The sequence below is a fragment of the Chromobacterium sp. W521 genome (genome assembly GCF_052805975.1).
Genome location: NZ_JBRBAF010000001.1, coordinates 277,570 through 504,670 on the forward strand (window position 1 = coordinate 277,570; position 227,101 = coordinate 504,670).

Here is a 227,101-nt window from a genome sequence, read left to right on the forward strand (position 1 = left end):
GCACCAAGCGCCACGGCACCCGGACCCGCTTCAGATAAGAGCGCGCGGCGGACAGCGTGCCCATCGCCGCGGCCAGCTTATTGGTGCCGAACACCGTGGCCGGCGCCAGATTGGGCAAGGCGCTGAACAAGGTCGGAATCTGGATCAGCCCGCCGCCGCCCACCGCCGCGTCCACCAGGCCGGCGGCAAAGGAAATCACACACAGAAAACTCAAGGTCAACAGCATTCACTTCTCCCGGCTCCGTGCCGCTTACAGTTAGGACAAGATTCTATGCCTTGCCAGCGGCCCGTGCTTGCAATACCGTATTGCGAAAATCGCAATCAAGATGACCGAGGTCGGGATGAAATCGCTGTGGGAATTGCGCGTATTCTGCGCGGTGGTGGAAAGAAAAAGCTTTGTCGCCGCCGCGCGCCAGCTGGGCACCTCGCCCAGTAGTGTCACCCGCGCGGTACAGGCGCTGGAAGAAGCGCTGGGCGGCAGCTTGCTGGCTCGCTCGCAAAAACAGGTCAACCTGACCTTGGCTGGCGAAAGCTATTACGTCTCCGCGCGCAAGATGCTGGACCTGCAGGAAGAAGCCGAAGACGAGCTGGCCGCCTTGAGCGAGGCCCCGCGCGGCCTGCTGCGTTTTTCCGCGCCGGAGGCGATGAGCCACGCGCTGCTGCCGCCGGTGCTGGCGCGCATGGCCGACGCCAACCCGGAACTGCGCTTCGACGTGCTGTACAGCGACACCATCTTGGACCCGATCCGCGAAAAGCTGGACTTCAGCATCCGCGGCGCCTTCCCCGCCTCCAGCGAGCTGATCGGCTACCCGCTGTGGGATTATCAGCGCCACCTCTACGCCAGCCCGGACTATGTCGCCCGCCATGGCGCTCCGCAAACGCCGGAACAATTGCCGGAACACCGGGTGGTGATCCACTCCGCGCCGCGCGTGCTGAAAGCCTGGAACTTTATCTCCGCCGGCCATCAGCTCAGCCTCAATCTCACGCCCTGGCACCGCGTCAGCTCCGGCAGCGCCGTGCTCAACGCCGTGCTGGCCGGCCTGGGCGTCGCCCGCCTGGGAGACTGGCTGGCCGAGCCGCTGGTCCGCTCCGGCCAACTACTGCGGCTGTGCCCGGACTACCGCATCGTCTCCAGCCACGGCGACAACCCGCAAATGCACGCTGTCTTCGCCAACCGCCGCATCCCGCGCAAAGCCCGGCTGCTGCTGGAAGCCGTGCGCGCGGCCGCCCGCGACGCCGGCCACGGGCTTAAGGCGCGCTGAAACCAAAAAAAACGGAAGCCAAAGCTTCCGTTCGCATATAACGCCAGGCGGGGCCGGACAAACGGCCCGCCGTGAGCTTGCCGCTCAGCCCACCCAGCGGCGAGCGGTGGCGAACATCCGATACCAGCCGCCGTTCTCGCCCCAGTCCGCCGGATGCCAGCTGTTCTGCACCGTGCGGAACACCCGCTCCGGATGCGGCATCATGATGGTGAAGCGGCCATCGGCCGTGGTCACCCCGGTAATGCCGGCCGGCGAACCGTTGGGGTTCAGCGGATAGGTTTGAGTGGCGCGGCCGTCAAAATCGACGTAGCGCAACGCCGTCAGCGCCTGCTCCTGCTCGCCAGGCGCGAATACCGCGCGGCCTTCGCCGTGGCTGACCACCACCGGTAGCTGGCTGCCCGCCATGTCGGACAAGAAGATGGACGGCGAGGCCGTCACTTCCACCATGGCGAAGCGCGCCTCGAACTGCTCGGAAGCGTTGCGATGGAACTTCGGCCAGTGCTCCGCGCCCGGAATGATGGACGACAGATTGGACATCATCTGGCAGCCGTTGCACACGCCCAGCGCGAAAGTGTCGGCGCGGCCGAAGAAGGCCTCGAACTGCTCGCGCGCGCGCGGATTGAACAGAATGCTCTTGGCCCAACCCTCGCCGGCGCCCAGCACGTCGCCGTAGCTGAAGCCGCCGCAGGCGGCCAAGCCCTTGAAGTCCGCCAGTGACACGCGACCGCTGATGATGTCGCTCATGTGCACGTCCACGGTGTCGAAACCGGCTCGGTCGAAAGCCGCCGCCATCTCCAACTGACCGTTGACGCCCTGCTCGCGCAGCACCGCCAGGCGCGGACGCGCGCCGCTGGCGATGAAAGGCGCCGCCGGATCGGCGTGCACGTCAAAGCTCAACTTGGCGCTCAGGCCCGGCGCTTTCGGGCTGGAGCGCAGCAGATGCTCGCTGTCGGCGCACGCCGGATTGTCGCGCAGGCGCTGCATGCGGGCGCTGGTCTCGGACCACTCGCGATGCAGATCGGAACGGCTCTCGTTGAACAACTCCACGCCGCGGTGCTTGATGACCAGGCGATCCTTGTTGTTGACGCGGCCGATCACAAACAGCTCGCGGCCGATGCCGGCCTTCATGAAGCGCGAGATCACCTCCGGCGTGTCGGATTTCTTCACCTGCAACACCGCGCCCAGCTCTTCATTGAACAGCACCCGCATCAGGCGGCCATGGGTGGCGGCTTCCTGAGTGGGCTGAACGAAGTCGTCGATAATGCGCTGGGTGTTCTTGCGCTCGATCACCAGTTCCTGCAGATCGATGGTGACGCCGATATGGCCGGCGAACATCATTTCCGACAAGGTCACGAACAGGCCGCCGTCGGAACGGTCGTGGTAGGCCAGCAACATATCGTCGCGCAACAGCGTCTGCACGGTGTTGAAGAAGGCCGCCAACTGGTGCGGGCTCTCCACATCCGGCGCCTTGCCCTCCATCGCTTTCCACACCTGGCCGTAAATGGAGCCGCCCAAACGGCAACGGCCGTAGCCCAGATCGATCAGGATCAGGTCGGTGTCCTTGTCCTCTTTCAGCTCCGGCGTGGCGGTTTTGCGCACGTCTTCCACCGGGGAAAAAGCGGAAATGATCAGCGACAGCGGCGCGGTCACGGCCTTCTTCTCGCCGGCCTCTTCCCACACCGTCTTCATCGACAAGGAATCCTTGCCCACAGGGATGCTGATGCCCAGATCCTGGCTCAGCTTGGACACCGCTTCCACCGTGCGGTACAGACGCGCTTCCTCGCCCGGGTGGCCAGCGGCGGCCATCCAATTGGCGGACAGTTTGACGTTGCCCAGGTGGCCGACGAAGGACGCGGCGATATTGGTCAACGCCTCGCCTATCGCCATGCGGCCGGAGGCCGGCGCGTCGAACAAGGCGGTGGGCGTGCGTTCGCCCATTGCCATCGCTTCGCCGCGATAGGTGTTGAAACCCATGGTGGTGACGGCGACATCCGCCACCGGCACCTGCCAGCGCCCCACCATTTGATCCCGCGCGGTCATGCCGCCCACGGTGCGGTCGCCGATGGTGATCAGGAAGGACTTGTCCGCCACCGTCGGGTTGCGCAGCACGCGCAACGCGGTTTCCTTCAGTTCAAAGCGCGAAGCATCGAAGATGCTCAAATCGCGCTCGCGGGTGGTCACGTCGCGGGTCATGCGCGGCGGCTTGCCCAACAGCACCTCCAGCGGCATGTCCACCGGATTGTTGTCGAAGTGATCGTCGCGCACTTGCAGATGACCGTCGTCGGTGGCCACGCCCAGCACCGCGAACGGGCAACGCTCGCGTTCGCACAGCGCGCTGAAGCGCTCCAGGTCCTGCGGCAGCACCGCCATCACATAGCGCTCCTGCGACTCGTTGGACCAGATCTGCATCGGCGTCATGCCCTTTTCTTCCAGATGCACTTTGCGCAAATGGAAGACGGCGCCGCGGCCGGCGTCGTTCACCAGCTCCGGAAAGGCGTTGGACAGGCCTCCGGCGCCCACGTCGTGAATGGACACGATGGGGTTGGCCTCGCCCATCTGCCAGCAGCGGTCGATCACTTCCTGACAGCGACGTTCGATTTCCGGGTTGCCGCGCTGCACGGAGTCAAAGTCCAAGTCCGCGCTGTTGGCGCCGGTGTCCATCGACGAAGCCGCGCCGCCGCCCAGGCCGATCAGCAAGCTGGGGCCGCCCAGTTGAATCAGCAGCGCGCCTTCCGGAATCTCGTTCTTGTGAATTTGCTGCTGCTGGATGTTGCCCAAGCCGCCGGCGATCATGATCGGCTTGTGATAGCCGCGCATCTCGCCTTCCACCTCTTCTTCGAAGGTGCGGAAATAGCCGGTCAGATTGGGGCGGCCGAATTCATTGTTAAACGCCGCGCCGCCGATCGGGCCTTCCAGCATGATCTGCAAGGCGGAGGCGATGCGCTCCGGCTTGCCATACTGCGCCGCCGTGTCGCTGTAACGCTCCCACGGCTGCACAAAGCCCGGAATGTTCAGGTTGGACACGGTGAAGCCGGTCATGCCGGCCTTGGGACGCGAGCCGCGGCCGGTGGCGCCCTCGTCGCGGATCTCGCCGCCGTTGCCGGTGGATGCGCCGGCGAACGGTGAAATCGCCGTCGGGTGGTTGTGCGTCTCCACCTTCATCAGGATATCGGTGGGTTCGCTGTGGTAAGCGTAAGCGTGGCCTTCCGGCTGCGGATAGAAGCGCTCGATGAAAGCGCCTTCGATCACCGAGGCGTTGTCCTTGTACGCCACCAGCGTGCCTTGCGGATTGGCGTCGTGGGTGTCCCGGATCATGCGGAACAGCGACTTTTCCTGCTCTTCGCCGTCAATGATGAATTTGGCGTTGAAGATCTTGTGACGGCAGTGCTCGGAGTTGGCCTGCGCAAACATCATCAATTCCACATCGGTGGGGTTGCGCCGCATCTTGGTGAAGTTTTCCACCAGGTAATCCACTTCGTCCTCGGACAGGGCCAGGCCCAGATCTGCGTTGGCCGCCTCCAGCGCCGCGCGGCCGCCGGCGAGGATGTCCACCGACGTCATCGGCTGCGGATCTTGATGGACAAACAGGCGCGCGGCGTCGTCCAGCGACGGCAGCACCGTTTCCGTCATCCTATCGTGCAAGAGGCCCGTCAAAATATGACGAGCCTCTTCATTTAAAGATGATTGTGCGGACTTAACCCAGAAGGCGGTGCCGCGTTCGATGCGGAGAATCCCTCCCAGCCCGCAGTGCTGGGCGATATCGGTGGCCTTGGAGGCCCAGGGCGACAAAGTGCCCAATCGCGGCGTCACCAGAAACAGTTCGCCATCCGGCTGGCCGGCCAACGGCGCTTCGCCGTAGCTCAGCAACTTGCCCAAGGTGGCCTGCTCTTCCAACGTCAGTTCGGTTTCGCTTTCGGCGAAATGCCAGAATTCGGCACTGATGCTGAGATCCGGCAACCCGGCTTCGGCGGCTGCGGCAAGCAGTTTTTCAAGACGGAACGGCGACAGCGCAACGCCGCCACGGAGCTTGGTAAGGTAAGACATTAGACACCCGCGACAAGTATCAGGAAAGCGCGTCATAATACAGCAATTCACTGTTTGTTTTAAGCGGCTAATTGCCCGGATGCCCGCCGCTTAATAAAATAACCCTCATCCGAATAGCATTTCATCTCATCAGCAAGGAGCTTCCAGCATGAAAAAGGTTGAAGCCGTGATCAAGCCGTTCAAACTGGACGAGGTGCGCGAAGCCTTGTCCGAACTGGGCATCAACGGCCTGACCGTTACCGAGGTCAAGGGCTTTGGCCGCCAAAAGGGCCATACCGAGCTCTACCGCGGCGCCGAATACGTGGTGGACTTTTTACCCAAGGTGAAAGTGGAAGTGATTCTGCCGGACGACCTGGTGGAACGCGCCATCGAAACCATCGTCGCCACCGCCCGCACCGGCAAGATAGGCGACGGCAAGATCTTCGTCACCCCGGTAGAGCAAGTGGTGCGCATCCGCACCGGCGAAACCAACGAGCAGGCGATCTAAGTCCACCGGCAAGCGCTGGAACCCGCGCTCCAAGGCCCCGTTTCCGCGGGGCCTTGTCATTTAATCCAAAGGCCCGAACAGGCAAGTATGCACCTTGCCGTGCCTCTCCTGACCCGCTGCCACCACCTTGCCATCACCGGACATGACGATATGGCTGCTGCTCCGCTCCTCGCCCGGGCAGAACAGGCGCTGTGTCTTCGGCGCGCCAAAACGCCAGCGTAAAGTGGCGTAGCCGCCCTGCTCCGGCTGGGTGGAGGTACCCGCCACCACGCGGCCGTCCTGACTAAAAGCGGTCAACGTCAGATCACCGATCACCGGCGAGAACGGCGCCAGCTTGCCGTTTTCCAAGCGCAGCGGGAACGTCCCGTCTGCCGTGAACGAGTTCAGCCATAAGTAGCGGCCATCCTCGGAGACCGAGCGCAAGAACATCCCCAGGCTCTCCTTGCGGGTTTCCGCGCGCACCACAGCCTCCAGATCCGCCTCGCCCTCCGGCGAGACTTGCACGAAGGCGCGGCGATGGTCGCCCTCCCTGTCAAAGGACACAAAAACCGTGCGCCCATCAGCGGACAAGCCTTCCAACACGGACTTGGCGCGGATCACGCTGACTCCCTCGCCCGCACGCCAACGCACGGCGTCGCTTTCCGTGAAGATATTGGCATCCTCGCCGCTCATGCCGGCCCAGGCCAGCACTTGCGCGTCGCGTTGCGCGTCACCCACCTTGCCTTCCGCCGAGGCCGGCCACGGCAAGGGCTCGCGCCGGCTTGGCTTGCCCTCGTCCGGATTCCAGACAAAGCCGTGCCAAACGCCGGTGTCGGCATGCTTGAAGTAGCCGGCCACATCCCCGCGCCCCGGATGGACGCCGGAAACTTGCAGCTTAGTCACCTCGCCATCACTCATCAGCGGGCTTTCGTTCATGAAATCTTGCATCCGCCGCATCCGCCGCAGCATGTCCAGATTGCCGCGCAAGGCAAGACCGGCCGTTACCGCCCCATCCGCGCTCAGCGCCAGCGGCAGGCTCATGGGTTCCGGCAACAAGCTGAACCCCTTGCCCTCCACCCATTGGAAGCCACGCAGCATCGCTTTTTCGTCGCTCAGCAGCCAGCCAATCACCGTGCGGCCGTCGGCGCTGATATCTGTGACGCCGGACAGCCAGGCTTGGCCCGCAGGCACCAGCGTCTCCAGCGCGCCGCCGCGCCGCCAGCGCACAGCCTCCAGTTTGCCGTCCCGGCCAGTGCCAAAAGCCAAGGTCAGGCCGTCTCGCGACATCGCCACATAGCTGGTGGTGAAATAACTGCCCTTGGGCAAAGGCAAGGCCGCCTCCGTTCGCCCCTGACGCAAGGTCAAGCCGTTGGCCGAACGCAACGCCCACAGCTCATGCCAAGGGAAACGCAGCTTGAGCGCATCAATCAAGCCCATGACGGAATCGTTCAGTTCGCCGTCGCCGGCGCTCAGCAGTTGCGCCGAGCCGTCGTAGGACAGCTTTTCCGGGTAACGCTCTTTCAGTAGGACGAGGTCTGGCTTTGCGGCGGCGGCAACCGGCGCGCACAAGGCGGCCAGCACCAACAGGGAAGCGAAGGTTTTGGACATGACTAATTATGATTATCGGCTTAAAGCTTGAGATCCTATCATCCCAAAAGCATTACCCTCAAACCATGGCCCCGCGCAACTTGCCCGGCATCAAAGAAAAAGCCCCCGGAATCCGGGGGCTTTCAAACCATTCAAGGCCAGCTTACTTCCACAGTTTCCACCACGGCATGTCCTCAATGGACCAGCCCTCTTTCAGGTATTCGCTGTTGGGGTAGTTCAGCGCCAGCACGCGCTTGGCGTCGTCGCGCAGTTGCGGCATGGACAGCTTGTCGTAAGCCGCCACCATGATGCCCAGCGCCTCTTCCGGGTACTTGGTGTTGGCGTAGTTCTTCACCACGCCCTGGGCGCGGTTGGCGGCGGCCAGGTAAGCGCCGCGCTTCATGTAATAGCGGGCTACGTGCATCTCGTTGCCGCCCAGCGCGTCCAGCAGCCGCTCCATCTTCTTGGAGGCGTCTTCCTTGTAAATGCTGTTGGGGAAGCGCGTCACCAGTTCGCGGAAGGCGGTGAAGGCCTCGCGCGCGGCGCGCGGATCGCGCTCGCTCATGTCCTGGCCGGCCCATTTGGCCAGCAAGCCGGAATCATCGTTGTAAAACACCAAGCCTTTCAGATAATAGAGGTAGTCCAGGTTTGGATGGGTGGGATGAAGCTTGATGAAACGGTCGGCGGAGGCGATGGCCTGCTCCGGCTCGTTATCCTTGTAATGGGTATAAGCCAGGTCCATCTGCGCCTGCTGAGCGTAACGCCCGTAAGGGAAACGCGCTTCCAGCGTTTCGTAGAGCTTGACAGCGCGGGTATAATTGCCGCTGTTCAACTCATCATGCGCTTCCGAATACAGCTTTTCCACGGTCCAGCCGCGAGTCTCATCGTAGGTTTCCGTGGTTGCACAACCGGCAAGCCCCATCACCAACATTGCAGCGACAACGTATCTTTTCATGACTGATCCTTACTTTGACCCGGACGATTATAGCGACATCTCGGAAAACGAGATATCCGCTACACAACAACTTGATGTTCCGCTGTCGCTGGGCGGCGAACGGCTGGATGCCGCGCTGGCGAAATTGATGCCGGAATACTCGCGCAGCCGCCTTACGCAATGGATCAAAGATGGCCACGTGCTGCTGGACGGCAAAACCGCCGCGCCCAAGACCAAGGTGCTGGGGGGCGAGAAGCTGGATGTCACTCTGATGCGCAGCAACGAAGAGATGGCCTTCCAGCCGGAAGCCATGGACTTGCCCATCATTTTTGAAGACGACCACATCCTGGTGATCAACAAGCCGGCCGGCCTGGTGGTGCACCCCGCCTCCGGCAACTGGAGCGGCACCCTGCTCAACGGCCTGCTGCACCACTGCCCGGCGCTGGCCCAAGTGCCGCGCGCCGGCATTGTGCACCGGCTGGACAAGGACACGAGCGGCTTGATGGTGGTGGCCAAGACGCTGCCGGCCCAGACCGAACTGGTCCGCCAATTGCAGGCGCGCACCGTCAAGCGCATCTATCGCGCCATCGCCGACGGCAACGTGCCGTTTGACGGCACCATCGAAACCCAGATGGGCCGCGACCCGCACAACCGCCTGAAAATGGCGGTGCTGAAGTTTGGCGGCAAACAGGCCATCACCCATGTGCGGGTGCTGGAGCGCTTCGCCAGCCACTCCTATATCGAGTGCAAGCTGGAAACCGGCCGCACCCACCAGATCCGCGTGCACATGCGCGAAGCCAACCACCCGCTGGCCGGCGACCCGATCTACGGCAACCTGCGGCACAAGATGGACGAAGACATCGCCGCAGCGGTCAAGGCGCTGGGCCGCCAAGCGCTGCACGCTTACTCGCTGACCCTGGTGCACCCGGCCAGCGGCGAGGAGCGCAACTGGAAAGCGCCGCTGCCGGACGACCTGCGCCACCTGCTGGACGTGCTGCGCGGAGACGGCGACACCGCCGACGCCGCACCGATGCCGCAGTTGCTGGACGAGGCGGAAGACGAAGAATGGGACGATGAGGACGAAGAAGATGACGGCGACGTGGAGGTAATCTATGTCCGCTGAGCTGTCCGCCAAGCAAGCGCCGGACTGGCTGGAGGCCGACTGGCCGGCGCCGCCCAATGTGCGCACCCTGATCACCACCCGCAACGGCGGCGTCAGCGCCGCGCCCTTTCACAGCCTGAACCTGGGCCTGCACGTGGGCGACGATCCGGCCGCCGTGGCCGCCAACCGCACGCTGCTGCGCCAACAACTGCCGGCGGAGCCGGCCTGGCTGAATCAGGTGCACGGCGTGACAGTGCTGAACGCGACCGAGGTGGGCGCCCAGCCCCCGGACGCCGACGCCAGCTTCAGCCGCCAGCCCGGCACGGTGTGCGCGGTGATGACCGCGGACTGCCTGCCGCTCTTGCTGTGCAATAGCGAAGGCACCGTAGTGGCCGCCGCCCACGCAGGCTGGCGCGGGCTGTGCGACGGCGTAATAGAAGCCGCCGTGGCCGCCTGCAACGAGCGCCCGGCGCGGCTGATGGCCTGGCTGGGCCCCGCCATCGGCCCGGATGCCTTTGAAGTGGGCGCGGAAGTGCGCGCCGCCTTCATGGAACGCAACCCGGCCGCCGCGGCCGCCTTCAGCGACATTGGCGACGGCAAATACCTGGCCGACATCTACGCGCTGGCGCGCCAGCGCCTGAACGCCGCCGGCGTGGAACAGATCTACGGCGGCGAGGAATGCACGGTGATAGACCGAGCTCGCTTCTTCTCCTACCGCCGCGACGGCCAGACCGGCCGCATGGCCAGCCTGATCTGGCTGGAGTAAGAATCTGTTTACGATCTGCTGTGCGTCGGCGATACAGCGTTGAAACCGGCTTCGAAATGCTCATGTACCACACGTACATTCCGCTTTCTCAGCCGTTTTCGCCTTGTCTTGCCTTAGCTCGCGAGATCGTGAACAGGTTCCAAGACATCCTCCCCAAGGCCCCGCCGCGCGCGGGGCTTTTCATTGATTGCGCGGTCAGACAGGCCAAAAACCCAACACACCAATTACGCACCACTTTCCTCCAACTCAGCACTGCCCGAGCCATGATGCAAATCCACAACATCTAGTGGCCCGCGCCGCTCACTGCGCTGCGGCTTGTTTCAACAAGGTTTCTTGGCTACAGAATGAAATGTGTCGGCCGGCCAAAAAAAATCTCACGCCCCGCAAAGCCAGCAACCACGGGCTTTCGCCCCCCATCCTCTCCAAAACAGCCATTAAATCTTCCGCTGTCAAGACTTGTACTGCCCCATACTCAACACTAGAATTTGGGTGTTCCGCGAGCTACAAACAATACATATTGTGTTTACCCACAGCTCGCGCACAGCTTTTCAACAGATTTGTCCACAGCCGGCCTGCCCCATGGGAAACGCAGTAACGGAAGGACGCAACCACCCACCTTATCGAGGGCTACATGCAATTGACCACCTTTGAAGGGCAGACCGCCGCAGAACTCGGCCGCGCAGCCGCGCCCAAAGCCGATTTCAGCCAGTACAAAACCATCCGTCGCAACGGTGCGGTGGTGCCGTTCGAACCCGTCAAGATCTCCATCGCCATGACCAAAGCCTTCCTGGCGGTCATGGGCCACCAGGGCGCCACCTCCGCCAGCCTGCGCGAAAAAGTCGCCCAGCTGAGCGAACAAGTGGCCAGCGCCCTGATGCGCCGCAAGCCGGAAGGCGGAGCCATCCACATTGAAGACATCCAGGACCAGGTGGAACTGTCTCTGATGCGCTTTGGCGAGCATGATGTAGCCCGCGCCTACGTGCTGTACCGCGAACAGCGCTCCCAAGAGCGCGCCGCCCGCGGCGAAGCCCTGACCCAGGTGCAGATCAACGTGGTGCGCAAAGACGGCCGCAAGCTGCCGCTGGACGTGGCCCGCCTGCGCGCCACCATCGAATCCGCCAGCCAAAACCTGGCAGGCATCGATATCGACGCCATCCTCAGCGAAACCCTGAAGAACATTTACGATGGCGTCAGCGAAGACGAAGTCAACAAATCCGCCATCCTGGCCGCCCGCTCCATGATTGAGCAGGACCCGGCTTACGATTACGTGACCGCCCGCCTGCTGCTGAACAACATCCGCCTGGAAATCCTGGGCGAAGCCGTCAGCCAGGAAGAAATGGCCAAGCAGTACGCGCTGTACTTCCCCACCTTCATCAAGAAAGGCATCGACGCCGAACTGCTGGATGAAAAACTGGGCGAATACGACCTGAAAAAAATGGGCGCCGCGCTGGACGCCAACCGCGACCTGAAGTTTGGCTACCTGGGCCTGCAAACCCTGTTCGACCGCTACTTCCTGCACGTGGACGGCGCCCGCATCGAAATGCCGCAGGCCTTCTACATGCGCGTGGCCATGGGCCTGGCGTTGAACGAAGTGAACCGCGAAGAGCGCGCCATCGAGTTCTACAACGTGCTCTCCAGCTTCGACTTCATGTCGTCCACCCCCACCCTGTTCAACTCCGGCACCCGCCGCAGCCAGCTGTCCAGCTGCTACCTCACCACCATTGCCGACGACCTGGACGGCATCTACGAAGGCATCAAGGAAAACGCCCTGCTGTCCAAGTTTGCCGGCGGCCTGGGCAATGACTGGACCTCCGTGCGCGCCATGGGCTCCCACATCAAGGGCACCAACGGCAAATCCCAGGGCGTGGTGCCGTTCCTGAAAGTGGTCAACGACACCGCCGTGGCGGTGAACCAGGGCGGCAAGCGCAAAGGCGCCGTCTGCGCCTATCTGGAAACCTGGCACGCGGACATCGAAGAATTCCTGGAGCTGCGCAAGAACACCGGCGACGACCGCCGCCGCACCCACGACATGAACACCGCCAACTGGATTCCGGACCTGTTCATGAAGCGCGTGATGGAAGGCGCGGACTGGGCCCTGCTGTCCCCGTCCGAAGCCCCGGACCTGCACGACCTGTACGGCGCGGCCTTCGAGAAGCGCTACAAGGAATACGAAGCCATGGGCGAGCGCGGCGAGCTCAAGGTGTACAAGCGCATCCCGGCGCTGTCCCTGTGGCGCAAAATGCTGACCATGCTGTTTGAAACCGGCCACCCTTGGATGACCTTCAAGGACCCGTGCAACATCCGCAGCCCGCAGCAGCACATGGGCGTGGTGCACAGCTCCAACCTTTGCACCGAGATCACCCTCAACACCAATGAGGACGAAATCGCGGTCTGCAACCTGGGTTCCGTCAACCTGTCCGCCCACCTGAAGGCAGACGGCAGCCTGGACTCCGAAAAACTGCAGCGCACCATCCGCATCGCCCTGCGCATGCTGGACAACGTGATCGACATCAACTTCTACCCGGTGAAGAAGGCGCGCAACTCCAACCTGAAACACCGTCCGGTGGGCATGGGCATCATGGGCTTCCAGGACTGCCTGCACCAGAAGCGCGTGCCCTACGGCTCCGACGCCGCGGTGGAGTTTGCCGACGAATCCATGGAAATGGTGGCCTACTACGCTTACTGGGCTTCCACCGAACTGGCGGAAGAACGCGGCCGCTACCCGTCCTACAAGGGCAGCCTGTGGGACCGCGGCATCCTGCCGCACGACAGCATCAACCTGCTGGCGGCCGAACGCGGCGGCTTCCTGGAAGTGGACCGCAGCGAACGCATGGACTGGAACGCGCTGCGTGAACGCGTGAAGACCCACGGCATGCGCAACAGCAACTGCCTGGCCATCGCGCCCACCGCCACCATCGCCAACATCATCGGCGTGTCGGCGAGCATCGAACCGACCTACCAGAACCTGTTCGTCAAATCCAACCTGTCCGGCGAATTCACCGTCACCAACGAATACCTGGTGCGCGACCTGAAAGCCGCCGGCCTGTGGGACGAAGTGATGGTGGCCGACCTCAAATACTTTGACGGCAGCCTGGGCCAGATCGACCGCGTGCCGGCCGAACTGAAAGCCATCTACGCCACCGCATTCGAGCTGGACCCGCGCTGGCTGGTGGAAGCGGCCTCCCGCCGTCAAAAGTGGATCGACCAGGCTCAGTCCCTGAACCTGTACATGGCGGGCGCTTCCGGCAAGAAACTGGACGAGCTGTACAAGCACGCCTGGTTGCGCGGCCTGAAAACCACCTACTACCTGCGCACCCTGGCCGCCACCAGCGCCGAGAAATCCACCGGTCGCGGCGGCGAACTGAACGCGGTGTCCAACAGCCACAGCCAACCGGCCGCGGCTCCGGAAGCCGTGGTGGACAACACCCCGGCCACCGACGCCAAGTTCTGCAGCATTGACAACCCGGATTGCGAGAGCTGCCAATAAGGCGGAAGCAGCCATCCTGGCTTGAACGGCCGGCCCCTCGGGGCTGGTCTAGCCTGGCCCCGGCCAGGCTCCATCTCACAGCCCTCTGCCCGCAGCAGGCTGTGAAATGGCCCCACAATCCGGCCGCCCCACCCATTGGCCAGCCGCCTGCCCGCTCAGACGGCTGGCCAATGGGGAACGCAGCAACAAACCGCGCCAGACCGTAACGGCAGCGGACGCAGCACACATGCAAAACCAGGGGAAACCGGATGAATATAGAAGAATTTTTCAACAGCTACGCAGTGGGCTACAGCCAGCTGGACGTGCCCCAAGTGACCGCGCACTTCACCGTGCCCTTCACTGCCATCCATCAGGGAGACCTGAGCAGCTGGGACGACATGACATCGCTGCGCGACACCACCACCGCCTTGCTGGAGTGGTACCGCAGCCAGGGCTTCATCAGCGCCAGTCATCAACTGGACAGCGTGCTGAACTTTGGCGAAGACGCCGCCAGCGCCCGCGTGCGCTGGACCGTACAGCGCCAGGACCAGCCGGCCTGGGAATACTGCACCGGCTACCACCTGAAACGGGTGGACGGCCAGTGGAAGATTTACGGCCTGGTGCAGTACCAGGACGCGCCACAGCAGTAAACGGCAACCCCAGCCTCAAGCCGCTTGCCCTCAGGCGGCTTCGGGATGGAAACGCCGACCGGCCCGCGATGCGGACGGACGAAGCAGCTCAAGACCAAGCAAGCGAGCGCGGCGGGTGTTGAGCGGGTTCCAGGAAGACGAGGCCCACGGCCCCGCCGCCACCAGCAAGGCTTCAGCAGGAGGTCAGATGCAAGCGTTTGAAAATATCCGGATCAACGGGTTTTGCGAACAAAGAACCCACAACCCCGACAAGCAGTTTGTGCTGTTCAATATGTACCTGACGCTGAACCAGGCCCCGCCCTGCGAATGGAAGGACCTGTTCAACGAAGCCCGCCGCCTGCCGCGCCAGAAAGTGTGGCGCAAAGCCTGGGTGGAAGCGGACGCGCTGGTGGTGTACTGCCAGCCGGAAGAACTGCAGCAGCAAATAGAGCTGCTCAAGCAAGACATAGAACAAGCCAACCGGCAATATCGCCAGCTGCTGAAGCTGCGGCAGCCGCGCGGCAGCCAGGTGGAGCAGGAGGAAAGCAGCGAACGCCAGCTAATCCACCGCCTCAGCCAACAGCTGCGCTTCTGAAAGGACGCCGCTCATGAGCGCTACCGCATTCTGTATCGCCCGCCATGGCGAACATGGCAAAGACGCAGGCTACCGAAAACTGGGCAGCCTGCACGTGGACCTGGACCCGGTGCCGGCACTTGTCGCCGCGCCGCGCCAGATACAAATACTGCGCAAAAGCAGCCTGCCGCTCAGCCCCAGCCTGGCTGGCGACAAGCAGCCGCTGCCGCCCCAAATCACCGCGCCGGACGCGGAATAAATCCAAACAGGAGCCCTTAATGCTGAACTTTGACGACACCATCGAAACCAAACCGGCCGCCCCCTCCGCGGGCGCCAACGCCGCCGGCCGCGTCAACGTGGTGGACAAAAAAGTGATCAACGGCACCACCGACGTCAACCAACTCGTGCCCTTCAAACACAAATGGGCATGGGAAAAATACCTGGCCCAATGCGCCAACCACTGGATGCCGCAAGAAGTGAACATGCAGCGCGACATCGAACAGTGGAAAACCGGCCAGCTGACCGAAGACGAAATGCGCATCGTCAAGCGCAACCTCGGCTTCTTCGTGACCGCGGACTCCCTGGCCGCCAACAACATCGTGCTGGGCACCTACCGCCAGATCACCAGCCCGGAATGCCGCCAGTTCCTGCTGCGCCAGGCCTTTGACGAAGCCATCCACACCCACGCCTACCAATACATCGTGGAAAGCCTGGGCCTGGACGAAGGCGAAGTTTTCAACGCCTACAACGAAATCAAATCTATCCGCGACAAAGATGAATTCCTGATTCCCTTCATCGACGTACTGTGCGACCCGGCCTTCAAGACCGGCACGCTGGAAAACGACCAGAAGCTGCTCAAATCCCTGATCGTGTTTGCCTGCATCATGGAAGGCCTGTTCTTCTACGTGGGCTTTGTGCAAATCCTGGCGCTGGGCCGCCAGAACAAGATGACCGGCGCCGCGGAACAGTACCAATACATCCTGCGCGACGAGTCCATGCACTGCAACTTTGGCATCGACCTGATCAACACCATCAAGCTGGAACAGCCGGAAATCTGGACCGAAAGCTTCAAAGCCGAGATCACCGAACTGTTCAAGCACGCGGTGGAACTGGAATACGCTTACGCCGAAGACACCATGCCGCGCGGCGTGCTGGGCCTGAACGCCAGCATGTTCAAGGAATACCTGCGCTTCATCGCCAACCGCCGCATGCAGCAGATTGGCCTGGACCAGCTCTATCCCGGCGTGAACAACCCCTTCCCGTGGATGAGCGAGATGATTGACTTGAAGAAAGAGAAGAACTTCTTTGAGACGCGAGTTACGGAATACCAGACTGGCGGGGCGCTGAGCTGGGATTGATCCTGTAAAACCAAGGGCCATCACTGGCCCTTTTTTAGGAATCAAAAAATGACAAACGAAAAAATTAACGAAAAATCCGATTCTATATGCAACAAAATAACTGAAATAGAATCAAGTCTCAATGACATAACCACCCCTATTCCAATTAATCTAATTTCAAACAAAGGAAAAATATTAAAAATCCTCAACAACGCCGACGAATCGGAATACATATCCATAAAGAACTCAACATTAACCATTTCATTTAAAGAGCCAATATATTGCAGAAAATTATCTATACAAGTAAAAAATCTACAAGGTCTGAAGGGGGTTAAAGTATCTGCGAGAAACCCAGTTTTCGGAAAAGAAATTCGTTACTCTACAGATACAACGAACAATCACGACCATATCGCATACCCCATTAACTCATTTGTCACAGAAGTTAGCATAACCCCGCCCGAGACATACATATTATCAAAAAGCATTACCCAAATTTCACTCACAGGAATTACTGCACTTGATTTTTTGGAGCTAGAAGCATCATTCAAATCGTTTCTTCATGAGTCAGCATGGATAAAAGAAAAAAAAGAAGATTTGATTTCTGAAATTCGCTCGGCCGTTGAAGATTTAGAAAACAAGAAGCAAGACTCCACAAACAACCTATCCGACATAAAAAATCAAACAATAGAATCAGAGGAAATATTAGAAAAAAACAAAATAGAAATTAAGCAATTAGAAAAAGAAATAAAAGATCTAGAGTTGCAAAAAACAGATACAATAAAATCAATAGAAGGGTCGCAAGCAGAATTAAAGTCCGCCGAAGCGAGACATGAGGCAATAAATTCTGCAAGGGAGCGAGTTCAAAGCGAGCTATCCATTCTAAACACAACCATCGTAGAAAAAGAGGCAAAATTAAAAGAGCTCAATGAAAATGTAAATCTATTCACTGAAGATTTTGCCGCATATATAGCCCAAACAAAAAAACAAGAATTAGTTTACTTACTCGTAATCTCCCTCCCTATTATTATCACATGTGCAATTGCATATCAGCTTTTAAGTGGCGCAGTAGATTTAACATTCAGATTCCAAAGAGAGCAAATAGACTTAATTGCCTTATTCTCATCCAGAATCCCTTATGTAATTACAGCAACAGCAATAATTACAGCCTGCGCAAAAATAATTCAAATATTTAGCAGAGAAATTATTAACCTTCACGAAGGAAGAAGGAATTTAGCTCAAATAAGTATTATTGCCAAAGATATATCGGATTCCGAATCAGACAATATTGGAATGACCAAAGAAGAAGTTTACGAAAATCGCATTCGCTTAAAAATGGACCTACTGAAATCACACATCTCTGGCATGATGCACAAATACAGATTTAAATCAAAATCAATTACTTCAAGCCTCCTAGCAAAGCCTCCTGTTGCACCAAAAGAAAGCCCTGATGAAAGTCAATCAAACTAGACCGCAGCTATTACCATCAATGTAAATAGAGACAGAAAATTACACTCCCGAGAAAAAAATAAATTCATCACAATTGTTGCCACTAGTACCCATGCACTCGTGATGATGTTTTACATGCAGGTTCCGCCCGGCAAATGGGAAAGGGAATTGCACGGCCAATCCCCTTGCAACCCCAGGCCGCCCCTACAGCGCTGCGAAACCACGTCTTTCAAACCAGCCTCGGGGAGCTGCCGGAACTAGCGGGGCACTACCGCCGCCCCTCATCGAACAACCGGCAGCTTAAAACCTCAAGTCTGATTCGAAAGTCGGCTTGCGCTAAAGGGGATATAGGCACGTTGATTCGGCTCTAACTTTAATGCAATAAATAGTCACGCTACATCCCGTTACATCTATTTTAGACACCCCCCATTACCCATCAATTTAATATCCATCTGAGCTCAAAACGAGCTCCCACACTCTCTGCCACTATTCAAACCTAGTAAAAATACCTAGACTTCATTTATTTCTGGAATTATCCATTCCCGCATCTAAAATTCACAAAAATCAACTAGTGAAAACACAAACAAGGTACTGATAAGATGCCAAAACAAAACCCATTCTCATTGTATGATTTTCTAGGATACCTTATCCCAGGCTATGCCTCGCTACTACTTTGTCAACTCTGCCTCTCAATTTTCCTACCTATCGATCAAATACCATCACTAAACATAAACAATGCCAATGCATCTGAACTGGCCAACATTGCCATCACCTCATACGTCGCAGGCCATCTTTTCAACTATCTATCCTCCATAACAATCGAGCATTACTCGATACGAACAATTGGATATCCAACAGAGTATTTACTTGGAAATGTTAAGTTCAGAAATTATTTAGATATTGAGGAAGAAGAATTAAAATCTGAGAGAAAAAAACTCAGAGGATTGATTGCACTGACAATATTACCAATATACATCACAGATATTGCGCTGGACAAAAAACTAAGCATAAGAAGTTTGTATGCTAAAAAATTGGATGTTTTTTTAGCAAGTACGATAAAAATCAAGATCGATCAAATGTTAAAACTGGAAGGAATAGAAAACTATACCGCAGGAAAAGATAGTGACATTCACCGTCTAATCTATCATTACATAACTGAACATTCAGCAAATCACTTTGGAAAAACTCAAAATTATGTAGCAATATATGGATTACTTCGTTCATTTTCACTACTGGCAAGTCTACTAACACTTGTCCTTCCCATGAAAAATATTAAGATTTTTTTGCTAAGTGACATAAAAATCCTACATTTCTCAATGCTAAATCTTATATGTATACTATCCTCATTCATAGCATCCTATTTATTTTATCTGGCTTTCGTAAAATTCTACAGACGGTTCACACTTGAGTCACTAATGGCATTAACAGCAATAATGTCCACCAAATCAAGAGCAGAAACTGCAGCGCTTATCAAATCAAAAATGGAATCTGAAAAATTAGCTGATGATTGACTTCTAAACCACCAATTTCCTCATACTGGGTTTTCAGATACGCAATTAGCTGTTACATTTTCATACGGTGCTCAACACACCTCCGTTAGCGGTGGCCCACGCCCGAAAGCCGTGGTTGTTCAATACGCCCATGCATTGCATCTCAACGCGCCCTTGCGCTCGCAATGCTTGGTCGGGCAAAGCCGTTTGGAGACATCGCTATGGATGCTCGTCTTATCGTTTCCCCTCCCCTTATTTACTCTCCCCGCCATCTATCTCATGCCTGCTTGCGCCTGCGCGCCGCGTATCGTCGTGCGTTTTTGGTAGCGCGGCTTGCGCGCCCCACTGGGGAGGCTCGGCCATGAATGCGGCTATCGATCAGCAAGTGAACACGCCGCTGCGGCTGGATTTCGCCAAGGATTTGGCCATGCGGGTGCTGCGACGGCCGGAGGGGTTCTGGTTTGTCGCGGCGGAGGTGGCTGCGTCCATGAAGCTGGAGGTGAAGGATTTGCAGCAGGCCTTGGGCGAGCCGCTGGGACAATCCTTTCGCTTGGCGGGTGAGGCGGAGCCGGTGTTATGCCTGTCCGAAGGCGAGCTGGACGAGGTGTTCCGCCGCATCAAGAAACAGGGCGCACTGCGGCTGCGGCGCTGGTGGCAGGAGGAAACCCGCCCGGCCTTGCTGCATCAGGCCGCCGCGGCTGGCACAGCGGAAGCCCTGCACCTGGCGCTCGCCCTCGCCGCGGAGGCCGCGCAACAGGTCAGCCGCGCTGTGCTGGAAACCGTGCTGCGCGAACCCGGCCCGTGGCTGCATTCACGATGGGTGCTGACGCTGGATCACGCGCCCAACAACCAGCAGCGCTGGCCGCACGGCAGACTGATCGGCTTGAACAGCAGCGTCTCCACGCTTAGCGGCATGGCGGAGCTGATCGCCCCGCCCGGCAAAATACCGGCCACCAAGGCGGAACTGGTGAAGCTAGCCACCGCCTGCCAGCTGCGTTTGGCGGAGCGCATAGGCAGTTAGACAGCTAGTCGCGCAGCGTAATAAGAACACCGCTTCAATGTTGCGAAGCGGTGTTTTCATTCCGACGCCCCCCCGTTTTCAGTAGCAGAGGGTTTAGTCTGTTCCAGCTTTTCAATCGACTCCTCTTTGGGCTGAGCAATGTTAACCTAGTGATTTTCCTATCCCAACGAGGCCTGCTTGGCTCCCCAAAAATGCCATTCCTTTGGCATGTTTTAACTCGCTCCTCAAAACTCTATAAATAGGACCGGAACCAGTCCCTACGGGCGCGCACACCTAGCATGATTCTCTGGATTTTTACCTTCATCATTGCCCGCCAAAACGGAATTTCTTAACTCCAAAAAATCTACTTTCCCCCCTTCGTCTGTTACCCATGATTCCTCATTATCCCAACGCCCTGCACAAAGGTTAATACTCCCCGAATAAAGAACACACCCACTTTTTCGCTCGACAAAAATACAACTCGCCACATCATGATAGCTTTTTCCATTATTTGGATCATCAAGTATGCCATATGTCGAAACGGTAAGGTTTAGAATTTTGCTTTTCTCTCCTGATACATCTTCCAAATTGTAAGGCTCGCCAAGGAATTTTAGTATATCCTCTTTTTTTTGCCCTTTCTTTATGAAAAGCTTATTATCAAAATTGCGATGCGCCAGCTTTGCAAGTAACTTATCTGATATCTTTAATTTACCTATAAATAAGGGGCTGTCCGGTATCGCCTCTGCCCTTGCAATAGCATTAAAGCCAGTCAGAAGTGCAGCAAATAATATTACTTTCCTCATACCTTCCCCTTTAGCTTTATGAACCTTTTAGGCATATCCGTCCCCCGTCTAGCATTGCCATAAATTTCCAAAACACCAGATTCTATTTTTGTGTGATTACCACCCCATGCAGCAGGGTCTGGATTCACATTAGGATGTTTTGCTATGTAAGCATGAACTGCAGATTTTATATCCGCCTCCACATAACCAGGCCGGTTTACGTGCTGATCAAGTACGACCGCCCTACCAAAATCAGATTTAAAATAATCAGAAACCTTGCCAACAATTTTCCCATCGGTAATTTTTAAGTTCACTACCAACCTAAGTCGTTTTATAAAATCCCGAACTTGATGCTCCAAAAAGCACTCGTGTTTAATTGCTTTTATAATTGCTGCCAGCGGGCGGAATTCTTGATTTTCTTTTTTTGAATAAGTTTTTTTGTTAAACTTCCCTGAGTCACGCAACAGCTTTTTTAGCTCCTCACCTGTTAACTTGGCACCCCCAGTTAATTCATTATCACTATAATACATCTTACGGGTGGCTGGACCATTTCCCTCTATCGTCCAACCACAATTTTCAAAGAGGGACTTATATAGATCCGGATGCTTCTCTTTAAAGTCAGCAACCTGCGCAGGAAACTCACCAGAGCCTTTTGGATTTATTGTTTTCTGCATTGCTCCTGCTGTTAATGTTTCACTATCATAAGCCTGAACCGTATCTAAATTCCCTTCGTTGGCAGACATTATAAAAATTATTCGTTTTTCTGACTCGGTAACTTCGCCATCCTTCACCATGCCTGCCCAGCCTGGGAACTGATCGATTGGCATTTCTCCGTCATAAACAGGCCCGTATGTCGATCCATACCTGGTGCATCTTATAATTTCACCGTAATCACAGCCACAGTCATGACACACAGGCACAACAACAGTTGATTTAGTGAGGTCTGTTTTATTTGTCTTGATATTCTCTTTAGCTAGAGCAACAGTTGCCATAATATTCAATCCCGAACAATAGCTTTAATGATCTTTAACGGCCTGGCTGTGTTAATCCGCTCCGTCTTGCCCTCAGCATCTGTAACCCCCTTGAATATCCATCCATTTTCCATATGGACTTCGTAGGGCTTGCCCGTTAAGGGCTTCTTGGTCACTTCATCAACAAAAGTCAGGCTTTCGTCATGCTCGGGAAAGATAGGCAAACCAACAGGGGTTGTAAGCCTAGCGGGACCACTAAACTCATGGCGCGCGCCCTTGACGCTGATCGTACCCGGCGCATGCACTTCGATGCTCCCTCCCTTGAGACGGATATAAGCGCCGCCACTGGTAAGCAAGACCTCTTGATCAGCCGCAACATGAACGAAACCCTTGGCAGCGGTTATGGTCACGTCCTTGTCCGCAGAGATCTCCATCGCATCGCTCTGTGCCTGCACCTGCACCTTGCCCTTGGCGGCAATCAGCTTCACTGCAATTGTCTCTTGAACCCCAGCCACAAATAGACTAATGCTCTTGCCAACGTTATGAATCCAACGTCTGCCCGTGGAGTGATTAGCATCTCGCTGGGCAACCAAGTTGAGATTCTGCTCGGCGCTCAGAGTTTGGCTTTGCCCAGCGACGCTGGCGATGCCTGCCTCACCAGACAGAATCAGCAGCGGCTGTTGGCCCTCTTGCTCTTTGGCGGTTTTGCCGTCTTTGTCCGTATTACTACCCGCATCCCAAGCCATCATGGCATCCAGCTGATGCAGGATATGACCCTTTTCCTTCTTCCCACTTTTAGCGTTGTCGTCGCCAATCTCATCCGGCCCGGTTTCCATGGTGTCGGCCAGTTGGCCGGTAGCGGTTTCGGCCAGCGCTTGGCTCAATGCGACGGCGGACTGCAGTTGGCTTTGCGCATGCTCGCGCGCCAGTTGTTTGCCGCCGGCGCCGTTCTGCGCTTCGGTGGACAGCAACAGGCCGTGGGCGGCGCGGATGGCGCCGTGGTTGTCGGTGCGCAGCTCGAAGCCTTCGCCGCGCGGCTGGGCTTTGCCGTTGCTGCGCGGGTGGGTGAGGAAGCCCTGGTTCAGCTGGGTCTTGCCGGATTCGGAGCTAAGCTTGGCGCGCACTTCGCCGGGCGTGTCGTCAAATAGCAGCTCGTTGTAGCCCTCACCCCTGTGTTCTTTCGATTTAATGCCGGATAGGGTCTTGTTAGCCGGCAGACTGCCTGCGCCGCTGAAGTCCGGCGTCGGGTGGCTGCCGTTGTAGAACACACCGGTCACCAGCGGGCGGTCGATGTCGCCTTCGATGAAGCTGACCAGCACTTCCTGCCCAATGCGCGGGATGAACTGGTGGCCAAAACTGGCGCCGGCGCTGGGCATGGCCATGCGCAGCCAGCAGCTGGATTTGTCGTCGAGGTTGGCTCCGAATTGAGCGTGTTCCTCTGGCCGTTGCCAGTGGAATTGCACCTTGATGCGACCTTGGTCATCGGTGTAGATTTCGTCGGTGACTTGGTCGGCTGGTTCGACTGGGCCGACTACGGTAGCAGTTTGTACACCGCGCGATTTGGGCCTTGCCAGCTCGGTATCAGCATAGGCCGGCGTCAGCGGGATGCCGCGCCGCTGGGCCTGGATGGAAGTGATAAACGGCGCAGCCTCGCTTATGGCTCCGACATGTTGGGTCAGATCCTGTGGTAGGTTGTTGCGTACCTGGAAACTCTGGCTGGTGATCACAAATTCACGGTCTTGCGGACTATCGGTTTCATGTGCTGGATGATCGTCCAACCTGAACCACTCACCCGGCTGCAGGCCACGCATCGTGCCACTACCGCTGAACTGCTTAGCCTGAAGATCATTGGCCTGCTGGCGCAGTTGGGCAAAGTGGCCAAGCTGTTCTTCGTCGCCAGCATAGTAAAGGCCCGGCGCATCGTAATAGGTTAGGCTACTTTGCAGCGATTGGCCGCTCTGGCCCTGTTCGATACGGCTGCCGTCTTCGCTGTGCTGGGTGGAAACCGGTTTGTAGTCGTAACTGGCCAGCGCCACGCTGCTAGGCACGATCTGACAGGTGGCTTGCCATTCGGTCAGACCGTCTTCGTCTTCGGTGGCGTCGGCGCGGTGAAAGCGCACGCGGCTCAATGTGGCGGCCGGCAGGCTATATGGGTCGTCAAACACCACCAGTTGCACCTGCGGGCCATCGTCGTCTTGATGCAGGAAGCGCCAGGCGTAGCCTTCCTCGTGCATCAGTCGCACGATGAATTCGTAATCGCTCTCACGATATTGCAGGCAGTAGCTGCGCGGCTGAGCCGGCTGCACCTGGATGGCCAGGGTCTGCACGCGGGCGAAGGCCGGGTTGCTCTGCTGATGTTCGGAAAGGATCTGCTGGATGATGTCCGGCACTGTCAGGTCCTGGAACACCCGCGAAGTGCGGCGGTGGCGCAGCAGCGCGAACGGCGGCTCAATGGTCAGTTCGTACTTGGCGAAGCCGCCATCGGCCCCCACAAACCGGGCCTCGCTCACCACACCACAGCGGATGGACTCGCCGCCGTCTGCATTCTCAATGCCAATGCGCGCTGGCTGGCCCAGCAACGACTTCAGTTCGATGTGGGTATCCGGCGACAGACAGGTCAGCATGTAGCGGTACGGTTGGGAAAGTCCCTCTTCGACATGCAAGCTCAGCGGCAGCAGTTGCTCAGCAGCGATTTGCCCCGTTCCCAGTTGCAAGGTCAATACCCGTCGATCTTGGCCAAAGACGGAAGCAAAACTAGCCAGCAGCGCATCCATATCCATCAGACTCCCAAATAAAAACACCCTCGAGAGAGGGCATGCCATTGAACTTAACAAGGGCGGGAAGCTTATGATGTTATGCAAGCCTCAACAAGCTAGCTTGGTCTTACGTCCGGAAAACCTAGACCAAAGTACAGGACCATCTTTAATATTGGTTTGGCTTTACACATCCCAAACCTGGACAAATTGCATTTTGCGCAACGATCTTCAGCTTGGTTGAGCATACGCTTTCGTGCCGTAACGAGGATATAACCATGGCTCAAGGACCAGGCCTCTGTAGTGAAAGATTATTTTTCGCCTGATGAAAAGATGGAATGCAACGCAGCAGCCATGCGTTCCACCTCGTCAGCATCGGCAGCTTGCGCGCTACGCATAATCTGACTTCGCATCTCCTCCACGGAGGGGCGGCCGTCGAAATCGAAGAAATCCTTCAGTTCCAGCTTCATAGCGTTGGCCAAACGCTCTAGCGTCTCAATGGCGGGGTAATGCGCGCCACGCTCTATGCGGCTCAGCGACTTGGCGTCAATGCCCACCATCTCAGCCAAAGCATCTTGGGACAGACCTTTGCGCTTTCGCAAAATCTGAACTTGCCTACCAATCTTGATTTTCGTGTCCACTTTTCTACTCTGCGTGTACTTTCCCCCCATTTAATCAACGCACACTGTTTACAATAACTACGTGCAAGGTAGAATTCATAAAAAAGTAAACTCAAAACTCACAAAGAGGCATGCAATGACTCCCTTCCGCAGTCCTGCCCCCCAGCCCCCTCCATCCCAAACCCTGGCCGCCTGTGCCCTGGCCTTGAACTGCCTAGCCACCCTGCGTCACGTGCTTGACGCTTTCCAGTCCCACGCCACACAAACACAGCAGCCCCGTTTGCAGCATCTGGCCTGCGCCGCCACCGCGGTGCTGGACGATTGCACCAGCCAGTTGCAAAACCTTTGCCCCGACGCCGTTCCCTGCCTGCCGGACGGCAGGTTTCCAACGCTGACTTGGAGGCCGCAATGACGCCTTCGCACTTTTTCGCTACTGCTGCAAAACCGCCTCCAGCGGCCCCTCCTGCCGGGCATCTGCCCCCGGCTGTTTCGAAGCGATATATTTTTAACAAATTAAGTTGTATGTTTTATCCCTCTATGGTTTCATCCGCTGACGACGCATCGGGTCAAAGCCGTGGCTTTGCTCCCGCATCGTCAAAGCAGATGTTTGTGCTCAAGGATTGTTACTGCGCAAGCAGGCAAAACCTGATGACTTGGCTGAGGCCAAGCCGTCAGGTTTTTTTGTTTTCAGGGTGCGCGCTATGAGAATCAGCAAAGTCTTGAACAACAATGCCGCCCTCGTGTTGGATGAACACCAGCATGAGCTGGTGGCCATGGGCTGCGGCCTGGGGTTTCAAAAGCGGCCGGGCGACGCGCTGGACCCGGCGCAGATCGAAAAACTCTTCGCCCTGCAAAACCATGAGCGGATGTCCCGCTTGAGCGAAGTCTTGAGCGGCATCCCCGCCGAGGTGATGGCGGTTTGCACCGACATCCTCAGCCTGGCGAAAAATCAATTGGGCAGGCTGCCCGAAGAGGTTTACCTGGCTTTGCTGGATCACTGCCATTTCGCGCTTGAGCGCCATCGTCAGGGCATTGCCCTCCACAACGCGCTGCAATGGGAAATGCGCAGGCTTTACCCGAAAGAATTCGCCATTGGCCTGCAAGCGCTGGCGCTGATAGAACAGCGATTGGGGCTGACCCTGCCGGAGGATGAGGCCGGTTTCATCGCCTGGCATTTGGCCAACGCCCAAATGAATAGCGAGGCCCCGGAAATGCAAGCTATTACCCAGCTGATGCAGCAGGTGCTGCGGATCGTCACCTACCAGCAAGGGCATGAGCTTGACCAGCAAGCGCTGAGCTACCACCGCTTCATTGCCCACCTGAAGTTTTTTGCGCAACGCGTGTTGTCCCAGCAGTCATTGCCTGCTGGAGACACCTGTTTGCATGCGGTGGTGAAGGCAAGCTACCCGCAGGCATGGCGCAGCGCGGAAAGCATTGGCGGCTTTATTTGGGAGCAGTACCGGAAGGAGCTTGAGTTGGACGAGATGATGTTCCTCGCCATTCACATCAGCCGTCTATAAGAGCCTGTTCAAAGTCTCGCGAGCAAGGGCGAGACAAGGCGAAAACGAGCGAAAAAGCGGAATGTACAAGTGGTACATGAGCATTTTGAGCTGGTTTTCAACGCCGTATCGCTGAAGCGCAGCAGACTTTGAACAGGTTCTAAGCCTGATCTTTACTCACCGGCTGGTTTGACCAGCCGAGACATCAACAGGGTTGTTACTGTCTAGAACAGGCAAAACCTGGCCACGCCTCCCCCATTGAGGGTGGGCGCGGTCAGGTTTTTTTTGAGCGTTTGCTCGCCATAGGGAGGAGAACCATGGACACACTTGCCAAGCAAATCGTCGCGGGAGTGGGCGGCAAGGACAATATTCTGAGCCTGGTGCATTGCGCCACCCGGCTGCGCTTCAAATTGCGCGATTCCGGGCGGGCCCAGGCGGAAACCTTGAACCGTCTGCCCGATATTCTGATGGTGCTGGAGAGCGGCGGGCAATTCCAGGTGGTGATTGGCAACCGGGTGGCTGAGGCCTATCAGGCCATTTGCCAAGTCATTGAACTGGACGATGAGGCTCCGCCAGCGGGCGAGACCAAGAGAGAGGGGCTGCTAAGCCGTTTCATTGACGTGGTCTCCGCTATTTTTACGCCCACCCTCGGCATCCTGGCCGCCTCCGGCATCTTGAAAGGATTGTTGTCGCTGGCTCTGGTGAATGAATGGATGAGCGAGACCAGCGGCACCTATTTACTGTTGTTTGTGGCCAGCGATGCTTTGTTTTATTTCTTCCCCTTGGCCTTGGGGTATACCGCCGGCAAAAAGTTTGGCGGCAACCCTTTCACGGCAATGGCCATGGGCGGCACGCTCACTCACCCGCTGTCCATCGCGGCGTTTAATGCCGCTCAGCAGACTGGCGCGGCGTCCTTGGACTTTGCCGGCATTCCCATTGTGTTCATCAATTACAGTTCCTCGGTGATCCCCATCATTCTTGCCGCTTGGGCCAGCAGCCATCTTGAAGCCCGCTGCAACCGGATACTGCCCGCTTCCATCAAAAACTTTCTGACCCCGCTGCTGTGCTTGAGTCTGATCGTGCCCATGACTTTCCTGCTGATCGGACCAGCCGCCACCGGGCTAGGCCGCTTGCTGGCCAATGGTTTTCAAATCCTCTATGACTTGGCTCCGATGTTGGCCGGCGCGGCGCTAGGCGGCTTGTGGCAGGTGCTGGTGATCTTTGGCCTGCATTGGGGCCTAGTGCCGCTGATGTACAACAATTTGAGCCTGCTGGGCTATGACACCATGGGCGCGCTGTTGCTGCCGGCGGTAATGGGACAAGTGGGCGCTACGCTGGGGGTTTTCTTGCGCACCCGCGATGCGCGCCTGAAGTCATTGGCAGGCTCCGCGGTGAGTTCTGGGCTATTCGGCATTACCGAACCCGCCATCTATGGGGTGACGCTGCCGGCAAAACGCCCCTTCCTTTTTGGCTGCATCAGCGGCGCCTTGGGAGGCTTGATCCTGGGCTACGCGCACAGCAGCGTCTACTCGCCAAACCTGCCCAGCATTTTTACCTTCCCCCAAGTCATCCCTCCCAGTGGCGTCGATTTCTCCGTCTGGGGCGCGATTGCCGGCAGCCTGCTGGCAGCCGGCCTCGCCGCCCTGCTCACCTTCTTTTTTGGCCTGTCCAAAACCGAGCCAGCCACAGCCGCCACGGCGGCGGATGAAAAACCGGCCACAACTGAAGACTCCTCGTCTTATCAAATCCCTTCACCCATCCACGGTCAGGTCCAGCCGCTCAGCACGGTGCCGGACCCCGCCTTTGCCAGCGGCATTCTGGGCCAAGGCGTGGCCATCCTGCCGCACAGCGGCCGGGTGGTGGCGCCCTTCGGTGGCCAGGTCAAATCCCTGTTCCACGCTTGCCACGCGCTGGCACTTGTCGCCGACGACGGCACCGAAGTGCTGATCCATGTCGGCATCAATACCGTCAAGCTCGATGGCCGCCATTTCCGCGCCCATGTTCGGACGGGCGACTCAATCGCAGCGGGCGATCTGCTGTTGGAATTTGACCGCGCCGCGATTGCAGAGGCCGGCTTCGATATGACCAGCCTAGTGCTGATCTGCAACCCCGGCTGCACCCAAGTGCAGCCCATTCCCACGGCCGAGGTGGAGGAGTTGGCCCCCCTGCTAACCGTCAGCCGTTAACCTCAGTATCAGGAGATGAGAAATGACATTGTTTCCCGCTGATTTTTTATGGGGCGGCGCCTTGGCCGCCAATCAGGTTGAAGGCGCTTACCTGGCCGATGGCAAAGGCCTGTCCACCTCGGACCTGCTGCCGCAGGGGATTTTTGGCCCTATCGCCCAGCGCGTGGCCGGCGACAGCTGCCTCAAGGACCAAGCCATCGATTTTTACCACCGCTATCCGGAAGACATTGCCCTGTTCGCGGAGATGGGCTTTAGCTGCCTGCGCGTGTCCATCGCCTGGAGCCGCATTTTCCCGCAAGGCGACGAGGACGCGCCCAACGAGGCCGGACTGGCGTTTTATGATCGCCTGTTCGACGAGATAGCCAAGCACGGCATTAGGCCGCTGGTCACCTTGTCTCATTATGAAATGCCTTATGCGCTGACTCAGCGTTACAGCGGCTGGGCAAGCCGCCAGACCATCGGTTTTTTCGAGCATTACGCCCGCACGGTGTTTGCCCGCTATTGCGGCAAGGTCAAATACTGGCTGACCTTCAATGAGATCAATATGGCGCTGCACGCGCCGTTTACCGGCGTCGGCCTGCCGCCGGACAGCGGCAAGCAAGCGATTTACCAAGCCATCCACCACCAACTGGTGGCCAGCGCGCGGGCAGTCAAAGCCTGCCATGAACTGGTCCCGGACGGCCAGATCGGCAATATGCTGCTGGGCGATATCGTCTACCCGCTAAGCTGCCGGCCGGAAGACCTGCTGGCTTGCCAGCAACGCAACCGCGACTGGCTGTTTTTTGGCGATGTGCAGGTTCGTGGCGCTTACCCAGCCTATATGCGGCGCTTCTTCCGCGAGGAAGCCATTGAGTTGGACATCCGCGCTTCCGACCTTGAAGACCTGCACGCCACCGTGGATTTCATCTCTTTCAGCTACTACATGTCCGGCTGCGCCAGTACCGATCCAAGCTTGGCGGAACAAGCCGGTGGCACACTGGGCATGGTTCCCAACCCTCACCTGCCCAGTTCGGAATGGGGCTGGCAGATCGACCCGCAAGGCCTGCGCTACCTGCTCAATCTGCTCTACGACCGCTACCAAAAACCGCTGTTCATCGTGGAGAACGGCCTGGCGCGCGCGACGAGATAACGCCGGACGGCCGCATCCATGACCCCTACCGCATCCAATACCTCAACGATCATCTGATCCAAGTGGCCGAGGCCCTGGACGACGGCGTCAACCTCCTCGGCTACACCAGTTGGGGGCCGATTGATCTCGTCAGCGCCTCCAAGGCCGAAATGTCCAAGCGCTACGGCTTCATTCACGTCGATCTGGACGACCAGGGCCATGGCAGCCTGGAACGACGGCGCAAGGACAGCTTTTACTGGTATCGCGATGTGATCCGCAGCCGGGGGCAAACGCTGAAGCCGGCCGGTTAAACCCCGCAGCGAAAATCCCGAGGCCTGTCAGCGGCAGGCCACACCCACAACAGGCGCTGCCATAGGCCAGGGGCTGGTTTTGCCTGCGCCTATGCCGCCGCCTGAAGTCTCAGGAGACAAACATGCCTACCCTGTTCTCTACCAACCCGCGTCCCATCCCGCTGGCCTTGGGCCTGACCATGGGCGTTTTGCTAAGCCCGGCCATCGCGCAAGCCGAGAGCGGCCGCGATGACACCCCCGCATGGAATGGCACGGTGCTAGGCTTCGAACCGCAGGCCGGCGACTTGCTCAGCCGCCGCCTTGGACTGCGCCAGGCATTGCAAGCTTTTGGCTTTGAGTACCAATTGGCCCATATCAGCCAAACCGCCTACAACGCCAAAGGCGGTTACAACACGGACAAGAAAGCCGAATACATCGACCAGTTTTCGCTGACCTTCACCCAAAACCTGGAAGCGCTGACCGGCATTCCCAATGCCGCGATCGAGGGCAATATCGTCAACCGCAACCATGACAACAACCTGACTAGCACGCGGCTGCAAGATACCCGCGTCGGCTTCAACGACCTGGCGCAGGAAAGCTGGGGCGGCCAATCCATTACCCGGCTGGGCTGGCTGAATTTCAGGAGAAGCTTTCTCGACGGCAAGTTGCAGTGGCGGATAGGACTGATGAACAAGGTACAGGACTTCGACCAGATCATTCCCTGCGACTTCCAGATGCTCAGCCTGTGCGGCGGCAAGTCGGCGGACTCCGGCACCTGGCACAACTGGAACGTGCATTACTGGGGCAGCACCTTGCAGTACCGACTCACCCCGGAACTGACCCTCTTGACCGGCTTGCTGGAGCAAAACCCGCAAGCGCCGTCGCGCAGCCACGCCTGGAGCGTGTCCACCGACGGCAGCCGCGGCATTCTGCTGCCGCTGGAAGCCGAGTGGCGCACCCGGCGTTTCGGGCTGCCGGGCATTTACAGCCTGGGTCTGCTGTACACCAATGCCAAGCAAAGCGACCTCTATCTTGGTCAGTCCGGCGGCCCCGGCGCCGTTGATCCAGCGGGCTATCGCCAGTACCGCAACACTTGGTTCCTGTATACCGGCTTCAACCAGCAACTGACTCGCCACGCCGATAACGCCAACCGAGGCTTGAGCCTGGCCTGGAGCCTGGGTTTGGCGGACCAGCGCAGCAATAAGTCGCGTTACTCCACTGCTCTGGCCCTGCGTTATCGTGGCCCTTTCGACACTCGGCCAAACGACTGGCTGGCGCTAGGCGTAGCCAAAATGCAAGGCAGCTCCAATTTTCGCCGTAGCCAGAACTTCCTGAACCAGCAAAGCGGAGTCGAAGACTATAGCGATCCGCGTTATGCGCCGTTGCCGGAGTCTTCCGTGAATGCCGAGCTGTACTACCGTTTCAAGGTGACCCCATGGCTGGAGTTACAACCCTTGATCCAGTATTGGGGACGCCCTGGCGGCATTGCCCAAACTTCCGACGCCTGGGTAGTGGGCCTAAAAACCGCTATCAACTTCTAATTCAAGTTGGTCAAGCCAAGGGAATACCGCGATGAATACTGCCTTGCCCGCCATGGAGCAATTAAAGCTGTTGAACCAGAAGCTGTTCGACACCCAGGATCAGACCACATTGCCACACTTGGGCCAGCAATTGGCCCAACAATGCGAAGAGATGGACGCCAGCCTGATGCAAGGCTTGATCGACATCCGCGCAGCCCATATCAGTCTGCAAGCCATCCTGACCTTGCTGCAACGCCGCGACGAACCCTTGCTGTTGAGCAGCGAGGAAGCCGCGGCGCTGTTGGAGCCGGTGCAGCAACGCCTGTGTCAGGGCTTAAGCTGCATTAACCGCTTGGTGTAGGCTGAGGCCCCAAGAAGCGCCCGTGCTCCTTTGGGCGCTGTACGTCAAGAACCGGCGCTGCGCAAACGCGGCCGCCTTAACGACTGCCGGCCTTTTTAAGCCCTTCGGCAATCATTCCCGGTTCATAAATGGACTTCACCGCTTTCATGAAGGGCATGCCCCACGCATTGGCATGCGCGGCGCCATTGAATGGCTGCGCAAACACATGCTCCTCTTGCATCATCACATTCCACACAATCCCGCCAAACCATGCGCAGTTATGAATCGGCGTATAGACACCATGCTTCAAGAGTTCGATTGAGCCGCCCCGGCTCCAGCGGACATCCCTTCAAAACACACCAGCAGCATGTGCTTGATAATGTCTTCATCCTGGTATTTCCCGTACACGCGCAGGTACTCCACCGCTGGGTCACAGGTTCGAGAGTAGTAGCTGAAAAGGATGACATCCGTTGGCATCTCCGCCTTCAATTCACCTTGTTTCTTGGCCTGCTCAACGATGCCTTGCAAGGTCTTGTGCAATTTAATGACCCGACCAACGTAAGTCATGCTGCGCGTCAACATGCTGCGCACTTGCGGGCTGGCTGACGGCAAGAAGGGCAGCCCCCCTGCCAGCCGCACCCTTAGCGCCCAGTCCAAGAGGTCTCGCAGGCGGGCCAGTGGGCTCAACCTTGAGTCTTGTCGCGCCAAATAGCGCAGGGCATCGTCCAGCAAACGGATCATCACCTCGGTGGCCAGCTCATCTTTGGATTTGAAATGCTTGTACAGGCTGGGTTTGGAAATACCCGCTTCGTTCGCCACATCGTCCATGGTCATGAGATCGAAGCCCTTGCTCGCCAGCATGCGCGTCGTCGCGTCCAGCACCGCCTGTTCACGCAGCTTGAAAGCCTGATCTTTAAAGCTGAGCCTGCCCAAAATACCCATTGGTAACACCTTTTACTGATTGGTAGCATTTTTTCCAAACCGGTTATATCCTGAATATAAAGCACCGCCCAGCGGCTGCCAAGTTATCCCGCTCAACCCATACGCCCACAGGACGCATCGGTGAATACTCAGCAGCGACAACACATCGCCGTCATTGGCGCCGGCATCTCCGGTTTGGCCTGCGCGCACTTTTTGGCCCGCGGTCACAACATTACCCTATTCGAAGACGCCGATTACCTGGGCGGCCACGCCCATACCGTCGACATCACGATTGACGGCGTACGCTTTGCCGTGGACACCGGCTTTCTGGTGTACAACGATCGCACCTACCCTAACCTGATCGCGCTATTTGCCGAGCTGGGCATCGTCAGCCACCCCAGCGACATGTCATTCAGCGTTTCACTGGACCAGGGCCAGCTGGAATGGGCGGGCAGTAATCTGGACACGGTGTTCGCCCAACGCCGCAATCTGTTGTCGCCGGGATTTTGGGGCATGCTGACCGACATTATCCGTTTCAACCGCGCGGCGCCCCGCAACCTGAAACGGGCCGTCGAATCACCGCTCACGCTAGGCCAGTTGCTTGAAGCGGACCGCTATGGCGCACGCTTCCGCGATCACTATCTGCTGCCGATGGCCGCGGCCATCTGGTCCAGCCCCTGCCGCGATATCCTGTCCTTCCCCGCGGAAACCTTTCTGCGTTTCAGCCTCAACCACGGCCTCTTGCAGTTGAGCAACCGGCCGCAGTGGCGGACGGTGCGGGATGGCGCGCGCCAGTATGTGGAAAAAATAGCGGACGGGCTGGATGATATAAGGCTGTCCACCCCGGTACTGCGCGTCTGTCGGGAGGATGGCCAAGTGCGCGTGCAGACCGCGCATGGCGAGGAATGCTTCGACAGCGTGGTATTCGCCACCCACGCCCCTCAAACGCTGGCGCTGCTGGCCGATGCCGACGAGCGCGAACGGTCGCTGCTATCCGCGGTGCGCTACCAAGCCAATGAGGCCGTGCTGCACTCCGATGTCTCCTTGCTGCCGCGCAGCCCTCGCGCCTGGGCGGCCTGGAACTTCTTGGCCGAAGGGAAAGACGATGGACGCGCCGTGGGCGTGAGCTATCTGTTGAACCGATTACAGCCGCTGCCGGTGGAAACCCCGGTGATGGTCACGCTTAATCCAACACAAGAGCCGGATCCGGCCAAAGTGCTGGGCCGCTACCATTACGAACACCCGCTGTTGGACAACGCCGCCATCGCCGCGCAAAAAGCGCTATCCAAAATCCAGGGTGGACGCGGCTGCTGGTTCACCGGCGCCTGGACTGGCTACGGCTTCCATGAGGATGGCCTGAAATCGGCTTTGCGCGTGGCACAGGATTTTGGCCTGGCACCCGCCTGGGCGAGGCTGTAAACATGAGCACAGCCTATCTGTTGACCGGACACGTGATGCACCATCGCCTACGCCCGGCCGCCAATCGCTTCGTCTACCCTGTGTTTTGCTTGCGGCTCAAGCTATCCGCGCTGGAAAACATGCGCGGGCCATGGTTTGGCGTGGACTGCCGCCGGCCGCTGTCGCTGCGCACGCGCGACTACGGCCCGCGCGACGGCTCGCCGCTATTGCCCTGGATACGCGCGCGCCTGGACGAAGCCGGCCTTCCCTGCGACGGCGAGGTCTGGCTGCAAACCTTCCCGCGCGTGTTCGGCTACGTTTTCAATCCGGTTAATTTCTGGCACTGCCACAACGCCTCTGGCCAGTTGATCGCCGTGCTGGCCGAGGTGAACAACACCTTTGGCGAAAGACATAGCTACCTGCTCAGCCAAACCGACGGGGGGCCCATTAGCGCTTCCAGCCAGTTGGTCTGCCGCAAACTGCTGCATGTCTCCCCGTTTTGCCAAGTGGAAGGCCATTATCGATTCCGCTTCGTGGAACAAGCGGGCCGCGCGCTGACACGGATCGATTATCACGATGCCAACGGCGCTCTGCTCCACACCTCGATATCCGGCCGCTTGCGCGCCTTAAGCTCGGCCACAGCGGCGGCCGCCTTGCTGCGCCAGCCTCTGCTCACCCTGGGCGTCATCGCCCGCATTCACTGGCAGGCGCTGAAGCTTTGGCTAAAACGCGTACCCTTTTCCCGCAAACCCCATCCCCCCGCCACCGCCCTCAGCCGTGGCCAGGAGCTGAAACCATGAGCGCGAGCCAACCCCTCTCCTTGTCCCACCCCAAGTTTCCGGCGGCGGGGCGCGCGCTGCTCGCCATACTGGCTCAATTGCGCCACGGCAGCCTTAAAGTGGTCACGCCAGATGGCGAGACCTTATGGTTTGGCGCGGCCCAAACGCACGTCAGCGCGGAGTTGACGCTGCGGGACTGGCGCGCCTGCGCCCGCATCCTGTCCGGCGGCGACATCGGCTTTGCCGAGGCCTACCGCGACGGCTGGTTGGACTGCCCGGACCTGACAGGGCTGCTGCAACTGATGCTGCGCAATGAGGACGCCTTGCAATTGGGGGCACTGGGCCGTTGGGCCGCGCGTTTGTGGCACAGGCTGCGCCATCTCCTGCGCGTCAACAGCCGCCGCGGCAGCCGCCGCAACATCCATGCCCATTACGATATTGGCAACGATTTTTACAAACTGTGGCTGGACCCCAGCTGGACTTACTCCAGCGCATGGTTCGACGGCGACTACAGCCAGCCCTTGGCCCAAGCGCAGGCGCGCAAGTACCAACGCATCTGCGAGCAGTTGCAGCTACGCCCCGGCATGCGGGTGCTGGAAATCGGCTGCGGCTGGGGAGGGTTCGCCGAACACGCCGCCGGTCTCGGCGTCTCCGTGCACGGCATCACCATTTCGGATGCGCAACTGAGCTTCGCCCGCCGCCGCCTGGCCAAGGAGCCGCTGGTCACACTGGAACACCGCGACTACCGCGACCTGAGCGACCAATACGACGCCATCGTGTCGATCGAAATGTTCGAGGCGGTGGGCGAGCGTTACTGGCCCGGCTATTTCGACACCCTACGCCGCTGCCTCAAGCCGGGCGGCCAAGCGCTGGCGCAAAGCATCACCATTGATGAATCCCGTTTCGAGGCCTACCGCGCCAGCACCGATTTCATCCAGGCCTTTATCTTCCCCGGCGGCATGCTTCCCAGCCGCGAGCGTTTTGAACGCGCGGCGCATCAAAGCGGGCTGACCTGCCGCAAGCGCCTGGATTTCGGCGCGGACTACGCGGAAACGCTGCGCCGCTGGCGCGAGGCTTTCGAAACCCAACTGGACGCCGTTCGCGGCCAAGGTTTCGACGAGGCCTTCATTCGGCTGTGGCGGCTTTACCTGTGCTACTGCGAAGCGGGTTTCGATGCGGGACGCATCGGCGTGTCGCAGTTTCTGCTGCAAAGGGCGTAACCATGCGCGCCCCCATCTGGCTCGCCGCCATGCTCCTGCTGGCTGGCTGCGCCGCTCCAACGGTTGGAGATTACGCCGCCAACCGCCCGCCGCTGGACCCCGGCCGGTTTTTCCTTGGCCAAACCAAGGCCTGGGGCATATACCAGGACCGGCAAGGCCGCCTGCTCAAGCGCTTCACCGTCGACATGGACGGCGAACGCCACGGCGACGAGTTGGTGTTGACCGAGCGCTTTATTTACAGCGACGGCAGCCGACAACAACGCGTCTGGCGGCTCAAGCCCCTCGGCCAGGGCCGCTGGCGCGGCCTGGCCGACGACGTGGAGGGAGAAGCCATTGGCGAGACGGCCGGCAACGCGCTGCGCTGGCGCTACACGCTGAAGTTGCCGGTGGAGGGCGAGGAATACCTGGTCCAGTTCGATGACTGGATGTTCCTGCAAGACGAGCGCAGCCTGCTCAACCGCGCGGTCATGAGCAAGTTTGGTTTCCGCTTGGGCGAGGTCACGCTGTTTTTCCACAAACCGGAGTCAGGATCATGACACTCCGCCTTAACCCTCGCATCGCCGATTGGCGCGCGCGCCGGGTATGGGTGATAGGCGCGTCCAGCGGCATCGGCGCGGCATTGGCCGACGAGCTGCTATCGGCCGGCGCCCAAGTCATCCTCTCCGCCCGACGCGCCGAGCCGATGCGCATGCTGGCGGCAGAGCGCCCAGGCGCGCAAGTGGAAACGCTGGACGTGACCGATCCGGCCGCCTGGCGGGCCGCTTGGTCGCGCCTGGAAGCCGCCGGCGCGCTGCCCGACCTCGTGGTGTTCTGCGCGGCGGACTACCGTCCGCAAACCTGCCTGGATCTGCACGCCGATGAAACCCGCGGCCTGCTCGACACCAACCTGCTGGGCGTCTACCACGGCCTGGAAGTGGTGTTGCCGGCGCTGGCGGGGCAAGGCCGCGGCGGCGTGGCGCTGATCGCCAGCGTGGCGGGTTATGTCGGCCTGCCGGGCGCCGCGGTGTACGGCCCGGGCAAGGCGGCGCTGATCAATCTGGCGGAAATCCTCTACGCGGAACTCAAGCCGCATGGCGTGGCGGTTTATCTGATCAACCCCGGCTTCGTGGCCACACCGCTCACCGCCAAGAACGATTTTTCCATGCCGGCCCTGCTCACGCCGCGTCAGGCGGCTCGCGACATCATGCGCGGGCTGGCCCGCGGCGCGTTTGAAATTCACTTTCCGTGGCGCTTCACCTTATGGCTCAAACTACTGCGGCTGCTGCCTTACCGGCTGCGGCTGCCTTTGCTCGCGAGGTTGGCTCGACCATGAAACGCATCCCCACTCAAGCCGATTGGCAAGCTTTGCTCGACTGGTATCAAACGCTGACACCGCAAACCTTGCCGGACATCGCTCGCTTTTACACTGAAAACGCGCGCTTCAAAGACCCCTTCAACGACGTGCGCGGCGTGGCCAAAATCCAGGCGGTGTTTCACCACATGTTCAAGACGCTGGAACAGCCCCGCTTCACTGTCATCCACGCGCTACGGGATGGCGACCAGGCATTCATCACCTGGGATTTCGATTTTGCCTATGCCGGACGCAAGGTCAGCATTCACGGCGGCAGCCATTTCCAGTTTGATGCCGACGGCAAAATCACGCTGCACCGCGATTACTGGGACGCCGCCGAAGAATTGTTCGAGAAAATCCCCCTGCTTGGACTGCCGGTGGCCTGGCTGCGCAAAAAGCTGAAGGTAGCGTGATGGCGCGGATATTCAAGGGCAATAAGGCGGCACTGCCATCCAAACGCTGCGCCGCCTGCGGCCACCCCATGAGCTGGCGCAAAAAATGGCGCAATAATTGGGATGCCGTCCAATACTGCTCAGAACGCTGCCGCCGTCAGAAGGACATGGCCCAATGACCCTCTTGCGGCTGATTCTGGGCGACCAGCTCAACCCCAACCATAGTTGGTTCACCGCCCCCGACCCCGAGGTGGTGCATGTGATGATGGAAATCCGCCAAGAGACGGATTACGTACGCCACCACGCGCAGAAAATCCTGGCCATCTTCGCCGCGATGCGTGATTTTGCAAGCCAACTGAAGGCCTTGGGGCATCGAGTGCGCTACATTGCCATCGACGACGGAAGCAACCGCCAATCGTTAATCGGCAATTTGGATGCGCTGATCCGCCACTACGGCGCGACGAGGGTGGAATACCAGGCTCCGGACGAATGGCGGCTGGACCATCAACTCGCCCGCTGGGGCGCGGATTTATCCATTCCATGCCACATGGCGGACAGCGAGCACTTCTACACCGCTCGCGGCGATGCCGCCGCGTTCTTCGGAGCGCGGCGGCAATGGAGGCAGGAGACCCTATATCGTCACCTGCGGCGCAAGCACGGCATTTTGGTGGACGAGAACGGCGAACCCGCCGACGGGCGCTGGAATTTCGATGCCGAGAACCGTCAGCGCTGGTCCGGCAGCCCGCCGGAACCCAATGACCCTCGACCTGAGCATGACCACCGCGGGCTGTGGCAAACCATAAACGACGCCGGCGTGAACAGTTTCGGTCAGCCTCAGGCCGAAGCGCTGCGCTGGCCGCTCAAACGCGCCGAGGCGCAGGCCCTGCTGTGCGACTTCATCGAGCGGACGCTGCCGCACTTTGGCGCTTATCAGGACGCAATGAGCCGGCATGCGCGGCGCTTGTTTCACTCCCAGCTTTCCTTCGCCCTCAATGTAAAAATGCTCAATCCGCGCGAGGTGGTGGACGCCGCCATCGCCGCCTGGCGCGCAGGCCGCGCGCCACTGGCCGCGGTAGAGGGCTTTGTGCGGCAGATACTGGGCTGGCGCGAATACGTGCGAGGCGTCTATTGGGCCAAGATGCCCGGCTACCGCGACAATAACGCTCTGTCGCACAATCTGCCGCTGCCGCGCTGGTTTTGGGACGGCGAAACGGGCATGCGGTGTCTTGCTCACGCCATCGGCCAATCGCTGGAAGACGCCTACGCCCACCACATCCAGCGGCTGATGGTGATCGGTAATTTCGGACTGATAGCCGGACTGTCGCCGCAGGCGCTGCATGAATGGTATTTGGGCGTCTACATCGACGCCTTCGAATGGGTGGAGTTGCCCAACACTCTGGGCATGAGCCAGTTCGCCGACGGCGGGCTGCTCGGCAGCAAGCCCTACGCCGGCAGCGCCGCTTATATCGGCCGCATGAGCGATTACTGCGCCGGCTGCCGCTACCAGCCCAAACTGCGCATTGGCCGGGACGCCTGTCCCTTCAATGCCCTGTACTGGAACTTTTTCCAGCGCCACCGCGCGCGGCTGGCGGCCAATCCGCGACTCAGCCTGGTCTATCGCCAGCTGGACAAGCTGCCGGATGCCGAACAAGCCGCTATCGCCGCTCACGCGGCGACGCTGCAAACCAATCTCGACACATTGTGAGCCTGATATGTTGAAAAAACCTTTGGTCCTGTTGGCTATTACCCTATTGCCGCTCACCGGCTGCAACACTCTGCCGCCGCCGGACGTCACCCCAGTGCAAGGCTTCCAACTGGAACGCTATCAGGGGCGATGGTATGAAATCGCCCGTCTGGACCACCGTTTCGAACGGGGCCTGCAAGCGGTGAGCGCCGACTATAGCCGCAATACCGACGGCAGCATCCGCGTGGTCAACCGCGGCTTTGACACCGCCGCCGCCAGCTGGCGCGAAGCCGTGGGCAAGGCCTGGTTCAACGGCCCCGCCGACGTCGCCTCGCTGAAAGTGTCCTTCTTTGGCCCGTTCTACGGCGGCTACCACGTGGCGGAGCTGGACCCCGACTATCGCTGGGCGGTGGTGGTGGGACCCGACAAGAACTACTTGTGGCTGCTGTCGCGCGACAAGCAGCCCGCCCCGGAGGCCAAGACCGCTCTGCTGGCGGTGGCGGCCAAGCTGGGCATACCCGCGGAGAAGTTGATTTGGGTGAGTCAGGACCGTGGCGACAACTAGGCGGCTCAATCCGGAAAAATTGCTGCTGAGCAAGTGGACCGCCGCCGTGCCGCGCGACAAGGAAAAACACTTCCTGGTGGTAGCGCTGGGACGGCCCGCGCCCGACAGCCCTGTAGACACGGTGACGCTGGAGGTGGTGTATACCCGCCGCCAGCAAACTGTGCCGTGGCAGGTTCTGCGCGACGACAAGCAATGGCGGCAAGGATGGAAATAAACGCCTAGCCGTAATCACCAGGTTGACGCTTGCCTCATGCCGGCAATCTTTTTATCTTTAGAGTGGCTAACAAAACGCAGTTTCACGCGTGAGCACCTGTTTACGATCTCGCGAGACAAGGCGAAAACCGATGCTAGCTTGTTCAAGGTCTGCTGCGCTTTGGCGATACGGCGTTGAAAACGAGCTCAAAATGCTCATGCACCGTGTCACGTCTCACAACGCCCAGCGGATCGTAAACAGGTTCTCAGCCGCTCTTGATGCCTATCTTCGCGTCCATTGTCATGGAGTGTTGCCGTGGAGTTATTCGATACCTTGTCCGCTCAAATCCGCCATATGCGCCTGCCGCTATTCGCGGTCAGTCTCAGCGCGGTGCCCTTTCCCGATACCCCCTTGCTGTTGATGCTGCACTGGCATGGTTTCCGCCGCCCTGAGCCCGACCGCGGCCAAAATGGCGAGCCCTTGCTTCGGCAAGTGCCGGCATCGGCCTTGCAACTGACGCGCAGATGGGACGCCCTCTCCCTGATAGAAGAAGACATTCTGGACGCGGCCTGGCAGCTGGGCGCCTGGAACCTGCTGCGCGACGAGCGGCGCGGCTGCAACACCATAGGCGCGGCCGCGGGGGAAGAGCTGGCCTGCCGCCAGGCTTTCGGCGATCTGCCACCTATCGCTGGAGAGGAAAGTGTCTTGATGGAAGCGCCCGACGGCCCGGACCTGATGCGGCTGGCCTCCCGCCGAGGCTATGTTTCCTGGCAGTTCCGCCCTGTACACGGCGGGCTATGGCGCGACCTGGCCGAAGACGACACCCTGGGCGAGGAAGGCCTGCGCAAACCACCCTGCCCCCTTAGGCCGCGCGTCTGCCATGGAGGCAAGGCAAGCAGAACTGAGTACCGTTTTGGCCGTGTCGAGCGCATCATTTTGTAGTCTCGTTTTTTCTGCAAAAAACCTCTTGAAAAGTTTTTGGCCCGCCCTTACTTCGTCTTTGGTCAGCCGTACCGGCTGACTTTGACCGGTAAGCGTGGGCCATTTCGCGCCTGCCGCTCGGTCTTACCAACCGTTTCCAATGATCTGAATCGCACAGGAGATTGATATGCAAATCCGTCCTCTGCACGACCGGATTATCGTCAAGCGGATCGAGAAAGTCCGCCAGACTGCTTCCGGCATCGTCATTCCCGATAGCGCCGCTGAAAAACCGGAACAAGGCGAAGTTCTCGCCGTGGGCCCTGGCAAGCGTCTGCAAGACGGCACATTGTTGCCGATGCAGGTGCAAGTGGGCGACCTGGTTCTGTTCGGCAAGTACGGCGGCCAGACCGTCAAGCTAAACGACCAGGAATACTTGGTGCTTCGCGAAGAAGATGTCTTCGGGGTCGTTGAAGACGCCCCTCAATCCGGCCGCAAGGCTGCCTGATTTCCTACAATCATCACAGGAGTTAAACCATGGCTGCGAAAGAAGTCCGCTTCCACGACAACGCCCGTGAGCGCATCGTCAACGGCGTCAATGTGCTGGCTAATGCCGTCAAAGTCACCCTGGGCCCGAAAGGCCGCAACGTACTGTTGGCGCGCAGTTTCGGCGCGCCGCACATCACCAAGGATGGCGTGTCGGTTGCCAAGGAAATCGAACTGAAGGACCCATTCGAGAACATGGGCGCCCAGATGGTAAAAGAAGTGGCGTCCAAGACCGCCGACGTGGCGGGCGACGGCACCACCACCGCCACTGTGCTGGCCCAAGCCATCGTGCAGGAAGGCATGAAGTATGTCGCTTCCGGCATGAATCCGATGGACCTGAAGCGCGGCATTGATAAAGCCGTCCAGGCCGTAGTGAAAGAGCTGCAAACCCTGTCCAAGCCGGTGACCAACAGCAAGGAAACCGCCCAAGTCGCCGCGCTGTCCGCCAACTCCGACGAGTCCATCGGCAAGATCATCGCGGATGCCATGGAGAAAGTGGGCAAGGAAGGCGTGATCACTGTGGAGGACGGCAAATCCTTGGACAACGAGTTGGCCGTCGTCGAGGGCATGCAGTTCGACCGCGGCTATCTGTCGCCCTACTTCATCACCAACCCGGAAAAACAGACCGCCGTTCTGGAAGACCCGCTGGTGCTGCTCTACGACAAGAAAATCAGCAATATCCGCGATTTGCTGCCGGTGCTGGAGCAAGTGGCCAAGGCCGGCAAGCCGCTGCTGATTGTGGCCGAAGACGTGGAAGGCGAAGCGCTGGCCACCCTGGTGGTGAACAGCATGCGCGGCATCCTGAAGGTGGCCGCCGTGAAGGCGCCTGGCTTTGGCGATCGCCGCAAGGCCATGCTGGAAGACATCGCCATCCTCACCGGCGGCACTGTCATTTCCGAGGAAACCGGGCTCACGCTGGAAAAAGCCGGCCTGCCGGAGTTGGGCAGCGCCAAACGCGTGGAAATCGGCAAGGAGAACACCACCATCATCGACGGCGCGGGAGACAAGGCCAAGATCGATGCTCGTGTTCAGACCATACGCGCCCAGATCGATGCGGCCACTAGCGACTATGACCGCGAGAAACTGCAGGAGCGCGTGGCCAAGCTATCTGGCGGCGTGGCGGTCATCCGCATTGGCGCGGCCACCGAAGTGGAAATGAAAGAGAAGAAAGACCGCGTGGACGACGCACTGCACGCCACCCGCGCCGCAGTGGAAGAAGGCATCGTTGCCGGCGGCGGCGTCTCCCTGCTGCGCGCTCGAGCCCACATCAGCGGCTTGAAGGGCGACAACGCCGACCAAGATGCAGGCATCCAGATCGTGCTGCGCGCGCTGGAAGCGCCTCTGCGCGCTATCGCCGCCAATGCCGGCGACGAGCCCTCGGTGATCGTCAACAAGGTTCTGGAGGGCAAGGGCAGCCATGGCTACAACGCTGCCAGCGGCCAGTTTGGCGACTTGGTGGAAATGGGCGTGATCGACCCCACCAAGGTGACTCGCACCGCGTTACAAAACGCCGCTTCCATCGCCAGCCTGATCCTGACCACTGACGCCACCGTGGCCGAAGCGCCGAAGGACAGCAAGGAGAAAGTGCCGACCGAGTTGGATTATTGATCCGCTGACCTGGTCCTCTTCCATCATTTGCCCGCGCTCACGCGCGGGCTTTTTTATTCCCAAAATCTCAGTGCTATCGTGGGGTCTGATCGATATCTGCGCAGCTCGTATCGGCCAGCATGCCATCCCGCCCCTGCTGCCGCGCCTGTGTCAGGACTTAAGCCACATCAACAGTCTGCTTTAGAGCTGTATAACCATGCAGGGCATTAGTGCTATGTTGCCGCATGATCCTGGCCGCGCGGTATTTACCCCACTTCTCACCACTCCCACGCAAACCACCCAACTCCCGGCAAAAGCCAGACACCTCGCCGCTGGCCCGCCATGAGTCGCGAATGAATACCAACAACCCGACATCATCTGCAGTGCTTCACCCGGCCCCCTGGCAAAGTCGCGTCCGAGTTAAGCCAAACCCTGCCCCACTGGTACGGCTGTAGCCGCCCCCCTCGTCGCGCGGAAACCTCAGCTACAGAGTCCGGGCTCTCGATGATCTGTTTGACGGCTGCTTCTTTGAATTCAGAGAGGAACGCCGTGTGCTCCTGAACCTCCACTCATGCCCATAGAGCAGGAATGCCTACAGAATCGGAAGAATCCACCTATGTTCACAAGCAGCGCAGAACACGGCGAGGCGCATCTTTTTAGGATAATTCCTATGTAGAAGCAAACAGCCCATTTCTACCATAGGGACTTTTATCGACGAGTCCCCCAATGAAAATTCCTTCATCATTTATGGGCATATTTGCTGTAGACAAATCAATACAGGATCGGCCCAGCCACGCAGTCTCATTCATCAGTGGACATTCTGTAGTCAACGACATCATGCCCCCGAGAAACTTATCGCTCCCTCTGTTCTTCATCCTGTATTTCACGATGAATGCCATATGAGATTTTGGATAAACACACCAGGCATACCTGCCGCATCACAATAATCGCCCACCTCAAAAATGACAATGCAGTGCCAAATAATGGCATGAAAATCATAATCATTATCATTCACCGTTCGCAAACAAGGATTGGCAGATTGTGAGATGGGGTGACTTTTTACATTACGGTCTACCCACGCCACAAACCCAATAAAAACGTGCGAAAACCACCAACCCAATAACTCCAGCAACCAAAAAGAAAACGATATGAATAATATAAATGTAATGATAGTAGATGATCACCCATTGGAAAGCGCGCATGTTTGCCGCATTTTTCAGGACTGCGGCATTAACCAGACATTCAACGTCAACCACATATCAGATGCAATTAATATTATTAAGCGAGAGAATGTAGATTTATTGATATGCGATATTCTGATGCCCAATGGCGGCGGCGCAAAATTAATCTCACAGCTGCACAACCTATTGAAGCAACAAACCATATCTTCATTACCCATTCTTGTTTGGCTGAGTTCAATGAATAAAGTGCTACTGCACTCGCACACCCAATTGGCGTATGAGGCCAATTTTCGACACGTCAATTCAATAAGCAAGCCATTCAACAAGCAAAATTGCATGCACATTCTCTCGCATGTCAAAAATGTATTCAGCCTATCGTCCTGCTCTCCATCTGCACCAACAGCCTATGGCTTTAAGGAGCAGGAAATCATAGAGGCACTATTTTCTAAAAACAGCATTTCAATTGCCCTACAGCCTCAGGTTCGCCTCGCCGATCGAAAGATCGTTGGAGCGGAAGCTTTAGCACGCTGCCGGCATCCTATACTGGGCAATATCGCACCGGATGTATTTTTGCCCATCATTAACAAACTGGGGCTAGATCTACTTCTATTTTTCCACGTACTTAGTCGCATCATCGCCACTCAACAGGTGCTGGCGCGAAACGGAGTTTTTCTACCTATCGCAATCAACGCCTCCGCCAGTACCCTAATTTCTCCCAGCTTGACGGAAGAAATCATTAAACGCTGGGATCTGACAGGACTACCCAGATCACTGCTGGTAATTGAGTTGACCGAGAATGTTGAACTTGAACACGGCTTGGACCTGATGGTGGCTCTTAATCAGCTGCGCGCCAATGGCTTCGCCATTGCCTGTGATGACTACGGAATTGGCATATCAACCCTAAAGATTGTTTCCCGTATGCCATTCACCGAATTGAAACTTGACCGGGAATTTGTCGCAGCCATGCCACGCAGTGCCAAACACCGGGAAATAGTGCGCTCATCGATTTTATTGGGAAAAAAATTAAAACTAAAAATCATCGCGGAAGGCATTGAAGACGAGGCCTGCGCCGACTCTCTACTGAAAATGGGCTGTGAAATCGGCCAGGGCTTTGGCTTGCACTTTCCAATGCCACCAGAGAAATATTTAGAACACATCCTACATCAGCACGAGAAGCTAGAGGAAGTGGCAGAAGAATGTACAGAACTGGTGCATATCATGCACAGAATCGAATTTAAGAGCACCTGATTCAGATTTGTACCATATTGAAAGCACGAGGCGCAGCGAAATGCTTCTCGAGTCAGTCACTTTATGGCAATGTAATTTAAATTGACAAAAGCATGCAGAAAAAAATAAGTATAATCATACTAGATGATCATGATTTGATCCGGATTGGGTTAGAAGTAAAGTTAATGGCATACCCAGATCTGAAAATTACGGGAAGCTATGCGAGCAGCCAACAGCTACTGGCCGCATTGCGGGAATCTATACCAGATGTATTGTTGATGGATTTTACGCTGAGCGACAACGAGATAGATGGCTTGAATCTAATTCAATCCATCAGAGTGCGCTATCCCAGTTGCAAAATCCTCGTCCTCTCCGCCAGTGATCTACCCGGCACCATCAACATTATGCTAAAGGCTGGCGCACGAGGTTTTTTCAGCAAATCCCAACCCGTGGAAGCTTTGGCTGCCGCCATTCGCACCGTCAATGCCGGTCGCATCTATCTAACTCCACAGGTCATGAGCGAACTCAACATTCTGCTCTCCGACACCATCTTTAAAAAAGATGTTTCCACGCTAGTTAAAAAAGATGTTTCCGCTCTAGACCCTTTTGCCAAACTATCCCCTCGCGAACGTGAGGTAGTAAGGTGCTGTCTGGACGGAATGGGCACTAAACAGATTGCGGAGAAGTTTTCACGCAGCATTAAAACCATCAGTACGCAAAAGCATGCTGCATTTCAAAAGCTGGGAATCCAAACTGATCAGGAGTTGTTTGTCCTGAATGCGAAGCTGAGGTGATGGTGCAAAAATACTACCGGGGTCTGTGCTTTATTCTACTGACTCAATTACAAGCCTGCGGAATAGATGGACTGCATACCAACCTCAATCAAGAAGAAAAAGACTGGATAGCCCAGCATAGGGAGGTCGAGGTTTACCTGCTCCGCACCACTCCGGTTCTCCGCAACAAAAGCGGAGAAGTACGTTTCCGCGGCATTGAATACTATTACCTGAAACACATCGAGCGTCAAACTGGGCTACGTTTCAAATTCACCCTCCAACCTTCAGCCAAGGAGTGGGTAACGACGCTTGCCAGCAGCAAGCCCCCCATGCTTGCCAGTGTCAATCAAGACACAATAAGCCAGCTTAGCCTGAATAAGAACTACTATTTCACTCAACCCTACTCCACGCAGTCATTGATGGTGATAAGCCGACGCAATCAAAAGCCCATCTATAATGCCAACGATCTACAAGGTCTGACTCTGGCTTTTATCTTCAACGACAACTCGCGCTCATGGATGGCACGCGATGGCCTAAATGTGAGTTTCTATCCCGTTGATACTTCGACCATGGCTCTTCGCTCATTGGTTGACATGAAAGCAGATATTGCCCTAGTTCCAGAAACCTATGCACGCTTCATGCTCAATCACCGCTTCCCCGAACTCAAAAGCTCGGGGTCAATGCCTGGCTATTATGCAATCTATAGCTTTGGTATCAGTAAAAGTCAGCCGCTGCTGTACCGTATTATCCAGAAAACCATGGATAACATGACCGCGGATGACGTGGATGATGTTCGCACCGACTGGGAAAACGAAATTGCGACACGACCTACCGCTTACACAGTGATACGTACTTACGCTGGAGAGGGCGCCATACTACTACTCGCCTTTTTCTTGCTATTGTGGACCGTGCGTCGCGCCAATATTTTGATGCGCAAAGCACAAATGGGAGAAGAGGCAAAAAGCGAATTTCTTGCCGTGATTAGCCACGAAATCCGCACGCCAATGAATGCCATCATCGCTGCGGGTGAATTGCTACATGCCATGCCAATGGGCGAGAAACAGCACCAGCTGGTTGTACAATCCAACTTGGCCGCAAATAGTCTACTGCAACTATTGAATAATATTTTGAGCACCTCACGGCTAGACGCCGGACAGGAAACGCTGGAATTGTCCTTTGTGGATGCTGGCAATATCCTAAATGGTCTCTCAACCTTGTATCGTCTGGCAGCCGAGACCAAGGGGCTGCAGATGCACTACGCAACCGAGTTGCCCTCCTGTACGCTGCTACTGGATCCTTCTCATCTTCAGCGTGTACTGCACAACCTTCTGTCCAACGCGATCAAATTCACAAAGCAAGGCAGCATTACTTTGCAAGCGTGTTTCCGCATGGATAGCGCGAAGCCAACGCACGGAATGCTCATCTGCCGGGTTAGCGACACCGGTATTGGCATTAAGGAGGAGGCTCAAAAAGCGGTATTTTCCCCATTTGTACAGGCGGACCCCAGCATCAATCGCCAGTTTGGCGGAAGCGGTTTGGGGCTGGCCATCAGCAAGCGCCTAGTCGAACTGATGAAGGGGCGGATTAGTCTATACAGCGACGGGCACTCCCGCACAACGTTCACCATTGAAATTCCAACGGAAATCGGTGGGCCTTTGAACAAGGAGCCTATCGTTCCCCTTGGTGAATTAAGTGGACCAGAGATCGGCCACAACCAACGAGTGTTGGTAATAGAGGACCATCCAGCCAATCAGCAGCTGATACGTGATCAACTGTTAGAGCTAGGCTGCGAGGTCTCCATTGCCAGCAACGGCATGAGCGGATTGTCAATCCTGCGTGAGCTATCGGACGTCAAGCTGATCCTGCTGGACTGCCACCTACCTGATGTGAATGGCTACGAGGTAGCGCAACGGATTCGAGCAGAAGAAAAAGCGGAGAACTTACCGCTGACTCCTATCATTGCCATTTCCGCTACCAATGATTATCAGCATCAGGAAAAATGCATGGCCAGCGGTATGAATGGCCTGCTGGTGAAACCGCTAAGGCTGGCTGATCTGCAAAAAATTCTTTCCATGTGGTTAACGGATGTTTCGGTAGAAAAAATAGCCAAACCGCCCTCCTCTTATGATGCCAACCTGTGGAATCTGTTCATCGAGTACAACGAGGCAGACTTTGCAGGTGTGGACTCCGCCATCAAACAACAGCAATGGGACGTTGCCCGCCAACACGCTCATCGAATTTACGGCTTGGCACTCAGCATGGACGTTCCTGAATTAGTCACTGTCGCCGGCAAGCTGGAACAGCACCTAGTGGAACACCAAGTGGATGCGTTGGCTCCCGCCTTAGCTCAACTACGCGCCGCACTGGATGTCATTGCCAAGAACATCTCGGAGGGTGAAAGCTAGCCTTTCATTTCCTTGCCGGTGAAAGGCCTGCCAAATCATCGTTCACGCCTACCGATAGTTAATCAGAAAAGTTGCCGTAGCATTGATCTGCCCCGGTGTCACCACCGGTTTGGTCTGACGCATGCGCGCATGAAAAGACAGCACGGTCTGCTTGGCATTCGACCTGATACCGGTATCCAGCCAGTTCGTGGTCAAATCATTCGCACGCAACAGCGCCTGTCTAGTATTGGCATCACTTTGCAACAGCTCCACAGCCACGCCGCTGGCGTTCCCTGCACCCGCTAAATTACCGATCAGATCTAGACTGGAGGAGTCGGCATAGTCGGTTGAGAAACCATAGTACACCCGGCCCGTGGTTGGCATTGACGGGCAATTGATGCTCACCGTAAACGGCACGCTGGGCATGACCGTATTCACCCCGGTGAAACGCTTCAGCGGGTATGACCCCAGATCCAGAACAGGTCGAGAAATGGAGACAGGATCGCATGGCGCGATCACAGAGCGTGTCGCGGACAAACGAAACAGCCCCAACAGCTGGCTGCCAGTAGAAGTGGCCCCCCAATTGGTATGCTGCATTCGCATGCTGACACGATCGTAACCACCAAAATTGGCGGCGCTACCTGTATTCGCGTTCTTTTCCAGTTCCACTGTCACCACCATCGGCGTCAACGCTTTCAGCTTGTTGATGGTGACACTGTAAGTTCCTGGCGCCCCCACCGTGTTAGGGGCGCTGGGATTCAACGCTTCTCCCTGATCCCCCACTGTCACCGCATTGGGAATCAGGATCGTATTGCCGGGACTTTTCACCGACATCCACATTGCGCTATTACTGGTGTCATACCCGTAAACAAAGCGGACATTAACCGCATTGGATAGCGTTTCTATGAATCCCGACGAACCGCGTGGATTCGGAGCTGTCCGATCTGCCATTACCTGCAACTGCAGGTCCCCCGGTTTTCGGCATAGCAAGATCACTTTGTCGCCATCAGTCATGCCGGTGGGAGCGGGCGCCGACCACTGCGCGGTTTGGAAGATACTGTACAGCGGCAAGCTATAAGGGATAGACACGGTGGATGGCATCTGCACCACATTGGTGGTATTGGAACCCTTCCAGGAACACTCCGCGAGGGCCGCGTGACAGCTACTTGAAACCAGCAGCAATAGTGCGCCGGCAAGTTGATATCGGCCTATGCCTTTGTGTTGCGAACTATTCATCAATTCACCTTCTCTGGGGCGCAAATCGCTGAGGCAAGTGCTAATGCCCCACGGTTTTCGGCATGCGCCAAGTCATAATCAAGTACACAGCGCTGAGCGAGTTGCTCACCCCATTTGATCGTCAGCCGGCCATGGTCTGCGCTCGCCCGGAAATACGCGCGACTACCCTGCCCCACCACTCCGATAATCGCACCACCCTCATCTAAAACATCTGAGCCGATGGGCAGCGGGTTGCCCGAGGCCTGTTGAAGTTCCAGCAATACACTGCGACCACTCTGGGTTTCAAACTTAACGTGGACCACCGCGCCTCCCAAGGGGACCGCCATTTTGCTGGTCTGTTTCAGTTCAATCTCACTGCCCATGCCTTCCGGCGACAAGGCAACCTCATTCATCCGAAATGGAGTCAAATAGGGCACGATAGCGAATCCCCTGCTATCCACCTGCACATTGCGCGTATTCAGCACGCCGGCACCCGCGGCACCCGGCGCCTCGACAATGGCGAATGATTCACCCAGTGATTGCCCGAAAGAGAGCCCGCCGCGATGCGCCACCACGCTGCCAGCCGCACCTGCCGAGTACTGCTTATAGCTACCGGACTGAGAGAGTGAGCCCTGTAAATTGACGCTACTGAACTGCTTCTGCGCATTCGCTCCCCAGTTGGACTGTCGACCTTGGCTGTCGTAGCCGGCGTAAGCCCCGAGCGTCACGCTATCGTCTTGCGGCAGGTTGCCATTCAAAGCGGTCTGTAGCGTAAAGTCCCCCCCATTGCTGCTTACGCTGCTGACACTGTTCAGCTTGGAGCCGGACGAATGGTCGAATGGAATCGTCACCCCAACGAATAATTGATTAGCCGCTTGATTGGCATCATTTAATGTTCGCCCAATACTGGCTGTAAAATTGTAGTGTTTATACGAACCCGAGTAGCCAAGCTGGTACTGTGTGCTCCTTCCAGAACCCGCCCACTGGGTTTGCGTGCTGCCTGAAAGGTAAAGCTGTCCGTTGCTACCCAAGGCCTGACTCATAGTGATATCAAAACGATTTTTCTGGCGGGGAAATTGCAAAGCCATATCTCTATTGGCGATAGAATCGTTGGCGTAAGCGAAGTCGCGCAAGGACAAATACCGTTCAGTGGAGTAACGGTATGCCGCCAGGGAAAAACTGGTGTCCGTCGCCGTGAGACGATAGCTGTGACTCAATTTAAAACTCATGCCACTGTAGGCTTCGCCATTCCATAACCGCGCTTGTGAACTAGTCACATCAGCCGAAATCGCCCCCAGAAAGGTATTCCAGCCCACCCCAAGCAAACCGGAGGCATAATTTTGGGCTAGTTGACCTGCCCCATAAGCGGTGACAAAGCTGTTCACTCCAACGCTATATGACAACTGAGCGAAATAGGGTTGGCTCCGTATGGAAGGGTCGCGCAACTGGCCTGCTGTCAGGCTGTAGCGACTCACCCCCTCACGCAACATATCTGGAACCGCTGAATATGGAATGGAGTAGACGCGCACCTTGCCGTCCGCCTCAGTGATTTCCACTTGCAAATCCCCGCCGTAACCAGTCGGGTACAAATCATCAAACTCAAACGGCCCAGGCGGCACCGAGGTCTCGAAGAGAAGATAGCTGCCCTGGCGAACAGCCACTTTCGCCTGGGTCATCGCAACTCCTCTCACCACCGGCGCGTAGCCCCGCTCCGAATCCGGCACCATGCGCTCGTCTCGGCTCAACTCCACGCCAGTAAACCCCACAGCATCAAAATATCGGCCGCTGGTGAAGGCTTGCCCAACAACATAGCGGCTCTGCCAATTTGGCAAACTACCTTGCAGATACGAGCGCACACTCTGCCAACGATGGTCGCCGTTCGAACGTCCCGTATAGCTCGCCTCAGAACGAAACTGCACTCCCGCCAGATTGATGCCACCGGTCAGATTAAGATAATCACTGCGTGAGCTGCCGCCACCTTGCAGTTCGGAATAGTAGGTATTCGCGCGGTAGTTGGCGAAGGCGACATTCAGACCAGTATCCCATTGCGACGGGTCCACATAGCCACGGCTCCGCCTGGACAGCGCCATCTGTGGCAAGCTAAGGTTAAGCCTTTGCTGCGCGCTGTCATATTCGCTGCTAGCGTCAGGCCACAGCGAATTAATGGCTACACAGTCATCGGCTTTGCTGAACAGAGCCTTTTGATCCGCGTTGAATTTTTCTACCGCCACACCCAATGCCTGCAAAGTGCTTTGCGAAAAACAGGGATAGGCATTGCTCTGTCCAGGCTGCTTGACGAAAAGAATATCTCGAGTCTGCATGCCGACGTTGTTTACATAGAGTTCAACACGATGCAGGCCCGGTTCAATCGGTGTTTCCGTGGCGAACCGGCTGACGTCCACTTTATCGCTGCCAAACAGGAAAACATCATTAAATATGACGGCCTCTTGTTTATTTTCAGCCTGAGGCGGGGAATTCCGCGCGGAGGCATCACCACAAGCGAACACAATAAGACAGGCGGATATTTTACGGTGAGCAGGCTTCATCTTCCGGTCTTTCAATTCTTATTTTTATCCTGCAGCGTAAATATACTGAAAGCGTTCGCCCCAATATCGTTTATCAGGTTAAATTCCACTTTCTCCATATCCACGTTTCCAGGCACCTGCGAGGTGAAACGAAAGATACGAGTTTCTCCTGGACCCAACATATTGGTTTCCAAGCTGTGCCGCTTGCCCTTTGCCTGAACACTCGCATTCGCAAAAGACGCATAAAAGCCAGTAGGGTTAAGCACCTCCAAGGCGGTAGCCCCATTTTCTTTGACCAGCCGCCACTTCAGCTTGCCGCCCAAATCTTTAGGCCCTTCGGCCAAGGCTATTGGACGAAAGAATACTTTCACGCGACTGCGCAATGCCAGTTGCAAGGTATTCTGTCCATTATCAATTTTTGGCTTGGGAGGTATTTCCAAAACATTCAAATAGAAAACCGATTCACGATCTTCCGGCAAGGCCTCTCCCGTATATTGCATACGTAAAACTTGCCCCTGCCGTGCAGACATGCGAAATACCGGCGGCGTAAGAATGAATGGCACCTTCTGCTCCGCAACTGCCTTTTCCACCCCATCATCCAGCCAAGCCTGAATCAATAAAGGGCTGTCGCTTTCATTGCTCAAGCGGACTAGTTGCTCCCGCTTTCCCGCATCATAAATGACACGGGTGCCATACAGCATGACGGCTGCCGTGGCAGAATTTGCGTGCAGAAAAAGCAGAATCAACCAGACGGCACCACTAAGAACTTTCATTTTCAAACCTCTCCGGACCTCACAAGCGCATTCCGCGCATACCTATTCCTTCCAACACAGATGTGTGGCGATCAATACCAATGTCAGCGAAAAGGCTGCCCAGCCTAATAGCGCGTGATGGCAGCCTCGGCTTGCGCCGTGAAGCATCCGTTTAGATCATGGAAGCGCCTTATTCATACGCCAAGGTATAAGTCGCCGCAGCATTGGCAGTGCCCACCGAGGCCACTCCGGTGGCAACGTACCACGCGCTATAGCGCAGGGTGGCGCTGCCGCCGATGATGTCCTGATAAGAAGAGGTTGGCGGCGCTTGGCCAAACTTGTTCTCCGCGTCAGCCATATCGTAGATGGCGATCTGTACGTTCTTCGCCTGATTAGCATCAGCGGTTAGCCCTAGTCTGCCCGTGCTCAAATCCGCGGTTCCTGATTCAAACTTGGCGGCAACCTTAGCCACGCCTTCCGTACACCCCGTCAGCGCAATCTCAAACCGTGTCTGGCCTGCACGCGCGCCCGGAGTTGCCAGCGCACTGGCAGGTACGTCGCCCATGTCGATAGTCAGATCAGGAGAGTTAATCACGCAGGTATTGGCTGTCACATTGCCGGTAAAGCTCATGTTCCCATCCGCGGCCAAGGCCAGACCGGGAACCATTGCGCCAGAAATCAATGCGCGAGCTACTGCCTTTTTCATATCGTTACCTTAAAAGTGTTGAACTCAATGCCAACCTGAACTCAGGAGGCAACAGACCAGACGCAATCGCTACCGGTTCTGCATAGGCGGATACTATCCAGACCCTTACTTTGGCCACATAGGATTAATCCTAAAAACAGCCCATGCCACAGAGCCCGTTTGGGGCTGTCTTCGCCCCGGATATTCGCTCTGCGCTTGGTTTTCATAGGGTTTTTCCCATCAATTCCAATGGTATATACGGAGACTGCTTCTCTACACGAGAGGTGCACGAACCACTGGAAGTCGCTGGCTGTTGACGCCACTTGGCCGTGGCGCTGGATTTGTTCGCTCGTCGGGTGACGAGCAGGGAGAGGGGTGGTCGGATACAGACTTCATCCACGCGCTTGAGCATGCGCATAGATAGCTTGGCGGTCCCAAGCCCGTGTTGCTTCATTTCGACCAAGGCGGCCAATACGGCAGCAAGAAACTCGACCAGCTATTTTGGCGTTATCAGATGAACCAGAGACCACCGCGCAATGGGATAACGACGACTATTTGATGAGCGGATACAACTAGCGACGGCCCCTCCGTCGCAATGCCGGTTTGCCGCCGGCAGTCTAATCACCACCGGGATCTCGCTACAGCTCTTTTGCACCTAGATAACCGCCGCGCCTAACTTATAAGCCACAGAACCGGCTTCTTCAGTAAATTGGCTATTGCGAGGAGAACGACTGATATGGTCCGATAGCATTCCACCATACCGCCATGTCATGACCTTCTTCCTTGACCGATTTGCACGCCTAGACTGCTCCGTTGATAACGGATGAAGCGACCACTCAAATAGCTAGCCTGCGGAGGGCTTGATCGGCCGCGTGGAAGCACCGAAGAGAAAGAGCACGACCTAGAGCCGGAGTCGGGCGCGCGCGGGACGCTGCGGGCGGCTCTCCTGCCTGCGCCCGATAAGCATTGCCCCCAGATACCACGCTGTCTTTATTGCGTACGGTGACCATCCCGAAAGGACGGTACGAAAGCTCCGTACATCGAATTATGAACAAAGGGTCCAAACAGCATGAAGCTCCTCGATCTGACGCGTTTCGATCTCAACCTTCTGGTTGTCCTTGAGGCGCTGTGGGCCGAAAGGCACGTCGGCCGTGCTGCCGCAAGGTTGCATTTGTCTCAATCTGCAACCAGTCACGCCTTATCGAGGTTGCGTACTGCCTTTGATGATCCGCTTTTCACTCGTAACCCACGTGGGATCGTGCCGACGCCTCTGACTATAGAGCTAATGCCAAGAGTGGCGGCGGCACTCGAGTCGGTCAGGCTCGTTGCCAGCCCACGCGGCCCGTTCGACCCAGGCCGTTTGCAAGCGACGCTCTCCGTAGCGGCTACCGATCATGCCATCTTGACCGTCATCGCCCCTGTTCTCGCCATGATCCAGACCGCGGCGCCGGACGTCGTACTGAAGCTCAGGCCGGCCGATCGCGAATCTGCCTTGCGCATGTTGGACGCCGGTGAACTCGATATCGTACTGGGGTCGGGCTCTTTTGCTCAGATCCCGCAGCGCTTTGATTGCCAGCTTGTTCATAAGGAGCGTTTTATCGGCATCGCACGCAAGGGTCATCCCGCTCTGATCAAGCGAGGCAAGACGCTGCACATGGATCTGGATGACTTCGCTCGCTTGCCTCACCTTCTGGTCTCGCCGCGCGGTGATACACGGGGCGCTGTCGACGATGCTTTGGAGCGTCTCGGTCGTACCCGCAAGGTAAGCACCGTCTGCACGAGCTTTCTGGCTGTTCCGTTCATGGTAGGCGCTTCGGAATCGATTGCCGTTGTTGCCGAGCGGGTCGCAATACGGATGCAGGAGACCGCCCAGCTTAGCCTTTTTGAGCTGCCCTTGGCGCTACCAACTTGGGAGGTGCTCGTTATTCGAGCCCGCGGGCGAGCCAACGAGCCCTCCATTGAGTGGATTACAAACATGATGATCGCCGGCTAAGCATCGGCGGGGGCTTGCTGCGGCCGGTGCCGCGCCATGAATCTCGTGCATCGACATGATGCGTAGATGCCATTGGATCGAATGCCGTAGTCCTCCTAGAGTTGGGTCGTCGTTTATTCAACTCGCCAGAACACCCCATGAAAACTGAGCCCACCTTGGTCATGATCCCTTGCTTCGCAGGGGCCCCGTGGCAGCTTAACCAACTGACCTGCTTGCGGGGTCGCGCCATGCGCACCCTGCGCTTGCCGGACGATGTCTACGAACTGGAAACATTGGCCGATTTCATTATTGACCAGGTGAAGGACTTGGAGAGCTATGTCTTAGTTGGCGACTCCTACGGCGCAGTCTCCTCAATCGCGGTGGCGACGCAACAGCCGAAGGGCCTTAAGGGTCTGGTGATCTCTGGCGGTTTTGCAAAGAGTCCGATCACGTCGCCCTTGCTCAAGACGCTGGCAGCGCTTGCTCCATTCTTCCCCGGACCGTTTTACCGACTGATAACCCTTCGGGTTCACGCAGCGCAGCTGGCTTCATCGTTTGACAAGGAGGGGGAGATTCCCTGGTCTACCGGGAAGACTCGCGCCTTCTTTGCCAAGGAAACGCCCCACAAAGCCTACGTCAATCGCATACGCTCAATCGAAAAGGCGGACTATACGGCACGGCTGAAGAAGATCAAGGTCCCCACGCTGATCCTGACGCCCGGGGAAGACAAGCTGATCGGCGAAGAGGCCGCGAAGATCCTCCTCAACGGCATAAAGGGCTCGCAGGAAGTCATCATGCCGCACACCGGCCACATGTTCAGGTTCTCGCATCCTGGCGCCTACTCTCTCGAGATCAGGAAATTTCTGGAACGGGCTTCGCTTTAAAGCGTATGTGCATCCCGCGTTCCTAGGACTCAGTTCTGGTATGGATGATGGACTCGAAGCGCCGGGCTCCAAACGGGAAGCCTTCCAACACTATGGCGCCTGGAAAGAGCGTATCCAGGCGGCAAACGCCTCCGCCGGCATTGGCGAGGCGATGAAGAACCCCTGCGCATAATCACAGCCCATTTCGCGCAGGCTCTGCCAATCCGCAGCGGATTCCACGCCCTCCGCTACCACCAGCCGCCCCAGATCGTGCACAAGTTCGATGGTGGATTTCACGATCATGGCTGAGTCTTTGTCCTGGGACATGTTCATCACAAAGGACTGATCAATCTTGATGTAGTCCACCGGCAATTTTTGTAAATAGCTTAACGACGAGTAACCTGTGCCAAAATCGTCCACATACAGTGCGGCGCCGGCGCATCGCAGCTCTTGCAGCAAGGCCAGCGCCAACTCCGGATCCAGCATCATGGAGCTTTCCGTGATTTCCAGCTCCAACAAACCGGTGCGAATCGAACGCTGCTCCTGCCAAAGTCGCAGCTTGTCCGGCAAGGTGTCATCCTGCAGATTGCGCACCGATAGGTTCACCGCAATGGGCAGCATTAGCTGCTGCCGCTGCCAAACTTGGAGCAAATCCAGCGCCGCGGTCACGACCCACTCGGTCAACGGGTGGATTAAGCCGGATCGTTCGGCGATATCGATGAAGGCGCTGGGCGCCAACAAGCCGTGCCGCGGATGCTGCCAGCGCACCAGCGCCTCGGCGCCACAGACCTGGCCGTCGGCCAGGCTGACCTTGGGCTGCAGATAGAGTCGCAGTTCGCCCTGCGCTATGGCGTGGCGTAGCTCTCTGGCCAACACCAGCCGCTCGGCTTGCGTCTCGGCCTTGCCCGGTTCGTACAAGTAATAAGCCACGCCTCGCTGCTTGGCCTGCTGTGTCGCCTTATCCAGGTGGCGCAGCAAATCGTGTACATTCCTCCCATGTTGAGGGAACAGCACCATTCCCACTCTTACGGCAACATCCAGCGTCAGCCCCGCCACTTCAAAAGCGGTAGTCATCGCCCAGTTGACCGCAGTGACCAGCACCAGTGCCTCCTGTCCATCCGCGCCGGGAAGCAATACCGCAAATTCGTCGCCTCGCACGCGCGCGGCCAACGCGGCAGCCGGCAGGCAGGCCGTCAGGCAGGCCGTCAGGCGCGCGCCGAACTCACGCAAGATTTGATCTCCCTGAGCAAAACCAAGCACCTCATTGATTTCTCCCAGACGTTCGATATTGAATTGCAGCACGGCCAGCGTGCGGTCCTCCTGGCTTGCGTGCACAAGCTCCAACGTCAGCGCCTCTTCAAACTGCAGCATATTGGGCAAGCCCGTCAGTTGATCATGGCGCAGCATTTGCTGCATGGCGATGCGGGCCTGCTCTCGTTCCCTCTGCGCCCGCAAGGAGCCGATGCCGAATGCCAGGTCGGCACTGGCCTCGATCAGCAAGTCGATCTCGTCGTCGTCAAAGGTATCCGCCTGCCTGTCGTAAATGGTCAATGCGCCGATAACGCGGCCATCCACCTGCAACGGGCAAGCCAAGCCGGATGCCGCCCCATGCAGCAAGGCCCGCAGCGCCTCATACCGGCTATCGCTTTGCATGTCGCGCGCCAGTTGAACCTTACCGGTGCGCACCGCAGTGGGCGTGATGCTGATGCCGCCAGCGGCGTCCGCCCTGCCCAGAACGATGCCCGCCAGCTCAGTCAGCTCGCCGGCAAAACCGCATTGAGCCATCGGCTGTATGCCTTGCGCATCCGCGTCGCCATACCAGATCACCGCCGTGCTATAACCGCCGGCCTCAACGATGGCCCTGCAACTGCTATCCAGCAATTGCTGCTCATCCTTGGCCCTCAACATGGCGCGATTCCCCGCGCTCAGGGTGCGCAGGGCGCGGGAGACATGCTCTAGCTCATGCACTTGCCGCGATAGCTCGCTGTTCAGCTGCTGGATATGTTCCTCTGCTACCTTGCGCTCGGTCACATCGATACCCAGCACATAATAACCAACGACCTCCTCCCGCTCGTTGCGCTTGGGCACATAGCGGATGTTCTGCCAAATCCCTGGAAAAGGCTGCCAATCATAGTTAAGCGGCTCACCGGCCAGCACTTTGTCAATGCATGGACAGGCTATGGCATAACGTTCCGCCCCTAGAATCTCGCTTACTGCGTAGCCGGTGATGTCCGCATGCTGGGGGGCAAAGCGCAGCCGATACTGCTCATTGACATACACATAAAGACGATCGACATTGACATAGGCGATCAGCACCGGCACGGCGCTGAGGATGGCGTCCAAATGCGCTTCGCTTTCGCGCAAGCGCAAGGATCGGTCCTGGACCCGCTCGGCAAGCAAGGCATTATGCGCAAGGATGGTCCGCCGGACATCCCGCTCCGCAGTGCAGTCGCGGAATACAACCACCACGCCGTTCACCAGGCCGCTGCTGGCCATAATCGGCGCTACGGTGTAGCTGATCGGACGCTGCTGGCCATCGCGCGCCACCAGTTCCCCATTCCAGGACTCCGGTATGTGCTGGGCCTGCGCCACCATTCTTGTCCCGCATGCGAACAAGTCGATAGACCGTTCGTCTTTATCCCGGCATACGGTTAATACGTGCGACAGCGGCAAGCCGGCAGCCTCGGCGGCAGGCCAGCCTGTGAGGAATTCGGCTACCCGGTTGCAATGGGTCACCAAGCCACTGGCATTAACGGAGATTACCGCATCTCCAATCGAATGCAGCGTGGCGGCCAGGTTTTCCTCGCTGGAGGCAAGCGCTCTTCGGCTAATGCTGAGGGCCCGCCATTGCCGCCGCACCATGAAATAAGTCCCGCCCAACAACAAAAAGAGCGTGATGCCGCTCAGACTGTTCCACCATATTTGCCACTGCTGTGAATGCTCGTAATCAACCAGCCGCCCCTCTAGCACGCGGTGCTCTTCATTGTCCATTTCGTCCAGTAAGCTATATACCTGCATGCGGGTGGAGCGTAGCGGCGCGCTCGTAGCGTAGGCGTTGGCGGCGGTTCCACCGTACTGACGGTACAAACGCTCCACCTCACGAGAGATCGCCACCCGCTGAGTGACAACCCTGCGCAGCGCCATCCACCGATCAAGCTGCCTGGGGTTGTCGCCGATTAGGGTGCGAATCTGCGTCAGCAACCGTTCGCGCGCCTCAATTGCCCTATCGCGCTCTTTTAGATTGGACTCATCACCTGTCAGGCGAAAATTCTGGGTGCTGATTTCCGCATGCACGGTAAAGCCGCGGATGTGCGCCAGCTTGTCCGCGACCATCACGCTGTTCGTCAGCCAGTGCGCTGCTTGCTTAGCGCTATCCACAACCTTCCAGATAGAAAACGATAACGCGGCTACAAACAACATGGAGACGGTAATGGCTACCCGCAGCTTGGCTTCAAATCGGTCTGGCAAGATATCCACTCCGGCATGCATACCTCTATCGATATCTTCTATAGATAGTAAAGTTCACCCCGCTAAAACAAGACTCCGGGTAGAGGTTTTGGACGGCTCAGGCTCCCGTGGGCACCCCGGGTATCAGCCTTGGAGACATTCACTCTCCACGGGCAAAATCTAGTCGCTGTAGTTGCCAAAGCAGCGCTAGATTCCCGCATTGCGCGGGGTGGCGGATGGAATAACCTTCCTGCACAACGCCGGTGCGACAATGCCTGCATTGTCTATACCGGAGAAAAGCCCCTGCGGCTCATTGGCACAGCGTGAAGAAGCTATTGAAAATGGGGAGGTCATGCTCAGCTCGTTTTTCATTGACGCTTACCAGTCCTATTTGTTTTTGCCAACCAGATACAACTTGTGGCTGGTGGCGCTCTCCTTACTGGTGGCCATATTTACCTCCTGCTTGGCGCTGCAGATAGCCGGCCTGGCTCGCGAAGCCAGCGAGCGCTGGCTGCGCTGGGTCGCTCTGGCCACCGGCTCTTGCGCGATGGGCGGCGGCATATGGGCCATGCATTTTGTCGGCATGCTGGCCTTCAGCGTTTGCAGCACAATCCAGTACGCGCTGCTTCCCACTCTCTTGTCCATGCTGCCCGCCGTCGCCGCCTCGCTCATTGCCCTGCACTTGCTGTCTCAGCCCAAAATCAACGGAAAACAGCTGTTGATCAGCGGAGTGCTGGTGGGAAGCGGCATCGGCACCATGCACTACTCCGGCATGGCGGCCATACGCATGACGCCGCTGCTGCGTTACGATCCCTTCTGGTTCGCCGTTTCCATCTTGCTCGCCGTGCTACTAAGCACCTTGTCGCTATGGATACGTTTTGGCCTGGACAATAAGAAAATCGGCAAGGGAGGGATGACGCTGCTCAGCGGCGGGGTCATGGGGGGCGCCATTGCGGGCATGCATTATTTCGGCATGGAGGCGGCCCGCTTCATCGGCACGCGGGACCCGGCTTTCCGCAGCCCCTTTGAAGACAATGCGGGCTTGGCGGTCGCCATCGCCATCACCGTGCTCATGCTTGGCAATATCGTCTTCGTGTGCAATGTGTTGTTGCGGTACCGCCCCTTGTATCAAAGAACGCTGAGCAACGAACTGAAGCTGCAAGCCACGTTCAACACCTCGCTGGACGGCATCATCACCTTCGACGAGAAAGGCGGCATCTTGAGCGCCAACCCCGCAGTGGAGCGGCTGTTTGGCTGGAAGGTGGAAGAGTTGCTGGGCAAAAACATCAATTTGTTGATGCCGGAGCCGTACCACTCCAAACATGATCGCTTTCTTGCCGATTACATGGAAACCCAAATCGCGAAATTGATTGGCCAGGAACGCGAGGAGATGGCGCTCAAAAAGGACGGCAGCCAGTTCCCCATCCGCTTATCGATAGGCAAGGTATTGCTGCCCGAGCAGGTGATTTACGTCGGCTTCATCAGCGACATCAGCGCGCGTCACCGCATCCAGCAGGAGCTGGAAGAACGTGAAAGTCAGTTTCGCACCTTGATCGACAACATCCCCGGCGTCGCCTTTCGCAGCCACTTCCAGGAGCCGTGGAAAACCATATTCATCAACGAGAACATAGAAAAACTATGCGGCTGGCCAGCAAAATCCTTCTTGGACGGCCGCATTCAGTTACTGGACATCGTTCACCCGGATGACAAGGAAAGGGTGCGCGAAACCATTCGCTACGCTTTGGAGCAGCATCAGCTTTATGTCGTCGAATACCGCCTGCTCGGCCTGAATCAAGAAGAATGCTGGGTATTGGAAAGCGCCCGCGGCGTATACGACGACGACGGCGCGCTGCTGTTGATTGACGGGGTGATACTGGATATTTCGGAGAAAAAAGCGGCGGAGTTCGCTTTGATTGAAGCCAAAAACCGCGCGCTTTCGGCCGTTAAATCCAAAAGCGCCTTCCTGGCCAATATGAGCCATGAAATCAGGACGCCGATGAACGCCATCATCGGTTACACCGATTTATTGCAAGACACGGAGTTGGACGACAAGCAGAAAGGCATGCTCAAAACCGTCAACCACTCCGCCAAAAGCTTGCTGGGCCTGCTCAACGATGTTCTCGACACGGCAAAGCTGGAGCAAAACGCGCTGGAGTTGGAAGAAGCGCCCTTCTCTTTGCGCGAAGTGGCGGAACAGGTGATCGATATTCTGCAACTAAGCGCCAGCAAAAAGGGCATCTCCCTGCAGCTGAAATACCCGGACATTATCCAGCAGACCTTTATCGGCGACGCTTTCCGGGTGCGGCAGATCTTGATGAACCTGGTGGGCAACGCCATCAAGTTCACCGTTCAGGGCGGGGTCTGGCTGACGGTGTTGTCCACGGAAGAGAACGTGGTGGTCATTATCCGGGACAGCGGCATTGGCATGAGCCAGGACACCCTTGCCAAGTTGTTCGAACCCTTTTCCCAAGCGGACGCCTCAACCACCCGCCGCTTTGGCGGCACCGGCCTGGGCACCACCATCGCCTTGCAGTTGACCCAGAAAATGGGCGGCCGGATAGAGGTGCAAAGCGCCCTCAACAAAGGCTCGGTCTTTCAGGTTTACCTTCCCCTGCGCCCGGCGCCGCTTGACGCCTTGCCCTGCCTGGAGCCGCAGGATGCGAAGCCCATGCCCGCCCCTCCGTCTCCCTTGAACATCCTGGTGGCCGATGACGATTTAATCAATTTGGACATCGTCACCATCCTGCTCAAAAAACACGGGCACCGGATCTACACCGCATCCAATGGGAAAGAAGTGATCAACGCGTGGCAGCACCATGATATAGACCTCATTCTGATGGACGTTCAAATGCCGGTGATGGACGGCATCACCGCCTGCAAGTTCATCCGTCAGGTGCACGCCGACAGCGACAAGCGCGCCACGCCCATCATCGCGTTGACGGCCGGGGCGTTTCAGGAGGACCGCGAAGCGGCCATGGCCGCCGGCATGGACGGGTTCATGACCAAGCCCATAGACGTTGTCCGGCTGCAGGATGAAATCGAACGCGTGATGAAGCGCATGGCGGGCTAGCCGCCGGCATTCCGCCGCCACTGCGCGGTCTCCCCGCCTGGCACCGGCTCACAAACCGCCCAGCGAGCCGTCGCGCAGGCTCTTGGCCATGGTTTTGGAAGTATGCAGAAAAGCCGCCACCGCCGGGCTGACGTGCTTCCGGCTGGGCACCGCCAGACCCACCGCGCGCTTGACCTTCGGCGCCAGCGGCTTTTTCACCACTCCGGGACACAACGCCAGCAAGGGCGCTGGCACCGCGAGATCGGCGACGATGGACACACCCGCCCCGTTTTCCACCATTTTGACGATGGTGATGATCTGGGCATAGCGATGCTTGACCATGGGCCGCAAGCCGGCGTTTTCAAACAGTCTCTCAATCAGCGTGGTATTGCCCGCCAAGGTCATGATGAAAGGCATGTCGCACAAATCCGCCAGCTCCACCGCCGGCTGGCCGGCCAGCGGATGGTCTGCCGGAATCAGGGCCACGAACTGGTCCTCCACCAGCGGCAAGGTGTCGAAGCGCTCGTCCGGCAGCACCACGAAGCCCACGTCCACCCGGCGCTCGCTAACCCACTGCGCCACTTCGTCGTCCTCGCCCTCTTCCACGAACACGTCGATTTCCGGATAGGCGGCGCGGAACTGTTCGAGAATGCGCGGCAACAACAACAGCGACGATGTCGTGCCGAAGGAGCCGATGCGCAGCACGCCGCGGTTCAAGCCGCGCGCCGCCGACGCTTCCTGGCGGATCGCCTCGGCCACGCCCAGCAGCTCGCGCACGCGCAACAACAGGCTGTTTCCGGCCTCGGTGGCTTCTATGCCGGCCTGGCCGCGCGTCAGCAGCGTCAGCCCCCATTCCTTCTCCAACTGCTTGATCGCGTGCGATACCGCCGATTGGCTAATGCCCAATTTGTCCGCCGCCGCGGTAAAGCCGCCCAGCTCCGCCACCAGCGCAAAAATTTCCAACTGCGTAAAGGTCATGACCGTCTCGCCCACCCATGAGCAAAAGCTCATTTTTCCATGAATTGAAACAATCAATAGTATATACGCACCCACATAGCATCAGGAGGCCGGACGTCTTGCCCGGCGCCCACCATGACCCACCCAAGCTCTATCGCCATCGCCGCTCAGCCGGCGCGTGGGCACGTCGCTCTCAGACCGGCCCTGACTTTCAAACTGGCGCTGACCGCGCTGTTCTGGGGCGGCACCTTCATCGCCGGCAGAGTGCTGGCGCAGTCCATGCCCTTGATGACCGCCGCCTTCGGCCGCTTCTTGGTGGCCGCTCTGCTGCTGGTACTGGTGGCTTACAGGCTGGAAGGCGGGCTGCCGTGGCTCAATCGCTCTCAGATCGCCGTCACCGCGTTTCTGGGCTTCACCGGCATTTTTCTCTACAACGCCTGTTTCTTCGGCGCGCTGGCGCGCATACCCGCCGGCCGCACCGCCTTGTTCGTCAGCCTCAATCCCATCATGACCGCGCTGGCCGCCAGCCTGATTTTCCGGGAGCGTCTGGGTCTGCGCCGCTGGGCCGGCATCGGCGTGGCCTTGCTTGGCGCCATGGTGGTCATCACCCGCGGCGATCTTGCCGGCACAGTCCACGATTTCAGCCAGTCCTTCGGCGCCGGGGAGGCCCTGATGAGCCTGGCGGTGCTGAGCTGGGCGGCTTACACGCTGGGTTCGCGCAAAGCGATGGAAACCCTGAGCCCGATAGCGGCCACCACCTACGCCACCCTGTGGGGGCTGGCCTTCCTGTCCCTGGGCGCGGCCGGCGAAATCGGCTCCGTTCCGTGGGCTTCCTTTGGATGGCGGATCTGGCTGTCCATGCTCTACTTGGGCGCCATAGGCACCGTGGTGGGTTTCATCTGGTATTACCAGGGCATCCGGGAAATCGGCCCGTCGCGCGCCGCCGTGTTCACTAATCTGGTACCCGCCTTCGGTGTGATCTTGTCCGCGGGGCTGCTGGGGGAACCCATCTTGGCGTCCATGCTGGCGGGCGGCGCGCTGGCGGCGGCGGGCGTGTCCTTGACCAATCGAAAATGAGCGCCCGGCCGCCTCCGTTCGCGTCGGGCGCGGCCACCGGGCAAATCCTTAGTACGAATACCTAAGCCAAGGCATTTGACTTGCAAAACGAATAAAATCACATTGACAGTCAAAGTCGCGCTGCTAGGCTTCAATTCCCAAACCCCTTAGGGAGAAGCCCATGGCCAGCCCGCTCACTCTGTTGATGCCGGTCGTCCCCGGCACCAGCTTGCAAGCCATCGCCGCCACCTTGGCGGAATACCAGCCTAAATTGCATGAGGCGCTGACCTCCATCGGCACAGTCCATTACGCGCGCACCCTGCTGCTGGACCGCTCCGCCGCCAATTTGCAGCCCACCGGCCAAGCCGGCGACAACTACGTCATCGCGGTGATCACCGAATACGACGGCAACTTCGACGCCTACATCAACGACTTCGTCGCTCAGGTGGGCACCGTCTTCGACGCCTTGCTGCAATTCGTGGTGGGCGGCAAAGCGCTGACTCCGGTGGCCAATAATGTGGCGGCCTTCCAGGCCTTCGTCACCAAGAACGACGCCTCCCAGCAACCGCCCAACAATGGCGACGGCACTCAGAACGACAACGGTTTGTACCAGGCCTACCCGTACACCGTGCAGACCATACTCGCCGCGCTCGGATAACCCACCTTCGCCAGGCGCAGGCGGCCCCCGCTTGCGCCGCGCGCGGCCCGGTCCACGCCCGCCCTTGCTGAAAGGCCCGCCATGAACAGCCCCGTTCTCCAATACGACGATATCCAAGGCACGATTTTGCGCGGCTACCGCGTGGACCTGGCACGGCACTTCGTCCTGAGCATTCGCGATCCGGCCGCCGCCGGCCGCTTCATCCGCAAACTCGTGACCGGACAGGACGGCCTGCCGCGCGTCACCACCGCGGAACGCTGGCTGAAAAAACCCGGCTGCTTTCTGAACATCGGCTTCACCTGTCCCGGGCTGGCCGCGCTGGGCGTCGACGCGGAACAGTTGGCCAGCTTCGATCCGGCCTTCCAGTTGGGCGCCACCAGCGCGGCCTCCGCCAGCGCCGTCGGCGACGTGGGCGACAGCGCGCCGGCACAGTGGATAGGAGGCCTGGCCGATGGCGGCCGGGTGCATGTTTTGCTAAGCCTGTGGGTGGCCAAGGACCCGGCGCTGCTGGAAAGCCTCAGCGCGCGCCTGCGCCAGAGCTTCGCCGACGGTTTCAGCGAGCTATCCGCCCACGACGCGCAAGCGCTGCCGGACAACCAGGTGCACTTCGGCTATCGCGACAGCATTGCCCAGCCCACCATCGCCGGCGCGCCGGCGCGCAAACGCCAAGCGCCGGATGATCAGGAGGTCGTCGCCACCGGGGAGTTTCTGCTGGGCTACCTCAACCAAAGCGGCGGCGTGTACTCGGTCAAGCCCGAACAGCTCAGCCGCAACGGCAGCTACGCCGCCTTCCGCATCCTGGAACAGGACGTGGCCGGCTTCGACGCGTTTCTGAACGAGTACGCGGCCAAGGCGGGCATAGACCCCGAGCTGCTGGCGGCCAAGGTCTGCGGACGCTGGCGCAACGGCAACCCGCTGACGCTGCGGCCGGACGAGGCCGGCGCCACCTTGCCCGCCGACCAATTAAACGACTTCAACTACGTCAACAGCCAACCGTCCCAGGACGACACCCTGGGCCTTAAATGCCCGATTGGCTCGCATATCCGCCGAAACAACCCTCGCAACGGCGCGGTGGTGGGCACAGACAGCGCGCATCACCGCATCGTGCGTAGGGCCATGCCTTACGGCCCGGCTTACGACCCGCTCCGCCCCACCCAGGCGGCGCGCGGGCTGATCGGCTACTTCATCAACGCCAGCCTGAGGAATCAGTTCGAATTTCTCAGCAGCCAGTGGAATCTGCTCAGCGACTTCGTCAAATCCGCAACCGAACCGGGCAACCCTGACGCCGGCAACGCGGTGTTCAATATCAGCGGGGAAGATGTGTTCCTAGGCGTCAACAACACTGCGGACAGCAGCTTCACGCTGGCCGCGCCTGGCCGCATGGGCAAGAACAACACCGTGCTGAAGGGCTTCTCGCGGATGGTCACCACTCGCGGCGGCGCATATTGCTTCTTCCCCGGCATCGGCGGCTTGCGCTATTTAGCGGACCTGGCCGCGCCCTGAAGCTTGGCCGGCCTGCCGTATTGCTCGCGGATAAAGTCCGTCATATACGCGGCCAGGATCTGGTGCACCTCCTGGCTGGGGTGCACCTCGTCGTGGAACAGGTGGCGGTGCGAGCTGTCCAGCGGCCGTGTGTCCCCGGCAAAACCGAACACGCGCGGCAGGTCGATATAGCCCTCGTGCTTATTGTGCATTGTGTCGTACTCCACCTGTTCCGCCAGCTCCATCAGGTCATTCAGTTTGGCGCTGATGTCGAAGAAACGGATGGTCACCCCGTCACTTTTGCTGCTTGCCTGTAGCGTGTCCACCGCCTTGCCCAGCAGCCGGTTGTGCTCCTGCGACAATAACTTCAACTTGGCGGCCTCCTCTGGCGGCTGCTTGCGCGCGTTCACGGTTTTCGACAAGTCCGGCGCGCCCACCACCAGAATGTCCTTCACCCCCTTGGCCAGCAGCTTGTCCACTTGCTGCTTATACGTCCGGATCACCTTGCCCACATCGGTCTTGCCGAAGGTCATATAGTCGTTGGAGCCCAACGCCAGCACCGCCATATCGCCCTGCTGGAAGTCATGCTTGTTGATCTGGCGCTCCATATGGGAAATGAACATGAAAACGGGGTTCCACTTGGAGTATTTGCCGGCTACCGCGCCGCCTTCGGCGTAGTTCACCAGCGGTTTGCCCAGGTAGGCCTTGGAGGCCAGGAAGTCCGGCCAGGCGAAGCCATTGGTGAAACGCCCTTCGTAATACTGACGCGATGAGGGCATCACCCCCAGGCTCTTGCTGAGCATGCGGCCTTCGGAATCAGACAGGCTGTCGCCTATCACCACCAGCCGCTGGATATGATCCAGGTGCTTGCCTTCTCCGGCTGCGCTCACCGGCGTCTTGCCCGACACCGCCTTGTTCTGTTCCAGCTGACTCTTCAGCGCCAACGCGAACAAGGCCTTCTTGTCGACACCGCCCGAATCCACCGAATCCACCCGTGACAGCGGGGCGGCATCATGCCGCCATTGCCGCAGCTGCTTGATCAAGTTGGAGGCCTCGGCAAGCCTTAGCTCTTCACGCTGGGCGCAGTTTCTGGGCACTAGCAATTTACCGGGGGGAGCGACTCTCATGGCGTGTGATTTCCTGTGCGTGATTCAGTGACGCACAGAGTGCCAAACATCAATGGCATGATCTTGCGCAAAACGATCATGCCAAAGGCTTTAGCGCCATGAAACACGCCGTTCAACGGCCCTTGCCATGCTGAAACGCCAGTAGCTCGCGGACATAGCGCCGCTGTTCCAGCAGAAAAATCTGTATTCCCTGCCGCATCGCCACCGCCATCTCCGGGCGCTGCTGCGGCTTGCAGATATAGGTCCACAGGAAATCTTCCTGCGTATCGGGCTGGATATCCTCCATCTGCGCCTCCTCGAACACCTGCTCGCTTGAGGCGCCGTCCACGTCGAACCGCACCGTCAGCGGCATCGCCAGCAAGCGCTGCTTGCAATGCACCTCGTACAGCGACTGCCGATAAGCGTAAGCCTCCACCGGCTTGCCGCGCTCGAAACGAGGCGCGCACAAAGCCCAGAACTTGACCGTGCCTTCGGGCGTTTCGGCAATGCTGTCGCTGTCGATGAACAAAGCGCCCTGATCGGGATTGAAATAAGTGAAATCCCAGCTTGAGGCATGGGCAGAGGAAACGAACAAGGCCAAAACAAACGCAATAACTCTCAACATTTTGATTCCCAATATTTTTCCAGCCGGCACGACTAAAGCCCCAGCGGCCCGGATCATACCAGTTCCTGTTTTTTCTTGGGAAATGCCGGACGCGGCCGCCCCTGCCGCTGGCGGGGCGGAGGGGAAAGCCTTCACACCTGTTCACGATCTGCTGCGCGTCGGCGATGTCGCGTTGAAAACGGCTTCGAAATGCTCATGTACCACGCGGACATTCCGCTGACGCGGACGCTGCGCGTCGCCGATCTACAGCCGCAATCCTTCAATGCCCGTTGGAAAAACCTGGGCAGGCTGGGCGCATATTCCAGCAGGGGATTCATCCTGAAGACGGGCCGACAGGCCACAATGGACAAGCTGCTGGCCCTGCTCGAAAGCGCGGCCCCACTGCACAACGCCGGCTCCGGCCACGATATCCACGGCGAAAGCCTGGCCCTGGATGGGCAAGGGCGGCCGGATGCGCCGGTGTTCAGAAGCGTCATCGGCGCCACCCGCACCATGCGGGAACTGCAAATCAAACTGGACCCGGAACTGAAACGCGCCGTCGCCTCCTGCTCGCTGCAAGGCAAGGCCTCGCCGGCCTTGATCAGCGCCTCTCCCTCTCTGGGCGAGCGGATGGAGAACAGGCTCTCAACGCCAATACACCCGCTTGGGCTTCTCCCACGCGCTCTTGGTCCACACCTTGACGCCGAAGCGGCGGGCCAGCTCCAAGGCATGTTGCTTGTCCGCCGCAGCCAGCCGATGGTAGCGCACCGGAATATCCTTGGAGCCGCAGCGCAATAACGTCATCCAGTGCGCTTTCCACAAATGACGCACCACCACCGCGCTGGGCGCCTGCCGGGTCAATACCCACTCGTCGCCCAATAGCATCACCCCGTCCACCTGCTCCACCGGCATCGAATGCCAGGCCTCGGCCACCGCCCGCCAGCCCACCAACAACAAGATGCCGGCGGCCATCACATAACCGGGAGTCTCCCTGCCGTCGCTTTCGCCACTGGCGATGAACAACAGAAAAAAACCCATCAATAACAGCGGGCTGTTCTTCAGCAACAAACCCGGCAGCAAGGTGCTCACATCCACCGCCGGGCGCACCAGCAAACGCGCGCCGGCGGCCTCCCGGCCTTGGTCCCGCTCATTATCGTCTTGCAGACCATCCCCCTGTTCTGAAGCGCGCCCCTGTCCGAGCCCCGATGCGGAAAGCCGGCATTCTACGATCAGCCCATACTCAGCAAGGCAAACAGCGACAGCGCCGTCAACATCACCGCGGCTCCGCCTCTGGCGCGGCTTGCTGGTCCAACCAATCGTCCAGATGGCAGGACTCGCCAGAACGGATCGCCTCGATTTCCTCCACCCTCAAGGCCGGCTTGCCGTCCCGTTCCTCAAACTCGCCCAAGATCCGGGCCGAGGTTCTGGCCCTGTCGTCCAGCGCCTGCGGCGACACGCCCGGCCATTCCGTCAACGGCCGGCCTTCCCGGCTCAGCAGCAGATAGACAGGCTTGCCGATGCTGCAGCGAGTCAAGCGCATGGCCCCCTCGTTCATGCTCAACATGCCGATATAAATATCCGCCGCCATTGCGGCAATCGGCGTCAGCGCGCCCAAAACCGCCAGCATCACCTTTCGCGAAAACATGCTTTTCTCCTTGCGGCCGCCATTGGAGCAACGGCCAAAAAAGCGATCGGCATGTTAACCGTTCCCTCGCGAATAGACCAGTCTCGCCGGGAGCGCGGCTAGCCGTCGCCGGCCGCTCTTGCTATATTGGCGGCCTTCCGTCCTAAGCCCACTCGCCGCCAATGACCCTCCCCGCCCGTTTCCTCTTCGCCAGCTTGGCTCTGGCTCTGACGGCCGGCTGCAAGCCGCAGGCGATGCAGGCCAGCTACCACTGCGCAGATGCCACCCGCTTTCACTTCAGCCGCCAGAACCAGACGGTGGAGTTGATTCGCGGCGAACAGCGCTTTCAGGGTTATATGGATGAGCGCGGGCTCCTGACCTGGCCGCGCGGCAACACCGGTTTGCCACTGCCGGACAGCTTCTTCATCACCCGCAAGCAGCCGGACCAAATGAAGTTGTACGGCGGTTTCGCCGGCACCGGCCTCGCCTGCGAACTGGATAAAGGCCGCTGACGCCCTGCGCCCTCTCTCAAAGTTCCCTCTCCAGCGGAGCCGAAAGACTCGTGACCTGCTCTCCACGGGGCGGGCCAATTAACATCAGCAGACCATCGAGGCATATCTACACACGACATGTAGATACGCACATTAACCTTGGTCAGCCATCGTTTGATTGGTCGGCTTCCGTCCTCATGACCGATGCACTCAGGTGCCCTCGACATTTTTCACTGTATAGAAGAAACACAGTCGGTCTATCGATCCCACATACCCGCGAGGCAAGTCGCCCAACCCTTGTCCCCCAAGACCACTCTCCCCGAGGTTGGCCGCCACAACTCGCTTGGTGAGCATGGCGGCTATTGTCCCGCGGGCGGTTCGTTCCAACGCTCCGCCGGCACCAGCACAGGAACGTCAGGCTGTTCGGCGAAATGCGGCGACATGATTTGCACGCCGAACTCGTTGAATGCATCCAGGATCAGGCCGTGCAGCATGTCGCGCGCGGTTGGCGGCTGGGCATCCGCCATCAACTTTGCCTGTAGCTCATATTCGACATAAAAATCCTGCAACGCCAGCTTGCGCACGCGAGGCTTCCAGGCTGGGTCAATATAGGGGCAGCGCCGCGCAGCCAGCTCCAGCAACGCCTCCACCTGCCGCCAAGGCGTGTCGTAGCCTATGGTGATGCGGGTGGAGAGCAGGGTCCCCGCGGCGTTGGCGTGGCGGCTGTAGTTGTTCACCAGGCCGCCCACCGCCACCGCGTTGGGAATGGTGATCTCGAAACCCTGACCAGTAGTGAGCTTGGTCGACAGTGCCGATAATTCGCTGACCCGCCCTTCCACTTCCCCTATCTTCACGTAATCGCCGGTGCGTAGCGCGCGGGAATAAATCAGCACCAGACCGCTCATCGCGTGATTCATCAACCCGGCCGAGCCCAAGGTAACCATCAAGCCGAAAAACACGCTGACGCCCTTGAACGCGTCGCTGTTGGCGCCAGGGAGGTAGGGATAGGCAACGATCAAGGCGAACAGCCAAAGGGTCACCGAGGCCAGCCGACGGGTGGCTCCAGCGGTTTCGGCATGCAAACCGGGTAATTCCAACTGACCCCGTTCCACAGAGCCGAACAACAATGCGAGGCCGCGGCCAAGCAACCGGGTCAGGAGAAAGATCACGGCGACGATGGCCAAGCCAGGCAATGCGGATAGCGTGTCGTCGGTGATGGTTGCCAGGAGCTGATAAAAGGCGCCAGCCAATTTTCGTCCCAGCGGGCGAGTGTAGGAGAACAAGCTCAGCGAGTAACTGGGGCACTTATGTCACAGTGCATGCTTACACGCCCAAAGCGATTCAGACAGCGATTCGCGCAGGCGTCAAATGCATTGATCACGGCCAGCTTGCTGACGAAACCAGCGCTAAGTTGATGGCCGAAAAAGGCATCTGGTGGAGCTTGCAGCCTTTTCTTGAGGACGAGGACATGATCCCTTTCCCCGAAGGTTCTGTTAATCGGGCCAAGCAATTACAGATGCTCAAGGGCACCGACAATGCTTATCAATTGGCGAAGAAGTACAAGATTAAGACGGCATTCGGAACAGACACTTTGTTCGACGCCAAGCTGGCTAGCCGCCAAGGCGCGCAGTTGGCCAAGCTTGTGCGTTGGTATACGCCGGCTCAAGTGCTAAAGATGGCCACCGCTGACAATGGAGAATTGCTTGCGCTATCCGGTCTGCGCTCACCCTATCCCGGGAAGATCGGCGTGGTTGAGGAAGGAGCGCTGGCTGACTTGTTGTTGGTTGACGGCAACCCTATAGCGGACATCAAATTGATTGAGAACCCCGCGAAAAACTTTACCGTGATCATGAAGGATGGGGTGATCTACAAAAATACGATGCGCAAGGCGCCGCTGCCAAACTCGCAAAACTGAAGAAGAAATTGCAAACAGAAGAACTCTTATTGCAATGGACCGTAGGGAAGCCGTCGCTCGCGAGACAAGGCGAAAACAAACGAAAAAGCGGAGTGCGCAGATGGTACATTCGCATTTCGAAGAGGGCTCACGCTCTTGTCTCACCATCTCATCAACGCGCGGCAGATCGTAAACAGATTCTAAACGCAGAAGATTCACCCATGACATTCCACCATGCGCCGCGCTAAAGCGCTTGCCCACAACAAGCTCAAAGTGATGAAAGCCTTGAACCTGATCAGCAGCAGCCTGGAACAGGAGCACTCGCTTGCCGTGGTATCTCGCCAGTGCGCCTCTTCCCGTTTCCACTTCCACCGCGTGTTCAAGCAGGAAACCGGCGAAACATTAAGCGAAGCGATCAGAAGACTAAGACTGGAGCGTGTCGCCAAATACCTATGCTCGTCCCAAATCTACAATATGAGCCGCTTAGCCGCTTTTTGCGGATTTTCCAGCTCGCAAAACATGGCAAAAAGCTTTCGGCGGCACTTTGGCCTAAGCCCGTCGGACTATCGGCTGCACATGCAAAATAGCAAGCATGGAAACGACATCCCGGCAGCAATTCAATACCTTGACGACCTTGATGCGGACAATGAAGCAACGGCTTTCGCCAGTATCCGGGAGCTTGCCGCCCGGGAGGTGGTGTATGCCCGCCAAACCGGAAATTATGGTCAAGCGTCCTGCGCCCATGCCTTCTTGGCTCTAAGTGAATTGCTAGGCTATACACCGGACTTTCAGACTACGCCGGTGCTGGCGGTGTATTGGGACTACCCGCTGGTCACCCCGCCGAACAAGTGCCGCACCGATATGTGCGCGCAACTGCCGGATTTGGTTGACCAGCGCGTGACGCAACAGGTGCCTGGCGGGCGCTACGCTGTATTTTCTTGCGCGGGAGACGAAGCTCTGCTGGCGCAAGCCTGGCACGCCGCGGCCGCCTGGATGGATAGACACGGCTACGAGTTGGGCGACAGCCCTTGCTACGAGCTGTACTTGCCTGGAACCCAACCGGAGCTTGGCTGGTACGCGGTGGAGATCCATATGCCTATTGGCGAGCCGCCTGGCTGAACTCGGCACACTGTCGTTTCCTGTCCGCATCGTTGTTGTCCATGTCGGCGCTTCGTCGCATGGTTCTTCTACATGCCGCCATTGGCGGTCCGATGCCAGGAAACCACCATGTTATTGAAACACTCCTTGTTCACTCTGGGCGTTCTTTTCTTATCGCTTGCCGCATCGGCGGCGCCGCGCAGCGGCATGATTCTACACGGCGGCAACATCTATAGCGCCGACGCCACGCAACCACACCCTGAAGCCGTTGGCGTAGCAAATGGCAAAATCGTCATCGTTGGCGATTATGCAGTTGTAGCCAAGGCAATGGGGCCAAGCGCCACTCGATTGGATCTACAAGGCAAATTCCTGATGCCCGGCCTGATCGATACGCATGTGCATACCGGATTCGCCGGTTTCCAGAGCATGACCGAAGCCTTTCCCGACACGCTGGGCACCGCCGAGCAAATACGCGATTTTGTGCGGCAGAAACAGAACAGCCCCAAGCTGCGCCTTGGCAACATCCTCTATTTCTCCAATGTTTCTTTGAGCTACTGGGAAAACCTGGAGCCCATCCGCCAAGTGTTCAACAGCCCCGAGTTCGCCACGGTCCCGGTAGTGCTGGCAGGCGCTGATGCTCACACAGGCTGGGTTAATCAAGCGATGCTGAAGCAGGCCGGCATAGATCAAAAACGGCTAGCCAAGCTGGGGCCGAGCGTTGCCAGCCACTTTGGCCAGACGCCGCAAGGGGAGTTGAACGGTTTTGTTTCAGAGGCCGGCTGGGACCAAATCCTGCAAGCCATGCCCCCGCTAGACACCAAGACCATGGCGCGCGCCATCGCCTCCGGCGCCCGCGAGCTCAATCTGTACGGTATTACCGCCTGGATGGACCCCATCACCAATATCCGGCCGGCCTCCGCCGTCTTCAGCGCCAAACCCACCGCACGCGATCAAGGCCAGTTGCCCGCTTACGCTTATCTGGCCCAACAAGGGCGTCTCAATGGCCATGTGACCGCGCTGGCGCTGGTGGGCATCCATTCGGATCCTGAAATCATCCAAGACGTAATGAAGCTGAAACGGCGGTTCTCAGGCGGCCGGCTGAATCTGGGGGGCATCAAGATTCTGCAAGACGGTGTGATCGAGGCGCCGTCTCAATCCGCCAAGCTCAGCCAGCCTTACCTGAACCGGCCGGACTACAGCGGCAGCCAAGATCTGAACCAGCAACGCTTTAACGAGTTGATTGCGGCGGCCGACCGCCAGCACTTGATCGCACACTTTCACACCATTGGCGATCGTGCGGCCGATGAGGCTCTCACGGCACTTGCCTATGCCCGCGCCCGCAATCCTGAAGGCCGGACCCTGCACAGCCTGACGCATTTGGAAGTGGTTGCCGATCGGCACATCCAGCAATTCAAACCGCTCAATGTCGCCGCATCGATGCAGTTTCTGTGGTCAGGGAAAGACGCGGCCAGTACCAGCTTGTTGGCCGACGTTAACCCTGCACTCCGTCAGAAGCTCTATCCTGCGGGGAGTTTGATTCGCAGTGGCGCCATCGTTGCAGGCGCCAGCGACTGGCCAGTCTCCACGCCCAATCCCTTCCATGCCATGTACACAGGGATCACTCGGCAGGGGGAGCTGGGGGAACTCCCGCCGGCGGAGGAAAAAATCTCGCGTCAGGATGCCTTGCAGGCCTACACCCTCAATGCGGCTAAAGTGATAGGGCTGGATCAGCAAATTGGCAGTATCACGGCGGGGAAAAGCGCAGACTTCGCCCTGATTGACCGTAATCTCGAAAAGGTACCAGTGGCACAGCTCAAAGATGCCAAGGTGTTGTGGACTATGCTAGCCGGCAAAGTGATTTATCAGCAGATTTCGGACCAGCCCAAATAAAACCGAGCTATTGGCTTATAGATCGTGCGGGGGAGTTGGTGCCCCCGCAAGCGCTTTGCGAAACATAGCTGCAATCCGGCTCACACAGAGCACCACACCCGGCCAGCTTCTGGTTCCGATCACGCCTATCCACATGGTTCTCAAGAACAGTTTCCATGCAACGACAGGTCATGCTGACGGCCCCTCCGCAGCGCAGCGGATCGTTAACAGGTTGAAAGCCGGCAGCCCCGCTCAGGGGCCGCTGCCCTCATCCGCGCCCCTTCCCCAACGCCAGCCTCACCCCCGGAACCGCCGCTTTTCCTACAGCTTCGCCCTCAATGCTGCGCCGCCAACCAAACCAGAGCAGCCTCCCTACCGTCAAACACGCGAAACTGCCGGCCCTGACGCGCTTCGTTCAGGTACTCGCCAAATCTCTCGCCATAAGCGGCGCCGTCTGCGAACACGCCGGCCACGGCGAGGCGGTAGTTGACCAGCTTCTGGATGAACTCCCCGGCAAAACGGCTGCTCAAGTCAAAAAAGGCCGGCGGCAAGGCTTCTTCCGCCAGCAGCACGCACGGCGCGTCGTGCTCCGCGCATAGCGCCACCAGTTCCAGCGCCTGATCCAGGCTTTCCACGCCGGCACGGCATTCAATCCACCTTGCCTGTTTGACGGTCATCACTTGAGCTTGCATTTCCGCTGCCTCGCTTGCCGTAAAAGACAAATAATGCCAAATCAATACACGGTGCGACAAGCGCCATTAGATCATTCATGCGGATTTTCAATATCGTGGTAGTACCTATATCGGCAGTCTGATCCTTAAACCATATTGATGTCTGTCCGACCGAAAAAGGAACGGGCCAGCGGCCTTCCCGTCCGGCCCGCCGCGGCGCGCACTCAATGCCAGCAAGGGGTCCTGCTCATGAATCATCTCAGCCATATCATCATGCCAGTCCTGCGGGATTTACCCGCCTCCCACCTCAAACGCGAGCTGCTGGAAGCCTTTGAACGGCACGGCCGCCACTTTGAAGCAATCGAAGCCGGCTTTGCGCGCCTGACCGCTCAGCGGCAAAGTCCTGAGACCTTGCGCCGCTTTTTTCAAAGCTGGAGCCAGACCAACAATAGCGCGATGACGGTGGCCGGCATCAGCAACCGGATGACCTTGCTCATTCACACCGGCCGGCCGGTGGCGGACCGCGAAGCTTTATTGGCCGCCATGGTCTGCTTGAACCGCATCGTGGACGAGGATCTGGCGGTCACGCACAAGATTCTGCACGCCCAGATGTACTACAACATGGCCACGGGCATTGTCGGAGATGACCAGTGGCTGTCCCATGCCTACCTCCACCCCAGCGCCAAGGCCTTCAAGAGCTGGAAGGACCATCAGTCGCTGCGCGAGCCGGACCTGGCCATTGCGCTGCTGACCACGCTGACGCACGAGATCTACACTCACGGCGAAGTGGAGTTCATCCTGCCTTTGTTCCGCCGCTGGCTGACTCAAACCCTGGGCTTCGCCGAGCGCGACGCCACTCGTACGCTGGGCTGGATCAGCGTGCACTGCGGCCCCACCGAGAAAAACCACTTCTTTCACGCCATGAACGCGATCCGCCACTACGCGCGGGCCATGGCACTGGATTTGGAACGCTATAGTCTGGACGGCATCGTCGGCGCTTACCTGGAGCAAAAGGCGGCGGTGCTGGAAACGGTGGCGCTGGACGTCGCGGCGGAAGCACTGTGAGCGGAACCGAACCGCCGCTCTTGCGGCTGGCGGACCAGGCCGCCGCCGCGCCGCCCGCCTGGCCGCCGGGCACGCCGCCGCTATTCGCCCCGGAGCAGCTGGCGCGCGCCCGCGTGGAGGTATCCGCCGGCTATCTGAGCAGCCTGCATCGTCTGAGCGCGCTGCTGGACGCCGCGTTCCGGGCCATCGTCGGCCGCTATTTCCTGGACCCTCGCATCCGGGCGCTTTATCAGTTGCCCAAAGCGATGGAGGCGCTGCTGCTGCACGCTCACGGCCGGCCTTACCGCGTGGGATTTTACCGCCCGGACTTCATTTACGACCGCGGGGGCCTGCCGCGCATCTGCGAGGTGGGCGCGCGCTATCCAATGAACGGATGGATGATCAGCCACTGGCTGGGCCAGGCTGAGGGAGACGACGCCTTCTTGCAAACACTGCGTCAATGGCACCCGCCCGGCTGCGTGGTGGCGCTTGTGCACGCCCGCGAGCCCGGCACCGAGATTTTTCTGCTGGCGGAAACGCTGCGGCGCGACGGCGCTCACTTTCTGTCCGCCCGGCCGGAAGCGCTCAGCGTTCGTAACGGCAAACTGTGGCTGAACGGCCGCGCAGTGGATCGCTGCATTCTGGAAATGGACCGTAGCGAACTGCCACTACTGCCGGACAAAGCACTGGATCAGTTGCTGGATAGCGGCGCTTATTTCAACGACATCCGCACGCTGATCCTGGTGCACGACAAGCGTTCTCTGGCGGTCCTGAATCGGGAGGACATCATGCGGGACTGCCTGGACACCGACGATTACGCCGCCCTCCGGCCCTTTCTGATCCCCTCCTTCGCGCCGGCTTCGCAGGAGGAGGCCGAAGCCCTGTTGGCGCTTCCCGGCGATTTCATCGCCAAGCCCAGCAGCGGCGGACGCGGCCTGGGCTCTCTGGTGCGCTCCGCCTGCGGCGAAGCCGCCTGGCGCAAGCTGGTGCGGGAGCAATGGCCGCGGTACATGTTTCAAAACTATATTGAACAAAGCGAATTCGAGGACCCGGAAAGCCGACAGCTCATCCGGCTGGTGGGCATGCAGCTATGCCGCGACGCGGAAAGTTACGGCCCCGGCGTGTTTCGCGGTTCGGACGAGTTGATCATCAATCTGCACCAACGCCGCGGCAAGCTGTACTCCGCCGCCGCCGCGGCCTGAACCGGTTTGCACAGGGGGCTTCATGCGGCATTCCGTCATTATTCCGCTGTACAACAAACGCGCCTACATCGGTGAAACCATCGCCTCGCTGGCTGCGCAGGAGAAAGCGCCGCACGAGATCATCATCGTTGACGACGCCAGCACCGACGACAGCGCCGAGGCGGCGGAACACGCCTTGCGCCACCACGCTCAGGATTTAAGCCATACCCGCAGCGTGCTGCTGCGGCTGCCGCGCAACAGCGGCCCCGGCGCGGCGCGAAACGCAGGGCTGGCGCTGGCGGGCGGCGAACTAGTGAGCTTTCTGGACGCGGACGACTGCTACCGCCCGGACTGCCTGCGCTTGCTGGAGCAAAAAATGAACGAGCACCGGCTGGACCTGGCGGTGCTGGGCTATGACAGCGCGCCGCAGGAGGAGCGCTTCCCGCAACTGGACGCGCTGCGCGCGGAGTGGGAGCCCCTGGAGGACGAAGTTTTCCTGCTTCCGCGCCCGCTGCGCACCGCCGGCCATCCTGATTTTTTCATGGGCCGGGCCAGCAATGTGGCCGCGCGGCGGCAATGGCTGCTGACGCAGCGCTACGTGGCCGGCGCGCGCTTGAACGAGGGCATCGATTTCTGGTATCGGGTGCTGAAGGAGATTGTCGCGCACGGCGGGCGCGCCGGAGTGCTGTCCGCTCCGCTGATTCGCTTCCGCATTCTGGCGGACAGCCTGTCACACCGGCCGTGCCGGGATTGGCGGCTGCTGGCCACCCCGCCCACCGTGCTGCGCTATGCCGGCAGCCAGGACGCGGACGAGCTGCGCCTGGCTCGCATGCTGGCGCAGCGCTGGCTGGATTACGCGCAAGAATCGCTGCCGGACGCGGCGCAGCGGCGCGCCTTCCTGGCCCGCCATCGCCCGCTGCTGATCCAGCTGGGGCTGCCGCAAACAGACGCGGCGAGGCTGCCGGCATGAACGCGCCGCTGACCCAGCCTTCCGCGCCGGCCCGTCAGCAAGCCTTGTTGCGAGAGTGTTTCGAGCTTGCCCGCGCCCATCCCTTCTATCAGACGCTCTACCGCGGCGTAGACTGCGCCGACGCCGCGCAGCCGCTGGAAAAAGCGGTTCTGCAAGCCGCGCTGGCGTCGTTTGCGCCGGAACGGGAGGCTTCCGGCCTCTATCTGGTGCGCTCCGGCGGCAGCACCCAGGCGGCGCTGATCTTCCCGGTGGATATCGCGGAAAACCTGGCCCAACGACAGGTGCTGGCGGACCGGCTGCGCGCCGACGGGGTGTTCGGCCCCGCCAGCATCGCCCTGAATCTGTTTGGCTACGCCAACCTCTACCGCACCGCCGCCATCGTCGACGATGTGCTGGAGCGCTGCCAGGCCACCACCCTGCCGATGAGCGCCCACGCCGCCGACGCCGACATCCTGGCCACGGCGCGGCAGTTCCGCCCCAGCCATATATTGGGCACCCCATCGCGGCTGGCGCTGTTCGCCGCCCACCTGGAGGCCGCGGATGAGCGTTTGGAGATTCCGCAACTGCTCTACGCCGGTGAAACCCTGCACGCATCCACTCTCGCGCGGCTGCGCGCCGCTTTGGGCGCGGGTCAGGTCTGGTCACTATACGGCGGCGCGGAAACCGGCATCTGGGCCTGGAGCGACGCCAGCCGCCGCCCCGGCCTGTTTCGGGTGCTGCCGCGGGTGGCGGTGGAGATCCTGCAGCCGGACAACGCCGGTTACGGCCGCATTGCAGTCAGCAACGCCTGGCGGCGGCGCTTTCCGGTGTTTCGCTACTGCGTGGGCGACATCGGCCGCTGGGTGGAGCGCGACGGTGAACGCTGGCTGGAATTGCGCGGTCGCGACGGCCGCTCCTTCCGCCTCAATGAAACCACTTACGAACTGGACGACTTCGCGAAGCTGGCCGGCGCGGAAGACGGCTTCCAGATCCAACTGGACCGCGACCCAAGCGGCCGCGAGCGGCTGACCCTGCTGCTGGCCGGCCCGCTGCCCGCCCCCGCGGAGACGGCCTTGCGCTCGCGCCTGACGGCCTTGCTCGGCCAGGCGGACGCCTGCGCCGTCGCGCTCATACCGGCGGCGCGAGCACAATGGCGGCTGGACCCCATCACCAGCAAAACGCCGCCCATCGTGGACCTGCGGGCCTGAACGCCTGCTCAACATCCACTGACTTCGAACAAGCTGCCCCCCGGCGGACCGCCATCCCGGCCGTCCGCCGTCCTCGCCCGCCCCCTCACAAGGTCTGGAAATAGAAGCGGTAATCGCCCTGCCCGAACAGCATCGACATACTGGTCAGATTGCTGTTGGCCGGCGTGCCCACCAGGGTCAGGATGGGAATGGAGTCGTGACCATATTGATACGCCTGGGTCTGCGGGTTGTAGCCGAACTGGTAGAAGGTGTCCACGCTGCCCACCTTGAAGGCGTACAAGCGATAGGTGCTGCCGTCGAACAACATCGACCAACGGTGGAAATCCGTATCTCCCGGCGCGCCGGTGACGTTCAAAGTGGGAATGGAGTTATAGCCGTACTCATAGTGGTTGGTGGAACGGTTGAAGCCAAACTGGTACAGCACCGTGGGCGCGCCCAAACGCCGCAAATACAGCCGATACGTGCTGGTGCTGCCATCGTAGAGCATGGACACGCTGCTGGCGTCCGCGTCCGGCGGCGCCCCGGTGATCTTCAACTCCGGGATGGAGTGGAAGCCGAACTCGTACTTGGACGTGGCCGGATTGAACGCGGCCTGATACAGGGTATCCGCGCTGCTGCCCTTGAAGAAATACATCCGGTAGTACTCACCGTCGTTGAGCATGGTCCAACGCGCCCAATTGGTATCGTTGGGCATATTGGCAATCGCCATATTGGGAATGGACCCGCCATAGGCGAATTTGTAAGTGCTGGTATTGGGCACATAAGCAAACTGATTGACTGATGGCATGACACTTTCCTCCATAAAGGTAAGTCAGCTGCCCCAACGCCGGCGCAAAGCCGGCGTCCTCCATACGGCAACAGCAGCTGGCAAAACCTGCGCAAACGACAACGCGCCGCACCGCCTCAGGGCGCGGGCTTGCACGTTCAAGCGGGTTTTGCCAGCGGTTCTACCTCTTGCTCTGCATGTGATAGAGCATGAGTCTCTCCTCCTCTCCGTGCAGCGGCACGGGCGAAGCGGACGAACAAACAGCCACTAAGTCGTCAATCAGGGGCGGGCGCCTTGGCGCAGACGAGGCGGGGCCGATAATGGCGGCGATAGGGACTTCAACTAGCCAGTAATAGCACCTCAAAAACCGGGCACGCCTGTACTTTTGGACTAGACCGTCTCAATCGGTTACAGCCGTTACAGATTGCGCGCTATGCCGCCGGCTTCCGCCGCCCATAAAATGCATGCCATCGACAGCGCCGATGATGCGCAGCCTCACCCAAGGGAAGCACGATCAATGAGAACAAAGGGATTCATCAGCCTGGCCCTGGCCGCCCTGCCGGCCGCGAGCCTGGCCGCCATGCCCATCGCCCAACTAAACCAGCACGCCGAGCGCATCTTCAAAGACAGCCAGGCGGTGGGCATGGTGATGGTGGTGATAGACAAACAAGGCAGCCTGCAACGTTTTTACGGAGAAACCCGCCCCGGCAGCCGCCAGACGCCGGACGCCAACTCACTGCTCCGCATCGCCAGCCTGAGCAAACTGATGACCAGCGAAGTACTGGCGGCCATGGTGCTGGATCAGCGGCTCAAACTGGACGACCCGCTGCAAAAGTTCGCGCCGGCCGGCGCCCGGCCAGCCAAGGCCTTGGGCGGCCAGCCCATCACCTTGCTGCACCTGGCCACCCACACCAGCGGCTTGCCCCGCGAGTTGCCGGGCGTCAAACCGCGCGACACGCCCGTATTCGTCTGGCCCAATCAGCAACAGCGCTGGCGCTGGCTGGTCAAGACCAAGACCCGATTCGCGCCAGGACAGAGCGCCCAATACTCCAACCTGGCTTACGATTATCTAGCCGACGCGCTGGCAATCGCCGCCGGCAAGCCCTATCCGACCTTGCTGCGCGACACCGTCACCGGACCGCTGGCCATGCGCGACACCACCTTCAGCCCCAGCCCCGCCCAGTGCGCGCGCCTGCTGCGCGGCGTGGAAACCAGCCCCTGCGTCAATACCAGCGCCGCCATAGGCAGCGGCGGCGTCTATTCCACCGCCGCCGACATGCAACGCTGGCTGCAAGACTTGGTGCGGCCGCAGAACGAGCAACGCAAACGCCTGTATCAGCAAACCTTCCAGATGCGCTATCAGCGCGCCGAGCTGCGCAGCCTTACCGGCATGGACGTGCCCGGCAAGGCGGATGCGTTGGGTCTGGGCTGGGTGGCTCTGCGCGAACAGCCGAACGCCCAACCTTTCCTGCAAAAAACCGCCGGCGGCGGCGGCTTCTTCAGCTATGTCGCCATCGATCCCCAACGGCAGACGGCGGTATGGGTGGCGCTGACCCGCGGCAAACAGACGCGCTACCAGGCCATGAGCGACGGCGTCAATCAATTGCTGCTGGCACTGAACCGCTCCTGACCACCTGTTTACGATCTCTGCTGCGCGTCGGCGATGCCGCGTTGAAAACGCCTTGTCTCGCGAGATCGTAAACAGACTCCAAGCCCTGGCCCAGACAAGCCGGAACGGCAGAGGCGGCAACCGCGGCCCTGCCTCCCTCGCGTCCGGCGCGCCGTCCTTTCTCTTCCCATATCTTGATGGAGACATCGTCATGCCCTTAATCAATCGCCGCATCCTGCCGCTGTTCTGCGCCGCACTATCCGCTCACGCTCTGGCAGCCGCGCCTTCGCCCCAGGCCGCCGTGGACGCGGAGATCCCGGCGCTGATGCGCAAAAACGGCATACCCGGCATGGCGGTGGGCCTCGCCGTCGACGGCGGCGTCCAGGTCTACAACTACGGCGTCGCTTCTAAAACCGACCAAAGGCCGGTGACGAGCGCCACGCTGTTCGAGATCGGCTCGCTCAGCAAAACCTTCACCGCCGCGCTGGCCAGCTACGCCCAGACCGAGGGCCGGCTCTCGCTGGCCGATCCCGTGACCCAGCACCTCCCGGCACAGAGCGGCGGCGGCCTGGAGCGGGTCACGCTGCTGAACCTGGGCACTCAGACCTCCGGCCTTCCCTTGTTCGTGCCGGACAACGTCGACAACGCCGGCCAGTTGCGGCGATTCATGCGGCGCTGGCGTCCCGGACAGCCAGTGGGCAGCCAACGGATCTATTCCAATATCGGCATCGGGGTCCTGGGCCAGATCGCCGCCGCCAGCATGCGCATGCCCTATGCGGCGGCGGTGGAAGGCAGACTCTTCGCCAAGCTGGGCATGGACAACAGCTTCGTCAACGTCCCCTTCCAGAGAATGCGCGACTACGCACAGGGCTACGACAAGAACGACCGGCCCGCGCGGCTGACCCCGGCCGTGTTGGCGGATGAAGCCTACGGCGTCAAGTCCAGCGCGGCAGACTTGGCCCGCTTCCTCAACGCCAATATGGGCCTGTTGCCCATGGCGCCCAAGCTGCAAGCCGCGCTCGAGGACACTCATATCGGCTACTACCGCGCCGGAGAATTGACCCAAAGCCTGATCTGGGAACAATATCCGTATCCGGTGGCCTTGCCCCGGCTGCTAAGCGGTAACTCTCCCGCCTACATCTATCAGGGCATGCCGGCACAGCGCCTGGATCCGCCGCTGCCGCCGCAACCGCGGGCCTTCATCAACAAGACGGGTTCCACCAACGGCTTTTCGGCTTACGCCGCCTATATCCCGGAAAAGCGGCTGGGCATCGTGCTATTGGCCAACAAGTCCTATCCGCTGGCCGAACGAGTGAGCGCAGCTTACCGCATCCTGGCTCGGCTGGACCGCGGGCTGGCGCCGGGCGCCCAACCATGAGCGTGCGATAGCCGGCGGTCTTGAGCGCGACGATGGATGCGACCAGCGGCGACAGAGAGGCAAACTCCTTGTGGCTCTTTTTATCGCCCCAAAACAAGATGCCGGCCACCACCGTGCCCACCACGCCAATCCCGGTATACGCGGTATCGACAATCGACATTTCCATGGTTTTCATCGCCAGATAGAGTAGGAATAAGGAGCTGCTCAGGCCCAGCGCATACAATGCGCAGCCTCTGGCATAGCGTTTCATCGCAATGTCCCGAATACCCACCACTACCTGGATTTCAAGCACGCCCGCCGCCAACAGATAAAACTAATCCATATCAATCTTTCACTTGCTTGAGTTGCACCACTGAAAACAAGATCGCCGCGATCGCCAGCATCGCGGCCAGACTAACCGGCTTGCCGAACAGGGCGACAGCGGCGTGATGGCGACGACCGGCCGCTCTGAATTGCGCCGCTCTGACCGTGGACGGATCGCCCAAGAGGCTCTGCGCGCAAACACCAAAGACGTCCACAAGAGCGAGCAAAGGTTGGACGACATTCGCGCCGCGCTGCTCAAGGCATACGCCGGCATGGCGCCACCAGCGCCATGAGCCACCTCTACATCTCCCCCCCTCATCCGCCGTTCAAGTCCTCCTCGCTTCGCGGCAAATCCGGCTCGGAGATGCGTCCACGTCCCTCTTTGCAACTTCCTTCGATTTATCCGGCGCTTGAAAGCCCAGAGCCAGGCAATGGACATTCCATCCCTTCTTGCGAGTCCATATGCTATAAAACAGCAAAATATGATTGCTTCATAAACACGAAATCCGTTGATGGATGGAGCTTCGACATATGCAGCAAACGCCCGCCTCCGGCAACGACGCATTCGAATTTCTATCCACTCTGCCGCCCAGCCCGGCGCAGCGCCGGATGGCGCTGGCCGCCATTCTGGTATCCATGCTGGTGTTTCTCTGCGTGCTGCCTTTCACCAAATTGCCCCTGCCCAAAGTGCCCGCCTTCATTCCCGCGTATCAGGCTGCGATGGCGGTGTGCGATCTGGTCACCGCGGCGCTATTGTTCGGCCAATACGCGATCTTGCGCGCCCGCGCCTTATTGGCCCTGGCCACGGCCTATCTATTCACCGCGCTGATGGCGGTGGCGCACGCGCTGACCTTTCCCGGCGTGTTCGCGCCGGGCGGCCTACTTGGGGCCGGCCCGCAAACCACGGCCTGGATGTATATGTTCTGGCACGGCGGCTTTCCGCTGATGGTGCTGGCTTACGCGCTGCTAGCCCAACGCGACGACGGCCCAAAACGCTTTGCCAGCCCGCTGCCGGCGGTACTGGGCTGCGTCGCCGGCTCGCTGGCGCTGATGATGGCGCTGACGGCGCTGGCTACGCTGGGCCACCCCTGGTTCCCCCCCATCATGCAGGGCAGCCGTTACACGCCCATCATGTTTGGCGTGGTGTCCGCCGTTTGGGGCTTCAGCGCGCTGGCCTTGCTGCTGTTGTTGCGGCGCTGGAAGCGCACCTTGCTTGATGTCTGGCTGGCGGTAGTCATGACGGCCTGGCTGTGCGATATCGCCTTGTCCGCCATGCTAAACGCCAGCCGCTTCGACCTGGGCTTTTACGCCGGCCGCGGCTACGGCCTGCTGTCCGCCAGCTTTGTGCTGATCATTCTGCTGCTGGAAAACGGCCTGCTCTACGCGCGCCTGGCGGACACCGCAGGGGAATTGCGCGTGGCCAAGCAGCAGGCGGAGCACGCCACTCAGGCCAAGTCGATGTTCCTGGCCAATATGAGCCACGAAATCCGCACGCCGATGAACGCCATCATCGGGATGTCCTATCTGGCCCTGAAAACCAAGCTCACCGGGCAGCAGCGCGACTACGTCAGCAAAATCCACAACGCCGGCACCTCTCTGCTGGGCATCGTCAACGACATTCTGGACTTTTCCAAAGTAGAAGCCGGCAAGCTGGAAATGGAAGCCGAACCGTTCTGGCTGGACGATATATTGGAGGCGGTGTCCCCGCTGGTGGCGCAAAAAGCAACCGACAAATCTCTGGAATTGCTGTTCGAAGTGGGCTCTGACGTGCCCAAAGGCCTGGTGGGCGACGCCTTGCGGCTCAGCCAAGTGCTGATCAATTTGAGCAATAACGCGATCAAGTTCACGGACAAGGGCCAAGTGGCCATCATCATCCGCCGGCTGGAACAAGTGGGCGACAAGGTCCATCTGCGTTTTTGCGTGCACGACACCGGCATCGGCATGAGCGAGGAACAAGCTGCGCGGCTTTTTCAGCCTTTCAGCCAGGCAGACGGCTCCACCACGCGCCGCTTTGGCGGCACCGGCCTGGGGCTGACCATCGCCAAGCGGCTGGTGGAACTGATGGGGGGTTCGATCCGGGTGGAATCCGCGCCCGGCTGGGGCAGCCTGTTCATGTTCAACGTCTGGCTGGGCGTGTCCTCCGCCGTGGACACCCGCCGCCAGGGCCTACCTCGAGAGATCAAGGGCTTGCGCGTGCTGGTGGTGGACGACAACGCGTCGGCGCGAGACATCCTGTCCGACCAACTGCGGTCTCTGGGCTTTTTCGCTCAAACCTGCGCCTCCGGGCCGGAGGCCGTGGCCGCGGTCGCTCAGGCCAATCTGGATCGGCCGTTCGACGCGGTTTTCGTGGACTGGATGATGCCGGGCATGAACGGGGTGGAAACCATCTCCCAGATTCGCAGCATCAGCCGCAGCATCAAGATCGTCCTGGCCACCGCCTTTGGCCGCGACGACGTTCGCGCCCAAGGCGAGCTGAGCGGCTGCGACGCGGTCCTGATCAAACCCGTCAGCCTGTCTTCGCTCTACGACGTGGTGCTGGCGATGTTCGGGCCCCATCATAACAAAGGCATAGTGGCGCTCACCGAGGAATTGCCGCGCTTGGACGGCGTGCGCCTGCTGTTGGTGGAAGACAACCTGGTGAATCAACAAATCGCCGTAGAGCTGCTGGGCGACGCGGGCGCGCTGGTGACCTTGGCCAATCACGGCGGCGAAGCGCTGGCCCGCCTGGCCGCAATGGGCCCGCAGGGCTTCGACGCAGTGCTGATGGATGTGCAAATGCCAGTGCTGGACGGCATATCCGCCACCCGGCAAATCAAGGCCGACCCGCGTTTTTCATCCTTGCCGGTGCTGGCGATGACGGCAGACACGCTGTCGGAAGAGCGGGAAGAGTGCATGAACGCCGGCATGGACGACTACATCGCCAAGCCGATTGACCCGCATGCGATGTTCCAGACCTTGCTGCGCTGGGTCAAACCGATACCGCCGGGCGCGGAGCTCCGTCACGCCGTCTCGTCCGCGCTGGCGCTGCCGGACATCCCCGGCCTGGATCAACAAGCCGGCTTGAAACGCGTAGCCGGAAAACGCGAACTCTACCTGCATCTGCTGCGCCAATTCGTCGCGGAAGAGGCGGACGCAGCCGCCCGCCTGTCCGCAGCGCTGGCAATCGGAGACTACGTCCAGGCCGAACGCACTGTGCATACGCTAAAAGGCGTCAGCGGCAATGTGGGATGCGTGCAACTTCAGGATGCCGCCACCGCGGTGGAACGCGATTTGCGCTCGCGCGGCGCCGTTCGGCTGGCCCCGCTGGAAGATGCCCTTGAACAGGTGATAACGGCGCTTCGCGCCTGTCTGGAGGCGGAAGACCGTTTATCCGGCGCCGTCGCGCCGAATGCGGACGCGCCGGCCGGTCCGGCGCTGCTGCGGCGGCTGGCGGCCCTGCTGGCCGCGAGCGACGGCGACGCCCTGGAACTCTTCCTGCAACAGGCGCCGATCCTGCGCACTCTACTCGCCCCGAATGAATTCGCCGATTTCGAAAAAGCGCTGAATCAGTTCGACTTCGTCAGCGCTCTGACCTTGCTTCGCCACGCCGCGGCTGCCCAGCGCATCCCTTTGCCGGAGGACATAAGATGACGGACTCCGCACCGGCTGCGCCGCGCCAGACTGTTCTGATCGTGGATGACATGCCGGAAAACCTCACTTTGCTTTACGGTTTGCTCAAAGACCAGTACCGAACCCAAATCGCCAACAGCGGCGAACGCGCGCTGGAACTGTTGGAGGCCGAAACACTGCCGGACCTGCTGCTGCTGGACATCATGATGCCCGGCATCGGCGGTTTTGAAACCTGCCGCCAGGTCAAGGCCAACCCACGCACTGCGCGGATACCGGTGATCTTTCTGACCTCAATGGGCGAAAATGAAAATGAACAAGCCGGCTTCGACGCCGGCGCGGTGGATTACATCATCAAACCCATCTCTCCTCCCATCGTGCTGGCCCGGGTCAAAACCCATCTGCGGCTCAAAGCCGCCGCGGACTTTCTGGAAGACAAGTCCGCTTTCCTGCAAAGAGAGGTGGAGCGCCGTACCCACGAAGTGCAAGTCGTCCAGGACGTCACCATCCTTGCCCTGGCCTCGCTGGCGGAAACCCGCGACCATGAAACGGGCAACCATCTGCGCCGGACGCAAAACTATGTTCTCGCCTTGTGCACGCAATTGCGCAACCACCCGCGCTTCCAAGCCGCGCTGGATGAGGAAACCATTCAAGAACTGTTCAAATCCGCGCCCTTGCACGATATCGGCAAGGTGGGCATTCCGGACCATATCCTGCTCAAGCCGGGCAAGTTGACGCCGGAAGAGTTCGAAATCATGAAAACCCACACCACGCTGGGGCGCGATACCATCGCCTCCGCGGAAAGGCTGCTGAACTCTCCCAGCAGTTTTCTGCGCCACGCCAAGGAAATCGCGTACAGCCATCAGGAAAAATGGGACGGCAGCGGCTACCCTCAAGGCCTTGCCGGAGACGACATCCCCGTCTCCGCCCGGCTAATGGCGGTGGCGGATGTTTACGACGCCTTGATTTCCCGCCGCGTCTACAAGCCCCCCCTCCCCCATGAACAGGCAGTCTCCATCATCCGCGAAGGCTACGGCAGCCATTTCGACCCAGACATCGTCGCCGCCTTCCTGGCCCTGACGGAAACTTTCCGCGCCATTGCCGAGCGCTATACCGACTAAGCATGCCTAGCGAGCAGGTAAAAACGCGTCGACATTCACCCGACAATAAGAAAACAGTCCGCGTCGAATAAACGACAAGGACTGTTTTACATTCAAATCAAAGCGCCATGGCCGCCATCAGCGCTTTTCATTCACGGGAGCGCCGCTCAGGAAAGCAGGGATTTAACGGTGCTGCTGGTTTTATGCTCCACCAGCAAAGGCTCCATGCTGTCTCTTTTAGTCACGTCCAGATCATGCTTGGAAATAATTTCCTTCAACTGACAAGCCAATTCCGACATGCTGTACGAGCCTGCCTCAATATCAATCAGCAGGCCATCCACCCGGCTGCGGCTCAAGCGGTTGCTTTTCCACTTGCGCTCAAACCCCCCGGCGGCGGCCAAGCTGGACAAAGCCGCGGCGATTGAAGTCAACACGGTGGAATAACCTTTGAGATCATGCCCTTGCACCTGCAGCAAGCCCCCCACCACCACGCTGCAAAGAATCGATCCGAAGATGGCCGTATGATGGGCGAAGCTCCAAAGCCGCTGACCTTTGCTAAACCAGTTTCGCCATCTCATGGCTTCCTGCCTGAGCGCCTCTTTATCCATCATATTTCCTCCTCGCTGAGAAGTACGCATTTGCGGCCAGTCATGAAGTCAACATAGTCAATCCAACTGAAGTTGCAAATGTTCACGCGTAAAAAGGCCATTAATTTGAAATTGGCCCCTCCACATTCAACCCTGATGGGAAAACCCTTAAACACTAAAGTTTTTTGGAAAGCGCATTCCGCTCATGAAAACAGGATAAACGAAACTCGGAGCGTTTCAGTCCATTACTCATCAATAAAACTATCAATCTAGACTACCGTCTTGGTTTCCGACAGCCTGACTTCGCCTTTTCTTTAAGACATTGGCTTGCGCAAGAGAAACGCTAAATCTGTTTCAAGCAGAGCCATATGACAGACATCATCCCTAGCCGACCTGGCCTTCCTCCCCGCCCGACAGCGGTTGAATTCGTACAAAAAAGGCCGCGGAACTAGCCTTGCGCGCCCATTGTCTATATAATCTGGATTCTTATCTGGGGGCGACCTGGTTTCGACGAGGGTTGCGAAGCAGATGAGGGCATACCGGGATTTCAGTCACCCCGTAAAACACTGAGTTTATTTAGTCGCAAACGACGAAACTTACGCTCTGGCAGCCTAAGGGCTAGCTAGACACTACAACGGTTCGCAGATGGGCCGGGGGCGTCAAAACCCTGTAGTGTCACTTTACATCTGCTAGTGCTATGTCGGGTTACTTGGCATAGTGCGAAACAATAGGTAACTCGCCAAAGTCCAGCCTGTCCGTCGGCGTGGCAGCGGTTAAATCCAAATGACACGACTAAGTATGTAGAACTCACTGTAGAGGACTTTCGGACGCGGGTTCGATTCCCGCCGCCTCCACCACAACACCATTTCATGACGCGTCATGAAAACTCGAAAACCCCGATAGCTCACGGCTTTCGGGGTTTTTTGTCGGTTTGCGCCACCCTTTTCGCAATGCGCCCCAATACGCAGCCAATCTATAACCCTATCGTCCCTCCCCCCGCCTACGTCCAGCGCGTCAACGACAATTTCGGCCCCTCCGGCGCGCAACCCGAAGCGGTGGTGGAACGCGCCGGCCAAACGCTTTACCGCGCCAAGGCCAATGGCCGGAACCAAGTTGCGCTGGACACAAAGAGCGGAGCATCTTGAAGCCCCCCAGCCGATACCATGACAAAGACATCACAATCGGCGTAGACTGGCCTCCGCCCCCATTCCAAGGATGTGAACATGAAAGAGCAAACGCTATCCGCCAAATACCGTGTTGAGGTGGGACGCAGCGACACGGCCATGCCGTCCGGCATGGCCAAGGTGCTGGACATGCTGGGCGCCTCCATCCAGCCGCCGGCGAACAAAGCAATGGGCGTCGAAGAGGCCGATCCGGCGGCGGACGCAAACGGAGAAACCAAGGTCGGCAAAGCACCCGCCGCGCCTTGAACGCTCTCCCCATGAAAAATGCCGCCGGCGCAAAGCGCGGGCGGCATGCTTGAGCCGGAAAGACCGGTTTACATCGAATCCAGCACCTTGATGCCCAACAGATCCAGACCGGTTTTCAGCGTCTTGGCGGTCAGCGCCGACAACTGCAGACGGCTGGCGCGGACGTCGCCCTCGCTCTTCAGGATGGGGCAAGCCTCGTAGAAACGCGAGAACAGCGTGGCGATGTTGTACAGATACTGGGACAAGTAGTGCGGATAGCAGCCGTCCACCACCGCCTGCAAGGTATCCTCAAACTGAGCCAACGCGGCGGCCAGGTGCTTCTCGGCCGGCTCGGTAATGACGATGGCGGCATTGGCGTCGTAGTCGCCGGCCTTGCGGAATACGCTTTGCACTCGGGTGTAAGCGTATTGCAGATAGGGCGCGGTATTGCCCTCGAAGGCCAACATGGTGTCCCAGTTGAAGATGTAATCGCTCATCCGGTTCTTGGACAAGTCGGCGTACTTGACCGCGCCGATGCCCACGGCCGCGGCGATCTCGCGGCGCTCGGCTTCCGGCAGGTCCGGATTCTTCTCCGACACCAGCGCAAACGCGCGCTCTTCGGCCTCCTGCAACAGCTCGATCAGCTTGACCGTGCCGCCGGAGCGGGTCTTGAACGGCTTGCCGTCGTCGCCCATCATCACGCCGAAACCGACATGTTCCAGCTTCATGCTGTCCGGCGCGAAACCGGCCTTGCGGCAGATGGAGAACATCTGGGCGAAGTGCTGGCTCTGGCGCGCGTCCACCACGTAGATCACGCGGTCAAGGTTCAGGGTCTTATGGCGATAGCGCACCGCGCCCAGGTCGGTGGTGGTGTACAGATAGCCGCCATCCTTTTTCTGGATGATCACGCCCATGGGCTTGTCTTCCTGGGTGCGGAACTCTTCCAGGAACACGACTTGGGCGCCGTCGTCCTCGGTCAGCAGGCTGGCCGCGCGCAACTCCTCGACGATGACCGGCAGATCGTCGTTGTACGAGGATTCGCCGCGCACATGCTCGCGCTTGAGGCCGACGTTGAGCTTCTGGTATACCGCTTCGCAATGCTTCAGCGATACGTCGACGAACTGCTCCCACAGCTTGAGCACTTCCTGGTCGCCGCCTTGCAGCTTGACCACGTAGTCGCGGGCGCGGTTGGCGAAATCTTCGCTTTCGTCAAAACGCACTTTGGCGTTGCGATAGAAGGTTTCCAGATCGGACAGCTGCAGCTCGGCGTCGCCGGCGTGGCTGGTTTCCACCAGGTAGGCGGTCAGCATGCCGAACTGGGTGCCCCAGTCGCCCACGTGATTGGCGCGCACCACGTCGTGGCCGACAAATTCCATCACACGGGCCAGCGCGTCGCCGATGATGCTGGAACGCAGGTGGCCGACGTGCATTTCCTTGGCCAGGTTGGGCGAGGAGTACTCCACCATCACGCGCTGCGGCACAACGCGATGGATGCCTAGCTTGTCGTCTTTCAGGGCGGCTTCGCTTCGTCGGGCAAGATATTCAGGGGCTAAATGAATATTGATGAAACCCGGACCGGCGATTTCCACCTTGTCGGCGATGCCGGCAAGATCCAGCGCGGCAACCACTTTCTGGGCCAGTTCGCGCGGGTTGGTCTTAAGCTGCTTGGCAGCGCCCATCACGCCGTTGGCTTGATAGTCGCCGAATTCCGGCTTGGACGCCGGCTGCACCACGGCGGGCGCGTCCGGCGCGCCGGCTGCCGCCAGGGCGGCCTGCACCCGTTGATTGATCAGTTGAAGAATAGTCATTAGAGCCCCAAGAATTGCCGCGAAAACGAAAATTAGTCTTCGCTTCTGAAAAAAACTACCTGTTGATTGTATTCCCGCTTGCCATCAGGGGCAATGCTTGCAGCCAAGCCGCATCGGTAAAATAAGCCTCAAACGACGACGTTTGGGATTTACTGCCAAGATCGGACTCAAAACCAGCGTGTTTCGCCCATGGCCGGCCGTTGAAAGACCTCCGGCGAGATATTCCATAGCGCTAGCGCGACGGCAAGATCGTCCTGCGGGCGATCCAGCGGCTCGTCGGTAAGGATGAAGCTGCCCCAATGCACTGCCCAGGCGGCTCGCGCCCCGGTATCCAGCAAAATTCGCACAGCCTCCTCCGGATTCACGTGCTGCGGGCTGAGAAACCAGCGCGGTTCGTAAGCGCCTATCGGCAACAAGGCCAGATCCACCAAGCCGATGCGTTCGCCTATCAGCCGGAACAGCTGGTCCTGATAACCGGTGTCGCCTGGATACCAGAACTGCAGCCCATCGCCGCGCACAGCGAAGCCGCCCCACAGCGCGCGGTTTTCGTCGCCGAACATCCAGCGCTTGCTCCAATGATGGGCCGGCGTCAATTCCGCCTCCACGCCGTCCAGACGGTAACGCTGCCACCAGTCCAGCTCGTGGATGTGCGACACAGGCACGCCAGCGCGCCGCAAGGTCGCCCCCACCCCCAGCGGCGCGGCGAAATGCGGGCAGCTTGCCGGCTGGCGCGCCAGCCGGCTGACGGTGTTGAAGTCGAGATGGTCGTAATGATTGTGGGTAATCAGCACCAGATCGATCGCCGGCAGTTCCTGCAAAGCCATCGGCGGCGGCAACTGCCGTTCCGGTCCCGCCCACTGGAGCGGCGAGGCCCGTTGCGACCAGATCGGATCGATCAATATGTTCTTGCCGCACAATTGGATGAAGCTGGTGGCATGGGCCACCCAGGTCAGCGACGGCCGGTCCCGGTTGGCGTTCAGCGCGGCCAAGTCCGGTTCTTGGCGCGGAATGCGTTCCAGCCGGTGACGCACCGCCGGCATGCGGCGGCGCTGCCATTCCCAACGCAGCACGTCCAGCAGCCGCGGTTGCTGGAAAGGAAATAGATTGTGGTAGCCATCGGCCCCATGATGAGCTTGCCGCGGATCGGGTTGATAACGCGGCAACGGCCAGCGGTCTTGCAGCCAGGGTTTCAATCGCGACATGACATGGCGGTAACGAGGAAGGGATGGGCATTGTCGCCCATGGCCGGGCAAAACAAAAGGCGGCCCGCGCCGGGCCGCCCGTCCTCGCTCCTAATCAGAAGCTGTACACCGCCTGCGCGCCCAACATATCGTTGCTGCGACGGAAGCGACCGTCGTTGCGCAGGAACACGTCCTGGCTGGCCCAGTCGTGCCGGTACTCGAACTTCAGCGTCAGTTGGTCCGTCGGATAGAACAACAAGTCCGCGGTCAAGGCCTGGCGATTGGCGCCCTTGCAGTCGGCCGCGCCGCTGGCCACGCAAGCCTGCGACACGCCAAAGCCGTTGACGCCGTCGTAGCCGTTGGCATTGAGCGCGACGCCGGCGCCGCCGCCTCCGTTCTTGCTGTTGTTCAGGTAGTCGTAACGCAAGGTGGCGCCCATCTTGCCCAGGAGATCTGTCACCCATTTGCGGTGCCCAAGCAACGAGACCCCATACCATTGCGCCGCGCCGCCGTTCCAGGCGGCGTTCTGCTGCCGTCCGTAATCGAACTCGGCGTTGTACTGGATATCGTTCAAGGTGTAGCTGGCGTCGACTTCGGTATAGAAGTAATTGCTGTATGGGTCCTTGCTGACGCACTGGTAGCCAAAGCCGCTGTTGCCGGCCAGACAACCGTTGCTCACCGGCGCGGGATTGCTGGCGGACTGGGCGGCGCTGGTCAGCAGCGTCTGGCGGCCGGCATTGAAGGACCAGCCCAGGTCCAGCGCACTGCTCCAGGTGTAGTCAACCCGGCCGGTGAGCGTGGGCGTGTTGTTGCTTTTGACGATGGGGTTGCCGGTATCGCCATTGCTGCCGGTGGAGGCCAGATTGGCATGAGTGCGGTATTGCTCATTGCCCAGCATGAACTTCCACGCCCAGTCGCCGTGCGCCCAATTGAAGCCGGCGCCGACATAGGAGCCCGGCACGCTGAAGTCGTACAACAGGCCGTGGGTCAGCGTGGTCATCTGGTTGGATTGCTGCATTTCATAACCACCGAAGCTGTTGACCAGGCCGGCGGTCAACGACCAGGTGTCCGACAGCGGATAGGTGAACTGCGCGGTGTTGATAATGTTGTTGCCGCTGCCGCCATCCAGCAGGGTGTTGCCAGAACCGCGGTTGGGCATGATGCTGATTTCCGCACTGGGGGCGGTGGGTCCCACGCCAAAGGTCTTCTTGATGTCGAGGTAGACGTCGCCAAAGGTGCTGTTGCTGTAGGCATAGGTATTCTGATGATTCAGAAACTGGAAGCCGGAGCTATTGTTGGCGCGGTTGTAGATATAGGTTGGGTCCAGGTAGCCGGTGACGCTAAGTCCGGCCAGCGGGCCGTCGGTGGTGGCGTTGTTGAGCTTGTCCACCTTCAGCTCCATGCCGGCCACCCTCTCCTTGAGGTCTGCGTTGGCCTCGTCCGCCGGCGCCTTGGCCTCGGTCGCCGCGGCCACCGCTTGCTGCAAGGCCTGCATCTGGCTCTGCAGCGCTTGTAGTTGCGCCTTGAGCTTGGCGAGCTCGTCCGCCTTGGCATCGGCCAATGCCATGCCAGGCAGGCCGGCTATCAGCGCGCTGATCAGTATTCTCTTCATTTCCCACTCCCTTGTTGCATGACTTTGGATACAACATTCGAGAACCGCCTGCGCTCATCCACGGACGCTCCGGCGCGGCAACGCCGCGCCGGCATGCGTGTTTTATATTTTTATGCAACGCCAGGCTCAGGCCTGGGCAAAGGCCAGTTTCATCTCGCGCTCACGCTTGCGCTCCGCCATGCGCATATAGATGTTGGCCACCACCACCCCGGCCGACACCAGCACGATGAACAGCGTTGCCAGCGCGTTCATCTCCGGATTCAGCCCCAGGCGCACCCGCGAGAAGATCACCATGGGCAAGGTGGTGGAACCAGGGCCGGACAGGAAGGCGGTCAGCACCAGGTCGTCAAGCGACAGCGTGAACGACAGCAGCCAGCCCGACACCAGCGCCTGCGAGATCAGCGGCAGCGTGATCACGAAGAACACCTTCAGGGGACGCGCGCCCAGATCCATCGCCGCCTCTTCCAGCGACAGATTCAATTCGCGCACCCGCGACTGCACCACGATGGCGACATAGGACACGCACAGCATCACGTGGCCTATCCAGATGGTGAACACGCCTCGTCCTTCCGGCCAGCCGAAGGCCTGTTCCATCGCCACGAACAACAGCAGCAGCGAGATGCCCTGAATCACCTCGGGAATCACCAGCGGCGCGTTGATCATGCCGGCGAACAGGGTGAACATCCGGAAGCGCCCGAAGCGGGCCAGCACGAAGCCGGCCCAGGTGCCTATTACCACCGAGGCGGTGGCGGTCATCAGCGCGATTTTGACGCTGAGCCAGGCGGCGTTGATCAGCTCGTCGTCCTGCAGCAGCGCGGCATACCACTTGGTGGAAAAACCGGACCATACCGTCACCAGTTTGGACTCGTTGAAGGAATACAACACCAGCAGCGCGATCGGCAGGTAGAGAAAGCCGTACCCCAGGCCCAGCACCAGGAAGGACAGCGTCTTGTTGGGCTTGATCATCTCGCGGCCTCCATATTCTTGACCTGGTAGTGCTGGAACAGCGCCATCGGCACCAGCAAGAGCAGCACCATCGCGCAGGTCACCGTCGCCGCCATCGGCCAATCCATATTGTTGAAGAACTCATCCCACATCACGCGGCCTATCATCAGCGTGTCGGAGCCGCCCAGCAGTTCCGGAATCACGTACTCCCCCACCGCCGGAATGAACACCAGCAGGCTGCCGGCGATGATGCCGTTCTTGGACAACGGCAAGGTCACTTGGACAAAGGCTTTCCACGGTCTGGCGCCCAGGTCGTAGGCCGCTTCCAGCAGCCGCAGGTCCATTTTCACCAGGTGGGCGTACAAGGGCATGATCATGAACGGCAGGTAGGAGAACACCATGCCGATATAGACCGCCCAGTTGGTGTGATAGAGCCGCAGCGGCGTATCGACCACGCCCAGCCACAGCAGGAACTGATTGAGGAAGCCGTCGTTTTTCAGGATGCCGATCCAGGCGTAGACGCGGATCAGGTAGGACGTCCAGAACGGCAGCATCACCATCATCATCAGAGTGTTGCGCGCGCTATCCGAAGCCCGGGCGATGTAATAAGCCATCGGATAGCCGATCAACAGACACAGCACGGTGGAGACGAAGGCCATCTTCACCGAACTGATATAGGTGGCGAAGTACAAATCGTCACCCAGCATGAACTTGTAATGGCCAATGTTCAGCGCAATGGTGAAAACATCGTTTTCCAGCTTGGTGAGCGGGGTGTAAGGCGGAATGCCCAGTTGTTGCTGCGAGAAGCTGATGCCCACCACCAGCAGGAAGGGCAGCAGGAAGAACACCAGCAAAAACAGGAACGGCATGCCGATGACGGTGGTTCTGCCCGACGGCAGCCAACGGCTTAGCTTAAGACTTTTCATGTCAGCACCACATGGCCGGTTTGATCCGGCTCGCTTGCATTGCTTTTGCGCCGTCCCCCAGGCCCGTCTTGGAAGCGGTTCAAAGTCCAGCCAGCTGGAGCGAGGCATGGCGCAAACAGCGGAGAAAACGAATGGGCATGGAGTACATGGACATTTCGAATTCGGCGCTCGCCAAGTCGCACCTCACTACGCGCAGCAGAATTTGAACAACTTATAACGCGGGCTGCCGGTTGAACGGCCTCCTCTTGAACTCTTCTCCCGGATACCCACGGCCGCGGCGGCCGGACATCGCGCCTTCCCTCCTCCTGTCACATACGAACCGGCCGCGCGCGTGCCCGCCGGCCTGACTGGCCAGCGGCGCGCTTGCGCTCGGATAGACTCAGGACAGCCGCCGGCCCGGTTCAGGCTGGCGCGGCGGCGTTGTTGGATACCTGGCTCAGCGCCCTGTCTTCAACTGCGTCCACAAGCGGTTTTGCAGACGCATGATGTCGGATGGCAGGGGCTTGAGCAGGAACAGCGTTTTAACGACGGACTCCGGCGGATACACGCCCGGGTCGTTAGCGATTTCCGGCTTCACGTATTTGCGCGCGGCGGCGTTGGCGGTCGGGTAGAACACCTCATTGGTGATCGCGGCGTTGACTTCCGGCGACTGGATGTAGTTGATCCACTTAAGCGCGGCCTCGGGATGCGGCGCGTCCTTCGGCACCACCATCACATCGAACCAGAGCGGCGCGCCGCTCTTGGGAATCACATAGGCCAGTTGGTACGGCCGCTTCGATTCCTGAGCGCGGTGCTTGGCGATGTTGACGTCGCCGGAAAAGCCCAGCGCCATACAGATGTCGCCGTTGGCGAGGTCGTTGATATAACCGGAGGAATTGAACTGGGTGATGTAGGGGCGGATTTTCTTCAGCGCTTCGAAAGCGGCCTGGTAGTCGGCGGGGTTCTTGCTGTTGGGGTCTTTGCCCAAGTGGTGCAAGGCGACGGCGAACACGTCGTTGGCCTGGTCCAGCACCGATACGCCGCAGCCCTTGAGCTTGGACACATATTTGGGATCAAACAGGATGTCCCAGCTGTCCAGCGGCGCGTCCTTGCCCAGCACCGCCTTGACCTTGGTCAGATTGTAGCCGAGACCGTCGGTGCCGTAGGCCCAGGGCACGCCGTGGGCGTTGGCCGGGTCGGCGTCCACGATCTTGGCCATCAGCGCCTTGTCCAGATTGGCCAGATTGGGCAGCTTGGACTTATCCAGCTTCTGGTAGATGCCGGCCTCGATCTGCTTGGCCATGAAGTTGGAGGTGGGCACCACGATGTCGTAACCGGCGCGGCCGGTCAGCATCTTGGCCTGCAAGGTGTCGTCGCTGTCATAGACGTCGTACTTAACCTTGATGCCGCTCTGTTTTTCAAATCCGGGAATGGTGGACTTGGCGATATAGTCCGACCAGTTGTAGACATTGAGCACCTTGTCTTCGGCTTGCGCCGCCGCGACCGGCAGCAACATCAGCAACGAACACAGCGCTTTGCGAACCAGCTTATTCTGCATGACAGGCTTCCTAATGGAACGGGCCGCGCTGTCCGATGCCGGGCCTGCGGCCAGCGAACATCGGGCGACCCGATAACGGCAACCTCAGCGCCACGCTTCCCGCCCGTTGCCGGGCCATGGCGCTGCTCCATTTCCCCCGGCCGCCTGGGCGGACCTGGGTCGAATGCGGCACGAGCTTGCGGCTGGCGGACCGGTTCCGGCGCCGCCCATCGCGTGCTGCTCATGCCAACTTACACCCCGCAGCGCGTCATGCCATCTGTCCGCGCGTAACGGTTTGCAACTTTCGAGGTGCTAAGGGTCGTGATTCAGGCCGTTGCGCCCCGCGTTCTAAGTGGCGGGTGTCGATAAACGGCCAGGGAAACCTGCATGCGAAGCCTGAGCCTCCATGCCGATGCGCGACCGCCAGGCGGCCATTGCTGCTCACATCGTCTCCTCTTGTCTCCACGCTCAGCGAATGTTTAATAAAATTTACATTTCTCTCTGATACGTCACTACTTTTTAACCATATTTTTTTATGCACGCAACTTTTATTGATCTTGCAGTGCAAAAAAATAAACACTTACGCCACACACCGACTCCAAACGTTCACTATTATCAACAATCCGAGGTGAAGTTCACCCAATCCACAGTACTCAAAACGCACGATCACGGCATAGAGTTGACCGAAAACGTCGCAATCACGAAAAAAAACAGGCGGCCATTAGCCGCCTGTCTTGCTTCATTGCTCCCCTCTGGGTCAGAACAGCCGCGCCAGCAGCGCTTTCTCCTTGCCCTGCATGCCGGGGATCTTGACTTGCATGCCGTTGCCGGCCGCCACGCTCACCGGCTGATCGTTGCGGGTCATCTGGGCCAGTTCGATGATCTGGTTGCCGCTGGGATGAATCACTTCGATGCGGTCGCCCACCGCGAAGCGGTTTTTCACCTCGATCAGCGCCCAGCCTTCTGCATCCACGGACAGCACGTCGCCCACGTATTGGCTCTGCTTGGCCTTGGAATGGCCGGTGATGTAATTCTGATATTCCTGCGTCTGGTGGCGCTCCAGGAAGCCCGGGGTGTAGCCGCGGTTGGCGAGGCCGTCCAGCTCAGCCAGCAAGCCGAGGTCGAACGGGCGGCCGGCCACGGCGTCGTCGATGGCCTTGCGGTACACCTGAGCGGCGCGCGCCACGTAGTACAAGCTCTTGGTGCGGCCCTCGATCTTCAGCGAATCCACGCCGATCTTGGCCAGCTTCTCCACCTGCTCCACCGCGCGCAGGTCCTTGGAGTTCATGATGTAGGTGCCGTGCTCGTCTTCAATGATGGGCATCAGCTCGCCGGGGCGGCTGCCCTCTTCAATCAGATAGGTCTTGTCCGCCAACGGATGACGCTCGGCGCCGCCGCAGGAGGCGAAGCTCTGGTTGGCCTCTTCCAGGGCCTTGTTGAAGTCGAACTTGATGGTCTGCACATCGCCGGCATCATCGCCCTGGGTATCATGCACCTTGTAATCCCAGCGACAGGCGTTGGTGCAGGTGCCCTGGTTCGGGTCGCGATGGTTGAAATAGCCGGACAGCAGGCAGCGGCCGGAATAAGCGATGCACAGCGCGCCGTGCACAAACACTTCCAGTTCAATGTCAGGGCATTGCTGGCGAATCTCGGCGATTTCGTCCAGGCTCAGTTCGCGCGACAAAATGATGCGCGACACGCCCAGCTTCTGCCAGAACTTGACGCCCATGTAGTTAACGGTATTGGCCTGCACCGACAAATGGATGGGCACTTCCGGCCACTTCTCGCGCACCATCATGATCAGGCCTGGATCGGCCATGATCAGCGCGTCCGGCTTCATCGCGATCACCGGCTCCATATCGGCCATATAGGTCTTGATCTTGCTGTTGTGCGGCAAGATGTTGCTAGCGACAAAAAACAGTTTGCCGCGCGCGTGGGCTTCGTCTATGCCCTGCTTCAGCTCTTCCAGCTTGAAATCGTTATTGCGGGCGCGCAGGCTGTAGCGCGGCTGGCCGGCGTAGACGGCGTCGGCGCCAAAGTCGTAGGCGGCGCGCATCTTGTCCAGCGTGCCGGCCGGCAGCAGAAGTTCCGGTGCTTTCATTGTTTATTCTGGTGGGGTTCGTTGAGCGTGGGCTCAGTGCAGCAAACAGGACATCGGCAACGGCTCGCGGTCCGGCTCGACAAAGCCTTTGCGCGCCGAATCGTCGTCCAGGCGCTCTGAAGAATAGTGTTGCAGGATCACCGCGCGGGGGTCGGCCAGCATGTCCGGGCAGTGGCTGGCGAACGCTTCCCAGTCTTCCAGCAACTGCGGCTGGCTGGCCATCCGGCTGTACAGAATCACCAGGATGGCCATGGTCAGGGTGTGGTGGTACTTCATCGCCGCGCCGTTCACCATGGCGAAACGGGACAGCGCGCGCGCGCAACGGGCGGCAGCCTCCGGCGCCGGGTATTGGCGACGATAGGCCCAGGCGGCGTACAGATGCGCGCGATGGTTGAAGTCGGATGCAGGCAGCGCGTTGGTTTCCAATTGGCGCAGGAATGCCTGATGGTCCATGACTCGGTTTCTCCGAAAATTCCAAAAAGCAAAGGCTCCACCCAATGTGGAGCCCTGACCCTTATCGATACGGGGGCGATTATGCGCGGCCTGCCGATGCCAGTCAAGTCCGTGCGTGGTCCGCAATCAACACTTTAAGCCGCTGTTTTAAAAATCCTTTTTTGGTTTAAGGTCTTTTCGCCAATGCCAGCAAAGCGCTGAACTGGCAGATCAAGGCCAGCAGCATCGCCAACGGACACAAAATGGCCAGCAACGGGCCGGGGCCGCCGTCAAAGCCGCGCCACAGGGCCGAGCTGAGCGCGAAGATCAAGGTGCTGAGCAGCAGCACCGTCATGGCGAAGCGCCGCTGCTTTTGCATCTTCTTAAACAAATTCAATAGCATGTTTCGTCGTTCCAGGTAAGGCCGCCGGCAGTCTAGCCGGCTGAAGCGGTGTCGTCTTCGCACAAGGCGCGCAGCGCTTCCAGCTCCCTGGCTGAAAACCCCGCCCGCTCGCGAGCGGCCAGATTATAAGCCCCGCGGTAAAGCTGGACATCGTGGCGTCGCAGCAGTTCCTGAAAACAGGTCTCCGGCTCCAGGCCGCGCTGTCGGCACAGCCGGCCAAACCAAGTGTTGCCGATGCGCACATGCCCCACTTCCTCGCGCAAGATGATGTCCAGCACCGCTACGCTCCCGTGATCGCCGATGCCGGCCAGCCGACGCTGTATGCCCGGCGTCACGTCCAGGCCGCGGGCTTCCAACACTCTGGGCACCAGAGCCATGCGCGCCAGCGGATCGTAATCGGTCTTGCAGCTCATCGCCCACAAACCGTTGTGGGCCGGGAAATCCCCGTAGTCGTGCCCCAGTTCCCGCAGACGCCGCAGCAACAGGGAAAAGTGGCGCGCCTCTTCCGCTGCAACCTGCAGCCAATCGCTGACGAAAGCATCCGGCATCGCGCGGAACCGCCAAGCGGCGTCCAGCGCCAGGTTGACGGCGTTGAATTCGATGTGGGCGATGGCGTGGAGCAAGGCGGCATGCCCCTGGCGCGTGGACAGGCTGCGCTTGGGCACCTTGGACGGATGCACCAGCTCCGGCAGCGGAGGACGCCCAGCCTCGGGCAACGGGTATGGCGGCGGCGCATCCGTGTTGCGCGGCAGCGCGTCGACGCGCCAGCCGTGCAAGGCCTCAACCGCCAGCACCATCTTGCGCTCAACGTCGCGGCACAGCAGCGCCGCTTCCAACTGTGGGTAAAGTGATGTCGGCTCGCTCATGGCTGGACATTTTAGCCGACCTTGGCGCGCCTCTGTACTTGTTCAAAGTCTAGCGAGCAAAGGCGAAGAACGACGGACAGAGCGGAGCGGGTAAAGCAGCTGTTCTCGATCTCGCGAGCTAAAGCGAGACAAGGCGAAAACGAGTGAAAAAGCGGAATGTACGAGTGGTTGATGAGCATTTCGACACGCTACTCATCACGCCATATCTGACGAAGCGCAACAAACGACAGACCCTCATGCCAAATTGGTTTCATTCTGCCGGGCCATCCAGGCGTCAAACTCGGCCAGCGCCGCGTCGAAGGCCGGCATTAGGGCCGTCACCTGCTCCAGCGACTGGGCCTTGCCCGCCTTTTCCACCGCCTCGGCGGCAGCGCCCAAGGCATTGACGCCCACCATGCGGCTGGCGCCCTTGACTCGGTGGGCGGCAAAGCTGACGCGGTCGCTCGAGCCTTCTGCGATGGCGCTGCGCAACTCGCCCACGTCCTCGGCGTTGCCTTGCTGGAAGTCTCGCAGGATCTCCAGCTCAACTTGCAGGTCGCCGTTGCTGTACACCTGCAGAACGGAGCGGTCCACCGGCCCGTCCTCAGGCCCTGCCGCGGCAGGCGGCGGAGGCGCGGCTTCCGGAACGCTTCCCGTCGTCGTCCATTTTTGCAGGGCAGCGGACAGCTCCGCGATCGACAGCGGCTTGGTCAGAAAATCATCCATGCCCGCGTCACGGGTTTTGTCCAGCTCCTCCTTGGCGGCGTTCGCGGTGCAGGCGACGATGGGAATATGACCCCGCGCCGGCTCTTCTTGCTCCTGTGCGCGCACCAGCCGCGCCAGTTGATAACCGTCGATGCCCGGCATGTGGCAATCGGTCAGAATCATCGAGTAGCGGCCGGTTTGCCATTTGGCGAAGGCCTGCTCGCCGTCCTCGGCCCACTCCGCCGAATAGCCCAGCTTTTCCAGTTGCTTGAGCGTGAGCTTGCGGTTGGTCGGGTTGTCCTCGGCAAACAGAATGGGCAGCACGCTTTGCTCCGGAGAAGGCGCCGCAGTTTCGATCTCCTCTTCGCGCGGCGTCTCCGCCGGCACGTGAACCTGGGGCAGGCTGACCGGCGCCACCACCTGTTCCGACCACTCCGCTTCCAGCAACAAGCGCGCGCAACTGCCCTTGCCCAATTGGCTTTCCAGTTCCACGTGACCGCCCATCAGTCCGGCCAGCCGTCGGCAGATGGCAAGCCCCAGACCGGTGCCGCCAAAGCGCCGGGTGGTGTCGGAGTCCGCCTGGGTGAAAGGCTGGAACAACCGGGACAAACTCTCCTCGGTCATACCGATGCCGCTGTCCTCCACCTCAAAACTGAGCGACTGATAATTGGCCATGGTGCTAAGCACCTTGACGCGGATGATCACGCCGCCCTGAGCGGTGAACTTGATCGCGTTGCTGATGAAGTTCTGCAGAATTTGCCGTAAGCGCAAGGGATCCAGCACCAGCGTCGGCGCCAGTTGATCATCCACTTCCAGCTGAAAATCCAAGCCCTTCTTATAAGCGTTTTCCTGATACAGGCTGCGAACGCTCTCCAAAAACGGCCGCATCGCCGTGGGCGCGGTGACAATCTCCAGTTTGTCTGCCTCGATCTTGGAGAAATCCAGAATATCGTCGATCAAACGCAATAGCGTATGCGCGGAGTCGTGTATCGTGGCCACCGCGTCCCGCTGCTCGCCGTCCAGCCGGGTCATGTTCAACAACTCCAACATGCCCAGCACTCCGTTCATCGGCGTGCGGATCTCGTGGCTCATGGTGGCCAGGAAGGCGCTCTTGGCGCGGTTGGCGGCATTGGCCTGGTCTCGCGCCATGCGAAGCTCGAACTCGGCCATCTTGCGTTCGGTGATGTCCAGGCAGGCCAGGATCATCACCCCTTCCACCGTTTCCGTCGCCACCATCTGGCCTTCGAACAAGACCCAGATCGGGAGGCCGGCGCCGGTAAAACACTCCAGCTCACAGTGAACGCGCGTACCTTGCCGCATTTGCTGCAAATGCTCGGTCAGCTCGATCCAGCCCTGATCCGAAGCCATCAACTCCATCAAGTGCATGCCAACCAGGCCGTAAACCCCAACATCGAAAATCATTTCCGCCGTTTGATTGGAGCGGGAAATCTGCAATTGCTCGTTCAGGCGCAGCAAGCCCACCGGGGACGAGGCGAACACCGCCTCCTCTTCCTGAAGCACGGTGCGCAACTGCGCTTCCGACACCTTGCGCCGCGCCTCCTCATCGTAAAATCCCAGAATATTGGCGTAAGCGCCGATCAGAGGCTGCATGCCTACGCCCAGCCGGTACACGTCCGGCTGTTGCATGCACACCGCGGCGGCGACATCGCCGCCCAGCATCACCGGCAGGGAAATCCAGGTGGATCGCTCGCTGAGCAGTTGGAACAATTGACTGAGCGGGGCGGCCGCATACGCCACTTCCGACAACGGCGGCAACTCCGGCGGCCATTGGCCGGCCTGCAAGCACAGGGACTGCCCGCCCTCGTCCAACGGCGACCAAGCCACCAACAGACATTCGCGAGCGCCGGTATGGTGGCAGAACACGCGATGCAGTTCTTCAAACACCTTGTCCCGCGGCTCTCGCGCCAACAGCATGCCTTCCACCACCGAAATCGCGGACAACAATTCGACGCTGCGCTCCAGCGTGGTTTCCGCCTGCCGTCTTTGCTGTTCGTTGCGCACCGTGAGCATGCGCCAGCCGTGGTCCCGGCTGTTGCTGAACTGGCTGAGGGAAATCGTCACATAGAAACGCTCGCCGTTGGCGGACAAGCCCTCCCCGGCCAATGCTACCGTTTCCTGATCGTTCAAGGCCTGGGTCAGATGCGCGGCCCCGCCCGGCACCTCCAGCAAGCTGTAGACCGACATGCCATGCAGCGCCGCCTGAGGATAAACGAACATTTTGCCGGCCCCCGCGTTGGCGATCTCGATCCGCCCGTTGCTATTGACGATCAGCACCGCGTCGCCGGAGGCGTCCAACATATGTTTCAAGGCGGACAGCGGCCGCAGCACCCGGCGCACCATGTAGTACAGCAACACCACCATCAGGCCAAGCGCCAACAAACCGAACAAGCCGTCGCGCACCATGCGGAACAAATTGACTCGCCGGCTCTCGTCAATACGATCGGCCGTCATCTGTTCCACCATGTCGAAGACGCGCTTCAACTCCCCGTCCAGTTCCGCCAAGCTGGCGCGAAAATTCGTGGCCTGATTGAAGGACTGGGCGCCGTCGATCTGCTCAAGCTGCAGCTTGACCACTAACTGCAGCTTCAGCGTCAACGTGGCCAGATTGGTGAACTCGGCTTTCAATGCGTCGTCGCGCACCCCCAAAATCACTGGCCGCAGCTGCTCCACCATCAACATCGCGGAGCTTAGCCGGAAGGCCAGGTCATCCTCGATGTCGCGGTTCATTCGATGTCCCAACTGCTCCCGCATGATCAACGCCACCACGTTGCCGCGCAATTGGCCGCCCAACTGCCACAAGCTTTGCTTGATCATCATCAGGCTGTTGAGGGTGGGGTCGCCCTGGCTTGCCAACTGCGCCGTGTCCGCGGCCAGAATGCCGCCGGCCTCGTTGCGCATCCGCGCCGTGACCAAATACAGCAAGTTGCTCAAAGACTCATTCTGAAAATCCGGCCGGCGCAATTCCGCGTAAGACTCCTCTCGCAGCACTTTGAAATCGTGGGCCAGATTGCGCATGCGTGTCTGGCTGGAGGCATCCATCCCGGTCATGACGGGAATGGAGGCCAGCGCCACACTGAACTTGGCGTCCGTATTGCGGGCCAGCCAGCTTAGCTCTTCTCGCTGTTGCGGCGTAGGCGGGGATTTCGCCGTCAACAACAAGCGCAGCTTGCTGCTTTCCAGGTTTTCCGAGCTAACCGCCTGATACAAGGCGGAAATATCGCGGTTGAGTTCGGCCACGTGCCTGGCCGTGCGATAGGAGTCCCAGGACTCGTTCAACAAACGCAGAATGGCCATCGCCTGCAGCACGCCCAGCAACAGCACGATCAGGATGACCGCTCGGCGGATGGATTTGATATGGTCCTGGCGCGGCCTGGCGAACTTCATCGACGGCACTCAATGTTCTCGGGACGACTCGGCTTCGGTCTCGGAAATCTCCTCGACGAAAAGCCGCAACACGCCGTAGCGATCGCTGAAATCACGCAATACCGTGATCTGGTTGGCGGAAATGGCGGCGCCGCGCGGCAGCAACAAATGGCCGTGCTTGCTGAACAGATCCTGGGCCAGCACCGCCCCGGCCTTGACCGTCAGCAAGCTCACCGCCGTGCCCGACGGCGCCTCCGGCAACGCCGGAGCGTCGAACAGCCGGCCAAAGACCTTGCGGTCGTATTCGGTGCCGGTGGCCACGCCGTAGTAGCTGAACGGGTCGATTTCCGGCCGCTTGCGCTGCATCGCCGCCACAATCGCTTTCTCGACATCGGCAGGCTTAGGCGGCTTGACCACAAAGCCGTCGGCGTGGAGCTGACTGGCCAGCACCACATTGCTGCGGTCCGCATGGCCGGACAAAAACACGAAAGGCAGGTTGGAAGGATTCATGGTATGCCCGCAGCGCAATTCCTTGAGCAAGTCCATGCCGTTCATCGGCGCCATCTGCACATCGCACAGCACCAGGTCCACCATGCGGATGTCCAACAACCGCATCGACGCGGTGCCGTCCGCGGTTTGAAAAATGGCGTCCGAACGCATGCCCATGGTCTGCAAGGCCTGGCTGATCAATGAACGCACCAGGGTTTGATCGTCCACGACCAATATCCGCATCCGCGAAAAATCCACTGCCGCAACGCTCATCCCGCGCCTCCTTCCGCCGCCGCGGTTTCTTGGCTCCGCCGCAAATAGTCGCTTAACTCGTTTTCGCGTACCGGCAAGGCCATACAAGCGCCCTGCACGCGAGGACATCCCATCTCCTGAGCCAGCGCGACGTCCTCCTCCTCATCGACGCCGCTTACGGTAATCGCCCCCGGCGGCAAGCCGTAAATACGCAAAAAGCGCAACGCCTGCGGATCCGCTCCCAGCATGGTTCTTATCCATCGCAGGGATTCGATGGGGATGTTCACATGGTCGAACGGCAGCTTGAGCATATTGCTCTGGGTCAACGAGCCGGTGCCGAAGTGATCGGCGATCAGGCGAAACCCCAGATACTTGATCTTGGCGACGTTCTCGAAAGCCTGAGCCGGCGATTGCGGTCCCAGGCCTTCGGCCAACTCGAAGCCCAGCAAACGCGGCGGCACGCCTCGCTGCTGCAACAGGGAATGACAGTGATCAAACAGGTTTTCACTCTCCAGGCAGGCTTTGTCGATGCGGGCGTTGAAATCGCACTCCTCACCCAGCCCTTGCTGGCGCAAACCAGTCAGCAAATTGGCGATGCGCGCCACCAACTCCTCCAGCACCAGGGCGGAGATTCCCTTACGCCGCGCCAGCACATTGAACAGCCCCGCGCTCCACTCCACCCGCCCTTGCGAGCGGATCAGCGCCGTCACGTCAAAGCCTGCAAGCCGGTGGCCGGGCAGGCTCAAGACCGGCTCAAGCTCCAGCTTGAACTCCCCGGAACACACGTCGGCGAAAAAGCTCTCCACTTCCAGTTGCTGCACCTGATAGGCGCGCTCCAGATCGTTGAAGATGCTGTTGAGCGCGGTGAGAAAGGATTCCGCCGAATACGGCTTGGATAGGAAACGGGTGCTGCCTATGCCCAGGCTGCAGGCCATCTCGCTGATGGTGTTCAGCGTCTTGCCGTCATAGCCGGAGATGATCAGCAGCGCCGCCCGGTAACCAAGCAAGGCCACATGTTTGATGAAGTCGATGCCGTTCATGCCCGGCATGCCGATATCGGTGACAATCAGGTCGTAGCTGTTCTCGCCGATGCTGCGCAACGCCTCAGCCGGGTCGCTGAACTCATCGATGGCCACTTCGTAACGACTAAAGAAGCTGGCCTGACGAGAAATCAATTTCCGCAATACCAACTGGTCTTCAAGAATCAGAAACCGCTTTGCTGGCAAGCCCATGGGATCTCCCCCTTAGCATCGCGCGCGGGCACTCTGCCGGCCGGCCGCAACCCAATTCAAATACGACATTCGAGTAATATTGATATAGGTTGTTAAACCCGCGGCCACAACCACAGCTTGCAATCTTCTCCACCGGCGGGGTTCCGCTTGTGCAATTGCCGCCGCCGCCATGCATAATGAGAACATTGTCACGCCAGGAGGCACGCCATGCGGTTCCAGTCCAGCCAGCTCGGCCAAGTCGATATCGACGAGAGCACCGTCATCACTTTCCCGCGCGGCATTCCCGCGCTGGAAAACTGCACCCGTTTCAAGCTCTTTCACAACGCCACTCAGGCGCAGCCCCAGGTATTCTGGCTGCAATCGCTGGACGACCCTGGCGTCATCTTCAGCATCACCACGCCGGAAGCGCTGGACATCCGCTACGAGATCGAACTGGACGACGCCGAGGTGTCCGAACTGAAATTGCAACAGCCGCAGGATGTGGCCATCCTGCTCATGCTGAGCAATCAGGCCGACGAACAACATCCCGCCTTATCCACGATGAAGGCGAACATCCGCAATCCTCTGGTGATCAACCTGCAAAGCCGCACCGGCTTGCAAAAAATGGGGCTGCAGTGCGACATCCTGCTGCATAACCGCTGATGTCCGTCCCAACCCGTTGCGCCTGGTGCGGCGACGATCCCCTCTACGTCGCTTATCACGACGAGGAATGGGGATGTCCTGAACACGACGACCGCAAGCTGTTCGAGATGCTGATTCTGGAGGGCGCTCAGGCCGGCCTGTCCTGGATTACCACCCTGCGCAAGCGCGACGGCTACCGCCGCGCCTTTCACGGCTTTGACCCGGTGAAGGTGGCGGCGATGGACGACGGCGACGTTGAGCGCCTGATGCAGGACACCGGGATTGTGCGCAACAGGTTGAAGATCCAGAGCGCCATCCGCAACGCCAAGGTGTTTCTGCAGATGCAACAGCAACACGGCAGCTTCGCAGATTGGCTGTGGGGGCATGTGGACGGCCGGCCCATATTGCGCCGTCGCGACGACGAGCGGGTGCTCGCCAGCACCGAACTGTCCGACCGCATCAGCAAGGCGCTGAAGAAAGCCGGCATGAATTTCGTCGGCAGTACGGTGATCTACGCCTATCTGCAAGCCTGCGGCGTGGTCAATGACCATATGTCCGCCTGCTTCCGCCACCCTGATCGCGGCTGACGTCGCCGCGCAAAGAAAAAGCCCGGATAACCGGGCTTTTTTCATGAGCGGGACATGCTCAGGCGAAGCTCAGACGGCCGTCGCGCGCCTCCACCATAATGGTGGATTTCGGCGGGTACTCTCCTGCCAGGATGGCTTTGGCCAGCGGGTTCTCCAACTCGGACTGGATAGCCCGCTTCAAGGGCCGCGCGCCGTAAACCGGATCGAAGCCGGCTTCGGACAACAGCGCCAACGCCTCCTCGCTGATCTGCAAATCCAGATCCAGCTTCGCCAGCCGGCCTTCCAGGCTCTTAAGCTGGATGCGGGCGATGGACTTGATATGCTGCTCGCCCAGGCCGTGGAACACCACCACCTCGTCGATGCGGTTGATGAACTCCGGCCGGAACTGGGTTTTCACCTCCGCCATCACCGCCAGCTTGATCACCTGATAATCATCGGTGTCCATTGCCTGTATCTGCTGGCTGCCGATATTGGACGTCATCACCACCACCGTGTTCTTGAAATCCACAGTGCGGCCCTGTCCATCGGTCAAGCGGCCGTCGTCCAGCACTTGCAACAAGATGTTGAACACGTCCGGGTGCGCTTTTTCCACCTCGTCCAGCAGGATCACGCTATACGGCTTGCGTCGCACCTGCTCGGTCAGATAGCCGCCCTCCTCGTAGCCGACATAACCCGGCGGCGCGCCGATCAGCCGCGCCACCGAATGCTTCTCCATGTACTCGGACATGTCGATGCGGATCAGGTGGTCTTCGCTGTCGAACATGAATCCGGCCAATGCCTTGCACAGCTCGGTCTTGCCCACGCCGGTCGGCCCCAGGAACAGGAAGGAGCCGTAAGGCTTGTTGGGGTCGGCCAGGCCGGAACGGGAGCGGCGGATGGCGTCGGCCACCGCGCTGACCGCTTCGTCCTGCCCCACCACGCGCTGATGCAACACGTCCTCCATGCGCAGCAGCTTGTCGCGCTCGCCTTCCAGCATCTTGGACACGGGAATGCCGGTGGCTCGGCTGACCACTTCCGCGATCTCCTCCGCCCCCACCTGGGTGCGCAGCAAGCGATTGGGCTTGGCCTGCTCGCCGGCGCCGGCGGCCTCCGCGTCCTTCAGCCGCGCCTCCAGCTGCGGCAGCTTGCCATACTGCAGCTCCGCCAGCTTCTGCCAATCGCCCTTGCGCTTCAGGTCCTCCATTTCCACCTTGAGGCGCTCGATTTCCTCCTTGATGCTCTGCGAGCCCTGTTGCGCGGCTTTTTCCGCCTTCCAGATTTCGTCCAGATCCGCATAAGCGCGCGACAACTCGGCGATCTCGTCCTCGATCAACTTCAGCCGCTTTTGCGAGGCTTCGTCGCTTTCCTTGTTCACCGCCTCCCGCTCGATCTTCAGTTGAATCAGCCGGCGGTCCAGCCGGTCCATTTCCTCCGGCTTGGAATCCAGTTCCATCTTGATGCGGCTGGCGGCCTCGTCGATCAGGTCGATGGCCTTGTCAGGCAGGAAGCGATCGGTGATGTAGCGCTGCGACAGTTCGGCGGCGGCGACAATGGCCGGGTCGGTGATGTCCACGCCGTGATGAATCTCATACTTTTCCTGCAAGCCGCGGAGGATGGCGATGGTGTCCTCCACCGACGGCTCGCCAACCAGTACTTTCTGGAAGCGGCGCTCCAGCGCCGCATCCTTTTCAATGTAACGACGATACTCGTCCAGCGTGGTGGCGCCGATGCAGTGAAGTTCGCCGCGCGCCAGCGCCGGCTTCAGCATATTGCCCGCGTCCATCGCGCCGTCGGCCTTGCCCGCGCCCACCAGAGTGTGGATCTCGTCGATGAAGATCAGGGTCTGGCCATCGTCCTTGGACAGATCATTCAATACCGCTTTCAGTCGCTCCTCAAACTCGCCACGGAACTTGGCGCCGGCGATCAGCGCGGCCAGATCCAGCACCAGCAGGCGTTTGTTTTTCAGGCTTTCCGGCACTTCGCCGTTAACGATGCGCTGAGCCAGACCTTCGACGATGGCAGTCTTGCCGACGCCGGGTTCCCCGATCAACACCGGGTTGTTCTTGGTGCGCCGCTGCAAAACCTGGATCGCGCGGCGGATTTCGTCGTCACGGCCGATCACCGGGTCCAGCTTGCCCTGACGCGCGCGTTCGGTCAGATCCTGAGTGTACTTTTTCAAGGCTTCGCGCTGGCTCTCCGCATCCTGGCTGGAGACGTTTTCGCCGCCGCGCACCGCGTCAATCGCAGCCTGAATCGCCGCTGGCTGGCCGCCATGCTCTTTCAACAGCCGAGCGGCCTCGCCCTTGTCCTGGCTCAACGCGGACAGGAACAGCTCGCTGGCGATGAACTCGTCGCCCAGCTTCATCGCGGCCTTATCGCTCAGGTTCAACAGATTAGCCAAATCCCGCGACACGGTGATCTCGCCGCCGTTGCCCTGCACCCGCGGCAAACGCTGTAAAGATTGGTTTAGCGCGCCCTTCAGGCCGGGCACATTGACCCCGGCGCGCGCCAGCAGGCCGGCAATGCCGCCGTCGGCGTCGTCTAGCATGGCCAGCAGCAAATGCTGCGGCTCGATATAGGCATGGTCTTGAGACAGGGCCAGGCTCTGGGCATCCCCCAGCGCCTGCTGGAACTTGGTGGTCAGCTTGTCGAATCGCATGGAGTGGCTCCTTCGGAACGTTGATATGCACTATTTGGGCATGGCCAGTTGCTTTTCAAGCCTCTCTATTGTCGATCTTGAACCCAATTTTCAACTTGGCGTCACTGCCCCATGGCATTGCCGAAAAACTTAACTCATGCATTAAGAGCGGTATCCAGCCAGGCTATGACAAAAGGCCTCGAGTCTTGAGCCGCCCGCCCGATGACATCGCCTAACAAATTCTAAAACAGCCAATGCAGCGGGAAATATGGTGACTTCAACGGAGAAACCCTGGCCTGGGACTGGAATGGTCGCCCGGCAAGGCTAGCGCAACGAGCGCACCACCGCGCTGACCACGCCCCAGATCTCCACACCGGTCTCCACCGGCAAATCGGCGCAGCCTGCTTGCGCGGCGCGCAAGCAGGCATGAGCTGGGCTCAGATGCAGCCGGCGCACCAGAAACTCGTCGCCCACCACCGCCACAACCACGTCGTTGTGGCGCGGCGGCGGCAGGCGATCGACGATCAACAGGTCACCGTCGAAAATGCCGGCCCCAGCCATGGCGTCGCCGGAAACGCGCACAAAGAAACTGGTATCCGGATGCTGGATCAGAAAGTCGTTGAGATTGAGCGAACGCTCAAGATAGTCGTCGGCCGGCGACGGAAAGCCCGCCGCCACGCTGCCGTCGAACCACGAAACATGAGTGTCGCCGGCGGCGGGGCCGCGCGCGGCGCTTACCCGGCCCGGCGCAAGCCGGGCCAGTTCCGTCAAAGGCCGGTCGCGGGCAACCAGCGACGGGCTCTTCGGCTTTTCGTCGTTCATCTCGCGCCGCTCAGCGGACGATGACGCGAGCCTCGCCCGCGGCCAGCCTGCCGATCTTGGCGGCATAGCCAAAGCCGGCGCGTTGGAAACGCGCCAAAACCTCGTCCGCCTGCTCCGGCGCCACCGCGGCCAGCAAGCCGCCGCTGGTCTGCGGATCGGCCAGCAGGCGCAGTTGCCACTCCGGCAGATCCGCGCCAAAGTCAACGTGCTCGCCGAAACTGGCCAGGTTGCGCTCAATCGCGCCAGGACCGCAGCCTTGCTCCGCAAAAACGCGGGCTTCCTCGATCACCGGCACGTCGGTCATATCGATGTGCGCCGCCAACATCGCGCCCTTGCATACTTCCAAGGCGTGGCCGAGCAGGCCGAAGCCGGTCACGTCGGTCAGCGCGTGCACCCCGTCCATGGCCGCCAACTCCGCTCCCACGGTGTTCAACTTAGTGGTGGAGGCGATCAAGGCCTGGTAGCCCTTGTCGTCCAACTCCCCTTTTTTCATCGCCTGCGCCAGCACGCCAACGCCCAGGCCCTTGCCCAGAATCAGCACGTCGCCATCTTGCGCCTCGCTGTTGCGCTTGAGCTGGTCCGGATGCACCACGCCCAAAGCGACCAGCCCGTAAATAGGCTCGGGGGAATCGATGGAATGACCGCCGGCGAGCGGAATGCCCGCGGCATGGCACACCGATTCGCCGCCAGAAAGAATGTCGCGGATGGTCTCCACCGGCAACACCTTCACCGGCATGCCCACAATGGCCAGCGCCATGATGGGCGTCGCTCCCATCGCGTAGATGTCTGAAAGCGCGTTGGTGGCGGCGATGCGGCCAAAGTCATAAGCATCGTCTACGATGGGCATGAAAAAATCAGTGGTCGCCACGATCGCCTGCGAGGCGTTCAATTGATACACCGCGGCGTCGTCGCTGGTTTCCGCCCCCACCAAGAGATTGGGAAAGGCCATTTTTTCCTTGGCCGTCGACAAAATGGACTCCAGCACCGCCGGGGCAATTTTGCAGCCGCAGCCGCCGCCGTGAGACAATTGCGTCAATTTGATTTCAGCCATTTGCGGACTCCGCCATATTTATGCTTTTCAAGGTCGCGAACGTATCACAGCTAGGGCAGTTTGACGAGATCATCGACGTCCGTTCCCCGGCAGAATTTGCTGAGGATCATATTCCTGGCGCCATTAACTGCCCGGTTCTGGACAACGATGAGCGGATTCGCGTCGGCACGCTGTACAAACAGGTTTCTCCATTCGAAGCGCGCAAAGTCGGCGCGGCGCTGGCCGCCAAGAATATCGCCCGGCACATCGAAGAGCGCTTCGCCGACCGCCCCAAATCCTGGCGCCCGCTGATATGCTGCTGGCGCGGCGGCCAGCGCTCCGGCTCCATGGCGCTGATTTTCGCACAGATAGGCTGGCCAGCGCATCAGTTGGAGGGCGGCTACAAAGCCTACCGTCGCCAAGCGCTGCAATGGCTGGATGAGCTTCCGGGGCAGCTCAAACTGCGCGTGATCTGCGGCCCCACCGGCTCCGGTAAAAGCCGCTTGCTGCATGCCTTGGCGCGCGCCGGCCACCAAGTGTTGGATCTGGAGCAGTTGGCCAATCACCGCGGCTCTGTGCTCGGCCGCCTGCCGGACTTGCCGCAGCCGTCGCAAAAATGGTTCGACACCTTGCTGCTGCAACAGATTCGCGGCCTGGACCTCATGCGGCCCGTCTTCATCGAGTCGGAAAGCAAGAAAGTGGGCTTCGTCACCCTGCCCGACGCGCTGTATCGTCAGATGCACCAAGGCGACTGCCTGCTGATCGACGTGCCCTTGGCCGAGCGTGTGCGCTTTCTGCTTGAGGATTACGCCTTCTACCTGCAAGACCCAGAGACCTTGATCCGCCAGTTGGGTTTTTTGAAGGGTTTGCACTCAGGGGAGCAAATGGAGGCCTGGAACCAGATGATCCTAGACCGCCGCTTTGATGCGCTGGTAGCGGATTTGCTGGCCAAACACTACGATCCGCTCTACTACCGTTCGCTGGGCAAGCATTACCCGCAGCTGGCCGAAGCCGTGCCTCTACGGCTGGACAGCCTGGCACCGGAACAGCTGGATCTGGCCGCCTCTCGCATCGTCTGAGGTATGTTTACGATCTAGCGAGCGATAGCGAGACAAGGCGAAAACGAGTGAAAAAGCCGAGTGTACGAGGGGTACATGAGCATTTTGAGCTTGCACTCACCGTGCAACGCTCCACGAAGCGCAGCAGGCTTTGAACAGGCTCTGAGAGCCGGCTCAGCCGCTGTCTCGAGGAGCGGCGCTGATCGCAGCGCGAAACTACGGTATCATCAGAACATCCTAATTCATCAGCGGCGCCGCGCCGCGCCCCGACTCCGCGCGCATGACCCCACACGCTCAACTTGACTGGCAAGACGGTCAACCGGTTTCCCTCGCATTCGGCGATGTCTATTTCTCCCGCGCCTCCGGCCTGGACGAAACCCGCCATGTTTTCCTGCGGCACAACCGCTTGGCCGAACGTTTCGCCGAACTGCCCTCCGGCGGCCACTTCACCATTGCGGAAACCGGCTTCGGCACCGGACTGAATTTCTTGTGCGCGTGGGAGTGTTTTCTGCAATACGCGCCGGTCGACACGCGCCTGCACTTCATCAGCGCGGAGAAATTTCCACTGACCCCGCGCGATCTGACCCAGGCGCTGGCGCTCTGGCCCCAGCTCGCCGGCCTGGCCCAACAATTGCTGGCCCAATACCAGGCCCTGCCCCCTGGCTGGCACCGCCTGCTGCTGAATCAGGGACGCGTCACGCTGACCTTGCTGATCGGCGACGTTCTGGAAGTGCTGCCGGAGGTGGACGCTCGCGTCGACGCCTGGTTCCTTGATGGCTTCGCTCCGTCCAAGAACCCGGACATGTGGCAAGCGGAGCTGTTCCAGGCCATGGCGCGGCTCTCGGCGCCCGGCGCCACCTTCGCCACATTCACCAGCGCAGGTTTTGTGCGCCGCGGCTTGAGCGAAGCCGGCTTCGCCGTCAGCAAAACCGCCGGTTTCGGCCACAAGCGGGAAATGAGCCACGGTCATTTGCAAACCCTGCCCGCCGGAGAGTGGTCGCCGCCGTGGTTCGCGCGCCCGGCGCGGCGTCATGGCGAACGCAGCGCCATTGTCATCGGCGGCGGCATCGCCGGGGCCGCCAGCGCCTACAGCCTGGCTTGCCGCGGCTGGCAAGTCACCGTGGTGGAACGCCTGCCCGAACTGGCCCGCGGCGCCTCCGGCAACCCGCAAGGCGTGCTGTACACCAAGCTGTCTCCACACTTCACCCCGCTGACCCGCCTGATCCTGTCCGGCTACGGCTACAGTCTCCGCACGCTGAAAACCCAGTTGCCGGAAGACGACGCGAACTGGCGCGGATGCGGCGTATTGCAATTGGCCTATGACGCGGCCGAGGCGGAACGCCAGCAAGGCCTGGCCTCAGCCGGTTTTGGCGCCGATTTCCTGCGCCCGGTCGACGCCAGCGAGGCCAGCGAGCTGGCCGGCGTCGAACTGCAGCACGGCGGCCTGTTCTTTCCGGAGGGCGGCTGGATCAACCCGCCCGCCCTGGTGCGCAAACTGGTGGAACATCCCAATATCCAGGTTCGCACCAGCCGCACCATCGTGGAGCTGGATTACAACCCGTTGGACAAAAGCTGGGTCGCCATCGGCGATGAAGGCTCCGTGGCCATCGGCTCCGTGGTCATTCTGGCCGGTGCGGCGGAAACCGGCTCCTTCGACGCCACCCAGCACCTGCCCTTGAAAAAGATTCGCGGCCAAGTCACGGTGGCGCGCGCAACCGAACACAGCGAAGCGCTGCGCACCGTACTGTGCGGCGAGGGCTATATTTCCCCGGCCCGATTTGGCGAGCACTGCCTGGGCGCCACCTTCAAATTCAATACCGAAGATCTCGGCGTCAATCTGTTCGAGCATCAGGAAAACCTGCAAATGCTGGCGGGGCTAGCCCCCAGCCTGTACCAGGCTTTGGGCGGAGAAGGCCTGCTGGACAAAGCCCTGGCCGGGCGCGCCGCGCTGCGCTGCACCAGCCCGGACTACCTGCCCATCGTCGGCCCCGTCGCCCACGCGCAAAGCCTGATCGACGCCTATCTGCCGCTGAGCAAGGACGCCTCGCTGAAACTCAGCGCATCAGCGCCCTGGATAGATGGTCTCTACGTCAATACCGCCCATGGTTCGCGCGGCATGATCACCGCGCCGCTGTCCGGCGAAATCCTCGCCGCTCTGCTGGAGGACGAACCCGCCCCGGTGGCCCGCAGTCTGATGCAGGCCACCCACCCCAGCCGATTCCTGATCCGCGACCTGATGCGCAACAAAGTCCCCCAGCAGGGCTGACGCGGGTCACCAGGCAAAAGCCCCCCGACGCATCAGAGCGCCGGGGGCCAAGAACAGCGGCGGGAGTCTCAGAGCTTGTTCAAAGTCTGCTGCGCTTCGTGGAGCGTTGCACGGTGAGTACAAGCTCAAAATGCTCATGTACCACTCGACCACTCCGCTTTTTCGCTCGTTTTCGCCTTGTCTCGCCCTTGCTCACGAGACTTTGAACAGGGTCTCAAACGGCGGATTTGGCCGCCGTCTCGACCGCTTCGCGGATGTCGTCGGGAATGGATACCGACTTGCCCGCCTGGTAGTCCACCCACACCAATGTTACCTCGCCGCTGGCGTACACTACGCCGGGATCGTCGCGCCGATAAAAATGATGGCGCAGCTTCAAACTGCTGCGTCCCAGCTTTTCCAGTTCAATGGTAATGTCGAGCGTGGCCGGATAGGTGATCTCCTTGCGAAACACGCAGGAAGTGCCCGCCAGCACCGGCCCGCAGCCGGAAGGATCGATCCCGTGCCCCAGGCTCTCCAGCCAATCCAGGCGGATCTGTTCCAGATAACGGAAATAATAGGTATTGTTCAAATGCCCGACGGCATCCATATCGCCCCAGCGCATCACGATGCTGCGAGTGTCGATTACCGGGTAATGCTTGTCCACGCTGTTCCCCTTAAAAGACGAGCCGGCGCGGCGTCCATCAAGCGCCGTTCACGGTCGGCGCGCCATGATTGTTTGCACTGCGTAATGATAACGGCCAATCCCTTCCGGGTCACATAGCGTCACATAAAACACAACAAATCCAAATATCCGCCTTCGAAACAAAACGGCATACTGGTTTCCGTCAGCAGCCAGGGCTCGCGAGAGTCCTGATCTGGCATGATCAACGCGCGGGTTCTGTTGAAAATTACCTACCCCTTCTGGCCAGCGCGTTGGTCTCCTGAGCGAAGGTGCAAATTGGGGCCCCATCCGGGGCTCTTTTTTTATGCGCCGCAGCCCCGCATCAATACAAAAGCGCAAATTCATTGCGCAATTGTTAAGCCTACCCCGATTTCATCACAGCCCGTCACACAAGCCCCCAATAATCACTCTATTTGACCCGTTCCGGCAGGCGCATACTGCCTCCATCGAATTCGCTCTCCCCCGAGGGCGGTTTGATACGATCGAAGCGCTGTTCGCTGTGGATACACGCCCTCCGGCAGCTGCGTAGATCACCTGAGCGAAGGTGCAATTCAGAGCCCCCTTACCGGGGCTCTTTTTTTTTCCTTTCCTCCACGGCGGAGTGAACCCACCTCCCCCATGCTTTTGTGATAGACTCCCGGGAGCGAAGCAAAAAAAGAGGCCGCACGAAGGCGGCCCAAACGGGGATCTCAATTCACTAAAGTGTCCAAATACAAGCTTGGCGCGTCAAAACTAAAGCACAGACGGACGACGTCTACATAACACAAGCTCAATCGAAGGTCCTACAAGCGGCTTGAAGCAAGAAGTAAACCCGCCTGCCGAACCCTCATGCCAGCCTTGAAGCTGCATGGCTCGTATACTAGCGGCTACGCCGCCGGACAAATATAAGATTTTTCTTAAAATTTTCGTGTTTTATTCCAAAGCCCTGAAGGCGGCCCGCAGCCTTTCTTGACAAGCGCGGCGAACGCTTTTCTAATCGCAAATTTCCCGCCTTTGGGCGCCCCCTCGTTCACTATCACAGGAAACCTCCATGACCATTCGAGTCAACGGCATCGAAATCACCGAAGACATGGTGCAAGCGGAACAAGCCCACTACGCTGACGCGCCGAACCCGCACGATGCCGCCGTTCAGGAGCTGATCCTGCGCGAACTGCTGCTGCAGAAAGCCAAATCCATCGGCATCGACACCGCCGATCAAGGCACCGCCATCGGCGCCCTGCTGGAACAGGAGCTGCAGGTTGACGCTGTCGACGAAGCGGCATGCCTGGCGTTCTACAATCAATACCCCGAGCGTTTCAGCAGCGGCGAATCCGCCGTGGCCAGCCACATTCTGTTCCCGCTGGGCGAAGGCCTGGCCGGCAGCCTGGCCAAGGCCAAGGCGGAAGGCGTACTGGAGGAAATCAAGGCCAACCCGGCCCGTTTCTCCGACCTGGCTCGCGAACACTCTACTTGCCCGTCCGGCCAACAAGGCGGCAGCCTGGGCCAGTTCGGCCGCGGCCAGATGGTGCCGGAATTCGAACAGGCGGTATTCAGCACCGACGCCGGCCAGATCGCGCCGGACCTGGTGCAGACCCAGTTCGGCTACCACATCATCCAGGTACAGGAACGCCACGAAGGCGGCAAAGTGAGCTTTGAGGAAATCAAGGACCGCTTGCAGCAATATCTGAACGACATGGCCGGCAACAAGGCAATGCAGGCCTATCTGGGCCAATTGGTAGCCGCCGCCCAAATCGAAGGCTATGCGATGCCGGCGCTGTAACAACCCTCTCGATCCAAGACTTTGAACAGGCTCTCAAGCCCGGTCCAAGTCCATCAAAAACCGAGGCGCAGTCGCGCCTCGGTTTTTTTCTGCGCCTCAGTTGCGACCGCGCAGAGACGCCGCCACCGGCCGCGAGAATGGGAAGCCATCCTTGCGGTCCCAATTGATCGACCAGCTCATCACCCCACGGAACGTCGGGTAGGCCTGATTTGGTTTGACTACGCCGCAGTTCTTCAAGGCCATCAGGCAATCCAGTGATTTGACGACGGTATCCGCGCTGACAAAACCAGAGTTGGCGGAACTACGTCCGGAAGGCACGCCAAAAGCCACTTGATCGGGCCTCAAGCCCTTGAAACTGCCCGAAGCGCCGTAAGCCAGGGGAAAGCCTTCAATCAACATCTTGCTGCCTCCCACCAGCATGTCCACGCTACCTTCCGCCAAGGCGGCGGTGGAATACGGCGTGTTCAGCCCGCCGTTGTTGTAGTACTGGACATGAATCACGCTCAAATCGTCGCGCAAGGCGTCAATGATGGGCAGATAAGCGCCCCAGATGCTGCCGTAGGCTACGTAGCCGCCCTGAACATAGGGATGTTCCGGCGCCATAGACAGGTAGAAACCCGCACCCACCTTGGTTTTCAACTGTTTCACGGCGCTGATCAGGTTGCCGATGATGGGCGCGCCCTGCGATACCCCGCTTTCCAGATCCAGATCGATGCCGTCGAAACCGTATTTGACGATGATGGCGTGGAGGCTATTGACGAAATTCTGCGCCTGCGCCGAAGTGTTCAGCGTGACCGAGCCATTTTGTCCGCCCAGCGACAGCACCACCTTCTTGCCTTTGGCCTGCTTGGCGCGAACATCCTGGGTGAACTGCGCCTCGGACCCGGCCTTGGGATCCAGCGTGAAGCTGAGATTGCCGTTGCCGGCATCGTCGGCAAAGGCCACGACGATCACATCCCAATCGTCGCTAACCTGGCTGAGCGGATAAGTGTCGCCGCTGGGATTGGCGAAATTGTGCCAATACCCGACCAGCGCATGCTTGGCGAACGGCGCGGACGGGCCCGGGGATGGAGATGGCCCTGGGGACGGAGTCGGCTCCGGCGCCGCGCCGCAGCTTCCCCCGGCCTGCCACAGCGTGGGCGTGGACGGCGGATTCCAATTGGCGCCCACATAGGCGGTATGCGCCGCGCGCGCTGTGTAATTGGCCGCCGCATAGGCCGCCACATCGCCCGCCTGGTAAGTTGAGCCCTCTCTCCAATCCGGACACGCGGCGGCCAAGACCGGCCCTGCGCCCAACACCATTGCGCATACCGGCGCCAACAGCACGGCTTTCCCCTTCGAGTACATGCGGCATCCTCCTTTGCGATACGACAACACGCGCTGCCGGCGGGATGCCGGACTGGGCGCAAGCTGGTATTTGATTGGTATTACATCAAACACGTAATGTCAAAGGCATTTTGGAAACCGCTCCGGCAGCCGGGTCAATTTTCTACAATACGCCCCTCCCCGGCCCAGCTACTTTGTCCGGGACAGCCAAAGGCGGATATCCGGCCGCCGCGCCACCCACCGTCAGGAGACATCATGAATCAGACTCTCGCCATGGCCGGCTTCGCGCTGGCCGCCTCCATCACGCCGGGCCCGGTCAACCTCGTCGCGCTCAGTTGCGGCGCCCGCTACGGCGCGCGCGCAGGCATGCGCCATGTCGGCGGCGCCACCGCCGGCTTCACCCTGCTTCTATTGCTGACCGGCCTGGGTCTGGAGCAGACCTTGCGGCAATGGCCGGCACTCACCCAGGCTTTACAATGGGTCGGCGTGACCTTCTTGCTCTATATGGCGTATCAATTGGCTCGCAGCGACGGCTCGCTGGATATGGACAAGAACGGCGCCCGGCCAAGCTGGTGGCGCGGCGCGGCGATTCAATGGCTGAACCCCAAGGCCTGGATCGCGGCGCTGGCGGGCTGCGCGGCCTTCACTTCCGGCCAAGATGCGACGGCGTTATGGCGCTTCGCCGGGCTCTACTTTCTGATTTGCTACGCCTCAGTCGGAGCTTGGGTGGTGACCGGAGCCTGGCTAGGGCAAAAGCTGGAGTCGCCCAAGCGGCTTCGGCTCTTTAACCAGACAATGGCTTTATTGCTGGGGCTAAGCGCGCTGGGCTTGCTGAACTGAGCCGGCGCGGTACTGCCCCGGCGTGGCGGCAACATACTGTTTGAAGATTTTCTGCAGATGGGCCTGGTCGGAAAAACCGGCAGCCTGCGCCACTTGCGCCAAGGGCAGCCCTCCGCGCACCAGCCGACGCGCCAGCTGCACTCGCTGATTCAGTAAAAAGTCGTGAGGCGTGACCCCGTAACGCCGTTTGAACGCGCGAATCAGATAGGAGGCCGACAAGTCGGCCGCGGCGCAGATCTCCTCCAGGCGCAAAGCCTGGTCGCAATGCGCCGCAATATACTCCGCCGCGCGCGCCAAACGCTGGCTAGACTCCGCCGCCGGCTCTACGGCCAAGCCCAAGACTCGGTGCGCGCCGCCGAAAAAGGCCGTAGCCGCCGTGTCCTTCTCCAGAAACTCCCGTCCCTCCGCGCACAGCAAGTCGAACAAAGCGTTGAATCCGGCGAACAAACGCGGATCCTGGCTCGCCGTGTCGCCAAAAGGACGAAAGCCGCCGCCCTGATCCAGGCCAAGCGTTTGCTGCAAACCCCCGAGCCAGGCTACATCCACATACAACATGCGATAAGACCAGGCCTGTGCCGCCACGGGGTTGCAGGCATGGGTGTCGCCCGGGTTCATCAACACGAGGGAGCCTTGCTCGCTACGGCGTACTTTGCCGTTGAAGTAGTCGCAGGCGCCCGCGGTGATGACGCCAATGGAAAACGTCTCGTGCGCGTGTCTGGCGTAACAGACGCGGCGGCCGTCAGCCACCGAGCGAGCCTCGAACTGCGGCAAAGCCGCATCTCGCCAGAAGCGATGATCCACCTTATGTCTCCCGGCCGGGAATAGGGACGCGGCGAATGGTTCCGGCATCACTCTACTCTCCTTTCATCCGGTAAAACAAGATGCCCAGCCACTCCCGCAGCGCGGCGTGACATTCTTGCATCGACCGTCCGCTGGGCAGAAACCAGGCCACGCCGCCTCCATCGTAACGGATGAAGGCGGTTGGGGCGGCCGTCACGTCCAGAGCCTGGCGCTGGAAAAACGGCAAGGCCCGGCGCAAATGCCAGCCCTGGCTGACCAACGCAATCCGCTTGATCCCGGCTGCATGCAACAGGCCGGCGGAATATCGAGCGTTTTCCAGCGTGGTGTTGGAGCGCGCCTCCACCCAACGCGGGGCAATGCCGTACTCCTCGCGCAGAACCCTGGCCATCACCTCGGCCTCCGCTTCCCCGCCCATCGGCGCGCCGCCGGTCAGCAGGATCGGCTTGCCGCTTTGACGCGCCAACCGCGCGGCGTAACGCAGCCGCGCCAACGAATCCGCGCCGGGCTCCATCCCGCCGTACTCGGGCGCCGGCTTCTTGCCGCCGGACAACACCACAATAGCTTCCACCCGGTTCAGTTGCTCGGCGCTGATCACCGGATAACGTTCCAGGCTGCGGTTCAGCCACATCGCGGTTATCGGCGTGCTCAAGGCGTACAGGCCGACCATGCCCAAAATCAGCAGGCAGGCCCCCAAGCGCCGCCAGCGGCGACGCAGCCACAGTCCTAGCGACATCAGCAGCAACATGTTCAGCGGCGGCAATAACAAGGAGCCCAAGACCAAGTGGACCAATACTTGCGTGGAAATCGAGGAAACCATGGGAAATGACAATGCGTTGACTTGGCGCCAGTTAAACATGCGATGCCCGGCAAATCAATGCCGCGGAAACCAGATGGCCGCATAGGCGCGGCGGTAACCGTTGTCCGGGTCGTAGCCAATGCTCAGATAACTATCGCGTATCGTCCGTTTGACCAGCAAATGCGGCTGGGTGATGTAAAGACTGGGCGGCTGCCCGGCAAAGGCCCGGTTCAGCTCGTCGGCCATCTGCCAACCATGCAGATGCAAGGGTTCGGCAATGGTCGCCTCCTGCATCAAGCCCGCTCGAATCCGTCTCATCGCACTCAGCGAGCCGTCCCCCAGCGAGATATTCACGACGGAGGCGTTAAGCTTCCCCAGCGGATGGCCGATGGAATCGTAATACAAGTCGTTGATGCCGATGCTGTGGGTCCAGGCCTTGCCGTGGCGCTGGTACAGCTCGGCCACCTTATCCGGCAGCAGCTGCTGGACCTGGGCCAGCGAAATGTCCTCCACCGCCAAAACCTTGCAGCGCTGGCACGCTTGCAGTTGCCTCACCGCTTGCCTGGTTTTGGCGGTGGCGATGGCGAAACGGCTATCGGTGAACAACACCACCCCGACCGGGCCGCGGCTGCTGGCCACGATGTAGTCGGCGGCGGCTTGCGCCGCGGCCAAGGGGCTGGTTGAGATATTGGTGAACAACACACCGGGCAAGGGGCCGGGCTTCTCGCCGGCATGCCAGCCAAGCACAATCACGCCTTGCGCATGCAAGCGTTGGATCTGCGGCAAAAACTCCTGAGCGTCGAAGCCCCCCAAGGCCACGGCGGCCGGCCGTTCCTGTTGCGCGCTTTCCAGAAACTGGAGCAGCGAACTCCGCTGCCCCTGACCATCCAACAGCGTCAAGCGCCAGCCCAATAAACGTCCGGCCTCGGCCAACCCCCGGTACACCCCAACCACGCCGCCGTTGCGCAGATCCGAGGCCAAAAACCAGACGCTGCGGCCAGGCTCTGCCGCCGGGCCGCTGACCGGACCATCCCACTCGATCCACTCCCGCGCCGGATTTTCCCTCGCTTGTGGAGCGTCAACGCCGGCATCCGTAGAGCCGCCGACGGCGAAGTCCACGCTAAGCAGACACAGAAGCAGCATGAGAAGGCGCAACATGGACCCACTATAGACCACAGCCGGGTCAAAACGGCACGCCATTCCCCGCCAGCAATTGACCGGCCACTTCCGCCGCCACGGCAAACAGCAGCGGCGACAGACGCTGCGCCTGCAAACCCGTCGCGCCATGCCGGCTGATCGCCAACCCGCTCCATGGCATGCGCTCGCCGATCAGGCAGGCGGTTAGCTTGCCGCCCCCTCGCTCAACAGCGGCCTCAATCTCCGGCAGACGCCGACGCAAGGCGCGACACACCTCCCCCTCCGCCACAAAGGCTAGAGCCACCCCGGCCGCCACACGCCGGATGCGCAGGCAGAATGCGCCGATTCCCGGCACCGTCAGCCATAGCAGCAGGTCCAATTCGTCCAGCTCCGGCTCGGACTCGCGCTCCAGCGCATCCTCCACGCTCAGCGTCAGCGCCGGTCCGCCCCATAGCCAGAACGGCAGCGTCAACGGCAGGGGCGGCTCGCCGGCGGCATTGCGCACTCCGGCCAAGGCCAGCTCCGGCAATTGTTGCAGCAAGGCTCCGGGCAAATGGCTGCCGCCTGCCTGCTGGAATTGCGCCGCCGCCTGCGTCAGCCGTCCCAGCAAAGCCTGCCGCCAAGCCTGGGCCAGCTCGGCGGCGGCCGGCTGCGGCCTCTCCAGCCTGGGCATGGCGGCCTGCTCCAGCTGCCAGGCGCGCGCCGGCGTTTCGCCTTCAGGCGCCGCGCCCTGACGCTCCAACTGCAGTGACAGCTTCAGCTGCGGCTGGGTAGCCAGCACCAGCACTTTCAGCACCGCGCCGGGCGTCAGTTCGGCCGCGCCTTGCGGCCAGGCCGGCAGCGCCAACTGGATGCCGTCGCCGCTCAACAGCGGCCGGCCGTCAGCCGCTCGGCTTAGCACCGCCTGCCACTGCCGGCCCGGCGCAAGCTCCGCGCCCGGCTGCGCGCCGTTCGAAATCGGCGCGCTCGGCGTGACCGGAGCCGCCGCCGTGATCGCTCGGATTGAAATAGCCTTGCTCCTTCAAAAAAACCGCTCACATGACGCAAAAAAGCCAGCCGCATACGCAGCTGGCTTTGGATACGCGCCGGATAATCGACGCGGAGTCGCGATTACTGCAGCAGGGACATGGCCAGGCTGCTCATGCTGCCGCTTTGCTTCAGCATGGAAGTGCCAGCTTGCATCAGCATTTGCTTGGAGGTCATGCTGGCGCTTTCGTTGGCGTAGTCGGTGTCCATAATACGACCCTTGGCGGCCAGGGTGTTGTTGTTCACGTTGGCCAGGTTGTTGTTCACGTGGTCCAGACGGTTGGCGTTGGCGCCCAGGGAAGAGCGAACCGAGCCAACCGAATCCAGAGCGGCCTGGATGGTGTTGATGGTGTCGGCTTTACCGATTTCATCGCCCTTGGCGGCTTTGTCCAGAGCGGCTTGGCCGTCTTGCTGAGCCTTCAGCGCGGTTTCGTAAGCGGTTTTCTTGGCGCCATCGGTCGGATCGGCATCGTAAGCCGTTTTAGCGGTGTCGGTCGCGGTAACCAGAGCCGGCATCGCGTCGGTAGCGGTCTTGACTGCTGCTGCGTAGGCGGTACCTGCGGCGTCATCCTTGAAGAAGGTTTTGGAAACGCTGCCCAGCGCGTTGTTCAACGCGGTCATGCCATCCTTCATGTTCACCGTCATGGACTCGTCGGCCGACGCGCCGATCTGGAACTTCATCTCTTCGGTCAGCTTGCCGCCTTGCAGCAGTTTTTCACCGCCGAAGGACGTGTTCTTCATGATGTTGGTCAGTTCCTTGCCCAGTTCGGCAAATTCGGACTGCATCGCGCTCTTGTCGGCCTTGGTGGAGGTGGCGTTGGCGCCTTCGGTGGACAGGTCCTTCATGCGCTGCAGAATGTTGGACACTTCGTTCAGCGCGCCTTCTGCGGTTTGCAGCATGGAGATGCCGTTCTGGGCGTTCTTCATCGCCACTTGCATGCCGCGGCTTTGCGCGTCCAGACGGGTAGCAATCTGCAGGCCGGCGGCGTCGTCCATCGCGGAGTTGATGCGGAAGCCCGTGCCCAGGCGGGTCATCGAGGTGGACAACGCGGTTTGGGTGCCGGTCAGGTTGGACTTGGTATTCAGTGCGGCGATATTGGTGTGCAGGCTCAGCATAGCTTTGTGCTCCAGAAGTCAGGTTGGTTGGTCCGGCATCGCTGCCGTCACCTTCACAAGGCGGCCGCCGCGCGGCAAACTTAAACCCGCCGCCATTGTGAAAAATCACATTGCTTGACGAAGGGGCGCGGGCTGTTGAAAGATCAATGTCATAAGCACAGCCTCCACACCGCCATGACCACACTCAACGGCCAACAGGCCCTAGCCCAGCTCTGGGCCGCCGCTGCCCTCGACCCCTCCGCACTGGAACGCGCCCAGTTGCCGACTGGCCCGGCGCCGTTGCCTTCCTCTTTCGCGGTCGGCGCCTTGGCCCAGGCCAGCATTGGCGCCAGCGCGCTGATGGCGGCGGAGTTCTGGCGTCTGCGCGGCGGCGCGGCTCAAACCGTCACAGTCGACCTGGCTCACGCCGCCGCCGAATTCCGCAGCGAACGCTATCTGCGCGTCGATGGCGCGCCAGCGCCTGAACTATGGGACGCCATTGCCGGCCCCTATCGTTGCGGCGATGGCCGCTGGTTGCGCATCCATACGAATTTCCCTCATCATCGCGATGGGATCCTGCGCTTGCTGGACTGCCGTCATGACAAGGACAGCGTGGCCGCCGCCTTGCAAGGCTGGCGGGCTTTCGAGTTTGAACAGGCGGTAGCCAAACGCGGCTTGGTGGCCACGGCGATGCGCAGTTTCGACGAGTGGGACCGCCACCCGCAGGGGCAGGCCGTCGCCGCCTTGCCCTTATTTGACATAGAGCGCATCGGCGATGCGCCGCCGCTGGCACGTTCTTTCACGCCACGCCCCTTGCAGGGCATACGCGTGCTGGACCTGACACGCATCATCGCCGGCCCGGTAGGCGGCCGGGTGCTGGCAGCGCATGGCGCCGACGTGTTGCGCGTCACTTCGCCGCGGCTGCCGTCCATCCCGCCTCTGGACATCGACACCGGCCGCGGCAAGCGCAATGCCGAGCTGGACTTGCGCCAGGCCGCCGATGGCGAACAGCTGCGGCGCCTGCTGGCCGAGGCCGATATCTTCATCCAAGGCTATCGGCCCGGCGGCCTCGCCGCGCTCGGTTTCGGCCCGGAACAGGCCGCGCGCCTGCGTCCGGGCATCGTCTACGCCTCGCTGTCCGCCTATGGCCACACCGGCCCCTGGGCCGAGCGGCGCGGCTTCGACTCCCTGGTTCAGACCGCCAGCGGCTTCAATCACGCCGAGGCGAAGGCTTTCGACGACGAGCGGCCGCGCGCGCTGCCGGCTCAGGCGCTGGACCATGCCGCCGGCTATCTGCTGGCTTTCGGCGTCATCGCCGCGCTTGCCCGCCAAGCGCAAGAAGGCGGCAGTTGGCAGGTTAGGGTTTCACTAGCGCAAACCGGACACTGGCTGCGACAGCTTGGCGCAGACAGCGCCGGCTGCGCCGCCGCGGACCCCGGGCTTGAGCAGATCGCGCCCTGGCTGGCCGACTACCCGTCCGGCTTCGGCGCCTTGCGCGCCGTCCGCCATGCTGCCCAACTGTCCTTAACGCCGGCGCATTGGGTGCTGCCTTCGACGCCGCTGGGCAGCCACGCCGCAGAATGGCTGCCGCGCTAAAACGGCGGTGGCGCTCGCCACCGCAACTTGTTATCGTCGGCGCACCAGCCTAAGCGCCAATGGAGCATGCATGGATATCTCGTTCGCCGAACTGATCAGCCGATACTGGTCTACCCCCAAGTGGGAAATCAATCTGCTCATCACGCTTAACTTGCTCGGCGGCCTCCTGCTGGGCTGCTTGGTGGGTTACGAGCGCTGGTTCAACGGCCGCGCAGCCGGCATGCGCACCTACGGCCTGGTATCCATGGCCTCCGCCGCGGCCATCAGCATCGTCGGGTATTCCGGCTACTGGTACGGCGGGCTCTACCCCGACATGACCCACGGCGACATGACCCGCGTGGCCCAAGGCGTCCTGACCGGCGTCGGCTTCCTGGGCGCCGGCATGATCATGAAGGAAGGCCTGTCCATCAGCGGCCTCACCTCCGCCGCCTCAATCTGGATGTCCTCGGTGATTGGCATCCTGGTCGGCGTCGGTTTCTATGCCGCCGCCATCGCCATTACTTTACTGTGCGTGCTGTGCATGCTCTCCATCAATCAGATGGAAAACCGGCTGCCGCGCCGCTTCAGCCTGTTCATCGTCATCCGCTTCAAGCCGGAATACCAGTGGACGGTGCAAACGCTGAGCGCTGGCCTGCTTCGCTTCGGCGTGCGTCTGCACGAGGACAGCATTGCGCTGAACGCCGGACCGGACGCCACCGAATGGAGCTTTCTGGTCTCTGCGCAAAACCGGCGGGACCTGGTCAATGTCGTGGACCTGTCGCGCGAGATCATGCAGATCGACCATATCGAAACCCTCAGCATCCAGCCCGCTCGCAATTGAAACCCCTGACCTAGCCGCCCCTCCGCCGGCTAGGTATTTTCACGCCATCAAGTTCCGTTCCGGATTGACGATATCAGTTCACCTACACTTCCGTTCCGGAGCCTGCAATGCGAGTCGCGTCCATGGCGCTGTCGATGAGCAGCCAATACAGTTTCAGCCAAAGCCTCAGCGTTCAACAACAAAGCCGCGCCTGGGCCCAGCTCCCCCCCTCCCCGCCGCCGTCAAAGCCTTCCTCCGATGTCAGCCTGAGCTCCGACGGCGTCAAGGCCAGTTCCCAGGACAAGGCGTTCTCCGATGGCATGACGCCGATGCTGGGGCTGATCAAGGACATTCTGGAAAAAGTGCTTGGCGTTAAATTCAAAGTGGTCGACGGCACTCTGCAAAGAGACGACGGCAAGGACGAGCAATCCGCCGACTCCCGCCCTGTACGCTCCGGCCAATCTTCGACGGCTCCGCAGCAGTTGCTCTCCGGCGGCGAACTCAAACAAACCGTCGACTACCAAGAAAGTGAAAGCCTGGCGTTTTCGGCCAAAGGTTCGATCAAGACCCAAGACGGCCGCGAGTTCAACTTCGCTCTGGACGTGCAAATGAGCCGCAGCTTCGAATACCACAGCAGCAGCACTCTTCAGTTTGGCAACGGCCACGCCACCGACCCCTTGATGTTGAGCCTGGGCAACGACGCCGGCAGCTTCAGCGGCGCCAGCGTCAGCTTCGACCTGCAAAGCAACGGCAAACAAAGCCAACTGCCCTTCATCAACAACGGCGGCTGGCTGGCGCTGGACCGCAATGGCGACGGCAAGATCAACGATGGCAGCGAGTTGTTCGGCACTCAATCGGGCAACGGTTTCGCCGATCTGGCCAAGTTGGACAGCAATGGCGACGGGGTGCTTGATGACGGCGACGCGGCGTTCGCTCAATTGAAGCTCTGGTCCGGCCGAGACGGCAACAAGGATCAATTGATGGGCTTGAAGGAGTTGGGCATTGGCGCCATTCTGCTGCCCAGCGTGGACAGTCCGTTCAGCATCAAGAACGCCGACAATCAGTCCCAGGCCGACATCCGCCGTTCCGGCGTCTATCTGACCGAAGACGGCCGCGCCGGCCGTGTCAGCCAGGTGGATGTCTACGGTTGAATCCGCCAGCGGAAAATAGCAAAAGGCCGCTTGCGCGGCCTTTGTCGTATCCGGCGGACGCCGGTCAGGAGATATAGTTGAACAGCGAGAGCTGAGTCACCTTGTTATAGGTCAGCTGGCTGTATTTCAACGAAGTCTGCGCCAGGGTGAAATCCGAGATCGCCTGCGGCATGTCCAGATCCTGCAAATCGCCAATACTGCTGGCGTACTGCAGCTTCAGGCTCCCCCCCACACTCTGCATATTGTCGTTCTGTTGACCGCGGGCGCCGATGGACGCCAGGGACAGAGAAAACTGCTGCTGGGCCGAGTCGATGGCGTTGATCGCGCTGTTCAGCTGCGTGCCGAAGTTGGCCGGCTTCGGGTTTTGGCCCAGCAGGGTGTTTAGTTGCAGCAAGGCGTCGAAGGCAGCCGTAGGGCTGCCGCTAGGCGTGCCGAACACCGTGCTGCCCGGATCGGAAATCGTCATTTGCTGCGAAGCGCTGATCTGCACGCTGCGCTGGCCGGTATCGCCCTGGTAAGTGGCCGGCGGCACCGCCGACAGGCTCACCACATAAGGCACCGTGTCGGTCTTGTTGCCGCTGAACAAATAGTTGCCGCGGCCGTCGGTGGAGTTGGCGTAGGTGGTCAGCTCGGTGATGCCTTCCTGCAACTGCTTCTGAATCGCCTGCAGCTCGGTTGGGCTCAACGCGCCGCTGCCGGCGGAAATCGCCAGGCTCTTCATGCTGGCCATCAGGTCCGACGAACTTTTGATCGCAGTCTCGGACAGCGACAGCCAAGAGCTGACCGCCTGGGTATTGGTGATGTACTGGCTGTTCTGGCCCTGCGACTGACTGAGCAGCAGGATACGCGCCGCGGCCACCGGATCGTCGGCCGGCGTTACCACCCGCTGCTGATTGTCGATCTGCATGGTGAGCTTGTAAATGCTGGCCTGCAAGCTCTGCATATTATTCAGGCCGGACTGATAGATGGTGTTGGAGCTGATACGCATCGGTCTCTCCTTAGCCCATCAGGTTCAGAATGCTGGAGAAGGTGGTTTGCGCCACTTGAATCACCTTGCTGCACGCCTGATAGGACTGTTGATACTTGATCAGATTGGCCGCCTCCTGATCCAGGCTCACCCCGGTGACATTGGACAGGCTTTCCGTGGTTTGCTTCAACGTGTTCAGCATGGCCGCGGACTGCAATTGCGCGGTATTGGTCTGATTGCCCACCGAGGCCACCAGAGTCGAATAATAAGAACCGTAAGACTGATTGCCCATCAGTTTAAGGTTCTGCTGCGCCAGCAACTCGCGCAAATTGGTGTTGTCGCCCGGAGGCGGCTTGGTACCGGCCGGGGCCGGCCCCACGGTAAAAGTCTGGCCGTTGATCGGCGCGCCGGACAGCTGAAAGCTGACGCCCACGTCCACCGGAGGCACCGCCGTTGTCTGCAACTTGAAGCTGTTGCTGGCCCCGCCGCCCACCGGAACCACATTGTAAGGTCCGCCGCCGTTGGGGCCGGCGATGGTGGCTGTCATCGTCGCCGGAGTGCCGGTGGCGGTAATGGTCATTCCGGTCATGCCGATGGAGGGGTGCGTGCCGGTGCCGGGAAAAACCGGCGGCACGCTATTGAGGCTCCCCGCGTAACCGCCCGGCAGCGTGGCCCACACGCCGCTCATGGTGACGCCGTTGCCGCCGGCGCCGCCGGTGGACACCATATTGGACGCGGTAGCCAGTTTATTGGGGTCGCCCATCAATACTTGCAGATTGCTCGCCGCATTCTGCGGATTGGAGGCGTAGCTGCTCAGATCATTGAAAATGGGCTGGCCGGCCCCGCCTGTGTTGTCCACGCCCAGCTGATTTTGATAATTGATTGAAGCGGCAAAATTGATCGCCATCGTGCCCAACTGCTGCCGGGCCTGCAACAGGGGCCCATCGCGAAAGTTAAGCAAACCGCCTAGTTGGCCGCCGGAGACCAGATTGTTCGGAATCGCCGTCACCGTGCCGTTGGGGTTGTTGAACACCAACTGCAAGGTAGTGGGATCGCTGGGCAAGGGCTGCGTGGCCAGGGTGTTGGTCTGGCCGCCGGTCACCAGGGTCTGACCGTTGCCTATGTACACCGAGTAAGTCCCGTCCGCCTGCGGCACAGCCTTGGCGCTGACCAACTTGTTCAGCTCCAGCATGGCCTGATCGCGCTGGTCCATCAGCGTGTTGGGTTGCGCGCTCAGTTGATTGCCGCCGGTCAATGCGGCGATTTCGGTATTGAGGCTGGCGATCTGCGAGGCCAGCGCGTTGATGCTGTCCACCGTGCTCTTGATCTGACCGTTGGCGCCGGACTGCAGCTGTTGTAACTGTCCGTCGATGGTGGCGAACTTGGTGCTCAAGGCCTGAGCCATGTTCAACACGGTCTGCCGGCTGGGAAGGGCGTCCGGCTGCTGCGACAGCGTCTGCATCGCGCCAAAGAAATCCTGCAAGGCCGGAATGATGGAAACATCGGTGGACGCCATCAGATTGTTGATCTGATTCAACTGCTTGACCTGGGTGCTGTAATAGCTGCTGTTGGTCTGCGCGGTTTGCACCTGGCCAGACAGGAATTTGTCATAGGTGCGCAGCACATTGGTAACGTCCACGCCCTGACCCAGAAAGCCGAAGCCCGCATATTGCGGCGCGCGGCCGGCCTGGGTGATGTATTGAACGTTGTAACCCGGTGTGGAGACGTTGGCGATGTTATTGCCGGTTACCGACAAAGCCGTTTGAGCCGCATTCAGTCCGCTCACGCCGATCGAGAAAATATTGGAGCCCATGATTTACCTCTGTTTGCTTTATCGGCCCGGCGCTCGGAAACTTGACCCTAAAACACAAGTTCCGCCGCCGCAGCCTTGTCCTCAACTGCGCGTGGTTTGCTGCGCCAATGTCGCCGCCACGTCCACCAGCTTGCGCGCGTAGCGCGGATCAGTGGCGTAACCGCCGGATTGCAGCGCATGCGCGAAACCATACATGTTCCGTCCCTGGTTCAACGCGCTCTTGTAGCGAGGCGAATCCTTCAGCAGACGGGCATAGTCGCTGAAGGCCTCGGCGTAAGAACCGTAGGCTCGGAATTTTTCCACTCGCTTCTGCGCAACCCCGCCTTCGTATTCGGTAGTCATCACGCTGACCGTGCGCCCCTGCCAATCCCCGCTGGCCTTGATGCCGAACAGGTTATGGCTATTGCTGCCGTCCGGGTGGCGGATCGCCCGCTTGCCCCAGCCGCTTTCCAGCGCCGCATGCGCAACCACGGCTTCAGGCGCCACGCCCAACTGCGCCGCGGCCGTTCGGGCGTGCGGCAACATCTCGGCGGCGAAATCGCGGCCGCCGCCCTTGCCGGCCGCTTCGGCCTTGACCGGAACCGCCGGGGCCGTCAAGGTCAGCGCCGCGCCTGCGATCTGCTGCGCTTCCTGGTAAGCCTGCAAGGCCTTGGCGCCGCCGGCCGGACGCGCGGCCAGTTGCGGGCCGGGAGCGGCGTAAATCGTATGCGTGCTTTTGTCGTCCGGATCAAAATTCGACTGTTTGGCGATCTGGCGATACAGCATGTCGCCCAAGCCCAAACCGCCATTGGAACTCAAGGCCTGAGTCAGTTGCTGGTCGTACAAGCCCTGGTAGGTGCTCAAGCTGTTAGACTCGCCTTCCGGGTCAAACTTGGTCTCGCGCATATTCTTGAGCAAGGTATTCATCAATAAGGCCTCGAACTGAGACGCAACTTGCCGTGCCGCGCCCTTCGGGTCCTTGATCGCCTGTGCCCGCAGCTCATTCAGCTGGCTCGGATCCACAGCCAACTGCCGGTTTAGCAAATCGTTGGCGCTCATGGCGCCCGCATTGATGGACTGAATCGTCATTTCTCGCTCCTGGAATTCATCCAAAAGCAAGATTCGGGCCAGAAAAAAAGACGGCCGCTTGGCCGTCTTTTTCCTTCCCTCGCAAAGCTCAGATGATCTGCAAGTCCGCTTTCAGCGCGCCGGCGGACTTCATCGCCTGCAAAATGGAAATCAGATCTTGAGCATTCGCGCCCAGCGCGTTCAGCGCCGCCACCACTCGCGACAGATTGGCGCCGTTGGGCACGTTGATCAGCTTGCTTCCGGGGGTATTGATGCTGATGTCCGTCTGATTGGTCACCGTGGTCTTGCCTCCGGACAGCGGGTTGGGCTGGCTCACTTGCGGCGTGTTGCTGACGGTCACGGTCAAGTTGCCGTGCGACACCGCGCACGGCGCCAAGGTCACCGCCTGATTCATCACGATGGAGCCGGTACGGGCGTTGATAATGACGGTGGGGGAAACATCTGCCGGGTCGACGGCAATATTTTCCATCTTGGCCAAAAACTGCACGCGCTGGTCCGGATCGAACGGCGCTCGCACTTCGATCAGCCGGCCATCCACCGCTCGCGCAGTGCCCTGCCCAAACGATTTGTTGATGGCCTGCACCACACGGTTGGCGGTAGTGAAGTCGGACTCGCGCAACTCCAGATTGATGAACTCGCCGGAGCCCAGCGCAGTGGGCACTTCGCGCTCCACTGTGGCGCCGGCCGGAATGCGGCCCACGCTAAGCTGATTTATCTGGGCAGAGCTGCCGCCCGCCGAGGCGCCAGCGCCGCCGACAACCACGTTGCCCTGCGCCATCGCGTAGATCTGACCGTCCGCGCCTTTTAGCGGCGACAGCAACAAGGTGCCGCCGCGCAGGCTTTTGGCATCGCCGATCGACGAAGCCGTCACGTCTATCGCCTGCCCCTGCCGCGCAAACGGCGGCAAGGTCGCAGTCAGCGTGACCGCGGCGACGTTCTTGGGATCGAGCTTGGTGCCAGGGGGCACCTGCACGCCCAACTGGTTCAGCATATTGGACATCGCCTGACCGGTAAACGGCGACGAGGTGACCTTGTCGCCGCTGCCATCCAGGCCCACCACCAGGCCATAGCCTATCAGTTGGTTGGGACGCACCCCGCCGACATTGGTCAGATCCTTCAAACGTTGCGCCGCCAAGGCCGGGAACAGCGCCAGCGCCAACAACATCCCTAACATCAATCGCTTCATTTTCCGCCCGCTTTCAGCCCGCCGCGCCCGCCAAGCGGCCGCGCCCGGCCGGTAATCCGTTAAATCGGCAATATACTCATGAAAAACTTGGTGAGCCAGCCCGGCTCATTGTATAGCCGGTGCGTGCCCTTGGTCTGCTGTTCGATGCGGGCGTCCGCCACCTTCAGCGAAGACACGCTGCGATCCGCGCTGATATCGCGCGGGTTGACCACGCCGGACAGGCGGATCGACTCGGTATCGCTGTTCACGCGCACGACCTTCTCGCCGCTGATCGACAGATTGCCGTTGGGCAACACCTCCAACACCGTGACAGTGATGGAGCTGACAAAGGAGGTAGCCACCTTGTTGTCGCCCTTGCCGGTATTGTTGGCCGAGCCCGTGCCGCCAAAATTGGCGCCGGCCAAGCCACCGGCGGCGCCGCTGGGCAGGAAGGGAATCTTGATTCCGGCGTTGATGCTGCTGTTCAGACCCGAAGTGCGGGTATTGGTTGTCTGCTCCGATGCCGACGTGGACGAGTTTTCCTGGATGTTCACCGTCAAGGTGTCGCCAACATAAGCGGGCATCTGGTCCTGAAACAACGGCCGGTAACTGGCTACCTGGAAAATCGACCCATTGGTGGGCATGCTGACCGGCTGCGGTTGCGGACGCGCGCTGGTGGGTTGCTGCACAAGCGGCGGCTCCTGGGTCACGCAAGCGCTTAGTAGTGCGGCCAGCATCGCCGCTATCGCCATCGCCTTCATCAAACACCTCGTCAATTCAAATCTCGATCGGCCGCCTTCCACCGGCGGCCCGCTTCCGCTTACAGCTGGCTCAGTTTCTGCAGCATCTGGTCCGCAGTGGTGATCGCCCGCGAGTTCATTTCAAACGCGCGCTGCGCAGTGATCATATTGACCAGCTCCTCGGTGACGTTAACGTTGGACGCCTCCACGAAACCAGAGCGCACCGCGCCTCGGGTATCGGTCTGCGGATCCCCATCCTGCGGATCGCCGGAGGATGCGGACTGCAAATACAGGTTGTTGCCCACGCTCTCCAGGCCCTGCGGGTTGATGAAGGTGGTGAGCTGGATGGTGCCCGCGGTTTGCGCCGCCGGGTTATTGGGCAAAAAGTACTGCACCACGCCGGCAGTGGACACCGTAATCTGGTTGGCGGTGCCGGGGATGTTGATATTGGGATTCAGCGGATAGCCGTCCGGATTCACCACGTCGCCGTTGGAGTTGCGCTTGAACTCGCCGTTTCGGGTATAAGCGGTGGTGCCGTCCGGCAGCTGGATGCGGAAGAAGCCCTCGCCGGCGATCGCCATGTCCAGCGGCTGCCCGGTCTGAGTCATATTCCCCTGGGAGTGGATGCGGGCGGTGGCTACCGCCGCCGAGCCGGTCCCCACCTGCAGACCGGTGGGCGTGGTGTTGCCGTTGGCCAACTGCGCGCCGGGCTGACGCAAGGTCTGGTAATACAAGTCCTCGAAAATGCCGCGGCTGCGCTTGAAACCCACGGTGTTGACGTTAGCCAGGTTATTGGACACCACATCCAGTTGAAACTGGCTGGAATCCATGCCGGTCTTGGCGATGTACAGTGCGCGCATCATGGCTTGTTTACCTCGTCTCCAGAACCGCGCAGCCTCTACCGGGCCGCCGCGGCGAAATCTTGTCTTATTGGTTTAACCGTTTGTGGACAACAACTGAGCCGCCTGCTGATCGCCTTGCTGCGCGGTCTGCATCAATCGGACGTTGAGGTCGTACTGGCGGGCGTGGGAGATCATCTGCACCAGGCTTTCCACCGAATTGACGTTACTGGCCTCCAGCATTTCCGGCACCAGCTTGACGTTGGCGTCGGCTGCCGCGTTGCCGCCGCCGTTGATGCGAAACAGACCGTCCTCGCCCTTGTACACGTCCTTGGGGCCGGGGTTGACCATCTTGATCTGCCCGACCAGCTGCGGCGTGCGCACCACGCCGGACAGCGGAATCGCCATGACCGAACCATCTTCGCCCAATTGAATGCGGGAACCTGTAGGGACAACGATGGGGCCGCCGTCGCCCATGATGGGGAGGCCGGAGCGGGTGCGCATCATGCCGGTGGCGTCGAGCACATAGCCGCCGTCGCGCGTATAGGCTTCGGCGCCGTCCGGCGCCTGTACCGCGAAGAAGCCCTTGGAACCGATGGCGAAGTCGCTGGCGTTGCCCGTGTGCATCAAGCTGCCCTGGCTCAGGTCGTGGCCCACGGTGTTGTCCACCACATAGGTCCTCGTCGGCGCGCCCTCGCCCACCACCGGCAAGGCGCGGAACGCCACCACGTCGGCCTTAAAGCCGTTGGTGTGCACATTGGCCAGATTGTTGGCGGTGGTGGCTTGCTGCCACATCACGTGCTTGGCGCCGTTCATCGCCAGGTAAAGCATTCTATCCATCGCGCGCGCTCAGCTCATCAGATGTTCAGCAAGGTCTGCACCAGGGTGTCCTGGGTTTTGATGGTCTGCGCATTGGCCTGGTAATAGCGCTGCGCGGTAATCATATTGACCAGCTCCGAGGTCAGGTCGACGTTGGAATCTTCCACCGCGCCGGCCTGAATGGTGCCGGTATTGCCCGCCCCGGGCGCGTTGTAGGAAGCAATGCCGGAATCGTAAGTCTGCGCCCACAGATTATTGCCCTTGGACTGCAAACCTTGCGGATTGATGAAGTTGGCGAGAGCAACCTGACCTATGGTTTTGGTCTGTCCGTTGGTATACGTCGCCTGAATGATGCCCGAGGACGAAATATTGATGCCCTTCAGATTGCCAGGAGCGGAACCGTCGATGATAGGCGGAGTGGTCACGCCGAAGTTCTGCCCCACCTGAGTGGACCCGGTAAAGCTGAAGGCCACGGTCTGCGGCACCGCCGAACCGTTGAGCGGGTTGGGGGAAAAATTGATGTTGAACGGTCCGGGCGTGGTCAGCACGCCGGAGGTGTTGAAAGTCAGCGAGAAATTGTTGCTGTTGGGCGGCGTGTTATTGGCCGGATTGCCGTCGACATAAGCGGTCGCGGTCCAGGTTCGGCCGGTGGCGGTGGGCGCGCCGGCGACATAGTACATGGTCACCTGATGCGGATTGCCCAGCGAATCGTATACCGTATTGGTGTTCGACCAGTTATAGGAGGATGAATTGGTCGGGTCCAGCGGCGTAACGGTCGGCACCGTGCTGCGAGAATCCAGATTGACGCCGAGGGTGGCCTTGGTGGTGGCCTGCGGCGACACCAAGTTGGAGTTCAGCTGTATTTTGCTCACCGGCCCCTGAGTGATGTTGCCTGCGGCGTCCGCCTGCCAGCCCTGCAGGAAGTTGCCGTTATTGACCACATACCCCTGATTGTTGATCTGGAATTGGCCATTGCGGGTATAGGACAAGGTGCCGTCCGGCTGGGCCACGGTGAAAAAGCCGCCGTTGTTGATCGCCAAGTCAAGGCTGCGGCCGGTGGTGGTCACGTTGCCGTTGCTCATGTTCTGCGTCACCGCGGCCACCTTGACGCCAATGCCCGGCGTAGTGGTGGCGATGCCGTACAAGGTATTGCCGTACATGTCGGCAAACTCCGTGCGCGAACTCTTGAAGCCCACGGTGTTGGCGTTGGCTACGTTGTTGCCGATGGTATCCAGTTGGGTGGAGGCGGCGTTCAAGCCGCTCAAACCTTGTTGAAAGCCCATGATGTCAGTCCTTGAAGTCGAATGAGGTCAGCAGGATCAGGCGGTCATTTGCGCCACGTCGCCCAACTGGGCACGGCTGCCGTCCGGCAGCACCAGCTCGGGAATGCCCTGATCCCAGGCCACTGCGGTTACTGTCTGCGTGTTGTAGGCCACGGCCTTGGTGCTGCCGTTGGCGCTGGCTTGCGTCACGTCGGCGCTAAAGCTGTATTTGCCGGCCGGCACCACTTCGCCCTTGTCGTTCTTGCCGTCCCAGCTGAAGGTGTTGACGCCGGCCACCGGCTTGTCGATGGTCATGGTGCGGACCACATTGCCGTTGGCGTCCTTGACGCTGACTTTCACCGTCTGCGCCGGGCCGTTCAGCAACACGCCGGCCGGGGTGGTGCCGCCATCCGGCGGCTTGGGCAGGCTGCTGCCGGCCACCAGCACTTTTTTGCCTATCATGCTGGACGCCATCAGCGACTGTGACGCCGCCTGCGCGCCGATCAGCGCCTGCATAGACTGGTTCAGCTGCTGAATGCCGCCTACCTGGCTGATCTGCGCCATCTGGGACGTCATCTGGCTGTTGTCCATCGGATTCATCGGATCTTGGGAACGCATCTGAGCCACGAACAGTTTCAGAAAAGTGCTCTGAATGTCGTTGGCGCTGGAGCCGACCACGCCGGAATTGCTCTTGCTGCCGTTGACGCTGCTGTTCGGGTTGGTCTGAGTCTGACTATTCAGTACGTCATAAGGATTTGCGCTAGCCATTGCCGTTACTCCTCTCGCCTCACTGGCCCAGCTGCAGCACTTTCTGCTGCAGCGTCTTGGCCGTATTCATGATTTCGACATTGTTCTGATAGGCGCGGGAGGCGGCGATCATGTCGGCCATCTCCTCCACCGGGTTCACATTGGGCATCGTCACGTAGCCGCGCTGGTCGGCCAGCGGATTGCCCGGGTCGTACTTGAGCCGCGGCGGGGTCTGGTCTTCTACCACCGCGGTCACGCGCACGCCGGCCACCTGCGGCTGCGCGGCCGTCACCGGGATCGCGGTGAACACCGCGTGACGCCCCTTGTAGGGTTCGCCGGTGGAGCTGGTCGAACTTTCCGCGTTGGCGATATTGCTCGCCACCAGGCTGAGGCGCATCGACTGCGCCGACATCGCCGAACCGGAAATGGCAAACACATTGGACAAAGACATCAGCTATTGCCTCCCTGGCCCTGGATCGCCGAACTCAGGCCGCTGATCCGCTTGTTCAGAAAAGTCAGCGTCGACTGGAAGCGGACCGCGTTGTCGGCGAAAGCCGCGCGCTCCACGTCCATGTCCACGGTGTTGCCGTCCACGCTGGGCTGCACCGCCGCGCGGTATTGCAGGGCGGCGCCGTTGTTTCCCGCGCCGCCGGCGCCTGCAAGATGCCGGGCATCGGTCAGATTCATCGCCAAACGACCCTGCGCATCCGTTTGCGCCTGCAAGGCCTTGCCGAAGTCGAAATCCACCGCTTTGTAGTTAGGGGTTTCGTCATTGGCGATATTGCTGGCCAGCACCTCGGTGCGATAGGCCCGCAAATTCAGCGCTCGCTGCTGAAAGTCGAAATGTTTGGCGATTTTGTCTAGCATGTCAGCCTCCTTGAGGCGACGTTAAAGCAGGAAGCGTGCCAAGCCACCGAACCCCGACAGCCCTTTGATTTTCCTGAGCAATACGCCACGCCCTCGGCCGCAGCGGCCCAAACGGCAACAATGAGCGGCAAGATTTGCCGCCTCCGGCCCAAGCGACAGATTTTGCTTGCCGCACCGCGCAATTCGTGCCAAACCAACATAAGAACCATTGAAGACGCGCCCGGGATCGCCGACACTTACGCATTGGCCGGCGGTCGCGGACGGCTTTGACAAAATAGAGAATACAGGCGGGGGAAGAGGCATGCTGGAAGTACAACATTTAATCATCTCGCTGGCTGAGCCTTCGCATGTGCAGGCGCAGATCATCAGCAAGGCGCTGGGGGAGATGGGCATCTCCAAAGTGGAGGTCCACCCCAACGGCGAAGCGCTGCTCAGCCGTGCGCGCGAGTCGCGCCCCGACTTAGTGATCAGCGCCTATTACCTGCCGGACATGACGGGCCAGCAGTTACTGCAACAGATGCGCGAAAGCGCCGACCTCAGCGGCATGCCTTTCATTCTGGTTTCCAGCGAAACCAATCCGGAACGGCTGGAACCCATCCGCCAGGCGGGCAGCCTGGGCATCCTGCCCAAGCCCTTCACCAACGGCCAACTGGACGAGGTGCTGGCCAACGCGCTGGACTTCATCAACACCGAGAGCCTGGCCATGGAGGTGGACACGGATCTGGCCAATGTCCAGGTGTTGATCGTAGACGACAGCCATACCTCGCGCCGCCATGTGCGCGCCGTGCTGGAGCGACTGGGCTTCGAACACTTCACCGAAGCCGCCAGCGGGACCGACGCGCTGCCGCTGCTGGAGAGCGAAAGCTTTCAGCTGATCATTGTCGACTACCACATGCCCGGCATGGATGGCTGCGAACTGGCTCGCCACATCCGACAAAACAGCACTCAGGGGCGCACCCCCATCCTGATGATCACCAGCGAGACCGATCACGACCGGCTGGCCGAAGTGGAGGCGGCCGGCGTCTCGGCCTGCTGCGACAAGCCCTTCTCTACCAACAAGCTAAGAGACACCATCCGCGAACTGCTGCAGGAATACTGAGAATCTGTTCAAAGCCCTTGCTCGCGAGACTTTGAACAGACCCTAAGCCGCTCTTTCTTACTTGGGCGCCACCCACACTAGCCGCGAATTGGCCTTGGCCTCGCCAAACGCCTGCCGCCGCCAGTAACCCTGAGTCGCGTAAGCCTGCGCGGCGTCCAGCTCGGGAATGCGGCAGAAGCTCACCTCGCTGAAGCCGGCCTTCAGCAATTGGCTGCGGCCGCGCTGCCGAGTTTTGGCGCAAGTCGGCGCGCCGGCCTGCTCCACCCATGACTCCGGCGCACCCGACTGCCAGGACAGCTCTCTCTCCAGCTTGGGCTGAGTCATCATGGCAAGGCCATTGAGCACCGCGGCCAACAAGGCTTGCCAACGCTCCGCCACCTCCGTTATCTGCGGCGCCAGTTCGCCCGGATAGGTGACCAGCAAAGCTTCCACCGCGTCGGACTCATGCAGCCATTGCGCGGCGTCGCGCGAAAACCCCTCCTCCACCAAGGTCAGCAGCAAGGCCTTGCGCTCCGGCTGATGCGAGACGAAAGCCCCGCCGCCTCCGGGCACATGTAGAAAGAAGGCGTCGGCCGGCAAATTCAGCGTATCCGGCAATTGCGAGGGCAGCCGAGTGTGGGCCAAGGCCCGCACCAAGCCGTCGTCCAGATGGGAAATCACGCGGCCATGACGGGCGAAACAGCCCCAGGACTCCGCCAAAGCCAGTTCAGCGACGATGGTCTGCTGTTTCACTGCAAATACCTGGGCGGCGCGCTCCAGTTCGCGCTTGATCACTTCCTTCATTTCCTTGCGCGCCGCGGACGGCTGCAAGGCCTGAACATACAACTGGCTGACGCGCTTGGCCCAAGGACGGGAGGCCGCATAACGCTGCACGGCATACATCATTCCCTACTCCTTTCCTGAAACAAAAAAGGGCGCATTGTAACAAAGCGCCCCCGCGTCCCCAAGCCGCGAGCCGGCCTCACCCATCGCCGCCCCTCTTGCCCGCCGGGCGGACCCGGCTTTCCGCAATGCCTGAATACAGCCACTGCCGGAAATGATTCAAGGTCATCGGCTTGCCAAAATAAAAGCCCTGTAAATACTCGAAGCCCTTCACATTCAGATAGCTTTGCTGACCCTGGGTCTCCACCCCTTTCACAATGACCTGCACCCCCATTTCATTGGAGGATAAAAGCAGGCCATCCAAAATATTCCCTTTCAGGCTGTCCTGGCCCAAGGCCGACACGTAACCTTTCTCAACCTTCAGATAGTCAAAGCCCCAACGGCTCAGATAAGCCTTGTCGGCATAGCCGGCGCCAAAGTCGTCCAAGGCCAGCCTCACACCCATCTGCCGTAAGCCGTTGATCACCTTTTGCGCGCCGGAAGCCTCTTGCAATGGAGCCCTCTCCGACACCTCCAGCACCAGTTGAGCCTGCTTTTCACGCAATAGATTAACCAGCGGACGGCAATCTTCCAGCAGTTCGGGCAAAGCCAGGTGATCGGTAGAGATATTGACCCCAACCATAAAACCGGGGGGCAATACGATCTGCTTCAACTCCTCGGCCACCCTCCGCAGCATGTAGCGCGTCAGCGGCACAATCATGCCGGCCTCAATCGCGGTCTGAATGAAGAGTTCAGAGCGCACATTGCCCTGCACCGGGTGCCGCCAGCGCGCCAGCACCTCCACTCCGACGCATTCGCCGCTGGCCGCGGTGACGATGGGCTGGTAATGGGCGAAAAACTCTTTTTGCCGAATCCCCTCGGATATCTCCCACCCCGTCGCCTTGCGCCCGCCGGAACCGCGGCGCGCTCCCCAAGCCACGCCGCCCCCTAAGGCTGCGGCCGCCAACAAAGCCAACCATTGAGTTTGCAGCGCCAATAAGGGCGCGGCCGCCCACTGCGGCGCCGCCAGCACGCCTATGCGCGCCGGCGCGGACGGCACCCACGCCACCTCTCCGCCCGTGTCCGCTCCCTGATCCCTCACCTCGCCGTTGGCGGCCAGCGCCCGCCGCCCGGCCAGCAAGCTCACTTTCAAACCATCACGCTCGGCCAACGCCAATTGAGCCACCAAGGGCCCTGCGTCCAACTCAATCACCCCTGCGGCATGCCCCAACCGCAACCCCGGCAACAGCTGGCCATTGCCGGCCGGCAACAAGCTCGCCCCATTCTCAAACCCTGCCGCCCCCTCCGAAACGCCGCGCCGGGAAGCACACTGCGCGCCGCCGGCGCCGCGCGCCAAGGCGAAGCGCGCCAGCGACGTGCGCTGAACCAATTCAGCCAAAGCCTGGGTTTGAGCGCGGCAATCCGGCTCCGGCGGCGGCAGCCCGTCCAATCGCGTCAGCGCGGCGAACGCGGGCGACAACTGCCAGGTCAGCTGCCCGACAACCAACTCGGCCCTCTCCCTGGCCGCCGACTGCATCCGCCACGCCGTCAACGCCAGCGCCAAGACCATCGTCAGCGCCAAGGCCAAACCGACGCAAACGGCATAGGCTGCGCCAGAGGAACTGGACATCAGCCAAGCATGCGTCCGGTCCGTGCTTGCGAATCTGTTCTTTCCACTCATTGCCAGCCCTCAACGAAGGTGTCACGCATGGCCCGTCATCGTTGAAGTGTAGTTAGAACCTCGCAAATCTCCACAAGCCAACGCCACGCTTCCGGAGCCGAATCCTCACCCGCCATCGCGGGCGGGCGACAGCTTTTTTGGAAAACCGTCACGGCAAGCGGCAAACAATCAAATACTTAGCCGGCATGTTTTTAAAAAACAGTTGTAAAGCTGTCCGATTTACCGTATAGTCCGGCCTCTTGTGTTTCCACCGGGCACTCCAAACCACGCCTCAGCCCGAGTGAGATTGCTTCATCGTCCCTGACCATTTCCAGGCTTCGTCCACGCTTATAATGTCGCATCAGACTGGACCGCTGTTCGCCGCTTGTCAGGTTAGTGCCGATGATTTACGGCTTAAAGGCGCCGTATAACCGACCGCCACCAACCTGGCTATTAAGTGACGCCGGCAGTAACCGGCCTGAAAGGACATCATGCATTTTTCCGATCTGGGCATCGCCCCGACCATCCTGCGCGCTCTGGAAGCCGCCGGCTATTCTTCCCCTACCGAAGTACAGGCTCAAGCCGTGCCCGCCGCCATCGCTGGCCGCGACCTGCTGGTATCCGCCCAAACCGGTAGCGGCAAGACCGCAGCCTTCCTGCTGCCGGCGCTGACCAAGCTGTCCGAACGCTCCACCGGCAAGGGCCAGGGCCCGCGCGTGCTGGTATTGTGCCCAACCCGCGAACTGGCTCAGCAAGTGGAAAAGAACGCGCTGGAATACGGCAAGGACCTGCGCTGGATGAAGACCGCCTGCTTGGTAGGCGGCGCATCCTTCGGCTACCAAACCCGAGCGCTGTCGCGCCCCATCGACCTGATCGTGGCTACGCCCGGCCGTCTGATGGATCACATGCGCTCCGGCCGCATCGATTTTTCGCGCCTGGAAATGCTGGTGCTGGACGAAGCTGACCGCATGTTGGACATGGGCTTCATCGAAGACATCGAGACCATTGTCAAAGCCACTCCGGACACCCGCCAGACCGTGCTGTTCTCCGCCACGCTGGACGGCACCGTAGGCCGCATGGCTGAAAAGATGACCCGCGATCCGCAGCGCATCGAAATTGCCCGCACCGAAACCTCGGGCGGCACCATCGAAGAACACCTGCTGTACGCCGACGATCTGAACCACAAGCATCGTCTGCTGGATCACATTCTGAAAGAGTCCGGCTTCGACCAGTGCGTGATTTTCTCCGCCACCAAAGCCTACTCCGAAGAACTGGCCGACAAGTTGTCCGACCAGGGCTATTCCGCCGCCTGCCTGCACGGCGACATGCCGCAAAGCTGGCGCAACCGCACGCTGAACGATCTGCGTCGCGGCCGTATCAAGATCCTGGTGGCTACCGATGTGGCCGCCCGCGGCATCGACGTGCCCACCATCACCCATGTGGTGAACTTCGACCTGCCGAAACAAGCTGAAGACTACGTGCACCGCATCGGCCGCACCGGTCGCGCCGGCCGCGACGGCACCGCCATCACCCTGGCGGAGTCCAAGGAGTTCCACAAGGTTCGCCGCATCGAGCAATACCTGAAGCGTCAAATCACCGAAGGCGTGATCGAAGGCATGGAACCGACCCGTCGCCCGCCGAAAGGCCCGCGCCGCAACACCAGCGGCAAAGGCGGCTACGGTGATCGCCGTCCGGGCAGCGGCGGCGGTCGCGGCGGCTACGGCAATCGTCGCGAAGGCGGCTACCAAGGCCAGCGCCGCGAAGGCGGTTATCAGGGCAACCGCGGCCCGCGCAGCACCCAACAGCAGTAAACGCAGGCCGCCCCCGGCAACGGGGGCGCCGCAACAGAACGCCATCGGCTTGCCGATGGCGTTTCACATTTCAGCCTTCATTCGCCCGCCGGCGCAAAGCCAAGGCCAGAAACAGCCAGGCGCCATGCGGCAACCATTGTTCCGTCCAACGCCAGGATTGGCCGATATCGGTTTCTTTTGGGCTCAGAAAAGCAATACCTTCATCCGCGCCCGGCGCGGCGGTAATCCCATTGCACACTCCTCCGCAGGCATTGTAATAGCCCGGCTCATAGCGCGGATTATTACGACCCCAGCCCTGCAGCATGCAAACGTCGAAGGGATTGCGCCCCAAAATCCAGTCCAGCGCTCCCTGGGCATAAGCCCGCAGGGGCTCGCCCTCCTCTGGCGACTCCTGTTGCGCCAGGCCGCAGGCCGCCGCCGCCAGCGAGGCCAGCCGCGCATTTTCCCCCTGCCACCAGTAGCCGCTGCCATTCTGCTGCGGCATGAAAAAGCGCGCCACGCCCTCCTCGCCGTTGCGGGCCACCCATTGCCGCGGATAAGCGAAAGGGTTTCCCGCCGCCGCCGTCAGCGTCATTTCCGCCTCCATCCCGCGCCGGACCGCCCGTCGCGCATCGCTCGCCAGCGGCGACGCCGGCAATACCGCGGCGAAGCGCAGCAAGGCCAGATAAGGCAGGCCGGCTTCGACCGCGTGAAAATAGCTATGCCGCCGCTGCGCGTCCATCCAGAAACGACCGGCCTCGTCCTGCTGCGCCAACATGCGCCGCGCGCGGCGGTCGGCGGCATCGGCGAACACCGGCTCGCCGCTAGCCGCGTATAGTTCGCAGGCGGCCAACAGCGCGCAGTAATCGTCGATCAGGTTTTCACAGCCATCGTCCAGATAACGCGCATTGTATTGCTGCAGATGGGCGAAGCCGCGCCGCGCCGCGGCCAGATAATCGCCACGGCCGAACTCACCGTCGCGCGGCAGTTCCGCAGCGCGCGCCAGCGCGGCGATCGCCAGGCCTCCCCCCTGGCGAAAACCGGCCTGGAAGGCGCCTGATCTGACACCGCGCTGAGTGGTGAAAGCACACAGCTCGCGCTGCTCCGGCGCCTTGCTCCAGCCATCGAACAAGGTCATGTAGAAAAAGCCGGACGAGTGCTGCATGCGCAACAGAAAATCCGCTCCGTGCAAAGCCTCGTCCACCATGCGCTCGTCGAACCAGCGCGGCTGCGGCGGCAAAGCGTCGCGGCCCGCCATCAGGCACCAGGTCAGCAGCGGCGTCTGCTGAGGATTCATGAAGTTGGCGTAGGATAGATGGGACAGGTATTTGGAACAGTCGCCGGAAGCGTCGAACCAACCGCCGCGCGCATCCCGCCGCGCCTCTCCGCCCCACTCCGGCGCGGTTCGATCCGCCTGGTCGTAAAGACCGGTGCAACGCTGCGACTTAAAATAATGCAACAGATCGGACAGCATCTGGCTGCCCAGGCAATCAGGCCCCACCTCGAACTCGTGACTGATCACCGGCGGCGCGCTGTCCCGTAACCACAGCCGGTAACGTCCCGGCTGCGTCCAGCCGCTGAAATCCGCCAGCCAGTAGTGCCATTCCGGCCAGCCCTCCGCCATGCCCTGCGGCCTCAAGGGAATGTCGGCCGCGATCCGTCCCTCCCCATCCAACAAGGCTAGCGTCGCAGGCCCAGCCCCGGCAGGCGCTTGCAACAAGGCCTGCTTGGGCGCTTGGGGTTCAAAACCAACATGATTCAGCAGAATCTTCATGGCGCGTCTCCCGGCTAATAAGTAAATCGTTTTGCCTTAATGACGGGCAATATTTACGCGCCGAGACGTCCAGGTCAAGCCATTGACATAAAAAGACGCCGCATCAAACCTTGAGCAGCACTTCGTACTGCGGATTGAATTCATCAAAGATGGGCAGCGCCGCCGCGCCCAGCGCCACCGTGTCGCGGCCGGCGCTCCCCAGCAGCACGCGCGGGCCGCAGCTTTGCCGGATAGACCCCGGCAGCGGATGCAGCCGTTGCTCCAGTTGCTCTAGCAAGGCTGGCGGCAGGAAACCGCCTATCACCACCGCCTCAATATCCAACAGGCTCTCCAGGATATTGATCGCCTGGCGTAGCGGCGGCGCGGCGGTGGCCAGCCAGCGTTCCATGCCGTAGCAGATCTCCGGCGTCGGCCGCTCCAGGCTGAGCGCAGCCAGCTCGGCGTCGTCGGCCAGCCCCAAGGTTTCGTACAATGCGCGCAGCGATACATAACGCTCCAGACAGCCATGGTTGCCGCAATCGCAAGGCCTTCCATCCGGCATCACGATCATGTGGCCGATCTCGCCTGCGTTGTGGCGGACGCCCGCGTACAGCCTCCCATCCAGAAACAAGCCCGCGCCCAGCCCGGCGCCGATGAACAGATAAACGAAATTGCGCAGCGCGGCGGCGCGGCCGTACAGCCGCTCCCCGATGGCCGCGGCGGTAGCGTCCTTTTCAAGCAAGACCGGCAGATCCAGCCTGCGCTCCAATTGCACCGCCGCATCCACCTCTTCCCAGCCCGGCAAGGTGGTAGGGCCCACCGAACTCATGCCCTCAACGCCGAACGGACCCGGCATCACCAGTCCCAAGCCCAATACCCGCCCCCAGTCTATTCCGGAGTCCGCGCGCAACCGGCCCACCACCTCTTCGATCAAGGGCAGAGCCAGCTGCGGATCCGGCCGCTGCACCGGCGCCTCCACCCGCGCGCGGCATTGCCCGGCCAGGTCCACCGCTACCGCGATCAGCGACTGGGTATCCAACTGAATGCCCAGCGAGTAGGCGCCGTCGGGATTGATGCTCAGCGGTATCGCCGGCTGGCCGCGCGCTCCTTCGCGCATCGGCTCCCCCGCCAACAACATGCCGCCGTCCAGCAATTCCGCCGCGATATTGGACACCGTTTGCGGCGTCAACGCGGTCAGCCGAGCCACCTCGGCGCGGGTCAGCTGCCCGTTCAGGCGTATGGTTTCTATCACCGCGCGGCGGTTGTGCGCGCGGGCGTGTTCCAGATTGGTCCCCGCCACCGTGCGCGAGTCCCGACCTGCGGGAATGGATTTCATGGAGGCAGTATGGCGACCCGGCACAGGGCGGACAAGCGCGCCGGCAAGGCCTGTTGCATCGGCGGCGACTGCCGGGCCGTGTTGTCGACACAATTAAATAAATCAACTTGACGAAATGCCATTGTAATGATTGAATTTCCAAAAACGCCAATGGCATCGCATCGCGACAATGCAAACCCCTGATGTTTCAGTGATTTGCGCCGAACGCACGCATTTGACCAAGGACAGCACCGTGACTGAAGCTTTTGAATATCGCTTGGGCGTCGATGGCGGCGGCAGCGGCACCCGCGTCTGTTTGAGCGACGCGCGCGCCCGCCCGCTGGCCCACGCAGAAGGCGGCCCCTCCGCCTTGTCGCGCGGCGTGCCGCAAGCCTGGGCCGCCGTGAACGAAGTCGTCGCTCGCGCCTTCGAGCAGGCCGGCCTGCCGCTGGCCCCGCCGGCGCAATGCGCGATCGGCCTTGGTCTGTCCGGCGTGCACAACGCAGGCTGGGCCGAGGCCTTCCGCGCCGCCGATCCCGGCTACGCCCGCTTGCGCCTGGCCACCGATGGCTACACCACTTTGCTGGGCGCCCATGGCGGCCGCCCCGGCGTGATCGTGGCGCTGGGCACCGGCAGCATAGGCGAAGCGCTGTATCCGGACGGCGGCCACCGCGAAGTCGGCGGCTGGGGCTACCCCAGCGGCGACGAGGCCAGCGGCGCTTGGCTGGGCCAGCGCGCCGCCCAGTACGCGCAGATGGCGCTGGACGGCCGCCTGGAGCCGACGCCGCTGACGCGGGCGGTGCTGGAGCATGTGGGCGGCGACTGGCAGGCGATGATGGCCTGGAACGGCCGCGCCACCCCGACGCTCTTCGCACAGCTGGCGCCGCTGGTGGTGGCCAATGGCCGCCGGGATTCGCTGGCGGCCGAACTGCTGCGTCAGGCTGGCCGCGACGCCTGGTCCATCGCCAAGGCGCTGGACCCGGATGAAAGCTTGCCGGTGGCGCTGTGCGGCGGCCTGGGCCAAGCGCTGCGCGACTGGCTGCCGCCGGAATTCGCCACCCGGCTCAGCCCGCCGCAGGGCGACGCCTGCGCAGGCGCGCTGCTCTTGCTGGCCGCCTGATCTCCCTCTCTCCGAAAAGGACTCCCCATGCGCCTTTCCCCGCTGCTGCTCGCCGGCTTGCTGGCCCTGGCCGGCCCGGCCCGCGCCGACAAAATCGTGGTCGAATACTGGACTGACTCGCTCAAGCCGCAATTCGACGCCTATTTCGCCGCCGCCAAGAAACAGTACGAGGCGCAAAATCCCAATGTCGAACTGCGCTGGGTGGATGTGTTCAACGAGGGCTTCGAGACCAAGCTCAACGCCGCCATCGCCGCCGGCCGGCCGCCGGCGCTGATTAACCACGACGTGCCCCGCTTGTATAAATACGCGCAGAAAGGCGCGCTCTTGCCGCTGGACAGCGCACTGACAGCGGACAAGGTCGCTTATCTGCCCAATGCGCTGGCCGACCTCAGCGTGGGCGGCAAGCTCTACGCCTACCCTTGGTACAACAACGTTAATGTGCTGGTGCTCAACGGCGAGCTGTTCCGCAAGGCCGGCCTGGATCCGGCGCGCAAGCTGGCCAGCCTGGAGCAGCAACTGGCCGCCGCCAAAGCCATCCGCGTCAAGACCGGCGTGCCCGGCCTGCTGCCCCAGTTGGGCCAGATCGACGGCATCATGCTTGGCCGCGGCTTGCCTCTGCTGCAAAACGGCAAGGCGGTCTTCAACAGCCCGGCGCATGTGGCCTTGCTGCGCCAGTACGCCGACGCTTACAAAGCCGGCGCTCTGGCCAAGGAGAACCTGTTCGCCGATGACAACTACCAGGCCAGCGTCAAGCTCTACAACAGCGGCCGGCTGGCAATGATGGAAACCGCGCCCACCGCGGTGAGGCGCACCCAGACCGACGCCCGCGCCATCTTCGAGGTCAGCCGGGTACAACCGGCGCCGCTGGGGCCCACTGGCGTGACACAGGGCGGCTACCAGTTCGGCTGGGCAGTATCCAAAGGGCTGCCTGCGTCCACTCAAGCCGAAGCGATCAAGTTCGCTCGCTTCCTCACCAGCGACGCTCAGCAGCTGGCGTTCTCCAAAGTCACCGGAGCCACCTTCCCCTCCACTCGCGCAGCGCTGCGCGATCCTTATTTCACCCAGGCCGGCGGCAGCCTGGTCGACATCGCCCGCGCCCAGGGCGCCAAGGCTGCGCCGGACATCCGCACCTTCAGCCTGAGCGGGGTGCCGCGGTTGGCGGACCTGAAGAAAAAACTGGTGGACAGCGTGGAAGCCGCGGTCACCGGCCGCAAGGACGCCCAGCTGGCGCTGGACGAGGCGGTCGTGTTCTGGAACCGGCAGTTGAAGTAAGCGCGCAACAATGAAATCCAGCGCCCGCAACGCTTGGCTGTTCCTGGCTCCGGCTCTGTCGCTAATGGCGGTGTTCACCTTCTGGCCCTTGCTGTTCGGAGCTTACCTGGCCTTTACCCGCTATGACCTGCTGTCGCCGCCGCAGTGGGCGGGCCTGGAAAACTTCGAATTCCTGCTGCAGGACGAGGTGTTCTGGCGCGCGATGCGCAACTCCCTGCTCTATCTGCTGGTGGTGCCGGCGATCCAGTTGGCTGCCATTGCGCTGGCGCTGCTGGCCAACCGGCCCTTGCGCGGCATCAAGCTGTTCCGCGCCGCCGTCTACCTGCCGGTGATCACCACCGTAGCCGTGGTCGGCATCATGTGGAACTGGATGTACGCCGATTACGGCGTGCTCAACAGCGCACTGCGCTGGTTGCGGCTTTTGACCGCGCAACAGGAGATCGGCTTTCTCAGCGATGAGGACATCGCCCTGTTCTCGGTGATGTTCGTCACCTTCTGGCGCGGGATCGGCTACTACATGGTGCTCTACCTCGCCGGCCTGCAGGCGATTCCGGCGGAGATGCAGGAAGCGGCCGTGCTGGACGGCGCCAATGCCTGGCAGCGTTTCTGGCGCATCACGCTGCCGATGCTAAGGCCCACCATCTTGTTCTGCAGCCTGATTTCCACGCTGGACGCATTGAAAGCCTTCGAAGAAGTGTTGGTGATGACGCGCGGCGGCCCGCTGAACTCCACCTACACCGTGTTGTATTACATGTTCCATCAAGGCTTCGATCAGTTGGACTTTGGCCGCGGTGCCGCCGCCGGCTTACTGCTGACCTGCGTGTGCTTATTGCTGGCCGGCCTCAACTTCCGCCTGCTGCGCCCCGCCCACCGCTAGCTTTCAGGACACTCGCCATGACCGCAGCCTCAAGCCTACTCGCCCGCCCCGCCCGGCAAGCCCCCGCGCGCGCTCTCCGGCGCTTGCCGGACTACCTGTTGCTGCTAGCGCTGGCCTGCGCCGCCTGTTATCCGTTTGGGTGGACGCTGATGATCGCTTTGGGCAACGGCGAACAGGTGTTCGACTTCCCGCCGCGCTGGCCGGAACCCCTGTCGCTGACCCACTTTCGCGAAGTCTGGGATCAGACCCCGATGGGACGGTTTTTATGGAACTCCGCTTTGATCTCCGGCCTCTCCACTGCCGGCACGCTGCTGGTTTCAAGCTGCGCGGGCTTCGCACTGGCGCAGCTGCGCTTTCGCGGCCGGCAATGGGTGTTTTACGCCATCATCGCCACCTTGCTGCTGCCCAGCGAAACCAATGTGCTCAGCAATTACATGACCCTGTCCTGGCTGGGGCTGGACGACAGCCGCGTCGGAGTAGCGCTTCCAACATTGGCCGGGGCTTTCGGGATTTTCCTGATGAAGCACGCCTTCGAGGAAATTCCCGAAGAAATCATTGCCGCCGCGCGCATGGACGGCGCCGGCGACTGGCAACTGTTCTGGCGCATATGCCTGCCGCTGAGCCGGCCCTATCTGGCCACCTTGGCCATCTTCACCCTGGTATGGTCCTGGAACAGCTATGTCTGGCCCAGCGTGGTGCTGAAGAACCCTGACCTCTACCCGCTGTCCGTGGGCGTGCAGTACTTGAAAGGCGCTTTCGCCACCTCCACGCGGATGGTGGCCGCCGGCGCGGCGCTGACCATCGCGCCGGTATTGCTGGTATTTCTATTTTGTCAGCGCTATTTCATGCGCGGCATGGACGGCGCGGTCAAATAACGCCGCCCGGCCGCGGCGCTCAAGCTCCGCACAGCTCTGCCAAGCGCTGCGGCTCCGCCACCAGGAAATTGCCCTCGCCCTGCAATTGGACGATGCGCGCGTCGCGACGTCGCTCCCAGGCGTTCACCGGGTACTGGCGCGCCCAGGCGCACATGAGTTGCTGGTCCTGCCGGCTCATGCGTAGCTGATAGCGCGCATGCATGTAAAGCGTGATGCGCGCCGCCACGCCGCGCACTTCTTCACGCGGCTGGAAGCGTTTGTTGCCGAAATCCGTTACCGATTGGCATTGACCGTACATCGTCGTCGGCTTGCGACTCCACGCGCCGTAGGCGAAGTTGGCTCGATCGCCGTTGACCTCGCCCACCGCCGGCACCAGATTGTTCAAATCGCCTTCCGCCATGCGGAAGACCGGATCGCTGGCCGCGCAGTTCTTGCGGCCGCCTTGCTGCCAGCATTGACGCTGATGGCCCAGATTCCAGGCCGGCACCACGTGCTCCCACTCGATGCGGCTGGCGCGGGTTTCCGATTTTCGCGGCACATAGCCGCAGGAGGCCCAATCCACCGCCTTGCCGCGGTAGTCGCAGCCGCAATAGAAATCCTGCTCCATGCCGGCAAACACCCGCGGCAATACTTTCTTGGCGTTGGAAAAATCGCGGTGTCCTACTTGCTTGACGCCGCTCACCAACTGCGCGGCCTGTACCCGGCCCGGCGCGCCCGTGTCGGCGGCTGGCCGCGTCACCTGTTCCAGCTGGCGCACCACGGCCGCTCCGGCCTTGGCCAGGATTTTGACTTCCGCTGATTGACTGATTTTGGAAAATTCGGCCGCATCGCAAGCGGCCAGCAACAAAATAACGGGGAGGAGGATGGGATAACGCATGGCGGGCAGTGTAAGTACCCGCCGTGTTCACGACAATAAGATCCAAAAAATATTACAAATGATAATCCATATAAATTTCAACAAAAACAACAACGTCATTAACCGGGACGCAAGGGCTGCCGGTGCAGCCGGACGATGGCCTCGCCGGTAGGCGCGGCCATCATATCGCGCAGCGTATACTGGTCCAGCGTCCGGAAAAACGCCGCCAAGGCTTCGTCCAGCGCGCCCTTGAGTCTACAGCCTTGCCGAAGCGCGCACGGCGGATCCGCACAGTCTATCAACTGCGACAGCCCTTCCAGCTCGCGCACCACCTCGCCCACCCGGTACTGCTCCGGCGCGCGCGCCAGCGCCAGGCCGCCGCCCTTGCCGCGGCAGGTCTGCAGCCAGCCCTGCTGCGCCATGAAATGGACAACTTTGACCAAGTGGTTGCGCGACACCTCGAAACGGGCGGCGATTTCCGGAATGGTGGCCAACTGCCCCTCTTCCTGCCAGGTCAGATACATCAGCACGCGGAGGCCGAGGTCGGTAAAACGGGTCAATTGCATGGTCTTAAAACCTGTTCCAAGCCTAGCGATCAAGCACGAGACAAGGCAAAAATGACTGAAGACGCGAAGTGTACACATGGTACACGAGCATTCTGAAACTGTTTTAAACGTCGTATCGTCGACGCGCAGCAGACATTGAACAGGTTCTGAAGCGGAGCCCGGCGGCAAGCGCCGCCGGCTCAATGGCTTAAGCGCCGACGGCGTTGGAGCCGAACACTTCGAAATGAATCCGCTCCACCGCCACGCCCAGGTCCAACAAGCTGGAGCGCTGCGCCAGCATGAAGCCCACCGGGCCGCACAGATAGTAGTCAGCATCCGGCAACAGCGTCATTTCACGCAGTTGGTTCAGCTGTAGACGGCCTTGTTGCTGATAGTCCCGGCCCAGTTTGTCCTCCGCGCGCGGCGCTTCATAGCAAACATGGGCGCGCAGCTGCGCGTGGCGTTCCTGCATCTGCCGCAAACCGTTGCGCATCGCATGCACGCCGCCGTGGCGAGCCGCGTGCAAGTAGCGGATTTCCCGGCGGCTGCCGGTTTTCAGCAGGTGCCACAGCATGGACAACATCGGCGTCTGGCCGACGCCCGCGCTGATCAGCACCACCGGACCGCTACGCTCTTCATGCAGGAAAAAATCGCCCTGCGGCGCGCTCAGTTCCAGAATGTCGCCCTCCCGCTTTTCCGCATGCAACAGATTGGACACTCGGCCCGCTGGCTTGCCGTCACCGCCCGCTTCTCGTTTGACCGAAATCCGCAGATGTTCGCGATTGGGCGCGTCAGACAGGCTGTACTGGCGCGGCTGAGCCAGCCCCCATTCCGCAACAAAGCACTTGACCGAAACATACTGACCGGGACGGAAACCCGGCACCGCGCCGCCGTCGGCCGGCACCAGATAGAAGGATGTGATTTCCTCGCTCTCGTCCACCTTGCGCGCAATGCGGAACGGCCGCCAGCCGGCCCAGCCGCCCTCGTTGTTGGCGGCGGCAAGATACAGCTCGCGCTCCTCGGCGATCAAGATATCCGCCAGTTGGCCGTAAGCGGCGGCCCAGGCGTCTATCAACTCAGGCGTTGCCGCCTCGCCCAGCACCTCCTGGATGGAGGCCAGCAAATGCTTGCCGACGATGGGGTAGTGCTCGGCCCGAATGCCCAGGCTGACATGTTTGTGCGCCACTCGGGTCAGCACAGGCGCCAACGGCGATGGGTCGTCGATGTGCTGGGCGTAGGCCAATACCGCCATCGCCAGCGCCTGCTGCTGTTGACCGGAATGCTGATGCCCTTGATTGAAGATGTTTTTCAACTCCGGATTGTAAGTGAACATGCGGCGATAGAAATGGCTGGTCAAAGCCAGGCCGTGTTGCTGCAACGCCGGAACAGTGGCTTTGACAAGGGCGCGGATTTCGGGATTCAGCATGGAAGACTCCTAAAGATGTTTTTTACATACATTTTAAAGCAGGTAAAAAATGCCGGTTGATCCCCGGCCTCCTTTAAAGATGTAAAAACTATACATCTTTATCGCGGTATTGTCATCGCCCCGGGCAAACATTCGCTCTGGGCAGTCTTGACCCAAGTCAACACCCCAACCATACCGCTTGCATAAAATCTTCACATTCTTACGGCATAACCTGGCGGCGGCGCCTCCATTGCGCAGCCGGCTTGATGAGGCGACTTATGGCATTGGTGCTTTACGACGACGGCAATCACAAATGCGTCGCCTTCACCGAACTGGTGCAAGGCGAAGGCATACAATCCAACCAGTTCGCCATCATCGACCAAGGCGAGGGCATTTTGCTAGATCCGGGCGGCAACCTCACTTACAAGCACCTGATCGCGGAACTGGCCGACTACTTCCTGCCCTCGCACACTCGCTACATATTCGCCTCTCATCAGGACCCGGACATCATCGCCTCGGTGGGCGGCTGGCTGCTCATCACCGACGCTCAGGTGATCATCGCCGAAGAATGGACCCGCTTCTTGCCCCACTTCTGCATGCGCGGGGCCACAGCCGGCCGGCTGGTGGCGATTCCGCCGCGCGGCATGTGGCTGAGGCTGGGCGGCGCGGAACTGCAAATCGTCCCGGCCCATTACTTACACACCGTCGGTTTTTTTCAGATCTACGATCCAATCAGCAAAATCCTGTTTTCCGGCGATATCGGCGCCTCGCTGATGGACGGGCACGCCGCCGGCTTGCCGATCAGCGATTTCGATGCCCATCTGCATGACAGCCACATGCTCGCCTTTCATCGGCGTTATATGTCCAATAACAAGGCTTGCAGGCTATGGGTGGAAATGGTCCGTCAGTTAGACATTGAGTGGATCGTGCCGCAACACGGCGCTTCCTTTCAGGGCAAGCCCATGGTGAAGCGCTTTCTGGACTGGTTCGAAACCCTGGAGTGCGGCACCGACCTGATCAGCCCCGCCGATTTCACGCCGCCGCCTCGCGAGGTGCCCTCTCATGACTGACTGGCTGCCGCAGAGCAATTTCGACCTTGTCGCCGGCCTGGCGCTGATCATGGGCCTACTGAGCTTGCTGGCCGCGCTGCGCTGGCAAGCGCGCCGCGACCGCGCCGCGCAAGCGCGGAACGCCGACATACAGATGGCGGAACCGGAGCCTGCGGACACCGGCGACGCCGAGCTGCCCTATCAGGTGGATGAGCTCGATTCGCTCGCCGAAGTCGACATCTTCATCGAGTTCGGCTATCTGGAACAGGCCGCGCAAGCCTTGCGCCACTACGTGGACCGGCTGGCGCCGCACTCCGGCAAGCAGCTTCAAAGGCTGGCCGGCCTATACTTGCAAACCGGGGCGCTGGACGACTACGCCTTGATGCTGGAACGCCAGCACGATCTGGCGCTGATAGGACGGGAAGCCCTGGAGCAGGCGGTGGAGGCCGGGCTTCGCGTCGAGCGCAACCACCTGTCCCTGCGAGTATTGGCGGAGCAGCGACTGGGCTGGGGGCCGGAGGAGATCGGCCTGCGTCTGGGCGACGACGCGCCGGACCTGTCGGAAGAAGCCACGGAGGAGACAACGGCGGCCATCCCCCCCTCCCGCCCGTCGCCGTCGCCATCCATCGATGCCAAACGGCCCCAAGCCTTGCTGCATGGCTGCGCCCCGCTGTTCCCGCTGAACGAAAGAGAGAAAGACGTCATCGCCGCGCTCTTGCCGGCCGAACGCCGGGCCAAGGTCTGGCTGCGCTGGCAAGAATACGCTGCCGCAACCACGGCGTTAGAGCAGACGCTGGCCTTGCGGCCTCACTCGCTGACGCATCTACTGGACCTGCTGTATGTGCATTACCGACAGCGCCAATTACCGCGCTACGCGCGGACGCTCTGGCGCTTCCACTTGGCGCTGGGCGAGCATGGCGTAAGCCTCAAAGAACAATTGATCCACGCGGGTTGGCTGCTCGGCGCCCACCCGGTGCTGGATCTGCTGGCGCAACGCCCCGCACGGCCGGAGCTGGAACGCATCGGCCGCAGTTTCGGCTTCAGCGGCGCGCCGCCCGCCTCCGCGCCTCTGCGCCGGCCGCTGGTCACGCGCCAAACCGTCAAGATGCCGGCTGAGAGCGTCGACGCGCGCAGCGAGGCGGACGCCTACCTCAGCGAAGGTCAGGTCGATATGGCTATCCAAACCTTGGAGCAGGCTGTGCTAAGCCAGCCGGAGGACGCCGCCAACTATCCGCCTTTGCTACAGCTTTACCGTCGACAAGACGACCGTGCTCGCTTCCATTGGCTTTTACAGCAGCTGCGCTCGCATGTGACGCGGCTGCCGCTGGAGGTCAGCGCGCAACTGGCCGGTTTCGATGCCGACGCCGACGCCGCCCATCGGCGCATGCTGGCCGCCTGAGCAAAACGCCCATGCCGCGCCCCACCCCGCCCGCCTCCGATATCGCCGTGCTCGCCGTCGGCATGGACGACCGCAAGCTGGCCCTGCTTCGCATGGCTTTTCGTTTGCACCACAGCATACGCTACCGCTTGCTGGAGTCCTCGTCCGGCGAACACCTGCCGGACCTGGCCATCGTCGATATCGACAGTCCAATCGGCTGGCAAGCCTGGGAAGAATTCCGCCTCCGCCACCCAGAGCTGCCCGCCTTGATCGTCGCCTCTACGCCGCCGGAACACGCCCCGGCTCCGACGCTGACCAAACCGCTGCGGGTGGAATCCCTGTTTCCCCAACTGCAAGCGGCGCTGAGGCCCGCACCTATTCCGACACGCGCTCCGGCGACGGACCCGCTGCCGGCTACGGCGCCCCGGTCCGAACCGGCCGCCGCACCGGCTCCTCCGTCTTCCATGCCGCCGATCTCCATCGCCCGTTTCGACCCGCGCCGCGGCCTGCTCGGCGCGACCACGCGGCTGGCCCGCCAACCGCGGCCGGCGCTATTGCTGGTGGAGGGCCGGCCGCTGCTATGGCTGCGTCCGGACCGCGCACAAGCGCAATGCCTGCAGCCCGCGGAGCAATTGCGCGAGCTGTGTCGGCAGGATGCGCCCGCATTACAGGCGCAGGCCGCAGGCGCCAGCGCCGGCGTCGTCACCCAGCCGTTACCGGCGCTGCTATGGCAACTGGCGATTTGGAGCAGCCAGGGGCGGCTGCCCGCCGGCATCGGCGCCGACACCCCCCTGCGGCTGAGGCAATGGCCCAATCTGACCCGGTTGGAGGCGCTGCCGGATGCGACGCGCCTAAGCGCGCTGCTGACCAAAACGCCGGCCACGCTGCGCATCATCATCCGGCTGCTTCGCGTGGACCCCGAACACGCCTGCACCTTCCTGGCCGCGGCCCATGCTTTGGGCCTGCTGGACTGGCGCAGCGATGCGCCGCCTCTGAAAGTGATATCCAGCGCGCCGGTGCGGCCCGGCTCGACGCCGACCGGCCCCCTGCGCCCAGACGGCGCCGGCTTCCTGTCCCGACTCCTGCAAAAAGTGACCCGCTTGTGAGCCTCTCGACCTTCCATCATGCGCAGCCCCGATAACAAAATCCTCTTCGCCGGCCCCGTGGGCGCAGGCAAGACCACCGCCATCGCCGCCATCAGCGACATCGCCCCGATCCGCACCGACGCCAAGGCCAGCGACATGACCCTGCATCGCAAGGACCACACCACGGTAGCCCTGGACTACGGCATGCTGCGCCTGGACGCCGACACCAAGGTCCACCTCTACGGCACCCCCGGCCAGGAACGCTTCGACTTCATGTGGGACATCGTCAGCCGCGGCAGCATCGGTCTGATCCTGCTGTTGGACCACAGCCGCGCCAACCCTCTGCAGGATCTCAGCTTCTTCCTGCGCGCCTTCGAACCGCTGCTGCGCCGCGCGCCGCTGGCGCTGGGCGTCAGCAAGACCGATCTCGCGCCGCTGTCCGCCACCGACGTCTACGCCGAAGCCCTCGCCGCGCGCGGCTTGAACGCGCCAGTGTTCGAAGTGGACTGCCGCCGCCGCGAAGACATCAAACAACTGCTGCTGGCGCTGCTGTACTCGATAGACCCTGGCCTGGGAGAACCGCAATGAACGAAGAACTGCGGCTGAGCGGGCCGCTCTACCCGATGGCCACGCCGGCCGGCGCCTTTTACGCCGTGGCGGGAGCCGAAGCCGACCTGACCCGTCGCCTGCTGTTCAACATCCTGCGGCTTGGCCATGCGGTGCCGCTGAGCGAACCCTTGCTCAGCGAATGGTGCGACGACGAGTTGGAACAGGCGCTGGCCACCCTTTATCGATTGCAACGATTGGAATTCGTGCACGGCACCGCGGAACCGCGGCCTGCCCTCGCCGGCAACCTGGAAAGCCAGCTGCCGGAGCTTCTGGAGGCTTTGTCCGGCAGCGGTCAGGCCTTGCTGGCCGACGATAACGGCCTCTATTACGCCACCGCAGGCTTCCACCACGAAACCGCCGAGGAAATTGCCGCGCTGGCCGGCGATTTGATGTCATTGAGCCGCCGGCATCATCTATTGCTCAAGAACCATCTCAATCTGGGCAGCGCCGCCTGGGCCGCGGTGGACCCGGCCGGCCGCAGCCAACTGGCTTTTTACCCCCTGCACGTGGCGCAGCAGGCCTTCGCGTTGATCATAGGCGGCGAACCTCGGCTGCAAAGCGAAGCCTTTGTGGGCTTGGTGGAGTTGCTGGCGCGCCGCTACGCCTGAACCCCGGCCGCGCTACGGCCGGCGCATTGAACAAAACCCTGGAGAACACCATGCGTGAACAGATGCTCAAATCCATCCTGAGCGACCTCAACGGCGCAACCGCCGACATAGAAGCATCCGCCATCATTTCCGCCGACGGCCTAACCATGGCGGCGCTGCTGCCGCAGGAGGTTGACGAAGACCGGGTCGGCGCGATGGCCGCTGCGATGCTCTCGCTGGGCGAGCGCACCGCGCGAGAACTGGCGCGTGGCGGGCTGGAACAAGTGATGGTCAAGGGAGAGCACGGCTACATTCTGATGAGCCACGCCAGCCCGGACGCGGTGCTGACCGTGATCGCACGGCGCGAGGCCAAGCTGGGTCTGATTTTTCTCGACGCCAAACGCGCGGCGCGCAGCATTGCCGAAATTCTCTGAGAACCTCGCGAGCAGGGTCGAGACAAGGCGAAAACGAGCGAAAAAGCGGAATGGTCGGGTGGTACATGCGCATTTTGAGCTTGTACTCACCGTGCAACGCTCCACGAAGCGCAACAGACTTTGAACAGGTTCTAACAAGCAGGCCTATGCTTGGCGGCGCATGGCCGGCACAATACGGTTTTGCTTCCGCGCAAGACTCGACTCCATGTGGAAAACCATACTCGCCATCTCCGTCGGCGCAGCGTTGGGCGCCTTGTTGCGCTGGGCGCTGGGCGTCAAGCTGAACAGTCTATGGCCCAGCCTGCCGCCGGGCACGCTGGCCGCCAATCTGATCGGCGGCTACATCATCGGACTAGCCGTCGCCTTCTTCGCCAGCGCGCCGGGGGTGTCGCCGCTATGGCGGCTACTGGTGATCACCGGCTTTTGCGGCGGCCTGACCACCTTCTCCACCTTCTCCTCCGAAGTCATCGCCTTGCTGCAGCAACAACGGCTGTTGCCGGCGCTGGCCGCCGTCGCCGTTCACGTCGGCGGTTCGCTGCTGGCCACCCTGACCGGCATCGCCAGCTGGCACTGGCTGCGCGCGCTCAAGGGATGATGCCGTCTAGTGGGTCGCCCCGCCCGTCTCGACAATGTCCTCCGTCGCGGTCAAAGCCGTTTCCAAGGCCAGCCGCAGACCGGCGACTATCATCTCCAGGCTCATGCTGGGCGCGCCCGGATGCGCGGCGGCCTGCTCCGGCAAATAGGGAATGTGGATGAAACCGCCGCGCGCGGGCGCGCCGGTCAAGGCGTGCATCAGGCCGTAGAACACATGGTTGCAGACAAAGGTCCCCGCGCTTTGCGACACGGCCGCTGGAATGCCGGCGGCGCGCAAGGCCGCCGCCTGCGCCTTGATCGGCAAAGTGGAAAAATAAGCGGCTGGCCCCCCCGGCACCACCGGCCGGTCTATCGGCCGATGGCCGGCATTATCCGCGATGCGGGCATCGTCCACATTGATCGCCACCCGCTCCAAGGATAGCTCGGGGCGTCCGCCCGCCTGACCCACCGCCACGACCAGCGCCGGCCGCAATGCGGCCATTTCTCCGCGCAAAACGCTCAAGGCCTCGCCGAACACGCATGGCAGCCGCCTCGCAGCCACCACCGCGCCCATCAAGGACTCTCCATCCAGCCGGCTCGCAGCCTCCCATGACGGATTCACGCTCTCGCCGCCAAACGGTTCGAAACCCGTCAACAACACGATCTTGCTCATTCAAGCTCTCCCTCGTCCAAAGCCAGCAAGGCGAAAGTCCCCAGCCAATGCTCCCCAGTGTAATGACCACTGACCACGTGCGGCAGGCCGGCGTCCAGATGGGCCCGCGCGCTTTGGCCCAACAAAGCCCCCCAAGCGTCGTCCGCCGGCAGCGCCGCCGTCAACTGGCGCAAACACCAGGCGCGGCTCAAATTCAAGCCGATGAGATGGCCGATCTTGGGGTCCGAGCCGTTACTGACCTTTACCGGACTCAGCAAGACAGCGTTTCGCGGGAAATCGGGCAAGAAAGCGCGCAGCCAATCGCGAAACGGCTCGGCCGGCAACAGCCGGCTAAGCAACAAAGCCTGGCATAAGCAGGGAGATAGGAAATCATCGCCGCTTGGCTCCAAGCGCGCCGGATAATCCACATCGGACAGGAAATAACGCCGGGCTGCCGCCTCCAGCACCTGCGCCAGCTCGGCATCGTCGGCGGCGCGTGCATAGTCCAGGCTCAGCAACAAGGCAAAGGCGGTGTTGGCGTGCCCGCCGCTGCGGATCGGATAATCCTGCAAAGGGAGAAACGTAAGCCAGCGCTGACGGATCAAAGTCAACAGCGGCCGCATCGCCTCGCGCCATTGACCGGATTGAGGCGCCTCCCAGGCCTCAAGCTCTTGCGCCAAGGCCAGCAACCAGGCCCAGCCATAAGGCCGCTCATAGCTTGTACGGCCCAGGGCGGCGAAGTAGTCCGCCTCTGCCTGGAAAGCCTGCGGCGAAAAATGGCTGGCGAATAGAGCGGCGATATCAGCCTGCTCCGGCAAACGTGGAAAACGACGCGCCAGGCGCGCCAAAAGCCAGAAGCCATGCACGGCCGAGTGCCAGTCGTAGCAGCCGTAGAACACGGGATGCAGGCTGCGCGGCGTGCGCGCATCATCCGGCCCGTTCAGCAAGTGGCTCAGAAAGTTCGGATACTCCCGAACCAGGCCGGCCAGCGGCAGCGCCGCCAGCGCGGAAGCTTGTTGCGGATTCATTCAGCCTCCTTTAGGCCTGTTCACGATCTCGCGAGACAAGGCGAAAACAGCTGAGAAAGCGGAATGTACACATGGCACATGAGCATTTCGAAGGGGTTTTCAACGCCGTATCGCCACCGCGCAACAGATCGTGAACAGGTTCTTAGCGAAACACGATGAAATACATCAACAGAATATTCACGCCCAGCAAGGCCAGCGCGGTGGGAATCTGAGTCTTGATCACCAGGTATCTGTCCTTCAGTTCCAGCAAGGCCGCTGGCACGATATTGTAATTGGCGGCCATGGGCGTCATCAGCGTGCCGCAATAGCCGGAATACATGCCGATGGCCACCAACGGAGCGGCGTCGGCATGCTGGCCGACGATCAGGAAAGGCAGCGCGATGCCGGCTGTCATCACCGGAAACGCTGCAAAGGCGTTGCCCATGATCATGGTGAACAGCGCCATGCCGATACAGTAGATCGCCACCAGCAGAAAACGGTTGTCCGGATCGACAAACAGGCCCACCACCTCTTGCACCGCCTGGCCGGTCTTGGCGGCGACGAACACCCCTCCCAGCATCGCCAGCATTTGCGGCAGGATGGCGGCCCAACCAATGGAGTCCACCAGACGACGCGATTCGCGCACCGCCTGCAGCGGGGTGCCTCCAGTCAGCTTCCATCCCAGCAACAGCGCGCAGACGCAGGACACCGCCAAGGCGGCCAAGGTCAAATGCTTCTGATCCAACAAGGCCGCGCCGCCAATCCCGACATCCTTCAGCAACACCGTGCAAGCCACAGTCAACAGCGGAATCAACAAGGCGGGCAGGAAAATCTTGTTGCCCAGGCGGCTGGCGGCCTCCTGTCGCTGCTGATCGCTGCTTTGGCTATAACTGCCGGACGCCAAACAGCCGGCTCCGGCCAACAGGGCAAGCGCGATCACGATGAGGCCCACCAGGCGATAGGCCATCGCCTTGCCCAGAACCGCCGTTATCAAGTCGCCGAACAAAAAGGTGGAGCCGAACAAGAACCAGAACAAGGCGGTGGTATAGCGCTTGGGATTGCCGCGGTCGCGCAGCGTCATGCCCACCAAGAGCATCACCACAATGCCGATCAGATAATAAATGTCATTGATGCTGAACCATGCCTTCATGCCGCAGCCTCCTGTTGAGCGCGCCAAGCGGCGATATCGCTTTGCAATCTGGCGTCAAGCCGCGCCAAGCGCGCCATATGGATGATCAACGCGCTGACGGCGGTGGGAATCGCCCACAGGCCGATGTGCAGCGGTTCGATATTGGCGATGCCGTTTTCCTTGAGGAAGGCATCCATCAACAACACCGCGCCAAAGGCGATGAAGATATCCTCGCCGAAAAACACCGCGATATTGTCGCAGGCGGCGGCATGAGCGCGGATGCGGTCGCGCAAGACCGGCGGCAGTTCCCCCAGCTGATTGGCCGCGGCGCCCTCGGCCATCGGCGCCAGCAAAGGGCGCACAGTTTGGGCGTGGCCACCCAGATTGATCAGGCCCAGCGCGGCGGTCAGCTCGCGCACCACGAAGTACAGCATCAGGATGCGCGCGGTGGTGGCGCTGCGAATGCCGGCTATCCATTGCTGTGCGCGTTCTTTCAGGCCATAGCGCTCCAACAGGCCGATCACCGGCAGGATCAGAATAAAGGTGGCCAATTGACGGCTATTGAGGAATTTTTCGCCGAAGGTTTCCAACAGCGCGCCCAGATCCATGCCGACCGCCAGGCCGGTGCTCAGACCTGCGGCGGTGACCACCAGCAGCGGATTGAAGCGCAACGCGAAGCCCGCCACAACCACGGGAATGCCCACCAGGGGCAGGTAGGATGCAAGATCCATGCAGTTTCTCCTTTGTATGATGGAAATGGCCGCCTGCGGACGGCTCTAGTTTCCGGATAAGGCTCACAAAGCCATGATGCCCACGCCCTCCTGTTCCAAGCGCCGACGCAACAACCTTGCGAACTCCAGCGCGTGCGCGCCGTCTCCGTGCAGGCAAACGCTGTCGGCGCGAATCTCCAACTCCCCGCCGTCCAGCGTGGCTACTCGTCCTCGCAACACCAGCTCCAGGGTCTGGCGCAAAGCCTGCTCCGCATCCTCGATCACCGCGCCCGGCATTCCGCGCGGCGCCAGACTGCCGTCGGCCAGATAAGCGCGGTCGGCGAACACTTCTTCTATCGCTTGCAAGCCGTGACGCCTCGCGGCGCGGCCGGACTCTCCGCCGGCCAAACCCACCAGCCGCAGTTCGGGATCGAAATCCCTCACCGCGCGGGCGATGGCGTCGGCCAGCGCCGGATCCCGCGCCGCCTGGTTGTACAGCGCGCCGTGCGGCTTGACGTGGCGCAGCCGCGTTCCGGCTGCCCGGGCCATCGCCTCCAACGCGCCCACTTGGTACAGCACGTCCTGATATACCCGTTCCGGCGCGCGCTGCATCGTCTTGCGGCCAAAATGCTCGCGGTCGGGAAAGCCTGGGTGAGCACCCAGCGCCACCCCGCGTCGCGTCGCGTCCCGCACCGCCCGCCACATGGTTTCGGCGTCGCCCGCATGCCAGCCGCAGGCGATGTTCACCGAGCTGACCTGGTCCATGATCGCCGCGTCGTCGCCGCAACCCTCGCCGATGTCGGCGTTCAAATCGATCTGCATGCCTGACTCCAATCCTGTCCCTGCAACCACTGCCGCAGACGTAAGCGCGCCGCCGCCGCCTGTTGCGCGTCCACCATCTCGAAACGCAGCTTGGCCCCCGGCCGCGCTTGCGCCAGCTTCCACAAATCCGCTTCAATCACGCAGGCGATGCGCGGATAGCCTCCCGTCGCCTGCGCGTCCGCCAGCAAAACAATGGGCTGACCGCCCGGCGGCGCCTGCACTACGCCGGGAAGAACCCCGTGGGACGGCAAATCTCCGGCGGCCTCCCGCGCCAAGGCCTCGCCCTGTAAGCGATAGCCCATGCGATTGCTCTGCGCGGACACCGTCCACTCGCCTTCGCTGAACGCCTGCCGCGCCGCGCGGGAGAACTGCTGCCATTCCGGGCCCGGCAAGGCGCGCAACAACGGCGTCCAGCCAAGATTGCGCCGGCCCAGCCGGCCAGACAGCGCAAGCGCCGGCCCCAAGGGCAATTGGTCCCCGACCTCCAGCGCCCGCCCCATCCAGCCGCCAAAACCCGCTTGCAGATCGGTGGCGCGCGCGCCCAGAGCCAGAGGCGCGTCGATGCCTCCGGCCAAGGCGAGATAAGCGCGCATGCCGTGACGGCAGCCGCGCAAGAGCAAATGCTGCCCCGCGCGGGCCGGATAGCGCCAGCCGCTCCACACCGGCTCGCCGTCCAGATCCGCGCCGAAGTCCGCCCCCATCAACGCGAACCAGCCATCGCGCAGAAAGCGGACGCCAAACGGCCCTAAAGCCACCTCGATGCCAGCCGCGTCCGCGGCGTTGCCCAACAGACGGTTGGCCATGATCAGCGCCGGCGCGTCCAGCGCTCCGCTTTGCGCGACGCCGAGGTGACGCAAGCCACGCCGGCCCAGGTCCTGCACCGTGCTTTGAATGCCGGCCTGCGTAACTTCAATCATCTCCGTCCTCCCGCGGCACAAAACGCACGCAGTCGCCTGGCAGCAACAGAGACGGCTCCGCGCGTCGCGAATCGAATAATGTCAGGTGAGTCCGGCCTATGATCTGCCAGCCGCCGGGACTGGTCGCCGGATAGATGCCGGTCTGCCCGCCGCCAATGCCCACCGAGCCGGCCTGCACCGCCAGCCTGGGCTCAGCGCGCCGCGGCGTGGCCAACCGCTCGGGCAGTCCCCCCATATAGGCGAAGCCGGGCTGAAAACCGAGGAAGTACACCACGTAGTCCGCCGAAGCATGAGCGGCCACCGCTTCCGCCTCGCTCAAGCCGGCATGCGCCGCCACCATCGCCAGATCCGGACCGTGGCGACCGCCGTAGCACACCGGCACATCCACCCGCCGCACACGCGGCGCGGCCTCTTGCGCTTCCGCCCAGCCGCGGCGCAAGCGCCCCAGCCAAGCCTCGCCGTCGCCGGCGTCCGGGTCGAAGATCAGGGTGAGATTGTTCATGCCGGGCACCACGTCGATCAGCCCAGACGCACCCGTCAAGGTTTGCGCCAGCCACCAAATGCGTCGCTGACACGCCAGATCGGCCGGCTTAACGCTTTCCAATACAGCGGCCCGCTCGCCCAGCAGGTAATAGCGCATTGAGTTCGATGCCAAACCATTCTCCATTTGCAGCCGCCCGCCTCGCGGTGCGTGTATTTGTTATTTTGCGGATAAAACATCTATAAATTATTTGTATTTATTGGCTATGTCCAGCGCAAATGACGTTTTGTTATACTGGCCGGCCAAGCCACTTCGTCTCCGGACCCGTCCATGAACGCTCAACGCAACATCGTCTCCTCATCGCATCTGGTCTCCGAGCGTTGCGCCGAGCTATCCGAGTTCGAATTCGGCTTGATCGTGGCCAACAACGCTTTCAATCGCTGGATGACCCGCTGCATGGCGGCCGCTGGAGAGAGCGATATGACCGCGATGGAAGTGTCCCTGCTGCATCACGTCAACCACCGCGGCCGCAGCAAGAAATTGGCGGACATTTGCTTCGTGCTGAACATCGAGGACACTCATGTGGTGTCCTACGCGCTGAAGAAGCTGGTGAAAATGGGCTATGTCGGCAGCGAAAAAGTGGGGAAGGAAGCCTTGTTCGCCACGACCCAGGCCGGCATTGAACTGTGCCAGCGCTACCGCGACGTGCGCGAGCAATGCCTGATCAACGCGCTGATCGACAACGGCGGCCAACAGGCGGATATCGGCGACAACGCGCAATTGCTGCGCATGCTGGCCAGCTTGTACGACCAGGCCTCGCGCGACGCGGCCTCTATGTAAGCGCTGGTTGATCTGCGAACCGCCGCGCCTGGAGAAAAACTCGCGCGGCAAGCGCGGCACATGCTTGCCCCGCCATTTTGGGCGAACGCCGCTCTTGCCGCCGGTCGCGCCGGCGCAGACTCTTCCCGTTCCCAGATACCAATCCAATCAAGCCAACGGCAAGCCCAGAGAAATTAGGCTATTCATTTATTATCAAACCTTCTCATCTAAAATAAACATTCGATATAGTTGTAAAAAATATTGAATAATTTCGAATGGGATGATAAAAACGCCATACACCAGCACTTAGACCGGTGAAATACCGCCCGTTGGCGGGTGCGCCGCGACAGGCAGACTCCGAATTCAACTGCGGCGTCGGCTCGCCGCTCGGGCCAGAGACGTCGGCGTCGGCGCTTGATGGGGACCATTTAGCCGCATAGTTACCATATTCATCAGCCGGAACCGCCATGAGGTCGAATACCGCCAACCGACAGCTGCTCTTTGTCGTGCTGCCCTTCTTGCTCATCGTCGTCATGCAGGTGGCGCTAAGCGCGTTCAGCCTCTATGTGGTTTCCACCGCCAGAGCCTACGTGGCGGGGGAAGGCTTATGGTCGAAAGCGCAGAAGGACTCCATCTACCATTTGACCCGCTACGCCCAGACCGGGTCCGACCACGATTTCCAACGCTACCGGCTGGCGATCTCCATCCAGTTGGGCGACCACCGGGCCCGGCTGGCGCTGGATCGCAAACCGCCGGATCTGGACACCGCGCGCCAAGGCTTCCTGGACGGCGGCAACCATCCAGACGACATTGAAAACATCATCCGCGCCTATCTGTGGTTTCACCGCATCAGCTACCTGGCCGAAGCCATCCGCTATTGGAAAATAGGCGATTACTACCTGCAGGAAATTCAGACCATCGGCGAGCAATTGCGCCAAGGCTACGCCGACGGCTCCTTGAGCCAGGCAGACAAAGCCGCTCTCACCTCTCAGATCGTCGAAATCAACGAAGCGGTGAAAGCGCCGGCCCAGGGCTTTTCCCGCGTGCTGGGCAACGCCTCCCGCGAAGTCAGCCAGGCGGTCTGGAGCGCCAATCTGATGGCGGGGATGCTGCTGGTGCTGCTGACCATTTTGCAGATCCGCCGGCTGATTCAGGCCTCGGACAATTACAAAGCCGCCTTGCAAGCGGAGCAGCAACGCGCCGAGATCACGCTGCAATCGATAGGCGACGCGGTGATCACGCTGAACATGCAGGGCGAGGTGATCTATCTGAACAACAGCGCCAAGCACATGCTGAGCCACGTAGAGACGGAAAGCCTGGGCCTGCACTTCGATCAACTGCTCAGCCTGATCAAACAAGGGCAAGAAACCGACAGCACGCTGCGCTTTGCCGAGCTTTGCCGCCAGGACGAAACCAGCCGCACCTATCCCAAGCTGAACATGCTGCGCCACAACGCGATTCCGCTGCAGGTCAGCCTGGTGGCCGCGCCGATTCGCGACCGCCACGGCGAGCAATACGGCATCGTGCTGGTGCTGCATGACAATACCGCGGAGCAGCAATACATCAACGAATTGTCCTGGCAGGCCAGCCACGACGCCCTGACCGGCCTGGTCAACCGCAGGGAGTTCGAAACCCGCGCCATCAAGGCGATCAAACAACTGGACCAAGCCGAGGCGTCGCTGGCGCTGATGTTCATTGACCTGGACCAATTCAAACTGATCAACGACACCTACGGCCACGCCGCCGGCGACGAACTCCTGTGTCAGATCAGCCGCTCGGTGGCGCGGCGACTGCGCGCCTCGGACACGCTGGCGCGGCTGGGCGGCGACGAGTTCGGCGTCTTGCTCGGCAACAGCTCGGTGGAATCCGCCATCGCCAAGGCCAATAATCTGCGCCAGGCCATCATGGAATGCAGCTTCCAGTGGGAAGGCAACCAATTTTCCATCAGCGCCAGCATCGGCCTGGTCTGCGTGTCCGACGCCGACACCTCGCTGGCCGAGGTGATGCGTTCGGCCGACATCGCCTGCTACATGGCCAAGGAAAAAGGCCGCAATCGCATCCAACTGCACATTCCTCACAATTCCGAAGTGTCGGCGCGCTTTCACGAGATGGACTGGGTGCAGCGGCTGCGCCAGGCCCTGCGCGACGACAGCTTCACCCTGTACGCTCAGGACATCGTCCCGCTGGCCGCCCATCCGGAGCGCGGACGCTATGTCGAGGTGCTGCTGCGCCTCAACGCCGACGACGGCAGCCAGGTGCCCCCGGGCTTGTTCGTGCCAATCGCCGAGCGCTATGGCCTGATGACCGAAATCGATCGCATCGTGGTGGAAAAAGTGTTTCAGGAGCTGGCGCTCCTGCACCGCGCCGGCAATCAGGACATTAGACACTGCGCGATCAATCTATCCGGCTCCACCCTGTGCGACGACGGCTTCCTCGCCTTCGTGCAGCAGCAGTTCCAACGCAGCGGCGTCCCACCGGAACTGATCTGCTTCGAAATCACAGAGACCAACGCCATCGCCAACCTGGAAGCCGCACAGCGGCTAATCCACGAACTGCGCCGAATCGGCTGCCTGTTCTCGCTGGACGATTTTGGCACCGGCATGTCTTCCTTCGCTTACCTGAAGCACTTGCCGGTGGACTTCCTGAAAGTCGACGGCAGCTTCGTCCGGGAGATGGCGACGGACCCGATAGACCATGCCATGGTGGAGATGATCAATCACATCGGCCACGTCACCGGCAAGCGCACCATCGCCGAATTCGTGGATACGCCCGAGATCGTGGCCGAGTTGCGCAAACTGGGCGTGGACTACGCCCAGGGCTTCCACCTGAGCCGGCCGGAGCCCTTCGGCTTTCGTCATGCGCGCGGCGATCACCGAATGCGACAGCAATAGGCTACCGGCCTGATCGTCAGGCCGGATCAGGGCGGCCGACAGGCCGCCGCGTCTGGCCGGCTTGGCCCGGCCTTGCTTCTAAGGAAAGGGGACACGATGAGTAAAGAGATCGGTTTTGTCAGGAGCGGCCCGCTGATGGACCTCCACAGCTATCCGGAATGGACACGGGAGATGGTTCGTCACTGCGACGCCTTCAAGCGCCAGGTGGTGGAGCACGAGCTGTTCCGGCAGATGCGCGACGGCGTGCTGCCCGTCGCCGTCCACCAGGCCTTTCTGCGCGGCGGCTGGCCGGTAATCGAACAGTTTCCGCAATACATGGCCAAAAACCTGCTGAAAGTGCGCTACGGCCAACATCGCGGCCACGATATGGCGCGCCGCTACCTGATCCGCAATATCCGCGTGGAGCAAAACCACGCAGACCACTGGGTACAATGGGCCGCCGCGTCCGGCGTGGACGCCGACAGCCTGCTGCATAACCCCCAGGCGCTGGAAACGCTGAGTCTCAGCCACTGGTGCAATCAGGTCTGCGAGCGTGAATCGCTGGAGGTGGCGATGGCCGCCACCAATTACGCTATCGAAGGCGCTACCGGTGAATGGTGCGCCGCCGTTTGCTCCAAAGAGGATTACGCCCGGCAGTTTCCCAAGGAAAAACGCGCCAAAGCGATGAAGTGGCTGGCGCTTCACGCGCATTACGACGACGAGCACCCGTGGGAGGCGCTGGAAATCATCGTCACGCTGGTGGGCGAAGACCCAAGCTCGCGGCAAGTGGCGGAACTGCGCCACGCGATCTGTCAGAGCCACCGCTACATGCGCCTGCTGCTGGATCATTACATGAGCCAGCCCGCGCAGGAAACTTGCCCGCGCGCCTGCGCTGAGCCGGCGCTGGCCTGACAGCCTGTTCAAAGCGTCGCGAGCAAAGGAGGGGAAGGCTTTTAGGCAGCAAAGGCGGAACGCGCAAGACCGGCGCAAACATCCCGCAACCGTACTCGCCAAGCACAGCCGCCCCCGCGCAGCGGGCAATGACCGGAAACAGAGCCAGCCGTAAAACAAACCGCCCCGCAAGTCAAAACTTGCAGGGCGGTTTACTTTGCCTCTATGGACCGGTTTAGCCGCGCAGGCGACGCAACACCTCATCCTTGCCGATCAAGGCCAGCACCGCGTCCACCGAAGGGGTCTGCGTGGTGCCGCATACCAGCACGCGCAGCGGCATGCCCAGCTGGCCCATCTTGATGCCCTCTTCCGCGCAGAACGGCTTGAACAGTTCGTGGATGGCTTCCGCGGACCAGGTGTCCAAACCCGCCAGCTTGTCGGCGAAACGCCCCATGCGCGCCACGCTGTCGCCGGACAAATGCTTGTCCACGTCGGCCGCCGCGGCTTCCCGCTTGCGATAGAAGTAGTCCACTTCCAGCGCCAGCGCGTTCAAATCCTGCACCCGCTCCTTGACCAGAGCGATCACGTCCTCGATGGCAGGCCCGCCGGACAGCTCGACGCCGGCGGCGGCCAAACGCGGCGCGATCAGCTCGGCCAGGCGGCCGTTGTCGGCGGTTTTGATGTGCTGGGCGTTCAGCCACATGAATTTTTCATGATTGAAGCGGCTGGCGGACGCGCTCACCGCCTCCAGGCTGAACCACTCGACGAACTGCTCCATGCTGAAGAACTCGTCGTCGCCGTGGCCCCAGCCCAGGCGCGCCAGGTAGTTCAGCAGCGCTTCCGGCAAGATGCCCTTGTCGGCGTAGTCCACCACGCTGACCGCGTCGCGGCGCTTGGACATCTTCTGGCCGTCCTCGTTGAGGATCATGGGCAGATGGCCGTACACCGGCAGCGGCGCGTTCAAAGCCTTCAGGATATTGATCTGGCGTGGGGTGTTGTTAACGTGATCATCGCCGCGTATCACGTGGGTGATCTGCATATCCCAGTCGTCCACCACCACGCAGAAGTTATAGGTCGGACTGCCGTCCGGGCGGGCGATAATCAGATCGTCCAGTTCCTGATTGGCGATCTCGATGCGGCCCTTGACCGCGTCGTCCCAGGCCACCACGCCGTCCAGCGGGGTCTTGAAACGCACCACGGGAGCCACGTCCGCGGGGATCGCCGGCAAGGTCTTGCCGGCTTCCGGACGCCAGCGACGATCGTAGCGCGGCTTCTCCCCGCGCGCTTCCTGCTCTGCCCGCATCGCTTCCAGCTCGTCCTTGCTGCAATAACACAGGTAAGCGTGGCCAGAGGCCAGCAGCTGCTGGATCACATCCTTGTAACGGTCGAAACGATGGGTCTGGTAGAACGGGCCTTCGTCGTAGTCCAGGCCCACCCAGTGCATGCCGTCCAGAATCGCCTTCACCGATTCCGGCGTCGAACGCTCCAGATCAGTGTCTTCGATGCGCAGCACGAACACGCCCTTGTTCTTGCGGGCGTAGGCCCAGGAAAACAGCGCGGTGCGCACGCCGCCGATGTGCAGATAACCGGTGGGGCTGGGAGCGAAACGGGTACGGATCATGGTGACTCAGGCTCGAAAACGTAAAACGGCTATTGTACGCCGGCTGACGAAGCGGCAGCAAACCCCAGGGTTTGTGGGAAACGCCCTCCCTGCCAGCGCAAGCCCCTTAAGAACGTATTTACGCTCTCTCGGGCTAAAAGTAGATCGCAAACAGGTTCTAAGCCGGCCAACGCCGGTGCAGACTGGCCGGCACCAAGGACTCCGGCTCGGCCAGGGCCTGACCTTCCAGCAAGGCCAAAGCCAATTCCAGGCTGCGCGCCGCCATCTCGCGGCTGTCCTGCACGATGGCGTCGACGCGCAACGGCAAGCAGTCTAGCAAGGAGTGATCGTCGAAGGTCAGCAGGCGCAGCGGCGCGTTGGCCAGGCCGCAGTGCTGATTGAGGAAGGCCAGCGCGCCCTCCAGCAAAGAGACCGAGGCGGTGAACAGCGCCTGCGGCAAGCGGTGATGCTGTTGCCGCCATTGCTGCATCAGTTCGAAACCGGAGCGGCGCAGGTAGTCTCGATGGCACACCCAGCCCGGCTTTTCCTCCACGCCATGCAGCGTCAAGGCCTGGCGGTAGCCTTGCAAGCGATCGCGGCTGGGCGACAACTCTGCCTGGCCGCCGAAGAACACCACTTCAGACACGCCCTGCTCCAACGCGTCGCCCACCAGCCGCTCCACGCTGGCGCAACCATCGGTCACTACCGACGGAATGCCGCTGCCGTCCACCCTGCGGTCGACAAACACCAGCGGCAACCGCCGCACCCATTTCTGGTAGGACTTGGCCTCGTGCGTGCACGGCACCACGATCATCGCGTCCACCTGCCGCGCCGCCAGATGGGCCATGACCTCGGCCTCGCGCCGTGGGTCTTCGTCACTGGTCACCAGCAGCATCTGATAGTCGCGCTGGCGGCACAGCTCTTCCATCGCCTGGGCCAGCGCCGCGTGAGCGGAGTTGGTCAGATCCGGAATCACCAGCCCCACCGAATTGCTGCGCCGCGAACGCAAGGAGCGCGCCGACTGCGAAGGGTTGAAATGCTGCTCGCGCGCCACCTTCTCCACGCGCTCCACCGTCGCCCGGGAAATACGATAACGCTCGGCATGGCCGTTGAGCACCATGCTGGCGGTAGTGCGCGACACGCCGGCCAGTTCGGCGATATCGTCTATGGTCAAACGCTTGTAGCCGCTCATCGACAGCCTATTCCTCATGCGGCGGCGCCATGCCCGCCGCCCGAAACTCAATTGCAAAACAGCCCCGGCCTGCGCAAGCGCGGGGCGGGGCCGCCGATTGCTGGCAACCTTACCTCAAGCGGGCCGCCGTCGCCAGAGCGATAGCGGCCTCCCCGGCTTACTGCTTGACCAGGTTCAAAGGCACCGGGATGAATTTCTCCACCTGCTGACCATCGATCAGCTTCTTGGCGGTCTGCACGCCGTACTGACCAATCAACTCCGGCTGTTGCTGCACAGTGGCCGCCAGCCCCCCCGCCTTGACCGAAGCCACGGCGTCGGCGGTGGCGTCAAAGCCCACCACCACAACGTTCTTCAGGCCCGCGGCCTGAATTGCTTTCAAAGCGCCCAGCGCCATTTCGTCGTTATGAGCGAACACGCCTTGCACGTCCTTATTGCCCTGCAGAATGTTTTCCATCACCGACAAGCCCTTGGCGCGGTCGAAATCGGCCGGCTGCTTGGCCACTACCTTAACCTCGGCCTTGCCGTCCGCCACCGCGTGGAAACCCTGGCCGCGCTCGCGTGCCGCGGAGGAGCCGGGAATGCCCTCCAGCTCTACCAGCCGGCCCTTGCCGCCCAGCTTCTGCAGCAGGAAGTCGGCCGCCATCTTGCCGCCGGCCACATTGTCGGAGGCAATATGAGCGCTGACTTCCGCGCCGTTGACGCTGCGATCCAGCGATACCACCTTGATGCCCTTGCTCACCGCTTCCTTCACCACATTGGCGACGGCGGAGGAGTCAGTGGGGTTGATCAGGATCACGCTCACCTTCTTCTGGATCAGGTCCTCAACGCTGGCTTGCTGCTTGGCGGAATCGTCCTGCGCGTCCACGGTGATCAGGCGCACGCCCTCTTTGGCCGCCTCGTCTTCCGCTCCCTTGCGCAGCGAGACGAAGAACGGATTGTTCAGCGTGGACACCGCCAGGCCCACCACCGGTTGGCCGGAGGCCGCGGCCGGCGCGCTGGCGCCAGCCGACGCGCCGTCGGCCGGACCCTGCTTGGTGCAGGCGATCAGACTGGCCGCGATGACACTGAAAACCAAAGGCTTGATTAAGCGTTGCATATCGGAACTCCCCTTGTGTAATGGTCGCTTGCGCTACGCGCCCGCCGGCGGCGGGCCCGTTCTCACTTCTTGCCGCTGCGGTCCAACAGCACCGCCAGCAGAATCACCACGCCCTTGATCACTTGCTGGTAGAACGAAGACACGCCCAGCAGATTCAGGCCGTTGTTCAATACCCCGATCAGCAAAGCGCCGATCAGCGTGCCTACAATCCAACCGCGGCCGCCGGTCAGGCTGGTGCCGCCCAGCACCACCGCGGCGATGGCATCCAGCTCATAGCCGGCCCCAGCGGTGGGTTGCGCCGAATTCAAGCGCGAAGTCAGCACCGCGCCGGCCATCGCCGACAGCGCGCCGGACAAGGTGTAGACCCAGATCTTGACCCGATCCACCTTAACGCCGGACAGGCGCGCGGACTCCTCGTTGCCGCCGGTCGCGTAAACATGGCGGCCAAAAACGGTTTTCTTCAACATGAACCAGAAGCCGGCGAACATCAGCAGCATCCACACCACCGGCACCGGCACCACGCCGGCCACATAGCCGCCGCCCAACATGGAGAACATATCGCTGCCGAAGCCGGTGATCGGGCTGCCGTTGGACGCCACCAGCGACAGGCCGCGCAGAATCGTCATCGACGCCAGCGTGGCGATGAAGGGGGCCACCTTGCCCTTGCTGATCACCAGACCGTTGCAGCAGCCCATTAGCGCGCCGGACAGGATGCCCAACAGGGTGGCCAGCAGCGGATCCACGCCGGCCTGCAGCAGCATCGCGGTCAGCACCGACGACAACGCCAGGATGGAGCCCACCGACAGGTCGATGCCGCCCAGCAGGATGACCAGGGTCATGCCGAAGGCGATCAGCGCGTTGATGGAGACCTGGCGCATCACATTGAGCAGATTGCCCATGGTCAGAAAGTCGGCGCTCATCACCGACAAGCCGGCGCAGATCGCCAGCAGGGCGATGAAAGGCCCGAGTTTTTGCAGCGTTGCTTTTTGTTGCGGGGTCATCTTGCTTACCGTTTCCCTTGCTTGCGCCCAATGGGCGCGACCTGAATATTCAATGCGCGGCGGCGCTCAGTCCGCCGTCGCGCCGGCCGCCGCGGCCATGATGTCTTCCTGCGTCGCCGAAGCGGCTTCAAACAGCCCGGCCCGGCGGCCCTCGTGTATCACCAGGATGCGGTCGCTCATCGCCATCACCTCCGGCAGTTCGGACGACACCATGACGATGGCCACGCCGGCGGCGGCTAGTTGATTGATGATGTGGTAGATTTCGGCCTTGCCGCCCACGTCGACGCCTCGCGTCGGCTCGTCCAGCAGCAGCAGCTTGGGCGGCTCCGCCAGCCACTTGGCGAACACCACCTTCTGCTGATTGCCGCCGGACAAGGATTTGACATCCAGTTCAGCGTCGCGGGTGCGGATGCGCAATTGCTCAATCAGCCGCTGCGCCTCTTCGTTCTCGGAGCGGCGGCTCACCACCCCCAGTCGCGCGTGGCGGCGCAGATGAACCAAGGTGGCGTTTTCCCGCACCGACATGCCCAACACCAGGCCCTGGCTCTTGCGGTCTTCCGTGACGTAGGCGATGCCGGCGGCGATGGCGTCGCCGGGACGGCGGATGTCCAGCTCCGCGCCGTCCAGCCGCACCCGCCCCTGCCGACGCGGTTTGACGCCAAACAATACGTTGAGAATCTCGCTGCGCCCAGCGCCCATCAACCCGGCCACACCCAGCACCTCGCCCGCGCGGACGTCGAAGCCGATGTCCCGAATCCTGCCGTCGTCGGCCAGACGCTCCACTTCCAAACGCACCGCGCCGGGCGCGGACGCGCGCTTGGGAAAACGGTCGCCGATCTCGCGACCCACCATCAGCCTCACCACCTCGTCGAAATCGGTGGCGGCGATCTGACGCTCGCCGACGAAACAGCCGTCGCGCAACACGCTGATCTTGTCGCAAACGCGGAAGATCTCCTCCATCCGGTGCGACACGTAGACAATCGCCACGCCGCGTTGCTTGAGCTGCTCCATGAAGACGAACAGCGCTTCAATCTCGCGCTCGGTCAATGCGGCGGTTGGTTCGTCCATGATCAGCACCTTGGCGTTCAGGGACATCGCCTTGGCGATTTCCACCATCTGCTGCTGACCAATGGACAATTGTCCGGCCTCCGTCTCCGGATCAATCCGTCCGGCGCCCAGCTGCTGCAGAATCTGGCTCGCCTCGCGCCGCATGCCGGCGCGATTGATCACGCCAAAGCGGCTATGCTCGCGCTCGCGTCCCAAAAACAGGTTCTCCATCACCGACAGCTGCGGAATCAGGTTCAGTTCCTGGTGGATGATGGCGATGCCGTGGGCCTCGGCCTCGGTGGTGGAGCGGATCGTCACCGGCCGATCATTGAGCAGCACTTCTCCGGCGTCGGCCTGGTGCACGCCGGATAGAATCTTCATCAGGGTCGATTTTCCGGCGCCGTTTTCGCCCATCAAGGCATGCACTTCGCCGCCCTTCACGGTGAAATCCACCGCCTCCAGCACCTTGACCGGACCAAAGGCCTTGCTGATGCCGCGCATGCTTACCTTCATTGCCCGCCCCTTCAAAAGATCACGCCGGAATACAGGATCACATTGGCGTACGGCGTGCATTCGCCGGTGCGGATCACCGCCTTGGCCTCGCGGCAGCGGCGCTTGAACTCCTCATGCGGCACGTACTCCACCGCCACGCCGTGCGCGGCCATATCGTTGGCCAGCACTTCCACAGCCGGACTGTGTTCCAGGCACTCGGCGGCGAACAGCGCACGCTCCGCCTTGAAGTCCGCCAGGATGGAGTCCAACACGCTGGGGAACTCCGGCACGCCCAAGCGCAGGCTCAGGTCTATGCACTCTACGCCGGGCGGAATCGGCAGGCCGCAATCGGCGATGACCAGGCTGTCGGTATGACCCATGCTGGCCAATACCCGCGCGATATCGCGGTTCAGATGTCCCAGCCGCTTCATGCCTGCTCCTTCAACATCTGTTGCAGCGCGGCCAGCGTCGGCATGCCGCTTTGCGCGCCCGCGCGGGTCACGGACAAGGCCGCCGCGGCGCAGGCCAGTGCCATCGCCGCCTCGAGACCCTGCGGCCAGAACGCGGCCAAGGCGCCGTTGAAGGTGTCGCCGGCGCCGGTGGTGTCCACCGCGGACACCGCGAAGCCGGGTTGGTGATGCAGGCTGCCGTCGGCGCGGCAGAAATAAGCGCCGTCTTTGCCACGTGTCATCGCCACCCTGCCCGGCAGTTTGCGCATCAGCGCCTGCCAGTCCCCGCCCCGTTCGTCCAGAGCCTGCGCCAACTCATGCTCGTTCGGCGTCAGCAAGGCGGTGCGCTCCAGCAAGCTGGGCGGCAGCGGATGGGCCGGCGCCGGATTCAACAAGAAAGGCTTGCCGTGGCGCTGAGCCAGTTCGGCCGCGCGCTCCACCGTGGCCAGCGGCACCTCCATCTGCGCCAGCACCACGTCGGCATAGCGAAACGCCTGCTCGTCCTGATCCAGATGTTGCGGCAGCAACTCATGGTTGGCGCCGGGCACCACCACGATGGCGTTGTCCCCCTCGGCCAGGGTGATCGTCGCCAGCCCGGTGGCCACGTCCGTTTCGCGCAGGCGACCAATATCCACGCCCTCGCCCTGCAACGTCTCCTTGAGCTGAGAACCGAACATATCGCGGCCCACGCAGCCCAGCAAAGTCACCTGCGCGCCCAGCCGCGCGGCGGCCACTGCCTGATTGGCGCCCTTGCCGCCCGGATAGGACGCAAAGCGCTTGCCAAACAAGGTTTCACCCAGCCGTGGATAGCGTTCCGCCTCCACCACCAGATCCATATTCACGCTGCCCACAACCAGGACCCGGGTCATAATTTCCTCATCGTTATCAAGCGACGCGCGCCTTAGTCGACGGCATCCATTGCTAAAACGTAATCAGCTGACGCTTTATAGCAGAGCTGCCTACAGGCCGGAAGCGATAAACTCAATCTGTTCAGCAAATGCAACAGTCCTCGCGAAGCGCATCGGCGACGCTTGACGGCGGCCGCGCTCCGATGTAGCGAGGAAACTACACGTCGGACGCTTAGTCCAGACGCAAAAAAAGCTCCCCTCAGGGAGCTTTTTTCCTGCCGCCGCAGCGGCGCTTAGAATGTGTCTACGATCTCGCGAACTAGAGCAAGCCCTTGAACAGGCCCTTACTCGTCCAGCACCGCGGAAGTGTAAACATCCTGCACATCGTCCAGGTCTTCCAGCGCGTCCAGCAGTTTTTGCATGCGCACGGCGTCATCGCCGGACAATTCAGTCTCGTTCTGCGGCTTCATCGTCACTTCGCCCATTTCCGCCTTGAAGCCCTTGGCTTCCAGCGCGCTCTTGACGTCGGAGAACTCGTACGGACCGGTGATTACTTCGATGGAACCGTCGTCGTTGGCGACCACATCCTCAGCCCCGCTTTCCAGCGCGGCTTCCATCAAGGCATCCTCATCCACGCCCGGCGCGAACACCAGGTAGCCGCAATGGCTGAACTGGAAAGACACGCAACCGTCGGTGCCCATATTGCCGCCATACTTGGAGAACGCGTGGCGCACATCGGCCACCGTGCGAGTTTTGTTGTCGGTCAGGCAGTCCACCATCACCGCCGCGCCGCCTATGCCGTAACCCTCGTAGCGGCACTCAACATAATCGACGCCCTCCAACTGACCTGTGCCGCGCTTGATCGCGTTATCGATATTGTCCTTGGGCATGGACTCGGCCTTGGCCTTGTCCACCGCCAGGCGCAGGCGCGGGTTCATATTGGGGTCCCCGCCGCCCATCTTGGCCGCAACGGTGATTTCCTTGATCAAGCGGGTAAAGATCTTGCCACGTTTGGCATCCTGACGACCTTTGCGGTGCTGGATGTTAGCCCATTTACTGTGACCTGCCATAGTTGCCTCTGTCTGTTGTCCGGTCCACTACGGACCTTTCAGTCAAAATTGGCGCCTATTCTATCAGAACTTGAGGGGACCTCGAATACCGTCGCAAGCGTCTCGAGAGCAAGGCGCACCGCGCACAGAGGCCTAAACACAAGGGGTACAGCGAGCGAGCACGGAATCAACGCTGCCAGCAGGCTTTTCGAATCCCCCTGGAATCTGGACAGGGGCGGCGGCCCCCGCTACTTGGCCTTGAGCATGGCCAGCATCATCTCGAAACCGGCGCGATACATCTGCTCCAGCACCGGCACCATCATCGGTAAGGTCAGGTAGATGCTGATGAAGCCTATCATCAGGGTCAGCGGAAAACCGAAAGTGAAGATATTGAACTGCGGCGCGGCGCGGGTCATCACCCCGATCGCCAGGTTGGTGATCAGCAGAGCCGCAATCACCGGCATGGCCAGCCAGACACCCCACTCGATCAGGTGGCCGCCCCACAGGGCAAGCGACTTGATGCCCTGATCCGGCATGCTCATGCCTATCGGCAGCACCCGGTAACTTTCCACCAAGGTGGACAACACCACTTGGTGACCGTCGAAGGCCAGGAATAGCAAGAAGGTGAACAGGGTCAACAGCTGCGACACCACCGGCACTTGAGCCGAGTGCATCGGGTCGAAGAACATGGCAAAACCCAAGCCGGTTTGCGAACCCATGATGAAACCCGCCACTTCCACCGCGGAAATCACGATACGCATGACGAAGCCCATCGACAGGCCAATCAACAACTGTTGCAACAGAATGGCCATTCCCTCCGCCGATACCAGCGGCACCGCCGGCAACGGCGGTAGCAAGGGCGCCAGCATCACGGTGAGGATCAGCGCGAACCCGGCCTTGAAGCGGCGCGGCACGCCGCGGTAGGCGAACACCGGCTCCACCAGCAGCAGGCCGACGATGCGCGCGAACGGCCAAACGAACATGGCCACCAGCGCGTTGATCTGCGTATCGGAAATGCTGAGCATCAGCCGATCACGTGCGGAATGCTCTGGAACAGCCGCGTGGTGTACTCAATCAGCGTGTTCAGCATCCACGGTCCGGCCAGCACCAGCACCAGAAACATCGCCAGCAGCTTGGGAATGAAGGTCAGCGTCATCTCGTTGATCTGAGTCGCCGCCTGCAGCACGCTGACTAGCAAACCCACCAACAGCGACACCAGTAGCACCGGCGCCGCGACGATGATCAGGATGTACAGCGCGTTCTGCACGATATTGATGATCAGCTCCGGACTCATGCCGCCCGCTCCTCGCCTAAAACGCCGGGCAGCGCCCGGCGACGTTTCCAGTCACAAACCATCATGCCGCCTCAGCCAGTATAGAAGCTCTGCACCAGCGAGCCCATCAGCAAGGTCCAGCCGTCCACCAGCACGAATAACATCAACTTGAAAGGTAGCGAAATGGTGACCGGGGACACCATCATCATACCCATTGCCATCAGGATGCTGGCCACGACCAGATCGATGATCAGGAAGGGAATAAATACCATGAAGCCGATCTGGAAGGCGGTTTTCAGCTCGCTGATCACATAAGCCGGCACCAGGGTCTTCATGGATACATCGGCCTTGGTCTGCGGCTTTTCCGATTGAGAAATCTCGATGAAGAAGGCTAGGTCCTTCTCCCGGGTTTGGCGCAGCATGAAAGCCTTCATCGGCTTGCTGGCCTCGTCCACCGCCTGTTGCAGCGTGATCTTATCGTCTGAGAACGGCACCCAGGCTTTGGCGTAGACTTGGTCGAAAGTCGGCCCCATCACAAACAGAGTCAAGAACAGCGACAAACCGACGATCACCTGGTTGGGCGGCGACTGCATGGTGCCCATCGCCTGCCGCAGCAGCGACATCACGATGATGATGCGAGTGAAAGCCGTCATCATCAGCATCATCGCCGGAATGAAGGTCAGCCCGGTCATGAACAGCAGCATCTGCAAGCTGAGCGAATAATTCTGCCCGCCGCCGGCCGCCGGCGTGCTGCTCATCAAAGGCAAGCCACCGGCCGCGTCCGCGATCAACGGCGTCGCCAACAAAACCAGCGCGCCGTATCGGAAACAAGGCCTCATCGCGGTCCCGCCTTGCTATTGCGGCTCTTGTCCATCGCCGCCTTCAACCAGCGCGCGAAAGGCTCCGCCGCCGGCGCCGCTTCGATTTCCGCGCCTTCCGGGCGCGGCAGCTTGCTTAGCAGATTGACTTGCTGCGGCGTCACGCCCAGCACCAACCACTCCCCCTCCAGCTCCACGATCACCACGCGCTCCTTGGGCCCCACCATGGTTCCGCTGACCACCTTCAGGCGGTTAGAGGCGCCCAGCATGCCGCCGGAAAGCCGTTTGAACAGCCAGGCCATGCCGACGATGGCGCCCAGCACCACCGCCAGGCCGAACAAGACCTGCAGCAAACTCATGAACGGCGACGGCGCGGCCGCCGGAGACGGCGCTGCCGTGGCCGTGGCCGCAGCGGCCAGACCGGACGCCGCCAAATAAAAAGCGCCCTGCACAGCACGGCGCGTCATCGCAAACATGGCTGACCTCGTCATTTTTGCAAACGGCGAATGCGTTCCGCGGGCGTGATGATATCGGTCAGGCGAATACCGAACTTGTCGTTGACCACCACCACTTCGCCCTGGGCGATCAGACAGCCGTTGACCAGCACGTCCATCGGCTCCCCGGCCATGCCGTCCAGTTCCACCACCGACCCCTGCGCCAATTGCAGCAAGTTGCGGATGGCGATCTTGGTGCGGCCCAACTCCACGGTCAATTGCACCGGGATGTCCAGAATCATGTCCAGATTCTGCGGGACGCCCGCGCCGGAGGTGCTCGCGCCCAGTTCTTGGAACAAGTTTTGGGCTGGCACCGGCTCTGGAGCGGAATCCACCACTTCCTGCTCGGCCATTGCGGCGGCCCAGTCGTCCATCGACACTTCTTCCTCGCCGCCGGCTCCGCCGGTAGCGGCTGCCGCGGCGGCGGCCGCTTCGGCCTCCATCTGCGCGGCTTGCAATTCTTCTTCGCTCATTGCTCTTTATCCCCCAGAGGCTCGTGAAAATCATTCGCGCCGGCCAACACCTGCTCCACCTTCAGCGCATAGCGCCCCTGCACGGTGCCGTAACTGGCTTCGAACACCGGAATGCCCGATACGTCGGCTTCCACCCGCTCCGGAATCTCCAGCATCACCACGTCGCCGTTCTTCAAATTCAAAATCTGACCCAAGGTCACCTTGGTCTTGCCCAAGGTCGCCACCAGTTCCACTTCCGCCGCCTGCACCTGATGCGTCATCAGGTTGACCCAGCGGTTATCCACCTCGGTGCGGTCCGCCTGCATGGTGCTGGACAACACATCGCGGATAGGCTCCACCATTGAATACGGCAGACAAATATGGAAATCGCCGCCGCCGGCGCCCAGCTCAATATGGAAAGTCATCGCCACCACCACCTCGGTGGGCGTGGCGATATTGGCGAACTGGGTGTTCATTTCGGAACGCAGATAGACGAACTCGATGGGATGCACTGGCTCCCAGGCTTTCTGGCACTCGACGAACACCACATCCAGCAAACGGCGGATGATGCGCTGCTCGGTGGGAGTGAAGTCGCGGCCTTCCACCCGCACATGGTAGCGCCCGTCGCTGCCGAACAGGTTGTCGACGATCAGAAACACCAAGTCCGGGTCGAAAATCAGCAGCCCCGTGCCGCGCAAGGGCTTGACGTGCACCAGGTTCAGGTTGGTGGGCACCACCAGATTGCGGATGAACTCGCTATACTTTTGCACCCGCACCGGCCCAACCGAGATTTCCGCGTTGCGGCGGATAAAGTTGAACAGGCCGATGCGCAGATTGCGCGCGAAACGCTCGTTGATGATTTCCAACGTCGGCATGCGGCCGCGCACGATGCGCTCTTGCCGACCGATGTCATAGCCGCGGACGCCTTGGGCGTCGCCGCCGCCGGCATCATCCTCATCCTCCCCGGAGACGCCCCTGAGTAGGGCATCTACCTCTTCCTGGGAAAGAATATCGTCGCCCATGCCGCTTACTGCTTCTGGATGATGAAGGAAGTAAAGAGCACGCTTTCCACCGGCTGCTCCTCGCCGGCGTCCATCGACTCATTGATGATCTGCTTGACCTGGGCCTTCAGGCGCACCTTGCCGTCAGGCGTGGCCAACTCCACGGCGGACTTGGACGACAGCAGCAAGATCAGCGCGCTGCGAATTTTAGGCGCGTAATCGGTGAATTTCTTTTTGGCTTCCTCGTCGGCCAGCTCCGCCTGCATGTCCACCTGCAGCAAGGAGCCGTCGTTGCCGGCCAGGTTCACAACGAAAGTATCCAGTTTTTCGAAGATCGGGGGACCTTCTTTTTTCTTCTTGGGTTTTTCCTTGGTCTGCTCGGCGTGTTCGCCGGCCGCCGCCGGCTTATTCATATTGGTGAACATATAGGCGGCCAAGCCCCCCACCGCGGCCAAGACCAGCACCAGCAATATAATGACGATCAGCATCAATTTACCGCCGCCGCCCCCTGCTTTTTTCTCTGCTTTTTCCGCTTTTTTATCTTCTGCCATATACCTGCCCTGTTCACTGGGTGTTCATAGTGAAATCTTAAACGATTTCTTCACTATATTTTCTAATTTTAGATGCAAATTGAACAGGGGAGATTATCACAAATGATCAGGCGAAAATGCTGAGAATGCCGCGAGCCGCCTTGATGCTGCTCAATGCATCCATCGGCTCGGGCTCGGCGTTCTCGTTCTGGCGCTGCGATTGCCCGCGCTGGAACGCCTGCTGTTGCTGTCCGGATTGTCCGCTGGACACCTGCGCGTCGGTTAGCTGAATGCCGCCGGCGGCCAGCATGGAAGACAGACGATGCATATTGTTTTCCAGCGCCTCGCGCGTGGCCGGCACCGCAGCCGCGAACAACACCTGCGCCTGGTCGTTGCCGTTCATCTTCAGCGTCACCTCGATCGGCCCCAATTGCGGCGGGTTCAGCTGAATCTGCGCCTTGTCGGCTTTGAGGCTGACCATGCCCATCACCTGCTCGCTCATGGCCTTGGCCCAGTTGGGATCGGTCACCGGCTGTTGCACGGTGAACACCGGCGTGGGCGCAGCCGGCTTGGCCGCCAGCTGCTCATGCCCCTGAAGCGGCAAAAACTGCGGCAAGACTTTTCCGTCTTCCGGCAAATTTTGCTGCGCCGGCAGCGACAGATTGCGGGCTTTGGCTAGCGAAGCGGGCAGCGCCGCCGCGATGTCGGGCTTGAGTTCAACGGGCTTGGCGCCGGTTGGCAAATCGCCATTGGCCCGCGGCGAGGTCGTCGCCTGCTGCTGAACGGGCTGCTGCGCGGCGCCCATCAGCGACATCCCCGGCAACGGCATCGCCGAAGTCTGATCATCCTCGCTCTTGGCCGGCTTATCCTTGTCCAGGCCTGCGTCCGCCAAAGCATCGGCGTTGGCGCCCGGCAAGAAGGAACTGCCCAAGGTGCTCATCTGCAGCCCCAGCAGGCTGGCGAACAGATCGCCGGCGCCGGTGTCGCCGGCAGTGGCCAGATTGCCCCCCGGCATATTGGCTTTGCCGCCGACCGGATTGGCCGCGGCTGCGTTCACAGGTGTCGTCATGGCCGACTCTCTACAAGTAAGACGCAAACAGTAAAGCAACTAGCGTGCCACGAAGCTTGAACAGGCCCTTAGCGCCTGTTTGCCATCTGCTGTAAACACGTTCTTACTCCTCGCCGTGGGTGCTGTCCCAAAACCGCCGGGTGGCGAATTCATCGCTGACCTTCTGCTGCACCCGCGCCTCGCGCACGGCGGCGCGCTCTTGCTCGCGCTGCAACAGCTTTTCATAGGCCTTGAGCTTCTTGTATTCATGCTGCCAGGCCTGGCGCTCCAGCAAGAAGCGCTGAGTGCAGCGCTCCACATCTCCCTGCTGCTGCACCATGGCCTCGTCCAGCCGAGCGAGAAAACGCTGGAAATCCTGATATTGCAAAGCACTGATGCCCTGCGCGCCGCGACTGGTCAGCCGTTGCCGGTACTCGCCGCGAAAAGCGTCCAGCTGCTCCAGGCGCGAACGGGCCTCCGCCAGCCGGCTTTGCGCCAGCCGCATACGCTCGGCCGCCGCTTTCTGCTTGTCGTCGGCCAAGCGAATCAACAACAGGTATTTGCTTTCCGCCACGCCTCAGCCTCAGGACAACACGCCCTGCAATTGTTCGCAGCTGGAAGAGAAATCCTGCGACTCATGCATCGGCTGGGTCAAAAAACCGACCATGGGCAGCTGGCGCCGCATTGCGTCGTCCAGCACCGGATCCGAGCCTGGCACGTAGGCGCCGACGCTGATCAGGTCGCGGTTACGTTGATAGCGGGAATACAGCTGCTTGAATTGCCGAGCCAGGGCCATCTGCGCTTGAGGCACCACATCCACCATGACCCGGCTGATGGATTGCTCGATGTCGATGGCAGGATAGTGGCCAGACTCGGCCAGTTCTCGCGACAGCACAAAGTGGCCGTCCAGAATGGCGCGCGCGGAATCGGCGATCGGATCCTGCTGATCGTCGCCTTCTGACAGCACCGTATAAAAGCCCGTGATGGAACCGCCGCCCTCCGCGGCGTTGCCGGCGCGCTCAATCAATTGCGGCAGGCGCGCGAACACCGACGGCGGATAGCCCTTGGTCACCGGCGGCTCGCCAATGGCCAGCGCGATCTCGCGCTGCGCCATCGCGTAGCGGGTCACCGAATCCATCAGCAGCAACACGTCCAGGCCTTGAGCGCGGAAGTATTCGGCCAGCGCCGTGGCGTAGGCCGCCCCGTGCAGACGCATCAGCGGCGGCATGTCCGCCGGCGCGGCAACCACCACCGAGCGGGCGATGCCTTCGTCGCCCAGGATGTTTTCGATGAAGTCCTTAACCTCGCGGCCGCGCTCGCCAACCAAGCCCACCACCACCACATCGGCCTTGGTGAAGCGGGCCATCATGCCCAGCAACACCGACTTGCCCACGCCGGAGCCGGCGAACAGACCGAGGCGCTGACCCCGCCCCACCGTCAACAAACCGTTGATGGCGCGCACGCCGACATCCAGCACATCGCGCACCGGCGATCGGTCCAGCGGGTTCATCGGTTGGCTGTGCAACGGGAACCAGGCATCCGGATGGATGGGGCCTTTGCCGTCCAGCGGCCGCCCCAGCGAATCCAACACCCTGCCCAGCAGGCTGAGCCCCACCGGCACCATGCGGCCGGACGCGCCGTCGGTGGCGGCCTGGGCTTGGGTCTTGCCGAATTGCGGCGGGTGCCGCGGCGTCAGCGGCATCACCGGCGTGCCCGGCAGCAGGCCGTGGACGTTGCTCAATGGCATCAGGAACACTTTGTCGCCGGAAAAGCCCACCACCTCGGCCTCCACAAGCTTCCGGTCCGCCAAGGCCACCTGACAAGCGCTGCCCACCGGCAGCTTGAGACCCACAGCCTCCATCACCATGCCGGTAACGCGAACCAGCTTGCCGCAGGGCTGCCACAGCTTGGCGGCGCGCGCGCTGTCCGCGCAGTCGCGCAGCCATGCGCGTTGGCGCTCAATCAGCTGCGGGTGGCTCATCGTCCATTCCCAGCGCTTTGCGCATGGCGGCAATACGGGTGCTCATGGTCAGATCCAACCGCAGCGCGGCGGTGTCTATCACGCAGCCGCCGCGCTCCACCTCGGGGTCTTCAATCCATTGCCATTGGGTTTCCGGCGTTTCCTGCGCCAGAAACTCTCGCGCCACCTCCAGATCCGCCGGGTTCAGACGCAAACGCGCCTGCGCCAGCGTGGCCGGCAAGTCCTCCAGCGCCTCGCGGAGCAGCTCCTGAATCAGCAAGGGGTTCTGCCGCGCCAGCCCATGGCTCAGTTGGCTGGCGAGCTCCAACGCCAAGGCCAGCCAATCCGCGGACAACTCAGTTTCAAAACGGGAAATCTGTTGCGCCAGCCCTTCCGCCAACTGCTGCAAGGGCTGCCAGGCCTCGGCGAAGCGAGCCTCCTGCTCTGCGCGCACCTCGGCCAAGCCCTGCTCTCTCCCGGCGGTCAAGCCTTCTTGGTAACCGGCCGCGCGGCCGGCTTCCTGCCCAGCCTCATGGCCGGACTGCCAGGCTTCCTGATGGATGGCCTCCAGTTCGGCAGCGGTGGGATAGCCGCTCACCGCGCGCTCGCCGTCCGCGGCGTCGGCAGCCTCCTCCGCCCCGGCCGAAGCGGACTCGACGGCGGACTCGGCCTGCGCCTGCTCCTGTTGACGGCGACGCTGTTGCGCCAGCTCCATCAGCTGCACCGGCGTCAGCCTCTGGGTCAGGCCGTCCAGCGCGTTGGGGCTCCAACTGCTCCAGCCCTCCAACTCTTCGCCGGGAATGATGGGATTACTCGACGAGACCTTCATCACCGCCCTTGCTGCCTAGCACGATCTGGCCGTCGTCGGCGAGCTTGCGCACCACCTTGAGAATCTCCTTCTGCTCGGCCTCCACTTCGGACAGTTTGACCGGCCCCTTGGACTCCAGATCGTCGCGCAGCATTTCCGCGGCGCGCTGCGACATATTGCGGAAAATCTTGTCCTTGAGCTCGGCGCTGGTGCCCTTGAGCGCGATCACCAGGGAATCGGATTGCACTTCGCGCAGAATGGTCTGGATCGAACGGTCGTCGATTTCCAGAATGTTCTCGAACACGAACATCTTGTCCTGAATGCGCTGCGCCAGCTCCGGATCGTATTCGCGGATATAGTTGAGCGCCGCGGCTTCCACGTTGGACCCCATGAAGTTGAGGATTTCCGCGGTCAGGCCAATGCCGCCGGCCGCGCTCTTCTTGATGCGGTCGGAGCCGGACAAGAGCTGGGTCAACACATCGTTCAACTCGCGCAGCGCCTGCGGTTGCACGCCTTCCAGCGTGGCGGTGCGGATCAGCACTTCGTTGCGCATCCGTTCCGGGAAGTAGGACAGGATGGAGCTGGACAGGTCCGGCTCCAGATGCACCAGAATGGTGGCGATGATCTGCGGGTGTTCGTTGCGGATCAAGTCGGCGGCGGAAGAAGGATCCATCCACTTCAGACTTTCGATCCCGCTGTGATCGTTGCCCTGCATGATCTTGTCCAGCAGGTTGGCCGCCTTGTCCGGCCCCAGCGCCTCGATCAGCACATTGCGCAAGTATTCGTCGGACGCGCCGATGCTGGCGCGCGCCGCGCACTCGCCCTTGAATTCGCTGACCACCTCGTCAATCTGCTCGTAGCTCAGATTATTGATCGCCGCCATCGCCAGCGAAATCTTCTGCACTTCCTTGGGGCCAAGGTATTTAAACACCTCGACGGCTTCCGCCTGACCCAGGCTGAACAGCAACACCGCGCTCTTGCGCACTCCGTTCTCACTCATCGGCGCTTATCCATTCCTTGATGATCTGAGCGGCCATGCGCGGATCGGATTTCACCATTTCACGCACCGCTTCCAGATTGGTGGTGTATTGCCGCATCTGCGCTTCGCGCGGATCGCCGCCGCCCGCGGCGCCGCCGGCGTGACCGGCCGCGCCTTCTTCGCCCTCTTCCCCGGCTACGCCCAGCAGGCGGCCGCCCGCGGCGGCGGCCTGCGCCGCGGCCTCTTCTTCGCTGCCCTTGGCTGGGGCCGGCGGCTTGACCAGGTCGCGCATGATGGGGCGCACCACGCCGAACAGCAGGTAAAGCACGGCAATGGTCAGCAGGCCATACTTGATCAGGCTGGAGCCGTTGCTGGTCACGTAGTCTGTGACTTTTTCCTGCAACGTCGCCGGCACTTCGGCGTCTGCGAAGGCGGCGTTGACCACGTTCAGGGTGTCGCCGCGCTGGGTATTGAAACCCATCGCCTCCTTGACCAGATTATTGATCTGCTGAACCTCCTGCGGAGTCAGCGGCGTCGGCTTCATCTCGCCGTTCTTGTCCGGCATGCGCCGGTAGTTGACCACCACGGCGGCGGACAGACGCTTGACGCCGCCCTGCGGCATCTTGGTGTGCTGTATGGTTTTGTCGACTTCGTAATTGGTGGTGATGTCGCGTTGCAAGGCGCCGGACGCGCCCATGGTCTGCCCGGACAGCGTGGCCGTGCCGGGCGCGGCGCCCGGCGGCAGCGTGATCGGCGCGGAAGCGGCCGACGGGGGCTGATTGGACAAGGCTCCCGGCACCCCGGACGGCAGCGCCGCGCCGTTATTCAGCTTTTCGCTGATCTGCTGGCTGCGGGTAGCGGATGGATTGGGGCTGGAATTGGGCTTGAAGGTTTCCGAGGTCTGCTCCACCTCGGCGAAATCGACGCTGGCGGTGACCTGAGCGCGCGAGTTGCCCTTTCCGAAAATGGGCTCCAGGATATCCTCAATGCGCTTGACGTAGCCCTCTTCGATCTGGCGCACGTAACCCAGCTGCCGCTGATCCAGACCAGAGTTTTCATCCGGGCCGCTCTGCTTGGATAGGAGATTGCCGTCCTGATCGACGATGGTGACGTTCTTGACCGGCAGATTGGGCACCGAACTGGACACCAAGTGCAGAATGCCGGCGATCTGCCCGGCGTCAAGCAAGCGGCCGCGGAACAGGGTCAACATCACCGAAGCCGTCGGTTGCTGCTGCTCGCGGACGAATACGCTTTGCTTGGGGATGGCGATATGAACCCGCGCGCTCTCCACCGAGCCCACCGCCTCAATGGTGCGCGCCAGCTCGCCCTCAATCGCGCGCTGATAGTTGACTTGCTCGGCAAACTGACTGATGCCGAACTTCTGATTGTCCATCAGTTCGAAACCGACGCCGCCGGCCTTGGGCAAGCCTTGCGCCGCCAGCTTCAAGCGCGCGTCGTAAACCTTGTCCGAGGGCACGGAGATGGTGCCGCCCTCGCCCAGTTGGTACGGCACGTTCATCTGCTGCAGCGAAGCGGCCACTTGGCCGCCGTCGCGGTCGGAGATATTGGAGAACAGGATTTTATAGCTGGGCGTGCGGTTCAACACCACCGCGCCCACGATGACGGCGAAAATAGCGGCCACCGCCGCGAGGAACAGGACTTTTTTATTGTTGGGAAGCGCTTTGAAGCGATCGGACGCTTCATTCATGCGGCTTCGCCAAACGGGCGTAGCGTTTTCTTCTGCCAGGTCAGCCATACAGTGGTTTTAGGTTCGAGCCCACCGCCGCCGGCTGGTCGGGTCCGGCAGCGCTAGACTTGGGTATTCATGATTTCCTGATAGGCGGTGACCAGCTTGTTGCGCGCCTGAACCATGGTCTGGAACGACAGGCTGGCTTTCTGCAGCGACACCATTACGTCCTGCAGGTTGACCCCCTCGTCACCCAATTCAAATTGCTTCTGCATCTCCTGCGAAGTCTGCTGCGCCGAGTTCACCTGCTCCAAGGTGGACTTTAGCACAGCGGAGAAGTCCACCTGGGACGCTTCCGGGGCCGTAGCGGCGGGCTTGCCCGCGGCCAGGGCCGAGGCGGTGCGCAGCTCGCCCAACAGTTGATCGATATTTGGCACTGACATGGTTACTCCAAGCCATTTCCATCTGGAACCTCCTGACATCCGTCGGCAGCGTCTTCATCACGGTAACGCTGCAATTTATAGCGCAATGTGCGCTCGCTGATGCCCAGTTTTTCCGCGGCCAGCTTCTTGACGCCGCCCACCGCGGTCAAGGTTTCCAGAATATGGCGTTTCTCTAGCGTTTTCATGTCGGTTTCATCCGACACGGAATTGTCTTTTTCAGACGCTGTCCGGGTAACCTGAGCCGCGACGGAATCGTGATCCAGCAGCAGGTCGGCGGCAAAAATTTCCGCCCCGGCGGCAAGAATGACCGCCCGCTGCACCACATTCTCCAGTTCGCGGATGTTACCCTCCCAACTATAGGCCGTCAAATGACGTTCCGCATCCTCGGACAGGATCAGATTGCTTCTTCCGGCGGCCTCTGCGTACTTTTTAAGCATGATTCGTGCCAGAGGCAGAATATCGTCGCGGCGCTCGGCCAGCGCGGGGATCCGCATCGGAAACACGTTCAGGCGAAAATACAGATCCTCGCGGAATTGGCCCGCATCCACCGCGGCTTGCAGGTCGCGGTTGGAAGTGGCCAACACGCGGATATCCAGCTTCAAGGTTCGCGTGCCGCCGACCCGCTCCACTTCCCGCTCCTGCAGCACCCGCAGCAATTTGGCCTGCAGCGACAGCGGCATCTCGGTGACTTCGTCCAGCAAAATGGTGCCGCCCTGGGCCTGCTCGAACTTCCCCGGCAAGGCCTGGGCCGCGCCGGTGAAGGCCCCGCGCTCATGGCCGAACAAGGTGGACTCCAGCAGGTTCTCCGGAATGGCCGCGCAGTTGACCGCAACGAAAGGCCCTTCGCAGCGCTTGGAGTGCCGGTGAATGTAACGCGCCAGCACCTCCTTGCCTACGCCGCTGGGGCCGGAAATCATCACGCTGACGTCGCTGCCGGCCACACGCCCGGCCAGCGCGAACAGTTGTCGCATCGCGGCGGACTCGGCCACCACTTCGCCGCTCGCTTCGCTAGGCATGCGCAGCAGGTGCTTTTCCACTTCGGCGATCAAACTGGCCGGCTCGAACGGCTTGAGCAGGTAATGCGCGGCGCCCGCGCGCAGCAATTCAATCGCCCTTTCAATCACGCCGTATGCGGTCATCAAAATGAAAGGCACGCCGGGGTAACGCTTTTTCGCCTCCTCGAACAGCGTGTAGCCGTCCATCGGCGCCATTTGGGCGTCGGATACGATCAATCCCACCGGCGCTTCTTTCAATCTGGCCAGGGCCGCGGCGCCGTCGCCGGCCTCCAATGTGGGGTAGCCGGCCAGGCTCAAAGTGTCAACGATGGCTTCGCGCAAATCGGCGTCGTCTTCCACCACCAAAATAGGGAGATACTTCATGTTTTCTTGTTCTATCAGAGGGTTAAGCCGACCCGCCGGCTTGATGTTGCTTTTGCGAGGCCAGCACAGACAGGCGCGTGGCGATGCTCTCCAAGGCCAGCACCTCATGCGCGCCGCCCATGGCGATGGCTTCCTTGGGCATGCCGAACACGACGCAGCTGGCTTCGTCCTGGGCAATATTCCAGGCGCCTGCCTGCTTGAGCTCCAGCATGCCGCTGGCGCCGTCCCGGCCCATTCCGGTCAGGATGACGCCGATGCAGTTCTTGCCCACCAGATTGGCGGCGGAGCGGAACAGCACGTCCACCGACGGCCGGTGCCGGTTGACCGGCGGCCCGGCATGCAGGCCGATGGCGTAGCCTATGGTGGGCGCGGGCTTGATCAGCAGGTGGGAATGGCCCGGCGCGATATAGACGGTGCCGTTTTGCAGCCGTTCATTGTCTTCCGCTTCTTTCACCGTCAACTTGCACAAGGTGTTTAAGCGCGTGGCGAAGGAATGGGTGAACATTTCCGGCATGTGCTGAGTGATCAGAATGGGCGGCATCGAGGGCGGCAGCGCGGTCAGCAAGGTGCGCAAGGCCTCCGTGCCCCCGGTGGAAGAGCCGATGACGATCACCGCCTGGCTGGCCAAGGGCATTTTACCGGCCTGCTTGGGCAAGATGATGTCCGCATTATGGCTGGGCACTACGTCCAGCGGCTTCTTGGCGGAGGCTCCCCTCGTCATCTGCCCCATACGCGTCCTTGGCTTTCTATGGTTATTGTAAAAACAGCCCGCGCGCGCGGCGTTTCCGTGTCAAACGGCTTCATGGCGCCGGCTCCGTCTCTGTGTCCGCAATGCGGGCCAGCCAAGCATCGCAAGCCGCTTCCACTAGATCCAGCACGGTATCGAAACCGCCAGCGCCGCCGTAATAAGGGTCAGGCACATCGCGGGGAGCGCCGGGGAGCGGCTCAAGTAGCAAATGCAGCTTGCCGCGATAGGATGGCGGACATTGAGCATTTAACAAAGCCAAATTTTGCCGGTCGGCGGCCAAAATCCAATCGAAACGCTCGAAATCGCGCCCATCCACCTGCCTTGCCCTCAAATCGGACAGGTCATAGCCGCGGCGCAGCGCCGCCTGACAGGTCCGCCGGTCCGGTGCTTCGCCGACATGGTAGTCGTGCGTGCCCGCCGACTCCACTCGCATCCGCGCCCCCAGGCCCGCGCTCTTGAGCTTGGCGCGCATCACCCCTTCCGCGGTTGGCGACCGGCAGATGTTTCCCATGCAAACAAACAAAATGGACAAGCAATCGTTCTGGCTCATGGACGGCTTCGGCTCTCTATTTTTATTCAGTATGGGATTCAAGCACTGACTCGCCTCGATCTTATCACTTCCACCGCCGGCCACGCGCTCACGAGAGGCGCGCCGGCGATTTTCACGCAGCTTCCGCGACTAACGCAACGCCGGCAAGTCCATGCCGGCCAGATAGCCGGCCGCGATGCAGGCGCTACGCGTCGAGTCGAACAGGAGCACCACCCTTTCCGCCTCGTCGGCCAAACCTTCCTCCTCCGCCAAGGCCAAACGCTCCAGTCCGGCGCAGGACCCGCCCAACGCGCTGAAGCCCAAAGTCAGCGCGGCGCCCTTCAAATTGTGCGAGTGGCGCCGCACTTGATCCCGCTGGCCGGCCAGCGCGGCGGCCTGCAATTCGTCCACCCTGCCAACCTTGCCGGAGAAGAATTGCGCCACTAGCTCCCGGTATTTTTCCAGGGTCAGCATTTCCGTCATTTTTTCTATCATCGCCACGTCCAGCAAGGCCGGCAAGGTGGAGGGCTCGGCGCTGCGCTCCGGAGCCGGCCCATCGCCAAACTGGCGCTCCAGCATGGCTTGGAAATCTTCCACATGCAGCGGCTTGGCCAGAAAATCATCCAACCCGCCGGCGAGTGCTTTATCCCGCGTTTCCGCGAGCACGTCGGCCGTCAAAGCGACGATTTTCATCCCCGGCGTCATCGCGCGTTCGCGCAAATGCCTTGTTGTCTCGATGCCATCCATCTCCGGCATGTGCAAATCCATCAAAACCAAATCGAAAGGTTGCCGGGTTGCCGCCTCCACCGCTTCCGCACCCTCCTGAATCACGGTGACGAGATGCCCTTGCTTCTGCAGCATCGCTTGCATGTATTTGCGATTGACCGGGTTGTCGTCCACCACTAAAACGCGCAGCTGACGCCCCGGCTCTGCCGGACTCGCCCCGCCTCCCGGCTTGACCCGGCCTTCCGGCGCGCTCATCGCCTGCAAGGGCAGCGACAGCACAAAAACGCTGCCCGCGCCCAGCGCGCTGTGCACGGTGATGCCACCGCCCATCAGTTGCGCCAGGTTTTGGGAGATTTCCAGGCCCAGGCCGCTGCCGCCGTACTGACGCACAGTGGAACTGTCGCCTTGAGAGAAACGCTTGAACAAACGCGCCAGGGTTGCGTCGTCCATGCCTATGCCGGTGTCCCTTACCGTGATCCGCAACACCGCCCCGCCTTCCGAGCCCGATTCCGCCGCTTCAGCCTGGATGGTCACTGCGCCTATCTCGGTAAACTTGATCGCGTTGCTAAGCAAGTTGAGCAGGATTTGCCGCAGGCGTGTCGGGTCGCACAGCACCCACTCGGGCACGTTCAAATCCAGCGCCATGCGCATGGCCAGCCCCTTCGCCACGGCCTGTCCGCGCATGAGGCTTTCGCATTGCAATAACAATTGCCGCAAATTGCACACCGTGGGCAGCAGGTCCAGCTTGCCCGACTCCAGCTTGCTGGCGTCCAGCACGTCGTTCAGCAAGGCCATCAGATGGCGAGCGGACTCTTCGGCGGTCTTGATGTAGTCAGCCTGCACCGGCGTGGGAGTGCAGTCTCCCAGCAAGGAGAGCATGCCCAAAACGCCGTTGAGCGGCGTGCGGATTTCATGACTCATATTGGCGAGAAACACACTTTTCGCCATGCTGCCGGCCTCGGCCTGCACCCGCGCCTGCTCCAGCACGTCGGTCAGTTCTTCCAGCTCGTGCCGCCGCCGCTCCAATTGCCGCAACTGCCGGACCACGATGGTGGCGAAGCCGAGAATCAGCGCCCATTCGAAGGCCATCAACCAATTGCTGACCACAATGTGTTGCTGCATGCTTTTGTTGCGCGCGTCCACTTGCTCCGCCATGCGCTGATTAGCCACCAGCGAGAGGTCGTGCAACGGTCCGTTCAGCAGGTCCAGCTCGGCGTCCAGCCGCCGCAAGCCGTCCAGCTCCAGCGCCGCTCCGGATTGGCGGCTGAAATAGACGTCGGCCTTGCGGATGAAGGCATCCAGCTTCGGACGCGCCTGCTGATATTCCTGCGTTCCGTCCAACAAACTGGAGTACAGGCCGTGGTCGACCACTCCCACGCGGCTGACGAAGATGTCGTAGCGCTCTTGCAGTTCCGCCCTGTCCTGCTGATGGTTCAGCACATGTTCTATCGTCGTCTGCAGCCTCATTGCCTCGGTTTCGAGCTGAAAATAGGCCCAGACGATGTTATCGCCTTCGTAGCGCGCGGCGGTGTTCAGCATATCCGCCTGACGCACCTGGATATAAGCCACCCCGGCGAACACGCAGGCCAGCGTCGCCCCGATCAAGATCAGGCTCCGCCAGGAGGAGTAGCTTCGCTGCGGCGTGTTCATCGCGCTCAATGTACCAGCAGGGATTTGAGCTGCCAGGCGGAACGGTTGTAATACAGTTCCGAACGCAACTCTTCTTGCGAGTCGTAGGGGTAAACGATGAACAAGGGACCTTTCTCACGCACCGGCATTGGCTTGCCGTTCATTTGCGTCGCCAGAATCACGTCGAATCGGCTGGCGTCGTCAAAGGGGATATCGGTCTTGTAGTCGTTCAGCGCCACCGCTTTCAGCAATTTGCCATGAGCGCCGGCGGCGGCCAACACGTCACGCAGCAACGGCCCGGAGAAGCGGGTCAATCCAGGATACCAGGGGGTGTGGGTGCTGAAACTGCGCTGCGGCAGCTTGGCCAACATCGCCATGTCGAAGGCCGCGGCGTCACCCTGGTTCTTTTGGCTGATGTTGCCGCTGATCACTAGCACCGCCTTGCCGGCGGGTTTGGCCAAAGCGTCGGCCGCCATGGCCAAGGGCGTCGCCACGGCCAGGCCGAGCAGCAGCAATAGGGTTCCCAATCGTCTCATGATTTTCTCGCTTAGGTAGGCGTTGCAATGAATATCCAATCCCGCGCTGACTGCGACACATCTCCCCCGCAACTCGCCAACCATTCCGCGAAAGAGGCCTCGTCTACCGGCGGGGAGATCAGGGAACCTTGAGCGGCTGACACGCCGAACTCCCGGCACAAGGCCCATTCGGCCTCGGAAGCCACGCCTTCGGCCACCACTTTCAGCCCCAGCCTGCGCCCCAGTTCGACGCTGCCGAGGAAAATGGAACGGTTGGTGGCGTTGCCCGCCGCGTCGATGACGAAACCTTTGTCTATCTTTAATTCTGTGAACGGGATGCGCGTTAGCCGGTCCATGCTGGCGAAACCGGTGCCGAAATCGTCAATTGCCAGGCCAGCGCCCTTCAAACGCAAGCGGGTCATGATTTCCAGCGCCGAGGCCGGATCCGCCATCACGCCGCTTTCCGTGACTTCAAACGTCACCCGGGACATCTCCAAGCCGGTTTCGCGCGCAATCGACACCAAGGAAGTCACCAGGCTGGAGTCCTTCAAGGACTGCATGGAAAGATTGACCGACATGTTCAGGCGTTTCCGCGCGTCCAGACGCTTCAACGCTTGCGCCGCATCCGCGAACAAGCGCTTGGTCATCTGCGTGATCAGGCCGCTCTGTTCAGCCAGTTCGATGAATTGCAGCGGGCCCAGCAAGCCCAGTTGAGGATGCAGCCAGCGCGCCAGCACCTCCACGCTCAACACCCGACCACAGGCCACGTCCACCTGCGGCTGGAAAAACGGCACCACCTCGCCGCGCTCTATGCCCAGGCGCAACTCTTCGCTGTTGATCCGCTCCATGGGCAGACAAAGCGCCTCTCCCGCGGCAATGGGCGCGGCCAGCATCGCCCGCAATTGCTCCGGATTCACCGGTTTGGGCAAGACGCCGCACAGACGCAGCGCGTACATCCGCGCCAGATCGGCCACGCTGTCCAACACCCTCTCGTCGAAACCGCTGGTGATCAGCAATTTGCCTTGGTAAGCCCTCTCCCCCAAATGGCGCACGAATTCAACGCCATCCATCCTCGGCATATCCAAATCGCAAAAGATCAGGTCGAAAGCCCGGTCTCCTGCATCCAGCTGCATCAGCGCGTCCAGGCCGTCCACCGCCTCGGATATCTTGCTCATGCCCATTTGGCGCAGCACCGCGGTCAGGAACTGCCGGGATATGGCTTCGTCGTCAACCACCAAGATTTGCGGCATCGTCTTCCCCATCTAGCCCATCTCCCGCTGGCTGTTATCACGACCGGCGCCCGTGCGAGCCTCCGCAACCAAGCCTCTCTGCGTTGTTTTTCGCCGCGCCACGGCTCAGGGCCGTTTTTGCTCCTGCTAGTATCTAAATAGCCCGCGGCCTTCGTCTTTTCCAGCAGGTGTCCCCGGCCATGACCGGCAAACTCAGCCGCCCCAAGCGGCGGGTCGTGCCGCGGCGGCCAGTTCCGCGCGCATTTCCAGCGCCAGCTGCCAAACTTTCCGCGCCAGCGGCGACAAGGAACGGTTCGGTCGTTTGATCAACACAATGCGGCGACTTTCCACAGGCAGCAGCGGCAATACGCTCAAACCGCCGCCGGCGGGCAGCGGCATGGCCAGCCCCGGCGTGATGCTGAGGCCCAGGCCGGCCGCCACCATCCGAAACACCGATTGCGAGTGTCCCAATTGCTGTGTCACTTCGCACGCCAGGCCATGCTTGACCAGCAGTTCATCAATCAGCCGGCGGCTGCCGGAGCTGTGGTCCAGCAAAACCAGCGGCAGGCCGTCCAACTGCGCCCAATGCGCGGCCTCATGGGCGGCCAAATCGTGGTCGCTGCGGCACACCAGCCAGAAGTCGTCCTCCAGCAAGGGTTCGCTCTCCAGCGGAACAGCCGCGTCGGGCTCCACCACCAGGCCGAAATCCACCTCCCCGCTCGTGACCGCCTCGATGTTCAATCGTTGCACCTGATCGTGCAGCACCAGCTTCAATTGCGGGTAGCGCTGGCGACAACGCGCAATCAACAAAGGCATCAGACTGGCTGACAAGGTAGGGCTACTGGCCACTCGCACCACGCCGTGGGCCTGAGCACCCCCCATCCGAGCTTCGCTCAACGCCTCTTGCAGCGCCTCCAGGACTCGCGTCAGCTTTCCCTGCAGACGGCGAGCCGCCGCGGTGGGTTCTACCTCCCGCGTGGTGCGGTCGAACAAACGCAAGCCCAAGGCCTGTTCCAACTCCCTCACCGCGCGGCTGACCGCCGGCTGAGTCAGGCCCAGCGCGTCGCCTGCGCGGCTGAAACCGCCCAGTTCGATCACGGCCTGGAAAACCCGCAATTGACGCAAAGTTACACTCATATCAATTACTCATGAATAGATCATACAAATGCATTTGTATTCTTAATTGCACTGCGGTTCAATAGCGGTTTCTCCTGCCATCGCCGCATTGACACACGCCCCATGCCCAAACTACTCGACGCCTTCACGCTGTCCCTGCTCGCCACCGTCGCCTTGGCCAGCGCGCTGCCCTGCTCCGGCGACGCCGCTGTCGCGCTCAACGTCATCACCAATCTGGCAATCGCGCTGCTGTTCTTCTTGCACGGCGCCAAGCTGTCCCGCGAGGCCGTGTTGGCCGGCGCCTCCCACTGGCGCCTGCACCTGCTAGTACTGGGCTGCACCTTCCTGCTTTTCCCGATTCTCGGCTTGCTACTGCAACCGGTGCTGCAGCCGTTGCTGACGCCGCAGCTCTACTTAGGCATCCTTTACTTGTGCATGCTGCCTTCCACCGTGCAGTCATCCATCGCCTTCACTTCAATGGCGCAGGGCAATGTGCCGGCCGCCATTTGCAGCGCCACCGCGTCCAACATCCTGGGCATCTTCATCACCCCGCTGCTGGTCAGCCTGCTGGTGGTTAAACACCATGGCGCAGGCCAGGGCTGGGGGCCGGTGCTGGACATCGTGATGCAGCTGCTGCTGCCCTTCGTCGCCGGGCAGCTCGCCCGCCGCTGGATAGGAGGCTGGGTGGACCGAAACAAGGGCTTGCTGCGCTATGTCGATCAGGGTTCCATCCTGTTGGTGGTCTACACCGCTTTCAGCGCCGCGGTGATCAGCGGGCTATGGCGGCAAACCCCTCCCCTGGCGCTGGCGGCGCTGCTGCTGGTCAACCTGGTTCTGCTCGGACTGCTGCTGGGCATCACCATGCTGCTGAGCCGCAAGCTGGGCTTCTCCCGCGCGGACCAGATCACCATCGTGTTTTGCGGTTCCAAGAAAAGCCTGGCCAGCGGCGTCCCCATGGCCAAAGTGCTGTTCGCCGCGCCGGCGCTGGGCTCCATCGTGCTGCCGCTGATGCTGTTCCACCAGATCCAGCTGATGGCTTGCGCGGCGCTTGCGCAGCACTATCGCCGGCAGCAGCAGGCGGCAACGCTTCATTAAAAAGACGACGCCCCGCTCGAACTCGAACGGGGCGCCGCGCAGACAAAACAGCAAGACTCTTACAAGCGGTTCAAAGACTCGCGAGCAGGAAAAAGCCAAGGCGAAAACGGCGGAGAAAGCGGAATGCAAAGCCGGTGCATGAGCATTTCGACGCCGTGGCCCCGCAGCGCGGTGGACTTTTTAACAGGCCTTATAGGTCGTTGATCCAGGCCTGCTCCTTCAAATGCTTTAGTTGGTCGCGCAGGCCTGCCGCTTTCTCGAACTCCAGATTGCGCGCGGCCTCCATCATTTCCTTCTCCAGACGCTTGATTTCCTTGGCCAGGGATTTTTCGTCCATCATCGCCACTCTGGCGTTGTCCACCAGTTTCTTGCGCTCATTCTCCACGCTGTAGACGCCGTCGATGATGTCCTTGATCTTTTTCTCCACCCCTCTGGGCACAATGCCGTGTTCGGCGTTGAAAGCCATCTGCTTGGCGCGGCGGCGTTCGGTCTCGTCCATCGCCCGCTTCATCGAGTAGGTAATGCGGTCGGCGTAGAGCAAGGCCTTGCCATTGAGGTTGCGCGCGGCGCGGCCTATGGTCTGAATCAAGGAACGATCCGAACGCAGGAAGCCCTCCTTGTCCGCGTCCAGAATCGCCACCAGGCTGACTTCCGGAATGTCCAGGCCTTCGCGCAGCAGGTTGATGCCGATCAACACATCGAACACCCCCAAACGCAAGTCGCGGAGGATTTCCACCCGCTCCACCGTATCGATGTCGCTGTGCAGATAGCGCACCTTGATACCGTGCTCGGTGTAGTAATCCGCCAGCTGTTCAGCCATGCGCTTGGTCAGCGTGGTGACCAGCACGCGCTCGCCCTTCTCCATCCGCAATCGGATCTCGGACAGCAGATCGTCCACCTGGGTGGCCACCGGCCTCACTTCCATTACAGGATCCACCAGGCCGGTGGGGCGCACGACTTGCTCCACGACCTGTCCAGCGTGTTCCTTCTCGTAGTTGGCCGGCGTGGCGGACACGAATATGGTTTGCGGCATCAACAATTCGAATTCGTGAAATTTCAACGGCCGGTTGTCGGTCGCCGACGGCAAGCGGAAGCCGTACTCCACCAGATTGGCTTTGCGCGCGGCGTCGCCCTTGTACATGGCACCCACCTGAGGCACGGTGACATGGGATTCGTCGATGAACATCAACGCGTTTTTCGGCAGGTAATCGATCAGCGTGGGCGGAGGATCTCCAGGCCCCCTGCCGGAGAAATGCCGAGAGTAGTTTTCGATGCCTTTGCAAAACCCCATCTCGTACAACATCTCCAGGTCAAAACGGGTGCGCTGTTCCAGGCGCTGCGCCTCCACCAGCTTGCCTTCCTTCTGATACCACTCCAATCGCGCGCGCAGCTCTTCCTTAATGTGCTCGCAGGCCCGCAGCACGGTGTCGCGCGGCGTCACGTAGTGGCTGGAGGGAAACACGGTAAAACGCCCCACTCGCTGTTTGGTCGTTCCGGTCAGCGGGTCGAACAGGGTCAGCGTTTCCACTTCGTCGTCGAACATGCTGACCCGCAGCGCGGTATCGCTGCTTTCCGCCGGATAGATGTCGATCACATCCCCGCGCACTCGGAAGGTGCCTCGGCCGAAGTCCATGTCGTTGCGGTCATACTGCATGGTGGCCAGCCGGCTGATGATGTCCCGCTGCGCCAGCGTCTCCCCTTCTTTCAGATGCAAAATCATCTGATGGTAATCGGAAGGATCGCCAATGCCGTAGATGGCGGAGACGGTGGCGACAATGATGCAGTCCGGCCGCTCCAGAATGGACTTGGTCGCCGACAAGCGCATCTGCTCGATATGCTCGTTGATGCTGGAATCTTTCTCGATGAACAGATCGCGGCTGGGCACATAGGCTTCCGGCTGATAGTAGTCGTAATAAGAAACGAAATACTCGACGGCGTTTTCCGGGAAAAACTCCCGCATCTCGCTGTAGAGCTGCGCCGCCAGCGTTTTGTTATGCGCCATGATGATGGCCGGACGCCCGCTCTGGGCGATGACGTTGGCCATGGTGTAGGTTTTGCCGGACCCAGTCACCCCTAGCAAAGTCTGATAGGACAGACCGTCGCTGAGCCCTTCAAGTAATTGAGCGATGGCGCCCGGCTGATCGCCGGCCGGCTCGAATGGTTGATGCAGTTTGAACGGACTGTTGGGATAGGTGCGCAGCATGGGTCGAGACATCGGAGTAGATAGCCTGATTCTACGCGGTTCGCCCTTGCTTCACACCCCCGATGCGACCGCATATAAAAAAGCTGCGATTCAGGCTATACACAGTCAAAACATTGTTTAAAATACAGTCAGACCGAGCATAAAACACGGCTTGCGACGCAGACGTCGCGAGCCTATTTTTCGGTCCGAGATTTCGTTAAATCCGCTCTCCCTGGAGTGAAGCATGATCAAGAAAATTGCAAGCCTGCTGGTATCCGCGGCGTTAGCCATGCCGGTGCTGGCAGGCTCGCCGTCCAGCGTGATGGTGGCCTCGCAAATGGCCGACCAGTCCGTTCCGCGGCTGAATTCGCATTCGGTATTGGTGCTGAACGGCATCACCGGCGAACCCTTGTACCAGAAGAACATTCACCAACGCATGCCGATCGCTTCCATCACCAAACTGATGACGGCGATGGTGCTGCTGGATTCCGGAGCGTCGCTGGACCAAGAAGTGACTGTGTCCGACGCCGAGATCGACCGGGTGAAAAACACCTCCTCGCGCCTGGCGGTGGGCACCACTCTCAGCCGCAAGGAAATGCTGCTGCTGGCGCTGATGTCGTCCGAAAACCGCGCCGCCGCCACGCTAGCCCGCACCGCGCTGCCCGGCGGCACCGCCACCTTTGTGGAGCGCATGAATCGCAAAGCCCGTAGCCTGGGCATGAGCGAAACCATTTTTTACGACGCTACCGGCCTGGATATGCGCAACACCTCCACCGCCGCGGACCTCGCCCGCATGGTCCGCGCCGCGCACGGCTACCCGCTGATTCGCGCCTTCACCACCACGGAGAAACACCAGATTCAATCGGTGAGCCGCCGCGTGCTGCAATATAAGAACAGCAACGCGCTGGTGCGCGAAGGCGACTGGGAGATTTCGCTGCAAAAAACCGGCTACATCCAAGAAGCCGGCCGCTGCATGGTGTTGCAGGCCACGGTGGGATCCCAACCTCTGATCATCGTATTGCTGGCCGCCGGCGGTAGCGCCGCCCGCGTCAACGACGCCAAAAGCATCAAAACCTGGCTGGAGGCGCACCCCGGCAACTGGTTGGCCGGCTGAGCTCGCCGTTCCCAAATGAAAACGGCCCTTCCGTCAAATGACGGAAGGGCCGTTTTCATTACATCCGCTCACATATAACGCAAGTCGAACTGAGCCAGGCCGTTGGCCGAGCCCGGCTTGATCCCGCCTTCCTGCCCTTGCGGCACGGGTGCGCGGGTGGATTCGTACATCGCGTTGAAGCGCAGCGTGTTGCTGCCGTTGGTCAAGCCCACCAGCGGCGAATACTGACCCAGCACAATGTCCCCGCCGCCCGGCCCCATCAGGCGGATGCCCACGCCAGCGGCGCTGCCGTTGATCGCCATCAGTTCGCCGTTGTCGCGGTCGGCCTCTCCGTTAAAGCGGACCGCCACCGTTGTCATGGTGTCGATGGAGCACTCGGTCAACCGGATGTCGAAGGCCACCGGACGGGAACGGTCGCCGATTTTGCGGAACATTTGCGAGGACACCAGGCCCAGCCCCACTTCTAGGCTTTGTGAATTGGGATCCAGACCGCAGGCGCTCAATACCAGCTCGCCGAAAACGTTCAAGGTGCCGTCAGCCGCATGCGCCAGCGGCGCCGCCAGCGCCAAAGCCAGCACCATCGCCTTGAATTTCATTGCTCCACTCCTTACGCCACTTCAGTTAACCGTCTGATCATCCGAAGACCAGACGGCCCAAGCCGCTTAGATATAATCCAGATCGATATTAATCATGCCCTGAAATGGGCCCTCTTCTACTTTACCCATATTAGTGGGAACAATGGTTCCGTACATCGGCACGGTTTTCTGGCGATCGCCAAAACTAAAATCAGCCAGAAACTCAGATTGTCCAAAACGTAGTTGACGACCGTCATTAAAGAATAACTGCAAGCCTAAACCGCTATCAGAGCTATCCTTCTTTTTAACCAAAGTAGCCGTATAAGTATCCGTCAAGCCATTCTTCCCAGTGAAATAGCCATTAATTTTTACTGGGTCATCACAGGTTTTAACCAAATTTAGCCGGAAATCTTTTCGAGGCACAGCGGGCACGAGGCCTTTGACACTTCTGACAATACGACCAAAATCCAATGTATTGGAAGCAGGGTCTAAGCGCACTTCTACAGCGCATTGGATCGGCGTAATTTTACCCAACCCCACCACCTTGTAGACCAAGTTGGAATTTTCTTTATTATTAATACCCAGCTCGCCATCAAACTGAAGCACCTGAAACTCAGACATCCCTATACCACTTGTGGGAATCGTGCCCTGCTTAGCTATTACAACTTGAAAAGTAAGTGAAAAATTCACCTCCTTGCACTTATCGTAATTCCCTCCAAGATTACACTCGTCAATATAATAACCGGTTGGGATTCTATCACTAGCGTTAACCCCCCAATAAGTTCTGCCATTATAAACTACACCAAACTTTACACCTTTGGCATTGTTGTTATTACGAGGGTTCGGATAAAAATAAACCTGCTCCCTCATAGAAACACTATTATCTTTGTAACATGTTACATTGACAGTCCTATCTTCGGAGTGCCAAATCTCTCTTCCATCCGGCAAGGTCACTGGAACCTTAATGGTAGAGCCAATATCCCTCGTAATCATGGCGGAGCCATTGCGCCCCCCTTCCTTGCACGCCAGAGCGTGGCTCAAGGCCGGCAGCATGGCCAGCGCGGCCATCAATAGCAAACGCGGCAAACGACGATTCAACATTGGCTCTCCCTGCGCTGTGCGCTTGCGGAATTATTTCTTGTCTTCGCGGTACTGGCATTGGCCGTCCGCGCAAACGAAGGTAAAGGTATCCTGAGCGCCGAAATCATTGATGTTGCTCAGCTTCAGGCTGGCCGGCAGCGCCTTCAGCGCAAAACGGGCCTCGCCCTTGGGCGGCACCATCAGGCCGTCCATATCGCGCGGCTTCTTGTCTCCCGGCAGCTCCAGCCCCACCAGGGTCAGGTGATACGGGCTAGGGTTCTTGAACACCAGCTTGCCGGCGGCGGCGTCGAAGCTCAGCTGCAGCTTGTTGGCCGGGTTTTCGCCACGCGGCAATTGAGCCTCCTTGGGACGGTAGAACACCTTGATGCGCGACTTGATCGCCAGTTGCAGCACATTGTCCTTGTCGCTCTTGGGCGGCACTTCCTGCACATTCAGATAAAACAGCGATTCCCTGTCGGACGGCAAGCTGGGATCCGGAATGCGGCTCAAGCGCACTACGCCCTTCTCGCCGGCCTCGATACGCTGCAAGGGCGGCAACACCAGGAAGGGCGAAGCCAGGCGCTTGCCTTCGCCGTCGCTGAGCCAGGACTGAACCAAATAGGGTTGCTCAGGGTTCTTGTTGGTCAGCACCATGCTGACGTTCTTGTCCTGCTCCAGATAAATCATCCGGGTACGGTCCAGCAATATGTTGGCCTGGGCCGTTAGCGGCGCGGTCAACGTGGCCAAAACGCTCGCCAGCCCCAGTGCGCGATGAAGAGTTTTCATATCGATTCCTTATTCTTTATTCTGCGAGAGGCGTGCATGTCATGTCGCGGCCGCCCTGGCTCAGCTCGTAATCGGCCGGCAGCGGGTCCACGCGGCAACGCGTCTTGCCCCAGGAAATTTCCAGCTTGGGTGTCGGACTCAAGCCAGTGACGAAGGTCAAGCCGCCATCGCCCACCATGCCGACATCGCGCTTGCCGGCCACATCGCTCACGGTGGCGCCCAAAGGCGGCATTTTGCCATCTGGCAGCCTCACCGTCAGCAAGGCCTTACGTCCCACTTTGACCGGAAACTCAGTGCGCCCCACCGCGCCTTCAGTCAGCACCACGCGGCGCACCACGGAACTGGCCTCTACGGAGTCCGGCATATTGTCGTCGTCCAAGCGCACGTCCTGGCTGTAGTACGGCGCCACGCTGCTCAGCATGGCGAAGCCGTTGCGGTCGGTTAGCGCCGGCACGCCGTACACCGGCACGCCAGCCACGCCGTCGGTATCCACCAACATGCGGGTTTCACCGCCGTAGCTGTTGCCCATGGTCAGGCCGCCGGCGTGCAATACCAGCGAGCTACCCATCCCGGCGGACACGCTGCTGTAACCGCCCTGCTGCTTGCTGGCCGAAACATCGGCCTGCATGACGCGGCCGGTGTAATGATAGTCGCCGGACACGAGCGGCTTGCCGGAACGGGTATCCGCGCTCATCGCCACGTTGTAGCTGTGGTTGGGGGTACTGCTGTCCGAATAGCGCACCGTGTGGCTGGTATTGCCGGCGCTGCCCTGAATGTCGTAGCCGATGCGGCGGTTATTCTCCAGCGGCATGCTCAAGCCCAGGTAAACACGGTTGCTGCTGCCGGTCTGATCACGCAGATTCTGCACCGACAAGTTGAGGCTGACGTTGCGCAAGGAACCGATATTGACGTCGCGGCTTAGCGACAAATCCACCCGCTGGGTGGCGGTGGCGTTCCAATAAGTGGATTTTTCCGCCGACAGAAACACATTGGTCTGGCCGAAAGTCTTGCTGGCGGTCATACCCACCCGCTGTTTGTCGCTGATATAGGTCTGGCCGTCCAGATCGCTGAGGAATTGACCGAAGGATCGGAAATTACGGTCCGAAAAGCGATAGCCGAACAGGCGGATGTCCGCGTTCAGGCTTTCAAACTTCTTGGCGTAGTTGAAACGGTAAGAGCGGCCGGCCATGTTCACGCCGCCTCGCATTTGAGCGTTGGCCTGCGTCATGTCGGCGGACAAAGCGCCCCAGCTGCCGAGATCCTTGGCGAAGCCCATCGCCAGCGAGCGATAGTCCGCGGACGCAATGAAGCCGCTGTACAGCGACAAGGTCTGCGTCAGGCCGTAAGACGCCTCGGCGCTGGCCACATTGGGGTGGGACACGCTGCCGTTCTGATCCGCCTGACCGATGGCCGCCTTATAACGCCACATGCCGTTACGCGTCAGGAAGGGGACCGAGGCGGTATTGACGGTAAAGGTCTGCTGGCTGCCGTCGGCCTCCTCCACAGTCACATCCAACTGCCCTTGCGTGCTGCTGTTCAGATCGCGAATGGAAAACGGGCCTGGCGGCACATTGGTGGTGTAAAGCACCCGCCCTTGGTTGCGAATGGTCACCTTGGCATTGGTTTTGGCCACGCCGTTGACCTGTGGCGCGTAGCCGCGCAGGCTTTGCGGAATCATGCGGTCGTCGCTGTTCAGCGTGGCGCCGCGCATGGAGAAGGCGTCGAAAATCTCGGAAGTCTTGAACACTTCGCCCAGGGTCAGACGCGCCTGCATGCCCCGCAGATCGCGATAAACCTGGGTATTGTTCCAGCTCAGGCGGCTGCGGTTAGTCGCGCTGTCGTCGTACTGGTAATTGGAGCGCAGCCGCCAAGGGCCGGCGTTGGCGCCGGCCACGCCGTAGCTGGTGGTCTTGCTGCTGCTGGCGCCAAGGCCGTTGTCGGTGCGCTGATAGAACACTCGGTAATCCAGCATCGCGGCCGGCACGCCGTCGTTCCAGGTCTCCGGCGGCGCATAGTCTTCATCGCGATAAGCCAGTTCCGCTTGCGGCACCGAGATATCCAAGCGCGCATTGCTCTTGCTGTAACGCACTTTGGCGGCGCTGACCGCAGACAGATCAACGCACTGCTCGTTCTGCGGCCAGACAATGCCGGAGCGCAGACCAAGCTGACGGATCAAATCCGGCGGCAGACAGGGACGCACCGCCTGATCGGGGCCTTCCGGGCGGAAATCCAGCTCCAACTGCTGCAAAAAGCGCTGGTTCAGGTATACATCGGCGATATAGCGGCCCGGCACGATATAACCGGCCTGCTCAAACTGCTCCAGGCTGACGCTGCTGCTCGGGTCCAGCTGCAAAAAGGCGTCGTTGAACTCCACCGCATGGGCAATGCAAGGGCCGAGCGTCAGCGCCACTGCCACACTGTAAATGCGATGTTTGTTCATGCCTGCGGATATCCCGATTAAGTGCATGCGCCGCCTCACGGCGGCTCTGCCAAAACACACCGTCGCGTCAGATTGCGCCGGCCTTGATTCTGTCCCGCCAAGGAATGACGAAGCCGCGCCCGTTTTCAGGCGCAGGTGTATGCCTTGGGGAATACTTGCAGATGACTATCCTCATGCCCTGGTTTGCAGACTACTCATTGCTGACAGCGGACAAACCAGGCCTGATCATCGCCTAAGCGAACAGACCGTCAGGGCACAAGGAGATAGGGGTCGGAACTTTGCTTGGTTCCGTTTTTGAATCGAACTGCGGATTACTTGTACTGCAGATCGAATACGGCGAAGGCATCAGCCTGACCCGGGGTCACGGTTACTGCGTCGCCGGCTTTGGCGCCGTCGGCTTCGTATGCGGCGCTGAAGTTCAGGGTGTTGTTGCCGTCAACCAGATTAACAGCGGTGCCGTACTGGTTCAGCTTGATCTGGTCGCCATTGTTGGTGTTCACCAGACGAACGCCCACGCCCTTGGCGCCGCCGCTCTTCAGAGCCATCAGTTCGTTGTTGGCGCCAGCGGTGCCGGAGAACATCACAGCCACGGTTTTCAGCGTGGTGGTGGTGCAGTCGGTCAGGGTCATCTGGAACGGAGTCGGAGCCGAACGGTCGCCCACTTTCTTGAATACATGGGTCGGCACTTTGCCCAGACCAACTTCAAGGTTCACGCTCTTGGAATCCAGGCCGCAAGCTGCGGTAACGATTTCGCCCTTAACATCCAGGGTGCCAGCGGCGGCGAAAATAGAGGAAGCGGCAACAGCCATCAGGGAACCGGCAAATACAAATTTTTTCATTCTTGACTCCGACTAATAGGTAATCATTTTCAAACCGCATTGCAGCCTGGCATGCCACGTCGCGGACTATCCGCCAGTGCTGACATGCAGTACTGGAACGCAGACGAATAGTAGCAAGCAGACCCATTGCGTAGGTTTTTTTGTTTCATATTAAATTATTTCTTTAAAATAAACACAAAAAAACGCCTCGCTGACTTTAAACGATTTGATGAATCAATCTTGAATATTTGTTTTATTTCAGGGATTTGTTAAGGATTGAGCGATATTTGCAATAAAACAACACTTCAAATAAAGAAAACCCACACAATTCATGCCGTGTGGGTTTTTTGCTGATTTATTGAACAGATATGGGCTGAAATCAGAAGTAGTTGACCACCAGATTCACTGCGCCTGCCCGGGCGGTGGCACTGCGCAGCAGATCGCGGCTGCTGAACTGGTTCTCGCCTTTGCGCACATTCAGACTAGCGATCTTGCCTTGCTGGGAGGCCGCCGCGCTGTCCAGCGTCAACGTGGCAGGGCTGGCGCATTGGTTGAGTTCCAAAGCGGGCTTGGCGCGGGCTGCGTCGGCGCTCGCCACTTCGTGAGTCTGGGCGCTGCAGCCGCCTTCAACGATGGCGCCATAAAAGTGCACCTGGCCGCCTTGTGCCATTGCAGCGGAAGAAAGAACGGAAAGCAGGGCTGCCAGTCCAAGTGCGTGCAGACGTTTCATTTTCGACCTTCCTTTCTAAATCCCGCCATTAGTAATCAAATGCTTTTAGGTTTTGGCTTTTTTTGTAAGCCAGCCTAGTTCAATTGCATTCTAGTACAAGTGACATTTAAATTGAAAGGGCTATTTGATAGTTTTTCTTACAAGTTATTTTGTTTTAGAATTAACAAAAACTTACTAATAAATGCATGTTTAATTAGGTTTTAGTTAAACATATCAAATAACGACGTCTGACTATCGTTATGGCACAAACTTAGCGCGGTCGCCGTCAATACAATGGATGGGCGGAGCAGTCCCCCTCCCGCCCCCTGAAAAACAGTGACAAAAAAAGGGACGGCATGCCGTCCCTTTGATCCGCCGGCCTGCCGCCGGCGTTAATGACAAAATTATGCCAAGAGCCGCTAAGAAAGCCTCGCAGAGAACCTGAGCCAAGGCGCGCCGACGCAGAAAACGAAGTTTCTGCGAAGCTACAGTACCAGTCGTACGACAAGGAGGCGCACCCCAGGATCGGGAGTTTTGTTAGCGGGTCGAAGAGCAGATCCTAAGGCATCAGCGGCCAGGTATCGCTGCCCTTTCCATTGTCTTTTTTCGGCGGCGCGGCCGGCTTCGCCTCCAGCGCCCGTCCAGGCCGCGTCCGGTTAAAGTACTTTTCCAGCAAGGCGTCCAGAATCGCGGAAGTTTCGGTATCCGGCACGCCGTCATAACGCGCTGGCCGGAAATGCATCTGGAAAGCCGCCACCACCTCCTGGGTCTCTTTATCCAGCGCGCCGGTTTGCGGCGCTTCATAGCCGTAATCCAGCAAGCGTTTCTGCAAATCCCGTATGTCTCCGCGATAAGGCACTTGCCGCAGGTAGAACTGCACCGCCTCGCGCTCCGGCCAAGCCCCGATGTTGTAGTCGCGGTACAAGCGCTCCCACGGGAACTTGGGGCCGGGGTCCACTTTGCGCCCCGGCGATACGTCGGAGTGCCCCACGACCTTGTGCGGCGGAATCTGATGCCGCGCGATAATGTCCGCCGCCAACTGCGCCACCACCGAGACCTGCGCCTCATCGAAGTCAAACCACTGCCGCCGCATCAGGGGCAGTTCGTCCTCTTCCGGGGATGGATAGCCCAGATTCACAATCTCGATGCCGATGGAACTGGAATTGATCAGCCGGTCTCCTTGCCAGTAACTGCGCCCGGCGTGCCAAGCTCTGCGCTCTTCCGGCACCAATTGGTACACCTTGTTGGACATGCCCAGCAAAGCGGCATCCGGCACCAGATAATGCGCACTGGCTCCGTGCTGGCCCTGCGTGAGCATTTCCAGCGCCAGAGCGTTGGGCACGGCGGTGTAATGGAATACCAGGTTGCGAACCCTGGAATCCTGATTTTCGGAAACCACGCTGGCGTCTATCCGATAGCTTTTGGCTGCTCCCGCCGCGCTGACGCAAGCAGAACTCAACACGCTGGCCGCCAACGGCGCCAGCAGGGGCAAAGCCCCTGTCCAACCCAAAATGTGTCTTCTACTGATCATTTTCCATTCAACCTTATCGTCAAGTATGCGCGCGGTCATTTTCCCGGCGCACACTGCAAAGGTAGAGTTTTTAAACTAATAAATAGTTCCAATTAAGATATTGGCATTATAAATGCCATTTAATTAACATGGAAATGCTCAGTTTCAGCGCTAAACCACGCATACAGGCTTGCCAACCTGCAGATCCTGCTTTAGATTGCGCAGCGACTCATGGGAAACCTGCATTGAGACTATCGGCATTCAAATCCATTACCCGGCTGGCCCTGCTGCTGTTCATTCTTTGGCAGGCCCTATCCTTGGCCAACGGCGCGGTTCGCGCCGACGACGCGCTTGGCCGCGCCAGCCCATCCTATGCCGCCAGCCAAGACATAACCACAATGCAAATCGCGAGCGGCAGCCATGTCCACTGCGGCGGCGAACAGGGCGGATGCGGAGAGTGCCAGACTTTGCCATCCGCATGTCCAGGCTTAGCGGCAAACACGGTGGAGTCAGGCTGGCCCGGCTTCGCCACCGTCCTTTCACTGCGCCACCCGCCCGCACCTCCGCACCGGCCGCCCCGCGCCTGAGCTCCTGTTTACGATCTGCTGCGCGTTGTAAGACGTGACACGGTGAGTGCTGCTTCGAAATGCTCATGTACCGCTAGCACACACCGTTTTCTCCGCAGCAACGCCTGGCCCCTCTCTCGCGAAAGCGAGGGCAGGCTCCAAACATTCCGCCTTCTTTAATCTCGCAAACGCGCCGCTCCCTCCGCGGCCCAAATCGCTTGGGACTCCTTCCTATGAATGTAATCATCGGCTACGTCGTCGTGATCGGCATGATCTTCGGCGCCTTCCTGATCCACGGCGGCGCCATCGGCGCCATTCTCTCCGCGATGCCCACCGAGATGATGGCGATTCTGGGCGGCGCGCTGGGCGCCTTCATCGTCGCGAATCAGACCAAGAACCTGAAAGCGGTGGCGCGCGCGCTGCCCGCCGCGCTCAAGGGATCGCGCCATGACAAGGCCCGCGCGCTGGATCTGCTCAGCCTGCTGTACGAGCTGCAGGTCAAGGCGCGCAAAGAGGGCATGATGGCCCTGGAGGCCGATGTCGACGCGCCGCAGCAAAGCCCTATCTTCAACAAGTACCCGGCCATTGCCGGCGACCATCACGCGCTGGGCTTTATCCGCGACTACCTTCGCATCATGGTCAGCGGCAATCTGAACGCCTTTGAAATTGAGAACCTGATGGATGTGGAACTGGAAACCCACCATCAGGAGGGCATGGCGCCCATCGCCGCCATCCAGCGCCTGGGAGACGCCTTGCCGGCCTTCGGCATCGTCGCCGCCGTGTTGGGCGTGGTCAACACCATGGCCTCGGTCGGCGCGCCGCCTGCGGTGCTGGGCGGCATGATAGGTTCCGCCTTGGTCGGCACCTTCCTAGGCATCCTGCTGTCCTACGGCATGGTGACGCCGTTGGGCTCGCTGCTGGAACAGAAGCTGGACGAGGACAGCAAGGAATTGCAATGCATCAAGACCGTGCTGCTGGCCGGCATGCAGGGCTATCCGCCGCCCAGCGCCATCGAGTTTGGCCGCAAGGTGCTGTTTTCGAGCGAACGCCCGGAATTCGAAGAACTGGAAGAACGCATCAAGAGCCTGCGCTAAGCTCGCCCGGCAAGGGGATCAGCTCCTCGGCGTTCACCCCCAGGCCAAACTGGCCGCCTAGCCGCAACTCCGCGCCCAGGCTCGCCGCCTCGCGCGCGGACAGGCTCAGACTCAGACGCCCCGCCTGCGCGGCCACTTCCACGCGGGCGCCGTCCGCCAGCCAGGTCAGCGACTCAATACGCGCCGGCGGGTACTGCGGCCCCAACCGCAGCGCGCGGCCTGGCACCACAGCATGCTCCAGCACGTTTTCATAACCGATGAAACGTGCCAGCCATGCGTTTGCAGGCCTAGCCAGCAGATGCCGCGGCGCGTCGCATTGCACGATGCGCCCCTGATGCAAGACGGCGGCGCGGCTCGCCATCGCGAACGCCTCCTCCCGGTCATGCGTGACCAGAATCGCCGGGATCCCCGACTCCGTCAGCAGCTGCGTGAACTCCCTTTGCAACTGGCCTCGCAAGTGCGCGTCCAAGCTGGAAAACGGCTCGTCCAGCAACAATAGCCGCGGCCGGGTCACCAGCGCGCGCGCCAGCGCCACCCGCTGTTGCTCGCCGCCGGACAAGGTCCAGACCTTGCGCCGCTGATAACCGCCCAACCCCAACCGCTCCAGCATCGCCTCCGCCTCGCGAGCGGCCTGAGCACGGGACTGCCCGCGCTCGATCAGGCCGAACATCACATTGCCCGCCACGTCCAAATGCGGAAACAGAGCGAAATCCTGGAACATCAGCGCGAAGCCGCGCCGCTCCGGCGGCAGCCGGCTGATGTCCTCGCCTTCAAAACGAACGGCGCCGCCGTCCAGCGGCAGCAGGCCGGCGATGATTTTGAGCAAGCTGCTCTTGCCGCAGCCGGACGGTCCCAGCAGGGCCAGAGTCTCCCCGGCCGCCACCTCCAGCGATACGCCATCCGCCGCCACCCGCGCGCCGAAACGCTTTTCAATTCCTATGAGCTCAAGCACACCGGTCTCCTTTCTCCGGCTCCCCCGGTCTAGCCGTCCCGCTTTCAATCACGGCAAAAGCCAGTGTGGCCAGCACCATCAGCAGGCCGGACAACAGCATCGCCGCGTCCGCGTTGGCCTCACCGGGCCGGCCCAGCTTTTGATAAATCAAGGTGGTCAAGGTCAGCCATTCCGGCCGGGACAGAAACAAGGTAACCGCGAACTCCCCCACCGCAGTGGCGGCGGCGAAGGCCAGCCCGCGCCGCAAAGCAGGTTGCAGCAAGGGCCAAACCACCCGCCGGAACACCTTCCAAGGGCTGGCGCCCAGGGAGCGCGCCGCCTGCGCCAGATGTTCAGGCATGCCGTCCAGCGCCGCGCCGGCGGCCTTGGCCACGAAGGGATAGGCCAACAAAATGTAGGCCGCCAACAGCATGGCCAAATTGGCGCTCCAGCTTGGGTACAGCAGCAACAGGCCAAAAGCCACGCATACCGGCGACACCACGAAAGGCAGAAACGCCAAGGCCCGCAGCCACAACCAACGCCCCGCCGCCAGTGCGTGGCACAGGCCCAGCAGCCCGGACAGCAGCACGGTCATCACAGTGAAGCGCGCCGAATTGAACAAGGCCAGCCGCAGTTCCTCATCCCACAGCGCGGGCAGCCCATCAAGCGCGGACAACGCTTTCCACAGCACCGCCAGCAAGGGTAAGCCTGCGAAGATCAACAGGATGGCGAGGGCCGCCGTCAGCCAGGCGCGGTCCACCCAGGTCCGCGCGGGCGCGGGGAGCAGCGGCTCGCAGCGCGCCGGCACGCCCAAACGCGCTTCCAGCCAGGCGTAAACCGCAGCGACGCTGCCGGCCACCAGTAGGCTCAACAACGCCAACGCGCCGGCGTCGGCCAGGTTCAGCTCATACGCCACCAGCGTGTAGATCTCGACTTCCACCGTGGCGTAACGCTGGCCGCCCAGCAACAAGGCCAGACCGAAGCCGGAGAAACAGTAGAGAAATACCAAGCAAAGATTGGGCAGCAGCCAGGGCAGCGCCGCCGGCCATTCCACCCGCCAGAACGCGCGCCAGCGGCCGGCGCCCAGGCTGCGGGCAGCGGCCAGCCGGCTGGCGGGCACCTGAGCGAAGCCATCGGCGGCGGAGCGAATCACCAGCGGAAGATTGAAAAACAGATTGCCGTACAGCAACAGCCAGGGCGAGTCCTGCAGATTCAGCCCGCTCAATCCTCGCGGGCCGAACAGCGCCAGCACTCCTACCCCGGCGACCAAGGTGGGCATCACAAAAGGCAACATCAGCAGGCGCAGCGCCAAGCCGCGCCCAACGAAACGGAATCGGGCCAGCGCCCACGCCGCCGGAACGCCTAGCAACAAGGCCAGCAAGCAAGTCGCGCCGCCCTGCAGCACCGACCACAACATGCGCCAGCGCAGATAGGGATCGCTCAGCAAACCGAAGGACAGCGGCTCTCCGCCCTCCTGCAACAAGCGCGCCAACGGCAAGGCGGACATGGCCAGCAAAAACAGCAAGGGGGGCGCCGCCAGCAATAGGCGGCTCCTACCGCTCAGCATCAAGACTGCGTTCCCTTCAACGGCCAACAGGCGGTCAATACATCCTCCACGCCATCCTCGTCCTCGCTTTGGCCCGCCTTGGCGAAGCCCAAAGCCTCAGCCAAACATTGCGAAGGCAGGTTATCCGGCGCGATGGACAGCACCAGCCGCGGCGCGCCGGCCCGGGCCGCCCAGGCGCCCATCGCCAGCACCGCTTCGCGGGCGTAGCCTTGGCGGCGATACGCCGGGTAAATCGTATAGCCCAGTTCCACGTCGCCGTAACCGCCCAGATAAGGATGGCCGGGCAAGGAGTGAAAGTTGGCGTGGCCCACCATCGTCAGATCCTCGCGACGCAGCAAAGCGCGCACCGACCAGGGCGCGTAATCGGGCTGGCGTTCGATATCGTCCAGCCGCAAAGCCATCAAGTCCTGCTCGTTCAGCCATTCCGTCGCCAGCGGCGCGCCCAGCAGCTCGGCCGCCGTTTCCGGTTGGCCGGCCAGGCACAGCCACAGCGTTTGCGGGTCCAGATGACGCAACAGCAGCCGCGGTGTTTCGATATCCGGAATCATTGCCCGCCCTTCAATACCACCCGAGTCCAGCGGGACACCCATTGCCGGGAGCGCTCGGCGATCACCTTGCTGTCCGGAGTGTCGTGCGCGGTCGGCTGCTCGGCGAAGCGGTAAACCGGATCCAAGGCCACCTTGTCCATCACCGGATACATCCACATAGTAGTGGTCACATCCTTCTGCACCGCCTCGGAGCGCAGGAAGGCGATGAATTTCTCGCCCAGCGCCGCCTCCTTGCCGCCCTTGACCAGAGCCGCGCCTTCCACCTGACGGAACACACCGCCTTTCAAGGGCAGATTGCCGGTGGGCGCGTCGTTCAGTTTCTGCTTGCTGTAGAACACCTCCGCGGCCGGGCTGGTGGCGTAGCTGACCACCAGCGGCCGGCTGCCGCCGTTTTTGGAAAAGTCCGTGTAATAGGACTCGCTCCAACCTTTGCTGACCTTCAGCCCGTTGTCGCGCAAGCGGCCCCAGAAGGCGAAGGCCTTGTCCTCGCCCATCGCGGCGACGGTGGACAGCATGAAGGCGAGCCCAGGGCTGGAGGTGGCCGGATTCTGCACCACCAGCAGGTTCTTGTAGGCCGGCTTGGTCAAATCCTCCAAGGTCTTGGGCAAGGCCAATTGACGCTGAGCGAACCAGGCCTTGTCGTAATTGAGCGTGACGTAGCCGTAATCTATGCTGACAGCGCCCGGCAAAGCGGCCTTGCCGCCTTGAGCCAGCGCCGCCGGCACCGGCGCCAGCACGCCGGCCTGCTGAGCTTTGCCGATCAGGCTGTTGTCGATGCCGAACACCACGTCGGCGATGGGATTGGCCCGGGTCAGGATCAGCTTGTTCAGCATCTCGCCGGCGTCTCCGGCCTTGATGATGGACACCTTGGCGCCGTTCTGCTTTTCAAACTCCGCGAGCAGAGGCTTGGACACCGTGAACGAGCTGTGCGACAGCACGCGCAGTTCGGCCGCCGACGCGGCCAGACTGACCGTCGCCAGCGTAACGGCGATCAAAGAGGGAAAACACTTCATGGACATCTCCGTACACAATGGCTATTGGCCGGAGCAAGCGGAATGCGGGCAGCGCCCGCGCATCACGCTCCCTCCGCTGGCATGACCCAGATCAGGTTGCAGGGTATTTTCTCAGCCCGCGCGCGGGCACCCCTGGTGACAGCCGGCCAGTATACCCCAGCTGCCGCGCGCTGACAGCCAACACTCTTTAACAGAGTCGGGCGGCGCCTTAACACACCGATGACAAGCGCCTTCTAAGCTAAATAGGCTTGCGCCCGCTCCGGGCGCGTCGGGAGACCATGCTTGAACCCCATGCAAATCCTTTGCCGGCCGCTGACAAAAGCGGCGGGCGCCATTCGTGTCATCGCCAAGGCTGGAGTCTTGCTGGCCGTTCTCAGCTTGCCCGCTCTAGCCCAGGCCGGCATCGGCATCGCCGGCGCTCGCCACTTGCTGTCTCGCACCGGCTTCGGCGCCAACCCGGCTCAAATCGCCGTGTACGCGCCGCTAAGCAGAGAAGCCGCGGTGGACCGGCTGCTGGCCAATACCCGCGCCAGCGCCGACACGCCGCCGCCGGCCTGGGTGAACGAAGCCTTCGAGCGGCCGGGGCAGCCCAATCTCAGCGAAGAAGAGAAAAAAGCCTTGCAAAAGGCACGCGCCGAGCACGCGGTGGAACTACGCGGCTGGTGGCTGAACGAGATGCGCTACACCACATCGCCGCTCAGTGAAAAAATGACCCTGTTCTGGCATAACCACTTTGTCTCAGCGCTGGACAAGGTGCGCTCGCCGCAAATGATGTACCAGCAGAACCTGCTGCTGCGCCGCTACGCCCTAGGCAATTTCGGCGACATGCTGCACGCCATCGCACGCGATCCGGCGATGATGCGCTACCTGGATACCGCCAATAACCGCAAGGGCCAGCCAAACGAGAACTTCGCTCGCGAGGTGATGGAACTGTTCACTCTGGGCGAAGGCCATTACAGCGAACAGGATATCCGCGAGGCCGCCCGCGCCTTCACCGGCTGGGGCTTGGACCGGGACGACCGTTTCGTCAACCGCCCCAAACTGCACGACGACGGCGATAAGCTGATCTTCGGCCAGCGCGGCAACTTCGACGGCGACGCCGTGCTGGACCTGCTGCTGCAGCAGCCGGCCACCGCCGAATTCATCACCGCCAAACTGTGGAAAGCCTTTATCTCGCCCAAGCCGGACCCGGCCGCCGTCAAGCGGCTGGCCAGCGGTTTCCGCAATGGTCGTTACGAGATCAAACCCTTGCTGCGCGCCTTGCTGCTCAGCCCACAGTTCTGGAACAGCCAGGGCCAGTTGGTGAAATCACCGCTGGAGCTGACCATAGGCACCCTGGTGACTTTCGACCTCAGCCCACCGGACTGGCGCGCGCTGGCCGGTCTCAATCGCCAGTTGGGCCAGGATGTGTTCGCGCCGCCCAACGTCAAAGGCTGGCCAGGCGGAGAAACCTGGATCAACAGCGCCACCTTGTTAAGCCGCAAGCAGTTCCTGGACCGTATCGCCCACGACGCCGCGCCGGCCCGCAACGCCTTTGCGCTGCCGGACGGCGGCATGGACGAAATGAAGGGGCGCGAGGCGCGCATCAACCGGCTGGCCGCAACCGGCCTACGCTCACTCAAGCTGCAACCTGACGAATGGAGCGCCATCTATCAGGTGCGCAGCGCTCAGGACACCGCCAGGCTGCTGCTGGCGCTGCCTCCGGCCAACCCTCTGCCCGAATCCCTCAGCGGCGCGCAAGCCATCGCACCGCTGCTGCTGGATCCGGTCTACCAAATTCACTGACAGGAGCCCAGCCATGTTCCAACGACGTCAATTTCTCAAGGCCATGGCCGGCGGCCTGATGGTATCGGTGCTGCCCAATCTGAGCTGGGCGCTGGCTCCCGCCGGCTATCGCCGCCTGCTGGTGCTGATCGAGCTCAAGGGCGGCAACGACGGCCTCAACACCGTGGTGCCCTACGCCAGCGCCGACTACTACCGGTTGCGCCCCGGCATCGCCATTCCCCGTGAACAAGTGCTGCCGCTGGACGAACGCCTGGGTTTGCACCCGGCCATGACCGGGCTGCTTCCGCTATGGCAACAGCGGGAGTTGGCGGTATTACAGGGGGTTGGCTATCCCGACCCCAACCTGTCCCACTTTCGCTCCATCGAGATCTGGGAAACCGCATCCAATAGCCAGCAATATCTGAGCGAGGGCTGGCTGAGCCGGCTGTTCCGCGAACAGCCGACACCGCATGACTTCGCCGCCGACGGCGTGGTGTTGTCCAGCCAGGCGCTGGGGCCGCTGGACGGCGGCGCGCGCGCGGTGGTGCTGAGCAATCCTCAAGACTTCGCACGCCAGGCCAAGCTGGCGGCGGACCAAGGCCACGCCGGCAGCGGCGCACTCGGCCATATTCTCAAAGTGGAGGGCGACATCCGCCAGGCCGCCGCCGAGTTGGGGCAGCCGGCCAAACCCTTGTCCGCGGCGGATTCGCCGATGGCAGCGCCGCGGCCGACCGGAGCGTTCGCCCAGGCCGTCGCCACCCTGGCGGATACCCTGTCGCGCGGCGTGTCCATCGCCGTGGCCCGCATCACCCTGACCGGCTTCGACACCCATGGCAACCAGCCGCCCACCCAGGCGCGGCTGCTGGGCGAACTGGCAGATGGCATCGCGCTCTTGCGCACGCAATTGCAACAGCAAGGGCGCTGGGACGACACCCTGGTGCTCAGCTACGCCGAATTCGGCCGACGGCCGCGCGAAAACGGCAACCGCGGCACTGACCACGGCACCGCCAACGTCCATTTCGCCAGCGGCGGGCGGGTGCGCGGCGGGCTGTACGGGCAAAGCCCGCAACTGGCCGGCGTCAGCGACGGCAACCTGCCCTACGCCATTGACTTCCGCCAGGTCTACGCCACCGCCATCCAGAGCTGGTGGGGCAAGGACGCCCACAATGTGCTGGGCGGCCGCTTCGCCCCCCTGCCCCTTCTCAAGACATGAGAAAGCCAGCCCGTAGGAACCTGTTTACGATCTCGCGAGCAAGGGCGGGACCAGGCGAAAACGCCTGAGAAAGCGGAGTGTGCACACGGTACATGAGCATTTTGAGGACATACTCGTCGTGTCATGATCCACGACGCGTAGCAAATCGTAAGCAGGTTCTAAGGCGTAAAAAAAGCGGCCCGCCTGATTGGCGCGCCGCTTCCATGTCCATTGGGAAGAGGTCCCTAGTCAAGGCATTCAATCATGCCTCAGCCGTACTTTCCAACTCCGGCAAGGCGATGTGGTGATCCTTGCTGTATTGATAGTCGTGAAACACATGTTCGGCGCTGAGCAGTTGATAGCTGCCGTCTGCGCGCTGGACGGTGGTGTCTTTGAGACGGTAGGCGTTGTGGCCGCAGGTCCAGCAATCGAAATTGCGCATCTGCGTGCACAAACAGGTCTTGTCCCACACTTTGATGCGGCGCTCGCCGGGATGGGCGGCCACTTCGCGGTTGTAGGCCTCGATATAGGAACAACCGCCCTTGGCGTCCAGCAGGTAGCCGTAGGCTTCGCAATTAGGGCGAATGCCGTCGCCGATGGCCGGACAGTGCTTGATCATGCGCATCGGATAGCCGGTGGGCGACAGTTGGTTGACTTCGATGTCGTCCTTATTGGCTTTGAAGTATTCCTGCTGCACTTTCTCCGGCAAGCCGCATTCTCGCGCCACGGTGAAGCGAGTAGCCACCTGCACCGCGCCGGCGCCCATCTCCAGGAATTGAGTCGCATCGCTGCCGGTGAACACGCCGCCGGCGGGAATCAGCGGGATATCCAGTTGCTCGGCCCGCAGCCAGTCGCGGATTTCGGCCACGATGACGGCCAGGTCGTATTGCGCCCAATCCATGCCGAAGCCCAGGTGGCCGCCGGCCAGCGGGCCTTCCACCACCACATAGTCCGGCAGGCGGTTGCTGCGCGCGCTCTTTTTCAGGAACAACTGCAGAGCGCGCAGCGAGGAGACGATGATGCCGAGTTTGGCGTCGCGGAAACGCGGGTGATCTTCCATCAACGCGAAGGAGCCCAGATGCAGACCGGCTGCCAAAGTAATGCCGTCGATGCCGGCGTCCAGCGCGGCGTGCATGCGCGTGCGCAAGGTTTCCTTGGGCGCGTTCATGGTCAGCTTTTCCATGCAGTTGATGAAGACCAGGCCATCGCCGCGTTTGGCTTCCATGGTCTTACCCACATGCATGCGGGTGGCTTCCGCCAGCAAACCCAAGTCGAACTGCACGACGGATTTGTCGCTGTTCTCGACATTGAATTTGTACTGCTTGAGCTTGTCTTTGACGTATTTGGTGTTGAAGCGGCGGTCGGTGACCGTGGGCACCATGGCGTCGGAAATATGCCCCACGCCGCCCAGTCTGGCCGCTTCCAGCGCCAGCGCCGAGGTGGAGATGTCCACGCCCATGCCGCCAATCATGATGGGCACCAGCTCCTGCTTGCCCAGCCGCAGTCTGAAATCGTCAACGCACTTCATTAAATCAGCCTATCTCTCCTGAATGCTGGCCGGCATTATCCCCCGGCCTTATGGGAAAATCCATTTTTTTAGAGTTTTTGCTCCGAGGCCCCAGCCAAACCGCTTCCGTCAGCCCCTGCCGGTTCAAGCGCCCAGCCCTGGCCACTATGCGCCCGCCATATTGCAGCCATGCTACGCGCCGGCTCATTGAAAAAGCCGGGAGGTCCCGGCCTTTCCCTGCATGCCGGCGCGTGGCAGGCCGCAAACTGCGGTCTTACCAAATACGGATGCGCTCGTCTTTCGGCTTGAACATCTTGTCACCGGGCTTGACCTCGAAGGTTTCGGCAAAGGCGTCGCTGTTGCTCGCCGCGCCGATGGCCCGGAACTCGCCGGGCGAATGCGGATCGCTCACCAAGCGCGACAGTAAGGCCTCGTCGCGAATCTTGTTGCGCCACACCTGGGCGAATCCATAGAAGAAGCGCTGGTCGCCGCTCATACCGTCTATTTTAGGCGCCGGCTTGCCGCCCAAGGACAGTTGGTAGGCCTTATAGGCGATTTGCAGGCCGGCGTTGTCCGCGATGTTTTCGCCCAGCGTCAACTCACCGTTGATGTGCTTGCCCGGCAAGGGCTCGTAGCCGCTGTACTGCGCCACCAGCTTGCCGGTCAGTTGATCGAAACGGGCGCGGTCCTCCGCCGTCCACCAGTTGCGCATATTGCCGTCGCCGTCGAACTGGCTGCCCTGATCGTCGAATCCGTGGCTGATTTCATGGCCGATCACCGCGCCTATGCCGCCGTAATTAGCTGCGTCGTCGGCCTTGGCATCGAAGAACGGCGGCTGCAGAATAGCGGCCGGGAATACGATCTCGTTCAGCGACGGGTTGTAGTAAGCGTTGACGGTTTGCGGCGTCATCCCCCACTCCTCGCGATCCACAGGCTTGCCCAGGCGGGCCAGCATGCGGCGATATTCAAACAAAGAGCCGCGCTTGATATTGCCCACCAGATCGTCTCGCTTGATCGTCAGGCCGCCATAGTCCCGCCACTTATTGGGGTAGCCTATCTTCAGCATGTATTTGGACAGCTTGTCCTGCGCGGCCTTCTTGGTGGCAGGGCTCATCCAGCTTAGCGTGTCTATGCTCTGGGCGTAAGCTTTCATCAAATTGCCCACCAGCGCTTCCATCTTGGCCTTGGACTCCGGCGGGAAGTAAGCCTGCACGTAGAGCTTGCCCAGAGCCTCCCCCAGATTGCCCTCTACCGCTTTCACCCCGCGCTTCCAGCGCGGCTGCTGTTCCAGCGTGCCGGCCAGCGCCTTGCCGTGAAAGTCGAAACGGGTTTGCGCCAGGGCGCTGTCCAGATAGGGCGCGTAGGCGTCCAACGTCTGCGCCGTCAGATAGTCCTGCCAGTCTTGCAGCGGCCACTCGGCCGCCAGCTTGGCCCAGGCCTGAACATAGCTGGGCTGGTTGACGTTGACCGCGCTGACGCCGCCGGCCCCGGCCGCCTCCAGGAAAGCTTGCCAGTCAAAGCCCGGCGCCCGCTTTTTCAGCTCGGCCACGCTCATCTTGTTGTATGTCTTTTGCGGGTCTCGGTTCTGCACCTTGCTCCACTGGGCTTCTGCCAGCCTGGTTTCCAGCGCGAACACGCGCTGGGCGCGCTGCTCCGGTTCGGCGTAGCCGCCCAGCTTGAACAATTTTGCGAGGTAGGCCCGATAGGCCTGGCGAGCTTTCTCGAAGCGTGCGTCCTTGCCCAGATAATAGTCGCGGTCCGGCATGCTCAGGCCGTTCTGATACAAGCCGGCCAGGTATTGACGCGCGTCCTTGGCGTCCGCCTCAACGTAAAAAGCCAAGGGCTGTTGCACGCCCAGACCCTGCGCCGCGCCCATCCAGGCCGCCATCGCGCGCTTGTCCTTCAAGCCGGCGATCTCCGCCAGATCGCCGCGCAGCGGCGCCAGGCCCAGTTTGTTCAGCGCGGCCTCATCCATAAAGCTGTGATACAAGTCGCCGATCTTTTGCGCCTCCGGCGATGCATTCGGCTTGGCTGCGGCCTCTTCTATCAGCTTGCGGCTGCGTTCCAGGCTCAAGTCGCGCAATTGCTTGAAGGCGCCGTCGCTGTCTTCGGACGCCGGCAGCACCGCGTGTTTGATCCAGCCGCCGTTGACCGCGTGATAGATATCGTCCTGCGGACGCACCGCGTTGTCGAAATGCTGTGTGTCGATGCCGGACACGACGCCGGCTTGTGCGTGCCAGGCCAGCAACAGACTTGCGGCCATCAGGGCTAACTTCATTTTCATCGGGGGTTCCTTTCACTCCATTTCTCTGCGGCCCTGTTTTCCTTGTTTTGGTTCCGGTGAAAATGCCGGGCCGGCTCACAACGACAAGAGAAAGGCAGCCCAAAGGCTGCCTTTTCCTCACAACGAGTCAAACATCCATTTCATGACAAAGACAATATATATATCAACACAAGACATATATAAGGAATGGCTTGGTCAGGCCTGCGGGATCAC

General features: G+C 60.8%; 198 protein-coding genes, 1 other RNA gene, 2 pseudogenes and 1 riboswitch (1 of these 202 cut by a window edge). Of the genes and pseudogenes, 84 read left to right on the plus strand and 117 right to left on the minus strand.

The features are described from left to right. Positions 1–226 carry the beginning of a sulfite exporter TauE/SafE family protein gene (locus ACUXV1_RS01400; RefSeq protein ID WP_446014297.1) on the minus strand. 539 nt of this gene lie to the left of the window's left edge, so only the first 226 of its 765 coding nucleotides appear in the window; the start codon lies at positions 224–226; the stop codon falls past the left edge of the window. A gap of 115 nt (positions 227–341) precedes the next feature. On the opposite strand from ACUXV1_RS01400, the gene ACUXV1_RS01405 reads away from it, so the two are divergent. Further along, positions 342–1,262: a LysR family transcriptional regulator gene (locus tag ACUXV1_RS01405; RefSeq protein WP_039753440.1), complete on the plus strand. Its 921-nt coding sequence runs from the start codon at positions 342–344 to the stop codon at positions 1,260–1,262. 84 nt (positions 1,263–1,346) lie between these two features. Here the strand turns inward: ACUXV1_RS01405 and purL are convergent, their stop codons facing one another. Then, positions 1,347–5,306, minus strand: coding sequence for a phosphoribosylformylglycinamidine synthase (gene purL / locus ACUXV1_RS01410; RefSeq protein ID WP_446014296.1), 3,960 nt, complete (start codon positions 5,304–5,306; stop codon positions 1,347–1,349). Positions 5,307–5,454: 148 nt separating this feature from the next. Here purL and ACUXV1_RS01415 point away from each other — a divergent pair, with 148 nt between their 5' ends. After that, entirely contained in the window at positions 5,455–5,793 is a 339-nt protein-coding gene (locus ACUXV1_RS01415) for a P-II family nitrogen regulator (protein WP_019100167.1), read from the plus strand. Positions 5,794–5,853: 60 nt separating this feature from the next. On the opposite strand, the gene ACUXV1_RS01420 is transcribed toward ACUXV1_RS01415, so the two are convergent. Both ACUXV1_RS01420 and ACUXV1_RS01425 read right to left on the minus strand, forming a co-directional pair. Further along, positions 5,854–7,380, minus strand: a complete 1,527-nt coding sequence (locus ACUXV1_RS01420; RefSeq protein ID WP_446014295.1) for a hypothetical protein — start codon at positions 7,378–7,380, stop codon at positions 5,854–5,856. Between the two features lie 142 nt (positions 7,381–7,522). Beyond that, positions 7,523–8,314: an outer membrane protein assembly factor BamD gene (locus ACUXV1_RS01425; protein ID WP_043631366.1), complete on the minus strand. Its 792-nt coding sequence runs from the start codon at positions 8,312–8,314 to the stop codon at positions 7,523–7,525. Here ACUXV1_RS01425 and rluD point away from each other — a divergent pair. The 10 genes from rluD (at position 8,313) to ACUXV1_RS01475 (ending at position 20,124) form a co-directional block, all read left to right on the plus strand. Next, entirely contained in the window at positions 8,313–9,416 is a 1,104-nt protein-coding gene (rluD, locus tag ACUXV1_RS01430; RefSeq protein WP_081555151.1) for a 23S rRNA pseudouridine(1911/1915/1917) synthase RluD, read from the plus strand. The two genes, ACUXV1_RS01425 and rluD, sit on opposite strands and share 2 nt — an antisense overlap. Further along, positions 9,406–10,161 (plus strand): peptidoglycan editing factor PgeF, encoded by a 756-nt coding sequence (gene pgeF / locus ACUXV1_RS01435; protein WP_446014294.1) that lies wholly within the window; start codon positions 9,406–9,408, stop codon positions 10,159–10,161. The genes rluD and pgeF overlap by 11 nt, the downstream gene beginning before the upstream one ends. Positions 10,162–10,792: 631 nt before the next feature. Next, positions 10,793–13,648, plus strand: coding sequence for a ribonucleoside-diphosphate reductase subunit alpha (locus ACUXV1_RS01440; RefSeq protein WP_446014293.1), 2,856 nt, complete (start codon positions 10,793–10,795; stop codon positions 13,646–13,648). 248 nt (positions 13,649–13,896) lie between these two features. Next, positions 13,897–14,277, plus strand: coding sequence for a hypothetical protein (locus ACUXV1_RS01445; protein WP_114153462.1), 381 nt, complete (start codon positions 13,897–13,899; stop codon positions 14,275–14,277). A 187-nt stretch (positions 14,278–14,464) separates the two neighbouring features. After that, the gene (locus tag ACUXV1_RS01450) at positions 14,465–14,851 is read left to right on the plus strand and encodes a hypothetical protein (protein WP_043631350.1); all 387 of its coding nucleotides are present in this window, start codon (positions 14,465–14,467) and stop codon (positions 14,849–14,851) included. Between the two features lie 13 nt (positions 14,852–14,864). Beyond that, a complete protein-coding gene (locus tag ACUXV1_RS01455; RefSeq protein ID WP_019102820.1) occupies positions 14,865–15,089 on the plus strand; it encodes a hypothetical protein in 225 nt (74 codons plus the stop codon). 19 nt (positions 15,090–15,108) lie between these two features. Further along, positions 15,109–16,188 carry a ribonucleotide-diphosphate reductase subunit beta gene (locus ACUXV1_RS01460; RefSeq protein WP_048410338.1) on the plus strand — a complete coding sequence of 360 codons (1,080 nt, stop codon included), beginning with the start codon at positions 15,109–15,111 and terminating at the stop codon, positions 16,186–16,188. Positions 16,189–16,236: 48 nt separating this feature from the next. After that, complete coding sequence (locus ACUXV1_RS01465; protein WP_446014292.1) at positions 16,237–17,634, plus strand: hypothetical protein; 1,398 nt, start codon at positions 16,237–16,239, stop codon at positions 17,632–17,634. Between the two features lie 578 nt (positions 17,635–18,212). Continuing rightward, complete coding sequence (locus tag ACUXV1_RS01470; RefSeq protein ID WP_446014291.1) at positions 18,213–19,124, plus strand: hypothetical protein; 912 nt, start codon at positions 18,213–18,215, stop codon at positions 19,122–19,124. 340 nt (positions 19,125–19,464) lie between these two features. Further along, positions 19,465–20,124 (plus strand): hypothetical protein, encoded by a 660-nt coding sequence (locus ACUXV1_RS01475; RefSeq protein ID WP_446014290.1) that lies wholly within the window; start codon positions 19,465–19,467, stop codon positions 20,122–20,124. Between the two features lie 257 nt (positions 20,125–20,381). Here the strand turns inward: ACUXV1_RS01475 and ACUXV1_RS01480 are convergent, their stop codons facing one another. From ACUXV1_RS01480 to ACUXV1_RS01495, 4 genes are all read right to left on the minus strand, one after another. Continuing rightward, a complete protein-coding gene (locus ACUXV1_RS01480; RefSeq protein ID WP_446014289.1) occupies positions 20,382–20,906 on the minus strand; it encodes a hypothetical protein in 525 nt (174 codons plus the stop codon). Next, a complete protein-coding gene (locus tag ACUXV1_RS01485) occupies positions 20,903–21,877 on the minus strand; it encodes a hypothetical protein (RefSeq protein ID WP_446014288.1) in 975 nt (324 codons plus the stop codon). Before ACUXV1_RS01485 ends, ACUXV1_RS01480 begins: the two co-directional genes overlap by 4 nt. 5 nt (positions 21,878–21,882) lie before the next feature. Beyond that, positions 21,883–24,636 (minus strand): type VI secretion system Vgr family protein, encoded by a 2,754-nt coding sequence (locus tag ACUXV1_RS01490; protein ID WP_446014287.1) that lies wholly within the window; start codon positions 24,634–24,636, stop codon positions 21,883–21,885. A 284-nt stretch (positions 24,637–24,920) separates the two neighbouring features. Further along, positions 24,921–25,250 carry a helix-turn-helix domain-containing protein gene (locus ACUXV1_RS01495; RefSeq protein ID WP_446014286.1) on the minus strand — a complete coding sequence of 110 codons (330 nt, stop codon included), beginning with the start codon at positions 25,248–25,250 and terminating at the stop codon, positions 24,921–24,923. A gap of 115 nt (positions 25,251–25,365) precedes the next feature. Here ACUXV1_RS01495 and ACUXV1_RS01500 point away from each other — a divergent pair, with 115 nt between their 5' ends. From ACUXV1_RS01500 to ACUXV1_RS01525, 6 genes and pseudogenes are all read left to right on the plus strand, one after another. Then, positions 25,366–25,641 carry a hypothetical protein gene (locus ACUXV1_RS01500; RefSeq protein WP_446014285.1) on the plus strand — a complete coding sequence of 92 codons (276 nt, stop codon included), beginning with the start codon at positions 25,366–25,368 and terminating at the stop codon, positions 25,639–25,641. A gap of 289 nt (positions 25,642–25,930) precedes the next feature. Continuing rightward, positions 25,931–26,749, plus strand: coding sequence for a BglG family transcription antiterminator LicT (licT, locus tag ACUXV1_RS01505; RefSeq protein WP_446014284.1), 819 nt, complete (start codon positions 25,931–25,933; stop codon positions 26,747–26,749). Between the two features lie 296 nt (positions 26,750–27,045). After that, entirely contained in the window at positions 27,046–28,914 is a 1,869-nt protein-coding gene (gene bglF, locus ACUXV1_RS01510) for a PTS beta-glucoside transporter subunit IIABC (RefSeq protein WP_446014283.1), read from the plus strand. A gap of 22 nt (positions 28,915–28,936) precedes the next feature. After that, a pseudogene (locus ACUXV1_RS01515) lies at positions 28,937–30,333 on the plus strand (glycoside hydrolase family 1 protein). Between the two features lie 122 nt (positions 30,334–30,455). Continuing rightward, positions 30,456–31,853 (plus strand): carbohydrate porin, encoded by a 1,398-nt coding sequence (locus ACUXV1_RS01520; RefSeq protein WP_446014282.1) that lies wholly within the window; start codon positions 30,456–30,458, stop codon positions 31,851–31,853. A gap of 31 nt (positions 31,854–31,884) precedes the next feature. Next, a complete protein-coding gene (locus tag ACUXV1_RS01525; RefSeq protein ID WP_446014281.1) occupies positions 31,885–32,193 on the plus strand; it encodes a DUF1484 family protein in 309 nt (102 codons plus the stop codon). A gap of 76 nt (positions 32,194–32,269) precedes the next feature. Here ACUXV1_RS01525 and ACUXV1_RS01530 read toward each other — a convergent pair whose 3' ends face one another. Together ACUXV1_RS01530 and ACUXV1_RS01535 are read right to left on the minus strand one after the other, a co-directional pair. After that, positions 32,270–32,413 (minus strand): hypothetical protein, encoded by a 144-nt coding sequence (locus ACUXV1_RS01530; protein ID WP_161784603.1) that lies wholly within the window; start codon positions 32,411–32,413, stop codon positions 32,270–32,272. Positions 32,414–32,478: 65 nt separating this feature from the next. Then, positions 32,479–33,114, minus strand: a complete 636-nt coding sequence (locus ACUXV1_RS01535; RefSeq protein WP_161523866.1) for a TetR/AcrR family transcriptional regulator — start codon at positions 33,112–33,114, stop codon at positions 32,479–32,481. A 120-nt stretch (positions 33,115–33,234) separates the two neighbouring features. On the opposite strand from ACUXV1_RS01535, the gene ACUXV1_RS01540 reads away from it, so the two are divergent. The 16 genes from ACUXV1_RS01540 (at position 33,235) to ACUXV1_RS01615 (ending at position 49,291) form a co-directional block, all read left to right on the plus strand. Beyond that, positions 33,235–34,512: an NAD(P)/FAD-dependent oxidoreductase gene (locus ACUXV1_RS01540; protein WP_446014280.1), complete on the plus strand. Its 1,278-nt coding sequence runs from the start codon at positions 33,235–33,237 to the stop codon at positions 34,510–34,512. A 2-nt stretch (positions 34,513–34,514) separates the two neighbouring features. Beyond that, positions 34,515–35,291 carry a DUF1365 domain-containing protein gene (locus ACUXV1_RS01545; RefSeq protein ID WP_081555162.1) on the plus strand — a complete coding sequence of 259 codons (777 nt, stop codon included), beginning with the start codon at positions 34,515–34,517 and terminating at the stop codon, positions 35,289–35,291. Continuing rightward, positions 35,288–36,490 carry a class I SAM-dependent methyltransferase gene (locus tag ACUXV1_RS01550; RefSeq protein ID WP_446014279.1) on the plus strand — a complete coding sequence of 401 codons (1,203 nt, stop codon included), beginning with the start codon at positions 35,288–35,290 and terminating at the stop codon, positions 36,488–36,490. The genes ACUXV1_RS01545 and ACUXV1_RS01550 overlap by 4 nt, the downstream gene beginning before the upstream one ends. A gap of 2 nt (positions 36,491–36,492) precedes the next feature. Further along, positions 36,493–37,026: a DUF3833 domain-containing protein gene (locus tag ACUXV1_RS01555; RefSeq protein WP_446014278.1), complete on the plus strand. Its 534-nt coding sequence runs from the start codon at positions 36,493–36,495 to the stop codon at positions 37,024–37,026. Further along, complete coding sequence (locus tag ACUXV1_RS01560) at positions 37,023–37,802, plus strand: SDR family NAD(P)-dependent oxidoreductase (RefSeq protein WP_203389717.1); 780 nt, start codon at positions 37,023–37,025, stop codon at positions 37,800–37,802. The genes ACUXV1_RS01555 and ACUXV1_RS01560 overlap by 4 nt, the downstream gene beginning before the upstream one ends. Further along, the gene (locus ACUXV1_RS01565; protein WP_019104388.1) at positions 37,799–38,233 is read left to right on the plus strand and encodes a nuclear transport factor 2 family protein; all 435 of its coding nucleotides are present in this window, start codon (positions 37,799–37,801) and stop codon (positions 38,231–38,233) included. The genes ACUXV1_RS01560 and ACUXV1_RS01565 overlap by 4 nt, the downstream gene beginning before the upstream one ends. Before the next feature lie 68 nt (positions 38,234–38,301). Next, entirely contained in the window at positions 38,302–38,391 is a 90-nt protein-coding gene (locus ACUXV1_RS01570) for a DUF2256 domain-containing protein (protein WP_231138347.1), read from the plus strand. Beyond that, positions 38,388–39,917 (plus strand): cryptochrome/photolyase family protein, encoded by a 1,530-nt coding sequence (locus ACUXV1_RS01575; RefSeq protein ID WP_446014277.1) that lies wholly within the window; start codon positions 38,388–38,390, stop codon positions 39,915–39,917. The genes ACUXV1_RS01570 and ACUXV1_RS01575 overlap by 4 nt, the downstream gene beginning before the upstream one ends. A 7-nt stretch (positions 39,918–39,924) precedes the next feature. Continuing rightward, a complete protein-coding gene (locus tag ACUXV1_RS01580; protein ID WP_337883689.1) occupies positions 39,925–40,461 on the plus strand; it encodes a lipocalin family protein in 537 nt (178 codons plus the stop codon). After that, complete coding sequence (locus ACUXV1_RS01585; RefSeq protein ID WP_446014276.1) at positions 40,448–40,675, plus strand: TIGR02450 family Trp-rich protein; 228 nt, start codon at positions 40,448–40,450, stop codon at positions 40,673–40,675. The genes ACUXV1_RS01580 and ACUXV1_RS01585 overlap by 14 nt, the downstream gene beginning before the upstream one ends. Before the next feature lie 294 nt (positions 40,676–40,969). Then, entirely contained in the window at positions 40,970–41,596 is a 627-nt protein-coding gene (locus ACUXV1_RS01590) for a hypothetical protein (protein WP_019104383.1), read from the plus strand. Positions 41,597–41,762: 166 nt separating this feature from the next. Next, a complete protein-coding gene (locus tag ACUXV1_RS01595; RefSeq protein WP_019104382.1) occupies positions 41,763–42,080 on the plus strand; it encodes a co-chaperone GroES in 318 nt (105 codons plus the stop codon). A gap of 29 nt (positions 42,081–42,109) precedes the next feature. After that, on the plus strand, positions 42,110–43,726 hold the full coding sequence (gene groL / locus ACUXV1_RS01600; RefSeq protein ID WP_114152272.1) for a chaperonin GroEL: 1,617 nt from the start codon (positions 42,110–42,112) through the stop codon (positions 43,724–43,726). Between the two features lie 1,127 nt (positions 43,727–44,853). Further along, the gene (locus ACUXV1_RS01605; protein WP_446014275.1) at positions 44,854–46,134 is read left to right on the plus strand and encodes an EAL domain-containing response regulator; all 1,281 of its coding nucleotides are present in this window, start codon (positions 44,854–44,856) and stop codon (positions 46,132–46,134) included. A 92-nt stretch (positions 46,135–46,226) separates the two neighbouring features. Next, positions 46,227–46,907 carry a response regulator transcription factor gene (locus ACUXV1_RS01610; RefSeq protein ID WP_446014274.1) on the plus strand — a complete coding sequence of 227 codons (681 nt, stop codon included), beginning with the start codon at positions 46,227–46,229 and terminating at the stop codon, positions 46,905–46,907. Next, a complete protein-coding gene (locus ACUXV1_RS01615) occupies positions 46,907–49,291 on the plus strand; it encodes an ATP-binding protein (protein ID WP_446014273.1) in 2,385 nt (794 codons plus the stop codon). Before ACUXV1_RS01610 ends, ACUXV1_RS01615 begins: the two co-directional genes overlap by 1 nt. Positions 49,292–49,339: 48 nt before the next feature. Here ACUXV1_RS01615 and ACUXV1_RS01620 read toward each other — a convergent pair whose 3' ends face one another. The 4 genes from ACUXV1_RS01620 to ACUXV1_RS01635 all read right to left on the minus strand — a co-directional run bounded on the left by ACUXV1_RS01620 (position 49,340) and on the right by ACUXV1_RS01635 (position 54,468). Further along, positions 49,340–50,506, minus strand: coding sequence for a fimbrial protein (locus tag ACUXV1_RS01620; protein ID WP_446014272.1), 1,167 nt, complete (start codon positions 50,504–50,506; stop codon positions 49,340–49,342). Further along, entirely contained in the window at positions 50,506–53,031 is a 2,526-nt protein-coding gene (locus ACUXV1_RS01625) for a fimbria/pilus outer membrane usher protein (protein WP_446014271.1), read from the minus strand. The genes ACUXV1_RS01620 and ACUXV1_RS01625 overlap by 1 nt, the downstream gene beginning before the upstream one ends. 11 nt (positions 53,032–53,042) lie before the next feature. Continuing rightward, a complete protein-coding gene (locus ACUXV1_RS01630) occupies positions 53,043–53,783 on the minus strand; it encodes a fimbrial biogenesis chaperone (RefSeq protein WP_114152266.1) in 741 nt (246 codons plus the stop codon). Positions 53,784–53,952: 169 nt separating this feature from the next. Next, positions 53,953–54,468, minus strand: coding sequence for a fimbrial protein (locus ACUXV1_RS01635; RefSeq protein ID WP_446014270.1), 516 nt, complete (start codon positions 54,466–54,468; stop codon positions 53,953–53,955). Positions 54,469–55,516: 1,048 nt separating this feature from the next. Between ACUXV1_RS01635 and ACUXV1_RS01640 the strand changes: the two genes are divergently transcribed. Both ACUXV1_RS01640 and ACUXV1_RS01645 read left to right on the plus strand, forming a co-directional pair. Further along, a complete protein-coding gene (locus ACUXV1_RS01640; RefSeq protein WP_446014269.1) occupies positions 55,517–56,440 on the plus strand; it encodes a LysR family transcriptional regulator in 924 nt (307 codons plus the stop codon). A gap of 227 nt (positions 56,441–56,667) precedes the next feature. Then, the gene (locus ACUXV1_RS01645) at positions 56,668–57,303 is read left to right on the plus strand and encodes an alpha/beta fold hydrolase (RefSeq protein WP_208854821.1); all 636 of its coding nucleotides are present in this window, start codon (positions 56,668–56,670) and stop codon (positions 57,301–57,303) included. Positions 57,304–57,393: 90 nt separating this feature from the next. Here ACUXV1_RS01645 and ACUXV1_RS01650 read toward each other — a convergent pair whose 3' ends face one another. After that, positions 57,394–60,771: an EAL domain-containing protein gene (locus tag ACUXV1_RS01650; RefSeq protein ID WP_446014268.1), complete on the minus strand. Its 3,378-nt coding sequence runs from the start codon at positions 60,769–60,771 to the stop codon at positions 57,394–57,396. Between the two features lie 310 nt (positions 60,772–61,081). Between ACUXV1_RS01650 and ACUXV1_RS01655 the strand changes: the two genes are divergently transcribed. After that, a complete protein-coding gene (locus ACUXV1_RS01655) occupies positions 61,082–63,799 on the plus strand; it encodes an MHYT domain-containing protein (RefSeq protein ID WP_446014267.1) in 2,718 nt (905 codons plus the stop codon). A gap of 48 nt (positions 63,800–63,847) precedes the next feature. Here ACUXV1_RS01655 and ACUXV1_RS01660 read toward each other — a convergent pair whose 3' ends face one another. Next, positions 63,848–64,756: a LysR family transcriptional regulator gene (locus ACUXV1_RS01660; RefSeq protein ID WP_043631279.1), complete on the minus strand. Its 909-nt coding sequence runs from the start codon at positions 64,754–64,756 to the stop codon at positions 63,848–63,850. Positions 64,757–64,870: 114 nt separating this feature from the next. Between ACUXV1_RS01660 and ACUXV1_RS01665 the strand changes: the two genes are divergently transcribed. The 3 genes from ACUXV1_RS01665 (at position 64,871) to ACUXV1_RS01675 (ending at position 67,952) form a co-directional block, all read left to right on the plus strand. Next, entirely contained in the window at positions 64,871–65,812 is a 942-nt protein-coding gene (locus tag ACUXV1_RS01665) for a DMT family transporter (RefSeq protein ID WP_446014266.1), read from the plus strand. Positions 65,813–65,972: 160 nt separating this feature from the next. Continuing rightward, positions 65,973–66,449 (plus strand): hypothetical protein, encoded by a 477-nt coding sequence (locus tag ACUXV1_RS01670; RefSeq protein WP_052370227.1) that lies wholly within the window; start codon positions 65,973–65,975, stop codon positions 66,447–66,449. Positions 66,450–66,530: 81 nt separating this feature from the next. After that, positions 66,531–67,952, plus strand: a complete 1,422-nt coding sequence (locus ACUXV1_RS01675; protein WP_446014265.1) for a Dyp-type peroxidase — start codon at positions 66,531–66,533, stop codon at positions 67,950–67,952. On the opposite strand, the gene ACUXV1_RS01680 is transcribed toward ACUXV1_RS01675, so the two are convergent. The 4 genes from ACUXV1_RS01680 to ACUXV1_RS01695 form a co-directional block, all read right to left on the minus strand. Further along, positions 67,925–69,058 carry an SGNH/GDSL hydrolase family protein gene (locus ACUXV1_RS01680; protein ID WP_446014264.1) on the minus strand — a complete coding sequence of 378 codons (1,134 nt, stop codon included), beginning with the start codon at positions 69,056–69,058 and terminating at the stop codon, positions 67,925–67,927. The genes ACUXV1_RS01675 and ACUXV1_RS01680 overlap by 28 nt on opposite strands. A gap of 112 nt (positions 69,059–69,170) precedes the next feature. Next, positions 69,171–69,662, minus strand: a complete 492-nt coding sequence (locus ACUXV1_RS01685; RefSeq protein WP_156038756.1) for a surface-adhesin E family protein — start codon at positions 69,660–69,662, stop codon at positions 69,171–69,173. Positions 69,663–70,286: 624 nt separating this feature from the next. Next, a complete protein-coding gene (locus ACUXV1_RS01690) occupies positions 70,287–70,730 on the minus strand; it encodes a hypothetical protein (protein ID WP_446014263.1) in 444 nt (147 codons plus the stop codon). A 184-nt stretch (positions 70,731–70,914) separates the two neighbouring features. Continuing rightward, positions 70,915–71,286 (minus strand): hypothetical protein, encoded by a 372-nt coding sequence (locus ACUXV1_RS01695; protein WP_446014262.1) that lies wholly within the window; start codon positions 71,284–71,286, stop codon positions 70,915–70,917. A gap of 161 nt (positions 71,287–71,447) precedes the next feature. Between ACUXV1_RS01695 and ACUXV1_RS01700 the strand changes: the two genes are divergently transcribed. Continuing rightward, positions 71,448–71,777, plus strand: coding sequence for a hypothetical protein (locus ACUXV1_RS01700; protein WP_446014261.1), 330 nt, complete (start codon positions 71,448–71,450; stop codon positions 71,775–71,777). Positions 71,778–72,115: 338 nt separating this feature from the next. On the opposite strand, the gene ACUXV1_RS01705 is transcribed toward ACUXV1_RS01700, so the two are convergent. Beyond that, positions 72,116–73,006, minus strand: coding sequence for a mechanosensitive ion channel family protein (locus ACUXV1_RS01705; protein ID WP_446014260.1), 891 nt, complete (start codon positions 73,004–73,006; stop codon positions 72,116–72,118). Between ACUXV1_RS01705 and ACUXV1_RS01710 the strand changes: the two genes are divergently transcribed. From ACUXV1_RS01710 to ACUXV1_RS01720, 3 genes are all read left to right on the plus strand, one after another. After that, positions 72,976–73,671: an amidohydrolase family protein gene (locus ACUXV1_RS01710; protein ID WP_446014259.1), complete on the plus strand. Its 696-nt coding sequence runs from the start codon at positions 72,976–72,978 to the stop codon at positions 73,669–73,671. The genes ACUXV1_RS01705 and ACUXV1_RS01710 overlap by 31 nt on opposite strands. A 213-nt stretch (positions 73,672–73,884) precedes the next feature. Then, the gene (locus tag ACUXV1_RS01715; RefSeq protein ID WP_043631245.1) at positions 73,885–74,769 is read left to right on the plus strand and encodes an AraC family transcriptional regulator; all 885 of its coding nucleotides are present in this window, start codon (positions 73,885–73,887) and stop codon (positions 74,767–74,769) included. 108 nt (positions 74,770–74,877) lie between these two features. Further along, complete coding sequence (locus ACUXV1_RS01720; RefSeq protein WP_446014258.1) at positions 74,878–76,638, plus strand: amidohydrolase; 1,761 nt, start codon at positions 74,878–74,880, stop codon at positions 76,636–76,638. Between the two features lie 314 nt (positions 76,639–76,952). On the opposite strand, the gene ACUXV1_RS01725 is transcribed toward ACUXV1_RS01720, so the two are convergent. Next, positions 76,953–77,309 (minus strand): DUF4180 domain-containing protein, encoded by a 357-nt coding sequence (locus ACUXV1_RS01725; RefSeq protein WP_143330363.1) that lies wholly within the window; start codon positions 77,307–77,309, stop codon positions 76,953–76,955. A 228-nt stretch (positions 77,310–77,537) separates the two neighbouring features. Here ACUXV1_RS01725 and ACUXV1_RS01730 point away from each other — a divergent pair, with 228 nt between their 5' ends. From ACUXV1_RS01730 to ACUXV1_RS01745, 4 genes are read left to right on the plus strand one after another with little or no spacing between them, the layout of a single operon-like run. Then, positions 77,538–78,353 (plus strand): hypothetical protein, encoded by an 816-nt coding sequence (locus ACUXV1_RS01730; protein ID WP_081556761.1) that lies wholly within the window; start codon positions 77,538–77,540, stop codon positions 78,351–78,353. Continuing rightward, positions 78,350–79,534, plus strand: coding sequence for a hypothetical protein (locus ACUXV1_RS01735; RefSeq protein ID WP_114152249.1), 1,185 nt, complete (start codon positions 78,350–78,352; stop codon positions 79,532–79,534). The genes ACUXV1_RS01730 and ACUXV1_RS01735 overlap by 4 nt, the downstream gene beginning before the upstream one ends. A gap of 22 nt (positions 79,535–79,556) precedes the next feature. Then, positions 79,557–80,483 carry a glycosyltransferase family 2 protein gene (locus ACUXV1_RS01740; protein ID WP_052370223.1) on the plus strand — a complete coding sequence of 309 codons (927 nt, stop codon included), beginning with the start codon at positions 79,557–79,559 and terminating at the stop codon, positions 80,481–80,483. Then, positions 80,480–81,670: an AMP-binding protein gene (locus tag ACUXV1_RS01745; RefSeq protein ID WP_446014257.1), complete on the plus strand. Its 1,191-nt coding sequence runs from the start codon at positions 80,480–80,482 to the stop codon at positions 81,668–81,670. Before ACUXV1_RS01740 ends, ACUXV1_RS01745 begins: the two co-directional genes overlap by 4 nt. A gap of 85 nt (positions 81,671–81,755) precedes the next feature. On the opposite strand, the gene ACUXV1_RS01750 is transcribed toward ACUXV1_RS01745, so the two are convergent. Then, a complete protein-coding gene (locus ACUXV1_RS01750; protein ID WP_043631225.1) occupies positions 81,756–82,457 on the minus strand; it encodes a hypothetical protein in 702 nt (233 codons plus the stop codon). Between the two features lie 496 nt (positions 82,458–82,953). On the opposite strand from ACUXV1_RS01750, the gene ampH reads away from it, so the two are divergent. Further along, positions 82,954–84,066: a D-alanyl-D-alanine-carboxypeptidase/endopeptidase AmpH gene (gene ampH / locus ACUXV1_RS01755; RefSeq protein ID WP_446014256.1), complete on the plus strand. Its 1,113-nt coding sequence runs from the start codon at positions 82,954–82,956 to the stop codon at positions 84,064–84,066. Between the two features lie 190 nt (positions 84,067–84,256). Then, the gene (gene ampC / locus ACUXV1_RS01760) at positions 84,257–85,423 is read left to right on the plus strand and encodes a class C beta-lactamase (RefSeq protein ID WP_446014255.1); all 1,167 of its coding nucleotides are present in this window, start codon (positions 84,257–84,259) and stop codon (positions 85,421–85,423) included. Between the two features lie 64 nt (positions 85,424–85,487). Here ampC and ACUXV1_RS01765 read toward each other — a convergent pair. Together ACUXV1_RS01765 and ACUXV1_RS01770 are read right to left on the minus strand one after the other, a co-directional pair. Then, positions 85,488–85,727 (minus strand): annotated as a pseudogene (locus ACUXV1_RS01765) (SMR family transporter); the annotation flags it as partial. A 19-nt stretch (positions 85,728–85,746) separates the two neighbouring features. Next, positions 85,747–85,908, minus strand: coding sequence for a hypothetical protein (locus ACUXV1_RS01770; RefSeq protein ID WP_446014254.1), 162 nt, complete (start codon positions 85,906–85,908; stop codon positions 85,747–85,749). A 349-nt stretch (positions 85,909–86,257) separates the two neighbouring features. Between ACUXV1_RS01770 and ACUXV1_RS01775 the strand changes: the two genes are divergently transcribed. Then, the gene (locus ACUXV1_RS01775) at positions 86,258–89,356 is read left to right on the plus strand and encodes a response regulator (protein ID WP_446014253.1); all 3,099 of its coding nucleotides are present in this window, start codon (positions 86,258–86,260) and stop codon (positions 89,354–89,356) included. Then, on the plus strand, positions 89,353–90,453 hold the full coding sequence (locus tag ACUXV1_RS01780) for an HD-GYP domain-containing protein (RefSeq protein WP_446014252.1): 1,101 nt from the start codon (positions 89,353–89,355) through the stop codon (positions 90,451–90,453). Before ACUXV1_RS01775 ends, ACUXV1_RS01780 begins: the two co-directional genes overlap by 4 nt. A gap of 146 nt (positions 90,454–90,599) precedes the next feature. Here ACUXV1_RS01780 and ACUXV1_RS01785 read toward each other — a convergent pair whose 3' ends face one another. After that, positions 90,600–91,043, minus strand: a complete 444-nt coding sequence (locus ACUXV1_RS01785; protein WP_146176120.1) for a hypothetical protein — start codon at positions 91,041–91,043, stop codon at positions 90,600–90,602. Between the two features lie 468 nt (positions 91,044–91,511). Here ACUXV1_RS01785 and ssrA point away from each other — a divergent pair. Both ssrA and ACUXV1_RS01795 read left to right on the plus strand, forming a co-directional pair. Continuing rightward, positions 91,512–91,876, plus strand: a transfer-messenger RNA (tmRNA) gene (gene ssrA / locus ACUXV1_RS01790). A 366-nt stretch (positions 91,877–92,242) separates the two neighbouring features. Beyond that, positions 92,243–92,449, plus strand: coding sequence for a hypothetical protein (locus ACUXV1_RS01795; RefSeq protein ID WP_446014251.1), 207 nt, complete (start codon positions 92,243–92,245; stop codon positions 92,447–92,449). Between the two features lie 68 nt (positions 92,450–92,517). On the opposite strand, the gene argS is transcribed toward ACUXV1_RS01795, so the two are convergent. The 13 genes from argS to ACUXV1_RS01860 all read right to left on the minus strand — a co-directional run bounded on the left by argS (position 92,518) and on the right by ACUXV1_RS01860 (position 110,259). Then, the gene (gene argS / locus ACUXV1_RS01800; RefSeq protein WP_446014250.1) at positions 92,518–94,236 is read right to left on the minus strand and encodes an arginine--tRNA ligase; all 1,719 of its coding nucleotides are present in this window, start codon (positions 94,234–94,236) and stop codon (positions 92,518–92,520) included. A 167-nt stretch (positions 94,237–94,403) separates the two neighbouring features. Continuing rightward, positions 94,404–95,438, minus strand: a complete 1,035-nt coding sequence (locus ACUXV1_RS01805; protein WP_446014249.1) for an MBL fold metallo-hydrolase — start codon at positions 95,436–95,438, stop codon at positions 94,404–94,406. A 94-nt stretch (positions 95,439–95,532) separates the two neighbouring features. Continuing rightward, complete coding sequence (locus tag ACUXV1_RS01810; RefSeq protein ID WP_446014248.1) at positions 95,533–97,029, minus strand: DUF3138 family protein; 1,497 nt, start codon at positions 97,027–97,029, stop codon at positions 95,533–95,535. Between the two features lie 126 nt (positions 97,030–97,155). Further along, complete coding sequence (locus ACUXV1_RS01815) at positions 97,156–97,995, minus strand: ABC transporter permease subunit (protein WP_043631195.1); 840 nt, start codon at positions 97,993–97,995, stop codon at positions 97,156–97,158. Then, positions 97,992–98,900 (minus strand): ABC transporter permease subunit, encoded by a 909-nt coding sequence (locus ACUXV1_RS01820; RefSeq protein WP_043631192.1) that lies wholly within the window; start codon positions 98,898–98,900, stop codon positions 97,992–97,994. Before ACUXV1_RS01820 ends, ACUXV1_RS01815 begins: the two co-directional genes overlap by 4 nt. 436 nt (positions 98,901–99,336) lie before the next feature. Continuing rightward, positions 99,337–100,437, minus strand: a complete 1,101-nt coding sequence (locus tag ACUXV1_RS01825; RefSeq protein ID WP_114152239.1) for a polyamine ABC transporter substrate-binding protein — start codon at positions 100,435–100,437, stop codon at positions 99,337–99,339. 736 nt (positions 100,438–101,173) lie between these two features. Next, positions 101,174–102,517 carry a prephenate-dependent tRNA uridine(34) hydroxylase TrhP gene (gene trhP / locus ACUXV1_RS01830; RefSeq protein WP_019101452.1) on the minus strand — a complete coding sequence of 448 codons (1,344 nt, stop codon included), beginning with the start codon at positions 102,515–102,517 and terminating at the stop codon, positions 101,174–101,176. A gap of 33 nt (positions 102,518–102,550) precedes the next feature. Further along, positions 102,551–102,970, minus strand: coding sequence for a hypothetical protein (locus ACUXV1_RS01835; RefSeq protein WP_043631185.1), 420 nt, complete (start codon positions 102,968–102,970; stop codon positions 102,551–102,553). Positions 102,971–103,136: 166 nt separating this feature from the next. After that, positions 103,137–103,352, minus strand: coding sequence for a hypothetical protein (locus ACUXV1_RS01840; protein WP_019101450.1), 216 nt, complete (start codon positions 103,350–103,352; stop codon positions 103,137–103,139). 32 nt (positions 103,353–103,384) lie between these two features. Continuing rightward, positions 103,385–104,218 (minus strand): ferritin-like domain-containing protein, encoded by an 834-nt coding sequence (locus tag ACUXV1_RS01845; protein ID WP_446014247.1) that lies wholly within the window; start codon positions 104,216–104,218, stop codon positions 103,385–103,387. Positions 104,219–104,452: 234 nt separating this feature from the next. Continuing rightward, a complete protein-coding gene (locus ACUXV1_RS01850; RefSeq protein ID WP_203391358.1) occupies positions 104,453–108,307 on the minus strand; it encodes an ATP-binding protein in 3,855 nt (1,284 codons plus the stop codon). Positions 108,308–108,316: 9 nt separating this feature from the next. After that, positions 108,317–109,048 (minus strand): response regulator, encoded by a 732-nt coding sequence (locus tag ACUXV1_RS01855; protein WP_052370219.1) that lies wholly within the window; start codon positions 109,046–109,048, stop codon positions 108,317–108,319. Continuing rightward, entirely contained in the window at positions 109,045–110,259 is a 1,215-nt protein-coding gene (locus ACUXV1_RS01860) for an EAL domain-containing response regulator (protein WP_446014246.1), read from the minus strand. Before ACUXV1_RS01860 ends, ACUXV1_RS01855 begins: the two co-directional genes overlap by 4 nt. A 207-nt stretch (positions 110,260–110,466) precedes the next feature. Here ACUXV1_RS01860 and fliW point away from each other — a divergent pair, with 207 nt between their 5' ends. Beyond that, positions 110,467–110,901 (plus strand): flagellar assembly protein FliW, encoded by a 435-nt coding sequence (gene fliW / locus ACUXV1_RS01865; RefSeq protein WP_043631175.1) that lies wholly within the window; start codon positions 110,467–110,469, stop codon positions 110,899–110,901. Continuing rightward, entirely contained in the window at positions 110,901–111,467 is a 567-nt protein-coding gene (locus ACUXV1_RS01870) for a DNA-3-methyladenine glycosylase I (protein ID WP_446014245.1), read from the plus strand. The genes fliW and ACUXV1_RS01870 overlap by 1 nt, the downstream gene beginning before the upstream one ends. Positions 111,468–111,525: 58 nt before the next feature. Here ACUXV1_RS01870 and clpB read toward each other — a convergent pair whose 3' ends face one another. The 3 genes from clpB to selD form a co-directional block, all read right to left on the minus strand. After that, positions 111,526–114,105, minus strand: coding sequence for an ATP-dependent chaperone ClpB (gene clpB / locus ACUXV1_RS01875; RefSeq protein WP_081554942.1), 2,580 nt, complete (start codon positions 114,103–114,105; stop codon positions 111,526–111,528). A 303-nt stretch (positions 114,106–114,408) separates the two neighbouring features. Beyond that, on the minus strand, positions 114,409–114,906 hold the full coding sequence (locus ACUXV1_RS01880; RefSeq protein WP_081554943.1) for a LexA family protein: 498 nt from the start codon (positions 114,904–114,906) through the stop codon (positions 114,409–114,411). A 10-nt stretch (positions 114,907–114,916) separates the two neighbouring features. Further along, complete coding sequence (selD, locus tag ACUXV1_RS01885) at positions 114,917–115,957, minus strand: selenide, water dikinase SelD (RefSeq protein ID WP_446014244.1); 1,041 nt, start codon at positions 115,955–115,957, stop codon at positions 114,917–114,919. Positions 115,958–115,977: 20 nt separating this feature from the next. Between selD and mnmH the strand changes: the two genes are divergently transcribed. Together mnmH and mnmC are read left to right on the plus strand one after the other, a co-directional pair. Beyond that, the gene (gene mnmH / locus ACUXV1_RS01890) at positions 115,978–117,015 is read left to right on the plus strand and encodes a tRNA 2-selenouridine(34) synthase MnmH (protein ID WP_446014243.1); all 1,038 of its coding nucleotides are present in this window, start codon (positions 115,978–115,980) and stop codon (positions 117,013–117,015) included. A 259-nt stretch (positions 117,016–117,274) separates the two neighbouring features. Next, entirely contained in the window at positions 117,275–119,260 is a 1,986-nt protein-coding gene (gene mnmC / locus ACUXV1_RS01895) for a bifunctional tRNA (5-methylaminomethyl-2-thiouridine)(34)-methyltransferase MnmD/FAD-dependent 5-carboxymethylaminomethyl-2-thiouridine(34) oxidoreductase MnmC (protein ID WP_446014242.1), read from the plus strand. A 214-nt stretch (positions 119,261–119,474) separates the two neighbouring features. On the opposite strand, the gene ACUXV1_RS01900 is transcribed toward mnmC, so the two are convergent. Continuing rightward, positions 119,475–119,903 carry an acyl-CoA thioesterase gene (locus ACUXV1_RS01900; RefSeq protein ID WP_019104189.1) on the minus strand — a complete coding sequence of 143 codons (429 nt, stop codon included), beginning with the start codon at positions 119,901–119,903 and terminating at the stop codon, positions 119,475–119,477. Positions 119,904–120,951: 1,048 nt separating this feature from the next. Between ACUXV1_RS01900 and ACUXV1_RS01905 the strand changes: the two genes are divergently transcribed. Then, on the plus strand, positions 120,952–121,680 hold the full coding sequence (locus tag ACUXV1_RS01905; protein ID WP_194426509.1) for a peptidylprolyl isomerase: 729 nt from the start codon (positions 120,952–120,954) through the stop codon (positions 121,678–121,680). Positions 121,681–121,776: 96 nt separating this feature from the next. Here ACUXV1_RS01905 and ACUXV1_RS01910 read toward each other — a convergent pair whose 3' ends face one another. Next, entirely contained in the window at positions 121,777–123,027 is a 1,251-nt protein-coding gene (locus ACUXV1_RS01910) for a chitinase (RefSeq protein ID WP_446014241.1), read from the minus strand. 234 nt (positions 123,028–123,261) lie between these two features. Here ACUXV1_RS01910 and ACUXV1_RS01915 point away from each other — a divergent pair, with 234 nt between their 5' ends. Beyond that, positions 123,262–123,846 carry a LysE family translocator gene (locus tag ACUXV1_RS01915; protein WP_446014240.1) on the plus strand — a complete coding sequence of 195 codons (585 nt, stop codon included), beginning with the start codon at positions 123,262–123,264 and terminating at the stop codon, positions 123,844–123,846. Here ACUXV1_RS01915 and ACUXV1_RS01920 read toward each other — a convergent pair. The 5 genes from ACUXV1_RS01920 to ACUXV1_RS01940 all read right to left on the minus strand — a co-directional run bounded on the left by ACUXV1_RS01920 (position 123,820) and on the right by ACUXV1_RS01940 (position 128,722). Beyond that, a complete protein-coding gene (locus tag ACUXV1_RS01920; RefSeq protein WP_446014239.1) occupies positions 123,820–124,695 on the minus strand; it encodes a helix-turn-helix domain-containing protein in 876 nt (291 codons plus the stop codon). The two genes, ACUXV1_RS01915 and ACUXV1_RS01920, sit on opposite strands and share 27 nt — an antisense overlap. A 4-nt stretch (positions 124,696–124,699) precedes the next feature. Beyond that, positions 124,700–125,464 (minus strand): YdcF family protein, encoded by a 765-nt coding sequence (locus tag ACUXV1_RS01925; RefSeq protein WP_446014238.1) that lies wholly within the window; start codon positions 125,462–125,464, stop codon positions 124,700–124,702. A gap of 54 nt (positions 125,465–125,518) precedes the next feature. Next, entirely contained in the window at positions 125,519–126,601 is a 1,083-nt protein-coding gene (locus tag ACUXV1_RS01930; RefSeq protein WP_446014237.1) for a substrate-binding domain-containing protein, read from the minus strand. A gap of 25 nt (positions 126,602–126,626) precedes the next feature. Continuing rightward, positions 126,627–127,481: a hypothetical protein gene (locus ACUXV1_RS01935; protein ID WP_446014236.1), complete on the minus strand. Its 855-nt coding sequence runs from the start codon at positions 127,479–127,481 to the stop codon at positions 126,627–126,629. 209 nt (positions 127,482–127,690) lie between these two features. Continuing rightward, entirely contained in the window at positions 127,691–128,722 is a 1,032-nt protein-coding gene (locus ACUXV1_RS01940) for a flagellin N-terminal helical domain-containing protein (RefSeq protein ID WP_043631147.1), read from the minus strand. 174 nt (positions 128,723–128,896) lie between these two features. Here ACUXV1_RS01940 and ACUXV1_RS01945 point away from each other — a divergent pair, with 174 nt between their 5' ends. From ACUXV1_RS01945 to ACUXV1_RS01955, 3 genes are all read left to right on the plus strand, one after another. Next, positions 128,897–130,297: a CoA transferase gene (locus tag ACUXV1_RS01945; RefSeq protein ID WP_446014235.1), complete on the plus strand. Its 1,401-nt coding sequence runs from the start codon at positions 128,897–128,899 to the stop codon at positions 130,295–130,297. Between the two features lie 70 nt (positions 130,298–130,367). Further along, a complete protein-coding gene (locus tag ACUXV1_RS01950; protein ID WP_043631142.1) occupies positions 130,368–131,117 on the plus strand; it encodes an MgtC/SapB family protein in 750 nt (249 codons plus the stop codon). Positions 131,118–131,224: 107 nt separating this feature from the next. Next, the gene (locus ACUXV1_RS01955) at positions 131,225–132,247 is read left to right on the plus strand and encodes a hypothetical protein (RefSeq protein ID WP_446014234.1); all 1,023 of its coding nucleotides are present in this window, start codon (positions 131,225–131,227) and stop codon (positions 132,245–132,247) included. A 64-nt stretch (positions 132,248–132,311) separates the two neighbouring features. On the opposite strand, the gene flgL is transcribed toward ACUXV1_RS01955, so the two are convergent. The 11 genes from flgL to flgB form a co-directional block, all read right to left on the minus strand. Further along, a complete protein-coding gene (flgL, locus tag ACUXV1_RS01960; RefSeq protein ID WP_446014233.1) occupies positions 132,312–133,235 on the minus strand; it encodes a flagellar hook-associated protein FlgL in 924 nt (307 codons plus the stop codon). Positions 133,236–133,245: 10 nt separating this feature from the next. Then, positions 133,246–135,027 (minus strand): flagellar hook-associated protein FlgK, encoded by a 1,782-nt coding sequence (flgK, locus tag ACUXV1_RS01965; protein ID WP_446014232.1) that lies wholly within the window; start codon positions 135,025–135,027, stop codon positions 133,246–133,248. 81 nt (positions 135,028–135,108) lie between these two features. After that, complete coding sequence (flgJ, locus tag ACUXV1_RS01970) at positions 135,109–136,095, minus strand: flagellar assembly peptidoglycan hydrolase FlgJ (protein ID WP_446014231.1); 987 nt, start codon at positions 136,093–136,095, stop codon at positions 135,109–135,111. Between the two features lie 88 nt (positions 136,096–136,183). Continuing rightward, a complete protein-coding gene (locus tag ACUXV1_RS01975) occupies positions 136,184–137,281 on the minus strand; it encodes a flagellar basal body P-ring protein FlgI (protein WP_043631131.1) in 1,098 nt (365 codons plus the stop codon). A gap of 59 nt (positions 137,282–137,340) precedes the next feature. Beyond that, on the minus strand, positions 137,341–138,036 hold the full coding sequence (locus ACUXV1_RS01980) for a flagellar basal body L-ring protein FlgH (protein WP_446014230.1): 696 nt from the start codon (positions 138,034–138,036) through the stop codon (positions 137,341–137,343). Between the two features lie 44 nt (positions 138,037–138,080). Then, entirely contained in the window at positions 138,081–138,863 is a 783-nt protein-coding gene (gene flgG, locus ACUXV1_RS01985) for a flagellar basal-body rod protein FlgG (protein WP_043593001.1), read from the minus strand. Between the two features lie 72 nt (positions 138,864–138,935). Further along, positions 138,936–139,679, minus strand: coding sequence for a flagellar basal body rod protein FlgF (locus ACUXV1_RS01990; protein WP_039754246.1), 744 nt, complete (start codon positions 139,677–139,679; stop codon positions 138,936–138,938). A 17-nt stretch (positions 139,680–139,696) separates the two neighbouring features. After that, complete coding sequence (gene flgE, locus ACUXV1_RS01995; protein ID WP_043631129.1) at positions 139,697–140,941, minus strand: flagellar hook protein FlgE; 1,245 nt, start codon at positions 140,939–140,941, stop codon at positions 139,697–139,699. Positions 140,942–140,977: 36 nt separating this feature from the next. Continuing rightward, complete coding sequence (locus tag ACUXV1_RS02000; protein WP_019102823.1) at positions 140,978–141,688, minus strand: flagellar hook assembly protein FlgD; 711 nt, start codon at positions 141,686–141,688, stop codon at positions 140,978–140,980. 19 nt (positions 141,689–141,707) lie between these two features. Further along, positions 141,708–142,118: a flagellar basal body rod protein FlgC gene (gene flgC / locus ACUXV1_RS02005; protein WP_043631128.1), complete on the minus strand. Its 411-nt coding sequence runs from the start codon at positions 142,116–142,118 to the stop codon at positions 141,708–141,710. Continuing rightward, positions 142,118–142,534, minus strand: a complete 417-nt coding sequence (flgB, locus tag ACUXV1_RS02010; protein ID WP_043631126.1) for a flagellar basal body rod protein FlgB — start codon at positions 142,532–142,534, stop codon at positions 142,118–142,120. Before flgB ends, flgC begins: the two co-directional genes overlap by 1 nt. Before the next feature lie 301 nt (positions 142,535–142,835). Between flgB and ACUXV1_RS02015 the strand changes: the two genes are divergently transcribed. Continuing rightward, entirely contained in the window at positions 142,836–143,633 is a 798-nt protein-coding gene (locus tag ACUXV1_RS02015) for a response regulator (RefSeq protein ID WP_043631123.1), read from the plus strand. Between the two features lie 57 nt (positions 143,634–143,690). Here the strand turns inward: ACUXV1_RS02015 and ACUXV1_RS02020 are convergent, their stop codons facing one another. Both ACUXV1_RS02020 and ACUXV1_RS02025 read right to left on the minus strand, forming a co-directional pair. Beyond that, the gene (locus ACUXV1_RS02020; RefSeq protein ID WP_114155078.1) at positions 143,691–144,518 is read right to left on the minus strand and encodes a hypothetical protein; all 828 of its coding nucleotides are present in this window, start codon (positions 144,516–144,518) and stop codon (positions 143,691–143,693) included. A gap of 76 nt (positions 144,519–144,594) precedes the next feature. Next, positions 144,595–146,124: an EAL domain-containing protein gene (locus ACUXV1_RS02025; RefSeq protein WP_446014229.1), complete on the minus strand. Its 1,530-nt coding sequence runs from the start codon at positions 146,122–146,124 to the stop codon at positions 144,595–144,597. Between the two features lie 521 nt (positions 146,125–146,645). Between ACUXV1_RS02025 and ACUXV1_RS02030 the strand changes: the two genes are divergently transcribed. Then, positions 146,646–147,965, plus strand: a complete 1,320-nt coding sequence (locus ACUXV1_RS02030; RefSeq protein WP_043631116.1) for a DEAD/DEAH box helicase — start codon at positions 146,646–146,648, stop codon at positions 147,963–147,965. A gap of 70 nt (positions 147,966–148,035) precedes the next feature. Here ACUXV1_RS02030 and ACUXV1_RS02035 read toward each other — a convergent pair whose 3' ends face one another. Continuing rightward, positions 148,036–149,718 (minus strand): glycoside hydrolase family 9 protein, encoded by a 1,683-nt coding sequence (locus ACUXV1_RS02035; protein WP_446014228.1) that lies wholly within the window; start codon positions 149,716–149,718, stop codon positions 148,036–148,038. 103 nt (positions 149,719–149,821) lie between these two features. Then, positions 149,822–151,033: an ROK family transcriptional regulator gene (locus tag ACUXV1_RS02040; RefSeq protein ID WP_446014227.1), complete on the minus strand. Its 1,212-nt coding sequence runs from the start codon at positions 151,031–151,033 to the stop codon at positions 149,822–149,824. Between the two features lie 232 nt (positions 151,034–151,265). Between ACUXV1_RS02040 and ACUXV1_RS02045 the strand changes: the two genes are divergently transcribed. From ACUXV1_RS02045 to ACUXV1_RS02060, 4 genes are read left to right on the plus strand one after another with little or no spacing between them, the layout of a single operon-like run. Then, positions 151,266–152,132 (plus strand): BadF/BadG/BcrA/BcrD ATPase family protein, encoded by an 867-nt coding sequence (locus ACUXV1_RS02045; RefSeq protein ID WP_446014226.1) that lies wholly within the window; start codon positions 151,266–151,268, stop codon positions 152,130–152,132. A 27-nt stretch (positions 152,133–152,159) separates the two neighbouring features. Next, positions 152,160–153,404, plus strand: a complete 1,245-nt coding sequence (locus ACUXV1_RS02050; protein WP_446014225.1) for an ABC transporter substrate-binding protein — start codon at positions 152,160–152,162, stop codon at positions 153,402–153,404. Between the two features lie 10 nt (positions 153,405–153,414). Beyond that, on the plus strand, positions 153,415–154,281 hold the full coding sequence (locus ACUXV1_RS02055) for a carbohydrate ABC transporter permease (protein WP_114155090.1): 867 nt from the start codon (positions 153,415–153,417) through the stop codon (positions 154,279–154,281). Positions 154,282–154,298: 17 nt separating this feature from the next. Next, positions 154,299–155,156 (plus strand): carbohydrate ABC transporter permease, encoded by an 858-nt coding sequence (locus ACUXV1_RS02060; RefSeq protein WP_446014224.1) that lies wholly within the window; start codon positions 154,299–154,301, stop codon positions 155,154–155,156. Between the two features lie 19 nt (positions 155,157–155,175). On the opposite strand, the gene ACUXV1_RS02065 is transcribed toward ACUXV1_RS02060, so the two are convergent. The 3 genes from ACUXV1_RS02065 to hmpA all read right to left on the minus strand — a co-directional run bounded on the left by ACUXV1_RS02065 (position 155,176) and on the right by hmpA (position 157,983). Continuing rightward, positions 155,176–156,033, minus strand: a complete 858-nt coding sequence (locus tag ACUXV1_RS02065) for an endonuclease (RefSeq protein WP_114155095.1) — start codon at positions 156,031–156,033, stop codon at positions 155,176–155,178. Positions 156,034–156,131: 98 nt separating this feature from the next. Beyond that, positions 156,132–156,578: an Rrf2 family transcriptional regulator gene (locus tag ACUXV1_RS02070; RefSeq protein ID WP_194426526.1), complete on the minus strand. Its 447-nt coding sequence runs from the start codon at positions 156,576–156,578 to the stop codon at positions 156,132–156,134. A gap of 187 nt (positions 156,579–156,765) precedes the next feature. Next, complete coding sequence (gene hmpA / locus ACUXV1_RS02075; protein ID WP_081554964.1) at positions 156,766–157,983, minus strand: NO-inducible flavohemoprotein; 1,218 nt, start codon at positions 157,981–157,983, stop codon at positions 156,766–156,768. 257 nt (positions 157,984–158,240) lie between these two features. On the opposite strand from hmpA, the gene ACUXV1_RS02080 reads away from it, so the two are divergent. The 7 genes from ACUXV1_RS02080 (at position 158,241) to crcB (ending at position 163,699) form a co-directional block, all read left to right on the plus strand. Beyond that, positions 158,241–159,032 carry an MBL fold metallo-hydrolase gene (locus ACUXV1_RS02080; protein ID WP_446014223.1) on the plus strand — a complete coding sequence of 264 codons (792 nt, stop codon included), beginning with the start codon at positions 158,241–158,243 and terminating at the stop codon, positions 159,030–159,032. Further along, entirely contained in the window at positions 159,025–160,410 is a 1,386-nt protein-coding gene (locus tag ACUXV1_RS02085) for a type IV pilus assembly protein FimV (RefSeq protein WP_446014222.1), read from the plus strand. The genes ACUXV1_RS02080 and ACUXV1_RS02085 overlap by 8 nt, the downstream gene beginning before the upstream one ends. A gap of 11 nt (positions 160,411–160,421) precedes the next feature. After that, positions 160,422–161,495, plus strand: coding sequence for a hypothetical protein (locus tag ACUXV1_RS02090; protein ID WP_081554966.1), 1,074 nt, complete (start codon positions 160,422–160,424; stop codon positions 161,493–161,495). Between the two features lie 18 nt (positions 161,496–161,513). Continuing rightward, positions 161,514–162,062 (plus strand): GTP-binding protein, encoded by a 549-nt coding sequence (locus tag ACUXV1_RS02095; protein ID WP_019100998.1) that lies wholly within the window; start codon positions 161,514–161,516, stop codon positions 162,060–162,062. Then, positions 162,059–162,691, plus strand: coding sequence for a hypothetical protein (locus ACUXV1_RS02100; protein ID WP_019100999.1), 633 nt, complete (start codon positions 162,059–162,061; stop codon positions 162,689–162,691). The genes ACUXV1_RS02095 and ACUXV1_RS02100 overlap by 4 nt, the downstream gene beginning before the upstream one ends. 50 nt (positions 162,692–162,741) lie before the next feature. Further along, positions 162,742–163,104, plus strand: a complete 363-nt coding sequence (locus ACUXV1_RS02105) for a roadblock/LC7 domain-containing protein (RefSeq protein ID WP_019101000.1) — start codon at positions 162,742–162,744, stop codon at positions 163,102–163,104. A gap of 205 nt (positions 163,105–163,309) precedes the next feature. After that, positions 163,310–163,699: a fluoride efflux transporter CrcB gene (gene crcB / locus ACUXV1_RS02110; protein ID WP_446014221.1), complete on the plus strand. Its 390-nt coding sequence runs from the start codon at positions 163,310–163,312 to the stop codon at positions 163,697–163,699. Positions 163,700–163,705: 6 nt separating this feature from the next. Here the strand turns inward: crcB and pcp are convergent, their stop codons facing one another. The 7 genes from pcp to pxpB all read right to left on the minus strand — a co-directional run bounded on the left by pcp (position 163,706) and on the right by pxpB (position 169,569). Next, positions 163,706–164,350, minus strand: coding sequence for a pyroglutamyl-peptidase I (gene pcp, locus ACUXV1_RS02115; RefSeq protein WP_081554967.1), 645 nt, complete (start codon positions 164,348–164,350; stop codon positions 163,706–163,708). Next, positions 164,347–165,357 (minus strand): DUF2891 domain-containing protein, encoded by a 1,011-nt coding sequence (locus ACUXV1_RS02120; protein WP_446014220.1) that lies wholly within the window; start codon positions 165,355–165,357, stop codon positions 164,347–164,349. The genes pcp and ACUXV1_RS02120 overlap by 4 nt, the downstream gene beginning before the upstream one ends. A 142-nt stretch (positions 165,358–165,499) precedes the next feature. After that, complete coding sequence (locus ACUXV1_RS02125) at positions 165,500–166,486, minus strand: DUF979 domain-containing protein (protein ID WP_446014219.1); 987 nt, start codon at positions 166,484–166,486, stop codon at positions 165,500–165,502. After that, a complete protein-coding gene (locus ACUXV1_RS02130) occupies positions 166,483–167,196 on the minus strand; it encodes a DUF969 domain-containing protein (protein WP_019101005.1) in 714 nt (237 codons plus the stop codon). The genes ACUXV1_RS02125 and ACUXV1_RS02130 overlap by 4 nt, the downstream gene beginning before the upstream one ends. A 63-nt stretch (positions 167,197–167,259) precedes the next feature. Then, on the minus strand, positions 167,260–167,997 hold the full coding sequence (pxpA, locus tag ACUXV1_RS02135) for a 5-oxoprolinase subunit PxpA (RefSeq protein WP_019101006.1): 738 nt from the start codon (positions 167,995–167,997) through the stop codon (positions 167,260–167,262). Next, positions 167,982–168,914, minus strand: a complete 933-nt coding sequence (locus ACUXV1_RS02140) for a 5-oxoprolinase subunit C family protein (protein ID WP_446014218.1) — start codon at positions 168,912–168,914, stop codon at positions 167,982–167,984. Before ACUXV1_RS02140 ends, pxpA begins: the two co-directional genes overlap by 16 nt. Next, positions 168,907–169,569, minus strand: coding sequence for a 5-oxoprolinase subunit PxpB (gene pxpB / locus ACUXV1_RS02145; protein ID WP_446014217.1), 663 nt, complete (start codon positions 169,567–169,569; stop codon positions 168,907–168,909). The genes ACUXV1_RS02140 and pxpB overlap by 8 nt, the downstream gene beginning before the upstream one ends. Before the next feature lie 156 nt (positions 169,570–169,725). Here pxpB and ACUXV1_RS02150 point away from each other — a divergent pair, with 156 nt between their 5' ends. The 3 genes from ACUXV1_RS02150 to ACUXV1_RS02160 all read left to right on the plus strand — a co-directional run bounded on the left by ACUXV1_RS02150 (position 169,726) and on the right by ACUXV1_RS02160 (position 173,996). After that, complete coding sequence (locus ACUXV1_RS02150; RefSeq protein ID WP_043631083.1) at positions 169,726–170,235, plus strand: winged helix DNA-binding protein; 510 nt, start codon at positions 169,726–169,728, stop codon at positions 170,233–170,235. 446 nt (positions 170,236–170,681) lie between these two features. Continuing rightward, complete coding sequence (locus ACUXV1_RS02155; RefSeq protein WP_446014216.1) at positions 170,682–173,105, plus strand: putative bifunctional diguanylate cyclase/phosphodiesterase; 2,424 nt, start codon at positions 170,682–170,684, stop codon at positions 173,103–173,105. A 96-nt stretch (positions 173,106–173,201) separates the two neighbouring features. Beyond that, on the plus strand, positions 173,202–173,996 hold the full coding sequence (locus ACUXV1_RS02160) for a TenA family transcriptional regulator (protein ID WP_043631081.1): 795 nt from the start codon (positions 173,202–173,204) through the stop codon (positions 173,994–173,996). A gap of 214 nt (positions 173,997–174,210) precedes the next feature. On the opposite strand, the gene gltX is transcribed toward ACUXV1_RS02160, so the two are convergent. From gltX to ACUXV1_RS02305, 29 genes are all read right to left on the minus strand, one after another. Further along, a complete protein-coding gene (gltX, locus tag ACUXV1_RS02165; protein WP_081554974.1) occupies positions 174,211–175,596 on the minus strand; it encodes a glutamate--tRNA ligase in 1,386 nt (461 codons plus the stop codon). A gap of 157 nt (positions 175,597–175,753) precedes the next feature. Next, positions 175,754–176,785 (minus strand): substrate-binding domain-containing protein, encoded by a 1,032-nt coding sequence (locus ACUXV1_RS02170; protein ID WP_337882743.1) that lies wholly within the window; start codon positions 176,783–176,785, stop codon positions 175,754–175,756. A gap of 139 nt (positions 176,786–176,924) precedes the next feature. Then, the gene (gene rbsB, locus ACUXV1_RS02175; RefSeq protein WP_081554976.1) at positions 176,925–177,863 is read right to left on the minus strand and encodes a ribose ABC transporter substrate-binding protein RbsB; all 939 of its coding nucleotides are present in this window, start codon (positions 177,861–177,863) and stop codon (positions 176,925–176,927) included. A gap of 62 nt (positions 177,864–177,925) precedes the next feature. Next, a complete protein-coding gene (locus ACUXV1_RS02180) occupies positions 177,926–178,864 on the minus strand; it encodes an ABC transporter permease (RefSeq protein WP_019099980.1) in 939 nt (312 codons plus the stop codon). Positions 178,865–178,930: 66 nt separating this feature from the next. Beyond that, positions 178,931–180,424: a sugar ABC transporter ATP-binding protein gene (locus ACUXV1_RS02185; RefSeq protein ID WP_446014215.1), complete on the minus strand. Its 1,494-nt coding sequence runs from the start codon at positions 180,422–180,424 to the stop codon at positions 178,931–178,933. An 11-nt stretch (positions 180,425–180,435) separates the two neighbouring features. Further along, positions 180,436–180,834 (minus strand): D-ribose pyranase, encoded by a 399-nt coding sequence (gene rbsD / locus ACUXV1_RS02190; RefSeq protein ID WP_019099982.1) that lies wholly within the window; start codon positions 180,832–180,834, stop codon positions 180,436–180,438. Continuing rightward, positions 180,831–181,721, minus strand: coding sequence for a ribokinase (locus ACUXV1_RS02195; RefSeq protein WP_446014214.1), 891 nt, complete (start codon positions 181,719–181,721; stop codon positions 180,831–180,833). Before ACUXV1_RS02195 ends, rbsD begins: the two co-directional genes overlap by 4 nt. Before the next feature lie 323 nt (positions 181,722–182,044). After that, entirely contained in the window at positions 182,045–182,770 is a 726-nt protein-coding gene (locus ACUXV1_RS02200) for a YebC/PmpR family DNA-binding transcriptional regulator (protein ID WP_019099984.1), read from the minus strand. A gap of 227 nt (positions 182,771–182,997) precedes the next feature. After that, the gene (fliR, locus tag ACUXV1_RS02205; protein ID WP_043631070.1) at positions 182,998–183,774 is read right to left on the minus strand and encodes a flagellar biosynthetic protein FliR; all 777 of its coding nucleotides are present in this window, start codon (positions 183,772–183,774) and stop codon (positions 182,998–183,000) included. After that, positions 183,774–184,043 carry a flagellar biosynthesis protein FliQ gene (gene fliQ / locus ACUXV1_RS02210; RefSeq protein ID WP_019099986.1) on the minus strand — a complete coding sequence of 90 codons (270 nt, stop codon included), beginning with the start codon at positions 184,041–184,043 and terminating at the stop codon, positions 183,774–183,776. The genes fliR and fliQ overlap by 1 nt, the downstream gene beginning before the upstream one ends. 71 nt (positions 184,044–184,114) lie before the next feature. After that, a complete protein-coding gene (gene fliP, locus ACUXV1_RS02215) occupies positions 184,115–184,861 on the minus strand; it encodes a flagellar type III secretion system pore protein FliP (protein WP_039753250.1) in 747 nt (248 codons plus the stop codon). Next, entirely contained in the window at positions 184,858–185,316 is a 459-nt protein-coding gene (gene fliO / locus ACUXV1_RS02220; RefSeq protein ID WP_240314931.1) for a flagellar biosynthetic protein FliO, read from the minus strand. Before fliO ends, fliP begins: the two co-directional genes overlap by 4 nt. Before the next feature lie 11 nt (positions 185,317–185,327). Then, the gene (gene fliN, locus ACUXV1_RS02225) at positions 185,328–185,777 is read right to left on the minus strand and encodes a flagellar motor switch protein FliN (protein ID WP_052370265.1); all 450 of its coding nucleotides are present in this window, start codon (positions 185,775–185,777) and stop codon (positions 185,328–185,330) included. 26 nt (positions 185,778–185,803) lie between these two features. Beyond that, positions 185,804–186,808: a flagellar motor switch protein FliM gene (gene fliM / locus ACUXV1_RS02230; protein WP_043631067.1), complete on the minus strand. Its 1,005-nt coding sequence runs from the start codon at positions 186,806–186,808 to the stop codon at positions 185,804–185,806. A 5-nt stretch (positions 186,809–186,813) separates the two neighbouring features. After that, positions 186,814–187,338 (minus strand): flagellar basal body-associated FliL family protein, encoded by a 525-nt coding sequence (locus ACUXV1_RS02235; protein ID WP_019099991.1) that lies wholly within the window; start codon positions 187,336–187,338, stop codon positions 186,814–186,816. Positions 187,339–187,444: 106 nt separating this feature from the next. Continuing rightward, positions 187,445–188,386: a flagellar hook-length control protein FliK gene (locus tag ACUXV1_RS02240; RefSeq protein ID WP_081554981.1), complete on the minus strand. Its 942-nt coding sequence runs from the start codon at positions 188,384–188,386 to the stop codon at positions 187,445–187,447. Positions 188,387–188,489: 103 nt separating this feature from the next. Then, entirely contained in the window at positions 188,490–188,939 is a 450-nt protein-coding gene (gene fliJ / locus ACUXV1_RS02245) for a flagellar export protein FliJ (protein ID WP_446014213.1), read from the minus strand. Positions 188,940–188,948: 9 nt separating this feature from the next. After that, the gene (gene fliI / locus ACUXV1_RS02250; RefSeq protein ID WP_043631061.1) at positions 188,949–190,346 is read right to left on the minus strand and encodes a flagellar protein export ATPase FliI; all 1,398 of its coding nucleotides are present in this window, start codon (positions 190,344–190,346) and stop codon (positions 188,949–188,951) included. Next, positions 190,324–191,154, minus strand: coding sequence for a flagellar assembly protein FliH (locus ACUXV1_RS02255; protein WP_194426538.1), 831 nt, complete (start codon positions 191,152–191,154; stop codon positions 190,324–190,326). Before ACUXV1_RS02255 ends, fliI begins: the two co-directional genes overlap by 23 nt. Then, positions 191,135–192,133, minus strand: a complete 999-nt coding sequence (gene fliG, locus ACUXV1_RS02260) for a flagellar motor switch protein FliG (protein ID WP_043592937.1) — start codon at positions 192,131–192,133, stop codon at positions 191,135–191,137. Before fliG ends, ACUXV1_RS02255 begins: the two co-directional genes overlap by 20 nt. Further along, on the minus strand, positions 192,126–193,820 hold the full coding sequence (gene fliF / locus ACUXV1_RS02265) for a flagellar basal-body MS-ring/collar protein FliF (protein ID WP_231138208.1): 1,695 nt from the start codon (positions 193,818–193,820) through the stop codon (positions 192,126–192,128). Before fliF ends, fliG begins: the two co-directional genes overlap by 8 nt. Positions 193,821–193,921: 101 nt before the next feature. Then, positions 193,922–194,242, minus strand: a complete 321-nt coding sequence (gene fliE, locus ACUXV1_RS02270) for a flagellar hook-basal body complex protein FliE (RefSeq protein ID WP_019099998.1) — start codon at positions 194,240–194,242, stop codon at positions 193,922–193,924. A gap of 2 nt (positions 194,243–194,244) precedes the next feature. Further along, a complete protein-coding gene (locus tag ACUXV1_RS02275; protein ID WP_043631056.1) occupies positions 194,245–195,621 on the minus strand; it encodes a sigma-54-dependent transcriptional regulator in 1,377 nt (458 codons plus the stop codon). Positions 195,622–195,643: 22 nt separating this feature from the next. Further along, on the minus strand, positions 195,644–196,351 hold the full coding sequence (locus ACUXV1_RS02280) for a chemotaxis protein CheB (protein ID WP_043592935.1): 708 nt from the start codon (positions 196,349–196,351) through the stop codon (positions 195,644–195,646). A gap of 70 nt (positions 196,352–196,421) precedes the next feature. Next, entirely contained in the window at positions 196,422–196,919 is a 498-nt protein-coding gene (locus tag ACUXV1_RS02285) for a low molecular weight protein-tyrosine-phosphatase (RefSeq protein ID WP_446014212.1), read from the minus strand. 129 nt (positions 196,920–197,048) lie between these two features. Continuing rightward, the gene (locus ACUXV1_RS02290; RefSeq protein ID WP_446014211.1) at positions 197,049–199,274 is read right to left on the minus strand and encodes an ATP-binding protein; all 2,226 of its coding nucleotides are present in this window, start codon (positions 199,272–199,274) and stop codon (positions 197,049–197,051) included. Positions 199,275–199,279: 5 nt separating this feature from the next. Next, positions 199,280–199,789 carry a molybdopterin-dependent oxidoreductase gene (locus ACUXV1_RS02295; RefSeq protein ID WP_043631053.1) on the minus strand — a complete coding sequence of 170 codons (510 nt, stop codon included), beginning with the start codon at positions 199,787–199,789 and terminating at the stop codon, positions 199,280–199,282. A gap of 11 nt (positions 199,790–199,800) precedes the next feature. Further along, entirely contained in the window at positions 199,801–201,018 is a 1,218-nt protein-coding gene (locus ACUXV1_RS02300; RefSeq protein WP_043631051.1) for an EAL domain-containing response regulator, read from the minus strand. Between the two features lie 192 nt (positions 201,019–201,210). Next, positions 201,211–202,134 (minus strand): LysR family transcriptional regulator, encoded by a 924-nt coding sequence (locus tag ACUXV1_RS02305; protein WP_446014210.1) that lies wholly within the window; start codon positions 202,132–202,134, stop codon positions 201,211–201,213. 102 nt (positions 202,135–202,236) lie between these two features. On the opposite strand from ACUXV1_RS02305, the gene ACUXV1_RS02310 reads away from it, so the two are divergent. Continuing rightward, positions 202,237–203,208 (plus strand): bile acid:sodium symporter family protein, encoded by a 972-nt coding sequence (locus ACUXV1_RS02310; protein ID WP_043631048.1) that lies wholly within the window; start codon positions 202,237–202,239, stop codon positions 203,206–203,208. A 190-nt stretch (positions 203,209–203,398) separates the two neighbouring features. On the opposite strand, the gene uvrB is transcribed toward ACUXV1_RS02310, so the two are convergent. Beyond that, positions 203,399–205,411 (minus strand): excinuclease ABC subunit UvrB, encoded by a 2,013-nt coding sequence (gene uvrB / locus ACUXV1_RS02315; protein ID WP_446014477.1) that lies wholly within the window; start codon positions 205,409–205,411, stop codon positions 203,399–203,401. A gap of 223 nt (positions 205,412–205,634) precedes the next feature. Between uvrB and ACUXV1_RS02320 the strand changes: the two genes are divergently transcribed. Further along, a complete protein-coding gene (locus ACUXV1_RS02320) occupies positions 205,635–206,504 on the plus strand; it encodes a D-alanyl-D-alanine carboxypeptidase family protein (protein WP_043631044.1) in 870 nt (289 codons plus the stop codon). Positions 206,505–206,572: 68 nt separating this feature from the next. On the opposite strand, the gene ACUXV1_RS02325 is transcribed toward ACUXV1_RS02320, so the two are convergent. From ACUXV1_RS02325 to ACUXV1_RS02355, 7 genes are all read right to left on the minus strand, one after another. Beyond that, the gene (locus tag ACUXV1_RS02325) at positions 206,573–207,100 is read right to left on the minus strand and encodes a fimbrial protein (RefSeq protein ID WP_019103935.1); all 528 of its coding nucleotides are present in this window, start codon (positions 207,098–207,100) and stop codon (positions 206,573–206,575) included. Positions 207,101–207,166: 66 nt separating this feature from the next. Then, positions 207,167–208,180 carry a fimbrial protein gene (locus tag ACUXV1_RS02330; RefSeq protein WP_194426544.1) on the minus strand — a complete coding sequence of 338 codons (1,014 nt, stop codon included), beginning with the start codon at positions 208,178–208,180 and terminating at the stop codon, positions 207,167–207,169. A 30-nt stretch (positions 208,181–208,210) separates the two neighbouring features. Next, positions 208,211–208,945 carry a fimbrial biogenesis chaperone gene (locus ACUXV1_RS02335; RefSeq protein ID WP_052370209.1) on the minus strand — a complete coding sequence of 245 codons (735 nt, stop codon included), beginning with the start codon at positions 208,943–208,945 and terminating at the stop codon, positions 208,211–208,213. A gap of 16 nt (positions 208,946–208,961) precedes the next feature. Then, entirely contained in the window at positions 208,962–211,385 is a 2,424-nt protein-coding gene (locus ACUXV1_RS02340) for a fimbria/pilus outer membrane usher protein (protein WP_043631039.1), read from the minus strand. A gap of 311 nt (positions 211,386–211,696) precedes the next feature. Further along, complete coding sequence (locus ACUXV1_RS02345; RefSeq protein ID WP_043631037.1) at positions 211,697–212,224, minus strand: fimbrial protein; 528 nt, start codon at positions 212,222–212,224, stop codon at positions 211,697–211,699. A 358-nt stretch (positions 212,225–212,582) separates the two neighbouring features. Beyond that, on the minus strand, positions 212,583–212,933 hold the full coding sequence (locus ACUXV1_RS02350) for a hypothetical protein (RefSeq protein ID WP_156038746.1): 351 nt from the start codon (positions 212,931–212,933) through the stop codon (positions 212,583–212,585). 538 nt (positions 212,934–213,471) lie between these two features. Then, positions 213,472–214,443 (minus strand): N-acetylmuramoyl-L-alanine amidase, encoded by a 972-nt coding sequence (locus tag ACUXV1_RS02355; RefSeq protein WP_446014209.1) that lies wholly within the window; start codon positions 214,441–214,443, stop codon positions 213,472–213,474. Between the two features lie 778 nt (positions 214,444–215,221). Between ACUXV1_RS02355 and motA the strand changes: the two genes are divergently transcribed. Then, positions 215,222–216,082, plus strand: coding sequence for a flagellar motor stator protein MotA (gene motA, locus ACUXV1_RS02360; protein ID WP_081554993.1), 861 nt, complete (start codon positions 215,222–215,224; stop codon positions 216,080–216,082). On the opposite strand, the gene ACUXV1_RS02365 is transcribed toward motA, so the two are convergent. From ACUXV1_RS02365 to ACUXV1_RS02380, 4 genes are read right to left on the minus strand one after another with little or no spacing between them, the layout of a single operon-like run. After that, the gene (locus ACUXV1_RS02365) at positions 216,066–217,034 is read right to left on the minus strand and encodes an ABC transporter ATP-binding protein (protein ID WP_446014208.1); all 969 of its coding nucleotides are present in this window, start codon (positions 217,032–217,034) and stop codon (positions 216,066–216,068) included. The two genes, motA and ACUXV1_RS02365, sit on opposite strands and share 17 nt — an antisense overlap. Next, on the minus strand, positions 217,027–218,580 hold the full coding sequence (locus tag ACUXV1_RS02370; protein ID WP_203391397.1) for an ABC transporter permease: 1,554 nt from the start codon (positions 218,578–218,580) through the stop codon (positions 217,027–217,029). The genes ACUXV1_RS02365 and ACUXV1_RS02370 overlap by 8 nt, the downstream gene beginning before the upstream one ends. Then, positions 218,580–219,128 (minus strand): GNAT family N-acetyltransferase, encoded by a 549-nt coding sequence (locus tag ACUXV1_RS02375; protein WP_081862490.1) that lies wholly within the window; start codon positions 219,126–219,128, stop codon positions 218,580–218,582. The genes ACUXV1_RS02370 and ACUXV1_RS02375 overlap by 1 nt, the downstream gene beginning before the upstream one ends. Further along, on the minus strand, positions 219,125–220,141 hold the full coding sequence (locus ACUXV1_RS02380) for a thiamine ABC transporter substrate-binding protein (protein ID WP_446014207.1): 1,017 nt from the start codon (positions 220,139–220,141) through the stop codon (positions 219,125–219,127). The genes ACUXV1_RS02375 and ACUXV1_RS02380 overlap by 4 nt, the downstream gene beginning before the upstream one ends. A 50-nt stretch (positions 220,142–220,191) precedes the next feature. After that, a riboswitch (TPP riboswitch) is annotated at positions 220,192–220,285 on the minus strand. Between the two features lie 147 nt (positions 220,286–220,432). On the opposite strand from ACUXV1_RS02380, the gene ACUXV1_RS02385 reads away from it, so the two are divergent. Next, complete coding sequence (locus ACUXV1_RS02385; RefSeq protein ID WP_446016825.1) at positions 220,433–221,926, plus strand: DUF1800 domain-containing protein; 1,494 nt, start codon at positions 220,433–220,435, stop codon at positions 221,924–221,926. 13 nt (positions 221,927–221,939) lie between these two features. Next, the gene (locus ACUXV1_RS02390; RefSeq protein ID WP_337883904.1) at positions 221,940–223,118 is read left to right on the plus strand and encodes a DUF1501 domain-containing protein; all 1,179 of its coding nucleotides are present in this window, start codon (positions 221,940–221,942) and stop codon (positions 223,116–223,118) included. A 241-nt stretch (positions 223,119–223,359) separates the two neighbouring features. On the opposite strand, the gene ACUXV1_RS02395 is transcribed toward ACUXV1_RS02390, so the two are convergent. After that, positions 223,360–224,625 (minus strand): nitronate monooxygenase, encoded by a 1,266-nt coding sequence (locus ACUXV1_RS02395; RefSeq protein WP_446014205.1) that lies wholly within the window; start codon positions 224,623–224,625, stop codon positions 223,360–223,362. A 253-nt stretch (positions 224,626–224,878) separates the two neighbouring features. Further along, the gene (locus ACUXV1_RS02400) at positions 224,879–226,888 is read right to left on the minus strand and encodes a M13 family metallopeptidase (protein ID WP_446014204.1); all 2,010 of its coding nucleotides are present in this window, start codon (positions 226,886–226,888) and stop codon (positions 224,879–224,881) included. Positions 226,889–227,101 lie beyond the last annotated feature (213 nt).

What these genes read in the sequence shown, in the direction of transcription:
- ACUXV1_RS02390 (WP_337883904.1), top strand. Translation starts at nt 221,940, where the DNA reads ATGTTCCAACGACGTCAATTTCTCAAGGCCATGGCCGGCGGCCTGATG.
- ACUXV1_RS01635 (WP_446014270.1), bottom strand. Translation starts at nt 54,468, where the DNA reads ATGAAAAAGGCAGTAGCTCGCGCATTGATTTCTGGCGCAATGGTTCCC.
- ACUXV1_RS01615 (WP_446014273.1), top strand. Translation starts at nt 46,907, where the DNA reads ATGGTGCAAAAATACTACCGGGGTCTGTGCTTTATTCTACTGACTCAA.
- uvrB (WP_446014477.1), bottom strand. Translation starts at nt 205,411, where the DNA reads ATGCTGCGCACCTATCCCAACAGTCCGTTCAAACTGCATCAACCATTC.
- selD (WP_446014244.1), bottom strand. Translation starts at nt 115,957, where the DNA reads ATGGCTGAAATCAAATTGACGCAATTGTCTCACGGCGGCGGCTGCGGC.
- ACUXV1_RS02275 (WP_043631056.1), bottom strand. Translation starts at nt 195,621, where the DNA reads ATGAAGTATCTCCCTATTTTGGTGGTGGAAGACGACGCCGATTTGCGC.
- ACUXV1_RS02300 (WP_043631051.1), bottom strand. Translation starts at nt 201,018, where the DNA reads ATGCCGCAAATCTTGGTGGTTGACGACGAAGCCATATCCCGGCAGTTC.
- ACUXV1_RS01745 (WP_446014257.1), top strand. Translation starts at nt 80,480, where the DNA reads ATGAACGCGCCGCTGACCCAGCCTTCCGCGCCGGCCCGTCAGCAAGCC.
- ACUXV1_RS01880 (WP_081554943.1), bottom strand. Translation starts at nt 114,906, where the DNA reads ATGAACGACGAAAAGCCGAAGAGCCCGTCGCTGGTTGCCCGCGACCGG.
- ACUXV1_RS02000 (WP_019102823.1), bottom strand. Translation starts at nt 141,688, where the DNA reads ATGGCTAGCGCAAATCCTTATGACGTACTGAATAGTCAGACTCAGACC.
- ACUXV1_RS01945 (WP_446014235.1), top strand. Translation starts at nt 128,897, where the DNA reads ATGACCACACTCAACGGCCAACAGGCCCTAGCCCAGCTCTGGGCCGCC.
- ACUXV1_RS01845 (WP_446014247.1), bottom strand. Translation starts at nt 104,218, where the DNA reads ATGAGCGAGCCGACATCACTTTACCCACAGTTGGAAGCGGCGCTGCTG.
- ACUXV1_RS01420 (WP_446014295.1), bottom strand. Translation starts at nt 7,380, where the DNA reads ATGTCCAAAACCTTCGCTTCCCTGTTGGTGCTGGCCGCCTTGTGCGCG.
- ACUXV1_RS02065 (WP_114155095.1), bottom strand. Translation starts at nt 156,033, where the DNA reads ATGCGTTATCCCATCCTCCTCCCCGTTATTTTGTTGCTGGCCGCTTGC.
- ACUXV1_RS02330 (WP_194426544.1), bottom strand. Translation starts at nt 208,180, where the DNA reads ATGTTGAATCGTCGTTTGCCGCGTTTGCTATTGATGGCCGCGCTGGCC.
- ACUXV1_RS02200 (WP_019099984.1), bottom strand. Translation starts at nt 182,770, where the DNA reads ATGGCAGGTCACAGTAAATGGGCTAACATCCAGCACCGCAAAGGTCGT.
- ACUXV1_RS01455 (WP_019102820.1), top strand. Translation starts at nt 14,865, where the DNA reads ATGAGCGCTACCGCATTCTGTATCGCCCGCCATGGCGAACATGGCAAA.
- groL (WP_114152272.1), top strand. Translation starts at nt 42,110, where the DNA reads ATGGCTGCGAAAGAAGTCCGCTTCCACGACAACGCCCGTGAGCGCATC.
- ACUXV1_RS01680 (WP_446014264.1), bottom strand. Translation starts at nt 69,058, where the DNA reads ATGAGAGTCGCTCCCCCCGGTAAATTGCTAGTGCCCAGAAACTGCGCC.
- flgG (WP_043593001.1), bottom strand. Translation starts at nt 138,863, where the DNA reads ATGATGCGCGCACTGTACATCGCCAAGACCGGCATGGATTCCAGCCAG.
- ACUXV1_RS02015 (WP_043631123.1), top strand. Translation starts at nt 142,836, where the DNA reads ATGCTGGAAGTACAACATTTAATCATCTCGCTGGCTGAGCCTTCGCAT.
- flgK (WP_446014232.1), bottom strand. Translation starts at nt 135,027, where the DNA reads ATGGGCTCCAATATTTTCTCGATCGGCGTGAGCGGACTGAATGCGGCT.
- ACUXV1_RS01670 (WP_052370227.1), top strand. Translation starts at nt 65,973, where the DNA reads ATGGCCAGCCCGCTCACTCTGTTGATGCCGGTCGTCCCCGGCACCAGC.
- ACUXV1_RS01450 (WP_043631350.1), top strand. Translation starts at nt 14,465, where the DNA reads ATGCAAGCGTTTGAAAATATCCGGATCAACGGGTTTTGCGAACAAAGA.
- ACUXV1_RS02080 (WP_446014223.1), top strand. Translation starts at nt 158,241, where the DNA reads ATGGCATTGGTGCTTTACGACGACGGCAATCACAAATGCGTCGCCTTC.
- ACUXV1_RS02090 (WP_081554966.1), top strand. Translation starts at nt 160,422, where the DNA reads ATGCCGCGCCCCACCCCGCCCGCCTCCGATATCGCCGTGCTCGCCGTC.
- ACUXV1_RS01685 (WP_156038756.1), bottom strand. Translation starts at nt 69,662, where the DNA reads ATGTTGAGAGTTATTGCGTTTGTTTTGGCCTTGTTCGTTTCCTCTGCC.
- ACUXV1_RS01825 (WP_114152239.1), bottom strand. Translation starts at nt 100,437, where the DNA reads ATGCAGAATAAGCTGGTTCGCAAAGCGCTGTGTTCGTTGCTGATGTTG.
- ampH (WP_446014256.1), top strand. Translation starts at nt 82,954, where the DNA reads ATGAGAACAAAGGGATTCATCAGCCTGGCCCTGGCCGCCCTGCCGGCC.
- ACUXV1_RS02095 (WP_019100998.1), top strand. Translation starts at nt 161,514, where the DNA reads ATGCGCAGCCCCGATAACAAAATCCTCTTCGCCGGCCCCGTGGGCGCA.
- ACUXV1_RS01545 (WP_081555162.1), top strand. Translation starts at nt 34,515, where the DNA reads ATGAGCACAGCCTATCTGTTGACCGGACACGTGATGCACCATCGCCTA.
- ACUXV1_RS01630 (WP_114152266.1), bottom strand. Translation starts at nt 53,783, where the DNA reads ATGAAAGTTCTTAGTGGTGCCGTCTGGTTGATTCTGCTTTTTCTGCAC.
- ACUXV1_RS02040 (WP_446014227.1), bottom strand. Translation starts at nt 151,033, where the DNA reads ATGAAATCCATTCCCGCAGGTCGGGACTCGCGCACGGTGGCGGGGACC.
- ACUXV1_RS02370 (WP_203391397.1), bottom strand. Translation starts at nt 218,580, where the DNA reads ATGCTGAGCGGTAGGAGCCGCCTATTGCTGGCGGCGCCCCCCTTGCTG.
- ACUXV1_RS02150 (WP_043631083.1), top strand. Translation starts at nt 169,726, where the DNA reads ATGAACGCTCAACGCAACATCGTCTCCTCATCGCATCTGGTCTCCGAG.
- pxpA (WP_019101006.1), bottom strand. Translation starts at nt 167,997, where the DNA reads ATGCAGATCGATTTGAACGCCGACATCGGCGAGGGTTGCGGCGACGAC.
- mnmC (WP_446014242.1), top strand. Translation starts at nt 117,275, where the DNA reads ATGACCCCACACGCTCAACTTGACTGGCAAGACGGTCAACCGGTTTCC.
- ACUXV1_RS01820 (WP_043631192.1), bottom strand. Translation starts at nt 98,900, where the DNA reads ATGAAAAGTCTTAAGCTAAGCCGTTGGCTGCCGTCGGGCAGAACCACC.
- ACUXV1_RS01625 (WP_446014271.1), bottom strand. Translation starts at nt 53,031, where the DNA reads ATGAAGCCTGCTCACCGTAAAATATCCGCCTGTCTTATTGTGTTCGCT.
- ACUXV1_RS01720 (WP_446014258.1), top strand. Translation starts at nt 74,878, where the DNA reads ATGTTATTGAAACACTCCTTGTTCACTCTGGGCGTTCTTTTCTTATCG.
- ACUXV1_RS01465 (WP_446014292.1), top strand. Translation starts at nt 16,237, where the DNA reads ATGACAAACGAAAAAATTAACGAAAAATCCGATTCTATATGCAACAAA.
- ACUXV1_RS02235 (WP_019099991.1), bottom strand. Translation starts at nt 187,338, where the DNA reads ATGGCAGAAGATAAAAAAGCGGAAAAAGCAGAGAAAAAAGCAGGGGGC.
- ACUXV1_RS01500 (WP_446014285.1), top strand. Translation starts at nt 25,366, where the DNA reads ATGACTCCCTTCCGCAGTCCTGCCCCCCAGCCCCCTCCATCCCAAACC.
- ACUXV1_RS02385 (WP_446016825.1), top strand. Translation starts at nt 220,433, where the DNA reads ATGCAAATCCTTTGCCGGCCGCTGACAAAAGCGGCGGGCGCCATTCGT.
- ACUXV1_RS01655 (WP_446014267.1), top strand. Translation starts at nt 61,082, where the DNA reads ATGCTCAGCTCGTTTTTCATTGACGCTTACCAGTCCTATTTGTTTTTG.
- ACUXV1_RS02295 (WP_043631053.1), bottom strand. Translation starts at nt 199,789, where the DNA reads ATGAGACGATTGGGAACCCTATTGCTGCTGCTCGGCCTGGCCGTGGCG.
- ACUXV1_RS02170 (WP_337882743.1), bottom strand. Translation starts at nt 176,785, where the DNA reads ATGAGGAATAGGCTGTCGATGAGCGGCTACAAGCGTTTGACCATAGAC.
- ACUXV1_RS01715 (WP_043631245.1), top strand. Translation starts at nt 73,885, where the DNA reads ATGCGCCGCGCTAAAGCGCTTGCCCACAACAAGCTCAAAGTGATGAAA.
- ACUXV1_RS01570 (WP_231138347.1), top strand. Translation starts at nt 38,302, where the DNA reads ATGAGCTGGCGCAAAAAATGGCGCAATAATTGGGATGCCGTCCAATAC.
- ACUXV1_RS01595 (WP_019104382.1), top strand. Translation starts at nt 41,763, where the DNA reads ATGCAAATCCGTCCTCTGCACGACCGGATTATCGTCAAGCGGATCGAG.
- ACUXV1_RS01645 (WP_208854821.1), top strand. Translation starts at nt 56,668, where the DNA reads ATGCGCACCCTGCGCTTGCCGGACGATGTCTACGAACTGGAAACATTG.
- ACUXV1_RS02020 (WP_114155078.1), bottom strand. Translation starts at nt 144,518, where the DNA reads ATGATGTATGCCGTGCAGCGTTATGCGGCCTCCCGTCCTTGGGCCAAG.
- ACUXV1_RS01725 (WP_143330363.1), bottom strand. Translation starts at nt 77,309, where the DNA reads ATGCAAGCTCAAGTGATGACCGTCAAACAGGCAAGGTGGATTGAATGC.
- fliR (WP_043631070.1), bottom strand. Translation starts at nt 183,774, where the DNA reads ATGCTCAGCATTTCCGATACGCAGATCAACGCGCTGGTGGCCATGTTC.
- ACUXV1_RS02100 (WP_019100999.1), top strand. Translation starts at nt 162,059, where the DNA reads ATGAACGAAGAACTGCGGCTGAGCGGGCCGCTCTACCCGATGGCCACG.
- fliF (WP_231138208.1), bottom strand. Translation starts at nt 193,820, where the DNA reads ATGAATGAAGCGTCCGATCGCTTCAAAGCGCTTCCCAACAATAAAAAA.
- flgJ (WP_446014231.1), bottom strand. Translation starts at nt 136,095, where the DNA reads ATGACGATTCAGTCCATCAATGCGGGCGCCATGAGCGCCAACGATTTG.
- bglF (WP_446014283.1), top strand. Translation starts at nt 27,046, where the DNA reads ATGGACACACTTGCCAAGCAAATCGTCGCGGGAGTGGGCGGCAAGGAC.
- ACUXV1_RS02340 (WP_043631039.1), bottom strand. Translation starts at nt 211,385, where the DNA reads ATGAACAAACATCGCATTTACAGTGTGGCAGTGGCGCTGACGCTCGGC.
- mnmH (WP_446014243.1), top strand. Translation starts at nt 115,978, where the DNA reads ATGCTTTTCAAGGTCGCGAACGTATCACAGCTAGGGCAGTTTGACGAG.
- ACUXV1_RS01560 (WP_203389717.1), top strand. Translation starts at nt 37,023, where the DNA reads ATGACACTCCGCCTTAACCCTCGCATCGCCGATTGGCGCGCGCGCCGG.
- flgB (WP_043631126.1), bottom strand. Translation starts at nt 142,534, where the DNA reads ATGCTAGACAAAATCGCCAAACATTTCGACTTTCAGCAGCGAGCGCTG.
- ACUXV1_RS02255 (WP_194426538.1), bottom strand. Translation starts at nt 191,154, where the DNA reads ATGAAGGTCTCGTCGAGTAATCCCATCATTCCCGGCGAAGAGTTGGAG.
- fliO (WP_240314931.1), bottom strand. Translation starts at nt 185,316, where the DNA reads ATGTTTGCGATGACGCGCCGTGCTGTGCAGGGCGCTTTTTATTTGGCG.
- fliG (WP_043592937.1), bottom strand. Translation starts at nt 192,133, where the DNA reads ATGAGTGAGAACGGAGTGCGCAAGAGCGCGGTGTTGCTGTTCAGCCTG.
- ACUXV1_RS01920 (WP_446014239.1), bottom strand. Translation starts at nt 124,695, where the DNA reads ATGCCGGAACCATTCGCCGCGTCCCTATTCCCGGCCGGGAGACATAAG.
- ACUXV1_RS01440 (WP_446014293.1), top strand. Translation starts at nt 10,793, where the DNA reads ATGCAATTGACCACCTTTGAAGGGCAGACCGCCGCAGAACTCGGCCGC.
- ampC (WP_446014255.1), top strand. Translation starts at nt 84,257, where the DNA reads ATGCCCTTAATCAATCGCCGCATCCTGCCGCTGTTCTGCGCCGCACTA.
- ACUXV1_RS01525 (WP_446014281.1), top strand. Translation starts at nt 31,885, where the DNA reads ATGAATACTGCCTTGCCCGCCATGGAGCAATTAAAGCTGTTGAACCAG.
- ACUXV1_RS02105 (WP_019101000.1), top strand. Translation starts at nt 162,742, where the DNA reads ATGCGTGAACAGATGCTCAAATCCATCCTGAGCGACCTCAACGGCGCA.
- ACUXV1_RS02125 (WP_446014219.1), bottom strand. Translation starts at nt 166,486, where the DNA reads ATGAAGGCATGGTTCAGCATCAATGACATTTATTATCTGATCGGCATT.
- ACUXV1_RS01905 (WP_194426509.1), top strand. Translation starts at nt 120,952, where the DNA reads ATGACCATTCGAGTCAACGGCATCGAAATCACCGAAGACATGGTGCAA.
- ACUXV1_RS02180 (WP_019099980.1), bottom strand. Translation starts at nt 178,864, where the DNA reads ATGACCCCGCAACAAAAAGCAACGCTGCAAAAACTCGGGCCTTTCATC.
- ACUXV1_RS02155 (WP_446014216.1), top strand. Translation starts at nt 170,682, where the DNA reads ATGAGGTCGAATACCGCCAACCGACAGCTGCTCTTTGTCGTGCTGCCC.
- ACUXV1_RS02350 (WP_156038746.1), bottom strand. Translation starts at nt 212,933, where the DNA reads ATGAAACGTCTGCACGCACTTGGACTGGCAGCCCTGCTTTCCGTTCTT.
- ACUXV1_RS01940 (WP_043631147.1), bottom strand. Translation starts at nt 128,722, where the DNA reads ATGCTGAGCCTGCACACCAATATCGCCGCACTGAATACCAAGTCCAAC.
- ACUXV1_RS01730 (WP_081556761.1), top strand. Translation starts at nt 77,538, where the DNA reads ATGAATCATCTCAGCCATATCATCATGCCAGTCCTGCGGGATTTACCC.
- ACUXV1_RS02160 (WP_043631081.1), top strand. Translation starts at nt 173,202, where the DNA reads ATGAGTAAAGAGATCGGTTTTGTCAGGAGCGGCCCGCTGATGGACCTC.
- ACUXV1_RS02290 (WP_446014211.1), bottom strand. Translation starts at nt 199,274, where the DNA reads ATGAACACGCCGCAGCGAAGCTACTCCTCCTGGCGGAGCCTGATCTTG.
- trhP (WP_019101452.1), bottom strand. Translation starts at nt 102,517, where the DNA reads ATGAAAGCACCGGAACTTCTGCTGCCGGCCGGCACGCTGGACAAGATG.
- crcB (WP_446014221.1), top strand. Translation starts at nt 163,310, where the DNA reads ATGTGGAAAACCATACTCGCCATCTCCGTCGGCGCAGCGTTGGGCGCC.
- ACUXV1_RS01740 (WP_052370223.1), top strand. Translation starts at nt 79,557, where the DNA reads ATGCGGCATTCCGTCATTATTCCGCTGTACAACAAACGCGCCTACATC.
- ACUXV1_RS02345 (WP_043631037.1), bottom strand. Translation starts at nt 212,224, where the DNA reads ATGAAAAAATTTGTATTTGCCGGTTCCCTGATGGCTGTTGCCGCTTCC.
- ACUXV1_RS01605 (WP_446014275.1), top strand. Translation starts at nt 44,854, where the DNA reads ATGAATAATATAAATGTAATGATAGTAGATGATCACCCATTGGAAAGC.
- ACUXV1_RS01775 (WP_446014253.1), top strand. Translation starts at nt 86,258, where the DNA reads ATGCAGCAAACGCCCGCCTCCGGCAACGACGCATTCGAATTTCTATCC.
- gltX (WP_081554974.1), bottom strand. Translation starts at nt 175,596, where the DNA reads ATGATCCGTACCCGTTTCGCTCCCAGCCCCACCGGTTATCTGCACATC.
- ACUXV1_RS02055 (WP_114155090.1), top strand. Translation starts at nt 153,415, where the DNA reads ATGAAATCCAGCGCCCGCAACGCTTGGCTGTTCCTGGCTCCGGCTCTG.
- ACUXV1_RS01700 (WP_446014261.1), top strand. Translation starts at nt 71,448, where the DNA reads ATGACCCTCCCCGCCCGTTTCCTCTTCGCCAGCTTGGCTCTGGCTCTG.
- purL (WP_446014296.1), bottom strand. Translation starts at nt 5,306, where the DNA reads ATGTCTTACCTTACCAAGCTCCGTGGCGGCGTTGCGCTGTCGCCGTTC.
- ACUXV1_RS01850 (WP_203391358.1), bottom strand. Translation starts at nt 108,307, where the DNA reads ATGAAGTTCGCCAGGCCGCGCCAGGACCATATCAAATCCATCCGCCGA.
- ACUXV1_RS01650 (WP_446014268.1), bottom strand. Translation starts at nt 60,771, where the DNA reads ATGCATGCCGGAGTGGATATCTTGCCAGACCGATTTGAAGCCAAGCTG.
- ACUXV1_RS01910 (WP_446014241.1), bottom strand. Translation starts at nt 123,027, where the DNA reads ATGTACTCGAAGGGGAAAGCCGTGCTGTTGGCGCCGGTATGCGCAATG.
- ACUXV1_RS02240 (WP_081554981.1), bottom strand. Translation starts at nt 188,386, where the DNA reads ATGACGACACCTGTGAACGCAGCCGCGGCCAATCCGGTCGGCGGCAAA.
- ACUXV1_RS02030 (WP_043631116.1), top strand. Translation starts at nt 146,646, where the DNA reads ATGCATTTTTCCGATCTGGGCATCGCCCCGACCATCCTGCGCGCTCTG.
- ACUXV1_RS02305 (WP_446014210.1), bottom strand. Translation starts at nt 202,134, where the DNA reads ATGAGTGTAACTTTGCGTCAATTGCGGGTTTTCCAGGCCGTGATCGAA.
- ACUXV1_RS02195 (WP_446014214.1), bottom strand. Translation starts at nt 181,721, where the DNA reads ATGACCCGGGTCCTGGTTGTGGGCAGCGTGAATATGGATCTGGTGGTG.
- ACUXV1_RS02050 (WP_446014225.1), top strand. Translation starts at nt 152,160, where the DNA reads ATGCGCCTTTCCCCGCTGCTGCTCGCCGGCTTGCTGGCCCTGGCCGGC.
- fliE (WP_019099998.1), bottom strand. Translation starts at nt 194,242, where the DNA reads ATGTCAGTGCCAAATATCGATCAACTGTTGGGCGAGCTGCGCACCGCC.
- pgeF (WP_446014294.1), top strand. Translation starts at nt 9,406, where the DNA reads ATGTCCGCTGAGCTGTCCGCCAAGCAAGCGCCGGACTGGCTGGAGGCC.
- ACUXV1_RS01815 (WP_043631195.1), bottom strand. Translation starts at nt 97,995, where the DNA reads ATGATCAAGCCCAACAAGACGCTGTCCTTCCTGGTGCTGGGCCTGGGG.
- ACUXV1_RS01565 (WP_019104388.1), top strand. Translation starts at nt 37,799, where the DNA reads ATGAAACGCATCCCCACTCAAGCCGATTGGCAAGCTTTGCTCGACTGG.
- ACUXV1_RS01665 (WP_446014266.1), top strand. Translation starts at nt 64,871, where the DNA reads ATGACCCACCCAAGCTCTATCGCCATCGCCGCTCAGCCGGCGCGTGGG.
- fliW (WP_043631175.1), top strand. Translation starts at nt 110,467, where the DNA reads ATGCGGTTCCAGTCCAGCCAGCTCGGCCAAGTCGATATCGACGAGAGC.
- ACUXV1_RS02140 (WP_446014218.1), bottom strand. Translation starts at nt 168,914, where the DNA reads ATGATTGAAGTTACGCAGGCCGGCATTCAAAGCACGGTGCAGGACCTG.
- ACUXV1_RS01575 (WP_446014277.1), top strand. Translation starts at nt 38,388, where the DNA reads ATGACCCTCTTGCGGCTGATTCTGGGCGACCAGCTCAACCCCAACCAT.
- ACUXV1_RS02060 (WP_446014224.1), top strand. Translation starts at nt 154,299, where the DNA reads ATGACCGCAGCCTCAAGCCTACTCGCCCGCCCCGCCCGGCAAGCCCCC.
- ACUXV1_RS02280 (WP_043592935.1), bottom strand. Translation starts at nt 196,351, where the DNA reads ATGGGGCAGATGACGAGGGGAGCCTCCGCCAAGAAGCCGCTGGACGTA.
- ACUXV1_RS01695 (WP_446014262.1), bottom strand. Translation starts at nt 71,286, where the DNA reads ATGTTTTCGCGAAAGGTGATGCTGGCGGTTTTGGGCGCGCTGACGCCG.
- fliQ (WP_019099986.1), bottom strand. Translation starts at nt 184,043, where the DNA reads ATGAGTCCGGAGCTGATCATCAATATCGTGCAGAACGCGCTGTACATC.
- ACUXV1_RS01840 (WP_019101450.1), bottom strand. Translation starts at nt 103,352, where the DNA reads ATGCTATTGAATTTGTTTAAGAAGATGCAAAAGCAGCGGCGCTTCGCC.
- motA (WP_081554993.1), top strand. Translation starts at nt 215,222, where the DNA reads ATGAATGTAATCATCGGCTACGTCGTCGTGATCGGCATGATCTTCGGC.
- rluD (WP_081555151.1), top strand. Translation starts at nt 8,313, where the DNA reads ATGACTGATCCTTACTTTGACCCGGACGATTATAGCGACATCTCGGAA.
- ACUXV1_RS01485 (WP_446014288.1), bottom strand. Translation starts at nt 21,877, where the DNA reads ATGGCAACTGTTGCTCTAGCTAAAGAGAATATCAAGACAAATAAAACA.
- ACUXV1_RS02320 (WP_043631044.1), top strand. Translation starts at nt 205,635, where the DNA reads ATGATCAAGAAAATTGCAAGCCTGCTGGTATCCGCGGCGTTAGCCATG.
- ACUXV1_RS01675 (WP_446014265.1), top strand. Translation starts at nt 66,531, where the DNA reads ATGAACAGCCCCGTTCTCCAATACGACGATATCCAAGGCACGATTTTG.
- ACUXV1_RS01470 (WP_446014291.1), top strand. Translation starts at nt 18,213, where the DNA reads ATGCCAAAACAAAACCCATTCTCATTGTATGATTTTCTAGGATACCTT.
- argS (WP_446014250.1), bottom strand. Translation starts at nt 94,236, where the DNA reads ATGACTATTCTTCAACTGATCAATCAACGGGTGCAGGCCGCCCTGGCG.
- pcp (WP_081554967.1), bottom strand. Translation starts at nt 164,350, where the DNA reads ATGAGCAAGATCGTGTTGTTGACGGGTTTCGAACCGTTTGGCGGCGAG.
- flgE (WP_043631129.1), bottom strand. Translation starts at nt 140,941, where the DNA reads ATGGGCTTTCAACAAGGTTTGAGCGGCTTGAACGCCGCCTCCACCCAA.
- ACUXV1_RS01640 (WP_446014269.1), top strand. Translation starts at nt 55,517, where the DNA reads ATGAAGCTCCTCGATCTGACGCGTTTCGATCTCAACCTTCTGGTTGTC.
- ACUXV1_RS01555 (WP_446014278.1), top strand. Translation starts at nt 36,493, where the DNA reads ATGCGCGCCCCCATCTGGCTCGCCGCCATGCTCCTGCTGGCTGGCTGC.
- ACUXV1_RS01425 (WP_043631366.1), bottom strand. Translation starts at nt 8,314, where the DNA reads ATGAAAAGATACGTTGTCGCTGCAATGTTGGTGATGGGGCTTGCCGGT.
- ACUXV1_RS01870 (WP_446014245.1), top strand. Translation starts at nt 110,901, where the DNA reads ATGTCCGTCCCAACCCGTTGCGCCTGGTGCGGCGACGATCCCCTCTAC.
- ACUXV1_RS01490 (WP_446014287.1), bottom strand. Translation starts at nt 24,636, where the DNA reads ATGGATATGGATGCGCTGCTGGCTAGTTTTGCTTCCGTCTTTGGCCAA.
- ACUXV1_RS01520 (WP_446014282.1), top strand. Translation starts at nt 30,456, where the DNA reads ATGCCTACCCTGTTCTCTACCAACCCGCGTCCCATCCCGCTGGCCTTG.
- ACUXV1_RS02310 (WP_043631048.1), top strand. Translation starts at nt 202,237, where the DNA reads ATGCCCAAACTACTCGACGCCTTCACGCTGTCCCTGCTCGCCACCGTC.
- ACUXV1_RS01855 (WP_052370219.1), bottom strand. Translation starts at nt 109,048, where the DNA reads ATGAGCGTTGCGGCAGTGGATTTTTCGCGGATGCGGATATTGGTCGTG.
- ACUXV1_RS01950 (WP_043631142.1), top strand. Translation starts at nt 130,368, where the DNA reads ATGGATATCTCGTTCGCCGAACTGATCAGCCGATACTGGTCTACCCCC.
- ACUXV1_RS01780 (WP_446014252.1), top strand. Translation starts at nt 89,353, where the DNA reads ATGACGGACTCCGCACCGGCTGCGCCGCGCCAGACTGTTCTGATCGTG.
- fliM (WP_043631067.1), bottom strand. Translation starts at nt 186,808, where the DNA reads ATGGGCGACGATATTCTTTCCCAGGAAGAGGTAGATGCCCTACTCAGG.
- ACUXV1_RS01580 (WP_337883689.1), top strand. Translation starts at nt 39,925, where the DNA reads ATGTTGAAAAAACCTTTGGTCCTGTTGGCTATTACCCTATTGCCGCTC.
- ACUXV1_RS01925 (WP_446014238.1), bottom strand. Translation starts at nt 125,464, where the DNA reads ATGGTTTCCTCGATTTCCACGCAAGTATTGGTCCACTTGGTCTTGGGC.
- ACUXV1_RS01835 (WP_043631185.1), bottom strand. Translation starts at nt 102,970, where the DNA reads ATGGACCATCAGGCATTCCTGCGCCAATTGGAAACCAACGCGCTGCCT.
- ACUXV1_RS02285 (WP_446014212.1), bottom strand. Translation starts at nt 196,919, where the DNA reads ATGAGCCAGAACGATTGCTTGTCCATTTTGTTTGTTTGCATGGGAAAC.
- ACUXV1_RS01550 (WP_446014279.1), top strand. Translation starts at nt 35,288, where the DNA reads ATGAGCGCGAGCCAACCCCTCTCCTTGTCCCACCCCAAGTTTCCGGCG.
- flgC (WP_043631128.1), bottom strand. Translation starts at nt 142,118, where the DNA reads ATGTCTTTGTCCAATGTGTTTGCCATTTCCGGTTCGGCGATGTCGGCG.
- ACUXV1_RS01535 (WP_161523866.1), bottom strand. Translation starts at nt 33,114, where the DNA reads ATGGGTATTTTGGGCAGGCTCAGCTTTAAAGATCAGGCTTTCAAGCTG.
- hmpA (WP_081554964.1), bottom strand. Translation starts at nt 157,983, where the DNA reads ATGCTGAATCCCGAAATCCGCGCCCTTGTCAAAGCCACTGTTCCGGCG.
- ACUXV1_RS01475 (WP_446014290.1), top strand. Translation starts at nt 19,465, where the DNA reads ATGAATGCGGCTATCGATCAGCAAGTGAACACGCCGCTGCGGCTGGAT.
- ACUXV1_RS01975 (WP_043631131.1), bottom strand. Translation starts at nt 137,281, where the DNA reads ATGAAGCGATTGATGTTAGGGATGTTGTTGGCGCTGGCGCTGTTCCCG.
- fliN (WP_052370265.1), bottom strand. Translation starts at nt 185,777, where the DNA reads ATGGAGGCCGAAGCGGCCGCCGCCGCGGCAGCCGCTACCGGCGGAGCC.
- ACUXV1_RS02130 (WP_019101005.1), bottom strand. Translation starts at nt 167,196, where the DNA reads ATGGATCTTGCATCCTACCTGCCCCTGGTGGGCATTCCCGTGGTTGTG.
- ACUXV1_RS02355 (WP_446014209.1), bottom strand. Translation starts at nt 214,443, where the DNA reads ATGATCAGTAGAAGACACATTTTGGGTTGGACAGGGGCTTTGCCCCTG.
- ACUXV1_RS01620 (WP_446014272.1), bottom strand. Translation starts at nt 50,506, where the DNA reads ATGAATAGTTCGCAACACAAAGGCATAGGCCGATATCAACTTGCCGGC.
- ACUXV1_RS01480 (WP_446014289.1), bottom strand. Translation starts at nt 20,906, where the DNA reads ATGAGGAAAGTAATATTATTTGCTGCACTTCTGACTGGCTTTAATGCT.
- ACUXV1_RS01460 (WP_048410338.1), top strand. Translation starts at nt 15,109, where the DNA reads ATGCTGAACTTTGACGACACCATCGAAACCAAACCGGCCGCCCCCTCC.
- ACUXV1_RS01990 (WP_039754246.1), bottom strand. Translation starts at nt 139,679, where the DNA reads ATGGATAGAATGCTTTACCTGGCGATGAACGGCGCCAAGCACGTGATG.
- rbsB (WP_081554976.1), bottom strand. Translation starts at nt 177,863, where the DNA reads ATGCAACGCTTAATCAAGCCTTTGGTTTTCAGTGTCATCGCGGCCAGT.
- ACUXV1_RS02325 (WP_019103935.1), bottom strand. Translation starts at nt 207,100, where the DNA reads ATGAAATTCAAGGCGATGGTGCTGGCTTTGGCGCTGGCGGCGCCGCTG.
- ACUXV1_RS01930 (WP_446014237.1), bottom strand. Translation starts at nt 126,601, where the DNA reads ATGTTGCGCCTTCTCATGCTGCTTCTGTGTCTGCTTAGCGTGGACTTC.
- ACUXV1_RS01805 (WP_446014249.1), bottom strand. Translation starts at nt 95,438, where the DNA reads ATGTCGCGATTGAAACCCTGGCTGCAAGACCGCTGGCCGTTGCCGCGT.
- ACUXV1_RS01955 (WP_446014234.1), top strand. Translation starts at nt 131,225, where the DNA reads ATGCGAGTCGCGTCCATGGCGCTGTCGATGAGCAGCCAATACAGTTTC.
- ACUXV1_RS01530 (WP_161784603.1), bottom strand. Translation starts at nt 32,413, where the DNA reads ATGCAAGAGGAGCATGTGTTTGCGCAGCCATTCAATGGCGCCGCGCAT.
- ACUXV1_RS01795 (WP_446014251.1), top strand. Translation starts at nt 92,243, where the DNA reads ATGAAAGAGCAAACGCTATCCGCCAAATACCGTGTTGAGGTGGGACGC.
- rbsD (WP_019099982.1), bottom strand. Translation starts at nt 180,834, where the DNA reads ATGAAGCGGCTGGGACATCTGAACCGCGATATCGCGCGGGTATTGGCC.
- ACUXV1_RS02120 (WP_446014220.1), bottom strand. Translation starts at nt 165,357, where the DNA reads ATGAATCCGCAACAAGCTTCCGCGCTGGCGGCGCTGCCGCTGGCCGGC.
- ACUXV1_RS01860 (WP_446014246.1), bottom strand. Translation starts at nt 110,259, where the DNA reads ATGGGCTTGCCAGCAAAGCGGTTTCTGATTCTTGAAGACCAGTTGGTA.
- ACUXV1_RS02375 (WP_081862490.1), bottom strand. Translation starts at nt 219,128, where the DNA reads ATGATTCCGGATATCGAAACACCGCGGCTGCTGTTGCGTCATCTGGAC.
- ACUXV1_RS01785 (WP_146176120.1), bottom strand. Translation starts at nt 91,043, where the DNA reads ATGATGGATAAAGAGGCGCTCAGGCAGGAAGCCATGAGATGGCGAAAC.
- ACUXV1_RS01660 (WP_043631279.1), bottom strand. Translation starts at nt 64,756, where the DNA reads ATGACCTTTACGCAGTTGGAAATTTTTGCGCTGGTGGCGGAGCTGGGC.
- flgL (WP_446014233.1), bottom strand. Translation starts at nt 133,235, where the DNA reads ATGCGTATCAGCTCCAACACCATCTATCAGTCCGGCCTGAATAATATG.
- licT (WP_446014284.1), top strand. Translation starts at nt 25,931, where the DNA reads ATGAGAATCAGCAAAGTCTTGAACAACAATGCCGCCCTCGTGTTGGAT.
- ACUXV1_RS02400 (WP_446014204.1), bottom strand. Translation starts at nt 226,888, where the DNA reads ATGAAAATGAAGTTAGCCCTGATGGCCGCAAGTCTGTTGCTGGCCTGG.
- ACUXV1_RS02395 (WP_446014205.1), bottom strand. Translation starts at nt 224,625, where the DNA reads ATGAAGTGCGTTGACGATTTCAGACTGCGGCTGGGCAAGCAGGAGCTG.
- ACUXV1_RS02035 (WP_446014228.1), bottom strand. Translation starts at nt 149,718, where the DNA reads ATGAAGATTCTGCTGAATCATGTTGGTTTTGAACCCCAAGCGCCCAAG.
- ACUXV1_RS02085 (WP_446014222.1), top strand. Translation starts at nt 159,025, where the DNA reads ATGACTGACTGGCTGCCGCAGAGCAATTTCGACCTTGTCGCCGGCCTG.
- ACUXV1_RS01415 (WP_019100167.1), top strand. Translation starts at nt 5,455, where the DNA reads ATGAAAAAGGTTGAAGCCGTGATCAAGCCGTTCAAACTGGACGAGGTG.
- clpB (WP_081554942.1), bottom strand. Translation starts at nt 114,105, where the DNA reads ATGCGATTCGACAAGCTGACCACCAAGTTCCAGCAGGCGCTGGGGGAT.
- ACUXV1_RS01405 (WP_039753440.1), top strand. Translation starts at nt 342, where the DNA reads ATGAAATCGCTGTGGGAATTGCGCGTATTCTGCGCGGTGGTGGAAAGA.
- ACUXV1_RS01750 (WP_043631225.1), bottom strand. Translation starts at nt 82,457, where the DNA reads ATGCCATCAGTCAATCAGTTTGCTTATGTGCCCAATACCAGCACTTAC.
- ACUXV1_RS01915 (WP_446014240.1), top strand. Translation starts at nt 123,262, where the DNA reads ATGAATCAGACTCTCGCCATGGCCGGCTTCGCGCTGGCCGCCTCCATC.
- ACUXV1_RS02335 (WP_052370209.1), bottom strand. Translation starts at nt 208,945, where the DNA reads ATGAAAACTCTTCATCGCGCACTGGGGCTGGCGAGCGTTTTGGCCACG.
- ACUXV1_RS01810 (WP_446014248.1), bottom strand. Translation starts at nt 97,029, where the DNA reads ATGAAGAGAATACTGATCAGCGCGCTGATAGCCGGCCTGCCTGGCATG.
- ACUXV1_RS02025 (WP_446014229.1), bottom strand. Translation starts at nt 146,124, where the DNA reads ATGTCCAGTTCCTCTGGCGCAGCCTATGCCGTTTGCGTCGGTTTGGCC.
- ACUXV1_RS02185 (WP_446014215.1), bottom strand. Translation starts at nt 180,424, where the DNA reads ATGAAGGTAAGCATGCGCGGCATCAGCAAGGCCTTTGGTCCGGTCAAG.
- ACUXV1_RS02380 (WP_446014207.1), bottom strand. Translation starts at nt 220,141, where the DNA reads ATGAAGTGTTTTCCCTCTTTGATCGCCGTTACGCTGGCGACGGTCAGT.
- ACUXV1_RS01445 (WP_114153462.1), top strand. Translation starts at nt 13,897, where the DNA reads ATGAATATAGAAGAATTTTTCAACAGCTACGCAGTGGGCTACAGCCAG.
- fliI (WP_043631061.1), bottom strand. Translation starts at nt 190,346, where the DNA reads ATGAGCCACCCGCAGCTGATTGAGCGCCAACGCGCATGGCTGCGCGAC.
- ACUXV1_RS01610 (WP_446014274.1), top strand. Translation starts at nt 46,227, where the DNA reads ATGCAGAAAAAAATAAGTATAATCATACTAGATGATCATGATTTGATC.
- fliP (WP_039753250.1), bottom strand. Translation starts at nt 184,861, where the DNA reads ATGAGGCCTTGTTTCCGATACGGCGCGCTGGTTTTGTTGGCGACGCCG.
- ACUXV1_RS02070 (WP_194426526.1), bottom strand. Translation starts at nt 156,578, where the DNA reads ATGCAATTGACCCGTTTTACCGACCTCGGCCTCCGCGTGCTGATGTAT.